The following is a 230,686-nucleotide window of genomic DNA, read 5'->3' as shown; positions in this document are numbered from 1 at the left end:
CAAACCGGTATCCAGTTTCAGCCATTTAATACGCTGTTTCAACTCAGTGCGCTGACTCAAGCAGTTCCATCCTGGTTGGATGATGTTGACAAGATATTGATGATTCCCGACTACTTTCATTACCGTTTAACCGGACAGTTCCACTGGGATTATACCAATGCTACGACGACCGGTATGTTGGGTTGTCGCGATGGCAACTGGCAGGCGGCATTAGTACAGGCTGCGGGAGCATCGGCCTCATGGTTTGGTCAACCTGTTAAACCGGGCACAAAAATAGGTGACTGGCAGGCGAATGGGTCGCAACGCATTGCTGTTATGGCTTCTCCAACCCATGATACGGCAGCGGCTATTGCGGCGGCACCGCTGATGAGTGATTCGACTGCCTATATCAGTTCCGGTACTTGGTCGTTAATCGGCATTGAGTCAGAACAACCACTGACCAATCCGGTGGCTAAGGGAGCCAATTTAACTAATGAAGGCGGAGCCAATGGCCGTTTCCGAGTGCTGAAAAATGTTATGGGGATGTGGCTGATTGAGGGCATTTTGAAGCACTTTCCAGAGCTGGATATCTGTCAGCTGTGCGAGTTGGCTGCACAAAAAACTGGATTTATCAGCCTCGTCAATCCCAACGATAGCTGTTTTATTCATCCTGACTCAATGGTAGCTGCAATTCAGAACTACTGTCAGCAAACTGGTCAGCGCGTTCCTCAGTCTCCCGGCGCATTGGTTCGCTGTGTATTGGATAGCCTAGCACTAAGTTATCGGCAGTGCCTAGGACAGCTTGAAAAGGCCAGTGGTCAGCCATTAACTGAAATTCGTATTGTGGGTGGTGGTTCGCAGAACCAGTTACTCAATCAACTCTGTGCAGACATCTGCCAGCGGCCTGTTCTAACTGGACCTGTGGAAGCTTCTGCATTGGGGAATGTCGGCTATCAGCTGATCGGCCTTGGCGCTATTACTGATGGCCAGGCGCTGCGGCAGATCATTGCGCACAGTTTCTCTGAACACTCCTTTTCTCCCCGGCCGAATGCTGAACTCGCTGCCGCTATCCAGCGGTTCAATCAATTGGATTTGTTGCCGGTAAACCATAGCCAATCTCAAATTAAGGAATATGTATGAATACTCAGATCGAAAATGCCTACGCATTAGCCAAAGAGCGCTATGGCGAACTTGGTATCGATGTCGAAAATGCACTGGCTGCCTTTCGCCAGATCCCTGTTTCGATGCACTGCTGGCAGGGCGATGATGTGGTCGGCTTTGAGCAAGGAGCTGGTTCTTTAAGCGGGGGGATTCAGACAACGGGTAATTATCCGGGTAAAGCGCGTAGTGCTACTGAATTGCGTCAGGATCTTGATTTTGCCATGGGGCTGATTCCCGGAGCTAAGCGGCTCAATCTGCATGCAATCTATCTAGAAGCGGATAAGCCCATTGCCCGTGATCAGATCCAGCCTGAGCACTTTAGAGGTTGGGTTGGCTGGGCTAAAACCAATCAGGTTGGTTTGGATTTTAATCCAACTTGCTTCTCTCATCCACAAAGTGAAGATGGTTTTACCCTCTCTCATCAGGATGACAAGATCCGTCAGTTTTGGATCGATCACTGCAAAGCGTGTCGCCATATCTCTGCCTATTTTGGTGAATCTTTGGGAACCGCTTCCGTGATGAATATCTGGGTTCCTGATGGGATGAAAGATCTTCCGGTTGACCGGCTCTCCCCCCGGCGTCGGTTGATGGAGTCACTCGATGAAATCATCGCAGAGAAGATCGATGAACGTTACCACCTCGATGCAGTAGAAAGTAAGTTATTCGGTGTTGGTTTGGAATCTTACACTGTTGGTTCTAATGAGTTTTATCTCGGTTATGCCGCCAGTCGTGACATTGTGTTGTGTTTGGATGCTGGCCATTTTCATCCGACTGAGGTGATTAGCGACAAGATTTCAGCCGCTTCATTATATGTTCGCCGCATGCTACTGCATGTTAGTCGTCCGGTGCGTTGGGACAGCGATCATGTCGTTCTGCTGGATGATGAAACCCAGGCCATTGCTCATGAGATCGTCCGTAATGGTTTGTTGGACCGAGTGCATATTGGACTGGACTTTTTCGATGCCTCGATTAATCGCGTTGCAGCCTGGGCAATTGGTACCCGTAATATGAAAAAAGCGCTGCTCAAAGCATTGCTCGAACCGACTGAGCAACTGCGTCAAATGGAAACTAGCGGTGATTACACTGGTCGACTGGCAATGATGGAAGAAGCGAAGAGCCTGCCTTGGCAAGCGGTATGGGACTACGCCTGTGCCATAGAAGGGGTGCCAGTGAGCAGCTATTGGCTCAATGATGTCCGCCAGTATGAGCTGCAAATTTTAGAACAACGGGGTTAATCATGAGCGAGCAATTAAATATGAGTGAAGCGCCGTTTATCCAGGCGATGTGTAAAGCAACCCAGGATGCATGGCTGAAAGGATGGGATGAGCGCAACGGCGGCAATATCAGCCTGTTAGTGGATGATGAAGCGCTAGCGCCTTACCTCAACCAGCTCAGTGGAAAGCGTCAGTTAGCGCTGCCTGAAGCAATGCCCGAGCTGGCTAATCGTTATGTGCTGGTGACCGGATCTGGAAAATATTTCCGTAATGTCACACTTGAGCCTGAGGTCAATTTGGGACTGCTTCGTATCTCTGACGATGGTAGCCATTATCAAATCCTATGGGGCTTAGAAGGTGATTCAGTCCCTACTTCAGAAATTTCAGCACACTTTCTTTCGCATGTTTCACGGCTTAAAGCCAGTGGTGGCAAGAATCGGGTGATTATGCATTGTCATGCAACGAATCTGATTGCATTGACCTATGTTGTCGAGCCGGATTCTGCAGTGATGACCCGAACTTTATGGGAAGGTTCGACTGAATGTCTGGTGGTTTTCCCTGAAGGAGTTGCGTTATTGCCTTGGTTAGTTCCTGGTACCGATGCGATTGGTCAGGCGACTGCCGAAATGATGCTAAATCATCAACTGGTGTTATGGCCATTCCACGGAGTGTTTGGCAGTGGTCAGACACTTGATGAAGCATTCGGGTTGATTGATACGGCTGAGAAATCTGCTGAGGTGATGGTGAAGGTGCGATCGATGGGGGGGGCGCGCCAGAGTATTAGCCGGGAGCAGTTTATCGCGTTGGCAGAGCGGTTTGGGGTCACGGCCAATCCTCAAGCGTTGTACTAAGTAAAAAGCAATAAAACAACAGGACGGGAATGATTCGTCCATAACGATAACAACATAAAGGCTGACTATTATGACATCAATTATCTCTGGGATCGGCTGGCATACTGTAGGTGCTGCTTCGGCTGCTTCCTTCTATGCGCCAATCAGTAAAGTAAAGCAATGGTCATGGGAAACCACCTGGGCGGTGGCTGGTTTGTTCTCATGGATTTTATTACCTTGGATTGTCACTTGGTTTTTGGTTCCCGACTTTGCCAGTTTTTATGGCAGTATCGCCGGCAAAGCTTATCTGGCGATGTTTATGTTTGGCGCAATGTGGGGGATTGGAAACGTTAATTATGGTTTAACGATGCGCTATCTAGGGATGTCGTTAGGGATTGGTATTGCTATTGGCGTGACTTTGGTGGTTGGTACCCTGTTGCCGGTCATCGTCAATGGTACCTTTATGCATCTGATTACCACTAAAAGCGGTCAAATCACCATGTTGGGGATTATTATCGCATTGGTTGGGATCGCAGTCGTCACCTATGCGGGTCATCAGAAAGAGAAAATTCTGGGAAAAACTGCTGAAGAGTTTAATCTGAAAAAAGGTCTGATTCTGGCGATTTTCTGTGGGATCTTTTCTGCCGGCTTTGCCTTTGGTCTGAATGCTGCCGAGCCAATTAAAGAAGCATCGCTACATATTGGGATCAATCCACTGTACGCCATGCTGCCCAGTTACGGCATTATTATGGGGGGCGGTGCACTGATTAATTTTGCTTATTGCATTATCCGTTTGGCAATTAAACCTGAGTTGTCTATTCGCAATGATATGTCATTTCCGGTCAAAAGTTTGCTGATTAATGGCATTTTGGCGGCTACCGGCGGCATCATGTGGTACCTGCAATTCTTTTTCTATGCTTGGGGCGAAGCCAGTATTCCGCAGAATCTTTCTTTTGTGAACTGGATGCTGCATATGAGTATCTATGTCCTATGTGGTGGTTTAGTTGGTCTGGCACTGGCTGAGTGGAAAGGTGTTGGTTCCCGTCCAGTACGAATTCTGTGTTTAGGGATGGTTGTTATTGTCGTTGCTGCCAATGTCGTTGGTTTGGGTATGGCGGCTAACTAAGGAGTCGATAATGATTTGTAAAGCATCTGTGATGCAGCTAAAGCCTGATAGCCATGAAGAATATCGTCGTCGACATGATGCTATCTGGCCTGATATGGTCGAACAGTTAAAAGCGCATGGAGCACACCATTACAGTATTTTTCTCAATGAAAAAACCAGTGAATTGTTTGCTTATGTAGAGATTGAAGATGAACAGCGTTGGGCTGCAATGGCTGATACTGAGGTATGTCGACGCTGGTGGGCGATGATGTGCGATATTATGCCCAGTCATGCGGATAACAGTCCGATAGCCTGTGATTTGACTCAGGTTTTTTATCTGGACTGATAAAGACAAAGGTAATAATTGTAAAGCCGGGATTCTCTCCCTGCTTTACTTTTTGGTGCTTCAGGTATCACCACCAACCAGAGTTGTAATGGTTCGTCTTGCTGTCAGTTGGGTGAGTTACTGATAAACACTCGCGGTTCGTTTCAATAAACTATTGGGAGTGCAGTGGTTCGGAAAGCTCGGACAAGACTAACTCGAGTAGCATTTTTACCCACTGATGATTGGTCTGGGCATTTTGATTGCATCGATTAAGGGCACGTATGCATTTATCAGTGAGAGATTGGCGATAAAATCCAAGCCCTCCATAAGGGCTTAATTGATGTGTATCGAATGACAGTCATGTGGTCGACTACCAGTCAATTCCTTTGCGGGCTTTCAGACCATTGTCAAAGGCATGTTTACGCGACTGAATTTCACTCACTGTATCAGCCATATCAATTAAACGGCGGTGTGCACCACGACCGGTGATTATCACGGACATGGATTCGGGGCGCTGCTCGATTGCTGTAATCACCTCATTAAGATCCAGATAGTGATAGCTAATCATGTAAGTCAGTTCATCGAGTAATACGACGTCAATACTCGGATCGGCAAGCATCTGCTTGGCTTGTTGCCAGATCGTTTGGGCACTCGCTTGATCAGCCTCTTTATTTTGCGTTTCCCAGGTAAAACCGGTTGCCATGACCGCAAATTTAACCCCATGCATGCTTAATAGATCACGTTCACCGCATTCCCAGTTTCCTTTGATAAACTGTACAACAGCAGCCTTCTGGCCATGGCCTACGGCTCGGGCAATCGTGCCAAAGCCGGAGGTAGATTTACCTTTGCCATTTCCGGTCAGAACAATGAGTAAGCCGCGTTCTTGTTGCGCTTGACGAATTCGTTCATCAACTTGCATTTTTAGCTTTTGCTGGCGTTTTTGGTGCCGCTCATTGTCTATTTGGGACATTTTGCATGCTCAGCTTGAATTTGCTGCTCTTTTATATATTCCCACATCTGTGCGAGTGGCTCTGCAAAGCTGGCGTTGAGCAATGGAAAGCGATGAAATGTTTTGGGATCCAAGGAAATTTGTTCGACGTGAAAGCCTGCACGAGTACCATAACGCTTCCATGGATTACGACAAAACAGTTGGAACCAGCGTTCAATAAACTGGCCTAGTTTCTCTAAGCTATAGATTTCACCATGACCTTGCATGAGCAAATCGATCAAAATGCTTTTAGGCCACATCTGCCGCACCAGATAGCTTTGCATGATGCTGTCACAGATAATATATGGCATCAGATCTTCTTCATCGGTTTGTTCAACTGGACGCAATTCGGCTGTTGGCTGCTGAGCATTAATCAATCCCATTGCTGGGATCGTTAACCGATGGAATCCATGATGACCTTCAACAGGGAGTCCTTGTTTTTCTAGCCAATGGTTTATTTTACGAATTCTGGTTTTTGATAAGCCTGAAACAACCGATAATACACCTGAGGTATCGCCATCCATGGTCGCATAGCCTAATGCTGATTCCGACAGGTTGGAGGTCGCAATCAGCAGTTTATTTTCTCGATTGGCCAGCATCCATACTCCTGGACTGCGACTACGTGCCTGAATATTTTGCAGTGCAATATCATCGTTGTCCCAGTTAAGGGGCTGTTTGGGATAAATCTGATTGACCAAATGGATGTAGTCATCCACAATTTTTTGAACATTCCAGTGCACATATGTTGCACCAATATTTTCCGAGACGCCTTGGGCCGCATTAAAGGTGATGTCTGAGCTATTGTCTGTGCCCTGATATAGGCATATTAATACTTTTGGCATGACATACTGTTTAAGCCAATGACCATAATCCCCCATCTCTTCGCCGTATTCTGGTATTGCCTGATGCCAAAGTTGTGGCAATGCCAGACGATAGTCTTTGGCGCCCAACTGATGCAGAGCTAAATAATGGGACAGATAGACAAGGGTGGCAGCAAGACCTGAATCAGCACCGCCTGACATGCTGACAATATAACCATGGGTGTGGGTTCTTAACATCCAGTCCCATAAACCATTGGCAATGGCATAGCAAATCTCAGCATGAATTCGATCATCATCGCTGAGCTCATCCCAAAATTCATTGAGTAAATCGTTGGCTATCGCAGGTTGGAGCGCCTGTTCCCAACGTGGCGTCTGAGTGGTCAGCGTGTAGGGGAGGTTAATTTCAAGCTCTTCTTTAAATCCCCCGATCGTTTCGCTGGAAGTGATTCGAGTGACTCGGTTTGCACTAATGTTCACAATTGCGTGGTTTAACAAGACATCTTTACAGTTAAAGCGATCACCATAAGAGACCATTCGCCCTTCGGATGCGATCATACAACCAGCATCAAAGATGCTAGTGCCATTTTCAGTGCCGTTGAGATTAGCGTATGCATAAGCAACCCCAAATGCGCGCGATCCTTCGAGGATAAACTGTTCTCGAACATCAAACTTACCTGAAGCGAAATGCGATGCACTAGGATTAAGAATAATATCAACATTGCGTTGATACAGATCGCGCCCGGGTCGGTTACTAATCCAAGAGTCTTCACAGGTTTCAAAACCAATTCGTACACCTTGGCAATCCACCACAAGGTCGCCCATTGGAACGTGATAGTGTGGATGTTCAATCACTCGGCTTCGAGGCCAAGCTTCAAACCAGCGCGGTTCATAATGAAGACCATTGCGTGCGAGGAACTGTTTACAAACAAAGCCTTGTAGTCCATCGGCGCTGATAATTGCTGAGGCGTTATAAACCTGGCCTCCTGGATACAGTAGGGGTAACCCAATTGAAACCACCATGGGTGAATGATCTTTACCGAGCTCAGCTGTAGCCTGAATGACCTTATTCAGCGCATCGGCTGTTGCTTCGTGAAATTCTTGGAACGTGAAGTTATCTTCACACCCATAGCCGGTCAACGCTAACTCCGGCATTAATAAGATGTTGGCCCCATTTTTAAAGGCTTGTTCGATTGCTTGGGTAACACGTTTAACATTGCCACTAAAATCAAATGGCAACTGGCGAAGTGAAGCGGTGGTTATTGTTAGGTAATCTGCCATATAAAGCTCCTAATCAGGCCCAGGTGACCCTATAAACTTTTTTTAGATAATCGACAAATTGTTCGTCTTCGCAAAGATTTTTCCCTGGGGCATCGGAAATCTTGGCAACTGGGCGACCATTTACATGAACGAGTTTCATCACAATATTGAGCGGTTTTACGTCAGCTAGATCACAAGATAGATAAGTTCCAATACCAAATGAGACTTTGATTCTACCTTCGAAATAGCGGTAAATAGAGACCATTTGTTGGAAATTCAGACCATCACTAAAGACTAATGTTTTTGTCATCGGGTCGATATTTAGCGCTTCATACATTTTTATCGCCTTATCCCCAAACATTTTCGGATCGCCAGAGTCATGGCGCAAACCGTCAAATAATTTGGCAAAGTACAAGTCAAAATCACGTACAAATGCATCCATGCCAATCACATCAGTTAACGCACAGCCCAATCGCCCCCGAAATTCTTTAACCCAACATTCTAGCGTATGTTTTTGCGAATTAGCCAGTTGTACGCCAATTTGCTGAGATAGCATAAAGATCTCATGAGCCATGGTGCCGATCGGAGTTAAGCCCATTTCTTTGGCGTAATACATATTCGATGTTCCCGTGAAAATACCGGGTAATAGCTTTTTGAACTGGTTAATCATATGCTGCTGGGTTGTTGCACTAAATCGCCGGCGAGTCCCAAAATCAGCAAAGGTCAGATTTTTCATTTTATGCTGATCGATTTGTGATTTGAGCCAGTCAGTTTTTGCTAACAAGGTGCTATCGACATCATCGATGGTTTTTTCTGGGTGATTATTGCGATGATAGACTTCTGAGATGGTCGACAAAACCGGCATTTCAAAGTGGTTAATGTGCATTAACGGTCCGCGAGCACGAATAGATAACTGCCCATCTTCTTCACCAATGGTTAAAAAACGGGTCTGGTATGACCACATTCTGACCCATTCAATGAAATCTTTGGTATACCAAGGAACATTGCTCAACCATTGAATTTCGGCATCAGTAAACTGTAAGCCATTTAGATTTTCGAGCTCTTGTTCGATCTCTTCACGATAAGGACGAAGATCGACATCACTGCGAACAACGAGTTTGTATTCGGCATCTTCAACATATGGATACTGGTGCATAAAGCATTGCCACATGTTCATTTTGTAAAAATCGTTGTCTAGTGCTGAAAAATTTAAATGGTCACGAAAAAGCTGTGTAGGTGACGACATAACTGTTCCTCTGTTGGCTTGAGCCAACTTAAATAAGCGGTTCTTCTATCTCTAACGGTAGATCAATATTAGCGTGATCAATTTGCAATTGAAGTTACCCCAAAGCGTTGCCCAATTCGGGAAATCATGGCTAACAATACACCATATAATGGTAAAAACAGGATGATATTAATCACTAGTTTCATTATGTAATCAACCTCAGCAATACTAACCCAATGGGTTGCCATAAACGTATTATGACTGGCATAAAAGGCGACACTAAAAAAGATAAATGTATCGGCAAGATTACCAATAATTGCGGAGCCTGCCGGTGCAGCCCACCACTGACGGAGTTTTCGCAATTGTCTGAAGACCATGATATCAAGAAGTTGTCCTGCAAGGTAAGCAGAAAAACTTGCTAAGGCGATTCGAGCAGCGATTTGGTTAAAGTGAGCAAAACTTAACAAGCCTTGCCAATGTCCACTGTCAAAACCTGTTGTAATCAAATAAGAAATGATTAACGCTGGGAACATGGCTTGCGCCACAATCGTTCGGGCCAATTTGTAACCGTAAAATCGAACGGTCAAATCACTAACAATGAAAATAAATGGAAAGCAAAATGCCGACCATGTGCTCTGCCATCGAAATAATGTTACTGGATGTTGGACCAGATAGTTACTGAGTGTGATTAAAACAATGTGAGTCAGAGTGAGGTAACAGCGTAATTGTTTTTCTTTAGGGTCAGTCATAAGTGTCCTTTTTGTACAACCTGGGGTGAGGGAACCCAGTTTGCCGCGCAGGATAACGCTTAGAGCGTGATTGTCAACATTAGTTAATGCTCACCTGCGCAGTTAAGGTTGTTTCAGCAGTGTTAGGTATTCAGTTGCTGAATATAGCTAAGCCATGCGTGGGCTTGATCAGAGACTTGCGGATGGTGCGTTAAAGGTTCAAACAGCTTTTTGGCTAAATTGAATTTTTTTATCTGACAAGCCGCAATTGCTGCATCGAGTTGCAACTGTGCTGAATCAGCATGATAACGTTTTGCTTGTTGCTGAAGCTTAATCACCTGCTGCCATTGATGCGTGACTAACAGTGTGGATAGATAGTTTTGATAATGCTCTTTGGATGGAAAGCGCGCTGCTAACTCTTTTAGTGGTGCTAACGCTTGTTTATATTGGCGTGCTTGATTAAGCAAATCTGCCCATTGCTGAAGATTATCTTTGGTTCGTTTAAGTTTCTTCTTAGCAAAACCATCTTCCATTACTTGTGCTGCCAGATATGGAATATGCTGTGATGCGGCTAATTGCATCAGTAACTGGTAATGCTCTGAGCGGCTAAATAAGTTGTTCTGCCAAGCCATGCGCATACTAGCAAGTGCTTGCTTAGGGTGCTTGGCTCTGAGCTCTAAACTGGCCAGTTGCTGCCATTGATTGATTTGGTTAGGCGATCGCATGACAACGACACGCTGCCAATCTTGCGCAATCGTCCAGTTTTTTAGGTGAATAGCTATCGCAATCCCCAGTTGGTACCAGTTGGTGGAGGCCGAAGGCTTCATTTGTAACGCAGTCTTGAGCGCATGTAGCCCTTTATTCCAACTATTAAGCTCATAATAGCCGTAACTTAACAGATAGTAATGGTTGGCTTGATGTTCTTTCGCGGGGGTTATCTTAAGCCAAGAGTTGAGCGAGTTAACCCCGAGCTGCCACTTTTTAAGATTAAGTTGTAACTGAGCAATCGTTAGTAGTAGAGACTGACTCTGTTGCTGAGCAAGCTGGTGACTATGGTAAGCATGACTAAACGCTTTCAGTGCCTGTTTATTTTCGTTTAAAGCCAAGGCACTACGCCCTAAAACTAGTTGTGCTAAAGCTTTGCTATAACGACGTTGGGAACTGTTCCCCAGGTCGGCTAAAAATTTAACCATCTGTGTTTTGGCTTGCTGAGGTTGGCCATCGCTCAGCAACGTTTGGGCTGAATTAATTTGATTGTAGTCGTATTGCGGTATTTGGCCGCACAGTGCCTGTAGGGGCCATAAAAAGAGCAATACTAGAAGATTTAAACACAATGATCGCTTCATAGTCATCTATCCCCCAGTGAAAACCGGATGGTTTGTTCAGCACGAAAGGTGATCGCTTTGCCATTGCGTTTTTTCGGTTGCAGTTTCCAACCATAAATGGCTTCTTTAACGGCATTGTCAAAAATATGTTTCGGGTTGGCTTTCACGATTTGTATGCTACCGGGTTTCACATGGCCATCACGCTGCACTATAAATTGCACGGTCACGCTGCCTTCAATGCTTCGTCGGAGTGCGCGTTGTGGATATCGGGGCGGAATACGAGCCAAAATAACTGGGTTTGAATCGACCCCCATTTTAACTTGCACACCGTTAAGAGTGCCAATCTGTGCATTGATCTTGATATTGGTTTGGATATCCGCATTTGGCGTTGGTATATCCAATGCCAGCGCCTGAGCCGTGGGGGCCGCATCCGGTTTACCAGTGGTAGGTGTCGGGACCATCGGCATCTTGGCCATTTTCGGCGGTTGTGGAGGGCTCTTGCGGCGTTGCCGAGTTTGCAGTGACTCATGGTTGATTTGTGTCAGCGTTAGATGCACCTGCTCACTGTGTTCATAGTGAGCCTGTTTATTGACACCAATGAGTTTGCCGAGCAAAAAGAAAAAGATAGCTGCAAAGATCAATCCCAGTGGTGTAATGATAAAAAATTTGCGCATGTTAATTGACTGAGCTTTTCTGTGTTGCCACTCGGTATGGAATACCTGCTTGGCGAAGGACATCAATCACTTTAATCAACTCTCCAGTCGTTGAGCGTTTATCCGCTTCAATAATCACGGCTAATCTTGGTTGCGTTGCTTTAATCTGGTTCAGTGATGATGACAATAACCGAATGTCAATGCGTTGATGGTTTAACCAAATCTGGCCTGATTCGCTGATACCCACCAGTTGTGCCGTCTGATTTTGTTTGCTTCCCGTTGACGCGACTGGGCGCTCAACTTTAACGCCCGACTCTTGTACAAATGACGTCGAGACAATAAAAAAGATCAACATAATGAAAACAATATCGAGCATCGGAGTTAGGTCGATTTGAGCTTCTTCCGTGTCATTTTGGTGAAATAAACGATTACGTCTCATAAATATTCATCTGCTCCAGTTTGCTGGCTTAGTGCGATGCGCTCGTGTGTACTCCAGCGTTGCAAATGGGTATAAAAAATCAAACCAAAAACGGCAATTGCCATGCCAGCCATAGTCGGTAGGGTAGCTTTAGCGATTCCTGATGCCATGAGCTGTGGATTAGCGCCCTGATTGAGTGCTAAGCCGTCAAAAACCTGAATCATCCCCGTTACTGTGCCCAATAAACCGAGTAATGGGCACAATGCGATTAAAATACGGATCAGCGGCAGATGTGATTGCAGCTTCAGGTCTAGTTGACAGTAGGCACTCAGCCAAGCGAGATTGTTTGAATGCTGCTCGATATCGAACAATGTTTGTTGTTTGAGTTTGGTAAATTCCAGCCATCGGAACCAGTAACGTTCTAGCAGCAGAATGAGCAAAATACAACACAGGCCAAGTAATGCCTGCAGGACCCAACCACCAGTTTGCAGGAAATGAATTAAGAGTGATGGTTCAGGCAGTTTCATGGTTTGACTCTTTGATTCGATCTGCCAGAAGCGCCAGTGTCTGTTGTTGTAAGATCTGTCGGATCCGTTGCGCTCGGGTACTCAGTAGATTGTGGGTAAATAGCAATGGAATCGCGACAATCAGCCCTAATACGGTGGTCATCAAGGCTTGCGAAATCCCGCTAGCCATCATTTTAGGATCACCGGTTCCAAATAGGGTAATGGCTTGGAAGGTGGCGATCATCCCAGTGACTGTTCCCAAGAGCCCTAATAACGGTGCAACCCCTGCAATTAGTTTGACCAGTGTCTGGCTCCGTTCGAGTTTCGGCAGCTCTTGACTAACAACTTCATCGATATAAATTTCTAGTGTTTCTAGCTGATGCTCTCCAGCTGGAATTCTGGATAAAATACGCCCTAATGGATTGTCTTCCCGAGGTTCCTGCTTCATTTTGAGCTGGCGCTTAACTTTCGTTTCGGTGCTCAATAACATGGCTAGTCTAAATAATGCCAGAATTAAGCTCACCAGACCTAACACAATAATGACATAACCGATAGCACCCCCTTGAGCGATGCGCTGCATCAATGTAGGCAGTTGTGATTGCAGTGCAAGCAGTTGGCCGTGGGTCGGGTCGATGAGCAGTTCACTGCTGTGGTGATTCACAAAACTCTTGGCCGATTGGGGTTGCCTGGTCATCACCATTACTGTGTCTGATTTAGGGTTCCACTGGAGGTATTGGCCCTTGCTATTGAGCAGCACAAATTCGCCTACGCGAGTCACTTCAGTGAGATGGCTTTGTCCTTGGTTGTTGACCACATCTCGTTTAAATTGACTAATTTCACCCGATGATTGAAGCTGTGTGAGTAGGTTATCTGCCAAATGAGTTAGATCCTGACTGGATGGGATCTGTTGTTTTGTTGCCCAAGCTAAACTTTTCGCGCGATCTCCAAGTTCGACACGGGTCATGGATTGGGCGAAACTTTGTTTGAATTTTTCCGCTTCGCCTCGAAGCACATCAAAAACTTTGCCAAGCTCGCCGCTGCGCTGGCGAAGCTGTTCTGAGAGCGATGTAAGCTGCTTTTCGTTATTACTAAATTGGGCGTTTAATTGCTGCTGGTGTTTCTTAGCTGCAGCTAAACGCTGACGACTCTGCTCTAGCAACTGTTGTTGCTGTTTCAGATGGGTGATAAATGCATGCTGGCGTATTTGATTGAGTTTTTGATCATGAGCGCTAATTGAATCCGCTGCTTTATCAATCGTTGCTGCATAGCTTGTTGAAAATAAGCTAAGAGTGATGAGTGTTAGGGCTGCGATATATTTCATCGTTTAGCCTCTCTAGGCATAGGCAGTTTTAATAATTGTGGAATATGCTGTTTATTGGCCATTGCAATAGCTATTGATAATTGCTTATTTTGACTTTCATTGAGAGGCTGCCATTGTTGGCTGGCAGGTTGCCAGAGTGCGCCTTTGTCGCCGTTTAATGTTTGATAATATAAAGCAGTGCGGCCTAAACGGAAGAAATTCACTTCAATGGTTTTATTCCCTTGTTTTAATTCACCTTGATAGCTGCCAATTGATTTCGCATAAGCAATTTCGACCTGATATGCGTCAAGAACTTGACGATACTTTTCTGCCAACGAGACATCTGCACGGTCGATTATCTTTTTTAGTCGCGCTAGGCGTTGCTGGCGTTCTTGCTTTAAAAACGGTTGATCATGGCTGACGAATGTTGCCAATTGTTGGTACATCGAAACTAACATGGGAAGGGCGCTTTGTTCTGTCTCATTGAGTGAGCCAAGCTGTGAGTGAATGCGCTGTTTTTCCTGTTCTTGAGAATCAATCATTTTTTGCAGTTGGCGATTATAGGCCTCAATTAGGTCGGCTTGACGCTGATTCTGCTGATAATGATTGAGCGCTTCGCGCGTTTTTTTATCCAAGTTATTTAATTTCACTTGGACGTTTGCATCTTGCTGGTGGGTTTGCACGACCTTATCTTGCGCTGTGCTCAAAGTGTCTGCGAGAACCGCTCGACTGAGCGCTGCAGCAATGATCATAAGTGTCACGCCGTAGAACGTTCTGAAGTGATTTGTCTTCATGGATTAGGCCTGTGGTTACTGCTGTGTAGATGTGAGATGCCTACAAAACACATTTGAATTTGATAATGATTCTCAATCTTAATGATATACGATAATAAATCAATCATAATGTAAATAATAATTGTTATCATTTCATGTCTTGTATAAAAGGTATACTGCAAAGATAATCTTTTGATGTAAAAGTTAATAGTGGTCGTGGGGAAAATAAGGACATCAAAGGGCAATTATAAACATTTGGGCGGCAAATCGTTGCCGCCACGAACGCTAAAGAGTGGTTAGTCAGCGAAGGTCGTCCATATTGGTGCGTGGTCAGATGGCTTTTCTATACCGCGTAACTCGTAATCGATATCACTTTCTAATGCACGCTGAGCCATGGGATGTGTTGCCAAAATCGCATCAATTCTAAGGCCTCGGTTATCGTCAAATCCTCGGGAACGATAATCAAACCAGCTAAAACGTTCTGTTTGCTCTGGATGTAGCGCGCGATAAGTATCCACAAGTCCAAATTGCAGCAATTTATCTAGCCATTCTCGCTCTTCTGGCAGAAAGCTACATTTACCTGTTTTAATCCATCGTTTGGCATTTTTTTCGCCGATGCCGATGTCCAGATCCACAGGGGAGATATTGATATCACCCACGATCAGAATGTTATCATCTGCTGAGTGTGACTCATCAAGATAACGTGTTAAATCGGCATAAAAACGGCGTTTGGCTGGGAATTTAGTTGCATGTTCGCGGTTCTCTCCCTGAGGAAAATAACCATTAAAAATTTTCACGCTTTGACCATTGGCATCGGCAATGGTGGTAATAATCATCCGTCGCTGAGCATCTTCTTCATCCCACGGCAGTCCTTTTTCAACGGCTAAAGCGGGCTGTTTGGTCATTGTCGCAACGCCGTGATGCGCTTTTTGACCATGAAAGTAAACATGATATCCAAGAGCTTCAACTGCTTCGATGGGGAAAGCATCATCGTGAACTTTTATTTCTTGCAGAGCAATTGCATCTGGCTGGTGTTTTTCAATTAATGCACTTAATTGATGTAGGCGGGCTCGCAGTCCATTGATATTAAAAGAAACTATTTTCATATTTAGGTTCGCTGGCAAATTGATTACATGATAGTAACAAAATATCTAAAATGGCGGAATCGTTTACCTGGGAGTGATGTTAACTTCGCACAATAATTTCAAATTCGTCTTTGAGTGTTTGCAAGCGCTTTGTATGGGTAGGACTTAAAGGAATTCCCTCAAGGGACTGTAGGCTAATTTTACACTCTTCAAACTCATGAATGCTTCTTTGATTCGAAGTCGCCAGATGTTTTAGTATTGATTGAATACGATTCAAAATAACGCCAGTATTACCTGGTGCCAGCCGCAACGCTTTGGCAAATAGCTGATAAGCCTGTTGATAGTCGCCACAATTGTGTGCCTCAATACCGCGTTGATTGAGCTCTTTAAAAGTGATGATCTTGCTGGAAAATTCCTCTGACTGATATACGTTATTAGCGATCTTATAAGCCAATGGATCGAGATCATTTTGGCGTGATTTGAGCTCCTCGATCATTGGCATTGCATATTCATATTCCCCTACATTATGTAAGGTTAAAAAAGTGTCCGTTAAAAGAACATTAGGGACTTGTGCAGGCTTTTGAATGTAATTTTGGTTACTAGAAAATAAGACTCGCTTGGCCTGGCGGATCTCTCCTTTGGTGGCAAGCACTCGAGCCTGACTTAAACCTTCAAAGGCATTAAAATCAAATTCCTTATTCTGACCTTCTTCGTGCCGAGCCTTAAATAAAACATTGCCAACTTCTTGAAGTAGACGGTTTTTCCGATAGAGATCATCCTCATGCTGTGCTTCATCGATTAGGCTTCGAATAAAATTACATAAATGTTCTGGACCGCGGTGTACTGAGTAGCGTGCTAATTTGAGGATCTGACCAAATGCTTCTTTGGCTAATCTAAAATTACCACTTTCCAGTGCTAGCTCAGCCATAATTTGCTGGCGGCTGATTGATAGGGGACACAGTTCATTGGCTCTGTGAATGGCTTTTAAAGCATTATCGACTTCACCATTATCCCAGAACGCTAAAGACAGACTGTCATAGGCACTTAACGTAAATGGATTATGGAGAATGACTTCGGTTGAAAGCTCAATGGCTCGTTGGTGATTGCCGAGTAGGTATTCAACCCTTGCCAGAACCGCTTTGGTGCGGGTTTGTTTGGTTTTCGCTAATTGGGAAAGTAATAATTCTCGGGCCTGCTGGTATTTTTTCAGATGGAGCATTGCTTCAATGCCGAGGCTTTGACAGATTCCTTTATAACGGCTGTTTTGAGTGATGAACTGCTGGCAGATATCGATTGCGCGTTGGTACTGTTGCTCGGCAAAAGCGATATAAACCGGTAATAATGCTTCACGTTTTAAGGCTGCTCGTTTGATACGTTGATTGAGTTGATTTTGGGAAAATGGTTTGGTAATGAAATCATCCGGCTCAACTTCTAATGCATTCAGGACCAATGCTTTGTGATTTTCTCCCGTAATAATAAAACACAATGTGGAAGGTAAAATCATATGCGTTGCCCGTAGCTCTTCTAGTAGCTGGGCGCCATTTTGTCCTGCACCTAAGTTGTAATCGACCAATAGCAGATCATAGGCCGTTTTTTTACAAAAACTTAAAGCCTGTTCGGCGGTATGAGCAAAATGAATCTGATTTGCGCCAAAGTTTTGGAGCATCGATTTGAGCATGATCTGAAAAGCTCGCTGATCATCAACGATTAATATTTTCCGATTGTTATAGCTAAATTCGACACTCATATAGTTACTTCAGACATGTTAACTCATTTGATATTAACACACTTTTAGAACTGGATAATAATCAACCATTACGTGAAAAGATGGGCTTGATTATACATGGTTGCATTTTCTTGACCCGCCTTGTTGATGAATGACTTAAGAGTTTGAGATTTTTTGTTCAGCTTGGTGTTGTTTGAGATGTACGCCATTTATTGGTCACATACATCATGAAATAAATTGGAATAATAATTGCTAGTAAGAGCTCATCATGGCAAGGAGTCAAAGATGCGTTACTGGCTTATAATTGTACTGATCGTCTTGCTCTCTGGATGCGATATGGTAACCACTCATCGGATTGAGTATCCATATGTACCGCCTAAAGAGAGCAAAGATAATCAACTTTACAGTGTTATTTTACGCTTAACAGATCGGCTGCTGGATCAAATGCCGAGAATGCGGGCTAACCAAACATTAGCTATTAGTAGCATTGTGAACTTAAATCAGTTGGATAAAACTGATGGATTTGGACGACAGCTAGCTGAATCGATGTATTCAGCGTTTGATTCACGAGGTGTTCCTTTGGTTGAACCCCGTTTAACGGGGCATTTAACCATGGTGCCAACGTCTGGCGAATTTGCGTTAAGCCGTAACTCGGCTGATTTGGTTAAGAAAATGAATATTACTTATATGCTGGTGGGAAGTTATCAGCCAAGCCGTTCAGGTTTACACGTGAATGTACGGATCATTCGCTTATCTGATCGTGCGGTGGTTAGCGCCGCATATGAATTTTTTCCGGCTGATATAGCCCCGCTTGTGCCTGCAGTTCGAGAAGTCAATGGAGGATTGGTTCGCGATGATATTCGCCAGCAATAATAAATGGTATCTGTATTTGTTAGTCGTGTTAATGATCCCCGGGTTCACAGGCTGTAGCGCTATCAAGGATCTTAAATTACCGACATTACATCGTCAGGACACAATTAAGAAAAACCCACCTAAGTCTTTTGCTGTGATTCGAGCGGTTGGTTATGCTCCAATCAATGAGCAGATGGGGGCCACTGAACAGGTCAAAGAGTTACAGGCGATGAGAGCTTCGAAACTGGATGCTTATCGGGAGTTGTCTGAGCGAGTTTATGGGCAGAAAGTTGCGAGTAATGTCACTGTCAAAGACATGATTTTAGGCAATCAATCGTTGGAGGCATCGGTGTACGGTGTGATTCGGGGAGCAAGGGTATTGAAATCTTATCGGGTCAAAAATACTTATGTCACCGAGATGGAACTTGATTTTCGCGAAGTATATCGCGTTGCAATGTCGATGCAGCCGACGATTGACGCTGACACCAGTTACCTAGGTTCGAGTGAACCTTAAAGCAAAGTATAAAGTTCATCTGTTGGCTGCCGATAAGCTAAGTATAGAAAAAGCATAAGGTCAAACCCGTTACGACTCAGGTTTGATGAATGGCCAGCATGATGGCAAAGATGAATAAGGAAGCCTGTAATGAAAGCGATTGTAGTCGGTGTTCTGATGTCGATAACTTTAACCGGTTGTGCTCAGTTAGGGTTTGGCCAGAGTGAGCAACCCAGTGCTGAGCCATCGACTCCTAAATCTGCATATAGCTATACAGATGAACAGCCGCCTAAAGAGGAGAAAAAAGGTTTTTGGGCGCGCTTATTTTCTCCATCTTCAGATAAACCCGCTCCTCAGCCTAAGCCATCGGTTATGGAAAAGCCGGTGAACGATAACCCACAAAATCTGACGCTTGAAGATTATGTCGCGGATATGGCTAATCAAATGATGCGTAGTGCTAAGTATGTTAATCCTCATACTCCGATCGGGGTAGCTTCATTTGTCTCACTAGAAGATCTGCGAAAAACCAGCCCATTTGGGATGCAATTGTCTGAAAGTTTTGTGTTTGAAATGCAACAGCATGGTTTGTCGCTGATTGACTATAAAGCGACAGGCTTTATCCGTATTACTCACAATGGTGATTTTGTCTATAGTCGAAACACCAGTGAATTACCTAAAGTCCAGCCTATTGAATATCTATTAATTGGGACCTATAACCGGACTTCACGTGGGTATATTGTGAATGCTCGATTAGTTGGGGCTCGCTCGAAAGTTGTTGTTGCATCAGCGCAACAGTTAATTCCTCTGAGTGTTTACGATAGTGCAATGGATATTGATCCAAACCGTAATAAACCTATGATGAAAGATGGCGTGGTCTTGATTCAGTCGTCTAACAGTAAATAAATACAACCTAGTTATTGATTTGTTAGCCGGTTTTTACCGGCTTTCTTGTCTAATGCTGTTACTTAAATCTTACGTTTTACATCTATATGGTTTCTCTTTTGCTTGACGAACAGAGTACTGAATCAAGCCGATCATTTCCAAGAGTGGATTGGCGCTATGATCTGGAACAGATGATTGGTTTGCACAGATTGCTGTAAAACTAGGGACTGTTGACCTTTGGTGGTTGAATTTTGTTCAAAATGCGTTTAAATGAACCCCAAGGGCAGTATCTGAGAGGAATTTATCCAGCGTTAAACGTTCTTTGTGGAGAATAACTACACGGCACAACGTTTGCCTTGCCTAAATCCCTCTCAGATTTCTGCAAAACGAATCACAAAAGGTCAACAGTCCCTAGTGACTAAAGGTGAAACGCCCCTAGTAGAACGAGGTGCTTATTTAGGATCTTAGTTCTAAGATGATGATGCCGGATGTAGCACTCAATGGCGTCGTATAAGTTGCCCCTAAATACAGCTAGTTGCGTCCATCTTATTTATATTTAATGTTCATAAAATCAATCATCCCAAGAAAAGATAACTGGCATCTAAAAGGGGGGGGATGGGGCAACGTTATGCAACTTGAAAATGCATGGCAACACTCGGGTGAGGGGCAACTCGCCCTGCATGATAGTGCTTTTATTGACTATGAACATTGATGGGTGTAGCGAAAAAAATTCATCAATCAGGAAATAACAAAACGGAACTAGGCTTTAAAACTTTTGCCGTGACGACTGGCTGTATGTTGGCGACCTGCTTTGTCGTAGGTCATTGAGGTTTGTTGCATAAGATGATTCATTTGATGGGCAAGCTTTTCAACTTCTTCACTGCTGGCTTTAATAATTCGGCCATTAATGGTGTTGGCCTGCTGGCAGACAGACAACATTTTGGTGAGCTGCTTACGTTTGGCTATAAGCTGTGGCTCTGATGTTAAAAGCTGACGTTTGGGATGAGCTTCAATAAGGTGATCGTTTTCATTGAGTTGTTCCAACAAAATATTCTTTTGCTGAGCAATGGCATTGATTCCATCAATATTGCGCTCAGCTAAAACCTGCTGTTCTTCTTGCAGCGCTTGCATCAGTTTCTCAAGAAGCTGTTGTTGCTGAGTTAAAAGCGATTCTAACATTGACACAATAGCCTAATGACTAACGATAAAGCGTGTTCATTTGGTCTTCCATTGACCCCATTTTTTTTGCGACTCGTGGCGCGTCGACTTGATAGCTGCCATCGGCAATGGCTTGTTTGAGCGCAGCGATTTTTTTACTGCGTTCGGCATCACCCGCCGCATCACTTTGTCTGAGGCCATTTTCAATCTGATTTAATTGACGAGCTTTATCAGTCAACACGACAGAATCCTGAGGGGCAGTCGCTTTTGTTTGACTCGAATCGCTATTATTACTCTGTACCTGACGGTTATCAGAACTGCGATTATTCTCAACAGAATTGCTGCGACTACCGCTTATGTTATTGATATTCATAGCCATATAAGGCATCCCATGATTATTCGTTTAACTTAATGCATTAAAGTTACAGATTCTATCGGCCCTGTGATAGAAAACTTTAATACGTTTTACATGCGAACTGTCACTTTCCCAACAGAGTTAATAATAGCATTAATCGTTCTTTGCGATTGGTTATTGCGTACTCTAATCGTATCACCTACCAATCCGTCCGCCAATGCTGTTCCTGAAGTACTAATATATAATCCGCGCCCTTGGGCGACAATTTTTACTGAGTCTCCTCGACATACTATGCAAATATCATACCTAGTTAGTGGTTGGTTCCGATTGACCCTGCGCTTTAATTTTGCTCCCAGTAACTCGTTGATGTGGCTATAATGTGTACCAAAGATGCGATTTTGGCTTAAATAGCTTATTTTTAAATCAGATTGTTCGATGGTGTCGCCTGCATCTGCAGTTGTTTTCATTGTAACAATTGGAATTAATGTCGTGACTTTGACAGGGATATAGAGTCGAAAATTATGGTCTTCATCACAGGTAACCCGAACCGTATTGTGTTTACTTATCTGTGGATCGGTTAAAAAGTAGTGGAAGTTTTTACAGCTTTTAAAGTTGGTTCGTGGATCAATATTCGCCGCTTCTACTTTAACTCGCTGGTCGGCTTTGATCACAACTTTGTTTTTGACATAGGCAACAGCCTGAGCTTGCAGTTTACTTGCAATGTCAGGGGTCGCCGATGTGTTATAACTGATAAATAATAACGCAATTGAGCATAAAATCTGTTTAATCATTTTAATTTTCAGTCGATATATAAATATAACGGAGAATGTTTAAGCTTTTTACTATGCTTTAGTAGACATCAACTTTTAAGCAGCGGCATAACCGTCAATTTTATGACAATTTAGCGTTCACTTTGACTTTGTGACAATCTATACGCAAAAGTTGTGCCTTTTGCTCAAGGAGAGATATTCAGCATGGCGGGAATCCTAGATTCAGTAAACCAACGTACGCAATTAGTTGGTCAGAACCGATTAGAGTTATTAATGTTTCGCCTGGTGGGAAAACAGCGATACGGAATTAACGTATTCAAGGTTAAAGAGGTGTTGCAATGTCCTCCACTAACAGCCTTACCCAAACTTAATTCGGTAGTTCGAGGGGTTGCCCACATTCGTGGTCAAACTATTTCTATTATTGATTTAAGCCGCGCGACGAAAGGACCTGCAATCACTGATTTAAGCAAAGCGTTTGTCATCATTGCTGAGTATAACCGCTCTGTTCAGGGGTTTTTAGTGGGCTCTGTTGAACGAATCATCAACATGAACTGGGAAAACATTATGCCGCCCCCAAAAGGTGTAGGCAAATTGAATTACCTGACAGCGGTGACGGAAGTTGAAAATGAGCTGGTGTCTATTCTGGATGTAGAAAAAATTCTGGATGAGATTTCTCCGTTCCCAACAGAGGTCAGTAGCAGTATTGTTGATGAGGCACCTGAGTCTATCCATGATAAAAAAATATTGGTTGCTGATGACTCTTCCGTAGCTCGAAATCAGGTTAAACGTGCAGTAACCTCTTTAGGAATTGAGGTTGACCTTTGTAAAGATGGTAAAGAAGCTCTTGATCTGTTAAAAGCTAAGGCAAAAGAAGGTCCAATCAACGATCTTTATTCACTGGTCATTTCAGATATCGAAATGCCCGAGATGGATGGTTATACACTGACGGCTGCTATCCGCTCTGATCCAGCTCTACGAGATCTGAAGGTGATATTGCATACGTCCTTAAGTGGCGTTTTCAACCAAGCAATGGTGGATAAGGTCGGAGCGAATGCGTTTATTGCAAAATTCAATCCGGACGAGTTGGCTTCTGCTGTACGTAATTCAATTGAAAATTAACAATGCAGGTATTTAACGCGTGAAAGAGCTTTCAGACGAGCTATACTCCCAATTTAGCAGCTTTTTGGAGCAGCAGTGTGGCATCGTCCTTGGAAATAACAAACAGTATTTAGTTAAAAGTCGCCTATCTCCTCTGGTGCAAAAATTTGGCTCAGGGAATTTAAGTGCACTAATTACTCAGGCGATGAGTTTGCGTGAGCGAGGCATTCGGGCTGAAGTCGTTGATGCGATGACCACCAATGAGACGTTGTGGTTTCGTGATAGCTACCCGTTTCAATTGCTCGGTGATCGATTGCTACCGGAAATGGCACAGAGTAAAAGAGGCGCAAAGATCTGGTCTGCCGCTTGCTCATCTGGGCAAGAGCCTTATTCAATCGCTATGATCGTTCAGGAATTTCTGCGTCGTCGACCTGGTGCTTTGAGTAATGTCCAGATTATAGGGACTGATATTTCCCCCTCTATGCTCGAACATTGTAAAAAAGGTGAATATGACGCGCTTGCTTTAGCGCGTGGTTTATCTCCTGAGCGAAAACGACAGTTTTTTGAAGATGTCGGGCATGGTCATTTCCGAGTGAATGAAGCGGTTCGTAAATATGTTAGCTTTCGGCCACTGAACTTACTGGATAGCTATTCGCTTTTAGGTAAATTTGACATTATTTTCTGTCGGAATGTGTTGATCTATTTTTCTGCAGATCTTAAGTCTAAGATTCTAAATCAGTTTGCTGGGGCGCTTAACCCCAATGGATATTTAATTCTGGGAGCGTCCGAATCCCTGACCGGGCTAACGGATCGTTTCGAAATGATCCGCTGTAATCCGGGGATTATCTACCGATTAAAATAGTCCTCTTTGTGAGGATAAAAAATGACCAGAAAGGCGGCAAAGCGGTAAGTTTTGCCGCTTTGGTTATTTCTGCTTGCCGCTTTTTTCATCTTTTATCTATCGTCAAAATTTTGTAATGGCATATTAGTTGCAGTTTCCTGTTGTCATCTCTGGAGGAAACTTATGAGTATTACTTTTGATAAAGCTTTTGGCATTCACCAGTACACACTGGGTGTTCGCGAGCGTCGTGCTGAATTATTAGCCAGTAATATTGCTAACGCCGATACCCCGAATTACAAGGCTCGGGACCTCGATTTTAAAAAAGCGTTAGCTGAAGCAACAAGTGGGCATGATTTTCGCTTATTAAGAACAAACGAAAGGCATATTGCCGGATCGGCGGACTTTGACCCAAGTATTGGATACCGGGTTCCTGACCAACCAGATACCGGTGATGGCAATACGGTTGATATGCAGACTGAAAAGACACTGTATATGGAAAACGGGATGCGTTACGAGGCCAGTTTGAATTTCTTAAATAGCAAAATCAACGGCCTTAAGAAAGCAATTACAGGATAATCATTATGGGTTTATTTAATGTATTTGACGTATCTGGTTCCGGTTTAAAAGCACAGTCTGTCCGTCTGAATACGACCGCAAGTAACCTAGCAAACGCCGATAGTGTTTCTTCGAATTTTCAAGATACTTATCGGGCTCGGAAGCCTGTTTTTGCAGCAGCATTAGATCAAGCTATAAATGGTGAACCATCCGATGCAGTTAAGGTAGAAGTAAAAGGGATTGTTGAAAGTGATGCGCCACTGCGTCGTGAATACAATCCGAACCATCCACTGGCAGATAAAGATGGTTATATTTATAAGCCTAATGTCAATGTGATGGAAGAGATGGCCGATATGATTAGCGCCTCTCGCTCCTACCAAACGAATGTCCAGGTTGCTGATGCCGCTAAACAGATGCTGAATTCGACGTTAAATTTAGGTAAGGGTTAGTCGGAGATTGGGTAAATGGCACAGATTAAAGGATTAGATAGCAATATCTATTGGCCGGATAAGACAAAGCAGCAACAGCCGATCAAGCAAGATGCCAAGGTTAATAAACCAGAAACTGGCCCGGTCGCTGCTCCATCGGACAATAAGAAACTTGATCAGAAAGATTTCTTTTCGCTGCTGACTCAACAGCTGGCTTATCAGGATCCGTCTAAGCCAGTGGATAATGCCCATATGATTTCACAGATGTCATCGTTTCAGACGTCTGATGGGATTGCTCAGTTGACCAAAGAATTCAAGGGGTTGAATAATTTAATGACCTCATCGAAAGCTTTGCAGGCATCCACCTTAGTTGGCCGTTCTGTGCTGGTCCCTCTTGATCATGGGATGAATGAAGGTAAAGGGTTCTCTGGTGTCGCAGTGGCTGGCAAAGGGGCAAAAAATGTCCATGTCAGTATTAAGGATGCAGCCGGCGAAGTCATTAAAACCATGAATTTGGGTGATGGCCACGGCAACATGAAATTTAACTGGGATGGCAAAGATAAAACAGGTAAAGCCGCTCCAGAAGGTAAATATAAAATTGAAGTGACTGGTAAACAAGGCGCGAAGAATGTTCAGTTAGCTGCGGCAACGTTTGGTCACGTAAGCAGTGTCAGTCTTTCCCATAAAGGGGCTGAAGGTATCAAGTTAAATCTAGCTGGTTTAGGTGGATTTAATATGAAGGACGTGCTTGAAGTTGGTGAAGGCTAGTACGTTGAAAGTAATATAGGAGATTGAGAGATGGCATTTGGTATCGCCTTAAGCGGCATTAACGCTTCACAAAAGGATTTGGATACAACATCCAACAATATTGCGAACGTTGATACAACGGGCTTTAAAGAGTCTCGTGCAGAGTTTGCGGATGTGTATGCCAATTCACTGTTTTCCAATGCTAAGACAGCAAATGGTAACGGTGCAAAAACGACTCAGGTTGCCCAGCAATTTCATCAGGGATCACTGAAATTTACCCAAAACTCGCTTGATTTGGCGATTACAGGGGAAGGTTTCTTTGTCACTTCTGAGAAAAAAGACGGGTTGACCCATTCTTATACTCGTGCTGGTGCATTTAAACTGAATCCAAATAACTATATTGTGACTTCTGAAGGAAACTTCTTGCAGGGTTACAAAGTGAATTCTGATGGTACACCTTCAGCGGTGAGTATGGCTGCAACCAAACCGATTCAGCTCAGTAGTGAAGTTGGTTCGCCAACAATGACTTCTGATATTGATATGTCGTTTAACTTGCCAAATAGTGCGGCTACTAAAGATCCGACATTATTTAATCCTGATGATAGCTCGACCTATAACTCATCCACTTCAGCGACGATCTATGACTCTCTTGGTGGATCGCATGTTGCGCAGTCTTATTTTGTAAAAGTTGCAGGGCAGCCAAATACTTGGCAGCAACGTATTTACGTCGATGGGAAAGCGCTTGGGCAACCGCAAACACTGCGTTTTGATAACACCGGTTCCTTAGTTCAACCATCACCTGCTGAGTTTACGACTCCTGCATTAAGTACCCTTGGCGGAGTTTGGGATGCAACCAATGGCTCTGTCGATCCAACCCAAACATTGAATTTTAAAATTGGTGGCTCAACTCAGTTCTCTTCACCTTTTGAGGTAAACAACTTAAAACAAAACGGCTCGACAGTCGGTAAATTGACTGGTATTGACATTGGTGCCGATGGTTTGGTGAAAGCATCATACAGCAATGGTGTAACACGCTTTGTTTCGAAAGTTGCGTTGGCGAAATTTAATAACCCACAGGGGTTAAGTCAAAAAGGCGATACATCATGGCTGCAAACCCAGGCCTCTGGTGAAGCGATTGCCGGTGAACCAGACCGTGGTACTTTTGGTAAAGTTAACTCTTCTGCGCTGGAGCAGTCCAACGTGAATTTGACCAATCAGTTAGTGAATCTGATTTCAGCGCAACGTAACTTCCAAGCTAACTCCCGTGCTCTTGAGGTAGACAGTTCGTTGCAACAAACTATTATTCAAATCCGCTAATTTCCTGTGCTTATGCCCGCTTTGGCGGGCTTTTTTCTTTTTCTTAAACCTGATTTATCCCGTCTTTTTCTTTACAAAGCTTGGCACCGTTTTTGCAATATATCTGTCAGTCATCCATTTGACGCAGGAATACAGCAGTGGATAAGTACCTCTATATATCAATGACTGGTGCATCTCAAGGGCTTAATGCGCTGGCGGTACACGGTAACAACTTAGCGAATGCCAACACAACTGGGTTTAAAAGTGATTTTGAACAGGCTCGTGCTATGCAAGCTTATGGTGATGGCTTTCCCAGTAGGGTGTTTGCTATGCGTGAAAACCCGGGACAAAATTTTACCCCTGGCGCTCTGAAAACAACCGGGCGAGATCTTGATATAGCCGTTGCCGGACAAGGGTGGATCTCGATTCAAGATGCGAATGGTAAAGAAGCTCTAACTCGTGATGGTAATTTGACGGTGTCAGCTGCTGGGGTTTTACAAACCGCTACCGGACATCCTGTTTTAGGGAACAATAATCAGCCCATTATTGTGCCTCTGCCAGTGGAAAAAATTAATATTAATAAAGATGGAACGATTGAGGTGAGGCCTCAAGGTGCACCACCGGATGGAATGGAAGAGATTAATCGAATTAAACTTGCCAACCCATCGATTAAAGAGTTGCGTAAAGGCAATGATGGCCTGTTCCGTCTGGCCAATAATCAGCCGATTACTGCAGATGCCAATGTTGAAGTCATTAAAGGGGCATTGGAATCCAGTAATGTCAATCCAATCGCGGAGATGACCCAACTGATTAATTTACAGCATAACTATGATATGCAGGTCAAGATGATGCGAACAGCTGAAGATGATGATCGCTCTGTGACTCGCTTACTTAATTTACGTGGTTAATACTGGAGGTTATTTTTTATGAACCCAGCATTATGGATTAGTAAAACCGGGCTTGATGCTCAACAGACTAATGTTTCGGTCATCTCTAACAACTTGGCTAACGCTAGCACCGTTGGGTACAAAAAAGGCCGGGGAGTATTTGAAGATTTGCTCTATCAAACGGTGAATCAGCCAGGTGGCCGTTCGTCACAAAATACTTTAACCCCGACGGGCTTGATGCTGGGTGCTGGTTCGAAAGTGGTTGCGACCCAAAAAGACTTTTCACAAGGGAACGTGAAAACCACCAATAACTCGTTTGATATGATGATTAATGGGAAAGGTTTTTTCGAAGTTCAGATGCCCGATGGAACCATGGCATATACTCGTAATGGACAGTTCTCGTTGAATCAGGATGGGACACTGGTGACGCCTGGTTCTGGTTATCCGATTCAACCTGAAATTCAGATCCCAGCAAATGCTCAGAGTATGACGGTTTCTGAAGATGGCCAGGTGAGTGTGGTCTTACCTGGGCAGCAACAACCACAGGTGGTTGGGCAGATCGCGTTGGCTGACTTTGTGAACCCCTCTGGTTTAGAGCCAAAAGGACAAAACCTTTATGTTGCGACGGCCTCCAGTGGTGATGCCCAAGAAGGGGTCGCGACGGAAAATGGGTTAGGCTCGATTCAGCAAGGGGCACTTGAAACGTCAAATGTGAATGTGACAGCTGAGCTTGTGGACCTCATTGAAGCGCAGCGTGTGTATGAGATGAACTCAAAAGTGATTTCAAGTGTCGATCAGATGCTTAATTATGCAACGCAACAGCTTTAGTCGTTGATGGGTACAGGAATTATGGCCATGAGAAACAAATGGTTTGTCACTTTATTAGCTCTGGCTAGTTGGTTGTTAACAGCTCAAGCACAGGCCACGCGAATTAAAGATGTCGCAGATGTCGCTGGGGTTCGTAACAACCAATTGATCGGTTATGGCCTGGTGGTCGGCTTACCAGGTACTGGTGAATCCGGGAATGCTTTTGCTGACCAGTCATTTGAAACGATGCTGAGAAATTTTGGGATTAAAGTTCCGCCCAATACCAGTTTGAAAATTAAAAATACCGCTGCCGTTGCTGTGCAGGCAATATTGCCGCCTTTTTCAAAGCCGGGACAAACGATTGATGTGACGGTTTCAGCGATTGGTCAGGCTAAAAGTTTACGCGGTGGTAGCCTATTACAGACCTTTTTAAAAGGTGCCAACGGGAAAGTATATGCTCTGGCGCAGGGGAGTCTGATTGTTGGTGGCTTTGGCGCTGAAGGGGCCGATGGCTCGAAAATTATTGCAAATACTCCGACGGTTGGCCGTATTCCTAATGGTGCAATTGTTGAGCAATCAATTAAGTCTCCTTTTGATCAGGGCGATTTCATCACCTTCAATTTAAAGCAACCTGATTTCACTTCGGCTAAACGCCTAGCTGATGCGATCAATAAAATGGTGGGGCCTCGCACAGCTGAACCCATTGATGCGACATCCGTTAAAGTTTATGCACCACGTGATCCATCTCAGCGGGTGAACTATCTATCTACCCTTGAGAATATTCAGTTTCAGCCAGCGCAAGAGTCGGCAAAGATTATTGTTAATTCAAGAACCGGGACAATTGTCATTGGCAAAGACGTCAAATTGTTGCCGGCGGCGATTACCTCAGGTGGGTTAACGGTTAAAATATCTGAAAATCCTCAAGTTTCTCAGCCCAATGCGCTGGCAGGCGGAAAAACTGTTACGACGCCAAATTCTAATATTCAAGTTGATAAAGGCGATGGGCGGATGTTCAAGTTCCAGTCGGGAGCCTCTTTGGATGACTTAGTTCAGGCTGTAAACCGAGTGGGTGTCGCTCCAGGTGATCTGGTTTCAATTCTGGAAGCACTGAAACAGGCCGGTGCTATTCAGGGCGATTTGATCGTCATATAAGGATTACATGTATGGACTTGAAGAACCCTATGTTGATGCAAAACGCAATGGCACAGCAGCAGAGTTATAATAACTTAAATCAGCTTGATGAGTTACGCCGGGAAGCCAAAAAGAATCCGCATAAAGCCTTAGAGGCAGTAGCTCATCAGTTTGAAGCGTTATTTATGCAAAAGCTACTTGAAGAGATGCGTAAATCTAACAGCCAGTTCTCAAGTAAAGACTCCATTAATAACAATCGCTACGTGAAGAACTATCAGCAGATGTACGACAAGCAGCTTTCTTTGGATCTATCTAAAAATGGCTCTCTAGGGTTAGCTGATCTGATTGTTCAGCAGCTCGATCCTGAGAGTGCCAATCTCACGCCAGCTAGCCAGCTTCGTTCTGGGGGGGATAGAACCTCGTCTATCTCCATGGGACACGCGCATGCTCTCGATCAAATGGCTACTAAAAAGCAAACTGGCAAGAAAGTTGCTCATAATCCTGTAATGCAGTTTCAGCCTCGACGAATTTATACGCAGAGCGCGGCAGTACCAGCAGAAACACCAAAACCAGCGGCAATAAAACGGCAGCAATTTGCCTCTGAAGATGATTTTGTGAAAACGCTGTTGCCTATAGCGCAAAAATTTGCTGCTCCGGCGGGAATTTCACCGCTGGCAGTCGTTGCTCAAGCGGCGCTGGAGACAGGGTGGGGCAAACGGGTAATGGCACATGGCGATGGCCAGAGCAGTCATAATTTATTTGGTATTAAAGCGGGTAAAAGTTGGCAAGGACCAAAATTGCGAGTGCAGACGCTCGAATATGAACAAGGACTTGCAAAACCGAAACAGGAAAATTTTAGAGCTTATTCGTCGTATGCGGACAGTGTTAAAGATTATATAGCACTGATGAAAAAGCCTCGTTATCAGCAGGCTCTGGAACATGGGGAAAATCCCGCCCAGTTCGCTGAACAGCTACAACGTTCGGGTTATGCCACAGACCCTCAATATGCGGCCAAGATACAAAAGGTACTTGATAGCGAGGTGTTATCACAGTATCAGAATTGATAATGGAGAAGACCAGTTATGCCGGATTTATTAAATATTGGTGGTTCAGGGGTTTTAGCCCACCAAAGATTATTGGTGACAACTGGTAATAACATCTCCAATGTTAATACCCCTGGATATTCGATGCAGCGCACTGAGTATCAGCCAGAAATTACCGGCGGTGTCGGGCGCGGTCATACCAATCGAGTTATTAACCAGTTCGCCCAGCAGTCTGTATGGCGTACGACCTCTGATTATGATGAAAAAAAATCATATCTTGATCGCATCTCGGAAATAGACAAAGTAGTTAGTGATGATTCACTATCACTTAACCCTAATTTAGATAAAACCTTCGCTAATATCCATGCGATGAATGATACACCGCTTTCGACATCAACACGGGCACTGACGCTAAATGGCTTTAACGGATTACTCCGTCGTTTCCGTCTACTTGATAATCAGTTCGCGAATCAGCAGCGCCATTTTAATGGCGAATTGAAAGAAAAAGTAGATACAGCAAATAAGTTGATCAGTAGCTTGCAGGATATGAATGTGCAGATTATGAGCCATCATAATTCGCCAGAGCAAGGGACGATGGCCACGCTTAAAGATAAGCGTGACAAAGCGATTCATGAGCTGTCAAAAATTATCAAGATTCATACAATTGATCAGACTAATGGCGCCAAATTAGTATTTATGAAAAATGGTCATGCCTTAGTGACTGAAAAAAATCATGCCACTCTTGATCTCCGACCCGGCAATCCTGATCCCACTCAGCAAGAGGTATACCTGGATTGGAACACTACCGAAGCGAAGATGAATCCGGGGCAACTTGGCGGGGCTATCGATGGTTTATTGGTGTATCGCGATAGTGTGATGAATCCTAGCCGCAATCGATTGGGACAGATTGCCCTAACGCTAACTGATGCATTTAACCGACAAAATCACTTAGGCATGGATATGGAAGGCCACCTAGGGGGGGATATTTTTTCTTTACCTAAATTTCAGGGGTTAGCGTTTAAGAAAAATCAGGGGGACGGTAAAGTTACGGCTGAGGTCATTCCAGGCAAGAGTAACCAGTTGACCCGTTATAATTATCTGGTGAAATTTGATGGCGGTAGCAGTTTTACCGTGCAGCGACTGGACGGTAATAAGGTCGTTGGAGAGGCTGTGAAAGGGACAACTTCGAATGATTTTGAAATTGATGGCTTGCGTTTGAATGTCTCATCAGGTGGTTATGCTAGCGGGGATAAATTTTTACTGCGCCCTGCTCATGAGGCGGCCCGCAAAGTCCAATTGACAATGACTCAGCCGGAGAAACTCGCTGTGGCAGCTCCGGTTCGTGTCGATGAAGATATTCATAACATTAGTGATGCCAAAATTACCTTATCTAGTGTCACTAATACAGGGGCGGGTTCCGGATTTGAGGCGCCTGGAAAATTGAATATCCATTCTCCTCAGCGTATTGAGGTCAATAAAGACAATGGCTATGACATTTACGATGAAGATGGTCATAAACTGGCGACCGTTCCAGTCACGGATGATGGACGGAATATTTTAGCGCAGGCGAAATTAAACCCTGGTTATGATGTCTCCATTAGTGGTCAGGCCAAGCCTGGCGATGTATTTACGATTCGCTATAACACAGAGGGTTATTCAGATAACTTTAATGGTCTGAAACTGGCAGATTTGCAGCAAAAAGCCACTGTGCGTAAAGGGCTTGCAAATGATCAGGAGAGTGATCAGATGACGTTCAATGATGCTTATACCTCTATGGTAACTTTTATTGGCGGGCATACCTCTGAAGCGCGTTTAGATACAGCCGCTGCGAAGTCATTAAAAACCCAAAGTGAGAATTGGGCAAAATCAATTTCTGGGGTAAACATGGATGAAGAAGCTTCAAACATGGTGCGTTTTCAGCAGGCCTATGCCGCATCGGCGCAGGTTATTGGTGTGGCGCAAAAGACATTTGATTCCATTCTTAATGCTCTGAGGTAGTCATCATGCGTGTTGCAACAATGAACCTTTATAATACTTCGATGAATGGGATTTTACAGTCTCAGCAGCAAGTTGAAAAAGCCAATAATCAGTTAGTGACGCACAAGAAATTGTTACAAGCGGGGGATGGACCTGCAGATATGTCGGAAAAAATGGCAATTGATACCGACATTAATCAGAATGCTCAATATAAAAATAATGGGGTTTCTTTGGAAAACACCTTAAGTTTTCAGGAGAATATCCTTAACAGTATGCATGATTCAGCATTGCGTGCTCGGGTGTTGGGGGTTCAGTCAGGTGATGGCCTTAACGGAATGAATGAACGTCGTTCAATGGCAAAAGAACTTGAGCAAATCCGTGCGCAGATGGCCGACTTGGTGAATACTCGGGATGCGAATGGGGATTATGTTTTTGCTGGCTTCCAGTCACAGATCCAACCCTATGTTTTTGACGGCCAACGTTATCATTATGTGGGTGATAACGGTAACACTCGACTCAAAATTGGCGCATCAGTTTATGTGCAAAGCAATACGACTGGTAAAGATGCGTTTGAGAATGTTTCCCTACGTCGGCGGGTTAAAAGTAACTCCAGTGGCATTGATGCTTATGTAAATGAGCAGAAAACCTATGATACTTTCTATAAAAATAATTACTCTGATGTAACGCCGCAAGCCAATACTTTTACAGTGTCCACAGCGGCTGGTAGCGGTGGCAATCCGAATAGCTACACCATCACTAATAGTGATGGTAAAGAGTTGGCATCGGGAACGTATGAAGTGGGTAAGCCATTTTTATTTAAAGGGCTAAAAATTAAGCTGACTTCGACTCCTGGGACAACAGAGTCATTTACACTGCAAAAACCAGAAAAAGACAATATATTGAATATTCTGGGACGCTTTATCGATGTTTTAAGAGATCCTAACGTCAAAGGGCAACCTTATGATCAGGCTCAGGAAGATTTTTTAGTTGGTATTGATCATGCGACTGAGAAATTAAACCTGACAATGGGTTCAATTGGTGCTCGCGAGAATGGTTTGGATTCTTTAGGAAACGCCCAGTCAGCAATTAATATCATCAACAAAAAATCTAGAGCCTCACTGGGAGAAGTCGATTTTTCTAAAGCTGTGACGTCACTATCTAAGGCTGAATTGGCGCTCAATACCTCTTATGCGGCCTACAGCAAAATTAGTAAAATGACACTGTTTAATTATATTTAGCATGTATGATTTAGAAAAAAGGGCTATTTAGCCCTTTTTTCATTTAAAGGATTTATTTTCCAATTCTGTTTCTCTATTTTTTTATTTCTCCCCCACCCATAACCGCCACTATTTTTAAATTTATCTAAATAATGTGCAAATTTCCTTAATGTTTCTACTTGCTGGCCGATAGCTAATATGTCCCCGAGATATAAAGGGTTTGCTGGATTGTTCGGCTTCTTAAACAGGCAAAAAAGTCCTAAAGGAATCGACATCTCAGCCGTTAAATAAGGTAAGTCGGCAGGATATAAGTCGACAACATAAAAAGCCGATAAAAGCGGATCAGATTGTAGATAGGAGATATAATTATGGCACTTTATGTCAATACGAACATATCGTCGTTAAACGCACAGCGTCAGTTAAGTAAAGCCAGTAGTGCGTTGAATACATCATTTCAGCGTTTAGCTTCTGGCTCTCGTATTAACTCTGCAAAAGATGATGCAGCAGGTTTGCAGATTTCAAATCGAATGACTGCTCAAATCCAGGGGTTAAATCGGGCATCATTAAACGCTCAGGACGGGATTTCAATCTCTCAGACTGCTGAGGGAGCAATGGACGAGTTAACCAGTTCGTTGCAGCGTATCCGTTCGCTAGCGATTCAAGCGCAAGATGGTGTGAATAACTCAGATGACCGTAATGCATTGCAATCAGAAGTTTCTCAGTTAAAGACTGAAATGAGTCGGGTTGCACAAACTACCCAGTTCGGTGGTGTTAATATCCTAAATGGGACTTTTTCTGCTAAGTTCTTAGTTGGGGCAAACGCTGGTGCACAACAGAATATCAGCGTGAACATTGAAAACCCAGGGGGTTGGGGAACGAGTGGTTTGAATTTAGGTAGTCTAAGTGTGAATAGTGTTCCACAAGCTTCGGCTGCGGTTGCAACAGTTGATAACGCGATTAAAAAGGTGGACTCTCAGCGTGCTAAACTTGGTGCGGTTCAGAACCGATTCCAGTCAACCATTCGAAATTTAACTAATATTTCGTCGAATGTGACAGAAGCTCGTTCTCGAATCAAAGATACCGACTATGCGAAAGAGACCGCTAATTTAACTAAAAACCGGATTATTCAGAAAACTGCCACAACCATTTTGGCTCAGGCAAATCAACGCCCTCAGGCTGCACTGTCTCTGTTGGGCTAATAAAAAAGGACGGTGGGGTTCAGTCCACCGTCCCAGGAGGTTCGCGCATATAACACTCTTAGGAGGCTCAATTCCTAGAATTATATTTAGCGCTTATAATTTCGCTCTCAATCTCCTATCACATGAGCGATTTAGCCAGGTTTTCCAAACCTGGCTTTTTTTGCAGCGGTTCAGACTGCATCGAATATAAAGCATCAATTATGCCAAGTTTTTGTTTCCATTTTGACACTGCCTGTGTCGATGCTGGCTGAGAGTGCTTTAATCTATTTTATTGCCACTTTTGTTACGCTTGCGCTGGACGGCAAATTAATTCCTCTTTCTGATAAAAAAGATCTAAAGTTTGCCGTAGCATTGCCGTTACTTTTAGCGAAGAGAAAAGTTTCTTCAGTAATAGGAAGGTTGTCTGGCATGAAGAGGTTCACTTCTGTCGGGGTTCAACAACCTTGCTGATTTTAGGCCACTCTATCCGGTTCAGATAGAGAGGTTAATCTTAGGAGGCTCAAATTATGGCATTAGTAGTTAATACTAACGTGTCATCTCTAGACGCACAGCGTTACTTGTCTCGTTCTAGCTCTCAGCTGGATACAGCATACCAACGCTTAAGCTCAGGGAAGCGAATCAACTCGGCAAAAGATGATGCTGCAGGTCTGCAGATCTCTAACCGAATGACATCTCAAATCCAAGGTCTGAACCGTTCAGTTAAGAATGGTCAAGATGGTATCTCTGTTGCACAAACAGCAGAAGGCGCCATGGATGAGTTAACCACCATGATGCAGCGTATGCGTACTCTTGCCGTACAATCGCAAGATGGTGTGAACAACTCGGATGACCGCAACGCATTGCAGGCTGAAGTATCTTCACTGAAAACTGAAATGAGTCGTGTATCTCAGACGACCCAGTTCGGTGGTGTAAATCTGCTTGATGGGACTTTCTCAGCGAAATTCCTAGTTGGTGCCAATGCGGGGGCAAACCAAAACATTAGTGTGAACATTAGTCGTGCTAGTGGTTGGGGAGCCGCAGGTCTTGGGTTGTCTGGCTTGTCTGTTCAGTCGGTTGGTCAGTCTAGTGCTGCTATCGGGAGTCTGGATACAGCAATTAAGGCAGTGGATAGCCAACGAGCCAAATTGGGTGCAATTCAGAACCGATTTGACTCGACTATCCGCAACTTGACAAACGTGTCTGAAAACGTGACATCTGCTCGTTCTCGAATTCGGGATACTGACTTTGCAAAAGAAACCGCAAAATTGACTGAATCAAAAATTTTGCAGCAAACCAGTACTTCGATTTTGGCACAGGCAAATCAGCGTCCACAAGCTGCGTTAGCTCTGATCTAATCTGCTGATTAGAAAAGGCAGTTTTTGACGGGAGGCTGAAAGATGTCAAATGATATTAGTTCAGTCGTGACGGGTGATCGGTCATCAGTGGCTTATCAACACTCTTCAGAGCCTGTGCAAGGGGGGCGCCAAAGTAGATCGGCGCGGAACTTGCAGGGCTCTCCAGACCCGAATCCTGCGACCATGTCATCAGAGGATATAGTTAATGTAGTTGATGAAGTTAACCAGATCCTCAAGGTGCAATCAACGGCAGTAAGGTTTAAAGTGGATAAACAGGATGGGGAATTGGTAACATCCATTTACAATACCGATACCCATGAAGTCATCCGAGAGATCCCTTCTCAGGAGCTTCGTGAAATATCCACTAGGCTAAAAGAGTATCAGGATGCCACTGATCAGGCTGGGTTACTTGTTGATAAGATAGTTTAGTGTAAGAGGGCGGCGGATTATTATGGCAGGAGTAGGTGCAGGACTGACAGCAGCAGGTGTAGGCAGTGGACTCGATCTTGAGTCGCTCATGAATGCTTCTATTAATGCTGAACGCCAACCTCAAGAACAGCGTATCAGAAAGCGCAAGGACACGCTGAACGTTACGCTTTCCGCAGTGGGAAGCGTAAAATCAGCATTGAGTAATTTTCGCAAGGCAGTTGATAAAGCGACAAATCCTCAAGAATTTTTGCCTCGTCAGGCATTAGTGGACGGGCAAAAAGTCTCTGGTGCTACCGCAAATTCGGCCAATTCAAAATCATCAGATAAAGATAAAAAATCTTCACAGGCTGCCAGTTCATTGGATGATTTGGCGCAGCCTTATAAAGTTTCTCTGTCGCGAAGAGCTGTGAATGGGACCTATCAGGTTGATGTGTTACAGCTAGCGCAAGGTTCGCGATTAACTTCTACGAATGTTTATAAATCTGGGACTGAACAAATCTATAAAGCCAGTACCAGTCCCGATAAAACTCCGGCTCCACCTGCTCAGTTGGTCTTTAAAGTTGGACAGGGCAGTAAAGAAAAATCGTTTCATATTGATGTGAAACCCGGAATGACCATTGAGCAGCTTCGTAAGGCGATCAACGAAAACACGAAAAATTTTGGCGTAACAGCCAACTTGATCAACTCAGAAAATGGCACTCATTTTGTTTTAGATAGCTCCGTTTCAGGATTAGATAACGATGATAATCCTGATAATGGTAATCCTAATGATTTAGTGGTGACGACGACTAGCGCGAAGTTAGCTAATTTTGTTTCCAATTTTCAGACAACCAAAACTGCCTCCGGTGCCAAAGTACGGATTAATGGTTTAGATGCAACCAGCGATACGAACCAGTTTAAAAATGTTATCTCTGGCGTAAGTCTGACGGTGCATGAGAAAACCAGTAAATCGAGTCAGCTAACCATTGAACCCGATATCGATGCGGCGGTTAAGAATGTCCATAATTTTGTCGATACTTATAATAAAGTTCTGACTCAGATTGATAAATATAGTAAACCCCAGCAGGTGCATAAAGGTTCTGATAACTCACATCACAAACCACTGAGTGGGGATGCAATGCTTCGTACTATGCGTTATGCGATGGGTAAGATTGTGAGTAGTGGTGTGAGAGACCCGGAGCAACCCGGTCGAGTTCATACCCTCTATGGTATGGGGGTAAAAATGGATCGGGAAGGGAAATTATCAGTAGACGATACCAAATTAAAAGAGCAGTTAAATGGTGACTTAAATCAGGTTGGCCGATTTTTTGCATCAGATGATGGTATTGCGACTCGTTTTGCCAAGTTTGTCAAAAGTTATGAGGAAACTGGCGGAATTTTAGATCATCGGCAGCAGTCTGTTCAGTCCCGGTTGAAAGGGGTTAGTGAAGATCAAACGGCGTTGGATGATCGCATGGCGCAATATGAAAAAACGTTGCGTGATAAATACACTGCATTTGATAAATCAATGGCTGGGCTCAAAGAGCAAATGAATTATGTTCAGAGTCACCTATAAAGTAAAAGTTGAGAGATGTCGTTATGTATAAAAAAGGGATTCATCAATATCGTCAGGTGGGAATTCGTGATCAGATTGCGACAGCTGATCCACATAAAATAACTCAACTTCTGATGCAATCTGCGTTGGAGAATTTAGCGATAGCCAAAGGATGTATCGAACGTAAAGATTTGGCAAATAAAGCGAAACCCATCGCTAAAGCGACTGCAATTATATCGTCGCTTCGCAGTACGCTCGATCATGAAGCTGGTGGTGAGATTTCCCGGAATCTGGATGATCTGTATAGCTTTATGTTAGAACATTTATCTGAAGCATCCGTGACTAATGATCCACAGCAGATAGCTGATGTCATCGAAATCTTGCTGCCAATTAAATCAGCGTGGGATAACATTCCTGAATCGGCAAAACAAGAAGCGTATAATCAGCGTAACGCTGTCTAGTATCGTTATGGATGATGAACACTTAGCCCAGTTGGAAATACGTTCTGAGCAATTATTGTCGCAGTTAGTGGCCATACTCAAATTGCCCGATAGTGATATTGGGCAAGTTCATTTTTTACTGAGTGAACATCAAAATATACTTGAGCAATTGACACTTAATGCGGGGCCTAACTCGCCAATCCTTCAGCGTCGTTTAGCATCTATGCAGCAGCTCACGGAGCAAATCTCTGATAGTAAAGACGAAATTAAGCAACAATTGTCAGTGCTCAGTCAGGCTAAACGCCTTGCCAAAACTTATAATCCGCAACGTTAAAACGATACAACTATTATGCTCAATGTGATTGATTGTCAGCTTTGTTTAGATGAACAGACTCAGCAAACAAACGAAGCACAACTGGCACCGCGATTACTCAGTCGCCAAAAGCGAAATCTTGAAGCTTGGGCGCAGTTTGATAAAACACTCGCTGAACGTCTCAATACTCATCAGCTCGTGGCTTTTTCCCCGTTTGTTAATCGGCAAAAACAGCTTAGTGTTTTAGATATTCATCGTGGTCGTTCTCTATATCCTCTTGATCCGAAGCTTGAAAGTGCCAAGCAAGTGGCAGATTTTTGCCGTGCGGCATTGAAAGTGAATAAGCAGGAAAATTATGCCCCTATTGTTGCTAGTCAAGAAAATGGCGTTGGCCTTTTAGATATATTTCCAGGTATTGAGCAGCGTTATCAGTCACTACACCAGAGCGACACTGAACAGTTAGTCATTCTTGGATGTGGGTTGGGATATCATCTGCTTGAGTTAGCTAGCAGTGCGCCATGGCAGTCTATTTTATTGGTAGAGCCGGTGGTTGATCTTTTAAAAGTGTCTTTGTTAAGTGCACCATGGGAGGAGTTTTTTGATTATTGCGTTGCACACAATATTTCAGTCACGATTCAATCCGGCTTGGAAGGCAATGAAAATTTACAGCCAATCGAGAGTTGGCTAGAACGTTCCGCAGGACAAAGTTTTCATCTGTTTCGGCATTATCAGTATCCGCTTTTTGCGAAGATAGAGTTAGATTTAGCGCTTGGTCATCTTTGTTGGCACAACTTGACTACACTGGCTAGTTTGCAACTTGAGCAGGAGCGAGTCTGTGAATTTGGCTTTTCAATCAATCACTATTTTGCTCACGCTAGTGAAATTAAGAACAATCTTCTGACACAAAATTTAAGCGCATTTGAGCAGTATTTACCAGAGATCAGTGCTTCATTTCGCGGTTATCAAGCCAAACGTTGGTGGTTGTTCCAGAATCAGAGCCAGCAATGGAATTTGCTAGATATTGAGTTAGGGGTAACACTTTATCTTGAAGATGCTAAAAGTGAAAGTTTGGCCTATTTAGAACACTATGCGCGTCGGCCAAAATTGGATGTCTTGGATGCACGTAAAGGAACACGCAAAAATAGCCCTTATATTCATTATGAATTCTCAGATCAGCTCAAAGAGCTCGTTCAGTCGCTACCTACGGAGCAGTTTCATAAACTTCCGCAAAAATTGCCATCTTTTATCATGTACGGTTTGGGAATCGGCCATGCTTTTGAAAAGTTAGCGTTAGAGCATGAAGTCGATAACCTGATTGTTTATGAACCCAATAGTGATTACTTTTATGCCAGTTTATTGCTGATTGATTGGCAACCGATATTGACTCGCCTAGATAAACTCGGGGCAAACTTATACCTTAATGTCGGGGATAATGGTGAGAATATGGTTGACGATATCTTAAATCGTCTTAATTACAGTGGCATTCATATTCTCTCGTATACCTTTTTTTATGTCAGTTATTTCCAGAGCCAGTTTGACCAGCATATTCGTCATACTCGAGAACATTTTAAGGTGCTGCTCAATATTAGCGAATATTATGATCATGCCTTTTACAACTGGACACATACTCGCCAATCACTGTTAAACAATGAGCCCTATTTGTTAAAGCAACGTTCTAAGACTCTGAATCAGCAATTAGAGGAGTTTCCGGTCTTTATCGTCGGGAATGGTCCATCATTGGATAACTGCATCGACACGCTTAGAGAATATCAGGACCGGGCGATTATTATCTCGTGTGGAACTAGTCTGAAAGCTTTATATAAATATGGAATTCGACCTGATTTTCATGCTGAGGTAGAACAGACTCGCTCAACCTATCACTGGATTCGGCAAGTGCGGGATAATCAATGGCTGGCTCAGATTGACTTGTTAACTGTCAATGGCGTTCATCCTGATGTTTCATCATTGTTTCGTCAGACGCTTTTGTGTTTTAAACGAGGGGAAGCAGCAACATTAGCGCATTTGCTTGCCAATCCTGATGCAGATAAATATCAAGATATTTTATATTCGTATCCAACTGTTTCCAATTGTGCGATTGCCTATGCGCTAGCGCTTGGATTTAAACAGTTGTATCTGTTCGGAGTCGATTTGGGCTTTAAAGATCCACGTTACCATCACAGCCAACAGTCGGCGTATTTTAAAGAGCAAGATGGCTCAGAAATTTATGATTATGCCCAGCATGGTGTTGGCCTGCGCGTAGCTGGTAATTTTGATGAGTTTGTTTTTACCAAATATGAATTTCGCTATTCAGCAGAAATTATTGAAAAGACACTCGCTCTTTATTCGAATGTCGATTGCTATAACACCAGTGATGGTGCGTATATCAATGGCACCATCGCATTACATCCCGAACAAGTATTAATTTTAAACTCTTCGATCGATAAATTAGCTTTTCGTCAGCTTTTGCTCGATGAGGCTTATGATACGCAATCAACTCACTTAGCTAAAGTGTTAGATGACTGGTTTAATGATAATGGTTTTGTTGCTTATATTGAGCAGATGCAAAAAATCCTAGAGCAAGATTGCCATAGTTGGCAGGATATTTTGGAGCAACAGATGCAACAGATGGGGGTTTTAGGTCAGGCTGCCGCGAATAGCCATTCACTGTTTTTTGTACTGATGCGAGGCTCGGTTAATTTTTGCCTGACTTATCTGACGCGGCTGGCTTTTTCATGCGAGGATGAAACTATTTGCCTTGAACGTTATGAGCAGGGTAAAGCTATCTGGCAAAACTACCTAACTGCTATTAGTGAACATTTTCAAAACAGCTTAGGCGAGTTTGACCAGACTCCAGGATTAGATTTTTGAGTGACTGATCATACAAGGCAAAACCTTTACTGTTTATGGTGTTAAGTTTTACCTGCCAAGTTAGGCTTACTGTTATTGATCGGTCGATGTTGGGTATTGTTCGGCAATTTTGTCAAAATAATGAACCAGAGAATATTGCTCTTGCCCCATCAGATACAGGTAGACAATGCCTGGGAACGCATAACTGTATGGATCATTAATAATAAATGTTTGTGGCGGTTCATCCCCCTGTTTTTCCTGATGAAACCAATGACCACCATAATTTTCAATAAAAATCTCGCCAATGTACGCCCCAAAAATGTAGGAAAGCGTGAATAGGTGTTTATCGCTGAGCGTTTCATTGCGCAGTTGATCCAGTATTTGTTGGACTGTCTCAATACTTTTGATACTGCCATCGAGATCGATTTGTTGTTCTTTAGCAAAGGCGACGGCATCAAGGGCCGAGGCTTGCATCAATTCTTTAATATTTGCGGAGTCCATGGCTTCCTCAATTTGCTAGTTGCAGGTATGGGCGAAGTGTTTGCTCAATTACCTTAATAATACGTTTTTGCTCGTCAATACTCAAAGTTGGATAGACTGGTAGCGAAAGCGCTTGCTGATAATGAGCCTCTGCTCCGGGATATTCATTAAACTCAGTTGAATTGAGTTTTCGATAATAAGGTTGCCGGTAAATTGGAATATAGTGTAGTTGACAGAAGATGTGATCTTCTGCCAGAGCCTGATAGATCTTCTGACGGATGTTTTTGTCAGCGCATTGGATCAAAGCGAGATGATAGGCCGAACAGCTGTTAGCGGTTATCTGCTGCATGTGCAACAGTCCATGATTAGCAAAGGCTTGTTCATAGCGTTCGATAATGGCTCGGCGCTCTTGCAAAAAACTATCAATTCGGTGTAGTTGTGCAATACCTAAAGCGGCTTGCAGATCACTTAACCGATAATTGTATCCCAGTGTGTGCTGTTCATAATACCAAGGCGCGGGATCTGGATGAGACCAGTCGTCTATATCTTTGCTGATCCCATGGCTGGCAAATTGGCGCAATTGCTTCGCTAATTTGGGATCTTTACAAGTCACCATACCACCTTCGGCGGTTGTAATAGTTTTTACTGGGTGAAAACTGAATACACAGCAATCGCTGTAACGGCAATTCCCAACGGGTTCATTGTGATAAGTGCTACCTAAAGCGTGACAAGCATCCTCGATGATTGCAATGGAGTGGGCTTGGCATAATTGTGCAATGGCACGCATGTCACAACTGTTTCCCCCCATATGGACCACAATCAATGCCTTTGGCAAATGCTCCGTATGAGCGAGCATTTTTTCCAGTGCCTTGATGCTTATGTTGCCAGTCATTGGATCAATATCTACAAATCGCACGTTTGCGAGGCAGTAGCGGGCGCAGTTAGCACTAGCTACAAAGCTCACCGCCGATACCCAGACTTCATCTCCTTGGGTGATTCCTAGTCCCATACAAGCCAAATGCAGTCCGGCGGTGCCATTGCTACAAGCAACTGCATATGGTGCCTCGACATAGTTTGCTAAATCGCGCTCAAAGCGTCCGACATAAGGTCCCTGTGTGAGTAAATTGCTATGGAGCACTTCACATACGGCATCAATATCGCGTTGATCAATGGTTTGTTTGCCATAATAAATTGCTTTTGCCATGTTAATAATCACGGATTTGGTTAACAGATAAAAAGTCTGGGTTATCTAGCGAGTTATAAGAAAACCCAATGTCAACCTGCTTGCCTCGTTGCTGGCAGGCATTCACCTGAAAATTGTTTTGGCGGCTATTAAACGATATAGATGGGGCAATTAAAAAATGGTCCTCAAATTCGTAGGTATGATATGAGTCATCTGCTGGGACCATCACTTCATGTAGTTTTTCTCCAGGGCGAATACCAATCACATGGGTGTGTAGCTCGGGAGCGAGTGCTTTGGCCAAGTCAATAATGCGTACGGATGGAATTTTGGGGACAAAAATCTCACCGCCGTGCATGCGCTGGAAATTGTCAATGACAAATTGCACACCTTGCTCAAGCGTAATCCAAAAGCGTGTCATATCTTCATGAGTAATTGGCAATGAGGTTTCCCCATTGGCAATTAATTTTTTAAAAAATGGCACCACTGAACCACGCGAGCCAACGACATTACCATAACGAACAACACTAAAGCTGGTTTGGATCGCACCGACCATATTGTTAGCTGCTACAAATAACTTATCACTGGCAAGTTTAGTCGCCCCATAGAGATTAATCGGGTTAGCTGCTTTATCGGTTGATAGTGCGATGACTTTGTGTACCTGATTGGCGAGTGCGGCGTGAATAACGTTTTCTGCTCCACTGATATTAGTTTTAATACATTCCATTGGATTGTATTCGGCAGCCGGAACCTGCTTAAGTGCGGCTGCATGGACAACGTAGTCAATGCCACGCATAGCCGTAGTAATACGTTCGCGGTCACGGACATCACCAATAAAGTAACGCATACAGCTTTGCGGAAAGATTTGCTGCATCTCAAATTGTTTGAGCTCATCGCGTGAGTAGATTACGATTCGTTTGGGGTGATAATCACTGAGCAGTTTTTTTACAAATTTCTGGCCAAAAGAACCGGTTCCGCCGGTAATTAATATCTGCTTGTCATTAAACATGCTAGCTGTCCTAAACTCTATGTAGTGGCTCGGTTAACCAGGCGCTATCTTAGCACTATTTATGGGTTATGCATGGCATAGCTCAATGGAGTCATCCGAGTGCTATTTTTTTAAGCAGATTTTGTGCCTATTTGCAAATAACGTGATGGTAAACACCTGAAATACTATTTATAGCTTAAAATTACGTAAAATATTTAACAGTATGAATCAAATATAGTTTTTTTGAGATCAATATATGTGTCATTATTTTGTCGGTACACACAGCAAATACTTGCTATATTTTGACGCGTGATTAGAATTTGTGAGTCTGGCAGGGACTAACAATAATGAATTAGTTTGTACTCGAGGCAAGAATGGATTTAGGGAAGACAATTTTAGTCTGTGATTCTAATCAGCATCGTTCAAATGCGCTACTCACAGTACTACAGTTTATTGGTGAACAAAGTCGCTGTTGCCAGCAAGATGAACTATCGACAATGCTTGCACAGTCTACTAATCCTATTCTAATTGCTGACGGTAAACTTTCCCAACTGAGTTCACTGGTCAACGAAAATCCACTTGTGCCAATGATGGTTATAGGCCCGGATGAAATTGAATGTTTGCATGGACGCAGTAACTATTTGGGGGTTATCCGTGAGCCTTTTGGCTATGATCAACTCACACGGCTACTTCACCGGGCGCAAACATTCCTAGCCCAGCTTCCTCGTCCCAGTAAATCTGCAGTGAAACTTTCTCGCGATCTAGTTGGTAAAGGGATTGCGATGCAAGAGATTCGCCATCTAATTGACCAGGTTGCTCATACCAGTGCCAATGTTTTGATTTTAGGCGAGTCTGGAACAGGTAAAGAGGTTGTTGCTCGAGCTGTGCATGAACAGTCCTCATGCAGTGATGGCCCATTTGTTCCGATTAACTGTGGCGCAATTCCTGCGGAGTTGTTAGAGAGCGAGTTATTTGGTCATGAAAAAGGGGCTTTTACCGGAGCTTTTGCTTCACGAAAAGGGCGCTTTGAACTCGCTGAAGGTGGAACGCTATTTTTAGATGAAATAGGCGATATGCCGATGCCTATGCAGGTTAAATTGTTACGGGTTTTGCAAGAGCGGGTTTTTGAACGGGTCGGTAGCAGTAAGATTATCAAAGCAGATGTGCGGATTATTGCCGCGACTCACCGTAACTTAGAGGCGATGATCAGCGATGGTAATTTCCGCGAAGATTTGTTTTATCGGCTCAATGTTTTCCCAATTGAAGTTCCTTCTTTGCGTGAGCGTAGTGATGATATTCCCATTTTATTGCAGGAGTTGGTGACGCGTCATTCTCAGCAGCATCAGGCTATGATCCGCTTTACCCAGCGAAGTGTTGAATCACTGATGTTACATGGCTGGCCGGGGAATATTCGAGAACTATCAAATTTGGTAGAGCGGCTGGTGATTCTTCATCCTAACCAGATAGTCGATGTTGGTGATCTGCCGCCGAAGTATCGCCATATCGATGGGGATGATTTTGAACCTAATGTTGCTGATTTGCTGACAGAGCGCGATGCGTTGATGGCGATGTTTTCAGAGACAAATGATGATTCATCGTCTGCTCTGGCCTCTATTGCCGGGATGGAGAATGAACCGTCTAGGTTGGATGCTAGCAGTTTAGCCTGTCGATTGCCGGATGAGGGGATTAATCTCAAGGATGTGCTCAGTGAAATTGAGGTTGACTTGATTCGGCAAGCACTGGAGCAACAGGATGGTGTGGTGGCTAGAGCCGCTGAACAGTTAAAAATGCGTCGTACTACACTTGTTGAAAAGATGAAAAAATACCAATTAACTAAAGATTAAATATATTAAATTTCAATTAATTAGGTTATAAAACCTTTGCCTTATTAATTTGGCACACTATTTGAATGTCCTGATGTAAAGTACAGATTTTTGACACAGGACACGCGTTGTGAAATCACCACTTCGTCAGTCGTTTTCTGAACATCAGCTGGCACAGGTCTTTGATGTTTTGCCTTCAGGATTGCTGTTGCTCGATCAACGAGGCTATATTGCGAAAGCGAATCCAGCTGCACAAACTTTATTTGGCGTTAAGCTCGAAGGCGAGCGCTGGTCAAAAATAGCGTTAGAGTTGTTTGTGCCGCAAGCGGACGATGGCCATGAACTTTCTTTACCGGACGGGCGGCGTGTCCAGTTGACTTTGGCTACGTTGCTAGACTCGGATAGTCAGCTCATTATGCTAACTGATGTAACTGCCACACGCCAGTTACAAGCGTCGATGGCTCGTTTAGAAAAGCTTTCTGCTCTTGGTCGTATGGTCGCATCGCTGGCTCATCAAATCCGAACCCCCCTTTCGGCGGCAATGCTTTATGGTTCCAATTTGTCCAATGAAAATCTACCCGAGAATGCGCGTAGCCGTTTTCAAGCGAAGATGATGGCTCGATTGGCGGATTTAGAAAATCAGGTCAATGATATGTTGTTGTTTGCTCGCAATGGCGAACAGCCCATTGCTGAGCAACTCTCAGTGGTACATCTACTTATGCAAATGAAAAGCGCGATCGAAGTTAAATTAGTTCAGCGCCAATTACATTTAGATATTGGTTATTGCGAGCCAGACGTCATCATTCTGGCAAACAGTAACAGTTTGGTTTCTGCGTTGACGAACCTAATCGATAATGCAGCTCATGTGAGTAAACCTGGTGATGCAATTGGCTTGTATGCCCGAACCGATGGTGAGCGGGTCCAGATTTCAGTAGTGGATAGTGGCCCAGGAATTACTGAAGAGATTAAAGAGCAATTATTCGAACCTTTTGTCACTACCAAACAAAATGGCACTGGGCTGGGGTTGGCAGTGGTTAAATCGGTCATTAAGGCACATAACGGTGAAATTGCAGTTGATTCGCGTCCCGGTCAAGGTTGTTGTTTTACTGCGACATTACCGGTGCATCAAATCTGTCAACAATCTCAAGTTGTAGGAGGCTTAAGCGAATGAGTCAGTCACGAATTTTAGTCGTTGAAGATGATTCAGGGTTACGCGAGGCCCTGATTGATACACTTCTCATTGCCGGTTATCAGTGTGAAGAAGCTCAAAGTGGTGAGCAAGCGTTGATATTGCTGGGTGAACAGGATATTGACTTGGTTGTCAGTGATGTGCAGATGGATGGTATTAGTGGTTTGGATCTCTTGCAAAGCATTAAGGCGAAATATCCTAATTTACCCGTTCTGTTGATGACTGCATATGCACGTATTGATTCAGCGGTTCAAGCGATACGTCAAGGGGCGATCGATTATATAGCCAAACCATTTTCGCCAGAGGTTTTACTCAATCAAGTTGGACGTTATGCTCCTGCTCAAAAAGTTGAGACCTGTCAGCCGATATATGGTGATCCAAGCACCGAACAACTGTTGTTGCTCGCCGATAAGGTCGCTAAAACAGATGCATCTGTGATGATTTGTGGTCCAAGTGGTGCTGGTAAAGAGGTCTTAGCCCGTTATATTCACGATAATTCGCAACGTAGTGAGCAGCCCTTTGTCGCGATTAATTGTGCGGCAATCCCTGAAAATATGCTTGAAGCAACCCTATTTGGTTATGAAAAAGGGGCTTTTACTGGGGCTGTCCAGGGGTGTCCCGGGAAATTTGAACAAGCTCAGAATGGCACTATTCTACTGGATGAAATCAGTGAGATGGATTTAGCGCTGCAGGCGAAATTGCTGCGAGTTTTGCAAGAACGAGAAGTCGAACGGTTAGGCAGTCGCAAAATGATCTCATTAAACGTTCGAGTTCTGGCCACCAGTAACCGCAATTTAAAAGACTACGTTGCAAAAGGGGATTTTCGGGAAGATTTGTATTATCGGCTCAATGTATTTCCTCTGACCTGGAAACCTCTAGCCCAGCGTATCGGGGATATTCTACCGCTGGCTCGGCATTTATTGCTTAAGCATGCTCAACATGCCGGCAGAGCGGATCTTGATTTTACATTAGCCGCTCAGCAGAAATTATTAAGTTACAGCTGGCCGGGGAATGTTCGAGAATTAGATAATGTGATTCAGCGAGCCATTATTTTGGCTACCGATCAAGTTGATGAATCTCATTTGTTGATAGAAGGAGATTTACCCAGTGTCTCATCAGTGGCTAATATGGCGAAAATTCCCACCACGCAGCCATCGGTCACTCAAGAGCAAGAAGCTCCAGCGCTGGGAAATGAGCTTAAACAACAAGAAAACCAGATTATTATTGAAATGCTTAAGAGTTGTCGCGGTAAGCGAAAAGAAGTCGCCGAACGTTTGGGAATTAGTCCTCGAACCTTACGCTATAAATTAGCACGAATGCGCGAGGAAGGAATTAAGTTGCCCGCTTAAATGAGTTAAAACGGTTGTTATATGCATAATTAATAAGTTCATTGTCCAAGAAGTATTTTAAGCCAGCTAAGCTGGCTTTTTTTTAGCAATAAAAAGTTGCCTTGAACTATTAAATAAGTAGCAAAACATAACTTTTTTAAAGTATATTGATTGAATCAATTGAGATCGAAGCGACCTTGTTTAAATAACTTATTTATTTTGACATGGTTATTTAGTTCTATCATTCACGCAGGGTTATACCATGGAGAATACAATCGCGCAGGGAGGTGCAACAGCAAATTCGCGCCTGATTTTAGCACTGAAGGCCCTTGGGCCCGGTATTTTAATGGCAACTGCAGCGATTGGTGGGAGTCATTTGGTGGCGTCCACTCAAGCAGGGGCAAGGTTCGGTTGGCAATTAGCTATATTGATTATTGCTGCGAATGTTTTTAAATATCCATTTTTCCGTGCAGGAGTTGCTTATACGATGGCAACTGATGAGAGCCTTTTAAAAGGTTATTTGCGTATGGGAAAAGGTTATTTATATTTAAGTTGGATTATTAATTTTTTCTCTTCCATGGTCAGTTCCGCTGCATTAATTATGTTTGCAGCGAGTCTGTTAGGTTATTTTTTACCAATAAAACTATCAATGGCTGTCTTAAGTGGTATTGTTTTAGTGATATCGTTAGCCATTATCGTGGCTGGACAGTTTTCGCTGCTTAATAAGGTTTCTAAATTTATTATGTTGGCGTTAACTATAGCGACTGTGGGGGCGTTAATTATTGCGATAGCCAATGGCCCTGTTGCTCCTGCTGCGTATCATTCCCCATCGCCTTGGCAGCTGGCAACCATCGGTTTTTTGGTGATCACGATGGGGTGGATGCCAATGCCTATCGAAATGTCATGTATTAGTTCATTATGGTTGGTTAAACAGCGCCGCAGCCAAGTTGTAACCCGTAATAGTGCGTTGTTCGATTTTAATCTTGGATATATTTTAACGGCTATTCTGGCCTTGGTATTTTTAGCGCTTGGTGCATTGGTCTTGCGTGGTAGTGGAACTGATTTTGCCACCAGCGGGGTTGGATTTACCCATCAATTGGTCAGTATCTATGCTCAGACGATCGGCTCATGGTCTCGGTATTTGATTGCTATGATCGCCTTTTTCTGTATTTTTGGTTCGGTGATTACCGTCATGGATGGTTATGCTCGTATGTTAAATGAATCGATTCGTCTCGTTGTCGATAAAGATACGGATGACAATGATTCTAGCCAACGTTATGAGCGTTATGGAAGTTACTGGGTGATCTTCATTGGTCTTAGTGGCTATGCGATTATTTTGTTGTTCCATTCTGCCTTGCTTGTGATGCTGGGATTCGCTATGACGATGGCATTTACGACAACGCCAGTATTCGCTTGGTTAAACCATCGTTTGTTAAGCAGTGATAAAGTACCGCAACAATTACGACCCACTTGGGTTGGGCAATTGGTCAATTATGCTGGATTAATTTATCTGTTTGCTTTTTTACTATTATTTATTTGGTGGAAATGGCTTATGTAAACTGAATGGAAGCCGATAGTGATCAAGGGCGCTAGATAAGGCGCTCTTTTTGTTATGATTTAAATTGTTAGCGCAGGACTAGAGTATGAATTCACTAAACCGAGAAATGATTATTGATGGCAAAGTGATTGGGAGACAACAGCCAGTGTATATCATTGCTGAAATGTCGACTAACCATGGTGGTTCTTTAACTCGGGCTAAAGAAATTATTCATGCTGCAGCTGAATGTGGGGCTGATGCTATTAAGCTGCAAACTTATACTGCAGATACCCTGACGCTCAATAGTTCATTGCCACATTTTCAGCTTACCGATGGATTATGGGCAGGCCAGTCGCTTTATGAGCTCTATGAAAAGGTTGCCATGCCGTGGGAGTGGCATCAACCGCTGCTAGAGGAAGCTCAAAAGGCTAATATTACGTTGTTTTCCTCGCCATTTGACCGATCTGCTGTCGAATTCTTAGAGCAGCTGGATGTTCCTGCCTATAAAATTGCCTCGGCAGAGATTATCGAAGTGGAATTAATTGAAGCCGTTGCGGCAACTGGTAAGCCCGTGATTATCTCTACAGGTGGTGCCGCTATTGGCGATATTCAACGGGCCATTAATATTATGAAAGCACATGATAATCCTAATTTATGCCTGTTAAAATGTACGAGTGCTTATCCAGCCCCATATGATTCTATGAACTTAACCACGATTGCTCATTTAGCTCAGTGGAGTGGTTGTCCGGTGGGGCTATCGGATCACTCTCTGGGTATTAGTGTCCCTGTCACGGCTGTTGCTCTTGGGGCTTGTGTCATTGAAAAACACTTCATGCTAGACAAATCGCATGATACAGCTGATCAGGCGTTCTCTCTCGACCCAAGTGAGTTTGCACAGATGGTGCAATCAGTGCGTCAGGCTGCTATGGCGATTGGTCAGGTTGATTATCCGTCGACTACCCGGATGCAACGGGCTATTTATGCCAAATGTGATATGCCTGCTGGTACTATTTTATCACGAGAAAATATACGAACTGCTCGCCCCGGAGGCACGATTGCGCCGCGCCATTTTAATGACCTGTTGGGGCGTGTTCTACGTCAGAATATAAAAGCAGGTGAATGTTTGCGTTGGGAGATGATTTAGGGCAATAAAGGCTCTAAACATTATCAATGCTAATGCTTAAAGCCTGATATCGAGCGCGGTGTAATTAACGCAGCTCATCCAGTGGTAACTGCATACTGGGTATAAATGTTTGAATAAAATAATCCAAAGGCGGTCGGGAACGTTCAGTTAAAGTTTGCTCAAGTTTTTTACGAGCACTGGCAAATTCCTGATTGCCTCCCGCTAACTCTTCTAAACATTTGATATAGGCGCACAACACATCGGCATCTTTAACAATGTCTTCGTATTTTTGGTTTTTCGCTGGCGTGAGTAGTAGCGATGTAAACTCATCTTTGAGCTCATCAGGTAGCATTTCCAAGAGTCGTTGCTCTGCTTTGGATTCCAGCTCTTTATAAGCATCGCGTAGGGCGACACTGGCATATTTTACGGGAGTTGGTAGATCGCCAGTAAATACTTCACTGCTATCGTGGTAGAGAGCCATTAAAGAGGCTTGGCCTGGATCTAATGCTCCGGCAAATAGTTTATTTTCAATGACCACTAAAATATGAGTGACTAGAGCAACCATTAAACTATGCTCAGCGACATTCTCACGAAATTGATTGCGCATTAATGGCCATCGTTCGATGAGCCTCATTCTGGCCATTTGAGCCAGAAAGTGGCTTGTTACAGGTTTATGATTACTCATCATTTAATACTATGCTTGGCGATAACTTGATAAAAAGTGTTCCAATCGGTCGATTGCATCTTTGAGATCTCTTTGCCGAGGCAGGAATACAACTCGGAAGTGATCGGGTTGATGCCAATTAAATCCCGTTCCTTGAACGATGAGTATCTTCTCTTTCATGAGTAAATCCAAGGCAAACTGCTGGTCATCATGAATATTGAATTTTTTAGCATCGAGTTTGGGGAACAGGTACATCGCGCCCTGGGGTTTTACGCAGCTCACGCCGTCGATGGCGTTAAGCATCTCCCAAGCGAGGTTGCGTTGTTCATATAATCTTCCACCTGGGGCAACTAGATCGTTAATCGTCTGATAGCCCCCTAATGCCGTTTGTATTGCGTGTTGCATGGGGACATTGGCACATAAACGCATTGACGCGAGAATATCGAGTCCCGCTATAAAATCTTTAGCTTTATTTTTAGCGCCACTGACCATCATCCAGCCAGAGCGAAAACCACAAATGCGGTATGCTTTAGATAGTCCATTGAAAGTCAGCGTCAACAGATCATCACTTAAGGTTGATAGTGGAATATGTTGCGCTTGGTCATAGATAATTTTTGAGTAGATTTCATCGGCAAAAATAACCAGATTGTGTTCTCTGGCAACCTGAACAATCTGTTCAAGGAGTTCACGGCTATAAACAGCGCCAGTTGGATTGTTCGGATTAATGACGACAATTCCTTTGGTGCGGGAAGTGATTTTTGATTTGATGTCGTCGATATCTGGGAACCAATCTGATTGTTCATCACAAAGATAATGTACTGCTCTGCCGCCAGCTAAGGTGACAGCTGCTGTCCACAGCGGATAATCTGGTGAAGGTACTAACATTTCATCACCGTTATTGAGCAACGCCTGAACTGACATGACGATCATTTCGCTTACGCCGTTGCCCAGATAGATATCATCGACCGTTACACTGCGCAATCCCATCGCTTGATAATGTTGCATGACGGCTTTACGCGCCGAATAGAGCCCTTTTGAGTCGCTGTAACCTTGTGCCGTTGGTAAGTTCCGAATGACGTCGACTAATATTTCTTCAGGGGCTTCAAATCCGAATGGCGCCGGGTTGCCGATATTTAATTTAAGGATCCGTTGCCCTTCGTCTTCTAATCGTTTGGCTTGTTCCAGTACTGGACCGCGAATATCGTAACAGACGGAATCGAGTTTGGTTGATTTTTCAATTAGCTGCATGAGTGAATCAAATGTTAATATAGTTATAAATGTAAGTCATATTAATGCGCGATTTGGTGATGCTTGCAAGTATCTCACTAAGTTTTAGTATTAAATTCTATAGTTACAGAATCTTTAAATAAAAAATAAAGAATTACAGAATATAATCATGTTCCGGTGGAGTTAATTTATTTGATGTTAGAACTTAAGCACTTAAAAACGCTGCTGGCGTTGCGTGAATCACAAACATTAGTAGATGCTGCGGCCTGCTTATGTCTAACTCAATCGGCTTTGTCGCATCAGTTGAAATTATTAGAAAAACAAATTGGTGCCCAGCTATTTATCCGCAAAAGTAAACCGCTTCGCTTTACCATTGCGGGTCTACGGTTATTGGAACTAGCCGATTTAGTTCTGCCACAATTTGAACAAGCTGAGCGGGATTTAACACGTTTGGTTGCAGGACAATCTGGGCGATTGCATCTGGCGATTGAGTGTCATAGTTGTTTTAACTGGTTGATGCCTGCCATTGATATCTACCGGGGACTATGGCCCGATGTAGCGCTTGATTTTTCCTCTGGATTTAGCTTTGAGCCGCTACCTGAACTAGCGCATGGGGATCTCGATTTAGTATTAACCACCGATCCATTAGCAATTCCAGGGATTCATTACCAAGCATTGTTTGCTTATCAGCCGATGTTGGCTGTATCAGTGGATCATCCGCTGGCCAATAAAGAGGTGATAGAGCCAGAGGATTTTATGGATCAAACTTTAATTAGCTATCCGGTTAAAAGTTCTCGGCTTGATCTGTTTAACTTGTTTCTAGAGCCTGCAGGGGTGATGCCAAAGGCGATTCGTCAAGTGGATATGACGATGATGATGATGCAACTGGTAGCGAGTGATTTAGGCGTGGCTGTATTACCGAATTGGGCTTTAAATGAATATGTTGATAAAGGGTTTGTAGTTGCCAGAGCGTTAGGCGATGGTCAGCTCTGGCAGCAGTTATATGTTGCCATGCGGGACAAAGATCGACAAGCCAGCCATTTACGTGCTTTTTTGCAAATTGCCCGGCAGAGTTGCTTTGAGCATTTAAGTGGCATTCGGCCACCAGATGAAGATGCTGATATTCTTTCAAGCCCAGTTTTATTGAATCGGATCGATAGCGTAAATAGCTGAGTCAAAAAGATTCTTAATCAAGCCAATAAACTCATCTAAAAATTCTGATTGCTCCTTTGTTGGAGCACTGTTCCAAACGCTTGAGAGTACTTCTTGCAAGTCGTTGACGACTGAATCACTTTCGCGAATAACTTTAAAGCGGGCTTCTGTGCTTAATTGCGGGTGTTGCTGACAAACCGCCATGACACTCTCAGCAACTTTATCCGTAGTATATTCACCGATAGTATCGTTCATACAGGCTTGTCCGGGATGTTCAAATACCGATAAATGCTCGGTCAGATACTGAATCAGCTGGATATAGCCTTCACCATTGGTAACCATATTAATCTCACTTTACTACTATTATTCGCTTAATCACTTAATGTACATTAAGTATAAGCAAACTTCATTCTTATGGGTAATTTACTCTGTGAGTTAAACGCACTCTAGAGCTTTTCTTGTGTTACTTGCTTTATGGCTAGGGACTGTTGACCTTTCGTGATTAGTTTTGCAGAAATCTGAGAGGGATTTAGGCAAGGCAAACGTTGTGCCGTGTCGTTATTCTCCACAAAGAACGTTTAACGCTGGATAAATTCCTCTCAGATACTGCCCTTGGGATTCATTTAAACGCATCCTGAACTTTGTTGCCCCCCGCTTGCTTAACTCATTAAGCGATGCAGGGTGCGCCGCGTTCAAAATGCGTTTAATTTGAACAAAATTCAACCACCAAAGGTCAACAGTCCCTAGAGACAGATGCAGAAAAAATAATTTAATTGCACAAAAATATGCGTTCAGTGAGCTAACGTCTAAACTCTAATATGCACAGTAAAGCCGTTGTTTGGTGCTTTTAATAATAGAGATCTCTAATAGAAGGTCAAAGGAATGGGACACAGAAATCAAACGATTATCGATGAAGAAGTGACTTTTGGTGAAGATGAAGAGCTTGTTTCAACGACTGACTTACGTGGTGTAGTGACCTATGCCAATGAATCTTTTTGTCGGGTTGCAGGGTATACCGTGGAGGAAATGGTAGGGAAGAACCACAATATCGTGCGACATCCTGATATGCCAAAAGCTGCATTTAAGGATTTGTGGGATAAGTTAAAAGCTGGCAAACATTGGCGCGGGGCCGTTAAAAACCGCTGTAAAGATGGCCGTTATTATTGGGTTGATGCCTTTGTGACCCCCATTTACGAAAATGAACAGCTGATCGGTTATCAGTCGGTTAGAACTCGTCTGAAAGCTGAATATCGTTCTCGAGCTGAACATATTTATAGCCAGTTAAATCACAATAAGGCGATTGAAAAATGGTATGAAAATCCTATTTGGAGGCATTTATTATTTGTGGTGGGCTCGATAGCTTTGCTATTGGCAACCTCTGAACACCACCTCTATGCGCTAGGTGAAGTAGTACTACCATTTATTATCTATTATCCAGAACTGATTAAATCTTCGCGCTATTTTAAGGCGTTACGCCAACATTATGATAGTCCATCGCGTTGGGTTTATTGTGGTAAAGCTCAAAAATCAATTAGTGATTTTCACACCCTGATTTATAAAGGACGATTGAGAACGGCTATTGGGCGTGTGCTAGACAGCACGAGACCGTTGCATCGAGCTAGTCAAAGTCTGTTACAAACGGTGCGTAAGGCCCGAGATGCTGTTTCTGGACAAAATAAAGATCTGCACCAAGTATCAACGGCAATGGATGAGATGGCGCAGACGATTCATGATATTGCGGGGAATACCCTGAATACGACTGAACGGGTGGATCAGGCTCGACAATTTTGTGAACAGGCTAGTTCGCGAATGAATAAAGCGAATGGTTTGATCTCATCTTTGGCGCAGGAGGTTTCTAATTCAGCAGAGGCTGCTGTTGAGTTAACTCGTGAAACCGAGAGTATTGGCAGTATTATGCAGGAAATTCAAGGGATTGCTGAGCAGACTAATTTGTTGGCTTTAAATGCAGCAATTGAAGCGGCTCGAGCTGGAGAACAAGGGCGAGGATTTGCTGTCGTTGCTGATGAAGTTCGAGCACTTTCTCAGCGCACTCACAAAGCAACCGAGCAGATTGAGTCATCGATTCAGCAGATGCAGACGATGGTTAAATCGTGGACGCAGACGATGCAAGATAGTAATAAGTCGGCAGCCGAATGTGTCAGCCATACTCAGGAAACAGAGGAAGCGGTCGGGACGGTTCTGGAAATGGTCAGTGAAATAGCTAATTTAGCGGCGCAAATTTCAACAGCAGCCGAGCAGCAAAATGCAGTTGCTCAGGAAGTGAATCGTAATATTTCCAATATCAATCAAGCGGCAGAAGTGAATATGCAACAGATTGAAAATGTTGAAAATATTAGCTCTGACATAGATACTCGGGCCGATAGATTGTCATCGCTGGCTAAAACATTTGGTCGTTAAATTATCCAATAACCAGCCAGACTGCTTATTCAGGCAGTTTGGCTGTGGATTCTATTTCATTAAGACTGATAGAGGCTTGGCCATCTTCGTCTAAATAAGCGCAACACAACAGCACTTCATCCTCTTCGCAATAAGCCAAAGGTGGGGTAGGGTATTTGACTGCTCCTGCGTTGAGTCGTTGACGACAAGCACCGCAAAAGCCATTGCGGCACTGATATTCAACTGCAATTTTAGCCTGTTCAGCCGCTTCCAGAAGGCTCTGGCCGCGGCGAACGGGGATCTGACGCTGGCCAATTTTTAAAATGGCCATTACAGTTCAAAATCTCCCAAGTCATTATTGTCTAACGATGAATCAATTTGACCGACTAAGTAGGAGCTGATTTCAGCCTCTTGAGGAGCAACTTGCACGTTGTCTGATACAAGCCAAGTATTAATCCATGGAATTGGGTTGGACTTGGTTTCATATACATTGGGTAATCCCAACGCTTGCATCCGGATATTACTGATATATTCAACATACTGACAGAGAATATCTTTATTAAGACCAATCATTGAGCCATCTTTGAATAGATATTCAGCCCACTCTTTTTCTTGTTCAGCTGCTTTTTTAAATAGATCAAATGATTCTTGTTGGCACTCTTGTGCGACCTCTGCCATTTCTGGATCATCCTTGCCATCGCGCATGAGATTGAGCATGTGCTGAGTGCCAGTTAAATGCAGTGCCTCATCACGGGCAATCAAACGAATGATTTTTGCATTGCCTTCCATGAGTTCCCGTTCGGCAAAGGCAAAAGAGCAGGCAAAGCTGACATAAAAGCGTATCGCCTCAAGTGCATTGACCGCCATTAGGCACAGATATAGCTTTTTCTTGAGCTCCCGTAAGCTAATGGTTATCTTTTTCCCCTGAATCTGATGGGTCCCTTCACCATATAAATTATAGCGTTGTGAGCTTTCAATTAAGTCGTTGTAATAACAGGCAATATCTTCAGCACGATGCAAAATATGCTCGTTCACCATAATCTCATCGAATACTTCACCGGGGTCTTTGACCACATTACGGATAATGTGAGTGTAAGAGCGCGAGTGAATAGTCTCGCTAAACGACCATGTCTCGATCCAGGTTTCAAGCTCTGGAATTGATACCAGTGGTAAAAGCGCGACATTTGGTGAACGGCCCTGAATACTATCCAATAGTGTCTGATATTTCAGATTACTTAAAAAGATATGCTGCTCATGAGCCGGCAGTTTCTGAAAATCAATCCTATCCTGTGATACGTCAACTTCTTCTGGTCGCCAGAAAAAACTTAATTGTTTTTCAATTAGGCGCTCAAAAATAGGATGGCGCTGTTGGTCATAGCGAGCCACATTAACGGGCTCGCCAAAAAACATATTTTGTTTCGTCGCATCTAGCTGATGCTGAGGAAAAATAGAATAGCTCATTGTGATTATCCTGGATTAAATTTTACATGCTCCACCGGCACAATCGTCTGCACCCATATCTTGTTGTTCATCAGCTGCCCCATCACGGGTGTTATGATAATAAAGGGTCTTAACGCCGAGTTTATAAGCTGTTAACAGATCTTTGAGTAATACCTTCATTGGGACGCGACCCCCATCAAAACGGGCTGGATCGTAGTTGGTGTTTGCAGAAATCGATTGATCAATGAATTTTTGCATAATACCAACCAGTTGCAGATAACCATCGTTTGATGGCATATCCCATAGCAGCTCGTAGTTATCTTTGAGCGCAATCATATCTGGGACGACCTGTTTTAAGATCCCGTTTTTGCTGGCTTTGACACTGACATAACCTCGGGGTGGTTCAATACCATTGGTCGCATTTGAGATCTGACTTGATGTTTCTGAAGGCATCAAAGCTGATAGTGTTGAGTTACGCAAGCCATATGTTTTTATGTCTTCGCGTAGTGTTTCCCAGTCGTAATGCAGTGGTTCCTGACAGATTCCATCTAAATCTTTTTTGTAGGTATCAATCGGTAAGATACCTTCAGCATACTTCGTTTCATTAAATGCTGGACAAGCCCCGTGCTCTTTAGCAAGGTTTAAAGAGGCTTTGAGCATCCAGTACTGAATGGCTTCAAACGTTTTATGAGTGAGCTTATTCGCACTACCATCTGAATAACGAACCCCATTTTTTGCTAGATAATAAGCGTAGTTAATGACGCCAATACCTAATGTCCGGCGATTCATGGTACTTTTTCTGGCTGCAGGAAGTGGATAATCCTGATAGTCCAATAAACTGTCCAGTGCGCGAACGGCTAAGTCGGCTAAGTCTTCAAGCTCATCAAGGTTTTCTAGTGCGCCTAAGTTAAATGCAGAGAGTGTACATAATGCGATCTCGCCGTTTTCATCGTAAACATGTTCCAACGGTTTGGTCGGCAATGCAATTTCCATACATAGGTTTGATTGACGTACGGGCGCCACTTTCGGATCAAACGGGCTATGCGTGTTACAGTGATCCACGTTTTGAATATAGATGCGTCCAGTTGAGGCGCGTTCTTGCATCAACAGTGAGAATAACTCTGATGCTTTAATTGATTTTTGACGGATATTGGGATCCTGTTCATATTTTTGATATAAACGGTCAAATTCGTCCTGATCGTCAAAGAAAGATTCATAAAGTCCAGGGACATCGCTTGGCGAAAATAACGTAATATTTTGGCCTTTAATGAGACGTTGATACATGGTTTTGTTCAGTTGCACACCATAGTCCATATGGCGAACACGGTTCTCTTCAACACCACGGTTGTTCTTCAAAACGAGCAGCGACTCAACTTCGAGGTGCCAGAACGGATAGAACATGGTCGCAGCCCCACCACGTACACCACCTTGTGAACAGCACTTAACCGCGGTTTGAAAATATTTATAAAATGGAATACATCCCGTATGGAACGCTTCTCCACCACGAATCGTGCTGCCTAGTGCTCTAATTCGACCTGCATTAATACCAATCCCAGCCCGTTGAGATACATAAGTGACAATGCTTGATGCAGTTGCATTAATCGATGCCAGACTATCGTCAGATTCAATTAAGACACAAGAGCTGAACTGACGAGTTGGCGTGCGTACGCCAGACATAATTGGGGTGGGTAATGAAATTTTAAACGTAGAGATGGCATCATAAAAACGCTTGATATAATCCATCCGTTGCGCTTTGTCATAATGGCTGAACAAGCACGCTGCAACTAAGATATAAAGAAACTGAGCACTTTCGAAGATTTCACCGCTCACACGGTTTTGCACCAGATATTTGCCTTCAAGCTGTTTAACCGCAGCATAAGAAAAGTTCATATCACGCCAGTGATCTAACATATCGTCCATCTGGGCGAACTCTTCTGGTGTGTAGTCTTCTAGCAGATGGCGATCATAGTGGCCCAATTGACACTGTTTGACGACCTGGTCATATAATTTGGGTGGCTCAAACTGACCATACGCTTTTTTACGCAGATGGAAAATCGCCAAGCGAGCCGCTAGATATTGATAATCCGGTGCATCAGTACTAATTAAATCTGCAGCAGCTTTAATAATGGTTTCATGGATATCGTTGGTACGGATACCATCATAAAATTGAATGTGAGAACGCAATTCGACTTGTGAAACAGAAACATTTTCAAGCCCTTCCGCTGCCCAAGTTATGACGCGGTGAATTTTATCAAGATCAATTGGTTCTTTTTTACCACTGCGTTTGGTCACCAGAAGATTAGTATTCATAGTTATAAGCCACCTTAATCGGGATCGGGGTATATCGTATGTTAGATGAAGAAAACACTATATGTAGTGCTTAGCTATAGAATGACTACAAGATAGTGAGGTTTTATCCAATATGCAAGTCATGAAAAAGGGGATAGGTTGTGGATAACTAAGTGATGTAAGTGACTACTTACAAAAGTTGCCAGAGTGTAATTAAAGTTATCAATTTGCAACCCCTTGGAGAAAAATATTGAATTATTTCTGGTGGTTCATTTCGCCACCAGAAATTGATTTAATTATTGGCAATTGTGAATCAAATGTCGGGCTTGCTTAAGTGCACCATATAATTGACACTAACGTCGCGACTGAGTTTATAAATATCTACAAAAGGGATGACTCGAACCCCCGTCAGATGTTTAGTTTCAAAGCCTACTACATCACACCAACCGAGGAGTTCAGAGGGCTTGATAAACTTATTGTATTGATGGGTTCCCTGGGGGACTAACTTCAGTAATTTCTCGGCGGCCACTAGCATTAGCAAGTACGATTTGGGATTACGGTTGACGGTCGATAAAAACAGCTGTCCACCGGGTTTAAGCATGGTATAAAGTGCTTGTAATACCGATGCCGGTTCTGGGACATGTTCTAGCATCTCCATGCAGGTAATGACATCAAAACTAGCTGGATGCTCCAGCGCAAAGTTTTCGGCACTGACTTGGTGGTAGTCAATTTCAACCTGCGACTCCAATGCATGTAATCGGGCGACTTCAATTTGTGCCTGTCCCATATCTAGTGCTGTGACTTGAGCACCTCGTTTGGCCATACTTTCACTGAGAATCCCACCGCCACAGCCAACATCTAAGATCTGTTTATCAAACAACCCCGCGCTATGAGTTTCGATAAACTCCAGTCGCAGCGGATTTATCTGATGAAGCGTCTTAAAATCACCGTCTTCATCCCACCATTGGGATGCTAAAGAGGCAAATTTGTCAATTTCGGTTTGATCCACATTGTCGTAAGTCATGGTTTCTCTTTGACAGGCAAAATTTGACTCTAGTATAAAGTCCATGCTCGATGTTGACGAATCATTTCTGTCATTATGGGAATGGATGATATTGCTGAAATTAAAAGCTGAGTAATTTTTGTCCACTTTGGATATGTAATGGAATATGTTGCACTAAAAGCTTTGTTTTGTTTTCCGGCTTATTCGAGTTTGTGGTAAAATTTGCGCTTCACTGCACTATTTGCAGCTAAGCGTTAAAAAATAGGGATTCTTTCTTCTATGAGCGATCTTGCCAAAGAGATTACACCCGTAAAAATCGAAGATGAGCTAAAAACATCTTATCTTGATTATGCGATGAGTGTAATTGTCGGCCGGGCATTACCAGATGTTCGTGACGGCTTGAAACCCGTGCATCGACGCGTATTGTTCGCGATGAATGTGTTGGGTAATGACTGGAATAAACCATATAAAAAATCGGCTCGTGTAGTGGGGGATGTGATTGGTAAATACCACCCTCATGGTGATACTGCTGTTTACGACACTATTGTTCGTATGGCTCAGCCTTTCTCATTGCGTTATACCTTAGTCGATGGACAAGGGAACTTCGGTTCTGTAGACGGTGATTCGGCCGCAGCAATGCGTTATACCGAAATTCGGATGGCGAAAATTGCTCATTCTTTGTTAGCCGATCTCGATAAAGAAACCGTCGATTTCATCCCCAACTACGATGATACCGAACATGTCCCTGAAGTTTTACCTACCCGTATTCCCAACCTGCTAGTTAACGGTGCTTCGGGGATTGCGGTTGGGATGGCGACGAATATTCCGCCACATAACTTGACCGAAGTGATCAACGGTTGTTTGGCGATGATCGAAAATCCAGATATCGATGTCGATGGCCTGATGGAATATATTCCAGGTCCGGATTTTCCAACTGCTGGCATTATCAATGGCCGTGCAGGCATTATTCAGGCCTACCGTACGGGTCGAGGGAAAGTATCTATCCGTGCCAAAGCGGATATCGAAACCGATTCTCATGGACGTGACACCATTATCGTCAATGAGATCCCTTATCAGGTCAATAAAGCTAGGCTGATCGAAAAGATTGCTGAGCTGGTCAAAGATAAGAAAGTCGAAGGTATTTCAGCACTGCGCGATGAATCCGATAAGGAAGGCATGCGCATTGTGATTGAACTTAAACGAGATGCTGTCGGTGAGGTTGTGTTAAATAACCTATATGCACTGACACAAATGCAGGTGTCTTTTGGTATGAACATGGTCGCGTTGGATCATGGTCAGCCACGGTTGCTTAACCTGCATGATATGATCGACTGCTTTCTTCGCCATCGTCGTGAAGTCGTAACTCGTCGCACCGTATACGAATTGCGTAAAGCTCGCGAACGGGCTCATGTTTTGGAAGGGTTGGCAATTGCGCTGGCCAACATTGATGAAATTATTACCTTGATTCGTCAATGCCCGACAGCTGCTGAAGCGAAAGCTGCATTGGTTGCCCGTGGTTGGGAATTGGGGATTGTTTCTGCCATGTTGGAGCGTGCAGGTGATGACGAAGCGGCTCGCCCGGAAAATCTAGCGCCAGAATATGGTGTTCGAGATGGACTATATCATTTAAGCGAAGTTCAGGCTCAAGCTATTTTAGACTTGCGTTTGCATCGGTTAACGGGCTTAGAACACGAAAAAATTCTTGAAGAATATAAAGGCCTTTTAGATCAAATTGCAGAACTTATTCTGATTTTAAGTTCGCCTGTTCGTCTGATGGAAGTGATTCGTGATGAATTTATTGAAATCCGCGAGCAGTTTGGTGATGAGCGTGCCACCCAGATCAATGCCAACAGTTCTGACTTAAGTATTGAGGATCTGATTACTGAAGAAGATGTAGTCGTTACACTCTCCAATGGTGGTTATGTAAAATATCAGCCACTGACTGATTACGAGGCACAACGCCGTGGTGGTAAAGGCAAATCAGCGACGAAGATGAAAGATGAAGATTTCATCGATCAACTGTTGATTGCGAATACCCATGACACCGTACTTTGTTTCTCAAGTATTGGTAAAGTATATTGGTTGAAAGTCTATCAGTTGCCTCAGGCCAGCCGTCAAGCACGCGGTAAACCTATCGTTAATCTGTTACCGCTTGAGGACAATGAACGGGTGACCGCCATTTTACCAGTGCGTGAATATGAAGAAGATAAGTTCATTTTCTTTGCCACAGCAGAAGGAACTGTGAAGAAAACGGCACTGTCAGCGTTTAAGCGACCGCTTTCCAGCGGAATTAAAGCGATTAACTTACACGAAGGGGATGCTTTGATTGGCGTGGCCCTGACTGATGGTAGCAACGAAATTATGTTGTTCTCAGATGCGGGTAAAGTCGTCCGCTTTAGTGAAGACCATGTTCGTTGTATGGGCCGCACGGCAGCCGGTGTGCGCGGAATTAATTTAGAGGAAGGGCAACGCGTCGTTTCGTTGATTATTCCGCAAGAAGACGTTGATATTCTCACAGCAACGGCTAATGGTTATGGTAAACGGACTTGCCAGAGTGAATATCCAACTAAAGGTCGTGCGACCAAAGGTGTTGTTTCCATTAAAGTGAATGAGCGTAATGGCGCGGTAGTTGGTGCTGTTCAAGTTCGCGTTGAGCCAGGATGTGTCGACCCTGAGACGGGGCAGGAACTCCCTGTTAAAGGCGATCAGGTCATGTTGATTACCAACGGTGGCATATTGGTTCGCATTCGTGCGGGTGATGTCTCTAAAGTTGGACGTAACACTCAAGGGGTTCGATTGATTCGAACTGCTGATGATGAACAGGTTGTTGCACTGCAACGTATTGACGAAGTCGATGAAGATGAGCAAGATAGCTTAGATGAGGCGACTGATAGTCAACCATTGCAGGAGCAACCCGATCAACCTGACGATGGTGAATAAATAATAACGATTATCGAGCGGCAACTTGCCGCTCGATTTGTTTATCCCTTTTGCATATGGTCAGCATCATTAGCAATTGTAGGCAGAAGGGAAGACTGCTGGACTTAGAGCAAAAGCTAGCAGAGACATCATTTAACCATAGAAAATAATAGTGATGATGGATTGAATGCCTTAGATTTAACTTGAAGCGGTTAATGAAGGAACGAAGCATGACAAAGATATACAACTTTTGTTCAGGTCCGGCGATGATGCCGACTGAAGTAATGACAAAAGCGCAACAAGAATTTACCAATTGGCGTGAACTCGGTGTGTCAGTGATGGAAATTAGCCATCGTAGTGCTGATTATGTGGCTATGGCTGAGGAGGCTGAACAGGATCTACGCGATCTTTTGATGATTCCAGATCATTATAAAGTTCTGTTTTGCCATGGTGGAGGACGAGGACAATTTTCTGCCGTGCCGATGAATATTCTGGGTGACCAAAAGTTAGCCAGTTATGTTACCACTGGTCACTGGTCCCGCTGTGCGCTCGATGAAGGGAAAAAATATGCATCGGCGGATGTGTTTGACGCATTATTAAAAGATGACGAAGGTAATGTCTCTGTTCGCCCAGTGAGTCAATGGCGTTATAGTCATGATTCAGCTTATCTGCATTACTGTCCGAACGAAACGATTGAAGGGGTTGCGATTCATCAAATTCCAGATGTTGATGTCCCTTTAGTGGGGGATTTCTCCTCAACACTGCTTTCTACACCTTTAGATGTGAGCAAATTCGGTATTATTTATGCGGGGGCCCAGAAAAATATCGGGCCTTCAGGTTTGACCGTTGTGATCGTTCGTGATGATTTGCTCGGTAAATCAATGCAGCATACTCCAAGTATATTTGATTATTCGATTGTGGCTAAACATGGATCTATGTTTAATACGCCACCAACGTATGCTTGGTATTTGTCTGGATTAGTTTTTAAATGGCTTAAAGAACAGGGCGGTTTGGATGCAATGGCCAAACGCAATAGCGCCAAAGCGGCTTTATTGTATAACTATATTGATCAGAGTGATTTTTATCGCAACCAGGTGGATAGTGACTATCGTTCCAAAATGAATGTGCCATTCTTCTTGGCCGATGATGAACTTAATGCAACATTCCTAGCGGAGGCTGGCAAATCTGGGCTGATGACTTTGAAAGGTCACCGCATTGTTGGCGGCATGCGTGCTAGCATTTATAATGCAATGCCTCTAGAAGGGGTTCAGGCACTGGTTGATTTCATGCAAGACTTTGAAAAACGCCACGGATAAGCAATAACGGATAAGCAATAAAAGCACCCGTTAAGGGTGCTTTATTAGATATAAAATAAAACCATGATTGAGGAATGAATGACCAAGCAATTGACCCTTCAGCCGATTGCCAGTGTAGCTGGTAAGGTTCACCTTCCAGGTTCAAAGAGTATCTCTAACCGAGCCCTTCTGTTAGCTGCAATGGCAAAAGGGACAACGACATTAACGAATCTCCTTGATAGTGATGATATTCGCCATATGCTCAAAGCATTTGAGCAGTTGGGGGTGACGGTCCGTTTAAGTGAAGATAAAACGCGTTGTGAAGTTGATGGGGTAGCGGGTGTGTTACAACCCGTGCAGGAGCACAGTGAACTATTCCTAGGAAATGCTGGGACGGCGATGCGGCCATTATGTGCAGCCTTAACGTTGTGCCAAGGTACCTTTGAACTCACGGGTGAACCGCGTATGCAAGAACGTCCCATTGGGCCATTAGTTGATGCGTTGCGGCAAAGTGGGGCGAATATCGAATATTTAAAAAATACTGGTTATCCTCCTCTTAAAATTATTGGTACGGGTCTTAATGGCGGTAAAGTTGAGATCGATGGTTCAATTTCCAGTCAATTCCTGACTGCTTTTCTGATGGCCGCACCATTAGCGGCCCAGACGACTGAAATCACGATTGTTGGTGAGTTAGTTTCCAAACCCTATATTGATATTACGCTAAAAATGATGGAACGCTTTGGTGTCAGTGTCGAAAATGATGCTTATCAGCGTTTCGTCATTCCAGCGGGGCAAAGTTATGTCAGTCCTGGGCATTTTTTAGTGGAAGGCGACGCTTCATCTGCATCATACTTCCTCGCCGCCGGAGCCATGGCCGGGGATGTGACTGTCGAAGGGGTGGGACGTTTGTCAATGCAAGGCGATACCGCCTTTGCTGATGTTTTAGAAAAGATGGGAGCTGAAATTGAATGGGGCGATGATTATATTCGTGCTCGGCATGTTCAGCCGTTGCAAGGCGTTGATTTAGATCTCAATGAGATTCCCGATGCGGCAATGACATTGGCAACTGCAGCTTTGGTGGCAAAAGGAACGACGTTAATTCGCAATGTTTATAACTGGCGAGTCAAAGAGACCGATCGATTGGCTGCGATGGCTTGCGAGCTAAATAAGTTAGGGGTAGACGTCGAAGAAGGCAATGATTACCTTAGAATTGTACCTGCTCAGCAGCTAAATTATGCAACGATAGATACCTATAACGATCATCGTATTGCCATGTGTTTTTCTCTGGTCGCATTAGCGGGTGTTGCAGTGACCATTAATGACCCAGGGTGTACCTCTAAAACATTTCCTGATTATTTTGAAAAACTGGCTCAAATAGCAAATTCAACAAATGACTGAATTGTATTGATTCGCTCAAAAAATGCTGGAAAGGTTGATGCTAGGAATCAACCTTTTTTATTAATTATTCATTAAGTTGGCGTTAGTTTGATGTCTTTCAATTTTCTGCCTATAAGGCAATTGCTTTTTCTGGTAGGATATCGCCTTAATGTACCTCCTTGGCTCTGAATTTCTTGAAGCTTTTTCGAACAGTCTATTTTGTGGTTGGCTGTTTATGCGGGAGTTATATCCCTCAGGCAACCGCGCAGGTGGTGCGAATTGGATTCCCCTCTGATTCGCCTGTTGATTATGTTCGCCATCAGTATGTTAATGGGAATTTAGTCAATTACATCAAAAAGTTACTTCCTTCTCATAAAATTCGTTGGATATCTTTTAATCGGTCAGACGATGGCGTTCGAGCACTTAAGCAACAACACATTGATTTGTGGTTAACTGCCAGTGGCGATAATCCACAATGGATATTTAGCGATGACTTATTTCAAGAGCATTGGGGATTAATTAGTCTCTCGGGGCAGCCTCATCCACAATCGCTCAAGAAACTTTCGGGGTTAAAATTAGCAGTTGAGGATCGCTTCTTCGAGCAGCTTTCAGAGCAGAATGTTCTTGGTCAAACTCTGATCTTTTCTTCCTGGAATGGCGGCGTTAATCTTCTCGAAAAACATCTAGTTGATGGTGTTTTAATGCCGCACCATGTATTTAAAAAGCTGTTAACTTATAACGCCAATATCCAATATGATCAGTTACCTTTATGGCAAGATTATCGCTTGACTGCTTTGAAATATACTCCCGGAGCTCAATGGATTAACCAGATTAATCGCCATATAAGCTCAGATAATTTTAACCTTACTACTCATCAATCGTCAGCGTCTAGTCCATGGCCGTTGGTGGGTGCTTTGTTGGCCTGTATTTTATTGTTATTGGGTCTATGTTTGAGCCTTTTTCGTTACTATCGACTTCGACGGCAATTATCGCCATTCCCTTTAACGGGGAAGGATTCGCTTAAAGGTGGGCATCAGTTAAGTTGCGATATTACCCGATGGTTACAAACTGAACGTTCATTTGGCATTTTCATGTTCGAGTTTTCAAGGCAAATTGAACTGTATGAAAGTTATGGTTTAGAAACAGGGCAGCGATTATTACATGCATATGCTTACAGTTGTCGTGAACAGCTGAAAAAGCGCTATCCGCATAGTGAACTTTATTGCTGGCAGGATCGTTATTTTGTGTTACTAAGTGGTAAAACGCCTCATAGTTACCAGCAAATGGCGCAGCAAATTGCGCAGACTTGTCGTGGCTGGGTCAATGTTGATAATTTGAAACTACGTCTTCGTAGCCATGTAGGGTGGACTGTTAACCACAAGTCACGACGCACTTCGGTTAATGCTGAAGTACTGATAGGTGAGGCTTATCTTGCGTTACGTCAGGCGATCGTCCGTCAGCAGCGCAATTGTGCCTATCTTGATCAGCAGCGATTATTCTCTCGGGCCCGGTTAGCCCTTGAAGCTAAACTGCGTCAGGCCATTGACTCCAACGAATTGACATTATATGTCCAACCTCAATTTAGTTTGACTATCCCGAGTAGATTGGTGGGGGCTGAGGTATTAGTTCGCTGGATCACTCGCGATGGGCAGTTTATTTCACCCGCGCATTTTATCCCGATTGCCGAACAAACAGGGCTTATTGTTCGCTTAGATCACTGGGTCTGTGAACATTCAGTCGCGATGCTTGCTAAATATCAGTCACTGTTACCGGAAGATTTTCGGCTATCGGTGAATTTCTCTGCGGTTTCTATTTCTCGCGGATTATGTGAGAAATTGATCCTTGATTCAATAAAACGTTGGCGAGTTCCTCCACGCAATTTGTGTATTGAGATCACTGAATCAGCGATCATGAACTCCCTAGTGGCGACTCGACAGAGTATTGCTAGACTTCGCCAACAAGGATTTGATATCGCGATTGACGATTTTGGCACTGGCTATAGTTCGATGGCCTATCTTAAAAATCTAGCAGTGACTCATCTAAAAATTGATCAGATTTTCACTGCAGGCCTTGAGAATGGTATGAGTGATCAGCAAATAGTCAAGGCGATTGCCATGGTGGGTAAAAGTTTTGGCCATCATATCTTAATCGAAGGAGTAGAACAGGCTAAGCAAGCCACGTTAGCGACTCAACTAGGCTGCCAATTTGTCCAAGGGTTCCATTTTGCCAAACCTATGGCGTGGATAGATTTTGTGCGTCAATATCTTGGTGAAGGTCATTTAATTCCCGCCTTGAAAAGTTCATAACTTTTTGAATAATAAGTAATTATTTTTAACATATAATGTTGGCCCAACAATTGCTTTATCCATGCTAAATACGGAGTTGTCAGGAAATTGGCAGTAAGGATAAGACAATGAAATTGGATGCAGCACCACTTCTACAACAAATGCAATCGATGGGCCAACAGGCTGGTTTGTCCCCAGAACAAGCGATTCGAGCGGATCGTAGCGATTCATCTGCCGTCACCGGACTGACTCATGGCAATTCGGCTAGTAAAGACTTCGGTCAGCTTTTGAGCGATGCGATTAACCATGTCAATTCATTGCAGAGTAATACTAGTGATTTGCGAACCCGATTTGATATGGGTGATAAAAATGTCAGCCTGTCGGATGTCATGATCGCAGCACAAAAATCCTCAATTGCTTTTGATGCAACCGTAGAGGTTCGCAATAAAGTGGTTGATGCTTATAAACAGATCATGGCAATGCCGATCTAGTGTGATTTGAGGAGACGCTTGTGGCAGGCGAAGCAAATGAAACCCCAATCAATGATAATAATGCATTGTTGGCCGGTCCGGATAGTGCAGCGGCAGATTTAGAAGAGAATGAACAGCAAAGCGGTTCTTGGTTAGGATTTTTACAAAATGGCGTCATTTTACGCCAAATTATTATGATCTTAGCTCTGGCTATTTGTCTGGCTCTCGGGGTCTTTTTGCTGATGTGGGCAAAACAGCCAGAAATGCGTCCAATCGGGACTTATACAGCTCCAGAATTGGTGAAAACATTAGATTTTTTTGACCAGAACGACATTAAATATAATGTTGAGGGTAAAACTGTTTTTGTTCGTGCCGACCAATATTCAGCGATTCGTTTGAAGATGCTGCGGGGGGGAATTTCCAGTACGCCAGCACAGTCTGACGGTGATGATATCTTACTTAAAGATATGGGCTTTGGTGTGAGTCAGCGCCTTGAACAAGAACGACTCAAACTTAGTCGTGAACGCCAGCTAGAAAGCGCAATTGCACAGATCCAAGCTGTTTCTAAAGCCAAAGTTTTGTTGGCTATTCCCCGTTATAATGTATTTGCCCGAAATAGTCAGAAGCCTTCGGCAACTGTTGTCGTGACGTTGAAAAATGTCAATTTGGGACTGAAACAAAATGAAATTGATTCCATCGTCGATATGGTTGCTTCGGCGGTTCAGAATTTAACCCCTCAGCGTGTGACCGTGACCGACCAAAATGGTCAGTTACTCAACTCTGGGAGTGAAAGTGCTGCCGATTTACAAAATCGTCGTCACTTACAGATTGAACAAAATCGCGAGCAACAATACAAAGATAAAATTGACTCAATCTTAACGCCCGTCTTAGGGGCAGGTAATTATACCGCTCAGGTCGATGTTTCAATGGACTTCACCTCGGTGGTACAGACACAAAAAAGCTATAATCCTGATTTACCTGCTATCCGCAGTGAAATGACAGTACAGGATAATAGTACGGGCCGTAATCCACTTGGGATCCCGGGGGCTCTATCAAATCAGCCGCCAGCAAAGTCAAATATTCCTGAAACCCAGAAGCAAGCACAGGCGAACCAGAGCACTGTCAGTGGTCGTAGCCATAAAGAAGAGACTCGTAACTATGAGTTAGATACGACCATCAGTCATACTCGTCAGCAAGTGGGGGTGGTGCGTCGCTTAAGTGTTTCAGTGGCCGTTGATTATGTCGCAAAACCAGGGGCCGATGGAAAAGTTACACGAGTCCCACGCAGTGCCGAAGAGATGGCAAATATCCGGCGACTTCTCGAAGGTGGGATTGGATTTGATATGTCTCGTGGCGATACACTAGAAGTGGTCAGTGTCCCATTTACCCGTCCACAAGTTGATACTGTTAAAGATCTGCCTGTCTGGGAGCAAGACTGGTTCTGGCGAGCGATGCGTATCGCTGGGGCTGTTTTGGTATTGGTCGTATTAATTCTGGCAGTCGTGCGGCCGACGTTGAACCGATTACTCAATAATAGTGTCGAAGAAGAAACTGGTGATAATGATTTAGAAACAGCAATGTCGGCTTATGATACCAGCGATGATGCTGAGCTATTGTCAGCCGATATCACAGGAGCTGATTTCGGTATTCAAAATGGTCAGCTAAAATTACCAGATATGCATCGTGATGAAGATGTTCTTAAAGCGGTGCGCGCATTGGTTTCCAATGAGCCAGATTTAGCAGCGATGGTCATTAAAGATTGGGTGATTAACGATGGCAAATGACGAAAAGAAGTATGATCTATCAAATACCAGCGGAACAGATATGGCTGCGATTTTGATGCTTAGCCTGAATGAAGACGATGCTGCAGCAATTTTTCGTAACTTAGAGCCCAAACAAGTCCAGCGGTTAGGGATGGCAATGGCTTCTATGGAAGATTTCAGCCATGATCGGGTTGTCGCTGTACATGAGCGTTTCATCGAAGATATTCAAAAATACACGAATATCGGGATTGGGAGTCAGGATTTTGTCCGTAATGCCTTAACTGCTGCATTAGGTGAAGATAAAGCGGCGAACTTGGTGGATCAGATCATTATGGGCAGTGGCTCTAAAGGGCTCGACTCGCTCAAATGGATGGATGCTCGCCAAGTTGCTAGCATTATTCAAAACGAACATCCTCAAATTCAGACCATTGTGTTGTCTTATCTTGAACCCGAGCAATCTGCTGAAATTATGTCGCAATTCCCTGACAAGGTTCGCCTTGATTTGATGATGCGTATTGCCAATTTAGAAGAGGTTCAGCCAGCCGCATTGACTGAATTAAATGAGATTATGGAAAAACAATTTGCCGGCCAAGCGGGTGCTCAAGCGGCGAAAATGGGTGGTCTGAAAGCCGCTGCGAATATTATGAACTATCTCGATACGAATGTTGAAGGGATGCTTATGGACTCCATTCGTGAAAGTGATGAAGAGATGGCTCAGCAAATTCAGGATCTCATGTTTGTCTTTGAAAATCTCATTGATGTTGATGATCGAGGGATTCAAACCCTGTTGCGAGATGTGCAGCAAGAAGTGTTGCTGAAAGCGATTAAAGGCACTGACGATCAGCTTAAAGAGAAAATACTGCGTAATATGTCCAAACGTGCCGCTGAAATGCTCCAAGATGATTTAGAAGCGATGGGGCCCGTTCGTGTCAGTGAAGTCGAGTCAGCTCAAAAAGAGATCTTATCGACTGCTCGCCGTTTATCCGATGCCGGTGAAATTATGCTAGGTGGTGCTGGTGGTGGTGAGGAGTTCTTGTAATCGATGGTCGATCATATTAAAGACGAAGATATAGCGAAATTTCGCCATGTTCAGGCACAAGATTATGAACTTCCTAATTTTGGTAATGCGCCTCATCATGAAAATACGGATGCGTTTGATCGTCCTTACCATTGGTATGCCGAAGAATCTGAACAGGCGAGTCCTGACAGTGATGAAGAGACGATTAAACCACTGACGTTAGAAGATCTCGAACAGATCCGGCAGACAGCCTATGAAGAAGGTCATTCCGAGGGGCGCACTGCAGGTTATGAACAAGGCTTTGCTCAAGGCCATGAAGAAGGCATACAAGCCGGGCATAGCGAAGGGGTGCAACAAGGTTTAAAAGAGGGGCTGGCCCAAGGACAGTCACAAATTGATACCTTGTCAGGATATTGGCAAAAGTTGATTGAAGAGTTAGTTATCCCCGTTCAGCAAGTGACTGCCCAGGTGCAGTTACAATTAGTCGATGTGATTTGTGAAGTTTCTCGCGCGATTATTCAAACTGAATTGACGACCAATAAACAGGTCATTATTCACACGGTAAAAGAAGCCATCCAAGCCATGCCGGTTAATGAGCAAACCTTGTTAATCCATTTACATCCCGATGACTTGCTGGTCATTGAAGGGGTTTACCCTAAAGAAACGCAGCAGAAAAAGCATTGGCAGTTACTTGCCGATGGCAGTTTAAATCGTGGTGATTGCATGATTGAAGCTGAGAATTCAACCATTGACTATTCAATGAGTGAGGTGGTGAATCAGGCGCTTAAACGTTTTTTGAGCGATAATATTAAAGCGGCTCGAACCGTTGAGCCTCCTGAAGTTCCTGAGGTTGAACCTCTTGCACCGGTTCCCGAAACTGGTGAATCGGATGATGAGTCTGGCGAATTAGCCACTGATTCGGTATCTGAAGCTGAGGATATTACAAATGATTCCTCTTCTCAGTCAACCGAGTCTGGGAGCGACTTATCGGATGATGCTAAGGTCGATGAGCGCTTGGGTGGAGAAGGTGATGAATCTTTCCCACACACTTAGCCAGTTAAAGGTTACGGAGCTCCGACAAGGACCAACCGTGGCCGGGAAGTTAACGCGTGTGGTGGGGCTGACTCTTGAAGCCATCGGCTGCAGGGCTCCGATCGGCTCGCTCTGCCATGTCCAAACCATCTCAGGTAATCTTGAAGCTGAAGTGGTTGGTTTTGCAAATGACAAGTTATATTTGATGCCTAGTGAGCAATTAACCGGAGTTTTACCCGGAGCTAAGGTGACGCCACTGAATCAACAACATGATATTCATGTTGGCACAGAATTGTTAGGCCGAGTGATTGATGGTCTAGGGCAACCTTTGGATGGATTGGGCGATATTATGACTCAGCAGCGCGCGACGCTTAGTGCTGAGCGAATTAATCCCATGTTGCGAGAAGTTATCTCAAAACCGCTTGATGTTGGCGTTCGAGCGATAAATAGTGTATTGACCGTTGGACAAGGGCAACGGATGGGATTGTTTGCCGGTTCTGGTGTCGGTAAAAGTGTGCTCATGGGAATGATGACCCGCGGGACAACTGCTGATGTCGTGGTGGTTGGACTGATTGGGGAACGTGGTCGCGAAGTTAAAGAGTTTATTGAAGAGATCCTTGGCGAGCAGGGGCGCGCTAGGTCGGTCGTTGTGGCGGCTCCAGCTGATGCTTCACCGCTGATGCGGATGAAGGGGTGTGATACCACACTCACCATTGCGGAATATTTTCGTGATCAAGGGCTCAATGTGTTGCTGCTAATGGATTCATTGACTCGTTATGCTCAAGCTCAGCGTGAAATCGCTTTAGCGATCGGTGAGCCGCCTGCCACGAAAGGTTATCCTCCTTCTGTGTTTGCTAAATTGCCGCGATTGGTTGAACGTGCTGGCAATGGTCTAAATGGGCAGGGCTCTATCACCGCTTTTTTTACGGTTTTAACCGAAGGGGATGATATGCAAGATCCGATTGCCGATGCGGCCAGAGCTATTTTAGATGGCCATATTGTCTTATCGCGAGAATTAGCTGATAGCGGCCACTATCCGGCCATTGATATTGAAAAATCGATTAGTCGTGTTATGCCTGCGGTCACAACCGATGAACATCAGCAACTGGCCAGAGCCCTTAAAATGCTTTATTCCCAGTATCAGCAAAACCGTGATTTAATTAATTTAGGCGCTTATCAGCGAGGATCGGATCCACGGATTGATTTAGCGATTAATCTGAAACCTCAAATGGATCAATTTTTGCAGCAGAGTATGAAAGAAAGCATTCACTTTGACGAAAGTCTGACACAGCTGCAGCGCTTAATGCAGATGGCACAGATGAGTCATCACGAATAAAGCGGTGAGAGAGTTCTATGGCAATTAATGCATTAATGATTTTATGCGAGCAATTAAAAAAACAAGAACAACAAGCTGTTGCTGAATTTTCTCAGGCTCGTCAACAACTGGCTTCTTTTGAACATCAACTTCGTCAATTGGAAGATTACCGCCATAATTATATGCTCCAAGCGATGGAGCGAGGCTCTGATGGAATGTTAGCCGCTGGGTTTCATCAATATCAATCATTCATTCAGACCATCGAAAAAGCTGAAACAGAACAGCAACAGAGTGTTGTCCAATTGCGCACGAATGTGGAACGTAAGCGTCAAATCTGGCTCGATCTAGCGAATCGACATAAAGCGCTTGAGCAGTTAATTGAGCGTCAACGTCAACAAAAGGCTCAAAAACAAGCGCGCGCCGAACAAAAATTGCTGGATGAATACGCATCAATGCAGTTCGTTCGGCAAAGTCTATTTCCTGATTAACGTTCGATTGTAGATATCGTATCGCCCCCGATAATTGTTTATCGACTATCTCTTGTTTAATTTACAACTTGGTTTAATTTTTGCTTAATCATGGGTAACGATCGCTGAGTTGCCGCATAGCCACAGTGGCGGTCTGGATATCACTGGCAAGGGAAATGAAATCGATGGCTACGGTAAATATTGCAAATATTAGCCAACTGGCTCCTTCAAGGTCTGACAATGCTCAGGTTGGTATGTTGTCATCGCCACCTTCAGCACCTGTATTTAATGAAGCTTTTTCTCGAGCGCATCAGCAATTACGTCATACGGCAGCGAAAAGCGGCAATTCTATGCCGTCGCATGCCTCTGTAGGGAAACATTCAGAGCCATCTACCAACGCTAGCAACGTCTCCCCAAAAGCCCGGCAAACGCATCGAATGGGTTCCGATGCGCATCTAAAAGAGGCACCGCAAGCTGAGCAACAACCAAGTAAAAATGTTGGTTCGAAGCAAAATTCTCAGAAACAGAAATCGGTAGCTACTGATGATCCTCGTCAGGTTGCCAGCGAGCAAGATCCTCAAGATTCAGCCAAAGTGTTAAAAAAAGAAAAAGATTTGCATTCGACCCGAGATGGTCAAACCAAATCGGGTCAACAGCCGGTCCGTGAGCAAAATGCTCATGTGAAAGGTGCCGAAAAAAAATTGGCAACGGAAGATACCCCCGTGGCGACTAAAGATGACTCATTAGTGGTGGTAAGTGAAGATGAATCCAAAGCAATGCAGTTACTCTCGCGGCTAGAGAAATCACAGAATGCCGATATGCAGCTTGAACAGGTCGTATCCGTGAGTGATAAACTAAAATTGGCTATGCAAGTACTTGAACAGGCGAAAAAATTAAACGCTAGTCAACAGGTTTCAGCCGAAGATGGTAAACCGCCTAGCGCATTAGAATTGGCACTGATGATGCTCCAAAAAGTTCAGAGTAGTGATGCTCAGACACATTTGGATATGTCAAAATCATCTGATGTGACCTCTTTGCAATTACACCAAACATTAAAGATGCTTAATCGAGCTATTGTGCAATCGGAAAGTGGCAAAAGTCATGATACCGAGCATCTCAATCAAATAGACCCTAAATTGCGTGAGGTGCTACAACAGCTCTCAGAAAAGCTGATTCAATTAAGTTCAACGGATACTTCACCGCACGCTGAACAATCGAATGGCCATTTGAAAGGCGTAAAATCTGCCAAAACTGAGCAGCAGCATAGCGATGATGATGCCAGCTTGCTGAGTCAGATACAGATTCAATTGGCTAGCTTGCTTAATTTACCCGCTCCTGAAAAAAACCAGTCAAGCGATAGTGGTTCTTCTTTGCAAAACGAGCAGAGTAGTTTAGCTAAATCCAGTCCAGCCGCTAAAATGGTTAAAAATGTTGCTTTGTTAGCATTAGCAGAGCTTAAATTGCAACACATGCAGGGAGCTAAGCAACAGAGTCCAAATCCAAGCGACAATCAAAGTAGCCAAAAATTAGCGGATAAAATTGCGGTTTTGACTGAGCAATTATCTCATCTAGTCACAGGTAATAAAGTCGTAAAAGAGACGCAGTCCGAAGCTATAAAAGTGAATATGAATCATTCACCGAGCCAAGCGACTGCGGCTCATGTTCAACATCGAGCGACTGCATCGAGCAGCATACAGAATTTAGTTCATTCGTCTCATGCTGAACAGTCAGAGTCGATGCTTAGCAGTGATGATGTGGCTAAAAAAACTGTTAATGCGCCGGCGGAGAATCATAGCGCAGCAGTAAAAGTATCTCCGTCACAAGCCCAAACACCAGCTGCCCAGTCAATCCAGCAAGCTTTAGCCCAAAATTCGGCTCCAGGAACTGACACTAAAACGAATGTTACGAATATAGCGAATCACGGACAGGCTATAAAAGGTGATGAACAGGCCGTAATGACTGCAGCGGCTCAATCGAGTGATCTCCATGCCCAGAAAAAAGATGGGCATCAACCGGCTCATAGCACTCAATTTGGGAATTCAGATTTGGCTGTAAAAAGTGAAATATCTTTATCAGCAGGCCATCAACAGTCAGGTTTAGGCGCACAAGGACAGCATCAAGGAGGCGCACAATTGGGCACAAATGCCAATAGCCCTCTGACAACAGCCGCTAAAAGTGATGGCTCGTTTGCAAGTCAAATGGCTATGAATCAACCGGGAAAACTCCCGAGTGAACTGAATGAGCGTATCAACTATATGGTATCGAACCGATTACATTCGGCGGATATTCGCCTCGATCCTGCTCATCTGGGGGCCATGCAAATTCGGTTGCATTTGAATCATGATCAGGCACAAGTGCAGATCCACGTCCACAATCCGCAAGCCCGTGAGATGTTGGAGCAATCGATGCCGAAGTTACGTGATATGCTCGCTCAGCAAGGCATTCAGTTGGGACAGAGCCAGATTAACCAAGGCAATTCTGGAAACTCCCAGCAAGGATTTGCCCAAACAGGTGGGCAATCGCAAGGCAGCTTTGCTGGTCAGCAACCGTTGGCCCATCTCGGTCATGAGGTTGCAGCTGAAGAAAGCTTACCTCATCTTTTACATTCACAACTTTCTACAGATGATGGCATTGACTACTATGCTTAAAAAATGGGCATAGAGCGTTAATTTAGAGTTGCTAAATGACGAATGAGTGATCACTATGCCATAATTGCATGCAACCAAGGTAATTGATTAACGAGACGAAAATGGCGGATGAAGGCGAATTAAAAGTTGAAGAGTCCGGTGGTGGTAAGAAAAAACTTATCATTATTATCGCAATTGTTGTAGTTGTACTGATCGCAGGTGGCGTAGCGGCTTATTTCCTGTTAGGTGGTAATGATGAACCGGCGAAGCCTAGTGAGGCTCAGTCGAGCACTCAAGCTGCCCCTGAGCAACCCAAAGCACCAGCATTTTATGTGGGAATGCCACGTCCTTTTGTGTTTAATGTGAATGGAGCGGACAGAGACCGCTTGGTACAGATTAAAGTACAATTAATGGTACGGGGGGAAGATAATGAAAAATTGGCACAAAAAAATATCCCTTTGATTGAAGGAACATTGTTGAATGTTTTCTCTGCTGCGACCGTTCAGCAGCTTTCAACACCGGGTGGAAAAGATAAATTACGTAATGAAGCATTGGATGCGACTCGCAAAGCGATGCAAGGATTAACCAATAAACCCGTGATCGAAAAAGTGTTATTTACTGGGTTTGTAATGCAATGAGCAAAGAGACGTTGTGACTGATTTATTAAGCCAGGATGAAATCGATGCGCTGTTACATGGCGTTGATGATATTGAAGAGGAAGAAGCGCCGCCGGCGGAAAGTGGCGATGTAACTGAGTTTGACTTTTCATCTCAGGATCGAATCGTGCGTGGGCGCATGCCAACGCTGGAGCTGGTTAACGAACGTTTTGCTAGGCATTTGCGAATCAGTTTGTTTAATATGATGCGTCGCACTGCTGAAGTTTCAATAAATGGCGTGCAGATGCTCAAATTTGGCGAATATGTTCACACGTTGTTTGTTCCAACCAGTTTGAATATGGTGCGTTTTCGGCCCTTAAAAGGGACGGCTCTGATCACCATGGAAGCACGATTGGTCTTCATTTTGGTAGAAAATTTCTTTGGCGGAGATGGGCGTTATCACGCTAAAATTGAAGGGCGGGAATTTACCCCAACCGAGCGTCGAATTATCCAGATGCTACTTAAGATTGTCTTTGAAGATTATCGCGAAGCATGGGCTCCGGTGATGGATGTTGAATTTGAATATCTGGACTCAGAAGTTAACCCTGCGATGGCAAACATTGTCAGTCCAAGTGAAGTGATCGTGGTTAGCTCTTTTCATATTGAACTTGATGGCGGCGGCGGTGACTTTCATATTTCGATGCCTTATTCAATGGTGGAACCAATTCGCGAATTACTCGATGCAGGGGTTCAAAGTGATAATGAAGACACCGATCAGCGCTGGAGTAGTGCTCTAAAAGAAGAGATTATGGATGTGCCTGTGAGCATATCTGCACGCTTGTTACAGGCTGAACTTTCTTTACGGGCGCTTTTGAATATGCGTACTGGCGATGTTATTCCTGTAGAAATGCCTGAAAGTGCATTGGTGTTTGTTGAAGATTTGCCTAGCTTTCATGCCAAAGTGGGGCGTCGAGGTGAAAACCTAGCATTAAAAATCAGTGATAAATTAAAGCGTCCTGAATCGGTTAAAAGTGATATCGAACTGGTGGTGGCGCGTAGTCGTCGTAAATCAGACGAAGAAATGGGTTATGATTAAAGGTCAAAAATATGAGTGACGAACCACAAGATCAAAATGATTTAGCTGATGAGTGGGCCGCCGCAATGGCTGAGTCGATGGGAGCTGAAAAGGTAGAACTAGAAGAGTTTGCCCAAGATCCCAAAGTTGGCTCATCGCTTTCAGAAGAAGAGCAGCAAAAGCTAGATGCAATTTTAGATATTCCTGTGACTATTTCGATGGAAGTGGGGCGCAGTAATATTAATATTCGTAATTTATTGCAACTGAACCAAGGATCTGTCGTTGAACTTGATCGTGTGGCAGGAGAGCCATTGGACGTGATGGTCAATGGTACATTAGTTGCTCACGGAGAAGTGGTAGTTGTCAATGATAAATTTGGGATTCGCCTGACTGATGTGATCAGTCAGACTGAGCGAATTAAAAAACTCAAATGAGGTCGTTATTCGTCATATTATTGACTCTTTGGCCATTGGTTAGCCAAGCGAAAGAGTCATTGAATGCCGAAGGCCAGCCGTTGAGTTCAGCCGATTGGCTCTCATGGATATTATCGATGGTGGTTGTTCTGATTGCCATTGGTATATGCGCGTGGCTTGCCAAGAAAACGCGTTTTAATGCCTTTGGCAATGGCCAGATGAAAGTTATTGCTAATCTTACCTTGGGAACTCGCGAACGAGTTATTGTTGTACAGGTTGGGCAGACGCAATATTTATTGGGCGTAACTAATCAACATATTGAACTTATCGATAAATTGGCAGAACCCTTGCATGGTGATTCCCAAACACCAAGTTTTGCCAAGCAACTCAATCGGATTCTCAAAGGAAATGGCCGTTAATAAAAAATGGTGCTTGCTGCTACTGCTGTTGTTTATCGCAATTCCGGCAAGTGCTAAAGACAGTTTTCTACCTGCTTTAACTGTAACAACCAATCCTGATGGTAGTCAGGAATACTCGGTGACATTGCAGATTTTGGCCATGATGACGGCATTGAGTTTTTTGCCGGCTATCGTGATCATGATGACCTCGTTTACCCGAATCATTGTGGTGCTGGCCATTTTGCGTCAGGCTTTAGGCTTACAACAAACGCCATCGAATCAGGTGTTAGTTGGTATAGCGCTATTTTTAAGTTTTTTTATTATGTCTCCAGTACTTAATAAAATAAATGACAATGCGTTGCAGCCATATCTGAATGATAAATTAACTTCGGTGCAGGCCTTTCATGAAGCTGAAAAACCCATGCGAACGTTTATGTTGGGGCAGACTCGGCTCACGGATCTACAAACCTTTGTTGAAATCGCAAATATTAAGGTGAAAGATCCTAAAGATGTGCCTATACAGGTATTGATCCCTGCATTTATCACCTCCGAGCTAAAGACAGCTTTTCAGATTGGCTTTATGTTGTTTATTCCATTTTTAGTGATTGATTTGGTGGTCGCCTCGATTTTGATGGCGATGGGGATGATGATGCTTTCACCGATGATTGTATCATTGCCATTTAAACTTATGCTCTTTGTGTTGGTTGATGGCTGGACTCTGGTGATGGGTACGTTAGCTAAAAGCTTTGGATTATAGGAGCACACCATGCAACCTGAAGTGTTTGTAGATATTTTTCGCCACGCGCTAAGTCAGGTCGTTATATTGGTATCGGCTGCTATTATGCCAAGTCTTATTGTAGGGTTAATCGTGTCAATTTTTCAGGCCGCAACATCGATTAACGAACAGACGCTGAGTTTTTTGCCACGTCTGATTGTCACTTTATTGGTTTTAATGTTGTTTGGCCATTGGTTTACTCGGATGTTGATGGATTTATTTATTAATATGGTGAACATGATCCCTCAAGTCGTTAATTAGCGATGCAAAACTGGTATTGAGGCAGGCAAATGCAATTTCCGGCTGATGTAATTTTAAACTGGCTGAGCTTATATCTCTGGTCATTTATGCGGATCAGTGGTTTGCTTATGGTCATGGTGCCATTTGGCAGTCGAGCTGTGCCCGCGCGTGTTAGATTATTACTGGCTGTCACCATTTCTTATACGGTTGTGCCAATGTTGCCGCCTGTGCACGGTATTGAGCTTTTTTCGTTGCGCTCATTTTTGATCATCGCCCAGCAGTTACTCATTGGGTTTGCGATTGGCTTTATTACCCAGTTAGTGATGCAAACTTTTGTTTTGGCTGGCCAAGTGATAGCGATGCAAACCAGCCTTGGATTTGCTTCTATGGTTGATCCGACTAATGGCCAGAATAGTCCTGTGGTCGGACAATTTTACTTGTTGCTGGCGACTTTAGTATTTCTCTCTCTCAATGGTCATTTAGAGCTCATTCGCCTTATTACGATGAGTTTTAAAACACTTCCGATCGGTGAAATAGGCTTCTCGAGCCTTGATTATAAAATGATCGCAATCTGGTTTTCACAGTTGTTTTATGCTGCTCTTGCAATGACCATCGCAGCTATTGTCGCTATGCTTCTGATTAACCTAGCGTTTGGAGTGATGACTCGAGCAGCACCTCAGCTAAATATTTTCTCAATTGGGTTTGCGGTGAGTATGTTGTTTGGTCTGTTTATCTTGTGGTTAACGATCGGTAACTTTTTAGCTCATTTTGAGCACCAATGGCGAGCGGGTCGAACCCTGGCGTGTTCTTTGCTTAAGATTAGCTGTTAGGTCGCTAAGGAGCAGTCATGGCTGAATCAGATCAGGAACGCACAGAACAACCCACCGAGAAACGCTTAAGTGAAGCGCGTGAAAAAGGGCAAATCGCCCGCTCTAAGGAGCTGGCAACGGCGCTGGTGTTGATTGGCTCTGCAGTTGCATTGATGTTGGTCGGAGGAGAGCTGGCAACGGCAATTGCTCTTGTGATGAAAACCTCTTTTTCACTGGATCGCGCGGAAGTTTTTGATCCGCATTTGATGCTCCATGGCATTGGCAGTATGTTGTTAATCTTGGTCAAGCCGATGGCGTGGATTATGGTCATTATTCTGATTGCTGGATTAATCGGCAATACGCTGTTAGGAGGCGTCGCCTTTAGCTGGCAAGCTGCAGCGCCTAAATTTAATCGATTGTCACCTTTATCTGGCTTTAAACGCATGTTTGGGATTCAGGCTGTGGTCGAGTTGGCTAAAGGGATTGCTAAAGTATTGGTTATTGCGTTGGCTGTATGGTGGATCTTTAAAGCTAAATTCGGCACCATGATGAACCTTTCAATGCAGACGCTTCCCGGATCCATCGATAATGCACTGCATTTGTTGCAGTGGTTATTCTTTTTGATGACTTTAAGTCTGTTACTGATTGCTGCGATTGATGTCCCGTTTCAGCGCTGGAATCACGTTAAACAGCTAAAAATGACTAAGCAAGAAATCAAGGACGAGCATAAAAACACCGAAGGTAATCCAGAAATTAAAGGGCGGATTCGTCGTTTGCAGATGGAGATGACAAATCGGCGGATGATGGCTGATGTACCTCAGGCAGATGTCGTCATTACTAACCCAACGCATTACTCAGTGGCACTTAAATATGACTCTGAACAGGCTGGCGCTCCTATTGTAGTGGCGAAAGGTGCTGATGTGATTGCATTTAAAATTCGTGAAATTGCCCAACATTACGAGATCCCAGTGTTAGAATCACCGGCGGTGACCCGTTCGCTTTATCATACGACTAAAGTTGGGGCTCAAATCCCCGATGGATTATTTGTGGCTGTGGCGCAAATTCTGGCTTATGTCTTTCAGCTTGAACAATTTAACAAAGGTCAAGCGAGTCGCCCTCGTAAACCATCGACTAACCTTCCCATCCCTGATGAATTGCAGTATTAATTCTAATTTATCATCATGATTTAAATAATAAAATTGTTTAACTAAATCATTTTACGGTATATTTAGTAAGGATTAGTACTGATTAGGCGCGATTTTTGCTTTTAGTTCCTTATCGAGTATTAGAACTGTCGGAAAATCGCCGCTTTATGGAATTACTTAACTCTCTTCAAAATTTTCGATTACGCGATATAACCAAGTTACAAGGCAAAGCTTTGCATGGTGTCGGAACGCCTTTATTAGTTCTAGCAGCATTGGCGATGGTGGTTTTGCCGATGCCTCCGATGATCTTGGATATGCTTTTTTCCTTCAACATCGCGTTATCGATGGTCATTCTATTAGTGGCTGTCTATACCAAGCGACCGTTAGATTTCGCTGCATTTCCAACAGTGTTGTTAGTGGCGACATTACTTCGTTTGGCTCTTAATGTGGCGTCGACTCGAGTAGTTTTACTCCATGGGCACAATGGACCCGGAGCTGCGGGGAAGGTAATTGAAGCATTTGGTTCGGTGGTGATTGGCGGTAATTATGCTGTGGGGTTGGTGGTCTTTTTAATCTTGATGATTATTAACTTCGTTGTGGTGACCAAAGGTGCTGGACGTATTTCAGAAGTAAGTGCTCGCTTTACATTGGATGCGATGCCCGGTAAACAAATGGCGATTGATGCGGACTTAAATGCTGGACTGATCGATCAAGAACAAGCTAAACAGCGTCGTCAGGACGTGACTTCTGAGGCTGATTTTTATGGTTCGATGGATGGGGCCAGTAAATTTGTCAAAGGCGATGCGATAGCGGGGATTCTGATTTTAACCATCAACATCGTCGGTGGGTTTATTATTGGGGTCGCTCAGCATGGATTAAGTTTCTCACAGGCTGCGCAAGTATACACATTGCTAACTATTGGTGATGGTCTGGTTGCCCAAATCCCATCGCTATTATTATCGATTGCAGCGGCCATTATTGTCACTCGGCAAAATACTGAACAGGATATGGGCGAAGCGGTTCAGTTGCAGATGCTGCAAAATCCACGGGTACTGATTATCGCGGCTATTATTTTGTCAATTATGGGAATAGTTCCTGGCATGCCACATATCGCTTTTTTAAGCTTTGCCCTATTATGTGCTGGTGGCGCATACTTGCGCTTGAAAGTGATGAAAAAACAGCAGGATGAAGCAGATAAAGCATCGGTTGAGGCCAGTCATTTGCCGTCAGCAGAGCCTAAAGAATTGGGTTGGGATGACGTGCAACCCGTTGATGTCATTGGTCTTGAAGTCGGGTATCGATTAATTCCTTTGGTTGATAAATCTCAGGGTGGAGAGTTGTTGTCACGTATTAAAGGGGTTCGTAAAAAACTTTCGCAAGAATTGGGCTTTTTGGTGCCAGCGGTGCATATTCGCGATAATCTCGATTTAGGTCCGAATCAATATCAGATCTCACTGATGGGAATCACCTTTGGTGAAGCGGATGTTTACCATGACCGCGAGATGGCCATTAACCCCGGACAGGTTTTCGGCGATGTAGAAGGCTTACCCACACATGACCCGGCATTTGGTTTAGAAGCTAAATGGATTAGTAGTGAAATTCGTGAACATGCCCAAACCCTTGGTTTTACTGTGGTAGACTCTGCAACCGTTGTAGCAACTCATTTGAGTCAGTTACTCACTAACCATGCTGCGCAATTGCTGGGCCATGAAGAAGTACAGAATCTATTAGATATGTTATCTAAATCATATCCTAAACTTGTTGAAGGACTTGTTCCAGATACATTGCCTTTATCGGTGGTAGTGAAAGTGCTGCAGAACTTACTTAATGAGGGGGTGCCCATTCGTGATATTCGAACGATTGTGCAAACACTGGTTGAATATGGGCCGAAGAGTCAGGACCATGAAGTTTTGACCGCAGCTTGCCGAATCGCCTTAAAACGAATGATTGTGCAAGAGTTAATTGGCTCAGAACAAGAACTGCCAGTTATTACTTTATCCCCAGATTTGGAACAAATATTGCATCAGTCTATGCAGGCGGCAGGGAATGAAGGGGCTGGGATTGAACCCGGCTTAGCTGAAAAATTACAGACATCATTGACCCAAGCTGCTCAGAATCAAGAATTAGTCGGTCAGCCAGCCATATTGCTGACGTCTGGCATATTAAGAGCTAGCCTGTCGCGATTTGTTAAAAATGCGATTCCAGGTCTTCGGGTGCTCTCTTATCAAGAAGTACCGGAAGAGAAACAGATTCGAATTGTCAGCTCTATTGGGCAATAGGCAGGAGAAGTAATCAGTGAAAATGAAACGGTTTTTTGCCAAAGACATGCGAAGTGCGCTGCTAGAAGTCAAGGAAACTTTAGGTAGCGACGCAGTCATCATGTCTAATAAAAAAGTGACGGGCGGCATTGAGATTGTTGCTGCCGTTGACTATGGGGTCGGTGAAGAAACGTTACCAGCTGAGAGAGAACTAGCGCAAGACAGTGTCAATATTTCGTCTGGGGCCGTAAAACAATCATCGCAAACGGCTGCTTATAAAAAGCAAAAGAATGATGTATTACAAGATTTTGACGAATCTGCTAGCTTAAAAGATAACTTAGCTAATTTTTTACGTCGTCAGCAGAAACATTTAAAAGAAGTCAAACCGAAGGAGTCTGAACCTCCGGAGCGTCCAATAACCAACCATCGACCAAAGACTCTAGCTGAACAGCAGCACTGGGAACACAGCCGTGGGCGTGCTGGTAATGAGTTTAAAAAATCAGCGAATCGTCGTAGTAATCCTCGTCCGCAGGGAGATGATCAAGCCAAAGCGATTGAAGAACTCAAAGCAGAAATGACATCCATGCGCAAATTGCTGGAGCATCAGGTATCTGGATTGATGTTTCAGGAAGTTGAGCGTGAAGAACCGATTCGGGCGATGATGATCAAAGAGCTGCAATCGTTAGGTTTTGCCGATGAGCTGGCGGATCAATTAGCCAGCTTAGTTCCAGAAAATTGCGTGCCTAGCGAAGCATGGCAGCAGATCCATGAACTGTTAGCCGCACAGGTTGAAACCAGTGATGACGATGTTCTTATCGAAGGTGGTGCTGTTGCGCTACTAGGACCTACGGGGGTTGGTAAGACCACCACCATTGCTAAATTGGCAGCCCGTTTTGCCAAACGTTATGGTAGTGAACAGGTGGCGATGATTACGACTGACACCTACCGTATTGGTGCGCATGAACAGCTAGCAACCTATGGTAAAATTATGGGGTGTCCAGTGCGGGTTGCACAAAATGAAGAAGAGTTATCAGAACTACTCTATCAGTTTCGTGAAAAACGGTTGGTTTTAATTGATACCGCAGGAATGAGCCAGCGAGATTTAAGACTCAATGAGCAGTTAGATGCGCTGGTCAAAAATAGTCGAGTGAATATTCATAATTATTTGGTGATGCCGGCGAACGCCCAGCGCCGAGTTATTGAAGAGACCGTTCAGCATTTCAGTCGTATTCCGTTAGCTGGAACTATTTTAACTAAACTTGATGAAAGTTTGTGTTTGGCTGAGGTGCTCAATGTTACGCTGACTCATGCGCTTCCAATTAGTTATATTACTAATGGTCAACGAGTGCCCGAAGATATCGCGGTGGCTGATGCCCATGAATTAGTTGCTCAAGCTCTTGAACCAGAATCAAATAGTAACGCGTATTATTGGCCAAGTGATTCTCGACAGATGTAGGCCCAACAAGCATGTACAATAATTATTTAACTCAGTTTAATCAGGCTAGTGGCTTAAAAATGATGCAAAAGAACAAAAAAGTGAAAGTCATTGCAGTAACTGGTGGCAAAGGTGGCGTTGGCAAAACTAACGTTACACTGAATATGGCCGTGGCCATGGCTGCGCAAGGTAAACGTGTGATGGTTCTGGATGCGGATTTAGGACTAGCGAATGTTGATGTCATGCTAGGGTTGCGGGTAACCCGTAATTTATCGCATGTATTGCGTGGAGAGTGTCAGCTGGAAGATATCCTCGTTGAAGGACCCAATGGCATCCTAATCGCACCTGCGACCTCTGGGACTCAATCGATGGTGGAGTTGTCTCAGACTGAACATGCAGGACTTATTCGAGCATTTAGCGAGCTAAAAACGCCGATAGATGTGTTGCTAGTGGATACTGCAGCTGGGATTTCGGAGATGGTGCTGAGTTTTTCTCGCGCTGCTCAGGATATTCTAGTTGTGGTTTGTGATGAGCCGACATCTATTACCGATGCTTATGCATTGATTAAGATTCTGTCTAATGAACATGGTTGTTATAAATTTAAAATTGTGGCGAATATGGTTCATAACCTGCGTGAAGGACAAGAGTTATATACCAAATTGACGCGAGTCACTGACCGTTTTCTTGATGCTACGCTAGAATTAGTAGCATGTATTCCATATGACAATAATGTTCGTCAGGCTGTTCGTAAGCAAAAAGTGATTGTAGATGGTTTTCCTAAGTCACCTGCTTCGTTAGCTTTTCGGTCTCTGGCGAGTAAGGCTGCTTCTTGGCCAATACCAGACCAGGCTCGAGGACATCTCGAATTCTTTATTGAAAGTCTGCTGAATACACCGGGCAGTTAGAGGGGGAGCCGTGAACAAAGCTTATGCATACAGCAGTATGGTCGCGGATGATACGGAGACTATTGTCGCTAAACATAGTTCGTTGGTTAAACGAATCGCGCATCACTTGATGGCTCGTTTGCCAGCCAGTGTGATTGTTGAGGATCTCATTCAGGCAGGGATGATTGGACTAATTGAGGCTGCTCGTAATTTTGACGGAAGCAAAGGTGCCAGTTTTGAAACCTATGCAGGGATCCGGATTCGGGGCGCTATGTTGGATGAAATTCGCCGTGGTGATTGGGTACCTCGCTCAGTTCACAAAAACAGCCGAATGATCAACGAAGCGATCGCCGCTGTTGAGCGTGAAAAAGGGCGTGATGCTAAAGATACTGAAGTTGCTGCTTATTTAGAAGTGTCGATTGGTGAATATCATGCCATGCTAAGTGATGTCAGCAGTGGTAAAATTTTAGGTATTGATGATTTAGGTGTCAGTGAAGATGTATTAAGTAATGAAGCTTCCAGAGCGCATAATCGCCCCTTTGAAGGGTTTGCCAATGAACGTTTTCAGCAGGCTTTAAGCGATTGCATTCATCATTTGCCAGAACGAGAAGCTCTCGTATTATCGCTTTATTATGACGAAGAACTAAATCTTAAAGAGATTGGTGAAGTGCTGAGTGTGTCTGAATCTCGGGTGAGCCAAATTCATAGTCAAGCATTGGCTCGATTAAAAGTTCGCATGCAAGATTGGACACAGTAGCTAGTTATAGACTAATAATTATGGGGTTGACTCTACTAAGATTAATTTGGGTAGGGCATAATTAGCCTCTAAGTATCAGTTCGTTAGCATTATCGTTAATGCATAATATATCCTGGTAGGAGGGATACTTTGGATAAAAATATGAAAATTCTGATTGTTGATGATTTTTCAACAATGAGAAGGATTATTAAGAATTTGCTTCGTGATCTGGGCTTTAACAATACCCATGAAGCCGATGACGGAAGTACCGCACTGCCAATGCTTAAAGGTGGAGATTTCGAGTTTGTTGTCACGGACTGGAACATGCCTGGGATGCAGGGGATTGATTTATTAAGAAATATCCGGGCAGATGATAGCTTGAAACATTTACCAGTTTTGATGGTCACCGCAGAAGCGAAGCGTGAGCAGATTATTGAGGCTGCTCAAGCAGGGGTAAATGGTTATATTGTTAAGCCATTTACAGCTGCGACTTTAAAAGAGAAACTCGATAAAATTTTCGAGCGGCTTCAGTAATATAGGATAGGTTATTGTGACGAATGAAGCACCACTGATTTCGCTGGATCAAGCAAAACAGTTGGTCGCTTTCCTGGAGCAGGGAGATGCGACCCAGGCCAATCTTATTGTAACTCAAGCTTGTGCAACTAATTCCGACGAGTTGTTTAAACGAGTGGGTGAGTTGACGCGTGAACTACACAATTCGCTGAACGATTTCAACGTCAATATGCGTATTAGTGAAATAGCTAGCCATGAGATGCCTGATGCTCGTGAGCGGCTTTCATATGTCATTGATATGACTAATAATGCTGCGAATAAGACGATGGATGCTGTGGAAGCGAGTTTGCCATTGGCTGACCGTTTAAATGATCAAATTGCAAATGTTATGCCTTCATGGCGCAATTTAATGGAACGTAATCTAAGCTTAGGAGAGTTTAAAACGCTTTGTCATCAATTGGATGAGTTCCTTTATAATTCAGCAATTGATGCCGATAAGCTCAGACAGATGTTAACGGATATTTTGATGGCACAGGACTTTCAGGATTTAACCGGCCAGATGATTACCAAAGTGATTGTCTTGGTTCAGGAAGTTGAAGGCCGATTAGTTGAGATGTTAACTCTGTTTGGAGGAGCTGCTTCCAAAGAGCCGACTTCAGTGCAGAAAACAGGTATTGAGGCTGAAGGGCCGATACATAACAAGGAAGCTAGAGAAGATGTTGTTCAATCACAGGATGATGTAGACGACTTATTATCCAGCTTAGGATTTTAACGGAGTGGTTCATGAGCTTTGATGTCGATGAAGAGATTTTGCAAGACTTTCTGATTGAAGCGTCAGAAATTCTTGAGCAATTATCTGAACAGTTGGTTGAATTGGAAAATTCACCCGATGACCGCGATCTCTTAAATGCGATTTTCCGCGGTTTCCATACTGTAAAAGGCGGTGCCGGATTTTTATCATTACATGAATTGGTCGATGCCTGCCATGGGGCAGAGAATGTTTTCGATAATTTACGTAATGGCGGACGGGCCGTAACGTCAGAATTAATGGATGTCATTTTAGAGGCATTGGATGCTATTAACGATATGTTTGCCTCTGTGCAAGCTCGAGAGCAACCCGCTCCAGCTTCACCAGAAATTCTTGAAAAGCTGCATCAGTTAAGCCAACCAGCAGGCGCTGAACCTGAACCTGAACCTGAACCTGAAGAATCGGCCTCCGAACCTGAAGTTGTCCAAGAGCCAGAATCTGCTCAGGAATCTTCAAGCGTGGATGACATTACTGATGACGAATTTGAACAATTACTCGATGAATTACATGGGGCTTCCGCCCATAAAGCTACTGATAAAAGCATACCTAAATCAGACGAAACGCCTAAAGTAACCGTTTCTTCAAACAGCGATAGTGATGAAATAACTGATGAAGAGTTTGAACGCTTGTTGGATGAGCTGCATGGCTCTGGTGGCCAAAGTATAAGTAAATCAGCTGATACAAAAGCGCCAGCGGCATCGACTGGCAATGGCGATGAAATTAATGATGATGAGTTTGAAAAATTACTCGATGAATTACATGGTTCAGGTAAAGCACCAGGTGATTCTGTACAAGTAAGCCAAACTAAATCGGTCCCGAGTGCGGCAAAACCGTCTAAGCCTCAAACTCCGCCGCCATCAGCAAAAAAAGCGGCTGCACCAGCTAAACAGCCAGCGTCGACATCAGGGCATGCGAGTGCGAAACCTGCAGAAGTGAAAGCAGAACAGGCTAAAGAACATCCACAAAAAGCGGCTGCTCATCCGCAAGGTGAAACGACCGTTCGTGTCGATACACGCACTCTTGATGATATTATGAACATGGTTGGCGAATTGGTTTTGGTTCGTAACCGACTGGTAAGCCTCGGCCTTAATAGCAACGATGAAGAGGTTTCTAAAGCAACCTCTAATCTTGATGTGGTGACGGCCGACTTGCAGGGTGCGGTGATGAAAACCCGGATGCAGCCAATTAAGAAAGTATTTGGTCGTTTCCCCCGAGTGGTCCGAGACTTAGCCCGCAGCTTGAAAAAAGATATTAATCTGGTGATGGTCGGTGAAGAAACCGACTTAGATAAAAACTTAGTTGAAGCACTGGCCGATCCATTAGTTCACTTGGTGCGTAATTCGGTCGACCATGGGATTGAAATGCCAGATGTCCGAGAAGCAGCAGGTAAACCTCGTACTGGGGTGATCACGCTTTCAGCTTCTCAAGAAGGTGACCACATTCTTTTGCAAATCGCTGATGATGGTGCCGGGATGGATCCGGAAAAACTTAAATCAATTGCGATTGAGCGGGGAGTGATGGATGCTGATGCTGCTGCTCGAATGAGCGATAATGAAGCGTATAACCTTATTTTTGCGCCTGGTTTTTCGACTAAAAAAGAAATTTCTGATATCTCCGGCCGTGGGGTCGGAATGGATGTAGTTAAAACTGGGATTACGAAATTAAATGGGCAGATTGACATCGATTCACATCAAGGTGTCGGGACGACTCTGCGAATTAAAGTGCCGTTAACACTGGCTATTTTGCCTACTCTGATGGTTTCAGTTGGTGAGCAGATCTTTGCCCTGCCATTGACCAGCGTGAATGAAATATTCCATCTAGATTTAACCAAAACAAATGTAGTTGATGGTCAGGAAACGGTAATTGTACGTGATAAGCCGATTCCATTGTTTTATTTGCAAAGCTGGTTGATTCGAAACCATCCCAAAGGCTCTAAACCTAAAGATGGGCATGTAGTTGTGGTTCAAGTCAATACACTCCAGGTTGGTTTTGTTGTGGATAGCTTGATTGGTCAGGAGGAAGTCGTGATTAAAGCCCTTGATCAATTACTGCATGGTACACCAGGAATGGCCGGGGCGACGATTACAAGTGATGGTCGAATTGCATTAATTTTAGATATTCCAAGTTTGCTTAAGCGTTATGCTCGGCGAATGTAAGATAAATGGATAAGTGAGATTGAATGACTGTTAAGGTTTTGGTAGTTGATGATTCGAGTTTTTTCCGTCGGCGTGTCAGTGAGATATTAAATGCTGAACCAACGTTAGAAGTAATTGGTGCAGCCAAAGATGGCCGAGAAGCAATCAATATGGTCATCAAACTGAAGCCTGATGTTGTGACGATGGACGTTGAAATGCCAGTATTGGATGGTATTTCAGCGGTTCGGGAAATCATGCAAAAATGTCCAACGCCCATCTTGATGTTTTCGTCTTTGACCCACGAAGGGGCTAAAGCGACATTAGATGCTTTAGACGCTGGGGCGTTGGATTTTATTCCGAAAAAATTTGAAGATATTGCCAAAAATCGGGATGAGGCGATTAAACTGCTTCAACAACGAGTGAAGGCGATTGCTAGACGCCGTTTTTTAATGCGTCGGAGTTCAGTTTCAAGCAATACTTCGACGCAAACGCCAGCGACTTCGGCTCGTTCTTCGAAGTTTACTTCTGCTACCCGCCCATCTACTCGATCTATTACTCGAAATGAAGCATCAGTGGCTCCAGCAGCGCCAGCTACGGTGGTGAAGCGTTCAGGTAAAAGTTATCGTATCGTTGTTATTGGCACCTCTACTGGCGGACCTGTCGCCCTGCAAAAAGTTTTAACAGAATTACCTGCTAACTTCCCGCATCCTATTTTGCTGATTCAGCATATGCCATCAACGTTTACAGCAGCATTTGCTGCACGCTTAGATTCGCTGTGTAAAATAAGCGTTAAAGAAGCGGCCGATGGCGATCAACTCCACCCAGGTTGTGCTTATTTAGCCCCAGGTGGAAAACAGATGATTGTGGAAAATCATAGTAATAATCGAATTCGGATCATGGATGTGGATGATCCCAAAATCAACTACAAACCCTGTGTTGATATCACGTTTGCATCAGTAGCGAAGGCGTTTAGTGATAAAGCGTTGGCGATTGTTCTGACGGGCATGGGGGCGGACGGTCGAGATGGTGCTCGGATGTTGCGTGAGTATGGCTCTACAGTTTGGGCTCAGGACGAACAGACCTGCGTTGTCTATGGGATGCCCCAAGCCATTGCTAAAGCTGGGTTAGCCCAGTTGCAGTTGCCGATCGATCGCTTTGCGCAAGCGATAGTCACGGAAGCTGGTCATGGATAAGCTGGCCATTTGCGGGCTGCTGCTAGCATTTGGTTCATTATTTTTCGGTCAGTGGTTAGGTGGCGGTAGTCTTGCGTTATTATTCAATGGGCATGCGTTTATCATCGTCCTCGGAGGGACGATCGGTGCAGTTATGTTGCAGTTCCCCTGGGCAGTTTTTAAAGGTGCTTTTAAACATCTTTCCTGGGTTTTGTTTCCGCCTGACTTTGACCTCCAACAGCTCGCTCATCAATTACATCACTGGAGTAATTTAGTTCGTAAAGAAGGCTTTCTAAGCCTTGAGGTTGAACTTGAGCAATTGGATGATGAGTTATGCTCTCAAGGACTCACATTGTTAATTGATGGGATTGAGGTCAATGTCCTTCAGGATGTTTTAGAGCAGTTAATGGATATGGAGCAGGAAAAATTAGAACGTTATGCCCGTATCTATGAGTCGATGGGGGGATATAGTCCGACGATGGGAATTCTCGGTGCTGTGCTTGGCCTTATCCAAGCCATGTCTTTTTTGGCTTCTCCAGAGCAACTAGGTAATGGCATTGCAGTTGCATTCGTTGCCACTATTTATGGTGTTGGTTTCGCTAACCTCGTTTTTTTACCTGTCTCTAACCGTCTGCGTCAAATATTCTATCGGTATAGTATTTATCAGGAAATGCTGATTGTCGGTTTGACATCCATTGCTGTTGGTGAAACTAGTTTAGCTTTAGAACGTCGTCTTGCTGTCTTTGTTAAAGGAGCGTAATTATGCGCCGCAGACGGTTGCATCATCAGCTTGAAAAACGTGAAGATACGCATCGCTGGCTGATCTCATATGCTGATTATATGACGTTAATGTTCGCCTTTTTTGTTGTGCTTTATGCTATGGCTGTGGTGAATAAAGGCCAATACCCAGTTTTTTTAGAAAAACTGAATCAGGCTGTGAAACATTTAAGCGCACAATCACAGCATCCTGTGACTCAAGATATTTTGCAATTTCCGGAACGTAAATTAATCGATCAGAATAATTCTCAGGCTATTGCTGGTCAGGGATCTGTTCAGTCTGCACAATCACATAATGAACCTAGTGTTTTAAACAATGAGAGTGAAGTTGAGCAGGTCACTCAAACGCATCAGGGTAAGGCTCTGGATGATATATACAGGCAATTACAGGCTGTGATTCAAGCCAATGGCCAAAAAAAATCGATTAAGTTAGATCGCCAGAAGAACTGGCTGACCATTAGCCTTGATAACCAACTTTTATTTGCCAGTGGTAGTGCAACTTTACTTGACCCAGCCCAACAGGTCTTGACGACAATAAGTCAAGTATTAACTAAGAATCAAAATTATATTCGTGTTCGAGGTTATACCGATGATCAGAAGCTTGATAGTGAGCTGTATCGTTCAAATTGGGAATTATCAGTGATTCGGGCAACAAATGTACTACATCGCTTAGTTCAATTAGGGGTCGCGCCACAGCGCTTAGCCGTAGAGGGCTTTGGCCAGTATTCTCCCCTTGTTGCCAATACCACAGCTGAGAATAGACGTGAAAATCGTCGAGTCGTGATCGCTATATCTCGTTTTGCATGGCAGCCGCCTGAAAAACAGAAAAGTACGTTGCAACAATCGACTAAGCTTAAAAATAAGCCTCAAGAAAGTCATGCTCAAGGCGATAGTAAAACTATATTAACGGTACCGCTGCCAGGAGGCGGGGTGCGCTATACGACAAGGCAGGATAAACAGTGATAGTCTGGACCGTAGCAAACCAAAAAGGTGGTGTTGGAAAAACCACCACGGTAGTGACTTTGGCAGGCCTGCTGGCTCAGCAGGGAAAAAAGGTATTGCTGGTTGATACTGATCCGCATGCTTCGCTGACGAGTTATTTAGGGTATGACTCGGATGCTCAGGAAAATAGTTTATATGAACTTTTTCGTTCTCGTGAAGGGCGTACCTATGAACAAGTCAATAAAACTATTTTACATACTGAGTTTGAAAATCTAGACCTCATTTGCGCGAGTATGGCCTTGGCGACTCTTGATAAGTCGCTAGGACAAAGTGAAGGGATGGGGTTGATTTTGAGTCGAATTTTGAATCAGGTCGAAAGTCAGTACGATTTTGCGCTGATTGATTGTCCGCCTGTCCTCGGTGTGATGATGGTGAACGCTCTGGCAGCCTGTCAACGTGTTTTGGTTCCGGTACAGACTGAGTTTCTAGCCTTAAAAGGGTTAGAACGAATGATTCGCACATTCCAGTTGATGCAGCGTTCTTGTCCCAATAAAATTCGTTACACCATCATCCCGACTATGTACGATAAACGAACGAAAGCATCATTAGTTGCTTTAAAAGAATTACAAGATAGTTATCAGGATCATGTTTGGAATTCGGTGATTCCGATCGATACGAAGTTTCGCGATGCTAGTGTCAGGCGCATGCCTCCTTCATTTCATATGAAAAAATGTCGTGGTGTGTTTGCATATGAAACCTTACTTCGCTATTTAGTTCGATTAGCGAAGGAGGCGGTATGAGTTTGAAAAATGACGAAGCATTGGCTGACTATTTTATGTCACTTTTTGCCGATACACCTGAAGAAAATGTGAAATCTGTGTCGGGGGGATTATCGACTCAAGCAGAAGAACAGACCTCTCAGCCGCTTTCATTGTCGTTGCAGGCCAGTGCTAAGGCTCGTGCGCCGGTGTCGTTGTCACAAGCTGTGGATGCACAAAAAGACTTATATCATCCGCGGGCAAAGCCTTTGGCTCAGCTTTTAGAACAAGCGAACGAGAGTCAGAATAAACCATTTGCTGAACCAAGTGTTGAACTGCCTGAAATTTTACCTGTTTTGCCTGAGGAATTAACCCCAACTGTTGAATCTGTTCAGCCTGAAGTGACTGAGCCAGAAATCGTTGAACAGAACCTGACTCAGGTCGAAGTCGAAACGCAAAGCGAGCCAGCCGAACCGCAATGGCACAATATAGATGTCGAGGCGGCATTTCAGGCATTATTTTTTGATGTGGCTGGAATTACTTATGCTGTACCATTGGCTGAATTAGGTGGTATTCATCGAATCACTGAGATCACTTCGTTGTTTGGTAAACCAAAATGGTTTGCTGGTATTATGGCTCAGCGAGAAGAAAAATTTAATGCAGTAGATATGGCTCGTTGGGTGATGCCTAATGAGCAGTGGGACTTAGATTATCAGTATCTTGTTATGCTTACCAATAGCGACTGGGGTTTGTGTTGTGAGCATTTAAAAGGGACTGAATGGTTAAATCAGGATGATGTTAAATGGCGCCAGTCACCAGGGAAACGGCCGTGGTTGGCAGGGATGATCAAAAAAAGAATGTGCGCCCTTATTCATGTCAGTGAATTAGTTAATTTGCTAGATAAGGGTGTGGATGTAGATGGGCGATAATCAATTTATTTGACTTGAAACTGGGAATATAAGCAAATTCGTTTTATAACTTAGTTAGAGTAATTGTTATGTACCTATGGGCACAGATAAAAGGAACGATGCGATGAGTGAACAAAGAAACGTTGCCGAAAACATTGCGGGCGATGAAGTATTGCAGTGGGTGACATTTCAATTGGAAAATGAAACCTATGGTATCAATGTCATGCAGGTTCAGGAGGTTCTTCGTTACAATGAAATAGCTCCGGTTCCTGGTGCCCCTGATTACGTTTTGGGCATTATTAACTTACGTGGTAATGTTGTGACAGTGATCGATACCCGTTCTCGTTTTGGTTTGCCACCTGCAGAGGTCACGGATAACACGCGGATTGTTATTATTGAAGCAGAGAAACAAGTTATTGGGATTTTGGTTGATAGTGTTGCTGAGGTGGTTTACCTGCGCAGCAGTGAAATTGACACAGCCCCGAATGTTGGTACTGAAGAAAGTGCCAAATTCATTCAGGGGGTTAGTAATCGTGATGGCCAATTGTTAATTCTGGTGGATCTGAATAAACTACTCTCTGATGAAGAGTGGGATGAGATAAGTTCTTTATAACTGGATGAATTGGATTAATTATATAGCCCCTGTAGTGGCGGTCGTTTGTGCTTTGGTTCTGATAAATTTAATTCGAATTTATCAGCGCAAAGTGGCCGTCCAGCAGCAAAAGTTATCGAGCTTCGAGCTTTTAACCAAGCGCGTCGTAAAAAGTAATGAGAGCTTAAATAAGCAGTTGGTTGAAATCCATGCTGCTAATTATGCTATGGCTCATCGTATAGCAGATCTTGAATCGATGGTTGAGCAGACCATGAACCGGCAGAATGAAATTGTTACACAAGATCCCGACAGTAAGCTCTATTCTCGTGCGGTAAAAATGGTTGAATTAGGCGCTGATATTGAGGAAGTAATGCGAGAATGTGAGTTGCCTCGTGCTGAAGCTCAATTATTGTATACTCTTCATGGCAAGCCTTTAACTAAATAGTTCGGGTATTTTTTTATATGCTTGGATAGCAATCCTAGAAAAGTTAGGCTTTATCATCAATGTGCTCATGGATATTGTTCCAGTGGTCGGGGAATTTTCCCTGTAGAACATAAGAAAAACTAATAAGCTCAGCGATGATGATGTAGAGCGATTGGGGAATTTGCTCATCTAGACTCAACTGATCCAGCATGGCTAGTAATTGCTTATCTTCATAGACCATAATTCCAACATTTTTTGCTGCTGCAATGATTTCTTCGGCTAACTGGTTATAACCTTTTGCAACCACTTTTGGGGCGTTTCTGCCATCGTATCCGAGTGCAACCGCTGCCTGTTCTTTTTCACTCATACTGTAATATCCAATAATCGGGATTGCTTGGGGACCAAGGTCTGTGGAACTAAACCGAGTTGGGCCCCTAGCGTCAGTTTATTCATGCCAAGCTCGCTGAGCCGTTCTTTTAAGGCTGATTGATAGCGATTTACTTTTTCTAGCCAGACCTGATCCGGACAATAGAATTCAATCGTTGTGTTTTGCTCATGATCTAACAGTATATCAGCCAGAATTCGGGTGTCTGATGCTACAGGTAATAGCATTTTTAGATGCCATTGGGGAGGAGTGTTGTGAGTTGCTGGACGCTGTTCTATTTTCGCTTCGACCTGATGCAAGTTACTATTGATTGGTAGCGGAACATTCAAAAAGATTGGCGGGGGGTTATTCTCTTGTTGCGATACACTTGCCAGTTGCGCATTCATCGCCTGTCCGGCTAGCTGTTTTAAAGACTCGCCAACCACCTTGCCCAGTTGGGCATCTTGGGTGAGCTCATTGATGAGCTGTTGGGGAATATTTTGCTGTTGCTTTAATAGCTGTGCGGCATTGGCCGAAAGCTGAGGGCTAATGAGTGCGCTTAATAACAAATTGAATGGACTTAGTAGGGGGCTTGATTGATTAGCTGATGCGTTCAGAGGACGAAATTGTAAAAGTTGTTCCAGTAGAGACTTACTCTGATTGGCGTGCAGCGGTTTTTCCCATTGCTTAAGCCAAGTAATCAGTTGACTTAATACAGCACTCGTAGCAGGGGATTGTGTATGCGGCAATTTTACTGCTTGAGATGACTCTAATAAGGTGTTTAAGAGGCTGAGCATTGAATTTGCCGGGGGGATTGCACTGGCTGAATGGACTGGACCAACAGTTGCTGTTTGTGCCACCTTTGGCGTTTGAGGGGCGACGGGCGGCGTGGGCACAGGTGGTGGAGTAACTTTCATAAAGCCCCTATATTTAACAGTTAGACTCGCAAAAGCTCATCATTGCTATGTTTAGTCTAGCAAGCTTTATTGATTGGCTACAATAGCGTTATTAGGGTGTGCTATGGCACTTATGGTTTTGTGTGGATTCATTGGTGTGTCCTGATGAACTTCTTAATTTTTGCGCAGATGGCTGTGATTTTCTCGGATTCTCAACGAGAGTGTGTATTTTGCCTTAAATAACATTGATGTTTCGTCGCGACAGACTCGTCGGCGATATCGAAATTCATGTATAATTATTTATAAGTTTAATTGGGTGTATGAAATAATCGCTGTGAAATGAGAATATATCTCATGTATGATACAGTTGTACAAGCGTATCTATGAACAGATGCCTAAATAATCGTTATAAAAATGACAAGGGTTGTGAGAGTGGCGAGAAATTTACTAATTCGGATGGTTTCCATTTTTGGGGTGATGGCGATGCTGGCAGGATGCTCTAGCACATCATCTCACCCAAGTAAGGATAGTCCATCAACTTCCCAGAAAAAAGAACAAGCGTCATTGCAGGTAAGCAATAGCTATCAGAATGATGATCCCTTGGAACCTTTTAACCGAGTTATGTGGGATTTTGACTATAATTACTTAGATAAACCTATTTATAGGCCTGTTGTTCATGCTTATGTCAATCATGTTCCCAGTGCTGGTCGCAGAAGTTTAAATAATTTTATGCAAAATTTGGAAGAACCAGCCAGTATGGTTAACAATTTATTACAGTTTAAATTTAAAGCTGCATTGGATAATTTCACCCGATTTGTCTTTAACAGTACCTTCGGCTTTTTGGGAGTCGTTGATGTGATGGGACGCGCGGGAGTGGATCGTAATTTGGTTGATTTTAGTGATGTGCTAGGACATTACGGAGTGGGTGATGGGCCATTTTTGATGCTTCCTGTTTTCGGGCCATCCACACCTCGTCAATTAACTGGTGATATTGTTGATCAGTTTTACTTCCCGTTCACCCAGTTCAACCTAGTCGAGAAAACAATTCGCTGGACAGTAAATGGGCTCAATCGTCGGGCATCGGTCATTGATCAAGAAGGTTTGGTTGATAATGCGTTAGACCCATATAGTTTTGTCAGAAATGCTTATATGCAGTATCGCCGTTATCGTTATTATGGTGGTAAGCCGCCGGAGCAAAAAGAACAGTCATTTGATGTCAGTAAGTATATGGATATGGATGAGAAAGGGAGTAATTAGATGTTAACAAAAGCTCATGTAGTCTAGCGTCACTTTTGATTAATAAATAAAAATAATTAATCTTAATGAGTAACAAGCAATTAAAATTAAGTGGTATCAGGATCTTAATCATTGATATAGATTTGGTTTTCGCCAAAAGGATGGAAACTTATTTCTGCTATCTTGGTGCATCTGTGACATTAATCAGTGATGGTTATCAGGTTGTGAGTGCCTGTGAATGTATGAGCCCAGATGTTGTGTTTACTGATTTTGATGCCAATGATGCAAGTAAAAAATTGCTCGCCTATCTAAGTGAAGGCCCATGGGCGTGTATTGCCATGTCTTTAAAAGGTGACATCAATTTGATTCGCAGCGCCCTGCAATTGGGGGCTGTCGATTTCTTGATAAAGGCTGGCTGTGAGTTTACTCAGATTGCTGACATAATTTTAAGTAGTATTCGTAAGCTTCCTCAGCTTAAAGAATACTACCAGCGAGCTGAACTCCAAGAACACTTCTCTTTTTTGAAAGAAAATGATCTGGCTGCCAGTCAGCTCTTTATGCGGATGTTGCCTGAGTCAGGCATTCAATTAGGCGATTACCTGTATATTTACCAGTTAAAGGGAAGTTCTCTTTTACCATTAGTTGCTAATCTCGACGAAACACATTGTGCGATTGTCGTGATCGATTTTGGTCTGTTAACCAGTGAAATGTCGATTGCAGCAGTCATTTTACACTCCTTATTACAAGATGCTTGGCGGGTTTATCAGCAATATGGGGACTCATTGGCGATTCAACCAGCTAAGTTGATGGATCAAATTAATACTGTTTTGCTCAATAGCCAGTTAAGCGAGCCGATTGGCATTTTTTACTGCGTGGTCAATAATCAGCAGATCCAGGCTGTCAATGCTGGCATCATTGATTTACCAGCACCTTTTCATCAGGCCGATATGGGCGTGGGAGTATTTCATGGTGCAACCTATCGGGTAAAGCGTCAGCAAGCCCATCCCCAAGGGCTTTGTTTATCGTTGGCTAATCAGCTTGGTGATCGTCTCAGTTTTAAACTTTGCCCTTTTAATGAATCGGATTTATGATCTTTTTTTATTTGGTTAAAATTGATGTTCTGAGCTCGACAGGTTTATGTTTGACATCAGCATAGAGCCTGATTATAAATGAGTGATAACAACATCAAAAAGGTTATTATGAGTGAATCATCTTCTTGGCATTTGTTGTATTGTAAAGCTAGAAACGAACATAGAGCCGCAACCCATTTAGCCAATCAGAATATTGTGAGTTTTTTCCCGGTGTTCTCCAGTGAGCGAATCATCCGTGGAAAGCGAACCATCGTTACTGAGCCTGTTTTCCCAAATTACCTGTTTATTGACTTGTGCCATGAACAGATTAGTTACACGACAATTCGTTCGACGCGAGGGGTTTCTGATTTTGTTCGCAAAGGCCAGACTCCTGTGACAGTTCCTAAAGAACTTGTTTATTATTTGATGGCTCGCTCTGATACTCCCGAGCTAAATCAACAAGTAGAAGCTAAATGTAGTTGTTTGCCGAAGGGAGGGGATAAAGTCGCTATCAAAGATGGCCCATATAAAGGGCTCGATGCGATTTATCAAAAACCCGATGGAGTAGAGCGCTCAATTTTACTGATTAAGTTGATTCAGCGGCAGGTCGAAATTACGGTAGATAATCGGGCTCTCCAATTCTTCTAGTTTTGCTACGATTTCAAACCAGTTTCCTTATTTAAGGAAACTGGTTTTTTGCATTTATCAGTTGCTACTTTTAATACCCTCATTAAAAGTTGATGAAATTTCTCTCAATAAAATATAATTAATTGTTCTAAGCAGAGCGCATAACTAAGCCGCATTGGAATAATGATTCTTGTATACTTTTTCCTATCGAATGTGAAATTCCTAAGTGGACTATTTAGTGATGAATCGCTTAAGCAGTAAAAGTGTTAATAATTATTATTTTTATTGTTACTTCTATTCTTTTATGCGTGCTTGCTTCATCTGTTCAACACATCCGATTTGATCCATAAGAACCCGCTAATTTTGTATTAAATGTATTTATCGCCTGACGATGGTGTGAGGAAGTAATCATGACTAAACAGTCGGTTTCCGCCGATCAGCTGACACACTTGAAAGCGCTAGAAGCTGAAAGTATCCAGATCATTCGTGAAGTTGCTGCTGAATTCGATAATCCGGTGATGCTCTATTCAATTGGTAAAGATTCGTCTGTGATGTTGCATTTAGCTCGTAAAGCTTTTTATCCAGGCAAAATTCCATTTCCTTTTTTACATGTTGATACCAACTGGAAATTTAAAGAGATGATCGCTTTTCGTGATCGCATCGCTAAAAAGCTTGAACTTAATCTGTTGGTTTATAAGAACCCTGACGGGTTAGCTATGGGGATGAACCCATTTACCTACGGTAGCGCAACTCATACAGATGTCATGAAGACGCAGGCATTAAAACAGGCTCTCAATAAATATAAATTTGATGCTGCTTTTGGTGGCGCTCGTCGTGATGAAGAAAAATCAAGGGCAAAAGAGCGCGTTTACTCATTTCGCGATAAAAACCATCGATGGGATCCAAAAAATCAGCGGCCTGAACTGTGGCATACCTATAACGCCAAGGTTAATCCGGGTGAAAGTATTCGAGTTTTTCCGTTATCTAACTGGACTGAGCTTGATATTTGGCAATATATCTATTTAGAAAATATTGAGATTGTTCCGTTGTATAAAGCTGCTGTCCGACCTGTTGTTGAGCGTGATGGGGCATTGATTATGGTTGATGATGAACGGATGCCAGCCGAGCCCAGTGAAATCGAGCACCGAATGGTTCGCTTTCGGACACTCGGGTGTTATCCGCTGACGGGGGCGGTTGAGTCTCACGCAACGACACTACCAGAAATAATTCAGGAAATGTTATTAGCTAAAACCTCTGAACGACAGGGGCGAGTGATTGATAAAGATAGCTCTGGCTCGATGGAGAAGAAAAAAATGGAAGGTTATTTCTAAGAGCTGTTGTGCCATTGGCTGGTGTTCTGAATTTTACAAAAGAGGTTTTTATGACGACTCAATCTACTTTAGTTGCTGATGATATTAAAAGTTATTTACGACAACATGAACAAAAACAACTGCTACGGTTCCTAACTTGTGGCAGTGTGGATGATGGTAAGAGTACGTTAATTGGTCGATTGCTGCATGATTCTAAAATGATATTTGAAGATCAACTTGCTGCTATTAAACAAGATTCTAAGCGCTTTAATACAACGGATAATGAATTTGATTTAGCCCTTTTAGTGGATGGGTTGCAGTCTGAGCGTGAACAGGGGATCACAATTGATGTTGCCTATCGTTATTTTTCTACCGATAAGCGTAAATTTATTATTGCTGATACTCCTGGACATGAGCAGTACACGCGAAATATGGCAACTGGTGCCTCAAACTGTGATTTAGCGGTAGTGATGATTGATGCTCGCTACGGTGTCCAAGTGCAAACGAAACGACATAGTTTTATCGTCTCTGAACTTGGGATTAAGCAGGTGATCGTGGCGATCAATAAAATGGACTTGGTTGAATATTCGCATCAGTGCTACGAGCAAATTGCGCGAGAATATCGCCAGTTTGCAGACAAATTAAAAATCGATACGATTCATTTTGTCCCCATTTCTGCATTGTGTGGTGATAATGTCGTGAATAAAAGCGACAACACTGATTGGTATCAAGGGCAGACATTAATGCAGCTTTTGGAAAGTGCCCCCATTGATCATGACTATAAACCGTCGTTATTCCGGATGCCCGTTCAATATGTCAATCGTCCTAATTTGGATTTTCGTGGCTTTGCGGGGACGATTACCAGTGGTTGTATTGCAGTTGGTGATGAAGTCACCGTTTATCCGAGTGGTCAAAAAGCTAATGTAAATCGCATTGTCACCTTTGATGGCGATTTAGAGCGCGCATATGCCCCTATGGCGGTAACGCTAACTTTAGATAAAGAAATTGATGTTAGTCGAGGTGATCTGCTCGCCAGAGGCGAACTTGAACCGAATGTTGGTAAAAATGTAAATGCTCACTTAGTTTGGATGAGTGAAGATGCTTTGGTACCTGGTAAAACATATGATTTTAAACTGGCAACTAAAATAACCAGTGGTCAAATCAGCCAGATTGAGGCGCGCATTGACGTGAATACATTAGAACGACATTCGGCTGAGCGACTATTGCTCAATGAACTTGGGGTGGCGAATATTGAATTTGCTCAGCAACTCGCATTTGATCGATATGATGATACTCGTGAAACCGGTTCATTTATCATTATAGATCGTCTCAGTAATGTGACCGTTGGTGCGGGGATGATTCAAAAGCAAGGTCAAGATAACCATCCATCAAATTCATACAGTGAGTTTGAACTTGCGCTAAATGCACTTATCCGTAAGCACTTCCCGCATTGGCAAGCTAAAGATCTTTCGGTTTTAGGATAATGTATTTTTCCGGATCTGCAATTGCTGTTCTGACCATCTTTGGGGCAACGCTGATTGGTTTGATCCGCTTTCAGCGCCAACCTGCTGCCGTATTTGCGGTTGTGATGTTGGTGTTGTATGCCACCAATTTGGTCAGTACTAACCAGTTAGTATCGTCCATGAGTAACCCGGGATTATTGACACTGACATTATTGGTTTTGTGTTCCTTAGCTCTTGAAAAAACACGCTTGTTACGAGTCTTAGCGACATTTATCTTGCGTCCTTCACTGGCAACTAGTGGATTTCGTCTGTATTTATTAGTGGCGGCAAGTTCAGCATGTTTAAATAATACGGCCATTGTTGCCTCCCTTTTAGCCCCCGTGCGTAATAATCCATACCACCCCCCCAGCAAGCTATTATTACCGCTCTCTTATGCTGCAATTTTGGGGGGCACATTAACCTTAGTTGGAACGTCTACTAATTTAATTGTCAGCAGTATGTACCGCAGTGTGGGAGGCAGTGGTCTGCATTTTTTTGATTTCACACTTATTGGGTGTTTGTTGGTATTGGTCTGTGGTGGCGTATTATTCTTGACTATCCGTTGGTTGCCAGAGCATCCGACTGAGCCAGGACACTATAAACATTATTTGATTGACACCCAAGTGGGTGAAAATTCTCCATTGATAGGCAAGAGTCTTGAAGCTAATGGCCTGCGCCATCTGGAATCATTGTTTGTTGCTGAACTGGTGCGTGATAAGCACTTGATGAGTCCAGTTCATCCAGGGCAATTGGTTCAGGCCGGGGACCGACTTATCTTTAGTGGTGATGTTGCTCAGGTGAGTCAGTTGCGTCAATTTCCTGGGCTGGATACTTTCGCTGATAGTAATGGTTTACTCGGTTCAAATTTAACCGAAGTAGTGATTCGTCCAGAGAGCATACTGATTGGTAAGACTTTAAAATCGGTTAATTTTCGCTCGCGTTTTGATGCTGCGGTTGTGGCTATTCGCCGTGACGGTGAGTCAGTTTCTGGTAAATTGGGTGAAGTTGTACTGCACAGTGGTGATTTTTTGGTGCTGGCTGTTGGTCCGGACTTTTCAAGTCGTGACAATTTAGCAAAAAATTTCATCCATCTCAGTGGGGTTGCTATCTCTAAGCATTTAACCGGCTGGCGAGAATGGCTGGCGATCGGTGGTTTTATTTTAGCTATTTTGCTTTCTGCCGTAGGGGCAATTCCATTGTTAAAAGGCATGGTGATTTTATTGGGAGTTTTGGTGTTCTCCAATTGCCTTAGCGTGAATGAACTAGTGCGCCGTTTTCCACGGCAATTATGGTTAATTGTCGCATCAGCGTTATTGCTCTCCCAAGCATTAACCAACAGCGGGTTAACAGGCCAGTTGACTCAAGCGTTAATTCCTATTGCGCATATGGGCTATGGTTGGTTGATGATTGCAATGCTATATATTGTGACCTGGTTGCTGACCGAGCTTGTTACGAATAATGCCGCTGCTGCATTAGTATTTCCTCTGGCTTGGGGAATGGCTCAAGCCGCTGGTATTAACCCAATTGGCCCACTGATGGTCGTTGCTTATGCCGCTAGTGCCAGTTTTATTAGCCCTTATGGCTATCAGACCAACTTAATGGTTTACAATGCTGGTCATTATCGGTTAAGTGACTTTTTAAAAGTGGGTGGCCCTCTAGCTCTAGTTTATGGTGTAATCGTGGTAACATTTGTGCCCATTGTATTTCATTAGTAACTTTTTGATAGAAGATTCCTTCGGTTAACCATCTTTTGCATCAGGCAGATAGGATAAATCATGAAGCAAGTGAGTCAGGATGTGACATGGCATCAGACTTCGGTCAGTCTTGAACAGCGTCAGCAATTAAATGGACATCGCAGTGTTTTGTTGTGGTATACAGGATTAAGTGGTTCAGGTAAGTCAACGATTGCCAATGCCGTTGATGTCAAACTTTATCAGCTTGGTGTACATAGTTATGTACTCGATGGTGATAATGTTCGCCATGGTCTGAATGGTGATCTAGGCTTTAGCAATCATGACCGAGTTGAAAATATTCGTCGCATTAGTGAAGTTGCTAAGTTGATGGTTGATGCTGGGTTAGTGGTTAGTACCGCATTTATTAGTCCTTTTATTCACGACCGAGTTCAAGCGCGTAAGTTGCTCGGCGAGCGTTTTATCGAAGTATTTGTGGATACGCCTTTAAGTGTTTGTGAAGCACGAGATCCAAAAGGGTTGTATCAAAAAGCTCGGGGCGGCGAGATTAAGCATTTCACTGGGATTGACTCCGCTTATGAAATACCAAACAGCCCAGAAGTTCATCTTAAAACCGACCAGTATTCAATAGAGCAATGTGCTCAACAAGTCGTTGCTGCATTAGTTGAAAAACAAGTAATTAGCCAGAGTGCTTTATGAGTAACATTGATGTTTTTAATGGGGATGCCGATGGCATCGTCGCGCTCCTCCAATTGCGATGGCGTTATCCACAGCAAAGTACCTTAGTAACAGGGGTAAAGCGGGATATTCAGTTATTACAGAGAGTTGATGTGGCAGCGGGAGATAATGTCTGTGTTTTAGATATCTCGGCAGAGCGAAATGGCCGTGATCTAAAACGAATTCTGGAGGCTGGCGCCCACGTTTTTTACGTTGATCACCACCGTCGTGGTGACATACCCCTGAGCCCCAATCTAGTGACCCGCATTGACCCGGACCCATATCAATGTACTAGCACGTTGGTGGATCAATATTTAAATGGTGCTTATCGCAGTTGGGCTGTTGCCGCTGCATTTGGCGATAATTTAACAGAAACTGCGATAAAACTTGCCCGCTCATTATCTTTAACCACAGAGCAAACCAATTTTCTTAAAGAGCTGGGCATTTTGTTAAATTATAATGGCTATGGGCGCGAGGTGAATGACCTGCATTATCATCCTGCCGAACTATATAAGCAGCTGCAGGCCTATCCTGATCCATTTGCGTTGATGCTGTTGAAAGATTCTGTGTTTACTAACTTACAGGATGCCTATCAACGCGATATGGCGAAAGCTAAAAACTCGCCAATTGTCTATCAGAGTGATAATGCTGTTGTGATTTTATTGGCCGATGCGCCTTGGAGTCGTCGAGTCAGTGGTGTGTATGGGAATGAATTGGCCAATCAGAATCCAGAGCGAGCTCATGGTGTGGTTACTGATAATGGTGATGATACCTACACTGTGAGTGTGCGAGCACCGATTAATCGGCGTAGTGGGGCTGACGAAATCTGTTCACAGTTCCCCAACGGCGGTGGGCGAGCCGCCGCAGCTGGTATTAATCAACTTCCTTGTGACCAGCTCGAATCTTTCTGGCAGATCCTTAGCAACTATTACCAGCAGCATTAGCTGCAACGATGAGCCGTTGTGCGTCAATTTATGCTGTTGAGCTGGTGAGAGTTGAATTGTTGCGTAAGTTTGGTGCAGTTCTATGGCTAATTGCCTGCATGCAAGCAGGCAATCGCGAGACAATAAGACTATTTCAGCGTCAGTTGGGTTTTGTCATGCTCCAATAATTTGGGGCCAATTCCTTTGACTTTGGTTATCTCGGCAATATCTTTAAATGGTCCGTGCGCTTTTCTATAGGCGATGATGGCATTGGCTTTTGAAGGCCCAATACCTGAAAGCTCGGTTAGCTGTTCAGCATTAGCTTTATTAATATTGATCGTCATATTGGTTGCCATTACCGGTAAACTAACAGCAAAAAGTAGTGAACTGATTAAAAATTTAGATTTTGAATTCATATCGGAATCTATTCCCTGTCTCTTTCGGCTTACATTAATGATAATTTTATCATTAAATAAATTTAGACTCAACTGACCTGATTCCCCAATAGAATCACTGGATATTAATCCAGTGTCCGTTTAAGCTATTCACAACTATAAGCAACGGAAAATGAGATCGTGATAGGACGACTTCGAGGAATTTTAGAACACAAACAACCCCCGTATGTATTGGTTGATGTGGCGGGGATCGGTTATGAGCTGCAACTGCCTATGAGTTGTTTTTATCAGTTACCGGAGATTGGCCAGACGGTCACTTTAATTACCCATTTTGTTGTTCGTGAAGATGCTCAATTGCTTTATGGTTTCCATGATGAAGCCTCAAGGCGTTTGTTTCGAGAGCTCATTAAGGTCAATGGCATTGGCCCGAAAGTCGCCTTGGCTATTTTGTCAGGCCTAAATACTCAGCAATTTATTCAGGCCATTAATCATGATGATATTAGTGCGCTGACCAAACTTCCCGGTGTGGGCAAAAAAACAGCAGAACGATTGCTGGTTGAAATGAAAGATAGGCTCAAAAACTGGAGTGTTGAACCGACTGATGGTTTGCTAGCACCGAGCGCCTTTGCTGAACAAACTCTTATGCAAGAGCCCGTGAGTGCCAAAGAAGAAGCCATTGAAGCGCTGATGGCATTAGGTTATAAACCTGCGATGGCTGAAAAAACGATTAACAGGCTTTCAAGTGATGGATTGACGAGTGAACAGCTCATTCGTTTGGCACTAAAGAGTATGGTTTCTTAATTTAGGTAATCTTTGTCATGATTGAATCAGATCGATTAATTAGCGCAGTGGCTCAAACAGAAGATGAATTTGTCGATCGGGCCATGCGTCCTAAGACGCTCGCTGATTACACCGGTCAAGCGGATGTCTGTGAGCAATTGGGGATTTTTATTGAGGCTGCTCGCAGGCGGAGCGATGCTCTGGATCATTTGCTGATCTTTGGTCCTCCGGGGTTAGGTAAAACCACTTTGGCAAATATTGTGGCGAATGAAATGGGGGTCAATATTAAAACGACTTCCGGGCCAGTTTTAGAAAAAGCAGGTGATTTAGCAGCCTTGCTCACGAATCTGGAACCAGGAGATGTATTGTTCATTGACGAAATTCACCGTTTAAGTGCTGTGGTTGAAGAAGTTTTGTATCCAGCGATGGAAGACTATCAACTGGATATTATGATTGGAGAGGGCCCGGCGGCCCGTTCTATTAAACTCGATCTCCCACCATTTACCTTGATTGGTGCGACAACGCGAGCTGGTATGCTAACCTCGCCACTTCGAGATCGGTTTGGGATTGTGCAGCGCCTAGAGTTTTATAATACGCAAGATTTAACTCAGATTGTCACGCGCAGCGCCCACTATTTGAATATGTCGATGAGTGCCGATGGTGCTCAGGAAATTGCAAGACGTTCTCGAGGAACCCCTCGAATTGCAAACCGGCTGTTGCGCAGAGTGCGAGATTTCGCGGATGTGCGCCATGATGGATTTGTTGATTGTGAGATTGCTTCGCAGGCATTAGCAATGCTGAACGTTGATGAAGCTGGTTTTGATTATATGGATACCAAATTGCTTAATACGATGATTGAGCGCTTTGATGGTGGGCCCGTTGGTTTAGATAACTTAGCCGCAGCGATTGGTGAAGATAAAGAAACGATTGAAGATGTGCTGGAACCTTTTTTGATTCAGCAGGGCTTTTTACAGCGGACCCCTCGCGGCCGAATAGCGACAGAGCGGGCATTTTTGCACTTTGGTAAGGTGAAACCACAACCGTAATTCGTGTTTTTTATTAAAGCTATCAATCAGATGCCGATTTTAGATCAATCGGGTAATCATGGTTAGTATCAAATTTTTGACATGTTAAATCGTTAAAATGGTATGGGTTTTAAGATTATTATCTAACCATCTAGGTAAATAAGTATTTTCCCTATCCTTACAAACAAAGTTGATTCAGTTATAGTAGAGCGATTGCGTGAGTTGATAAGGATTTATGTGTAGTCGGATGGCACAGTTAACACTAAGAGTTTATTATGAGGACACTGATGCAGGAGGCATCGTATATCACGCCAACCATTTGAAATATATGGAGCGTGGCAGAACAGAAATGCTAAGAGATTTAGGCTATGAGCAAGATGTTTTGATGGCCGAAGGGCTAGCTTTTGTCGCTTCTGAAGTTAATATTAAATACCATCATCCGGCCCGTTTTAACGAGTTGTTGACGGTAACAACCGAGATAGAAAAATTACGTCGAGTCGGGATTTTATTTCATCAATCGATTCACAATCAAGCGCTAAAGTTAATTGCCAGTGCTGATGTGATGATTGCGTCGATTGATCCTAACTTGATGAAACCTAAAGTAATTCCAGCCAAAATGAAAGAGGTCTTCCAGCGTGCACTCTGAAATTTCAATCATCGGTTTATTTATGCAAGCGAGTATTTTAGTTAAGCTTGTTATGCTGATTTTGCTGTCCATGTCGGTGATTTCATGGGCGATGATGCTTAATCGCCGTAAACAATTTAACTATGCTCAAAAATCCTCCGGACGATTTGAAAAACAGTTCTGGTCTGGTGTTGATCTCAATAAGCTTTATCAAGAATGCAATGCTCGATCAGATCGTTTGATGGGGATGGAACAGATTTTTCACAGTGGCTTTAAAGAGTATGCACGGCTTCATAAAAGTGGTCAGCGAGAACCCGATACGATTTTAGATAGTACTTATCGGTCTATGCGAGTTAGTTTTTCTCGAGAATTAGAAGAGTTGGAAAACCAGTTACCCATGCTGGCAACCATTGGGTCGATTAGTCCCTACATCGGCTTGTTTGGAACGGTATGGGGAATTATGAGTGCATTTATTGCCTTAGGAAATGTTCAGCAAGCAACGTTATCGATGGTTGCCCCAGGGATTGCCGAGGCATTGATCGCAACTGCTATGGGGCTATTTGCAGCGATTCCGGCAGTTATTGGTTATAACCGTTTTACAACGCGTCTGGCTCGGATCGAGAACCATTATGCAAATTTCATGGAAGAGTTTTACGGTATTTTGTATCGTCAGGTGAATAACCAAACTCGGAGTGAATCGTGAGAACACCAATGCCAGGTCACTACCGTCCGCGTCGTAAAATTGTCGCGGAAATTAATGTTGTGCCATATATCGATGTTATGCTTGTGCTGTTAATCATTTTTATGGTGACGGCGCCACTGATTACTCAGGGGGTGAAAGTCGATCTCCCTCAGGCTGATTCGCAGCCACTGCCAAAAGATTCTCAGCCGCCACTTGTTGCGACCGTGGATGCACATGGTAATTATTTCTTAGATGATGGTTCTAGTAATGCTAATGCCCATAAACAGTTGTCTGCACAGCAGATGGTTGTTAAAGTGCGGGCACTATTGCAACTCAACAAAAATAGACCTGTCGTCGTGCGCGGGGATAAGAACGCACGTTATGAGCAGGTGATAGCCTTATTGCAGCTATTGAGCCAACAGGCCGGGGTTCCATCGGTCGGATTGATGACTCAACCGGATGACCATTAGTAATAGGATTAGCAAGTTTGAAATCATCTTATCGTCTCAGTATTGTCATCTCAATCATTTTGCATGTGCTGTTGATTGCAGCACTTTCATTGTCTTTTTCATTTCACGAGCCACAACAGCAGAGCGCGAGTCAATCTAAGCCTATTATACAGGCAACTGCCGTATCCCAGCAGCAAGTTGAGCAACAAGTCGAGCGTCTAAAGCAAGAACGTTTGAAAAAGCAACAAGCTGAGCAAAAACGTCTAGCTGAGATTAAGAAGCGACAAGAACAGGCCCGTAAACAAGAGTTAGAGCAGCAAAAACGCCTCAAGCAGTTGCAGCTCAAGCGTCAACGCGAAGAACAGCAGCGTAAAAAGGCTGAATTAGAGCGTAAATTGGCCCAGCAGAAAGCTGCTGCAGCAGAGAAAGCGCGTAAAGAAGCCGAAGCTAAGGAAAAAGCGGCTAAACAAGCAGCGGCGAAAGCTGAGGCGAAGCGTAAAGCACAAGAGGCGGCCGAACGTAAAGCAGAAGCAGAGCGTAAAGCTAAAGAAGCTGCGGCTCATAAGGCTCGTGAAAAAGCAGCTGCATTAAAACGTAAGCAGCAGGCTGAGCAGCAACTGCTGAACGATATGAAAGCCGAACAGCAGGCGCGGCGTAATCGTCAGATCCAGTCTGAGATCCAAAAATATCAGGCCATGATCACCGCGGCAATTCAGCAAAATGTGATTATTGACAGCTCACTTAAAGGTGAAACCTGTAATTTGACCGTGACCTTGGCGCGTAATGGTTTTATTGTAAATGTCAGTAATGTAAAAGGTGACCCAAGAGCATGTAACGCTGCAACATCAGCTGTTTATAAGACTCAGCAGGTTCCGGTCTCACCTGATGCAGATGTGTTCGCTAAAATGAAAGTTTTGAATATTACACTTAAACCCGGTGGTTAAATGATGAAATTTAGAGCGTTACTCACGTTAGGGCTATTATTACTTTCTTCACGCAGCTATGCAGCCTTGGATATTTTGATTACTCAGGGAGTTGATTCTGCTCGACCAGTTGCGGTTGTCCCATTTAAATGGACAGGGGCGGGAGCATTACCCACTAATGTGAGCAAAGTTATTGCTGATGATCTCCGTCGTAGTGGCAAATTTAATCCAATTGCTGTGGCTAAAATGCCACAATTACCGCATCAGGCTGATAAAGTCGACTATCAGCAGTGGGCTTCAATGGGAATTGAAGGCGTTCTGGTCGGTCAAATTAGTGAACCATCGCCTGGTAAATACCAGATTCAATATCAATTGGTGGATGCCGTCCAAGGACAGATGGGTGGTACTTCAAAATTGCAAAATGACCAACTCGTTCAGAATAATCAGCATATTTTGCTGGATCGAAGTGGAACTGTTGGGGCCAAACAATTACGCCAGTATGCTCATTTGATCTCTGATCACGTGTATAAGGCACTCACGGGAGAGCGCGGAGCATTTTTAACTCGTATTGCTTATGTCGTCTATAATCCTAAAGCGAAGTATCCGTATCAACTGCGGGTGGCTGATTATGATGGTTACAATGAGCAGGTTCTATTGCGCTCACACCAACCGATTCTCTCTCCTGCTTGGTCACCAGATGGCAAACAATTAGCTTATGTCAGTCTGGAAAATCGTCGGGCGAATATCTACATTCAAGATCTTCAGGGGGTGAATGGCCAGCCGCCGAAGCGTTATAAATTACCTCATTATCCAGGTCTTAATAGTGCCCCTGCATGGTCGCCAGATGGTAAAAATATGGCGTTAGTGCTTTCTAAAGATGGTAATGCCGAAATTTATATCGAGAATTTAGCATCGCACAAGCTGACACGAGTGACGAATAGCCCGCGAATCGATACAGAGCCTAATTGGTCGCATGATGGTAAATCTATCTTTTTCACCTCAGAACGGGGGGGAAATCCACAGATCTATCGCTATAACCTCAGTGATCACTCAATTTCTCGTGTCACTTGGGAAGGCGATATGAATTTAAGTCCTGAAGTTGCACCTAATGATAAATTTATCGTGATGGTTGATCGTACCAATGGTCAGTATCGCATTGCTCGTCAAAATCTGAAAACCGGTTATATGCAAATTTTGACTAATACCTCTTTGGACAAGTCTCCAAGTATTGCTCCGAATGGCAGTATGATTATTTATAGTACTGTTGTGAAAAATCGTCAGGTGCTCGCGTTGGTTTCAACCGATGGCCGTTTTAAAGCAACTTTGCCCGCTCGAGATGGAGATGTTCGTTCGCCAGCATGGTCGCCTTTTTTAACAAATAATTAATACTTTATTGATAAAAGGAAATAATAAATGCAACTACAAACTTACTGTAAGGGCCTTCTGATTGCGCTGACTTTAGGGGCGTTAACCGCATGTAGTACTCACACTGGCACATCAGGTGCTAATGGAAGTCAAACAGCGGGTTCAGCAAGTTCAAATGGTAGCCAGCAAAATGGTCAAGATGGAGTACAAATTGGTTCTGCTAGCCAGGTTCTCACTCCCCAAGAGCGCCAGCAGAAACAGTTGAATGAGCTTAAGCAGAATCAGACGATTTATTTTGACTTCGATAAATCCACGATCAAAAGTCAATTTATTAAATTGTTGGAAGATCATGCAGCATTTTTGCGCAATCACCCATCGGTACACGTTTTGATTGAAGGTAATACTGATGAACGCGGTACGCCTGCATACAATATTGCTTTGGGGGAACGTCGTGCTGAAGCTGTAGCTCAATACTTGGAAAGTCTGGGGGTTTCATCTGATCAGATCTCAACGATCAGTTATGGTGAAGAAAAACCTGTTGATAATTCACACACAGCAGCCGGTATGGCAAAAAACCGTCGAGCTGTTTTAGTATATTGAGATAATTATGAAGCAGATTAAACTGTCAGCGGCTGCATTAGCAGTCGCCTTCTTTGCAAATATGAGTTATGCCGAGGCTCCGGTAACGGATTTGAGTACTCAGCCGACAGCGACAACGATGACTACTGTCAATGCTCCGGATTCATCCACTGCTTCCTCGACATCAGGGGGAAATAATAGTTCATCACAGATTCAGGCTCCTAGTTTAAAAGGAATGAATTTTGATGATACAGCCGGTTTGACCCTAAAACAGCGAATTACTCGCTTAGAGCGGATGTTTAATGCCCGAAGCTCGTCTCAGTTACAAATTCGACAGCAGCTCAATCAGCTTTCAGATCGATTAGCCCAACTTAATGGACAGATAGAGGAACAGCAGCATCAGATCAAGCAAATTGTGAAGCGTCAACGCGACCTATATCAGGAGCTTGAACGGCGGTTATCTAATACCCAACAATCTGCCCAGACAAATGCTGCGAATCAAGATAGCGCAAAGGATGAACCAGTTGTTGGTGGTGATGGCGAAGCCGATTATGAGAATGCTGTGAAGCTCGTAATGCAGGATCGTAAATTTGATCAGGCGATTAGTGCTTTCCAAACATTTTTAACTAAACATCCTAAATCAAGCTATCTGCCAAATGCTCATTATTGGTTGGGACAGTTGCAATTTACACAGGGACAGTCAGATAAAGCGCAAGCTCAATTTGAAACAGTCGTTAAACAATATCCTGATTCAAATAAAGTTCCTGAATCATTACTTAAATTAGGACAATTGGCATTACAAAGTAAGCATATAAGCCAAGCTAAAGATTATTTTAATAAAGTTATTCAGAACTATCCTCAGTCTAGTGCGGCAGATTTAGCTAAAAACCAGCTTAAATCACTTAAATAATATGCAGCGATCACTAATGGCTTTAGTGAATTGGTGATCGGTGGCATGTTTTTTCGTCACTAAACGCTTTTAAAGGTGAACACTTGCTTATTTGCTAAGCAAACGAGCGAAAAGATCAAGATTTCTATTGCACATCACCGCGAAATCCGTATTATAGGCCGCCGTTAAGACATGAACGGGTCGTTAGCTCAGTTGGTAGAGCAGTTGACTTTTAATCAATTGGTCGCAGGTTCGAATCCTGCACGACCCACCATGACTTAATATTCGGTTGATCCCATTCTATGGGTCGTTAGCTCAGTTGGTAGAGCAGTTGACTTTTAATCAATTGGTCGCAGGTTCGAATCCTGCACGACCCACCATCACCGATATCTTTTAGGGCTGTTAGCTCAGTTGGTAGAGCAGTTGACTTTTAATCAATTGGTCGCAGGTTCGAATCCTGCACAGCCCACCATCTATCGATTATCGATGGGTCGTTAGCTCAGTTGGTAGAGCAGTTGACTTTTAATCAATTGGTCGCAGGTTCGAATCCTGCACGACCCACCATCAATTCAATATAAAATTTTCTTTCGTATTATACTTGAACATAATCATTGGCAATTGTCACGATTCCTTATTCGTACAATTTGTCGTGTTTATATCAACAGACATTTTTTAATTTCAATACAGGGCATCCTCTCTTCAACTTAATTTAAGTCCCTAGGGGCGGTTAAGCCTATTTCAGGGCTATCTAGCAATAATCTCGATTTAATCGGTGTTAAAGTAGAAGTCTTTGATAAACGAGTGGGCAATTGGTGAACTGCACGAATGTTTATCAACAGTTATGGTGCTGGCGTACATAGAGTGGTTGGCCGATATGGCGGAGTTTGTCTGCGTGGCGATGCAACTCTGGCTGCGCATAAAGAAAGCGAGATTGTGCCACTCATAGTAACAAGTTCGCATCCCTAGCATCACTGGCAGCTATCAGGCTGGTTGTTGTTCCTGCTGCCACCTTTCTTTAAAGACTTTGTGATGCCATCGTTGTTAAATATGCAATTTGCGCAAGCATATTTGCTGCAATAGGCAGTAATTCGTCAGGGTAATCATAATCAACATGGTGCAATGGGCTTAATTGCTCACCTGAGCCGATCCCCAATAGTGCTCCTGGCCAATAAGCGATTAATGAGCCAAAATCTTCACCCCATTTAAACGGATGTTCTGGCACAATAGAATGCAAATTTAGAGCATGTGCACTGTGTTTAATGATCTCGACCGCTGCCGGATGGTTATCACATCCGCGGAACGATTCCAGCCACTGATAGCGATAATTAAGATGCGCTGCTGAACAGATCTCAGAAAGTTTTTCTTCGATTTGCTGGGCAATTATTTCCATTTGCTGATTCTGCCAGCAACGGATGGTGAAATCAGCACGACCTTCACCGGGCATGGTTCCGTATGCTGGCGTTCCCATTTGAATACAAATAGGCGTTACTAATGTAAAGTCTTGCCGAGTTAAATCAGTACAGTTAAGAGATTGGGAAAATTGTACGAGTTGTGCAATTGCAGCGGCCGGGCAAATGCCTGATTCGGGTTCTGCAGCATGAGCAGTACGCCCGATAAATTGTACACTGAGACTTTGTACAGCTGCTGTCATGGCTTTCTCTTTGCAAATAATCTGGCCAAGAGGGGCCCCGGGAATATTATGATAGGCGAATGCAAAATCAAACTTCAGCCCGAGCGCGCGCATATCTTTAAGTGCTTGAGGTCCTCCTTCTCCGGTTTCTTCAGCACTTTGAAATAGCAGATAGATTTTTCCGTTCAAGATTGGTGATTGCTCTAATAAATGAGCACATCCAAGCAATGATGTTGCGTGCCCGTCGTGACCACACAAATGGCTTACTCCGGGAGTTTGTGAGCAATAATAATGTTGATTACTCTCCTGAATGGGGAGTGCATCCATATCAGCACGAAGTAGCACGATTGCTCCAGGCTGGTGGCTATCGATGCAGCTAAGAATAGAGCCAGAGGGCAATAGTTGTGTTGTAAATGCACTAAGTTTCGCCAGTTCTTGGCACAAATAATCTCGTGTTTGATGCTCAGCACCAGAAAGTTCTGCTATTTTGTGCAGCTGGTGACGGATCGGAGTTAAATCCACAGAAATTTTGGGTGGCGTCAGAGAATTCATAAAGCCCGTTTATATTTGTTTTATTTAATTTTTATCATCGAATAATCGACACTAAGATGCAACTGATAGATACAATAGCAGCTGGCCTGCAAGCTCAGAAACCGATATTGTATGCTCATTAGTGTAACGATAGTTTGTCAGCAGGCGATGGCATGACCGTAAAACAATTTCAGTTATCAGATATGCTCATCAGTGAGCATCAAGTGAGTGTTCCTTTAGACTGGCGAGATCCGCAGCATAGCCCATGTATTAATGTGTTCTATCGGGAAGTGGTGAGTGTTGAACGTGCCGCGCAGAAGTTGCCGTTGTTACTGTTTTTACAAGGCGGGCCAGGGGGGAAATCGCCGCGCCCACAGTCCGGGCACCCGTGTTGGTTACCTCAAGCACTAGAAACATATCGAGTTATTTTGCTCGATCAACGCGGTACAGGGCAAAGTAGTCGCATTGATGCGTCCTTGATAGCGCACAAAACAGCTGAACAAGGTCGGGATTACTTGTTAAATTTTCGAGCGGACAGCATTATTAAAGATTGCGAATATATTCGTAAAACCTGTTACCACAGCCAGCAATTTTATACGCTAGGGCAAAGCTATGGTGGCTTTCTCACGTTAAGTTATCTCTCTTATGCGCCTCAGGCGTTAGCCGGATGTTTTGTGACAGGAGGATTAGCTGGAATTGATGCCACTGCCGAGCAGGTTTATCAGTTAACGTATCCATTAGTTGCGGAAAAAACCGAGCTTTTTTATCAGCAATATCCTGATACCCGTGTGCGTTTAGCCCAGATTGGTGAGTGCTTGGCTAATGAAGCCGTTTATCTGCCTGATGGTGAGCGCCTCACTGCCGAGCGTTTCCAGTCTTTAGGCATTTTGTTGGGGACTGGCAGTGGCATGCAAACGCTCTATTATCTAGTTGACGAAGCATTTGCCGGACATGCTAAGCAGGCGTTATCTGATACTTTTTTAGCGCAGGTTATGATGCTTGCCAACTATTGGGATAATCCGCTGTATGCCGTTATGCAAGAGAGTATTTATGGACAAGGACAACAGGCTACCAACTGGGCTGCACAACGTGTAAGAGACCAATTAGGTGGCTTTAAAGGCAATCCTGAATCATTGCCATTGACTGGCGAGATGATTTATCCATGGATGTTTGAACAGATTGGATACCTCAAACCCTTTGCTCCGGCTGCGAATGCTCTGGCAGCGTATAATGACTATTCATATTTGTATGATCTGGAGTGCCTTGGGCGCAATGAAGTCCTGGTGGTTGCGGCCGTGTACGCAAATGATATGTATGTCCCTCGGACTTTAAGTGAAAGAACCGCCCAGTTAACCGCGAATCTTCATACTTGGGTGACGGATAAGTTTGAACATGATGGCGTGCGTCAATCGACAGAAGTATTTGAGCATTTAACCACAATGATGCATGAACTAAGTCACTAACATCTAAATGAGAATATTTCCATCCGTTCGTTGGTGTTTCAAAGGGTTTATCTAATTACCAACGACTAGACATGAAAGGTAATAATTATATGACTGCTACCGATTATCTAAATGATTTAAACCATCGCTATTTGTCAATTCATCGTCGCAAAGAAGACCTGTTTTGGCAGACCTATATGGGCACCAGTGATGATCATGAAGGGGCTGCTCAGGCATTAGCTGAGTGGACCAACTTTTTAAGTGATGACAGCTATCTAGAGCAAATCAAAGCGCAACTTTCAAATGCCCAACAGTTAACCGACGATAATGAACGTGCAGCGACCATTGAGGGTCTTTTAGGATGGCAGGCAATGTTTAGCGCGCATGCCATAGAATCCGTGCAGGCTAAAACGCTCAAAGATGATCTGATTGCTTTTGAAGCGAAGCTCTTTGAGAAAAAACAAAACCATGTGATGGTCTACATCGATGAGAATGGTCAACAAATTGAAGCTTCTTTACCGTTGTTACGAACGATAATGAACACCAATCGCCATGAAAAAGTACGTCAGAGCGCTCATCAGGCGTTGCTTGATGTTGAACAATGGTTGTTAGAAAACGGATTTTTAGAGTTAGTTAAACGGCGCAATGCTTTTGCTAAAGCTGTTGGGTTTGATAACTTTTTTGATTATTCAGTGACTAAAACTGAACATATGAGCTCAACTGAGTTGTTTAGTATTTTGGATGACTTTGAGGTGCGAACACGTGAGGCCCATCTACGAAGCCTTAGTGAGTTATCTCAAAGCAAAGGGGAACAAGCACTTAAAGCACATAACTTTGTGTATTCATTTGCAGGTGAGGTGATGCGTGATCTCGACCCTTATGTGCCATTTTCCCAATCGCTGCGCCGTTGGGTTGAGTCGTTTGGTCGATTGGGTATCGATTATAATCAAGCTGAATTAACGTTAGATTTACTGGATCGTAAAGGGAAATATCAGAACGGTTTTTGTCACGGACCGATCCCATCATTTTATGATCAAGGTAAATGGATTAGTGCAAAAGTAAACTTTACCAGCAATGCTAAACCAGACCAGATAGGCAGTGGCTATAGCGGTATGAATACACTCTTTCATGAAGGAGGGCATGCTGCGCATTTTGCGAATGTCAAAATGAATGCACCTTGTTTTTCACAGGAATTTGCTCCAACTTCAATGGCTTATGCTGAGACTCAATCTATTTTTTGTGATAGCTTGCTCAGTGATGCTGATTGGCTAAAAATGTATGCCAAGGATGCCAGCGGTAAAGCGATTCCTGATTCAGTGATTCAAGCAATGATTAATGCAAATCAGCCATTTAAAGCTTACGAAGAACGTAGCATTTTAGTGGTTCCTTACTTTGAACGCGCGCTGTATCAGCTGGATGAGAAAGAACTGACTCCAGAGCGTGTCACCCAGTTAGCGCGCGATTGTGAACAGCAAATCTTAGGTATTGCCTGCAGTCCTCGACCACTGATGGCGATTCCCCATTTGCTCAGTGATGAGTCGGCATGTTCTTATCAAGGCTATTTATTGGCGCATATGGCAGTTTACCAGACTCGCGACTTCTTTATGCGTCAGTTTGGCTATTTAACCGACAATGCTCAAATCGGCCCAATGTTAGCGAAACATTACTGGAATAAAGGAAATAGTCAGTCGCTTGATGACTGTATTCGAAGTTTGTGTGGCGAGGGCTTTAATGCTAAATATTTGGCCGATGCCTGTAATTTAACGACCGAACAGGCTTGGCAAGTTCAGCAACAAAAAATTGCCTCATTGAACACTCGAGAGCGCTCTGAAGTGCAACCATTGAATGCATCGATTCGTATTGTAGATGGTGATACTCAAATCGCCTCAAACGAACAAAGTGATGAGCAACTATGCCAGCAGTTTGAATCCTATATTGAACAAACTTACGGTGGCTAATCAACGCAATCGCTAGGGACTGTTGACCTTTGGTGATTAGTTTTGCAGAAATCTGAGAGGGATTTAGGCAAGGCAAACGTTGTGCCGTGTAGTTATTCTCCACAAAGAACGTTTAACGCTGGATAAATTCCTCTCAGATACTGCCCTTGAGGTTCATTTAAACGTATCCTGAACTTTGTTGCCCCCTGCTTGCTTCACTCATTAAGCGACGCAGAGTGCGCCGCGTTCAAAATGCGTTTAATTTGAACAAAATTCAACCACCACAGGTCAACAGTCCCTAGCAATAGGGCTGTATTGTTCAGCCCTTTTTATGATCTGTTTGCGCCAGTTTTTACTCTCTCACTTGAGAGTTTGTTGCGCATTTGCAGTTGATGTTTTATTGCGAACTATGACATTAACCTATCCTGATGTATCGCTGCTGCGGTGATTGGCGATACAGCTAATAAAGCGTAATATAACTCAATAAGTTATTGGTGGAATTTTTGTTATGAATAGCGAGTTCGAGTTGTCGACTTCTCGACGTCTTGGGCAAATATTTTCAGTTGTTGTATATACATTTGTTTGTTATTTATCCATCGCACTGCCTTTAGCAGTATTGCCTTCATTTGTTTATCACACGCTTGGATTTAGCCCCTTTATGGCTGGGTTTATTATCAGTGCGCAATCGATAGCGACATTGATTACTCGACCACAAGCAGGGCGCTATGCTGATTTAATCGGAGCCAAGAAAGTCGTTGTGATTGGCTTGATGTGTTGTGCATTCAGTGGACTGTTTTATATCTTTGGTTTTTGGCTAAAAGCAACACCCTTGCTGGCATTAGGGAGTATTTTTCTGGGGCGCTTGTTACTGGGGTGGGGGGAAAGTTTTACCAGTACCGGTTCCATGTTGTGGGGCTCGACGCTAGTGGGGTCAAAACATATTGCTCAGGTCATCTCTTGGAATGGCGTCGCAACCTATGGTGCAATCGCAATCGGGGCGCCTGTTGGCGTTTGGATTGACAATGACTGGCAGTTACAGGGGCTTGGCATTTTCGTGATTGTTGTGGGGCTGGTCGCTTTTGCATTGGCATTAAAACGTTCTCCGGTCACCGTTATTGCCGGTAAGCGCATTCCTTTTCAACAGGTGTTTGGCCGAATCTGGCCATTTGGGATGGGATTAGCGCTGTCTTCAGTTGGCTTTTCTGTGGTGACTGCATTTATTACCTTGTATTTTGCAGCACATCATTGGCTAGGTGCTGCATATACGCTGACACTCTTTAGTATTGGATTTATGGGAATGCGGTTATTGTTTGGTCAGACTATTAACCGTTATGGTGGATTGCGTGTATCTTTGTCATCATTGGTGATAGAAACAGTTGGTTTGTTGCTCATTGGATTAGCTCCCAATGTCTGGGCCGCAGTAATCGGTGCTTTTTTAACTGGCACTGGTTTTTCTTTGGTCTTTCCTGGTTTAGGCGTGGAAGCAGTCAAGCGGGTTGATGTCGATAATCAAGGAGCTGCGCTTGGAGCTTATTCAGCGTTTTTCGATCTCTCTCTAGCTGTTGCTGCACCATTAGCTGGTATTGCTATTAGTTATACAGGTCTTGGTTCGATCTATCTATATGCAGCAGGGTTGGTTTTTGTTGCAGCAATTATGACGCGACAGATGGTGGTTCGACGTGAGAAAACGCTGTTAGCTCATGAGTAATCATATAGTTTAATGATGCGGGGATAGTCAGCATCAATGTTAGTTGATGAAGAATGAGAAAAAAGAACTATAACGAGTGAGAATACCTGTCAGAATGGCAACTCTGACAGGACTGCATGTTTTAAGAGTTATTCTTACTTAAATTGGTATAGTTTTGGAGCCGTTGTGTTTGGGCTTGTGCAACGTCAATGTTCCACCCGATTTGCGCTAAAAGATACTTGCTGCTGGCAATGAATATAAAGCCATAGCCAAGCAGTTCGGTTCCTTCTTCTGCAATATTTTTAGCAATTCGTACATAGCCATCACTGAGAACTAATTTCCAGAAATCACCCATGCCAAATAAGCGACTAAAGATTAACAATGTAACCAGGCCACAAACCATAATGATATAGGCCTTAGATTGACAAAATTCTGCAAATCCATTGAGTACACTCCCTTTGTAATGATGAGCTAAAGCTATCGCCATCAGGGATACAGCTACAGCTGGATAGACCCAGAAGCCATGCCAAACATAGTCGAATAGAGCATCTAGTTCGCGAATCAATAGTGCCGCATAGAAGCCCGCAACTAACTCATAAAAACCTCGCTGCAATGGCTTAGAAACAGCCAGATAGACAAAAATAGCAACAATGAGTCCAAGAAATGTTTCCTGACTTATTTCTGTCAGCGATATCTCCTTCACCTGGTCGTGAAAAACCGCAATATCAACGTACATGATGCCAAACATTCCAGCAATAAATGCAGAAAATAATAGGAATCGAAAAATCGCATTAAAGACAATCTGGGCGTCATTCTGCATATGAAAACCTCACCATAATAAATAGTTAATGCTAAGAGGATGATGAAATATAGTTGTATCATACTTTTAAATGACGCAAGCATCAAATGCATTTTGATGTTAACTATATGATTTTAAATACATTTATATATATCTTGTATTTATATTCAAATTAGATGTAAGAAAAATGTTACTAAAAGTATAAAAACATTGAATTTTAGTAATGATAAGTATTATCATTTTTATTTGTTAGTAGTAATTATTCAATATAGCAGCTAGGAGAGATAAATGTCTTATTCATTACCTGAACTACCTTATGCTTATGACGCACTTGAACCGCACATTGATGCCCGTACGATGGAGATCCACCACACTCGTCACCATCAGACTTACGTGAATAAGTTAAATGCTGCGATTGAAGGTAGCGAACTCGCTAAGCTCCCTGTCGAAGCGTTGTTGGGGCGCATCGATGAGTTGCCTGAAGATAAACGACAAGCTGTGATTAACAATGGTGGCGGACACGCTAATCACTCTTTGTTTTGGACGGTGATGTCGCCGAATGGTGGAGGTGAACCGACTGACGTTGTCGCTCAAGCGATTACTAAAGACTTAGGTGGCTTTGCGGCCTTTCGCGAGGCATTTACTCAATCTGCTGTTGCTCGTTTTGGGAGTGGGTGGGCTTGGTTATCCGTATCCCAGAACAACACGTTAGTTGTTGAAAACTCTCTCAATCAAGATAGCCCTTTGATGCACTCGCATACACCTATTTTAGGCCTTGATGTTTGGGAGCACGCCTATTATCTGAAATATCAAAATAAACGCCCAGAGTACATCCAGGCATTTTTTAATGTGATTAACTGGCCGGAGGTCGAGAAACGCTATTTGGCAGCAATTGCATAATATTGGAAAAGAGTGTGAATTTAACATGCAATTGCAGTATTAACTAAGGCAGCTTGACTTCGTTTGTTCAATACAATGTTTGGTTTTCTTAATCCAATTGTGTAGTGTTTTCGAAGATAAGGCCAATTACTGTATTCATAGTCATCTCTTCTTTTAAGCTGTTGACTCGATATGACCCGTACATTTGTGTACGGGTCATTTATATAAACCCTAGGGACTGTTGACCTTTTGTGATTAGTTTTGCAGAAATCTGAGAGGGATTTAGGCAAGGCAAACGTTGTGCCGTGTAGTTATTCTCCACAAAGAACGTTTAACGCTGGATAAATTCCTCTCAGATACTGCCCTTGGGGTTCATTTAAACGCATCCTGAACTTTGTTGCCCCCAGCTTGCTTAACTCATTAAGCGACGCAGGGTGCGCCGCGTTCAAAATGCGTTTAATTTGAACAAAACTCAACCACCAAAGGTCAACAATCCCTAGGTATCTCTAACCTATCATTTGTTTTGAAACTTAGTTTGTGCACCCGAGCCAACTAATTTCACTGCCCTCCGCCCGATTCTGGATGATAACTAGGAGACTCATGAGAACTCCTAGGATAAGACCCATAGCTGAAAGTCGTCCGCGCAGCATTGCGGCGATGCGATATCAGCTGGTCAGCACTCGTTTAAGAGCCACTTGGTTGTGTGGATTTATATGAGGAGAACAATGGACACGTAATGCGTTTGCTCGATCGTTTCAAATCAAGTGAGTTTAAAAGTGATGAATCATCAAGGGTTAGAAAATCTGCAGCTAGTTCGTATGATGGATACGCTTTTTATATCAACTTAAATCAACCTATATAGCGCGAGTGGTTTAGATAGCTTCATTTTGTGCTGAAAAATATTTGGCAGCAGGTGTAAAAAAGAGTTGCCATAAAATAAATAGTTTAATGAACAGTGGGATAAAGAAATAAAAGCCATAATGAAAAACATGCGTTCCTAAACGATATAAAGTGAATCCATAAGTCGCAATGACTAGCATCAGCAGTATAAAGCGTGAAAGCTGACGGCCATTTTGAATGCCAATCCCTGTGAAAATATATACAAGCGGTGTTAATACCGCGTTAATGAGAAAATAAGACAGTAGGAACTGAGCATCCCAAAAATCTCTGTATTGTATAAGTTCAAGAGCAAATTGGATTAGGTAATAAATCCCGGCAGTGACAAGGAGGGTTGAAATGAATGAAATAGTTGCAGGTCGTTTCATATGAATTTAAAAATTTATATACGCCGATGAGCATTATGAAGTGGCTAAAAAGCTAGCATAATCTAGCAATAAGTAATTAGTGTATCAATAATAGGGTAGGATGAAAATGGCTTATTGGGGCTTAAGTCGCTCTACTCATCGAATCAAGCTGAATAGAGCGAGGTATTAGGTTTAAACGCCTAGTTTTTTATGATAATACTGACGAAGTTTATTAAGTCCTGCGGCCACTTCTTTGGCTTTATTGAAATCGCCTTCTTTGGCATATTCTTGGGCGAGTTCAACCTGTTTCAATAAGCGATTTATGCCTTCACGAAACACCTGTCGTTGCGGATTATCCACTGGCTTATCCTTTAGAAAATCAGGAACCCCATCCCTTGCTTTAATGACAGCTGCATGAAGTTTAGCCAAATCAGCGGTGATCGATTTAAGCGTTTCGTCTTGCATGACAGCACGATAACTTTTAGCCATTTGATGCATTGAGACCGCGACATCTTGGGCGGCAAAAGAAGGGGTGGCAACAAAGGCAAAACAGACGATTAATAACGCCATTATTTTTTTTGTCATAGATTATATCCTTGAGTTGAGAACTTGCTCGGATATTACTTTAGAACGTTGCTGTTGATAATGTAAATAATTTTTTAAAAGTTATCATATGAATGTGAAGTAAAAGGACTCATTGAGAGTCCTTTTGTGGTTTTTTATTCGACAGGTTCGACTACATTTTGGTTATTAGTAGGCTGAGTCTGTTCAGGCAAAATCAAATTTAAAAGGATGGCGACCATCCCCCCTGTTGCAATTCCAGATGAAAGAATATTTTTCACAAAATCAGGCATAAATTTAAGGAGTTCTGGCTGTTGGGCCACACCTAATCCTAGGGAGAAGGAGATTGCCATAATTAAAACGGCTCGGCGGTCAATTTCTACCCGAGAAATAATTCGAATTCCTGCTCCGGCAATCGTTCCGAACATAATTAATGTTGCTCCGCCTAAGACTGCATCGGGAATCAGTTGCACGAAGTTAGCAACGCCTGGCAATAAGCCTAAAAGCACCAACATAGCAGCAATAAAGTAGCCCACATAACGGCTTGCAACCCCAGTTAGCATGATAATCCCATTGTTCTGGCTAAAGGTTGAATTTGGGAAACTGTTAAATAGGGCGGCAATCGCTGAATTTAAGCCATCTGCCAGAACACCACCTTTAATGCGGCGAATATAAATAGGCCCTTTAACCGGTTCGCCGGAGACTTCAGAGGTTGCGGTAATATCGCCGATTGCTTCCAGTGCTGTCACTAAAAAAATAAGGATAAGCGGGACAAATAAACTAGTATCAAATCCAATTCCAAACTGCATGGGAATGGGGAACGCAACGAAGCTGGTTTTAGCCAAATGTTGGGTATTGACAAGGCCTAAGCAATAAGCAACTAAATAACCAACGGCCATGGCAATGACAATCGAAGCCACTCGCAAATACGGGTTTTTAGAGCGATTAAATAAAACGATTAACGCAATGACAATGCCTGCCAACATCAAGTTTTGCAAGCTGCCGAAACTGCCATCTTGCATTGCTGCATTACCGCCACCAATAGATATCAGGCCAACTTGAATGAGTGTCAGGCCAATAAGTGTGACAACAATACCAGAAACGAGAGGGGTGATAATCCGCTGCGCGTATTCTAATACTCGAGACAGTAGGATCTCGGCCAATGATGCCAATAAAATAGTGCCAAAAATGGCTGCCATGGTGGTACTAATATCCGCGCCCCCTTTTTCAAGGGCTAATCCAGCAGCAATAATTGGGCCGACAAAGTTAAAACTTGTGCCCTGGATAGACAGTAATCCGGAGCCAATGGGACCAATGGTGCGAATTTGAATAAATGAGCAAATCCCGGAGGCAAACAGCGACATGCTAATAATGGTATTGGTCTGTTCTGGTGGAACATGCAGCGCATGACAGATGATTAACGAAGGCGTAATCACGGCAACAAACATCGCCAATAGATGTTGGATTGCGGCAAAAATAGCCTGAGTAAACGGTGGGCGATCATTTAGATGATAAACCAAATCCGTTGATGGCGCCGGTTTCTGGGTGCTCATAGTTATTCCTAGTTTTCCTTGCTGTTGTTTGTATTCCGCTGAATGGGGAAAGCAAACTGAATCTGCTAAATTCTGTGATTGCTGTTAGTCAGAACAGATTCAAGGTTGGGTTATGCTGAAGTGGTTCAGCTGCTTTAAGGGGCGTGATTATAAAATGTTTCGAGCGATTACAAAAGTAAATTTAGGGTTATTTCAAAAGAGGGATGCATCACATTGCTCCCTCTTTTGAAACTGGATTTATGAACGGCGTTTGGGGGCTTTTTTTGCCGTTTTTTTGCTTTTATCTTTAGACTTTGGCTTTTTGGGCTTTTTCTTTAGCTTAGTTGGGACTTTGTGTTGTGGACGCAGGCCATCAATCACGCGCCGACTGATTGAATTTTTAGTATAACGCTCGATTTTCCCCAAAGTGGGAAGGTCGTGTGCTTCAACCAAACTCACTGCCCAGCCTTTTTTACCGCCGCGGGCGGTTCGGCCTATGCGATGGACGTACACATCGGCAGTGCGGGGCATATCATAGTTAATGACGTGGCTGATATCGGCAATATCAATACCTCGAGAAGCAACATCGGTGGCTAGTAGCACTTTCACCTGACCCATTTTAAACCGATCTAGTGCTGCGGTGCGCCGTCCTTGCGACATTTCGCCGCGCAAATAGGCCGCGTTAATGCCTTGGCTTTGTAAATATGCAACCAGTTCGTCAAGACGGTCTCGGGTTTTAACAAAAACAATCGCTCGACTGACATCATCTTGCGTTAAATAATGGCATAGAATGGCCCGTTTATGAGACACATCATCACAATGATGATAGATCTCCATAATTTTACCACGCTCTCTGCGCGGTGGATCGACATCAATAAATTGGGCATCGCGCATCACTTTTTGGGCGAAATCTTCTAAAAGGTTGCCCTCTAGTGTGGCAGAAAAGAGCGCTGTGCGTTGGCGGGCTGTTAACTCGCTGGCAATAAGTTGCATCTCTTTGATAAAGCCCATATCGAGCATGCGGTCAGCTTCATCAAGAATTAACCATTCAATCGCTTGAGTGTCAAAGACCTGTGCGTTGATATATTCAATTAAGCGCCCTGGTGTAGCAACGACAATATCGCAGCCATTTTTAAATTGTTCGGCATGTTCGCTAAAATGCACGCCACCGGTAATATCGATCACTTGATGGCGGGTATGTTGGGCTAACTGTCGGGCTTGTTCAGCGACTTGCACTGCAAGCTCCCGTGTGGGAGTTAGAATTAATACGCGAGCTGGTCCTTTGCCGCGTCGAGTAAAGTCAAGCAAGTGCTGAAAAATTGGAAGTAAATAAGCGAGTGTTTTCCCGGTCCCCGTCGGGGCACAGGCTAATACATCATGGCCATCTAGCAACGTCGGAATCACTTCCTGCTGGATCAAGGTTGGACGTGTTAGCTGCTGGTTTTCTAGGGCTTTAATGAGAGCTTCATCAAGCTCTAATTGGTCAAATGTCATAAGTTCTCTTAAATCAGAAGTGGTATGGCTTATGGGTAAACTTGCAATCGCTTTGGCTGTTTCTAAAGTTTGTTGCTCATTATAAGCGTTATGACAGCAATTATTGAAATTTCTTATGATTTGATTTGGGTGATGCCAAGTTGCAGTCGTAATACCGGCTATAGATATGTGTAGTGGCAAGTCATTTTGGCCACGGTTTGCTAGCTATATCAACCATCGTACTGGTTCCATGGATAAGGGTGAACCTCTTCTAGAAGCGGATCTTTAACTCATTGCTTGCTCACCTTATTTGGATTCACTTTTTGGTTTTTAGCCATTTTTTGATCGACTATGGAAACTATGTGCACGCTAATCTAACTCATTAAATGAATTGACAATATAAGCAACTAAACCGACAACGTTATTCGCAGAACCTGTTTCGTTGTTATGCCAAGAAATAGCTTTTAAACATTTAGGGAGCAGAATTATACTCAGGGTTAGGTTATGAACACTTTTTAACTGGCAACGCCAGTTTAAATTTGACCCATTTATCGGCGTTATCACCGTTGCGGCAGGAGGGTCCGATAGCTGAGAATAGACTGAAGGCCACTATGATATATAAGGAGCATATGTGCAGAGAAATTATTTTATCACATCTAAACGCCTTGGTTTTAGTGAATGGAAGAGAGCCGATTTTGATTTAGCGTTAGGGTTATGGGGCGATTACAACGTTACGAAGTTCTTTGATAGCACGGGTCAATTTACAGAGTTACGGGTTAGAGAACGACTAAGCCAGGAATTAGTAACGAAAAGGAAATTTGGTTACCAGTATTGGCCTATTTTTAAGCTTACTAGCGGTGAGCATATTGGGTGTGCAGGTTTGAGACCTTATGATTTAGATAACAAAATATTAGAGATCGGTTTTCATATACTCCCATTGCAATGGAGAAAGGGATATGCAAGAGAGGCCGCGCAAACCATCATGAGTTATGCGTTTAATAATCTGAACATAGATGCATTGTTTGCTGGTCATCACCCGCAAAATATTGGGTCTCGGAATCTTTTAAAATCACTGGGTTTTCATTACACACACGATGAGTTTTATAAGCCCACTGGTCTAAAGCATCCGTCATATCTGTTTTATTTAAGTGACTATTTAGCCATTCATCATAAATAGTGAAAACTCGATTGGTCATGCAAAGTGTGGTGTGCTTCAACGGGATGAGTGATTAAATCATTTTCGAATTTAAATATGACTATAAGTCGTTATCTTTTAACAAGGAAAATTATGTTTACATTGACTGTTGATAAGGAAGTAAGGCTGGCTTTAGTCGAGCCCAAATTAGCCCCTCTATATTTTGCAATTGTAATGAGAGAGCGGGAATACTTGAGTAAGTGGTTAACTTGACCTCAAGATGCAGAAAATAGCGACTTTTTTCTTAGTTTCATTAAACAGTCATTACACAATTATGCGGATGGCAAGTCATTAGCGTGTGCTATGTTTTATGGCGAGGAATTAGTCGGTAATATTAGTTTTAACACAATTAATCATAACCTTAAAAAAGTTGAAATTGGCTACTGGCTCAGTGAGCAATATCAAGGCAAAGGAATCGTCAGCAAGTCTGTGTCCAAACTGATTGAAATTGCATTTACTGAACTTGATATGCAAAAAGTAGAAATTTCAGCAGCAGTCGACAATCAGCCAAGCCGTAAAGTTTGTGAGCGTTTAGGTTTTAGTCTTGAAGGGATCATTACATGTTCAGAAAACCTAAATGGGCAGGTGGTCGATCATGCGATTTATGGATTAAGCCGAAAAGTGTGGGCCGAAAAATAACAAAGCCAAACTGATCCCATAAAAGCATAACGCCTGACACTTGCAATCCGCAGCCAAGGTAAAGGGGCGTTAATGTTGAAACTGGTTCTTGCTAAAGCGCAAGCGTTAGGCATTGAACGGGTTTTGATCACTGCCGATGAAGATAATTACCCCTCAAAAAGAGTCATTGAAGCAAACGATGGTCCGTTTGAGGAATTTATCCAGCGTTAAACGTTCTTTGTGGAGAATAAACGGCACAACGTTTGCCTTGCCTAAATCCCTCTCAGATTTCTGCAAAACTAATCACCAAAGGTCAACAGTCCCTAGTTATTGGGTGAGCTGCCAGTCGCGCTATAATAATGCATTTAATGAATTGAAATTTTTGTGATTTGATTTAGGAGATGGCGAATTGGAGTGGCAAAATCAGCCGGGATTCACCTTAAAGCAGTTCCATGTGGCTCATCATTTATGCGCAATGAAAGTTGGTACCGATGGTATGTTGCTCGGAGCTTGGGCACAGATTAATAAAGAGCAGCATATTTTAGATGTCGGTTGTGGCAGTGGTTTAATCAGTTTGATGCTCGCGCAGCGTAGTGCTCCAGAAATTAAAATCACGGCCCTTGATATTGACCCTGACGCTTGCGAACAGACGCGTTTAAATGTGATGCACAGTCCTTGGCCGAATCGTATTGGTGTCGTTGAGGCTGATTTTTTAAATTTTGTGGCGCCACCATTTACCCATATTGTTTGTAACCCACCTTATTTTGCACATGGCCAGTCTTTTAACGATCATCGGCGGGCAATTGCGCGACAAACGGGGGCGCTACTTCACTCACAATTGTTAGACAAAGCGGCAATTTTGCTAAAAGAGCGAGGGCGGGTGTCGCTTGTATTACCATTTGCTCAGGCTCAAGCGTTGATTGATTACGCAGTACATCGCGACTGGTTTGTGCATCGCCTTTGTGAAGTTAAGAGCAAACCTACCCAGGCCGAGCCTGTCCGGTTACTGGTCGAATTAGCGCGCTTTTTTAAAGAGACAGAGCATCAGCAACTAGTGATTGAAGATGCTCCGGGACGATATTCATCTGGCTATCGTCAACTTTGTCAGGATTTTTATTTGAATATGTGACAATTTTTGCATCGCTCTTGACGTAACGGGCCAATTAAAGGTCTACTAATTAGAACGATCTATAACTGCTTGAATCCATGCTTAACCTATCTTCTGAGGATCATGTGCCTCAAGGCCAACAGATTGCTGCTCTGGACTTGGGGTCAAATAGCTTCCATTTAATCGTAGCCCGTTGGTTACATGGGCAAATTCACATCATTGACCGGATTAAAGAGCCGGTTCGGCTCGGCTGGGGACTGAACGACAATGGTACGCTCAGTCAGGAGGCAATTGACCGAGCGATGATCTGCTTTAGTCGCTTTGGGGAGCGTTTGCGCACTTTATCGGCCGGGAATGTGCGAATTGCCGGAACCAAAACGTTGCGAAGCATTCGGCGGGCTGATGAGTTTTTAGCGCAGGCGCAGAAATTACTGGGGCATCCGGTTGAGATTATTTCTGGTGAAGAAGAAGCGCGTATTATTTATCTTGGGGTCGCGTGTGATTTAGCTCCTGGAGAAGGTTCTCGGCTGGTGGTCGATATTGGTGGCGGTAGTACCGAGGTCATTATTGGTCAGGGCATGGAAGCGCGTTTAAAAGAAAGTTTAAGTATGGGGTGTGTTGCCATTACTAAACGCTTTTTTGCTAAAGGCAAAGTGACTGCAGGCCGTATTAAAAAAGCACGTACTGCCTGTATGCAGGAATTAGTACCTGTGTTAGATACCCTCACTGAAGCAGGTTGGGATGAAGAGATTGGTGCATCAGGCACGATTCGCGCAGCATCTGAGATATGCGTTGCTAAAGGCTTTAGTAAGGATGGCACGATCAAGCTAAAGTATTTAGAAAAGTTGCTGGATGAATATCATGAGGCTGGGGTTGTCGACCATCCTCTGGAAGGGCTTTCAGAAAATCGCCGGCCGGTTTTTCTGGGAGGATTAATCATTCTGATTACCTTGTTTGAAGGGCTCGAACTGCGCGCAATGACTGCTGCACAATGGGCACTTCGTGAAGGATTACTGTTTGATTTAAAAGGGCGTTTAGAGCATAGCGATCTACGAGAAAGTAGCATTAATAACTTGTCTAACCGTTTTCATGTGAATCAAGAATATGCCTCTCGAGTAGATCGAACAGCCCAGCAATTGCTAGAACAGAGCGAGGATTGGGTGGACAATTGTCAATCAGCGGCTCAGCTGTTGCACTGGAGTTCTCTGTTGTTTTTAGTGGGGCTCGATATTGCGCATAGTGACTATCACAAACACGGTGCTTATATCGTTCAACATGTAGACTTAGCCGGTTTTTCCCGCTCGGAACAGTTAGAATTGGCGCAGCTAGTTCAAGGGCATCGTAAGAGCATCCGTAAAAATTTTCCAGTTGAGCGAGAGACGCTTTTGAGAGTTTTGTTGCTGTTTCGTATTAGTGTGATTTTGCAGCGTGGTCGACGTCATCAGCCGATTCCGATGTTTCAGATGCGCAATGACGACAAGACAATTATGCTGGGGTTTGATTCGCAATGGCTGGATCAAAACCCACAGACACTTGCCGATTTAACAAATGAGCAGCGTTTTCAGCATCAGGTTGGCTATAAGTTAGAAATCACGCCGCTTGTGGCAGATTATGCAGCCATTACTGGCTAAGTTCGTTTAATTCATCGAGCAGTTGGTCGGTCCATTGTTCGATGCGTGCATCACTGAGATCAAATTGGGTTTCATCATCAAGGGCCAGCCCAACAAATTGAGTTTTATCGTCATTGAGTGCTTTGGATGCGATAAAGTTATAGCCATCGGTTGGCCAGTACCCAATAAATGTAACCCCGATTTTGGCTAACTGATCATGTAGTAATCCCATTGCATCAAGGAACCACTCGCTATAACCTTCTTGATCACCCAAACCAAATAGAGCAACAATTTTGCCTTGTAATTTTAATGAACCAATTTGATCCCAAAGTAAATCCCAGTCTTCTTGAATTTCGCCATAATCCCAGGTGGAAATTCCTAGAATTAAAATATCGTATTGTTCCATCATTGTGAGCGGGGTATCTTTAACGTTGTGAACTTGCACAATTTCTTCGCCCCCTAATGCTTGCTGAATTTTTTCGGCAGCCATTTCGGTATAACAAGTAGTGGATCCATAAAATAGGCCAATCGCCATAATGTGTTCTCTACCATAAAATTTGCGTCAGTTTAACAAAACTAATTAAGAGGCCAAAGCGCGCGTGACTCAAATTGTCTCATCGATTGAACAGTTTTTAGATACTCTGTGGCTAGAACAGGGGTTAGCTGAGAATACACTGATTTCGTATCGCAATGATTTAACCAAACTTGCCGATTTTATGGCCAATAAAGGGATCTCGGTTGAACAAGTTAATCATGCAAATTTGCAAGAATTTATTCAGTGGTGCCAAAAACATGGCCAGAAGACCAGCAGTGCTGCTCGACAACTTTCTGCTATTCGTCGTTACTATCGTTATCTATATGCTCAGCAAATACGAGAAGACGATCCTAGTGCTTTGTTGCATTCCCCCAAACCTGAGAAACCTTTGCCATCGACGCTGTCAGAAGAAGAAGTGGATAATTTATTAGCTCAGCCAGAGCTCAATGAACCGATTGAATTACGCGATAGAGCGATGCTTGAGTTGTTATATGCCACTGGACTACGCGTGACAGAGCTGGTTTCGTTAAGTATGGATGAATTGAGTTTGCGTCAGGGACTTGTACGTATTCAAGGCAAAGGTGGTAAAGAGCGCTTGGTTCCGATGGGAGAAGAGGCCGAATATTGGCTCGATCGATATTTTAAACAAGGGCGTGCTTTATTACTCAAGCAAGAATCTGATGTGGTATTTCCCAGTAAACGGGGCGTGCAGATGACCCGACAGACATTTTGGCATCGCGTAAAAGCGTACGCCTTGCGAGCGGGAATTACTAAGCATTTATCACCGCATACCTTACGGCATGCTTTTGCGACGCATTTGCTTAACCATGGAGCGGATCTGCGTGTTGTGCAACTGTTACTGGGCCATAGTGATCTTTCCACGACACAAATTTATACTCATGTGGCCAATGAACGACTAAGACAGGTTTATGATGAGAGTCATCCACGCGCTTAACACAAGCCACTTCAGAAAAATTAACTAAACAGTTGTTTAAAAAGTGATTAATTAAATGAAATTGCTAAAAATATAGCGCATTGTGACTAGCGCTCTGAGTTTTTCTTGATATAATGCTTGCACTTGCTTAAGAGCCTTAAGTTAGTCTGCCTTTGCGGGCATCGTATAGTGGTTATTACCTCAGCTTCCCAAGCTGGTGACGCGAGTTCGATTCTCGCTGCCCGCTCCAATTTTAATGTAAATTTTATTTACCTTCTTATATTTTATCTCTCCACTCTATTTTTAGTGCTGGTCGTGATTTTTCGAAAGACCATCTGGATATGATGCAATGGATGACTCACTAAAATACACATTTATAAGTGAGTTATCGGTTAGTTATTGCTGGGAAAACATATAATCAAAAGGTATTTTTAATAACTAATTATGATATAGGTCTAGAAACATTACTTTCGAATTTGCTAATATATCCTCAAGAAGTAAATTGCTTCTAAAAAATAAGTTATTTTTGTAAATACCAGTCACGTTTCTATGAAAGTACCTTGCTATAAGCCACAAGGCGGCCATTCTATGCGCTGTATTTTTCACTCGTTTTCATGAGATATGTTTTTTGAAAGGTTAATTAAGGAATAGAGATGAATACTAAATCAAACAATTCATTGCCTGATGCTATACCGGCAGCATTATGGCCACTTCTGGGACTCGCTTCTTTTGCCATTCGGCTTGTTTTGGGTTGGACATACTGGGGAGGCGCAAGTCGTCGCCTAATCTATGATCAACTCAAACTTGATCCAAGCTCGCATGCTTATTTAGCGAATAAATTAGTGCATGCAGCACCGGGTGCTGCATTTGATATCACTCCTATTATGCATTGGCTATTACATCAGCCAACACTGCTACATATCGCAATTATTTCTTTCACCTTATTAGAGTTAATTGTTGGTGTCGGCTTAATGCTTGGATTTGCAACCCGTATTCTCTCGATTGGGGGAATGGGATTGGCCATTGTGTTGATGATTATCTTTGGATGGATGGGAACCACTTGCTTAGATGAATGGACCATGGCCGCAACGGGCTTTGCGATGGCAGCTGTCACCTTTATTACTGGTGGTGGTTGGTATTCTCTGGATCGCGTCTTTTTTGGTAATAACGCGAATCAGTCTGCTAAGTTAGCTTGGCTAACAAGTGGCCCATTGCCTTTATCAGGTCGACAATATGTTCGTTTTTCAACGATTATGGCTGTTATATCTATTGTCTTTACAGTTGGATTCTATGGGTATAATTTTGGGGCGCTTGTTACACCATTAGGCAAACGTGTTAATAATGTGCATCCATCTATCGCTCTATCTCAAGGGACACTTCAGGGGCAAACTGTGAAAGTCAATACGTACATGATCACAGGGCCAGATACCCAAGGTGTTTATATCACTCATGTTGCGATTGATAATGGTAGCGCGCAAGTTGCAAGTTACTCATCGGCAGATTTAAAACAAGCCAGCCAGTTGAAATTAACCAATGAATTTGCACCTTATTCAACATGTAAAGCAGTGGATTATGCGGTACGTTGTCAATTAGGCTCAAAAGCAACTTGGCAGTTCCAACTTCCTAAACAGACGGTGATTGACACAACGAAACCAGTTAAATTGGTCATGACTGATGTGGAAGGGAAGCAATATCAGATTAATTTAAAAGATTAAGATCAATACAATGATGAAATCCGATATGAAGGGAACTTGATATCGGATTTTTATATTTGGGAAGTATGGTGCTATTTATCCAAATAGGTTGGGTGTTTTTTTTGTAATGAACGCGCTTTTTTGCTCAGATTGAGTGACATTTCTTTAGTGTATGAACGCCCCGTAATCCTGCCCATAATAATGACTGATGCAATATGAATACAAACGCAACATAAAGTGAAGTTAACTGCACCAACATGCACAAATTTCACCCAGTCCAAATTCCAAAAATAGTCACTTTCCATCATATAACCCGATAGGCCTATGGTTAAAAGTCCACTCCACATACACCAGATCATAATTGCACCAGCTGGATTGTGCCCTTGATGATGATCTTCTCGAGTTGTTGTGACTTCGATGATGTGAGCAAAAGCACTGGGAATATTAGGTAAAAAAGATGACAACCGAGCCGGAGGCTTGGCAATAAGCCCCCATAGTAGTCGTATCAGAACAAGGCTGGTGAGCGTGTAGCCAACCCATTGATGAACTCTGCTACCGGCTTCTGTGACAAAATAATTGATCAAAAATAATATAGCTACGCTCCAATGCGTCAGCTTTACAATGATATCCCAGTGGGTTGCTTTATTCATAAATATCTCATCGTTTATGTTCTGGTAAACATTCTAACCTACAGCCTGTATAGCGCTGGAATGTAGGCAGAGAGATGACTTTACGCTTACAAGCTTAAGGATTGATTAACGAACAATTGATCATAACGGTTGTGCCGTTTCTAAGCTCAGTGGTAATTCTGTTTCAGATTGACTCTCGGTTGAATGGTGAGTGAGCAGGGCTACTGAGGAATTTAAAGCCGGACGCTCAGACATGACCTTTTGCAAAATGGCGGCGGCATTAAAATCAGTGATGTTGCGGATATAGATACTTTTTTCATTGAGCAGACCGTAAACAACGGGGTTTGTATGTGTATATAAGCCAATACACCGGCTATCAACGGCATCAGCTAGGTGCAATGGACCGGTGTCGCAACTAATGAAGGCATCATTATATTTTAAAAAGCCAGCAAGCTCTCGTAAGCCTTTTGCTCGGTATATCGAGCTATCATTGAATAATGGTTCACTCATATCTGGCGCCATCACTTCAATCCATTGAATTGGCAAAGTAGATGCTTGTGTAAATTGATCTAGAATTTTCCGCCAAGTGTCATCGGTCAGTTGTTTTTGCCCTCTAGCACCTCTGAAAAAGGCGATACAAAGTTGCTTTGTGTCGACATTGTATGCGCGACGACTGGATAGCCCCTTGGCCTTTTCAGAATCACTGAGAGTCATTTGATAGTTGCCAATGGGGGCTGCAAACTCATAAAGTTGTGGAATCAGATTGAGACATTGAAGTGCAGCATGACCGAAGGTATTTTGGGATGGCACGGTATGAGTATAAGCCTCACGATAGCGCGCGTTCTCATAGGCTATTTTATTTTTGGCATTGAGTAGGGCGCAGATAATGGAATCTTGTGATGAACCACAAGGCACTAATGCTAAGTCATAGCTGTCTTTTCGTAATGCCCAGAGTGACTGAAAGCATAATCGTAAATTTTTCAATCGAAATTGACTGAATCGAAACTGATGAATTCCCAGATGAGCAAATATCTGCCGCTGCCAAGGTTCTTTAAGAATTAAAGTAATCTGGGCGTTGGGAAACGTTGTTTTGATCTGATTAACAAAGGGGAGCAAAAATACTGTATTGCCGATACGACGATTACTCCTAATAATTGCGATACTTTTGATCTGTTCTTTATCAAGTAGCTGAGTTTGCGTATTCCGTTTTTTGATTAATTGTAATAATAGGCCTATTAATGGCTGCATTATTTTTTTGCGGGAATGATCAACTTTTCGGGAGAAATTTTTTATTTGCGTCTTATCAAAAATTTTCAGCCATCGGGAACTTGTCATTATAACCTCTTGAATCGAAAGAGTATCAGAGTAATTAAATACGCAGTCTAATCGTCATTTTTTAAGATTCTCTTAAGAAGGTTCAATTGTTTTGAGAAATAATGCCATTAAAAATAAAATGTTTTTTGTCAATATAAACAGAGCAAATCGACAACTTAATAGCAAATAAAGATATAATTTTAAGGTGAATGACATGACTGACTAAAATAGCGAATCAAATAATCGAGCTGATTGGACATATAGCTACATGTATAAAAAAACTATTTCTATTTATCTTGTTGGCGCTAAGCACTTGGATATTAAATATAAGTACTGTTGGGATGTTGTCATCGCTTGGTGAAACAGCTGGATTTATTATTCAGTAAAGTAGGGAATATTATAGTGCATTTATTTAGACCCGTATTTTGGCAGGCGGTGGGAAGCTAGTACTTTTCTTACTTGTTAAAAGTCGGGCATCAATGCCTTTTGTAGTTGTCTTAATAGACGATATTTTCAGAAGAAAAGTCTCTTTTCAGAAATTCGCTAATTAGATATGCAGATCTTGAAGGTTGGATTGCAAAAATTCGTATGGTGCAGGGTGTACTCATTTAATCGCAAACAATTACATATGACATAAGCGCCCTCGTCATCGTGAAGAGGGCGTTCATAGTCACCATCGTGAAGTGATAGTTTGATTAACAGTGATTTATAGTTTGTAGTTTAAACCAATGGTAAAGTTCAGAGGAGCGCCGTAGCCATAGCCATCTGCATAGACAGTATTGTAATAAGTTTTGTCGAACAGGTTATGAACATTTAACTGGATCTGTGCTTTTGGCGTCAGATCGTAGCGAGCCATCAGGTTGAAGATAGCGTAATTAGATTGCTCGGTACGATAGCCATTTCGGTCATCAGAATAGATTTTGCCTTGCCAGTTTACGCCACCACCAACGGTGAGTTTCGGCAGTTTTGAGACGAAATTGTAGGTTGTAAAGACTTTCAACTGCTTTTTAGGGTAGTTTGTATTGATGTCAGTATTTGAGGAGTCTTTAGCTCGGTATTGCGAATACCCGGCACTGATGTTCCAACCCCGCTTAATTCGTCCGGTTGCTTCCAGTTCGAATCCTTTGCTGGTCATTGTTTTTTCTTCGTAAATAGGGTGTCCACTAGCCATGTATGTTCCGCTACCTATTGCATAGTGATCTTGATTGGTTCTAAATAACGCGATAGAAGTATGTAGATTGTCATTTAAGTAGGTGCTCTTTAGCCCGATTTCATAGGTTTTACCTTCAAGCGGTGCAATAAGCTGATCCTTGCTATTATATTTATCCTGGGGACTAAAAATTTCGGCATAGCTGACATAAGCGCGATGGTGCGGTGTGATGTCATACAATAGACCTGTATATGGGGTAATTTTGCCAGTCGTATTGTAATAAGAAGTGTTAAAGCCCTCTCGTTTCCAGTTAGAGACACGAGCGCCTGCTATCCATTTTAAATCGTCGCTAATATTAAATCGGGTTGCAGCGAAAAATCCTAACTCTTTGGTATCATAATTGGCGTTCAAGGTTGGTGCTGGAAATGTTGTCGCTAAATTGCCGGAAAAGGATGACAGGTTTCCAGAAAATGGTGTCCCATAATTGTTCCCGTTGGCATAGTACTGTTTAAGATTCTGTTTACTATAGAGTGCCCCCGTGACGAATTCATGGTTGCGATCAAACAATGTATAATTGCCATTTAACTGTATATCTAATGTGTTGGCGTTATTTTTACCATGGCTTTTAAGTGTATAAACTAATGGATTGTCAATATAGCCTCCAAAAGTGAGTAATTGACTGTGTTGTTTGTATTGTGAATGGTTATAGTCAATTTTGAGTTTCCAACCGTTACTAAAATAGTGTTCTAAATTTGCAAAGTAGTAGTTTGCGTTAGTGTCATAGTAGCTCCAGTTGGCTGCGGTAGACTTAGAGCGGCCCCATTTGGTCAACGTCCCATCGGATGAATAAGAAGGTAGAAATCCCCAAGTGGCTCCAGGCGCATTATTATCCTGCATCCCGGCCCCGACTCGTAGCAATGTATTTTCTGTCAGATCCGCGTCAATGACAGCGTATAAAACGGAGGTTTCTTTGCTGTAACGGTCAATAAAAGAATTGTTTTTATTATATTTTGCGACAATTCGACCGCGGACTGAGCCATCTTTGTTAAGGCCGCTGGAAAGGTCGGTTGAAAACTCTCGTTTATCCCAACTGCCCGTTTGCATGTTGACATAGCCAGTAAATTTTTTGCTGTTGGCATGTTTGCGCACAAAATTAATTGAAGCTGCTGGATTGCCTGATCCGGTCGTTAAACCTGTTGCACCACGTACGATTTCAACGCTCTGATAGGTGGATAAGTCAATCAATGTTTGTCCCAACGCGCCACCTAGTCCCCCCAATGGTTGAATTGAGCCGTCAATTTGATAGTTACTAACTTGGAAACCACGGGAGATAAACGTATTGCGCTCTGTATCAGCAGGGATATTAGACAGGCCAATGGTATTTTCTACGATATCTTTAATATTGGTTAGATCTTGGTCTTTAATCCGTTGTTGAGTAATAACCGTCGTCGCTTGAGGAATTTCTCGGTCAGTTAGATTGAGTCCGGTCGCACTAGTGACATCTTTACTCGCGGTGTAACTTCCTACAATAGTGATTGGTGCGAGTTTGTCTTTTGTAGGGCTTGATTGGTGATTTGACTGCTTTGAATTATTTGAATGGCTTTTTTGGCTATTTGAGTTGCCTTTTGAACTATCTGAATTGGCAGCGATAGCGTATGCGGAGGCTATAGACAGTGCGAGGACAGACAGTTTGAGAACGTGCTTTACTTGTACTTTCATGATCTTTCCGTTGATAATGATAATTATTTTCAGTTTGATAATAATTATCATTAAAATATTATTTATTCAAATTATTTTGTCGAACTATCTGGCTATTTTGCTGAACGAAGGATGTTGCGATACACCAGAGTATTGGCTGGTAAAAAGTATGGGTTTTCTCTTTAAAGGAAGGCTCATGAGCAAAGCTAATGAATTGCTGACATGTAAATGCTGCTAATCAATTGGGTATATAGCCATATTTATTTTGCGGGTGACATCTGCAAAGCGGGGAATGTATTTCGATAACAGCATTCAGGATTTTGTAAAAATAACGGTGTATCCGCTCGATACATTTGAGGAAAGAGTTATCAAGCTGCGCATGAAGACGATTATGTTTGTTGTGTGTCTGTGGCTGTCAATAGACGAAGAGTTAATCGCACTGAATGAATTGAAGCCACTGATGAGAAGCTATCTTTTCACTACATATACGCCGATAATGTATGTTTATGGTTGATGAGTTCTTGATTTAACCATTGGCAATACCAATAGAGACCGAAAATTCATTCTTATCATTTTGTGAAAAAGATAATTGATAGTTATTTTTCTCACATAGTTTTTTCACAATTGAAAGTCCTAATCCATAATGGTCAATGTTGGTTCGTGATGAATCAATTTGATATAGCGGTTTGGTTAAGCTTTTTATTTGTTCTGCTGAAACCGGAGTATCAGTTTGATTAGAGATTATGAATTGTTTGCCCTTGGTATCCGCATGCCAGACTATTGTGATTGGACTATTTTTTGAGCTGTAAAATAGTGAATTATCAATTAAATTTTGAATAATCACACTCAAGCTAAATTCATCCGCTTGGATATGTATAAATGATTGCTCTTTGATGATCAGTCTTTGATTCAAAAGCGGGTACTTAAATCTAAGGCCGTCTTTGATTTTGTCCATTAAATTAATCAGATCGAGTTCTTTTATCGTAGTTTTAAACGAGGATGAGGAAGCCTTTTGTAATAAGAGTAAATTTTCAACAATCGCTTTCATTCGTTGGGCTATATTTAACATATCTTGTGCATAGGTTTGGCTGATCCGTTGATCTTTGGGATACGTAATATGCACTTCGCTAAGCGTAATCATTTCTGCTAGTGGGGTTTTGAGTTCATGCGCAATATCGGCTGTAATTCGCTTTTCATTGTCAACGAGTTGATTATTTTTATGAATGAATTCGTTAAGTTCGTGGCGAATAGGGGCGATTTCTTTGACTGATTTTTGAGGAATCGGAAAATAAATTTCTCTGTCGACTGTTTCTTTGAGATTGCGGTAATTTATGAGCTCTTCATTGATTTTTTCGAGAGGTTTTAATCCCTTGATAATTAATTTTTTAGTGATATAACGCATAGTCCCCATCGCTAAAATAAAACTGCTAACCAGCAGAATATCAACTAACCATAATAGATTATCGAGTGCTTTCGCCGAGCGGTAAATTGTCAAATAAAAGGGTTCAGTTTTGTGACTTGCATTCAACGGAATAAAATATGATAGTGAGGCTCTACCGAGTGCACCATTCGGCATGACGACCTGAACAACTTTATCTTTGCCAATCGCTAGCTTAGGATGAATAAGGTTGTCCTGGGGGTAACGTTGTAGTGTTTTTGAGCGCATTAATGTTTTATTTTTTTGCCAGAGTTGAAAAAAACGCGGATGGCTAGTACTTTTAAACCCGGGCATGAAATGTTTATCAAAGGTGATAATAGTTTGTTGGCCGTTCGTTTTGATCTGTGATTTAAGGTAATTTGCTTGATCGATCATTCCCTGATCAAATTGGTTTTGCACCCAAATATCCACGCCGCGGTCAACACAGATAAAGACAATCAGTAAGATAACGCCAAATATAAGAGAAATTGAGTTAATTAAATTTCTTTCGATAGAGGAAGATGAACGATCAAACTCTTTTATTTTTTTTATTATGTTTATTCTCATTCAATTAACCTTGGGCAATGTAGCCAAAACCTCTTTTTGTTTTAACGGGAAGTGTTAAATTTAAGGCTCTAACTTTTCGTCGAATCGAACTCATATGAACTTCAATTGAGTTTTTGGATAAAAAGTCAAAGTTGCCAACAACAGCGGTACTTATTTTTTCTAATGACACAACCCTATTAGGTTGATTGAATAAGCACTCTAAGATTTTATACTCATTCGGTGTTAGAGTAATCATCTGATCTTTATAATAAAAGTTTCTGTCTGTTAGGTTAAGCGTAAAATCGCCAATACATAAATTATCATTGGCTTTTTCTACTTGCCCTCGACGCATAATGGTTAAAATGCGTGCATGGAGCTCTTCAAATGAAAACGGCTTAGTCAGATAATCGTCAGCTCCCTTCAAAAGTCCGCTAACGCGATCTTTTGCCTCATTTTTGGCTGATAAAATTAGCACCCGAGTCATAACCTTTTGTTTGCGCAGTTTTTCTAAAATGCTCATTCCATCCATTTTAGGTAGCATCAGGTCAAGAATAATAATGTCATAATGGTTATGTCGGGCCATATTATAGCCGGTTTCGCCATTATCAGTATCATCGATAGTAAAACCAAGATTACCTAAGCCGACAACTAAACTTCGACGGAGTAGTTCAGAATCTTCTATTAAGAGTATTTTCATATTGTTTCATATCTATATAAAATATAAAGAAAATATTATGGCTAAATATTGTGCTGTTCACATTTTTAGAGATCTGTATTATTAGTCCGCTGAATGAGTGAAAAGTTTCATTTCGTTATGAAATTGAGTCTATCTAATTGATTGAAGGAAATGGAATAAGCGAATGAGAATTATTATCTATATAATAATTTTACTAAGTAGTTGGGTGAGATGAAAGTAGCTATAGACGCTTGTATGGCGCATCCATATGCTACTTTTGTCGATGTTTCAATCGAATTTATATTCGTTGTGTTGGTTTTTCTTGACTGAACCCGTCAAGGAGAGCGCTGGGAACATGCGGGTTCGGACATAACCACAATAAGCCAGCAATATAATCGCCAAGGCTAAAAGCCCAACTCCAGGGAGAGTAAGTGGCAGACCATTTGTATGTAATACCATTAACGGAAAGATAATATAAAAAATACCGCAAATAAGGACATTCGTATAAGCTGCAAAACGGTTGCGATAGATTCCGAAGGCACAGACCAACGGACAGAAAATGCCGACGCTTACGGTGAAAAATCCAACTAGTACACCGCGTTGATATTCGATATGCGTGACAAAATAATGTGCTAAATAGGCCAGCGGAATCGTTAATACGATCAGTAATGTGACTAATGCTATTTTTAATGTTCGATTGTTCTTGAGCTGTTCAGGCGTTGGGGTTCCTGCGATTAAAAAAGCAACTCGATTTTCTCTCATTCCTTGGTCGCGTAACTGCTCAAATACTTCAGTTTTTCTCTCTCCATTGGCAATTCGTGTTTTAATTTGAGTAATAATTTCGTGAGTATCCATGGTCCTTCGCGTGTCCTAATTAAGCATATAGCTTATACGTTGGCAGTTAAACAATAACCGTGATGTGAGTGAATCGGTATAAAGGCCATTGACTGAATCAAGATGAATGAATTCAACTTACAATAAATATTGCATGGATGACAAATAAAATGACACTAGGGACTGTTGATTTTTCACAACGGTCCCGTGTGTGTTTACTCGACCAAAGTACGCTAATGAATAATGAAGCGGCAGATAGTAGATCTGCATCCACCACTCGGTTAGGTTGAGTGAAGCTTTTGGATGTCAATCAGTCTACCCATGATGAACTCATGGGTCATAACCTTACTTATTGATACTGGTCTGCCCCGATTTCAATCACATCCATTCCCTTGGCTAGTCGCCATCGGTTAGTGTCGCGCAGTGAATAGATGCAACCGCAATACTGTTGTTGATAAAAATGCTCTTGCTTGGCAAGCTCGACCATCCGTTGCGAACCACCTTGCTTGCGCCAGTTAAATGACCAATATTGAAGGTTGAGGTAGTGACTTGCGGCTTCTTGCCCACAGGCGTGAATCTGTTCTAGATTTTTCCACCGGGAGATCCCCAAACTGGAGCTAAACAGTTCAAAATGATGTTGATGGGCAAAACGCGCTGTTTGTTCCAAGCGAATGTCAAAACAAATTTTGCAGCGTTGGCCGCGCTCAGGTTCATCTGCAAATGCTTTGGTGCGGTTTAACCAAGCTTTGGTATCGTAATCCCCATCGATAAATGTTACCCCGTATTTTTTCGCAAATTGTATGTTTTGCTCTTTACGTAGCAAGTATTCTTTTTGTGGCTGAATATTGGGGTTATAAAAATAAATGGTCACATCAATATTTGAATTGACCAATCTTTCAATAATGCTTGCTGAGCATGGTGCACAGCATGAATGTAGTAAGAGTCGTTGGGTATGATTGGGTAATGTGAGTGTAAAGTCAGTATCAGGCATAATGGTCGTGGGTATTGTTTACAATAAAAAATATACTCTGACAATGACTGGGCCTTGGTGCTATGACTTAAACCAATAAAGAAGATAAAAAAGAGGAGTCCAAGGACTCCTCTTTTTGGTGGCTAATGGCGACAATAGTTGAAGATATCTTGCTGAGGACGATAGATAGACGTTTTGACATCCATAATCCCCAACAGGGAGTCGAATAAGTTGTCTTGACTAAAGTAGTCGGTCTTTTTCGAGTAGGATTTCATACATTTTAGGTTTATCCCACTTTCCTTTTGAATACCGGGTGATAGCCAAACCATCAGCGGTACTCGGCGTTGATAAATCGGCGCAAAGCTATAAGGTGCACCGTGCAAGAAAATGCCATCTTCACCCAGTGATTCACCATGATCAGACATATAAATCAATGCGGTATTAAACTGACTGGATTTGCTTTTGAGTTTATTGACTAAAGTTTTCAATACAAAGTCGGTATAGCGCAACGTATTATCGTAGGTGTTTTTAATCTGCTGCACTGAGCAGTTTTCAATATCTGCGCGGTTACAAGTTGGCTTGTAATAGCTCATCTTCGGTGGATAGCGGCGATAATACGTTGGCCCATGGCTGCCGATTAAATGCAATACGATAACCCGGTTGCCTTTCATTTGGTTGATCTGCTGATCAAGGTTATTCAGCAGTGCCATGTCATAACAGGTCGAACCATCACATAGGGGCGATTTTTGTTTTGGATCGAGGGTGATCTTCCTAACATGCTGTGCAACTCGTTTGTCGCCACCATCATTTTCTTTCCATAACACATCTATTCCGGCACGTTTAAATATATCTAACACATTATCTTGGCGAGGTGCTTTCGCTAGATTGAGGTTTTTTCGGTCCATGCGAGAGAACATGCATGGTACTGAAATAGCAGTTGCTGTGCCGCAACTGGCGGCATCTTTAAAGCGGATCATATTAGTTAGATCGTTGGTGTAGGGCGTAGTGTCACGCTGATAACCATTAACTTGATAATTTTGTGCTCGAGCGGTTTCACCTAATACCATAATTAATAGTGTTGGCTTGCTCTGGGCTTGTTTGAGCGCTTCTGGGGTTTGATGGGCATCGAGGCCAATTTGGGTGTATGGAATAGGCTTTGTAAAATAGGTCCGATGTAAGTATTGAATCGTGCTATGGATAAAGCTTGCCGGAACCATCCGATCGCCTAAGTATTTGTTATTTCGTATAACCGAGGCATAATCTTGATAAAACATTGCGGCGATGAGCACAATGCCGGCAGCAGAAGCGATAACATAAAGAATCTTTTTGAGAATAAACTTAATGGCTGATTCTTTTTTAATCTGGATGCATGAAAAAATAACGGATGGCAAAATCCCGATCATTACAAACCACAACAGCGCAAACCAACTAAAATAAGATGTTGCTTCGCTAGAGTCCGTTTCGAAGATATTTTGGACCATGTTGCGATCAAAGAAAATGCCATAGTTATATTCGGCAAAGAATAATACACATGACAACAGGATTAAAATGACCGATATTGGTTTAGTGATAAATGGCCAGGTCACAGCATTAAAAATAATGTTGTATGAAAAGATGAAAAAAAATGGAATTGATATAACAAACCCTACACTAAAATTATCTAACTTCTCCAAGATGTGGTAAACATCCGTGTAGATAGCGATATTGGGGATCAGTGTGATAAATACTGATAATAGAAGTGTATAATTTGCGTTAGAGAGCTTGAAGTTAGAAAAGTAATTTTTCATGCGACTAAAATTATTACCCAAGTAAAGATGGCTAAAAAGATGGCTAGTAAAACGGCCAGTGAACCTAAGTCCTTGGCCATTTTGCTGTATTCATTCCAATCGGTACCGATACGATCCACGACCGCTTCAATCGCAGAATTTAGAACTTCTGTGATTAAAATTCCGCCTAGACTCATCACTAGTAGAACTTGCTCTGTAGCCGAAATCGAAAGGAAAAAAGTTAAGATACTAAGAGGGATGCAACAGCAAATTTCTTGGCGAAAAGCGGCTTCCCTCCAAGCAAATTTAAGCCCTTGAAGTGAATAACCTGTGGCATAAACGATTCGTTTTATTCCTTTATGTGTGTAGGTATGGCCCATTTCAAAAATACCGATATGCTGCGTGTATATGTACGATTCCTTGTCATAAGATCCAGTATAGTGAGTCAATCTTAAGAATGGCTTAAGAAATAAGAGGCTCAATCGGATTTTTTATCAGTCTGCACGTTTTTTTGATGTTCTCGGTGGCCATAGACGAGTCAGATTTAGCGGTTCGATGGTGTTATGGAGTAAAGTGACCACTTAAATCGATTTTTCTTTTATCTTTCATCGGCATGAATTTTTTTGCTACAACGAGTCAATCATCATGATGATTCTGTTTTTTAATAGCTGGCTAAATGGCTGTTCATTGTTACGGATACTGAATTTGCCTGAGGTGTAGTGGTATAAAAACTTGTTAAATAAATGTATAATACACTTCATATCAAACGAATGAATAACGACCATAACAGCCCACTTTAAGGTTGCTGTGAGTATTTTTTTGCACAAAAGGTATGAAGTAGCTATGGATCAACAAGTTGTCATCAAAACAGCTGAAGAAATAGAGTTAATGCGAGAATCTTGTCAGTTACTGGCGAGTGTTTTCACCATGTTGGATGATTTTGTTCGTCCTGGTGTGTCGACGATGGCGATTAATGATCGCGTAGAAGACTATATCGTCAATGAGCTCAAATCTCGTCCAGCTAGTAAAGGTCAATACGATTATCCTTATGTTTTAAATGCCTCCGTGAACGAAGTGATTTGTCATGGGATGCCCAGTGAATATCGACTTAAAGGTCGTGATATCGTGAATTTAGATATTACTCTGGAAAAAAATGGTTTAATTGCCGATTCCAGTAAAATGTATGTGATGCCGGATGCATCACCGCTGGCAAAACGGTTGGTTAGTAAAACCTACGAAGCAATGTGGAAAGGAATTGAGCAGGTCAAGCCAGGCGCAACTTTAGGGGATATTGGCCATGCCATTCAACAGCATGCTGAAAATGCTGGGTATAGTGTGGTGCGTGAATATTGCGGCCATGGTGTGGGCCGAGAAATGCATGAATCACCGCAGGTATTACATTACGGTACTAAAGGTACTGGACTCAAGTTGCAGCCTGGGATGATTTTTACTATCGAGCCAATGATTAACCAAGGCGGCCCCAAACTAAAAACCAAAAAAGATGGTTGGACGGTTGTCACTCGCGATAAAAAATTATCTGCCCAGTGGGAGCATACTATTTTAGTGACTGAAGATGGTTATGAAGCCTTAACGCTTCGTCCTGAAGAACAAGCCTAAATCGATCCTCTTATTTCTTCTGCTATAAAAGCCAGCAATTTTGCTGCTTTTATAGTTGCATTGTAGTTGCGCTGAAGTTTTTCCAATATCTAGAAATAGCTGTATGGCAATAGCATTTGCGCCTGTTATTAATATCTTTGCTGACTCTGCGTACCTGTTCACAGCTTCACATATTGATGAATAACTTTGTTTATTTATTGCTCAATAGTGAGTTTTAATTTATTGCAATTTTGGCACAATGATTAAGCTAAACAGCTTAGTTGAACTAAGAATATAAACACTTTTCTACCATAGGGTTACAGAGTAAAAGCATCTAATGCTGGCAATCAATGAGCGCTTTTATGCAGATATTATTAGCCAGTGACCAGTTTGGGACCTATTACTCAACTTTGCTTATGGGTCATACATTTCTTAACACTGATAAGTAGAAGCTTAATCTAAGTAATTCTCAAATTATCTTAAGGAGATACAATGGCTATTTCTGGAAAAGTTGCGTTAGTGACAGGTTCGGGACAAGGGATCGGGCGGGGTATTGCTTTACGCTTGGCAAAAGATGGAGCAGATATTGCTTTAGTTGATCTTAATGAAGAGAAAATTAAGCAGGTCGCTGAAGAGGTCAAAGGATTGGGCCGTAAAGCAACAATATTTAAAGCAGATATTAGTGATCGTGAACAGGTCATTGCCGCGGTTGATCATGCTGAAAAAGAGCTAGGCGGATTTGACATCATGGTCAATAATGCCGGAATTTGCCAAGTAAATGCGTTGAGCGATGTGACTGCTCAGGAAGTAGAAAAAATCTTTAAAATTAATGTTCAGGGCACTTTGTGGGGAATTCAAGCCGCCGCGGCTAAATTTATTGCTCGAGGCCACAAAGGTAAAATTATTAATGCCTCATCCATTGCCGGACACAATGGTTTTGCCATGTTAGGTGTTTATTCTGCTACTAAATTTGCGGTGCGCGGTTTAACTCAGGCTGCAGCAGCTGAATATGCGAGCAAGGGCATTACGGTGAACGCTTATTGCCCCGGTGTTGTGGGTACCGATATGTGGGAAGAAATCGATCAACGTTTTGCAGATTTAACCGGAGCTGCCAAAGGTGAAACCTACGATAAATACGTACAAGGTATTGCTTTGGGGCGTGCTGAAACACCTGAGGATGTCGCTGCTTTTGTCAGTTATTTAGCTAGCCCTGATGCTGATTATATGACCGGGCAAGCGCCATTGATTGATGGTGGCATGGTTTATCGTTAATCACATACATTATATGTTGCTGAAAGAGGGCCATTTATGGCCCTTCGTTATTGGAAGAAATAAACTTTACGTCACTTCAATGTTTAATCTGATGTCCTCTTATGTATAATTTTTCATCATCCCTTGGGTTTGGTTTGTGTTGTGCCTATTCAAAATTCACTGTCGATTCGCTCATATAATCTAGTCAAAAAAGGGCATAGCCATCCTTACCATCAGTTGGTTTTGCCCGTGATGGGTAGCATTAATATCGAGGTCGCTGGTTTTTCAGGTAAGGTTTTGCCTGGTGAATGTGTGGTGGTAAAAGCAGAACAAACGCACTATTTTACTTCTGAACCTAAGGCAAGGTTTGTGGTCGCTGATCTTAACTGCCTCCCGGAAAATATTGCGCAGGCAAAGATGAACGTTTTTAGTGTCTCCCAGCCATTGTTGCACTATCTGCATTTTATTGATGAACAGTTGAAATACCAGATTAATCAGACAATCGAAACGTTAATGGTTGAGACCTTTTGTTGTCTATTGTCTGAGCAGCCTGTCACAAAACGTTTAGATCGCCGTATCCAGAATGTTTTGGAATATATCCAGACACACTTAGCTGAGCCTCTTAATAATGAACTTCTTTCTTGTGTTGCTTGTTTAAGTCAGACCCAGTTTAAAAAATTATTTAAAGAACAAACGGGTTTGACGGTAACTCAATATCTCACTCAGGTTCGGATGAACAAGGCTCAGGCATTGTTGCTGCACACCGATTATCCGATTCAGATGGTGGCAGAAGTGGTTGGTTATCAAGATCATGCGGCATTTAGTCGTCGGTTCTTCAAATATTCAGGTTTAACACCTTCGCAATTTGCTCGCTAGGTGTGTCTGTTAAACCTATAAAAGTGTCCGATTGGCATAATATGATTCATTCTTCAAGATACACTAACCAGTAGCGTTAGATGGCTTGAGATATTGTAATGCGAAAGGATAGAGCAGACTTTAATGGTGTTTTTGCGGTGGTGTGGGCCAGTGTTTTATGGGGCACAACAGGGACTGCTGCAAGTTATATATCAGATGTTAGTCCCTTGGCTATTGGTGCTTTTGCCATGGGTGGTGGCGGACTATTATTGGCATGTTATGCTTGGCGCTATTTGCTCGAAGATGCGTGTTTATTTCTAGTCAATTGGCCTTTACTTCTTATTGGTAGCGTCGCTGTTGGGGTATATCCGCTGGCTTTTTACACTTCGATGAAATTTTCTGGAGTCGCCATTGGAACGCTTGTATCACTTGCCAGTGCTCCCTTTTTTAGCGTGTTACTTGAGCGCGTCATCAGTCATAAAGCAATTTTGACGCAGTGGATCGTGTCATTTGCTATCGGTGTCTTGGGAACCATATTTTTAACTCTAGGTAAGCAAAGCAGTCTTGCTCAGAATGCCCATATGCAACTAGCAGGTGTTGGCTTAGGACTGTTGGCTGGATTATCTTACGCACTCTATTCATGGTCTGCTCGGCATATGATCGAAAAAGGGATTCATTCTCGCTCGGCGATGGCTGGGATGTTTGGATTTGCTGCCCTAGTTTTGTTGCCATCGCTGTACTTTACTGGTCAGAATCTCTTTATGGATTTCAAGCATATTGCGATTATTTCTTATATGGCAGTCGTCCCTATGTTTGTTGGATATTTATGTTTTGGTTATGCTTTGCAACAAATCGAAGCCAGTAAAGCGACTTTGATTACATTACTTGAACCGGCAGTTGCAACGCTATTGGCGATCACCATTGTCGGTGAACATTTTTCATTCATTGGCAGTTTTGGTATTGGGTTGATTATTTTGTGTTTAATCTTACAAGTATTTCAATTCGAGATGTTGTATCGATTGATTGGTAAACGTGTGCTGCGGGATCATAAACTATAAAGAGCGGTGTAAGGTAGTGAATCGATTTTTCCACCTACTTTGGCTTATCGTTCATATTCAACATACCACCATTAAAATCGATGGACTCTAGGTCTATCGGCTGGGAATACGTAGTTGAGCAGATGTTCTTTCATCTATTGAGGGGCAAATAGATTTAAGCATTTAACCCAACGGGACTGATTACTCATGTTAGTTAAGGCTGATTTTTAAGATGACGTTATCCCACTCACGATTTTGTTCATCGCTACCGCGATGCATGGCTATATTAAGGTTTCGAATAGCAACTAACTGTTGCGGATAATTAGCTGCACATCGACTTTATCAATGCGTTTTTTGATGGATATTGCAGCGGCTCTCTCATTTAGGCGCCGCAGCGCTAATACTGCAATTTGGTTTGTATCTTGGCGCAAAGTGGTGAGCTGATAACTGGCAAAATGGGTACTAGGGATATCATCAAAACCAACCAGATAAAAATCTTGAGCCAGTTTAAGATTAAATTCAAATCGAGCACAATCTGCAAAACCGCACGCAAGTAGATCGTTGGCACACCACAGACCATCAAAGTTCAATCCGTTTTGTAGGGCGGTTCGAGCGGCTTGTACCCCCCCTTCGTAACTACTCACGGGGGCCATTAAGGGGGTTGTTGGTTCAATAGATTGCCAGGCAGCTTGTCTGATTTGTGCTGAATAGGTGCCATTTTGGATCCCTAAAAATTGCAGATTATGACACCCCATTTTTTTTAAATAATTAATGGCAAGCTTTGCACCTTGAATATTGTCAGAACTTATCTCATCGACCTGTGGCAGTGGGGTAGAGCGGTTAATAACTACGACAGGAATAGCAAGTTTGACGCATTCGCTGACCAGTTCTGCAGAAGGGTGCCCTGAGGTGACAATTACCCCAGAGACGCGGAACTGCGTAAGTTTGGTCAGTGTTGTCGCTAGATCCTGAGGCGTTTGTATATCACATAGGAGGGCTTGGTAGTTCTGTGATTGGATGGAGCGTACCAGATCTTCGAGCAACTGGCTGCGGTAAGGATCGGTTTGTCCAGCTGTAATCACGCCAATTAATAGACTCCGCTGGCGGTTGAGACTTTGGGCTAACATATTGACTTGATAGCCTAATTCCTGGGCGGCATGTAAGACTTTTTGCCGAGTTTTCTCAGCGACGCAGCCGTTATTCGAAAGCGTTCTGGACACGACTGCCCGAGAAACACCGGCTCGAATTGCTACGTCTTGTGCAGTCACGCTACGCTTAACCATAAATGATCCCATCTGTAGCTAATAATGTTTCTTGGGCAAGCGCCATATGGGGCATCGATCGCAGTGCATCACTTAGTTCTGATTGATGCTCATCTGGACAGTGATACAGTCGCCATGGTGTATCGGCAGTCGTCAAAGCAATAGCTTGGAGCTCACTCAGATGGCTATGGCCATTGGCTATTGGAGCCTTTAGAGCAGCATTGCCGCATTCATGTACGATTAAATCCGCCTGCTGTATTAGCTTGATGGTTTGCGCTGTTGGCTTGCCATCACCACTATAAAACAATTGTAAGTCATCGACTTTTAACAGCAGCGATCGGTTGGCAACTGGGTGGTGACTCAGTGCTGAAGCATAGTGTTGTGAACCAACTATGCCTTGATCATGAATGTCTTGCCAGATGATCTGAAAATTAAGTGGTTCTTCTATGCTAGCCATTTCTAATAAGGAGCTTAGATAGGGCTGCTGCTCATGCTGGGCCATAATCGTCAATGGTTGACAGCGGTGATGGCTATGCAGGTAGTTCACGAGAGTGGCCAAGCCAAGGCAATGGTCAGGGTGAATATGCGTAAAATAAATGATGTCTAACTGATCGAGATCTATCTGTTTGAACCATAATGCGCGTGGCACAGTCGGTCCGCAGTCAATAAGCCAGTTATATTTTGATGACTCAATCCAAAGCGCCGAAGTTGTCCAGTGACGGCTGTAAGCACTGCCAATGCCAAGCATTTCAACTTTCATTATGATTCCTGTTCAAGTGATCGCTTCATCAAGCTAGCGAAGTTTTTTGAATCTTTTATGAACACGTGTCCAATCTTAAAAAATTTCATAAAGTTGTCAAAAAAAGCCGAAATAATACCCAACATGTCAATGGGATTGTGACGATGAACACGTGTTCATTGCCTAAATATTTTGGGACTTTTACATGTCAAAAACACTTCGTATTGAGCAGCTCAGTGTCAGTTATGCAGGCAAGCCGGTTTTATGCGAGCTGTCCATGGCGATTCAACGTGGTGAGATGGTTGCATTACTGGGACCCTCAGGGTGTGGCAAAACGACATTGCTCAATGCGTTATGTGGATTCATTCAAACCGACCGAGGTCAAATTTGGCTCGATAATGAAGATGTCACGCAGGCAAATGCTCAGAGTCGACAGATGGTGCAGGTCTTTCAAAGTTATGCGTTGTGGCCTCACATGAGTGTCTTTGGCAATATTGCCTATGGCCTTAAGGTTCGCGGATGGTCTGCTAAAGCGATTGAGCAGCGGGTGGCTCAGATGCTTGAACTGGTCAATTTACCTTGGGTGTTGGCTAAAAGTTCAGTGACGACGCTTTCCGGAGGACAGTGCCAACGCGTCGCCTTAGCCCGAGCCTTGGCAGTAAAACCCTCCGTATTATTACTGGATGAGCCGCTTTCAAATTTAGATGCTAAAGTCCGTTTAAGCGTTCGTCATGAGATAAAGCAACTGCAGCAGCAACTTGGTTTTACCTCTGTATTGGTGACCCATGATCGTGAAGAAGCATTGGTCATGGCGGATCGCATTGCGGTGATGAATCAAGGCAAAATTGAACAGTTTTGTGAACCCGAGACCATCTACCACCATCCTAAAAGTGCTTTCGTTGCCGATTTTATGGGGCTGGATAACCATTTTCGTGTTCGTGGTGAACAGTTGAATCAATTACTAAAAGAGGATTCAAAGCGCAGCGCACAGCAATACTACAGCATTTATTTCAGACCCGAGTCGGCTCAGATTCTCTTTTCAGCAGATAGTTTTCCATCGGATGGCATTGGTATTGATGCTCGGGTAAGTCAAAGCGTCTTTCAAGGACAGAGCTACCGTCATGGTCTTGAAACGGTTTATGGGGCGTGTTGGTGCGACTATGAACAGCCATTAGCGCACGGACAGTCAGTTAAATTATTTATCCCATTGAGGGCGCTACATATCTTTGTCGCGCCTTCAGTTCATTAATGATACAAGGATGATTTTATGCAAGTCCTAACAATCAAACGAACGATGGCCATTGCTATGCTCACAAGCTCTTTTGGTGTGAGTGCACAAACGACGCTGCATGTTGCCAGCGCCGGCAGTCAGAATATGGTTGATTATGTCAGAACGTATCTGGCACCTAAATTTGAGGCTACCCACCCTGGGGTCACGATCAGTGTCGTTGGAACCGGGCCCGGAGATGCGGGTTCACAGAAGATCTATGAGAAGTTAGCGGCTCAACAGCAAAGCCATCGTGCGCATTGGGACATTGATGTGGCTGTTGTGCATCAAAAAATGGGCGGTGAGATGGTCGAAAAAGGGCTTCTGAGTCGCTATCGCAGCGATATCGCGAACGGCAAATTAGTATCGACTCAGAGTGCTAGAAATGCACTTGGGGTTAATGTCGATGGCTATGTAATGCCGATGTTTCAAAGCCAGACAGCTATTGCATATAACTCGGATATGGTTCCAAACCCGCCGAAAAGTTACGCTCAGTTAGTCAAATGGGTGCATCAGCACCCGAAAGCATTTGGTTATAACGGTATTAAACACGGTATGTCTGGAGTGAGCTTTGTAACCGGTTGGATTTATAAGTATGGCTCAAGTGCAAAAAAATTGTCGACTAAGCCATATAACCCACAATTAAAAAATAGCTGGAAAGAAGCCTTCCATAAGCTCAAAGAGTTTAATCAATATGTCACATTCACGCCTGGTAATGCTGGTACGCTGGATATGCTCAATCGCGGTGAGATATTTATGGGGCCTGTTTGGGTTGATATGTTTTATAGCTGGAAAGATGCGGGTAAATTGCCGCCTTCGTTGAAACTCGATCTCATTGCTCCGGGAATGCCGGGACAGCCGATGTATTATGTGATCCCAGCCAAAGCTAGCCATAAAAAATTAGCCGAGGAATTTATTAATCTGGCAACCAGCCCACAAGTTCAAGCCAATGGCATTGTGAAACGCTTCAATTGGTATCCGGGGATTGATGCGAAATATGTTAAACCAGAACTCAACCGTGCGGTTTGGAATAAACTCTTTAAAGAGATCACGCCTGAAGATCTGGCCAACTATGCTAAGAGCTTTCCACTAGCTGCCTATATGGATGACATTAAAGAAGGCTATGAAAGCCAAGTCAATAACTAACTTTGATTGATTTGTAAGGAAAGGGAGTCTGACTCCCTTTAATAGCATGAGACAAAATCGTTTATACAGCATTTTGATGATTTCCCCAGCGTGTGGGTTGATCGGCCTGTTTTTTATTTATCCGCTGATCAGCTCGTTAAAAATAGCGTTAAGCGATGCGGCAGGAAATTGGTCAATAAATCCGCTTATTAAAGCATGGCGTTTGTATGATAGAGACTTGGCTTATACGATTATCGTGGTTGCTGTAGCATTAGGATTGATTGCTATTTTAACAGTGGTTATCTCAGGTCTTATCACGCTCTCTCCATTTAAACGTCTTAACCAGTGTCTCGCTTTTTTGTACCGATGGCCGCTCTTTATCCCATTTATTGTGGTCGGTCAGATGATGCGGACCTTTCTAGCCAAAAATGGACTGATGAATAATGCGTTAGTGCAGTTGCATCTGTTGACGCCATTTGAAACGGTCTCCTTTTTAGATTGGCGAGGTATTATTTTTACCTTTGTCTGGAAGCAATTGGCTTTTAGTACATTGTTAGTGGCCGGAGCGATGGCCGCGATTGACTCCCAGCAGGTGAAAGCCGCTCAAAACATAGGTGCGACTCGAATGAAAGTTTTCACAAGCATTTTACTGCCACAAGTCTTGCCGAATTTAGGGGTTGCTTTAGTGCTGAGCTGCGTAACGATGATGTCTGTTTTGTCGGTGCCATTGATGCTTGGAACCGGAACTCCCAGCATGTTAACGACTGATATGTCTTTCCGCATTAATTCATATGGGGATTATGCAACAGCTAATGCGCTAGGTGTGTTTAGTTATTTGGTGACATCGGCAGTGGCCTGGTTTTATCTGCAGCATAATTTAAAACAACAGAGGACATATGGTTGAGATGAGCGTTGCGCAAGGTGCACAGCATCTTACATTGAAGCACATTGTTAAGTGGCTGCGGCTGCGCTGGTGGACTCAAGCGCTCTTTGTCACGATGTTAGCCTTGGTGATGTTTGGTCCGGTGACAAATTTATTGATTTGGACAGTGACCGAGCGGTGGTATTTTCCACATGCTCTACCTGTGAGTTGGGGATTTAAATATTGGCACTATGTCTTTAATCCAGTCAATGGAGCTTTTGCCGCGCTATTGACCAGTATTGGTATTGCCTGTGCTGCGGTTGTTGTGACCACATTGGTTGCCATTCCTGTTGGTTATGCTCTGGCTAGGCGACATTTACCATGTCGCATGTTCATCATGTTATTGTTTCTATTACCACAAGCTTTTCCAGAGCTTCCAATATACATTAATATCGCCCGTATATTTTATCAACTGGGCTTAAATGGCACATATCTTGGGGTTATCTTAGTTCATACCGTGCATGGTTTGGTTTTTTCAGTGTGGATTATTGTGGCGGCTTTTAGTCAATGTGATCCATTAACTGAGCGAGCGGCCTCAAATTTGGGGGCTTCGAATATGAAAGTCTTTTTCACGATTACCATGCCTCAGGCAATGGGCGGTATTATAGCTAGCTCCATTTTCGTCTTTTTAGAATCGCTAGATGAGTTTACTGGAAGCTTTTTTGTGGGCGCTCCGGATGTGACTACATTGCCGTTGCTGTTATATAACGCCAGTATGGAAGGAAATTATCAGGTCGCATCGATTAGTGCTCTGATCTTACTCGTGCCATCGGTGCTCTTTATGCTGGTGGTCGAACGATTTATGCGTCCTGAAATGGTCGCTAAAATTGGTCAGTAAATTAGAAATTTTCCCCTAACTTACTGTTAGGGGACGATATTATTACCATTTATCGGCGGGTGGATCATAATCGCTCATTGCACTGACCAGTGCATGCGGTGAATCTGAAATTTGTAACATATCGCAATAGGCTTGACGCAAGAATCCCTGCTTAACCATCCGGTCCACCATTAATAATAGTGGATCATAAAAGCCATTGATATTATAAAAACCACAAGGTTTATGATGATAGCCAAACTGCGCCCAAGTCCATACTGCAGATATTTCTTCCAGTGTGCCGCTACCACCTGGCATAGCAATAAATCCATCGCTTAACTGAGCCATTTGAACTTTACGTTCGTGCATATCGGCAACAATGGTTAATTCGGTTAAGCCATCATGGGCGACTCCTTTGTCCCTTAATCTCTCAGGGATAACGCCATAAACTTTACCACCTTGGTCCAATACAGCATCGGCGATCGTTCCCATTAACCCAACTTTGCCGCCACCATAAATCAGGTTGATCTGGTGCTCAGCTAAGTAGTGGCCCAATTTAATGGCTGCTTCATTGAAGACAGGGGATGAACCTAAATTGGATCCACAAAATACAGCAACGCTTTTCAATCTTTGCTCCTTAACTGGGATGCGTGGCTTCTTTATTATGCATATCAAGAGCAAAAATGAAATGTTTTAAAATAGTTGCGGCAATGATGCACTACCATTGCCGCTCATGTTATATATCTTTGCCAGAGTTGTGGTGAGTTGCGTTTCAGATTGGAACGGATAAATGTTGCGATAAAGTGTAAGTTTCTTTCACCCCAAGTTGTATAGGGTTTTGGGTGCGAACCGCTTCAACGCACAGGTATTCTTGAGCCCCGCCAGCATGGATATCCGCAATCCCTTCTGCTTTGGTATCTCCTGGATTCCAGATCACAACCGTATCTTCACCTTGATGAGCCAGTTTAAGCTGATGGCCGTTACCATGTGTGAGAGTGATGTGGTGGTTTGGTTGAGTGTAGAGTCGATCTGTTTCTTCACTCAGAGCAAATTCGGTTTGTGTTTTTTTAGCAAAGTCATCAGTTTTGTCGAGGAAACTATCGCCCATGCCCGATACTTTGGCGCTGTCTCGGTGGGTGGCAAAGTAACTATGTAACGCGGCACCCAGTTCGATTGGGTGGTTATCTAAGTTTGTTGTACTTAGATCAATCTGGAGTTCTTCACCTACGGTGAATTTGCATTCCAGTGAGAATTTAAACTCAGCTTTATCTAACATGTCGTCACTGAGTGCCAATGTTATCTCAGTGTTTTCTTCAGTCGTGTTAATGCTCGCTAATTTCCAGATTTGGGTCCGCGCATAACCATGATTCGGTTGGCGGGTATTGCCAAACCAGGGCCAACAGATAGGAACTCCACCACGAATTGGTGCGCTACCATCTAGAGCACTTGCTTTACTTAACCAAAATTGTTCGCTCTGATTAGAAGGATGATAGCTGATGATGTGAGCACCATAGGCACTAATTAAGGCTTTACCGAGTGGATGATCGATCCAGTAAAAAAGCATGCCATCATTATTGGTTGCGCTAAAGACGGCATTGTCGAGTTGTTTGTCAATTGATAAGCCAAGTTCCTTGAGTCGTTCTGTCATTAAAAACCTCCATCCATAATAAAAAGGGTAGCCGAGGCTACCCTAATGTCATTCTGGCAATGTTAGTTAGCGCTTATTTGGAGATATGAGCGATAAGATCCAGAACTTTGTTTGAATAACCGATTTCGTTGTCGTACCAAGATACAACTTTAACAAATTTGTCAGTCAGTGCTAGACCTGCTTTTGCATCGAATACTGAAGTGCAAACTTCACCTAAGAAGTCAGTTGAAACAACAGACTCTTCGGTATAACCCAGAACACCTTTCAGTTCGTTTTCTGAAGCTTTTTTCATAGCTGCACAGATTTCTTCGTAGCTAGCTGCTTTTTCTAAGTTAACAGTCAGGTCAACTACAGAAACATCAGGAGTTGGAACACGGAATGCCATACCAGTCAGTTTGCCGTTCAATTCTGGTAATACTTTACCTACAGCTTTAGCAGCACCAGTTGAAGAAGGGATGATGTTTTGAGCAGCACCACGACCACCGCGCCAGTCTTTATGAGAAGGACCGTCAACAGTTTTCTGAGTTGCAGTAGTAGCATGAACAGTTGTCATCAAACCGCTTACAATACCGAAATTGTCGTTTAGTACTTTAGCGATTGGAGCCAGACAGTTAGTAGTACAAGAAGCGTTAGAAACGATGTCTTGACCTTCATATTTGTCTTCGTTTACACCCATAACGAACATTGGAGTTGCGTCTTTAGATGGGCCAGTCATAACAACTTTTTTAGCGCCAGCTTCAATGTGTTTACGAGCTGTTTCGTCTTTCAGGAACAGACCAGTACCTTCTGCGATAACTTCAGCACCAATTTCGTCCCATTTCAAGTTTGCTGGATCACGTTCAGCAGTAACACGAATGGTTTTACCGTTAACAATGAGGTTTCCACCTTCAACTTTAACGTCACCTTTGAAGCGGCCGTGAGTGGAGTCGAATTTCAACATGTAAGCCATGTAATCGACATCCAGCAGATCGTTGATCCCAACGATCTCGATGTCATTGCGTTCTTGAGCAGCACGAAAAACGAAGCGACCGATGCGGCCAAAGCCGTTAATACCTACTTTAATAGTCATAGTTTCTACCCAGTATTTTTATCTGAAGTGTTATCAAAAAAATCTGTCTGTAAACTTACAACATTGGAGTGTAAGGTCAAGGGCAGACTTTCAAATTTTTGCGCAAAATCAAACTGAATGATGAAAAAAAATTACATTTGATAACATTTAGTCTTCAACCAGTCCGATTTACCTAAAAATTTTACCATATTTTATGATGGGAGGCAGACTCGGTGCAATGGATTGTTAATATTAATCTTGTTGACTGATTTTTATTAATTTTTTGGGTAAATATTCAACAAATGTTTTACACTGTTGTATACAGAGATGATTAATAGGGGGAATTTGCCCAATGGCTGCGTTATGAATACTCATGATCGTCAACAATTACTCACTTTGCACGGGATTGCCCACGAATATATCGACGCTTGGGGACAAAAGGCAACGATCAGTGACGAAAATCTCGATGCGTTACTAAAGACGATGGGGTATGCCATTGATGATGATGTCCGTGTGCATGCTCAAATTCAACAAGACTTAACAGCGCATTGGAGCTGTTATCTAAGTCATGTCTATACGTCGCGTCTTGGTGAACCTATTTATATTGAACTGCGGATTGCCCAAACACAGCGCGAAGAGTGGTTTCATTGGTATATAGATACCGAACAAGGTGAGCGCTTTAGTGGCTCTTTTCATGCGATTGATTATCCCGTTGAACAATGCCAAGAGTTAGATGACCAACAGTATTTGGCTTTAACAGTTCCGCTTAATATTGAACTGCCCTGTGGCTACCACAAATTGGCTCTGTCATTGATCGATGAATCAGAACCTATCGCTCGTTCACAATATATTGTCGCTCCCAATCAAGCCTATAAACCACCGGCAATAGCGAAAGGATTACGTGCTTGGGGGGTCACTGTACAGCTCTACAGCTTACGTAGTGAGCGAAACTGGGGCGTGGGGGATTTTACCGATCTCCATTATTTGGTGACACAGATCGCCCGTGGTGGTGGTAGTTTCGTGGGATTAAATCCTCTCCATGCGTTGTATCCTGCTTGGCCTGAACTGGCAAGCCCTTATAGCCCGTCATCACGGCGTTGGATCAATATTATTTATATTGATGTCGAAGCGATTACAGAATTTCCCTCCAGTGCTGCAGCACCATTGGTTTCAAGTGCTGATTTTGTTGAAAAAATACGAAAGTTGCGTGCTAGTGATTATGTGCAATATACGCAAGTGAGTGAACTTAAACTTGAGTGTTTGCGTTTGGTATTCCAGCAGTTTTGCCAGCTTGAGCGTTACCATTCACGTCGACTCGCTTATGCTGAGTTTTGTCAACAAGAAGGGGAATCGCTTAAAGCTCAGGCAGCATTTGATGCCCTGCAAAATTCCTTTAAAAAAGATCCTAATATTGGGCCGCATTGGGATAGCTGGCCTCAATCGTTTCAAAACTACGGAAGTTCTCAGACGCAGCAATGGATCCGTGAGCATCATGATGAGGTGGATTTTTTCTCTTGGTTGCAATGGGTCGCTACCGAGCAATTAGCACAAGCAAGTACCCAGGCGCAACACGAACATATGGCTCTTGGGCTTTATTTTGATGTGGCTGTAGGGGTGAGTTCCGGTTCGCAAGAAGCTTGGCACAATCGGCGGCAATATAATTTGCTTAGCCATATTGGTGCGCCTCCCGATGTTTTGGGGCCGCTGGGTCAGGACTGGGGGCTTCCACCGCCAGAGCCTAGGCGGCTTAAAGAGCATTATTATCAACCTATTATTGAAGTGTTTCGGCGTAATATGCGATTTTGTGGCGCATTACGTATTGATCATGTGATGGGATTGATGCGGTTATGGTGGGTTCCTGCGGGGCGCGGTGCTAAAAATGGTGCGTATGTGAATTACCCTTTGAAGGATCTACTGACTATTTTAGTTTTAGAGAGCCATCGTAATCAGTGTTTGGTGGTTGGCGAAGATTTGGGGACCGTCCCGCAACAAATTTATACGCAATTACAAGAAAATGGAATTCATTCGTATCGGGTGTTTTTCTTTTCTCAAGCGAGTGATGGCGGATTTATTTCACCTCATCATTATCCAGAGCAGGCGCTAGCAGCATTGACAACGCATGATATGGCGACGTTGACTGGGTTCTGGCATTGTGATGATCTGAAGCTTGGTGCCAAACTTGGTTTGTATCCAGATGAACAACGGCTGAAACAGCTTTTTGATGAGCGTCTGTTTTGCAAGCAGCAAATATTGAATAGTCTTCATGGACATCATAGTATCCCTGATGACATGGGTACAGATGCGGCTTGGATTCCGATGGACCGAACGTTGAATCATTGTATGCAGCTGCACATGGCTCGCGGGAATAGTGCCTTGTTGTCGTTACAACTAGAGGATTGGCTAGAGATGACTCAGCCGGTGAATGTCCCGGGAACCAGCGATGAATATCCTAATTGGCGCCGTAAACTGTCGATGACATTAGAAAGTCTTTTTGCTCAGCCACACATTATTAAGCTAATGCAGCAGTTGACTGAAGCTCGCCAACAAGCGACTCCACGCTAAATTCATAGTATTTATTCAGGGATAGTTGAACGTGACAAAAACAATTGCAACTTTACAAACGCATCCTCTGGTCGCCCAACTTGAAGCCGTACAAGTTGATCATCCTTTTTCTGAGCTTGGGTATGTCGAAACAGCGCAAGGGCCAGTGATTCGAGCTTGGTATCCTCATGCTGTGTCGGTTTGGGTATTAAGTCTTGAAGGTCAACATAGTCAACAAATGCAATGCGTTGACTATCGTGGTTTATTCGAGCTGTCATCCGCCCAAGATTTTGTTGATGGGTATCAGTTACGGGTCGAATATAGTCAAGATACTTGGCAAGGTATTGACCCCTACGCTTTTAAGCAGAATGTTTATCAAGGGCTTGAGCAGTTAGATAAATCCCCCAAAAGCTGGTATCAGGTATTAGGCGCTCAACTGATGAGCTTTTCGTTGGCAGATCATCCCATTAGTGGGGTGCGATTTGTTGTTTATGCTCCGAATGCTTCCAGTGTCAGTGTCATTGGCGATTTTAACTTTTGGGATGGTCGGCGTCATCCTATGGAACGCTGTTTAGATGGTCACTGGATTTTGTTTGTGCCTGATCTTAAAGCTGGAATCCGTTATAAGTATGAACTGAAAGATCGCTTTGGGGCTCAATTGGCTCATAAAGCCGATCCGGTTGGATTTTATGCCGAACAGTATCCTTCTTTTGCCTCAGTGGTCTGGGACCATAATCACTATCAGTGGCATGACCAAAATTGGCAAGATCGTGAGGTGGATTCACTTCATCAGCCCATGAGTATTTATGAAGTACATATCGGCTCTTGGAAACGCAAACATAATAGCTTTGGCTGGGCTTCATTGAGTTATCGAGAGTTAGCGGATGAACTCATTAGCTATGTAAAAAAAATGGGATATACCCATATCGAGCTGATGCCAATTGCTGAATATCCATTTGATGGGTCATGGGGCTATCAACCGGTCGGATTATTTGCCCCGACTAGCCGGTATGGAACACCGGATGATTTTAAATATTTTATTGATTGTGCGCATCAGGCCGGGATTGCGGTCATTATTGACTGGGTTGTTGCCCATTTCCCTGCCGATTCCCATGGTCTGGCTCGATTTGATGGTACTCCTTTGTATGAGTATGAAGATCCCCGTCGGGGTTGGCATAAAGACTGGAATAGCTATATATACGATTTTGGTCGCGAGACAGTTCGTCGATTTTTAATCTCCAGTGCGTTGATTTGGTTTGATTATTACCATGTGGACGGCATTCGAGTCGATGCGGTGGCTTCGATGTTGTATTGGGATTATTCTCGCGAAGAAGGCGAGTGGATCCCGAATATCAATGGTGGTAATGAAAACTACGAGGCTATCAGTTTATTGAAGTGGCTCAATGAAGAGGTCTATCGCGAGTTTCCTAAAGCTATTACCGTTGCTGAAGAATCCACTGCATTTGCGGGTGTGTCTCGGCCAACTTATACCGGGGGGCTCGGATTTGGCTTTAAGTGGAATATGGGTTGGATGCATGATTCCCTTGAATATATGGCTCAAGATCCGTTGTTTCGTAAATATCACCATGACGAGATCACGTTCTCCATGGTATATAACTATGATGAGAACTTTGTTCTTCCGTTATCGCACGATGAGGTTGTTCATGGCAAAGGCTCTTTGCTTGGCAAAATGCCTGGAGATGAATGGCAACAAGTGGCCAATCTTCGTGCCTATACAGCATTTATGTATGCTCATCCGGGGAAAAAGCTTAATTTTATGGGCAATGAAATTGCTCAGGTAAGTGAATGGAATCATGATGGCAGCATCGATTGGGACATTCTGCAGTATGAACGTCATCATGGCCAGTATCTGCTGACCCAGCGCTTGAACCATCTTTATCGAGAGCAACCGGCTCTTTATGAAGCTGATTATGAACACCAAGGCTTTCATTGGATTGATTATGGGGATTGGGAGCGCAGTATCATTGCCTTTGAACGTCTAAGTTTGGATGGTTCAGATCGACTATTATGTGTTTGTAATTTTACCCCCAGCACCTATGAGAATTATCGTATAGGCGTTCCTGAGGCAGGAACGTATCAGGTGATTTTGAACACTGATGATCAACAATACTGGGGTAGTGGATATTTGTCGTTATCCTGTTTTGAGTCACAGAATAAACCATGGCATAACAGAGCACATTCAATTTCTCTCTCATTACCACCATTGGCTTGTCTTTATCTAAAAGTCGTTGAGGTGTAATTTTATGACACAGTTGTCGCAGCTAACGTTGAATCAGGAACCGATTTATCAAGTAGGTGCTTTTGTACTGTTTTATGGACATCGTTTTCCATTAGGAGCAACGCTGGATGCGCAAGGGTGTAACTTTTCGGTTTTTGCTGGGTCTGCAAAAAATGTCGAATTGTGTTTATTTGATGAATCTGAAGACGAATTAGCTCGCTTCGTTTTGCCCTGTCAATATGGTGCGTATCACTATGGTTATATTCAGGGGATCAAAGCTGGCCAATTATATGGCTATCGTGTTTATGGGGAATTTCATCCTGAGCTTGGACAGGTGGTTTTGCCCAAAAAATTGCTGATTGATCCCTATGCCAAAGCACTCAATCGACCTCAAGTGTGGAATGCTCAGCTATATGAGAATGAAGATGGCTCGATGATTGCTAAATCGGTCGTTGTTGATGATCAATTTGACTGGCAAGGGGTGACAAAACCTACTATTCCTGTGCGCCAGAGTATTCTTTATGAACTGCATCTTAAAGGGTTTACCAAATGCCATCCTTCGGTACCCAAGGCATTACAGGGAACTTATCTGGGGTTATGTGAACCGAATGTCATAAGGTATTTAAAATCGCTTGGCATTACCACTATCCAAATTCAGCCAATTGCCGCCTTTATGGACGAATCACATCTGCGTGATAAGGGGTTAACGAACTATTGGGGATATAATCCGATCGCCTTCTTTGCTCCTGAGCCGCGTTATAGTGTCGATAATGCTGTTGAAGAGTTCAAAACGATGGTCAGGGAATTGCATCGCAATGGTTTGGAAGTCATTCTAGACGTGGTTTTTAACCATACCGCTGAGGGAGGAAAAGGCGGACCTATTATCAGTTTTCGTGGGTTGGCCAATTATTGTTACTACTTGTTCGAGCAAAATGGCTTGCAGCCAGATTATGAACTGTATGCGAACTATAGTGGTTGTGGTAATAGTTTTGATGTCAGCCAGCCGATTGTTTTACGTGTCGTCACCGATTGTCTGCGCTATTGGGCCGATGTGATGCAGGTTGATGGTTTTCGATTTGACTTAGCGGTTAGTGTGGGGCGCGAAAGAACGAGTTTTAGTCCGTTGAATGCTTTTTTTAAAGCACTTGAACAAGATCCTATTTTAAGTCAGGTTAAGCTGATTGCAGAGCCATGGGATATTGGCCCGGATGGCTATCAGGTTGGAAATTTCCCCTATAACTGGCATGAGTGTAATGACCATTATCGCGATAATATTCGCGCGTTCTGGCGCGGTGATGAGGGTCAACTTGGTGAGTTTGCTACGCGATTAATGGGCTCAAGAGATCTTTTTGCCGCTGAATTTCGTAGTATTCATTCCAGTGTCAATTTCATTTGCTACCACGATGGCTTTACTTTGCAAGATTTGGTGAGTTTTGAACAGCGTCATAATGAAGCGAATAAAGAACATAACCGAGATGGACACGGACATAATTTGTCCGCTAATTATGGTTTTGAAGGACTTACCCAGAACCCAGACATCAATGCATTGAGGAATCGCCAGAAACGTAACTTTATTGCGACATTATTTATCTCGCAAGGCTTTCCGCATTTCTTGGCGGGCGATGAATTTGGTCGAACTCAAAAAGGAAATAACAACGCCTACTGCCAAGATAATGAGATCAGTTGGGTCGATTGGAATTGTTGTGAGAGTGATCGTGATTTGGTGCGTTTTACCCAGACGATGATTCACTTTCGTCAGCGGTTCGAGTTACTGAACCATTTACGTTTGGGCGATGACAGTTTCCCTGGTAATAAAACGGGTATGGGAGCTCATGGGGTGCGTTGGTATCGACCTGATGGACAACTGATGACGCCCAGAGATTGGAACAATGGCTTAGCTAAAGCCATTATGGTGGAATACTATGGCCGCTATGGTTGTTCTGAACATTTATTAGTTTTGTTTAACGCCAGCGATAAACCGCTACGTTTTTATCTACCTGATCCTGGTGGGCAAAAAGGCTGGTATCGATGGGTCGATACTCAATATGAGCAAGTAAGCGATAGTGAAAAAATGCTCAGTGGTAAAAACACCATTTTAATTGAACATTCGATGCAGTTATTTGAAAATCAATCTATTGGTTGCGTCCGACCCCGTTAATTGCATCCTTGAGTATGAATCGGCACAATATTGACTATATGCTGATATACCCATCAGTGATGTTGCTAAATAAAGTGGGAGGTTGTATGAGTGACGAAAAAACACAGCAGCAGTGGCAAGCAGAACTTGACCCTGAAACTTTTCGAGTTTGCCGTCAAGGGGGAACCGAAGCACCATTTAGTGGTTCGTTATTACATAATCGCCAAAGTGGTTATTATCACTGTGCTTGTTGTCACCAACCTCTTTTTTACTCTGATGCTAAATTTGACTCAGCGTGCGGTTGGCCAAGCTTTGATAAACCAATTAGCGAACAAAGTGTTCAATACATTGAAGATTTTAGCCATGGTATGCACCGGATTGAGGTTCGTTGCAACCATTGTAGTGCTCATTTAGGACATGTGTTTGAAGACGGGCCAACGGAGACAGGGCAGCGTTACTGCATTAATTCTGTATCGATGTCATTTGAATCCGATCAGACAAAAGACTAATTTTATGGGGTGCTGGTTGGTGCTTGATATTGACGTTTTTTGATATCCTTAACTAGTTTTTTCGCTTGATCTTTAAAATCATCAATCTGTTCTTCGCTAAAGTGTCGGTAGCGTTTGAGCTGTTCAAAATTAGTGTTAACATCCCCCAGTTTTTTGAGCACGAGCGCCCAGATATACGCCTGTTCGTATTGTTTTAGACGCATATATTCAGTGATGATAGCCTCGAGCAGATAGTGAGGGATGGGCCACTTTTTCGTATAGCCCGCCAATGACTGCTGTAATAGTAGTAGGCTCTTTTTGGGGTTTGATTGGTTATATAGTGAAGCTAGCGCATATTTTAAAATTGGGTCATTCATCTGTGGCTGAGTTTCACGGTTTAAAAACATCTCTTTGGCATCATGATCCCCCAACTGACTCCAGCGATAATACAGTGAAAACAGATCACGTTTTTTTAGGATTTCCTGCTGACGCTGATGAATTTCATGAGTAATGTTAAGTAAAGCCTCTGTGCGGATCGTTTTTCGTATTTTATTCTTTAAAGGTCTAATTCGTGCTGCAATCGTCATGCATTTTTGATAATTTTGCATTGAGTTTAATAGTAAATAGTTATGCTTATCAGAGGGAGCATGTTTGGCATACCAGCGGGATCGAATTAAGTCATCTCGTTTTAGCGTGCACCAGCCTTCATCTGGGACATCTTGGCAAATTTGTGGATCCCGGCTACAGTATTCAGACGCAGGCGTATTGGCTGTTAATTCTGTTTTACAACTGCTCAGTCCTAGAATAAAAATAGAGTAAAATAAACAGCGATAATATTTAGCCACAGAAAATCCTTGTGAATGCTCACACACTTACATCATAAATGATAGGTGGCTAATTTATAAAACACAAAGATCCTTTACCAGCAGAAAATTGCTTTTAACAGAATAAGTTAATGATCTTAAGTGGATGAAGCATCGGTGCTAATTTATTTTAGACGTAATTTATATTCAAATCAGGTATAGTAGCTCCTTTGTGAGCATTGGTAGGTGATAATGAAATCTCATATTGATAACATTGATCAACTATTGGCAATGATGACTCCTGAGCTTTATCAGCAGTTGTGTTGTGCTGTCGAAACTGGGCGTTGGCCAGATGGACGATTGGTCTCGGACAACCAGCGAGAATATGCACTGCAAGCCACATTGTTGTATCAGTCTTGCCATAATAAACAGGCGCAGCATATGACTGTTAACACATCTGGTGAAATTGAACAAAAGTCCAAGACTGAGCTCAAAGCGCAATATCGCGAAGACTCATTAACCATTGCTCGGTTAAAACCAGAATCATAGTTAGTTACTGATTCTGATCGGTTTGTGTGCAAATTTTAATTGTGAATACCCATGTTTTTAGATCAATATTATCAACATCATCCAGATGGCGTTGTCATTAGTCCAGTGCAGGCTAGTCAGTTTGCCAAAGAGATTTGTCAAGATTTTAATCCAATCCACGATCCGGATGCGAAACGTTTTTGTGTCCCTGGTGATTTACTGTTTTCAATGGTGTTGCAGCATTATGGTCTGAGCCAAAAAATGCAATTTCGTTTTACCGGAATGGTCAATGAACAAACTCGTTTGCAGCTTCCTAAGGCAACACAAGAACAGTTAACGATTACAGACCAACATGGTAAAAGTCTGTTAGAAGTGTCGTTTGCTGGTAAAAAAACGTATAACGAAGCGATGATCGAAGCACTGATTCGCCACTACGGTGCGTTCTCAGGGCAAAATTTTCCAACTTTGCTTATGCCTTTGTTGCTTGAACATCAGGTAATGTTTAATCCAGCTCGTCCATTAGTGATGTACGACAGTATGAGTTTTGAGTTGCAAACACTGGATGCCGATAACCTGAGAATTGAGCTTCGTGAAACAACACTTGATGTGCAAGGTAAACGGGCTGATGAGCATCTGCATTTTGCTTTTGCTGATGGCGACGAAGTCATTGGTAAAGGGATCAAAAAAGCCATTTTAGGTGGCCTGCGCCCATATGAAAAAGCAGCAATTGAGGCCTTTGCTGATCACTATGAGCAGCGTCGTAGTGCCCAATCAGCCTGAGGTTGATAGTGCAGAGCAGCGGGGTTATTGTGATTCCCGCTGCTAAATACAATTAATGTGATGTCCGTTCTCCACGAATATCTTGTTGCATGAGCTGGCGAATTTTATCTACGCTTAATGGCTGGCTGAGCAAATAATGTAATTTGGTCAGACAAGCTTCTGTTGTCATATCCCCTCCGCTAATTACCCCGGCACGAGCGAGTGCATTACCGGTTGCATAGCCTCCCATATTGACCGTTCCGCTTAAGCATTGGGTTAAATTAATAACAATAACATCGCGTTCACAAGCATCTTTTAGCAGTGCTAAAAACTGCTCATTTTGAGGGGCATTGCCCACACCGTAACTTAAAATAATTAGCGCCTTCACGGGTTGGCGCAAGATATTTTTCAGTACATCGTTTGATATACCCGGGTATAGTGTCACCACACCTACCGGTTGTGGAGTGATGGGCGTAACATTGAGCGTGTTTTTGGAACAAGCGTTGATTTGACCTTTAATCAGTTCGATTTGAATTCCGGCTTTAAGTAAAGGAGGAAAGTTTGGCGAGCTAAATGCGTCAAATCCATCTGCATGCGCTTTGGTCGAACGGTTGCCGCGAAACAGGGTATTATTGAAAAACAGGCAAACTTCAGCAATCGGGTAATATGCAGCTAAGTATAGTGCATTGAGCAGATTGGTATGGCCATCTGATCTGAGTTCACACAGCGGAATTTGGGAACCGGTAATAATAACTGGCTTCGAGAGATCCTCAAGCATAAACGACAAAGCGGATGCAGTATAAGCCATGGTATCAGTACCATGCAGTACTACAAAACCATCGTATTGGTCATAATTGGCTTGGATATCATTGGCAATCGCCTGCCAGTGTTCAGGTGTCATCTCTGATGAATCGATTAAGGGTGCATATTCATGCACGGTGAAGCTTGGCATTTCCTGACGGTGGAATTCTGGAGATTTTGCGAGCTGTTCACTCATGTAACCAGCTATAGGAACATATCCATAAGGACTGCGTTGCATGCCAATAGTGCCACCCGTATAGGCAATATAAATTGATTTGTTCGCCATAAATATGCTCATTAAATGTTGATGGCGGGCATTATATCGGTGCTTGCAAAACAAGCAAAGTGATTGTCGAAATAAAGCCCGGCATTGCACCGGGCTAAATATTGTTTATAACGGATTGCGACAGAGACTGCAGTAGCTAAACAGATGTTTTGGATCCTGTTTTAACAGAACCAATGGCGTCTGAGTTTTTATCGAAGCCAGAGATGGTAACCACGGTAAGGTCGATGATAACCATTGGCCTGCTTGCGAGTCTAATATCTGGGCCACGATATGTTCTGGTGTACTGCCAGAAGTATCGATATGCACGAGTGCATAGTGGGTGAGGTGCACTTTTTTAGCAGCATATTTGATTGCGCTATTTAGTCCACCGATAGAATCGACTAAACCAATCGATTTAGCCTCGCGACCCGTCCAGATCCGTCCTTGAGCGATTTTATTTACAGCATTGAAGCTTTTAAAATGACGGCCTTTTTCAACTAATGAAACAAACTGGTGATAGCCATTTTCAACATTGAGCTGAAGGATTTTAGCGACATCATCAGGCAGTGGTGCAAGTGGCGTAACGGTTGCATAGTCGGTCGTTGCGACCCCATCAGTGTGAATGCCCAATTTACCTAAGCCATCCTCAGCGGTTGCAAACATGCCAAAGATCCCGATAGAACCCGTGATCGTCGAACTTTGCGCGAAGATATGGTCGCTGGTCGAAGAAATCCAATACCCACCGGATGCTGCTGTTGAGCCCATCGAAACAATGACAGGTTTCCCTGCTTTTTGCACTGATGCTAGTTTTGAACGGATGAGTTCAGCAGCAAAGGCACTTCCTCCAGGGCTATCAACACGTAATACTAATGCTTTAATATTAGCGTCATGCTGCACTTTATCCAGCGCTTCAATCATATCATCGGAGGCAATCACACCATTAGTGCCGCTACCGCTAACAATGGGGCCTGATGCATTTAATACCGCGATTTGTGGCTGTGATGAGTTCAAGCTTTGGTACAATGGCGGTTTCAGGGGTTGATAGTGATTTAAGGTGATGTAGTTATAATCGCCGTGGTTATCTCCCCCAAACAGATGAATCAGATATTGCTTGGTTTCATCACGAGTAAATAAATGATCTACCAATTTATTGTTCAGTGCGTATTGTGCGGCATTGCCATCGACAGCTTTGAGTTTTGCTAGCAATTCGGCACCACTTGGCGCAACATCTTCGGTAGTAATTTGACGATTTTTAGCAACTTGCTCTGTGTAATCATGCCAAATTTTGCCAACCCAACGGGTTAGATCTTCCCGAGCAGGCTTGGACATGTTGTTCCGAATATATGGCTCGACAAAAGATTTATAGATCCCAACTCGGAAGACATGCATATGAATCCCCAGTTTATCTAGCGCATCTTTGTAGAAGAGTTCATTCGCGCTGAGCCCCTTGATCATCACTGCTCCGGCTGGATTCAGAATGATTTGGGTTGCAAAACTGGCTAAGAAATATTGTCCCTGATCATAGTTGTCAGCAATTGCAATGACGGGCTTGCCGGATGTTTTAAAGTCGTTTAGAGCTTGGCCAACCGTTTGTAGTTTACTCAATCCGGAATGTTGCAGATCATTTAAGTTAAGCACAATACCATTAATATTAGGATCGCTTTTAGCCTGTTCGATAGTATGAGCTAACTGATGAATTCCAATCTCTTGAGGTAACTGCGCCCCTAAGTATTTCTGAACTAAACGGGTGATATCGCTGATTTTTCGCGGCTGTTCGACTAACTTACCATCTAGGTTAATAGTCAGAGCATTACGGCCAGTTAATTCTGGAGTCGGTTTTTGGTGTCCTTGATGATTGAAGGCTACAATGACCGCAATGATGATAGCGAAAAAAAAGATATTCACAATAAATTGGCGAACAAAATTAATCGTTCGCCACGCATATTTTAGAAGCTTGCCAATGAGTCTAAACAAAATTTTCATAGAGACCGCTACGCTATAAGTTAATAAAAGTATAAGTTTAACATACCTGTGACAGAGAGAATGCTCAATTGTCTGTTCGTGCTTTCACTGTTTTTTTATGTTTATCGGCGAATACGCACTCTATTAATAGTTGATGCTCAATAAGATGGCAGACCTGCATTCGTTGCTCATCTAGTAAGGCATAGCTTTCAGGCCAGTCATCGCGAGCAATCGCAACGGAGCCGGGATTGAGCCGATATATTCCATCATCGCCACAATTGGCGACGGGGATGTGGGTGTGACCACTTACAAATAGATCGCCTGATTTTAACAGGGGCAGGTTATTTGGACGATAAATATGGCCATGAGTTAAAAAAATGCGGCGCTGAGCGGTTAGCAATTGTTGATAATCGCTAAGCATCGGAAATTTGCAGAGCATTTGGTCGACTTCACTGTCACAGTTACCGCGAACGACTAGCAGTTCATCACAATACTCGTTGAGCAGTTCTGCAACGGCTTGTGGATCATAATGCTTCGGGATTTTATTGCGAGGTCCGTGATTGAGTAGATCCCCCAGGCAAATGAGATAATCGCAATGGTGATGGTGATAAGCACTGATCAGGCGTTCGGTTGCCTGGCGATCACCATGAATATCTGAACCGATGAGTAACTTCATGTTCCATTTCCTTGTGACTGAATAGGTAATAGGATTTTAACGACGTGGCTTTTCATTGGGTTGTTTGAGCCAGGCTTTGAGGACTCGGATGGTTTGAGTTGGATAACGTTCAACTAACTCAACGATTGATTTTTGCGCTGGTAGTATAGGCTTAGATGAGGGCAGTGATTTGGAGTTAGCCATATTGTCAGCCTGCGGGTTTGATTGTTCGGATAAAAGTGTGTTTTTTTTTAATCTGACAGTCAAGCAAAATAGAAGAATGAATCATATATTAAGGAACAAAAAATGGATAGTTTAGAGCTGTTATTAAATCGCCATTCCTGTGCAAAACTTTCAGATCCCGCGCCGGCTGGTAAAGTGTTAGAAAATATCTACCTAGCAGGCCTTAAAGCGCCAGATCATGGTGATTTACGTCCATGGCGATTTATCGAAATCCAAGGTGAAGGTCTGGATAAACTGACTGAAATATTTGTTGAAGCAACACAAGCCACTGGTGGTAATGTGGATAAAGCCAAACAGATGGCATATCGAGCGCCAATGATTATTGTTGCGATCGCAAGTTGCACCGAACATCCCAAAGTCCCTGAAACTGAACAGTTATTATCAGCTGGTTGTGCGGTTCATGCGATGCAGATGGCTGCACTTGCGCAAGGATTTAACGGCATTTGGCGCAGTGGAGGAGTAAGTTACGATCCATTGGTCAAAGAAAAACTAGGTTTGAGTGACAAAGAACAGATTGTCGGATTTTTATATCTAGGGACCCCGGCCGCTAAACCAATTCAGAAAAAAGCATATACAATTAGCGATTTCGTCACAAGTTTGGTTTAGCAGTTGTTTGGCTTCGCGCTGCGAAGTGATTAGCATGATGATGTGTTCTCAAACTTCATGATTTTGCTGTTGCTACACTATCTCTCGGATGTGTTGTGATGACCGGCGAGAGATGATTCGTTTGCTCTTCTCACCAAGGTCGTGTTTGACTCATACCTATGTGAGTGGCCGGTCGTGCATCCAGATCCCCACGCTATTTGTGCTCGTTCCGTTGTCATATGCACCGACAAGTGATGGTGTCGCGCATACGAAGTGATGTTTGATATTGCTGCTCTAGAAGTATCTAGTAGGAAAATAGCCGATGTGTGTATTGAGACGGATTCTAGGTGATGAGACAGGGAGCGGTATAGAAATTAACTTAGTATTAGTTAATTGTTTAGCAGGATAAGTCCTGCTAAACAATGATCTTCTTGCTGTTAGTAATCAGCCAAGCGTGGTGCGCGAGGGAATGGAATGACGTCACGAATGTTTTGCATGCCAGTGACGTAAGTTACTAACCGGTCAAATCCCAGCCCAAAGCCTGAATGAGGCACAGTGCCATAACGACGTAGATCGCGGTACCAGCTGTAATCTTCCTGATTAAGGTTCATTTCGCTAAGGCGAGCATCGAGCACATCTAAGCGCTCTTCACGCTGGCTTCCCCCAATAATTTCGCCAATGCCTGGTGCTAAAACATCCATTGCGGCAACCGTGTTACCATCTTCATTCATACGCATGTAGAATGCTTTAATATCTTTTGGATAGTTTTTAACCACTACTGGTGATTTAAAGTGTTCTTCTGCCAGATACCGTTCATGTTCAGAAGACATGTCAATCCCCCATTGCACTGGGTATTCAAATTTGCGACCTGATTGAATTAAGATATCGATAGCATCTGTGTAGTCAACCTGTGCAAAATCTTGACTAATAAAGCTCTCTAAGCGAGTAATGGCATCTTTTTGAATACGTTGAGCAAAGAACTCCATATCATCACGACGTTCATCTAAAACAGCTTTAAATACATATTTCAGCATTTTTTCAGCTAGTTCTGCAGCATCGTCCAGATTGGCAAAAGCGATCTCGGGTTCAACCATCCAAAATTCGGCTAAATGGCGGCTGGTATTTGAATTTTCCGCACGGAATGTTGGACCAAAGGTATAAACCTTGCTCAATGCGCAAGCATAAGTCTCGACATTTAGCTGGCCAGAAACAGTTAGAAATGCTTCTTTGCCGAAGAAATCATCACTAAAGTCTACTGCGCCATTTTCAGTCCGTGGCAAGTTAGCAAAATCCAGCGTACTAACACGGAACATTTCGCCGGCGCCTTCACAGTCACTAGCGGTAATAATAGGTGTGCTGATCCAGTAGAAGCCTTGTTCGTGGAAAAAACGATGTAGTGCTTGGGATAAGCAGTTACGAACACGAGTAATTGCTCCGATCACATTGGTGCGCGGACGTAAATGCGCATATTCACGGAGGTACTCAATACTATGGCGTTTGGCTGCCATTGGATAGCTATCTGGATTCTCAACCCAGCCAATCACTGTTACTTCATCAGCTTGAATCTCAAAAGATTGCCCTTTGCCCTGTGATTCAACCAAATTACCAGTGATCGCAACGGAGCAGCCTGCAGTCAAACGCAGGATTTCATTGTCATAATTATTAAGCTTATTAGGCACAACTGCTTGGATGGGATTAAAGCATGAGCCATCGTGAACAGCTAAAAATGAAATTCCCGCTTTAGAATCGCGCCGAGTGCGAATCCAGCCCTTGACAGTTACCTGCTCGCCAACCTGATGTTTGCCTGCGAGGAGGTCGGCCACTGAAGTGTGCGTCATAGCAGCAAAATACTCCGTTATAAATGGTCAAATAATTCGAATCTGCTATGTTACTCGTCAGGATACAAGACTCAAGAAAAAATTGGTCTATATAGATGATTGCTTTGTCCAGATCGATCATTGATATCTAGACTCAGTAGATATTGGAAGGATAGGTGAATTCTTTGAATTCTAAAAAGGAGCTCCAATGAAAAGAACTTTTGTTAATCGCCGTAAAGGCCCCGATCGCTTTCAACGGTTATTAGGAGCATTATCGGTCCTGTGTTGGGTACTATTTTTAGTCGCATTGATTGTGTTTCACTATGCACGTCCACAAGTTAATTATGGTTATCTTGATTATAAGGGGATTGCAACTCGACAGCATTGGGATGCAGCCTATCTACCATGGTTTATCCGTTCGCTTTGGCTATGTTTTGGGATCACCATTGTTGAGGTGTTGTTACGAATAAAACGCAATCGCCGGAAAAATGATTACCATTATTATAATATATTTATCTTAATGTTGATGGTTATCGGCGCATTGGGTAGTTATTACGTGGGATTGTTTACTTAGTACATTATTTAAGCAAGACGATAGGTGGTTTTGTTTAATTCAAAGCAATGGTTTTGGTGACCTATCAAAACCATTGATTGAGAAATCATCCTTCAGAACAAATTTTATAACGTGCATCAGTTTTGCTCCCCTGTTTAGGCCCTTAATTTTGAATTGTATATTGCCAGCGTGTGTTGGCCGGTAGAGCTAACGGTTTATCAAGCATAAGAAATGTAAATATTATCTCCAGCTAGAGAGGTTCAATACTGGGAGTTGAGGTAATTATTAAAATAATGATGGATAGTTAAACGATTTACTTAAATAGATTAATGAACGTAATAAACCAATTTTTAAATAAAAAGATGAGCAGTATTACGATCATAAGATAGGCAATGCGCCTAAACCAATGACCTATTTCATTTATTTTAGTGACATCATTTTGCCGTTTTTGTTCATTGCGAAACGCTGGTGGATAGGGAGAATCAGGAGGAATAGACAGAATTGAATAGAGTTTAGTGGTTAGATCTGCGCTTGCTTTTTGTTCTTTTTCGATGTTCCGGATGCATCGAGTTGAAACTTTACAGAGGTGTGCTAATTGTCGCTTTGTATATCCACGGTAAATACGCCAAGCTCGGAAATCCATATTGGGTCTATCTCTTGTTAAAAATTCAGCAATACATGTAGGTTTGCCTATACTTTTTCTATGTATTTTAGCGTATCTGCTAGATGCTGCGTATATAATAACATGTTAGTCTCATTTAGTTAGGGGGATGGGTCCTCTGGTTGAAATATATTTATGAATCTTTAGAATACCGGGATTTTATAAATTGTGTTTCTTTCTTTAAGGCTTGTAAGGCTTGAGAACTTTAAAGTTGGGTCATTGGTAAAGTTTTTTGCTGAGTTTATTAAACATAAGCCTTTAGCGAAGCAAAACTTTCATAGGAATAGGAGAAAGTGTGTGAGCGAAAAGAAAAATGAAGAAATGGATGTCATTTTACCAGATGGTGAGGTGAATCCGATTGATACCGATTATCAGGTCGGTCAAGATAACGTAGCCCTGCAGATAGGGCCTTTTGGATTTGATATCCATAACCGTGTTTTCATGATTGCTGGATTGGCAATTGTTGCGTTTGTCGTGTTAACCCTGGCTTTTCAAAACCAAGTCGCTCCGATGTTTAGCGATTTGCGAAACTGGTTAACTTCAAGCTTAGATTGGTTCTTTTTGTTATCTGGCAATATTTTTGTGCTGGTTTGTCTTGCTATTGTTGTTTCTCCATTGGGTCGGGTTCGCATTGGCGGAACTGAAGCGAAACCTGACTTCAGTTATTTAAGCTGGTTTGCCATGCTATTTGCCGCAGGTATGGGGATTGGCTTGATGTTCTACGGTGTCTCTGAGCCGTTAAGTCATTTCTCGGCTGCATTAGGTGGGGTCAAGTTTGATGCCAGTGGCATGCGGACTGACTGGGCTCCCTTGGGAGGAGCGGCTGGAAATACTGCCTTAGCAGAACAGTTGGGGATGGCCGCAACGATCTTTCACTGGGCATTACACCCATGGGCAATTTATGCCGTGATAGCGTTAGGGTTGGCGATTTTTGCCTTTAATAAAGGGCTCCCATTGACGATGCGTTCAATTTTTTACCCACTATTGGGTGAACGTGTCTGGGGGTGGCCAGGTCATATCGTTGATATTTTGGCGATTGTGGCGACTTTGTTCGGACTGGCAACCTCGTTAGGCCTTGGTTCCTCTCAGGCTGCCGCAGGTTTACATTTTTTGTTTGGGATCCCATTAGGCGATACCACTCAGATTATTTTGATCTTTTTAATCACTGCAGCAGCTACGACTTCGGTATTGGCAGGCCTAGATGCCGGAGTGCGTCGCTTGTCTGAAATTAACATGATATTGGCATTATTGCTGCTGTTGTTTGTGATCTTTGTTGGACCCACAATGATGATTGTCACAGGCTTTTTTGACAACATTGTTGGTTATGTTCAGCATTTTCCTGCTTTAGCGAATCCATTTGGGCGTACAGATAGTAACTTTGAACAGGGCTGGACTGCATTTTATTGGGCATGGTGGATTTCATGGTCGCCATTTGTTGGGATGTTTATTGCACGTGTTTCACGTGGGCGAACTGTACGTGAATTTATCACCTGTGTTTTGCTGATCCCTTCACTGGCCTGTGTGGCTTGGATGACAGCTTTTGGGGATGCAGCGATTTACCAGTATGTTAACGAGGGTTATAAAGCCGTTGCCAATGCTGACCTACCGCTGAAATTATTTGTGATGCTGAAGCATATGCCATTATCTTCAATCACTTCATTTATTGGTATTATTCTAGTGATTGTGTTTTTTGTTACATCATCTGACTCAGGCTCGTTAGTGATTGATACGATTTCAGCTGGCGGTAAAGTTGAAGCTCCCAAACCACAACGCGTATTTTGGTGTACATTTGAGGGCTTAGTTGCAATCTCCCTGGTTTTAGGTGGGGGGTTAGTTGCCTTGCAGGCCATGGCCGTTTCGACTGGTTTCCCATTTACGATTGTCCTTTTGGCCTCTTGTGTGGCTCTTGTTAAAGGGTTGATGGATGAACCGAGGCCGAAAAAAGTTAAGAAAAAATAATGTTTGAATTTAATCGGGGCTAACAAGCCCCGATTTGCTATTAGCATTCTGGAGCATTTGATGGAAATAGAGCAGCTTGAGGTCTTGGCCTTTATTCGCCAATTTGAGCCATTTGATAAGCTTAGTGAAGAGCAACTCGAACTTGTTGCTTCGCAGGTATCCATTAGCTATTACCGAGCAGATTGTGACATCTTCCTCTATGGCGACCCAATCTCAGATCTCTATATGGTTCGTTCTGGTTCAGTTGAAATATTTCGGCGTAATGGGGAGCTTTATAATCGCTTAGGCGAAGGAGAGCTATTTGGCCAAATGGGGCTTTTGATGAACAAGAAGGTTCGTCTACCCGCTCGAGCGATTGAAGATACGCTAGTGTATCTGATTCCCGATCATCTTTTTTATGACTTGTGTGAGCAATCTGAGCAGTTTGCTGATTTTGTTGAACTTGAAGATCGTCGCCGACTGCGTCAAGTGGTATCCAATCAGAATGATGGTAATGATCTAATGAGTTCGCGCGTCAATATGCTGTTAAATCGGCCGTTAGTGACGATTGATGTGCATGCTACTATTCGCGAAGCAGCGCAGAAGATGACGGAAGCGGTCTGTAGCTCGGTGCTAGTTGAGCATGTTGATGGTGCGGATAAAATTTATGATTATCAGCCGCAAGCTGAGCACAATATCGTTGGTATCGTGACTGACAGTGATCTCCGCATACGCGTTTTGGCTAAAGGGATCGACCTTGATTCACCAATTGGTTTTGTGATGTCTAAAGAGTTGGTGACTATCGAGTCTCAGCAGTTTGTTTTTGAAGCGTTGATGACCATGCTTCGTTATAACCTGCAACATTTGCCAGTGTTATCAAAACGTAAGCCGCTTGGGATCATCGATATGATGGATATCATTCGCTACGAGTCGCAAAGTAGCCTTTTCATCGTCAGTGGTATCTTTGCTAAAAATAGCGTTGATGAATTAGCTATTTTAAGTGATGACGTGAAAGATTGTTTTGTCCGAATGGTGAACGAAGATGCCAACTCGCGAATGATAGGTAGCGCAATGGCGGTGATTGGCCGCAGCTTTAAACAGCGTCTGTTAGAACTAGCTGAAATGGAGCTTGGGCCTCCGCCGATCCCATATTGTTTTTTAGCACTAGGGTCAATGGCTCGAGATGAGCAGCTTATTGTAACGGATCAAGATAATGCTCTGGTGCTTGATAATCGTTATGACGAACAAGTGCATGGCGAATATTTTGCCAAATTGGCTGAGTTTGTCTGTCAGGGACTGGCTCGCTGTGGTTATTCGTTGTGTAAAGGCAATATTATGGCGAGCAATCCGCAGTGGCGTATGAGTTTAAAGAACTGGCAACAATGTTTTAGTGAATGGATTGCCCATCCAACGCCTCGTTCATTGCTCGATAGTAATATCTTTTTTGATTTAGATGGGGTGTGGGGGAAAACTGAGTGGGCCGATCAACTGCGCCTCCAAATCCAGCGGCAAGCTCGCCGCAGCCCGAGCTTTTTAGCTTGTATGGCGCGTAATGCTCTAAATCGCACGCCACCATTAGGGTTTTTTAAAGATTTTGTGATGGAAAAAAATGGCCAGCATAATAATTCAATTAATTTGAAACGCCGTGGAAGCGCCCCATTAGTCGATCTTATTCGAGTGCATGCTTTGTCACTGGGGATTACCGAACAAAACTCATTTGACCGCTTAAATGCTATTGATGAAGCTAATATTTTGCCGAAAGGTCGTGCTTCTGATTTACGTGATGCCTTGGAATTTATTTCAATGGTTCGAATTCGTCATCAGGCGAGTGATATCGAATTAGCTCAAGAACCTGATAACAATATTGAGCCTGAAGCACTATCAGCGTTTGAACAACGCCATTTAAAAGATGCATTTCAGATTGTCAGTAATGCTCAAAAATATCTGAAATTTAGATATCAAACTACGAAAGTTCACAGTTAAGTGTTTTGGTGATTTAACATGTTCTATCTTCCGACATCACAAATGCTTGTTGAACCAGAACCGGTAAACTGGCCTGATTATTATCTTCAGCAAGCGCGTCGTTCTCACCATCCTGCCATAAAACGTTACTATCAGCAGGGGATCGTGAGTGCCGAAACGCCGCTAGAATCGGTACCTTTTGTTGCTCTTGATTTTGAAACTACTGGCTTAAATCCAGCACGAGATTCGATTTTAAGTATTGGTATAGTCCCCTTTACATTATCCCGTATTACTTTACCTGCTGCACGTCATTGGATAGTGAATCCTCACCAACAGTTACCTGAAGAAACGGTGGTGGTTCATGGGATCACTCAATCGCGAGTGGCAAATAAACCTGATATTTTAAGTGTACTGCCGATGTTGTTAGAACTTATGGCTGGTCGGGTTGTGGTTGCACATCATTTAGCGATTGAACGTAATTTCTTAAATCAAGCAATTAAACATCGGGTTCATGAAGAATTGTTGTTTCCCATGATTGATACAATGGCAATTGAAAACAAAATCTGTCGTCAAGGGTGGCGGGACTTCTGGCTACGTTTGACTGGGCGGCCAAGATTATCTATTCGCCTTGCGAATAGCCGTGCTCGATATGGTTTACCTCCATATCGAGCACATCATGCTCAAAGTGATGCGTTATCCAGTGCTGAACTTTTACAAGCCCAGGTGCAGTACCACTTCGATCCACAGCTTGCGGTTAGCGAACTCTGGTTGTAAGCGGTTGCGCGACTATTTGATGCTCAGTAATATGCAAGAATCACATATGTACAACAAGCCATTCTTCATCATCAAAAAGGACCGCTATGAATATTTTAGTGACAGGAGCATCATCAGGATTTGGTAAAAGCATTTGCCAACGGTTAGTTGCCGAGGGGCATTATGTTGTGGGGTTTGCTCGCAGAGCAGAGAAGCTTGAGGTGCTAAAAGAACAACTTGGTGAATTATTTACTCCGATAGTGTGTGATGTCGCCGATTTTGCAAGTATTGATAAAGCCTTTAGTGAGGTGCCAGAAGGCAGTATCGATGTTCTGGTGAATAATGCTGGGCTAGCGCTGGGGCTTGAAGGAATGCAAAACTTGGCGGTTTCAGACTGGACGACCATGATTAACACAAACATCAATGGTCTCGTTTATTTTACCCAGAAAGTTCTGCCTACGATGATTGCACAAAATAGTGGGTTGATTATTAATATGGGCTCGATTGCTGGCACATACCCATATCCGGGCGGAAATATCTATGGCGCGACCAAAGCCTTTGTTAAACAATTTAGTCTAAATCTTAGAACGGACCTATTGGGTACTCAAGTTCGGGTGACCAATATAGAGCCAGGTTTGTGTGGGGATACTGAGTTCTCGAATGTTCGTTTTAAAGGTAATGATGATAAAGCGGCTAAAGTATATGAAAATGTTAAATATATTATGCCGGAAGACATCGCTAGTACGGTTTCCTTTTTAGTCAGTCAGCCTACGCACGTCAATTACAATCGTATTGAAATGATGCCCGTATCTCAGGCAAGTGCACCGTTAGCGGTTCATCGACAAAAGTAGTAACTGACTCATTTGCTACGAAATAAGGTACCTTAGGGTACCTTTTTATTGCTAGTTTCACCATAACTCCAACTGAATCAGGTTTGTTTTCTGATAGCTTGGTCTGCTATTTCTAATCTGGGTGATTGTAGTGTGATGAAATTTGTCAGAGAGGCCATTGGCGTTTTAGTCTGGAAGTGTATGGCGGTATCTGCTTATCCTTCATTTTATTAGGGTAGTTTGGGGTCACTTCTCTACGGAGAGTGGTTTTTAAGAAAATCCGCTGTATGAACAGTTTGATAAGGCTTTCTATATTTCTTTGATCTTATTTTGTGGATGGCTTGTATTGTTGCTGGATAGCTCTTGAATACAATGGCTTGTTCAATCATGGGCGCGATTGGGATAGTAGCTTATTTGTGGTGGTTGTCATTATTGTATTGCAAAAAAGTGAGCGATAATTTTGGTTAGGCAGAGTGTTGTTAAGTTCTAGTCGTGTCAGCGAGATTATGTTTTTAAGGTCAATACTAGATTGATCCCCCTAAAAATCCGTATAATAAGATATCAATCCACTCAATAAGATATATAGTTGCACATGGAATCTAATCAACCAATCCGTAATCCCTGGACATCGATCTGGACTCGCCCGGGAGATACCATTGAGCAGATTGTAAAAACTAATCCGAAAAACTCAGTCATAGTTTTGGCCGCAGTGAGTGGCTTTTCTGAATTTTTATACCAATTAAGCGAGTTAAATGCAGGTGGCCATTTTAATGGTGCACAAATAGCAATTTTTGCACTGATTGCCGGATCTATTCTTGGCGTTGTGATGCTGTATATTCTTGCGGGATTATTACGCTGGAGTGGTTCATGGTTAGGAGGAAATGCCAGCCCTGAACATTTACGTGCTGCAGTAAGTTGGGCCAATGTGCCGACTATTTGGGCTTTGATTCTATGGATCCCTCGTATTGCATTGCTCGGGCATGATGCGTTTTTACCTGCTGCTATGGTGGTTAAACGGGCTCCTGATCTGGTTGGAACTCTCTGGTGGATGCAAGTGGTTCAATTGGTCATTGGCATATGGGCGCTGATTATTTTTAGTCGATGTGTTGGTCGAGTGCAGCATTTTTCTGCAATGAAAGGTTTTTTGAATATTCTATTGTCGTTAATTATTTTAATGCTCTGTGTAACCGCTATGTTTTCAGTCGTATCGATGTTTTTACCCGCATCATTCATGCAGGGTCTGGCGGTTAAATAATCTTTTTAAACTGAGGCAGCGCATCGTCCAACATCGTTGTGCTGCTTAGTTTCCCTCTTCTAAATCCTCTTCAGAATGTCCATATTGCCGTTATTTTTACTGTAACCATCGCACTAAATTTATAACCTCGTGATTAGGCTCAGGCAGTTTAGTTGCATAGAGGGATGTTTCTCGGTTGAGTTAATTCCTTTATCTGTCTCAATATTGTCAACGAGTGTCGATTAGTATGTCGGTTACGGCACTTTTTTAAAATATGGCATGACAGAATCGGGTATGATATCGTCAAAAGATTAAAGCCTATATAAATCCCGATAAAAACCCAACTGATATTCCGATACATAGAATGTTGACTCTATTTCCAATACCGCTAATATCCTTCGAGAAAGCTAAGCGATTTGCGCCTAGCAAACTATACTTTTGTCTTAACTGATTGTTTACGGTAGGCATTCAAAATGAAACGTGTTCTGTTGTTTATTCTGACGAACTTAGCTGTTGTGCTAGTTCTTGGAATTATTTTAAATATTGTTTTTGCGATGACAGGAATACACTCTAGAAGTTATGCTGGTTTATTAGTTTTTGCGAGTGTGTTCGGTTTTGGCGGGGCATTCATCTCTTTGCTTCTGTCGAAGTGGATGGCAAAACGTTCGGTGGGGGCTCAGGTGATTAGCCAGCCACGTAACAGTGAAGAACACTGGCTTTTGAGTACCGTCCAAGCTCAGGCAAATGCCGCTGGGATAGGGATGCCAGAAGTGGCAATTTATCACTCGAGCGAGGTGAATGCATTTGCCACCGGGGCCAGTAGAAATAACTCGTTAGTTGCTGTGAGCAGTGGCCTTCTTAATTCAATGACACGTGATGAAGCCGAGGCGGTATTGGCTCATGAAGTTAGCCATATCGCGAATGGTGATATGGTCACATTGACTCTGATTCAGGGGGTTGTGAACACGTTTGTGATCTTCTTAGCCCGGGTTGTTGCAGGGATTATTGCCAATGTTGGCAATAATAGCGATGAAGATCGTCCCGCAATGGGGGGCTTGGCTTATATGGCGACCGTATTTGTGCTCGAGCTGGTCTTTGGCATGCTTGCTTCGGTCGTTGTGATGTGGTTCTCTCGGCAACGAGAATATCGGGCTGATGCGGGTAGTGCGCAGTTAGTCGGTCGACAAAAAATGATTGCTGCGTTGCAACGTTTAGGTCAAGGACACGAAAGTGAATTGGAAGGTTCGATTGCAGCTTTTGGGATTAATGGTCGAAGTTCCTTTAGTGAATTGTTTATGTCTCATCCTCCGATTGCTAAACGTATCGAAGCTCTTCGCAACTTATAATACTTCTGAACCATCGAATTTGTTCGATGGTTCTTCATGAAAATTGCTAGAATTTAGCGATAACTTCCTGAAAAATTAGAGCACTATAGATTTTTTGTATAATTTATTCTAATTTCTCTTCCATTTTCCTTTGTATCTTGTCACAATTTTCGATCAAGTGATGTAGTTAAGGTGTTTGCTTTTAGGAGTGCACCTCAAGCTAAGGAAAGTTGTTCAGTGGCCTGCCATGATTATAAATTGCCGCAGTTTAAATCGTTTAATCAGCTAGTAATTAGATTTATAGAGATAAGTTTGCATCCGTTCGATTCAATCAGGTGGTTAGATGCGCCGATTGTCACTTAGCATTCTTATCCCGATAATTTTTTTTGTGATTGCCTCGCTTGCCCAAGGGCTGCTGTTTTGGCGATCGATTAATTTTCATCAACAAAGCTTAATCACTGAAACTCAGCAACGAGTTGAACATTTCTCCAAGCGGATTAATGGCTTTTTGCATTTGGAACAGTCACAGCAGCAAAACAATGAAGATTTTTTAAACCTGTTAACGTATCTTCAGCCGTTTCATTCGATCATGCTGGTTGGCTCAAATCTGCATATCTTGCTGGATAGTAACCATCAGCATCAGGGTGAGTCTATCAATCATGTAAGCGAATATTTTAATTCTAAAATATTCAAGAAAGTTATCTATACGAGCCGTGCTCAATGGTATGTTTTTGACAATGGTTTAATGGGGGCTTTTTATGAGCCGGTGATAACGCATCAGTCTTCAGGTAGTTCTAAACGGGTTTTGTTGGTTGAGTATGATTTGGGCCATCAGTGGTCGCAAGTTTTTCGACGATTACTTAATCAAGCATTATGGCAGTGGGGGCTTATTTTGTTGGGAGCCCTAGTCATGAATATGTTAATTCGCCGTTGGTTAGTGAAGCCGTTAAAGCAAATTTCAATCAATCATCTGCATCATCTCCCGCAGATACAAACCGAGCAATTTGGACGAGGAGAAGTGGCTCAGGTTGGCTATTTTTTAAATGATTTGCGCTCAACGTTGAGCACTTGCATGTCGCAAACACAAGCTGCTGAGTTACGTTGGCAGTTTGCACTCGATAGCGATATGAACGGCATATGGGAATGGGATTTAGTCACTGATGAGGTTCATTTTAATCAGCAATGGGCCCTCATGTTGGAAATTGCACCGCAACAGTTAGCGAAAGATATTGGGGGTTGGCAAAACTATATTCATGCTGATGATAAAGACGAAACGCTCAATCAATTTCGACTTTATATGCAAGGTGTGCGTGATACGTTTGTGCATGTTCATCGTCTAGTCAGTGCTCGAGGCGAAATTATTTGGGTTTCACCGCGAGTGATGGTCATTGAAAAAGATGATAGTAGACCACTCCGGATGGTGGGATTATTTAAAGATATTTCGGAATTACACCGGGCTCAAGAGAAGTTGGTATATCAGAGTAATTATGATTCAACCACGAAATTGGCGAATCGTAGCCGACTGTTAGAAGAGCTCGAACAAGCGATTGACTCACACGTTGAATATCAAGAATTTGGTGGTTTGTTTTACATAGACATTGATAATTTTAAAAATATTAATGATCTATTTGGTCATCACATCGGCGATTTTATCCTCAAAAAAGTTGCCAGAAGGTTAGAAACTCGCCGCAGCCATGTGCATACTGTCGCGCGGATTAGTGGCGATGAATTTGCGATACTATTGACTCATTTAGGACAAGTGAAACAAAACGCGGTGCGTAAATTACTCTCCATTGCCCACCAGTTAAGTAGCCATGTCCGTGAAACCATCGAAATTCAGAATAGTGAAATTAATTTGAATATCACCACTGGCATTGCTCTGTTCCCACATCAGAAAAACAAAGCTTATGAAGTCTTCCGTCAGGCTGATATTGCACTCTATCATGGTAAAGAAGTCGGACGTTCAAAAGTTCATTTCTTTATCGAAGAGATGGCGAGTAAGGCGCATCAGCGTCATGAAATTCAGATGTTGATGCCTAAAGCGATGAACAATGATGACATGGTTATTTATTTTCAGCCGCGCTTTAATGACAATTATCAGATGACTGGTGCTGAGACGTTATTGCGTTGGTTTGATGAGCGCTATGGGTGGATCTCTCCGGGGGTCTTTATTCCGATGGCAGAAGAGTCAGGTTTTGTTGTGGAACTCGGTGAGTGGGTGATGCGAGGCGCATGCCGTAAATTAAAACAGTGGCAAGACAAAGGGATCCCTGTTCAGTTTAAGACCCTTTCTGTCAATGTTAGCCCGAAACAATTTCATCGGAGTGGTTTTGTCCAGGAAGTCATTGATATTATTAATCAGGAAGGATGTGATCCGTCGTTACTGGAGCTGGAAATTACCGAGGGCGTTTTAGTGACCAATGTTGATGAAACGATTACCAAACTGTCGGAGCTACGTGAGTTTGGCGTGCGTTTCTCTATTGACGATTTTGGTACTGGATACTCATCACTTGCCTATTTGAATCGACTGCCGATTCATTGCCTTAAGATTGATAAATCATTTGTCGATGAAGTTGTTGTTAATGGGACTCGAGCTGGCAGTAGCGCCATTATCGCGACGATTATTGCTATGAGTGAAAACTTAGGCATTGAGGTGGTTGCGGAAGGTGTTGAAACAGATTTTCAGATGCAATTTCTTAAGTATCGGGGATGTCGCACTTATCAAGGATTTTTGTTCAGTGAGGCGCTTGAGCCAGATATTTTTGAACAGTTATTGTTTAATGGTAAAAAACCGATTTAACTGAGCGTTTTTATGCGCTCAGTTTGTAGTTTGGCTATTTAATCTAATAGATGGCGCTTAAACCACTGGCAAACAGTATCAGTAATAGCAGGTTGATACCAAACATCATCATCTGCGTGACCTGCTTTTTCTACGATAATATAATCAACTAGAGCCTCACGCTCCTGCAATTGCTCATAAAGTTGCTGACTTTGAATAGGGCTCACTAGCGGATCGTCACTCCCATGCATCAATAATAGTGGTGGTTTGGCGCCATCGATATGTCCCATTGGACTGGCATATAATGCTCGATCTGGGTCGCTTTGAATCGATGCACCCGCAAACGTATTAAATGCTGCTCCATGAACTAACAGTGCCTCTGTCACAGCGGGCGATTGGTGCACCTGTTGCAATTTATCGTTGAATCCTTCACCTATATTTAACAGATTTGAGATCCCATAAATGCTGACGCCAGCTTGGACTGCTGAAGACTGGTTGAGGAAGTCACCTTGGTCAAATTCTTCTGATTCTGCGAGAGTCATCATTTGTGCCATATAGCCGCCCGCTGAATCCCCTAAAACACCGATTCGATCCGGATTGATTGTGAATTCTTTGGCATGCTGACGTAAATAACGAATTGCCGCTTTACCATCGATTATCGGAGCGGGAAATTGGTGAGGCACAACACGATACTCTACTGCTGCAACGACAAAACCCGTCTTGGCCAGTGCAACGCGCATTTCGATAAATTGATCCCGTTTACTACTGGTAAATCCACCACCGGGATAATAGATAATTGCTGGTTTAGGTTGGGGTGTTCGCGGAACAATCAAAGTCATGCAAAGTTGTAGCATGGCGTTGTGTTCTAGAACCTGTGAGAACACAACCTGATTAATAACATCTAAAGGTAATTCTTGAACAGGGACTTGTAAAACTTGAGCGCCTTTAGAGTAGCCGAAAAGTTGAGAATTCTGTTTGGTCATAATGACCTCTTAAGATGAATTATGAGCACGGTAATATCAGTCTGCTGAATTTCATCGTCGATTGCAAAAGTAGTTGGCGTGGAAGTTGGTCATTGCTTAAATCAACGGAGGATTCATTAAGATTATCATTGAGCTTCGTGAAACTCTTCTCTAAGATTTATTCATTAATTTTATCAACGAGACATTTTATCTATGGAAACCACCTCTAACTGGTTTCATATGCAATTTGCCCATCTAACTCATGAATTAGGGCAAGGGTGGGCTATCGAAGTAAGTTGTATTATTGCTTTGACGTTATTGGTCACTCTTTTATGGCGAGTGCTTGGGAAACGAATTGTCAAAATAACGGAGCGTTCACAGACTCACTGGGACAATATTTTATGGGAATCGCTCAATGGACCGGTGAGTTGGTTTATTTTATTGCTGGGGCTGAGTCTGGTTGCTGATAGTGTTGCGGATCGGATCGATTCTAATTTAGCGATATACCTGCCGGTTGTTCGCAAGGTGTGTTTAGAAGGTCTGTTTGCCTTGGCTGCTTGGCGGGTGACCAATAGTGGTGAAGAAGAGTTTATCGCTAAGGGGCGAGATGCAACCACGGTTCAAGCTGTTGCTAAACTACTGAAAGCTTCAATCATCATTATTGTGTTGCTTACCGTCTTCCAAAGCCTTGGTGTGAGCATCTCTGGATTGCTTGCTTTTGGGGGTGTTGGTGGGTTGGTCATTGGGATGGCAGCTAAAGATCTGTTGGCCAATTTTTTTGGTGCGTTTGTCGTATACTTAGATAAGCCTTTCCGGGTTGGCGATTGGATCCGTAGCCCCGATCGTCCGATAGAAGGAACGGTTGAGCGTATCGGGTTTCGGGTGACTAAAATTCGCACATTTGATCTACGGCCACTATATGTGCCCAATTCAGTTTTCACCCAAATTTCAGTTGAAAACCCCTCACGCATGTTAAATCGGCGCATTTATGAGACGGTCGGTGTTCGTTATCAGGATGCGACGCAGGTGCGTACGATTGTTGAACAAGTGAAGCAGATGCTGGAGAATCACGAATCGATAGATGCCAATAAGACTTTAATGGTGAACTTTAATGGCTTTGGGGCATCCAGCCTGGATTTTTTTATTTACACATTTACTAAAACAGTGGATTGGAAAAAGTATCATCAGATTAAGCAAGATGTCTTGCTTAAAACGTTAGATATTATTCATCAAAATGGCGCTGATTGTGCATTCCCAACTCAGACGTTGCATATTGAATCGCTACCGCAGGATGAACCGCAAGATTAGATTAGTGAGTAAAAGAGTGTGAAATAAAAAAGCATCTGGTCCTGCCCAGATGCTTAACGCCTCAACGTGAGGCAAAAACTACATGGATTGATGTAGCTAAAGTTACGGACATCTTACCAAAATACATGACCAATCAACGGGGCGGCGCAGACGGTAATTACGCCGGCCAGCATCATGATCACGCTTGATGTAACGCCTTCTGTATGGCCTAGCTGATAAGCCTTAGCCGTTCCTGCCCCATGGGCACAAGCTCCTAAACTTGCCCCTTTACCAAGTCGTGAACGAATGGCAGTGAGCGTCAGAGTGAATTCTCCAATTGCCATACCTAGTACACCTGTAATGACAACAAAGACGGCGTTTAGGTCTGTCTGGCCTCCAATAATTTTGGTGGCCTGAATGGCAAATGGGGTGGTGATCGAGCGCATGGCTAAACTGCGTTGTAGCTCAATGGTCAGATGAAATAACCTAGCTAACATCACTGATGTAGTCACGGCCACCAAGACTGCAACACAGACCCCAACAGTGAGCGATAGCCAGTGTCTAGCAATGAGTTGGCGCTGATCATAAATTGGAATCGCAAAAGCGACGGTAGCAGGTCCTAACATCCACAGCAGCCAGTGTGAATCCTGAATGTAATCTTTATATGGAATTTTCAGCGCCAGAACTACGATTAAAATGAGCACGGGGGCTAACAATAAAGGCATGAATAAGACAATGTTTTTTTTATGATATAGCCACTTGCTAATGAGATATAAAACGATCGTCAGCACGAAACAACCCAAGGCTATTGCAGAGTTGTTCATGAACGATTACTCCGGTTCGACAAGATGAGTTTATGATCACGACGACGAGCCAGGCGAACCTCGATTCGGTGCATTTTATCGACGGTCCATGCAGTCGAAATTATGACACAAAGGGTACTTAGAAAAATAACCGCCATGATTTGTAGGCCAAATTGGCGAATTAATTGGGGATATTTAATGACTGAAATAGCAGCTGGGACGAAAAACAACAGCATTTCAGCTAATAACCAACTAGCTCCCAAGCGAAGCCAGTTTGGGCGAATGATTCGGGTGAAAACCAAAATGAGCAATAGACATAATCCAACCAGATTAGATGGAACGGGAACATGCAGACGCTGGACAAAAACGTTAGCCGCCATCCAAATAAGGGAAAGAATAGTAACCTGTATACAGGTGAGTAGAACAACCCTGAGACGCAGCATTTGAATGAATAACTCTTGTTAATATTTGTGAAGTGACGCACAGTATAAGGAGTTCCAAACTAGTCCAAAAATGAATTTTTTTTATTTAAACTATTCCTTATTGGAATGATAAGGTAACTCCGGTAAATAGCTTATTATGGATATCAAGGCATTACGTTATTTTGTTGAATTAGTTAAACAAAAAAGCTTCACGAAAGCGTCACAAAAGCTCTTTGTAACGCAACCTACGATTAGCAAAATGATTAAAAATTTAGAGGTTGAACTAGACCTTCCGTTGCTTCACAGGGACGGACGGCGTTTCTGGTTAACCGATGCGGGTGAAGTGGTGTTTCAAAAGGCTCAGGGTATTTTATCCCAGATGGATGAATTGGTTACTGAGCTAGATGATTTAAACGAGTTGCGTAAAGGTCGGTTAAAAGTCGGTATTCCGCCGATGATTGGTCACATGTATGCCGGTATTATTCGTCAATATCGTCAGTTATACCCGGATGTAGAACTTGTTATTTTGGAGTATGGGGGGCGCAAAGTCGAGCAAGCTGTGCTTGATGGAGAGCTTGATGTCGCGATTACGATGCTTTCAGAATACATAGGTAATGAGCTTGCAACATTGGAATTTAATAGCTATCCCGTATATGCCGTACTGTCTGACATGCCCAATTGGCGGAGGAAAAGTACCGTTCGCTGGTCAGAGCTTGCAGAGGAGTCCTTTTTTGTTTATACCGATGAATTTACCTTAAGTGGGTCAATTCGTCAGGCGTGTCAGAAAGCTGGATTTACCCCTCAAATTGCGGCACGTAGTAGCCAGTGGGATTTTTTAGTGGCATTGGTCAAAACGGGGGGCGTTGCTTTTGTTCCAGAGCCATTGTGCCGTCGAATGGATCACAACGGACTATTAATTCGCCCTATCGAACCGACGATTAACTGGGATCTGGGGGTAATATGGCATGCTCAGAGATACCTATCGAAAGCCGCTCAAGCCTGGATTGATTTATGTTACTACTATAAAAAAACATTCATTGCGAAATCATGAATGGGGCTTTGGGGAGCTCGCTTATCTTTCTTTACCGTGACTTTTTAAGCTTAAGGTGCTTAGGGTATCCCGTTTTGTGTGATCAACCATTGCGATAATCAACCTGTTCTAGCTAAGATAATTTATGACTGATATTTCTAATATGTAACTCACGATGGTGAAACCTGTCATTTGTGCCGATATTGGCGGCTCGTTTATCAAGTTTGCGGTTTCAGCAAAGCCTGGACAGATCAAGCTGTTGGATAAAATTGCTACTCCTAACGAGAGTTGGCAAGCATTGAGTCAAGCCCTCGTGACACTGATTGAGCAGTGGCAATCCAACTATGATCGTGATTCAGCGTTAGCTATCTCGACAACTGGGATCGTTGATCATGTTGCCGATACGGTTTTTGCAGGTAATATTCGTGCTTATCATACCCATCAATTGCGACGAGAACTCTCACAGTTATTGAAACGACCAGTCTATATTGCCAATGATGCAGATTGTTTTACCCTTGCTGAGGCGCATTTGGGAAAAGGGAGCAATTTGCCGATTGTTCTTGGGGCAATTGTAGGCACAGGGATTGGTGGTGGTTTGGTTATTAATGGCAAAATTATTGAAGGTCGCGGCGGCGTTATGGCTGAATGGGGGCATGGGCCGATTACTCGCACTGAAGTTTCTATCCATGGTCGCTTAATTCATCTGCCACGAATTCGCTGTGGCTGTGGTCAGACCGGTTGCCTTGATACACTGGCTGGGGCGAGAGGAATCGAACGGTTGCATTTGCAACTTCATCAACAGTCGTTAACCAGTCAACAAATTATGACTTTAGATAAACAATCGGATGTCCAAGCTGAACTAACGATCCAAGTCTGGTTGGCTATCGTGAGTGAACCGCTCGCGTTGATGATGAATATTCTCAGTCCCTCAATTGTGGTCGTTGGTGGTGGTTTAGCGAGTGAGCCTGAACTGATTGCACGTTTAGATGAGCAAGTGAAAGCGCTGATTTTGAATCCCATTAATGCACCGTTGATCGTCCCCGGAATATTTCATCAAGATGGCGGTTTAATTGGCGCCTCTTTGCTAGGGACTGTTGACCTTTTGTGATTAGGTTTGCAGAAATCTGAGAGGGATTTAGGCAAGGCAAACGTTGTGCCGTGTAGTTATTCTCCACAAAGAACGTTTAACGCCGGATAAATTCCTCTCAGATACTGCCCTTGGGGTTCATTTAAACGCATCCTGAACTTTGTTGCCCCCTGCTTGCTTCACTCATTAAGCGTCGCAGGGGGCGCCGCGTTCAAAATGCGTTTAATTTGAACAAAATTCAACCACCAAAGATCAACAGTCCCTAGTAGAGCGTACTTAATCATGTTGGAGATTTGCTGTTTTAGTTATGATGACATTCAAGCGGCTGAACGTTCTGGGGCCCAGCGTATTGAACTGTGTTGTGCTCGTGGGGAAGGGGGATTAACCCCTTCGTTTGGTTTAATGAAATTAGCCACATGCTCGAATCTGCCAGTGATGGTCATGATTCGTCCTCATGGGGGCGATTTTTGTTATAGCCAAAATGACATTGCTCAGATGTGTGAAGATATAGCCCAAGTTAAAGCATTTCATTTAAGGGGCGTAGTGCTTGGTGCACTAACCATCGATGGGCAAATTGATATTGCCGCTATGGGACAATTGTTAGAAGCAGCCAAAGGGCTTGAAGTGTGCTTTCATCGCGCATTTGATATGACCAAAGATCCCATCGCTTGTTATCAGCTATTAGCCCAACTTGGTGTTTCACGGGTTCTAACCTCAGGTCAGCAAAACACCGCCGTTGCCGGGCTTGATCTCATTATAAAGTTACTGGCGATTGATGGGCCGACCGTGATGGTTGGAGGAGGCGTACGAGCGGCTACTTTGCCAAAATTGCTTGAGGCTGGCGTGAGCGAGTTTCACTCATCAGCAAGTGTCTCTAAGCCCTCGAACATGCGCTTTATCAATCGTCAGGTTTTTATGGGAGCCGCTGGCCAAGATGAATATCAGCGCTATGAGATTGCTGAGGATGAGATTGTTAAAATGCGGTTGCTTATAGATAGGGCCTGAACAAAAGCTCCTGAGTATTTGCTTTGTTTATAGCGTTGAGCTTGGCAGGAATACACTAGCATACAAGCAGATCTCATCGACTACATGATTTGGATACTCACTAAGATTCAATGGATCTAAACTTTTAAATTCAGGTTTTAGCCTGAGCAGAAGTGGTTTGTTTCATCTGTTTGGGCTTTTCAGATGAGTTTTGACTAAAGCTTCAGACTCAAATCAAGCTAAATCAGTACGTAGTTATCTCATATTTTCGTGGAGTAAAAGGAATAAAAATGATTCAGTACCGTCCTATGCAAATTAATGATTATGATTCGGTAATGGCATTGTGGTTACAGACCGAGGAGATGTTGTTAAGAGAAGCAGATAGTCAAACCAATATTGCTCATTACTTGGCACGCAATCACAATTTAAGTTTTGTCGCAGAGAATGAAAATCATGAAATTATAGGGGCGATTCTGGTCGGAACGGATGGGCGTCGTGGCTACATTCAACATTTGTCCGTTGCGCTTGAATGTCGTTCGCAAGGGATTGGGCGGGATCTCATTGCAAAGGCTGTCAAAGCACTTAAAGAGATTGGTATCGCGAAAACGCATCTCTTTGTGAATATAGCAAATGAGAACGCTAAAAAGTTTTATCAGCGTCTTGGTTGGCAGGTGCGTGAGGAAGTTCGCATGTATTCATTTAACAGTTCTGAGGATACCCAGATATAAGCCACCGGAGAATCGTAGCGCGTTTGCATGGCTCTTTTGTTCAGTAAGGCTGTTGTTATTATTTAATCCTCGAAAAGGATAAAAAATAGTCAGCTAAAAACTGATACCGACGAAAAAAACTGATAGAATCACCCGCTCGAAAAGTGAGGGTGACTTTCACTTTATTTTGTTGTTTATCCAGTCTGGGAAGTTCTTGTGCTATCAACCGCAAATATCACCATGCAATTTGGCGCTAAGCCATTATTTGAAGACATTTCGATCAAGTTTGGTCATGGCAATCGTTATGGCCTGATTGGCGCCAATGGTTGCGGCAAATCGACGTTTATGAAAATTTTAAGCGGCGAGTTAGAGTCGTCATCGGGCACGGTGGTTTATGACCCAAATGAACGTATTGCTAAATTGGGCCAGGATCAATTTGCTTTTGAGCAATTTAGTGTGATCGATACCGTGATTATGGGACATAAAGAGCTATGGGCCGTGAAAGAGGAACGGGATCGCATTTATTCATTGCCTGAGATGTCTGACGAAGACGGTATGCGAGTCGGTGATCTTGAAACTGAGTTTGCCGAAATGGATGGTTATTCCGCCGAAGCACGGGCTGGTGAGCTGCTGCTCGGTTTGGGGATTGCTGAAGCGCAGCATTTTGGTCTGATGAGCGAAATTGCGCCGGGATTAAAACTGCGAGTACTGTTAGCGCAAGTGTTGTTTGCTGAACCTGATGTAATGTTGCTCGATGAACCAACCAACAACTTGGATATGCACACCATTGCATGGTTAGAACAAGTTCTCATCGCGCGAAATTGTACGATGATCATTATTTCCCATGACCGCCATTTCTTGAACACCGTATGCACGCACATGGCTGATTTGGATTATGGTGAATTGCGGATGTTCCATGGCAATTATGATGAGTATATGATTGCCGCTGAGCAGGCGCGCGACCGTCTGCAAGCCGATAATGCGAAGAAAAAAGCCCAGATTGCAGAACTGAAAACGTTCGTTAGCCGATTTTCAGCTAATGCATCCAAAGCCAAGCAGGCAACTTCACGGCAAAAATTGATCGATAAGATCCAGCTCGAAGAAGTGAAACCATCCAGTCGTCAATCTCCTTTTATTCGTTTTGAACAAAGTAAAGAGCTGTTTCGTAACGCGTTAGAAGTGATCGATTTAAAACAGGGGTATGGCGATAATATTCTGTTTAATGATGTCAATCTGAGGGTTGAAGTCGGTGAGCGCGTAGCCATTATTGGTCAAAATGGGATTGGTAAATCAACACTTATCAATACCTTAGCAGGCGTCATGGCGCCAATGGCTGGTGAAATTAAATGGTCTGAGAATAGTAATATTGGTTTTTATGCTCAGGATCATGCTCATGAGTTTAGTGAAGATATGAATCTGCTCGACTGGATGTCGCAGTGGAAAAAAGAAGGGGATGACGAGCAAACCGTACGTGGTATTTTAGGGCGGATGTTGTTTTCACAAAATGAAATCACTAAATCTGTGAAAGTCATTTCTGGGGGGGAGCAGGGGCGAATGTTGTTTGGTAAGCTGATTATGCAACAGCCTAACATTTTGCTGATGGACGAACCGACCAACCATATGGATATGGAATCGATTGAGTCGTTGAACTTGGCGTTAGAAAACTATCCAGGGACGTTGATGTTCATCTCGCATGATCGTCAGTTTGTTTCATCAATCGCAACCCGCATTATTGAAATTACCGCCGATGGCGTGAATGACTTCCATGGAACTTATGATGAGTACTTAGCCAAACAAGGACTGCAAGGCTAAGTCGATCTGGCGTGGATAAAAGGCGCGGTATGCGCCTTTTTTATTGGGAATAAATATTAATTCAAATGGTGAGTATGCTCTTGCTTACTGATGAAACGTGTCGTATCGATTCGGTTTCACACGATCTAATCTATGAATCTTTATGATCAGTAGGTTCATCTGTCGCGGGGCTTAGATGGTGGTATCCAAACTTTCCGTTAGAGAGTTTTTTTAGCTTTTTAGCTAGCGAATGACTTATTTCTATTTTTTCTTCTCGGCCTGATATATGTAAGCGAACCCGTGATCCGATCAATGCTCTGCTTTTAGATAATGTTAAATCTTTATATTTGGTAATGATTGAGAACGAAGGCCAGTAACAGCGCATTCCGAGCGCACTATCAGTGATAATAAATTCCATACAACCACTGTATCGTTGACCGTCCAATATGGCACTCTTAAAACGGAGTTTCTGACCTTGCTGCTTGAGCTTGGCATAGTGAGCAGGGTTAGTTTTCGCTTTGAGTCTTTTCCCTTGAAAATAGAAAGAGATAGATACACATATGGCGACGCCTAGGCCAATCAGTGTAGAAATATGGCTGCTCAAGATACCTCCATATCTGGGAAACCTATGTGAAGTGGAAATCGCTCTCGCTGGTTTGGTGAGCTTTAAATGAACCTATTGATCTGATGGGTGATTGACCCCATCTGCTGTGGTGATAGGACCTAAATCAAATGGATTGACATCCTCTAGGCAACCGACATTGTAGCCGTATTCAGAGGGATTGGAACGACGTTGATGGTGAGTATAAATACCGCAGTTGGAGCAAAAATAATGCTTGGCTGTCATCGTGTTAAATTGGTAGAGCTTGAGCATTTCGGCTCCTTTGATAATTTCGATGCCATCCAATTGGACAGACGCAACAATTGCACCTCTTCTTCGGCACATGGAGCAGTCACAACGTCTCGGATTCACAATACCATTAGGTAAATGGAGCAATAGTTCAACAGCGCCACAATGACATGTAAGTTTGTGCTTCTCTTTGATTTTTGTTTTGCCGAGTATTTTAATCATTACAAACGTTCCTTATGGTTCTATACCATTCAAGAGCAGGAAGTTTGTAAAACTGATGTTGAACCACGGCTTGGAGCGGATAACTCAAATGTTTGTTATCTCTTATGCCAGACAATTTCTACAAAATTCCAATTTATCACAACAGGCTAAATCACTATCTCGTTTTATCCACGGTTAATATTTTATGATGTCTATCATCACCACTATTTGTCAATGTAGCTCTTCTTAACTTGTGTTTGCTGTCGAGAATTCATACTTTATGGGGCGTCTTTTCATTACACGGTTCAACTCAAGGGAAAAAGTTAGAACTCATTTAATCAATCAGGAAGGACGATTATTCCTAATTGCTCTAATAATTGCTCTTGTTGCCATGAACATATTTTGACACCGGTAAGATCTACTTTTCGGGGATCTAAACCATACAATTGTGAATGAGTTAAGTCACAATCTTGAATTTGAAACTGCTCCCAACAATCCTTGGAAAACACACCCCGACTTAAATCTGACCCTTTAAATGATGCGCCTTTTAGGTTGGCTCCTACCCATCTATTTTCAAATAAATCACATTTTTCAATCAGTTGTCTCTCAAAGTTGGTGTAAGACAAATCACAACCGGTGATATAGGCAGAACAAAAGTACATTTTGTTTGAAACTCGATTTACAAAGTTCATTTGGGCTAAGTTAGCGCCTTTTAAATCACTGTCTCTAATTTCTATACCAAAGCCGTTTGCTCTTCCAAAATAAGACATTGCAAGCCTACAATTGTCAAAGGAGGCATCTCGAAGATCGCAGTACGAAAAGTCACATCCTTCGATTTCACCTTTTTCCCGGAAGGTGCAGTTTACAAATTGACTATCCCGAAGGTTGGTTTGCTTAAAATTACAACGAATGAATGTGCAGTGGTTAAAAATATGGCCGCTTAGATCGGTGTGAGAAAAATCTGTTTGCGTATACAACTGATCGGTATTATTCATTGCAGAATCCTCGGATGGTTTAACGAGGAGGTTATCATTTACTGAGAAGTTCTCAATAAAAATAAATTCAATAAAAACAAAAATTTAAGTTCATCGAGAATCGTCTAAATAAGGCCTCAAAGTCGGCCCCTAAGAGATATTTTTGCGAATCATCTCCGTGGCTAGCTAGAAAAAACTTTATCTGTTTCTGGATGCTTTGAGGTGCCAAATACATAGTGCCATATTCACCAGAAATATTGAGCGAAAAAACGATACGTATGGCCTTTGTTATGTAAGTGGCAAGGGGCATAAAAACGTCCTTAAAAGATCCAACGAAAATAGCCTTTCAAACCGATTAATTATTTCCATTTCCCCAGCACAAAATGCTCCAAGATGCTGTGTACTGAATAATTTATCGTTTGAGTGTTTTATTTCGATTTGTGCTATGGAAGTGGGATTTAAGCTAGATTTAATAGGATTCTTCTCTTTCGTCGTAGTCATTTTAATCGACGATCATAACCATTGAAGTTGCTTTAAAAGGAAATATAGCCCTATCGCTACAAAAAAAGCCGTATAACTTAGTATGAGAAATTTCGCAGTAAACATAGCAGTGCTGTCTGAGCGTTCATGCGTAATATAAATTTTGTAAGCAATCAGATTTGCCAACGAACCAAATAAACTACCAAAACCTCCGACACTCACGCCCCATAATAAAGCTTCCCAATTCGATGTGAATTTGGCAAATAATAGTGCAGCAGGAACATTACTCATCACCTGGCTTGCCAAAGCTGACAATAGAAAAATATGTTCAGAATGGCTTATATCGGAAGCTAGCATTGTTTTTAAATTATCAGCAATGCCAAAGAAGAAAAAGAAAGTTAATAGCAGAGCATAATCAATACTCAAGGCTTTTCGATCAAAGGTTAGGGCAAATGTCACAACTAATATTCCGACCCAAACCGGGAGTACATGAAGAATCGTTAATAGCACGGTGATGAGCAGCGTCACATAAATATATGCCTTTTTATGAGTCTGTTGTGGTGCCGTTTCTGTTAACTCCGTTTGGGTTTTAATAAGGAGTGATGCCAAAAACAAAATGACCATAAAAATCAAACAAAATGGGGCGATTTTTGCGATGAAAGTAGTGGGTTGAATATTATAGAACCAGTAAATAAATAAGTTCTGCGGGTTACCGAATGGGGTGAGGGCTGAGCCGGCATTGGCTGCTAATGCTTCAAGAATAACGAGAATAGCTTTGCGATTGATATTAAGAGAGATTGTCAGTGGTACCATGACAATCAGTGCTATGTCATTGGTGACCAACATGGACAGGAAAAAGGTGGTTGCTACGAGTTTTAGAGGGATGACTTTTCCTGTTTCTATATTTCGGGCAATTTTTAATATGAGCCCACTTTGCTGTAGTCCTTTAACCGTAATGAATAGAACAAACAGGATGAAAAGCACCTGTAATTCTTCAATGGAGTAGTGCGGAATATGCTTGGTATAAAGAGAGGTCAGTATTACGCCAACACCAGATGTAACGACCAACCACTCTTTTATAATAAAACTAATTAACCCGTTGGCAAACTCTTCTGCTTGGTTTTTGCCCATAGATTTAAATCTCCTTTAACGCTTTGTGCAAAGGCGCGAAGCATGAGTATTCCGGGTATTTACTCTTGCAATGTATTATATCTTTCTACGTGCAGAGCGTATCAATATTTCGCTCTTTATGGCGATGATGGCAGAAATCATCATGTGGTGGAATAGGCTTATTGCGACCCAATTGAATTAATACTTCGTTCCTCATGTCAATACGATAAAGCATCATTGGGTTCTTTTGAGTTTGAGATTCGAAAGGACGTAATGCAACTGTATCGAATCGGTCAGGAGGGATAACCAAGGGAGTCTTGACGGGGTTAGCGCAATCAATGATGATTGGACATTAGCCGCAAGCATAAAAAGACGTCTAGGAGAGTTGCATTCATGTCCAAGAATGATAATCAGCAAGGTCAAGCTATCACTTATACTGCCGCCCATTGGGGATTGTACGAAATCTCACATGGCATGACGGAAAACATGACGATAGGACCTTACCGCCATGACCCGAACCCTTCTGATATTGGTCGTTATTTGAATCATCCTCAAGTCGAAGCGTTACGCGTGCAAAAACCAGCCATACGGAAAGGCTGGTTAGACCAACAGCAAGGGAAACCGGGCGCGCCCCGCGGCGGCGATGAGTACATCGAAGTGTCGTGGGATACCGCATTAGACTATGCCGCTGACGCGCTACGCAAAGTCAAAGAGCAATATGGCAATCAGGCGATTTTTGGCGGGTCTTATGGTTGGTCAAGTGCGGGACGTTTTCATCATTCACAAAGCCAAGTGCATCGTTTTTTAAATAGCTTTGGTGGCTATGTGCGCAGTAAAAACTCATACAGCCTCGGTGCTGCGAGCGCATTATTGCATTGGCTGGTGATGCCAATGAAAGATCTCATGGAGTCCCATACCGATTGGAAGACCATGGAAAAGCATTGCGAGCTGTTTTTGTCATTTGGTGGTTCAAAATATCAAAATGCGCAGGTATCGACTGGCGGTACCGCTGAACATCGAGCGCGTGGTGGCTTAAATGCGATGCATAAGGCAGGTGTACGTTTCATTAACGTCAGTCCCGTATCCGATGATATTGAAACCGGTGGCAATGTTGAATGGCTGCCCATCAAACCCAACACCGATACCGCGCTAATGCTTGCGCTAGCCTACACCTTATGGAAACACGATTTACATGATCGCGATTTTATCGAGCGTTATTGTGTCGGCTACTCAGAGTTTGAGCGTTATTTGACAGGCGAGATGGATCATCAACCGAAAGACGCTCAATGGGCGGCGTCTATCACGGGTCTTCCTGCTGAGCGCATCGAACAATTGGCATTCGAATTGTCGTCGCATCGCTCCATTATCAATATGGCATGGTCCTTACAACGCGCCGATCATGGTGAGCAACCGTGTTTTGCACTGATTACGTTGGCCGCGATGCTCGGACAAATTGGCTTGCCCGGCGGCGGGTTTGCGTTTTGTTACGGCGCCGAAAATTTGTTGGGCAGTCCGCATAAGCATGTGTTTGGCCCCACCTTATCGCAAGGTAAGAATGCGGTTGAACACTTTATTCCAGTCGCACGTATTGCCGATATGTTACTTCATCCAGGAGAGCACTTTACCTATGAAGGGAAGACCTACGAATATCAAGATATCCGCTTAATCTATTGGGCGGGTGGCAACCCCTTCCACCACCATCAAGACCTCAAGCGCTTATCGCAAGCGTGGCAGCGCCCTGAAACCATCATCACCAATGAACAATATTGGACCCCAGCTGCCAAGATGGCGGATATTGTCTTCCCGGCAACCACCACGATAGAGCGTAATGATATTTTCTACGCCAAGCGTGAACCGATTATTGCCGCGATGAAACAAGCAAAATTACCAGAAGGGGAAGCATGGGATGATTACGCTATTTTTGCCGCGTTATCAGAGCGCCTTGGCATTGCCGAGCAGTTTACTGAAGGTAAAACGGCGGATGAGTGGCTAGAGCATTTGTACGTGAATTGGCGTGAAGAACTAAAAGAAAAGGAAAATTTTGAATTGCCTGATTTCGCGACGTTTTGGCAAGACAATACAGCGGACATGCCGCAGTCCGACGACCCGGTCATTCTGCTCGAAGCCTTTCGCCGCGATCCTGAAGCTAACCCATTGAAAACGCCATCGGGCAAAATCGAGATTTTCTCTCAGTCGATTGCCGATTTTGGTTTGGAGGATTGTCCTGGGTACGCGTGCTGGATTGAACCACATGAATGGCTAGGCAGCCCGAAAGCCGAGCAATTTCCGTTGCATTTAATTTCCGATCAGCCAAAGAACAAATTGCACAGCCAGCTCGACCATAGTCCACACAGTCGAAAAGACCGCATTCATGGTCGTGAGCCGGTGTATATGAATCCACAGGATGCCAAACGTCGAGGTCTTAAGGATGGTGATGTGGTGAGAGTGTTTAATGAGCGTGGCAGTTGCCTAGCCAGTGCAGTGCTGAGTGAAACGGTGCGTGAAGGCGTTGCGAGATTGGCGACGGGAGCGTGGTATGACCCCCAACATTGGCAAAATGCAGAGGGTGGGTTATTGGAAAAACATGGTAATCCGAATGCGTTAACGGCCGATGTGCCAGCATCTAGTTTCTCACAAGGGTGCTCAGCCCAAACGTGTCTGGTTGAGATAGAAGCGTGGACTGGTGATGCTTTGTCTGTCACGGCATTTGAACTGCCACAATTTCAAACATCTTAACCAGTGAAGTTTACATCGTTAGATATTCCTTGCCGGAACACTATTTTCATCCAAACCGATATAGTAACTGGCTCTGATATATGTCATTGCATTGTAGAAATGACTAAGGGTAAAAATTTTATTCACGATATATTTTTGACCTCGTTAAAAATATATCGCTAACTTGAAGGTCCGATACATCGCAAGGATGAATACTCTCTTAGGTATTGGCCATATCTTATGGAGGAGGGGATTGGAAGGAATCAAGGCAATCAGCCAGCCGATGTTGAGCTGGCTGATTTTAGATTATTCAGCTGAATTAAACGTTAAATAAGAAATGGATGACATCGCCATCTGCAACTTTGTAAGTTTTTCCTTCCTGACGCCATTTACCCGCTTCTTTGGCACCAGCTTCGCCGTTATAATTAATAAAGTCATCGTAGGCGATCACTTCAGCACGAATAAAACCGCGTTCAAAATCGGTGTGAATCACACCTGCAGCTTGTGGCGCTGTGGCACCAATGCGAACGGTCCAAGCGCGAACTTCTTTCACCCCAGCTGTAAAATAGGTTTGCAGATTTAATAGCGTGTATCCGGCACGGATCACCCGGTTCAGGCCAGGTTCTTCAAGCCCCATTTCAGCCATAAATTCGGCTTTTTCATCGGCTTCTAGTTCTGCAATTTCACCTTCGATTTCAGCACAAACTGGTACGACAACCGCATTTTCTTTAGCTGCAATTTCTTGAACCACATCTAGATAAGGATTATTTTCAAACCCGTCATCATTGACGTTCGCAATATACATGGTTGGTTTTAAGGTGAGGAAATTCATGTAGCTGATTGCTTTGAGTTCATCCTCATCTAAACCTAAGCTGCGGATCATCTCACCTTCGCCTAAGTGCGATTCAATCTTTTGTAGAATAGGCAGTTCGATTTTGGCGTCTTTATCGCCACCTTTGGCTTTTTTGCCCACTCGAATAATTGCTTTTTCGCAACTTTCTAAATCAGCTAAAGCCAGTTCGGTATTAATGGTTTCGATATCGGTAGCAGGGTCAACCTTGCCTGAAACATGTACGATGTTGTCGTTTTCAAAACAGCGAACAACATGCCCAATTGCATCAGTTTCACGGATGTTGGCCAAGAATTTGTTGCCTAGTCCTTCGCCTTTTGAGGCGCCGGCAACCAAGCCCGCAATATCTACAAATTCCATCGTTGTTGGAACAATCCGCTGTGGATTAACAATCTCAGCGAGTTTGTCCATACGAGGATCGGGAACAGGAACAATCCCAGTGTTGGGTTCAATGGTACAAAACGGAAAATTTGCCGCTTCAATTCCTGCTTGTGTTAATGCATTGAATAGGGTCGATTTACCAACATTTGGTAAACCCACGATCCCACATTTGAATCCCATGACACGATTCCCTTATTAATTGGCTTTAAAACTATGCAGACGATTTTGTGCTTTGATTAAACCATCTTTAAATAATACATCAAGACAACGGGTTGATTCATCTATTGCTTCGTCAATCAGCTGTTGCTCAGTTTGTGGCGGTTTACCTAATACATATCCGGTCACTTTTGATTTATCTCCAGGGTGACCGATGCCAATCCGCAGGCGATAAAAATTTTTATTATTACCAAGCTTGGCAATGGTATCTTTAAGGCCATTATGGCCGCCATGTCCACCGCCTTGTTTTAATTTGGCAACCCCTGGTGGTATATCCATCTCATCGTGGGCAACCAGAATTTCTTCAGGTGCGATACGATAAAAATTCGCTAAAGCTGCAATGGCTTTACCGCTTAAATTCATAAATGTGGTGGGGACTAATAACCGGACATCTTCGCCATTGAGACTGATGCGGCCTGTATAACCAAAAAATTTGGGAGCAGGTTGGAGAGCGGCTTGGTAACGGTTGGCAATTTCATCGATCAACCAGACGCCCGCGTTATGCCTTGTCTGGGTGTATTCGGGGCCTGGATTTCCCAGGCCCACGATTAAGCGAATAGTATTCGCCATAATTACTCAGCTTCTGGAGCATCAGCGCTGTTATCAGCATCAGCAGCTGGAGCTTCATCTTCATCAGCAACCAGACTACCACGTTCCGTAGCGGCAGATGCCAGAACGACATCGTGGTCAGAACCTTTGCTTAATGCAGTGGCTGTAACGCCTTCAGGCATCGTAATTTCTGATAGGTGAATAGAATCACCATTAGCCAGTTCCGCAACGTCAACTTCAATGTGTTCAGGCAAGTCTTTAGGCAGACAGCTGATTTCGATTTCTGTAGCGTGGTGGTGAATAATAGCTCCTTCACTAACTGCGACACTTTTATCATGGTTGATAAAGTGAACAGGAACAGTTGTTGTAACCACTTCAGTTGCGCTAATACGTAAAAAGTCTACGTGTTGAACTTTTGGTTTGAACGCATGACGTTGCATGTCTTTAACCAGAACGTCCACATTTTCATTGCCAATTTTCAGGGTCAGAACCTGAGAGTAGAAGCTTTCAACTTCTTGAGCTTGCAGTAGCTTATCATGAGCCAGAGTAATAGAAATTGCGTCTTTACCGGCACCATAAACAATTGCTGGTACTTTATCTTCACGGCGCAGGCGGCGGCTCGCACCTTTCCCCAAATCACTGCGAAGTTCTGCATTCAGTACGATTTTAGACATTAATTTTTCTCCAAAAATAAATCATGACAGCTGTTCGCGACCAAACAACTGCCCGTACCCCTAAAAACAGGGCGCGCTATTCTAACATTAGCGATAAAAGTTTGCCAATAAAAAGCGCCTCGTTATAGAGGCGCCTTAAGGGGAGGTCTTAGCATGCTTGATTAGAACATTGCTGAGATTGATTCCTCGTTGCTAACCCGGCGAATCGCTTCAGCCAAAAGAGGGGCCAAGGATAATTGACGCACTTTGGTTAGTTTCTGCATTTCTGGGCGTAGCGGAACAGAGTCAGTGATCACGACTTCATCAATCACTGAATTTTTGATGTTTTCAGGAGCATTCCCCGAGAAGACCGCATGAGTTGCATAAGCAAAGACGCGTTTTGCCCCTTTATCTTTGAGCGCTTTAGCACCTTGGCATAATGTCCCACCGGTATCGATCATGTCGTCAACTAAAATACAGTCACGGCCATTAACATCCCCAATAATGTTCATGACTTGGGCAACGTTAGCGCGTGGACGGCGCTTATCAATAATGGCAAGATCAGTATCGTTGAGTAACTTAGCAACTGCACGGGCGCGAACAACACCGCCAATATCAGGAGAAACGACAATCGGTTGTTCAAGTTCTTTGTGCTGGATGTCGCTCATTAATACTGGGCTACCAAAAACGTTATCGACAGGAACGTCGAAAAAGCCCTGAATTTGCTCAGCATGCAGGTCAACAGTCAGTACCCGGTCTACTCCGACACTAGAGAGAAAATCTGCTACAACTTTGGCAGTAATCGGCACACGCGCACTGCGTGGTCGGCGATCCTGACGGGCATAGCCAAAGTAAGGCATAACTGCCGTAATGCGTCCAGCCGATGCTCGGCGCATTGCATCAACCATTACGATCAACTCCATTAAGTTGTCGTTGGTTGGTGCACAGGTAGATTGAATGATGAAAATATCCCCGCCGCGAACGTTTTCTTTAATTTCGACGCTAATTTCGCCGTCACTAAAGCGACCAACAGAAATGTTGCCTGGTCGAGTATATAAACGATCAGCGATACTATGGGCGAGTTCAGGTATGGCGTTACCTGCAAAAATCTTCATATCGGGCACGGTAAAAATACCTCGGTTTGTGTGTTGCCGTTGATTGGTTGATAGGCTAATCCTGCAAATGAATGATAGGTCACAACCCCAATCCCTCAAGCTTTTTGTATAAAGATGACTGGTTCATCCCTTGACAAACGCGAGAGTGAAATTGAGCAGGGCAACGATCTGCGACCGCCTTAGCTGCTGATAACGTTGTAAATGGGGCAAAGATACAGCATCCCGTTCCTGTCATTCTTGCTGGCGCATATTCTACCAACCACTTAAGAGCCTGTGCAACCTCGGGATAATGATCCGTGACAATCCCTTGACAATCATTAGCCGTTTTTTCATAGCAATATTGCTCTGGGGGGAACTTAGGCGTGCTTCTGGGTAAATCGGGATGATTAAAAATCTTGGCGGTCGAGACCATGGCGTTAGGGGTGAGCAGAAGATAATATTGCTCTGCGGGAAATGCAGGGGTTAATTGTTCACCAATCCCCTGAGCAAAAGCGGCGTATCCATGAATGAAAATCGGAACATCTGCGCCTAACTTCCGCCCCAATTGTCCTAGTTGTTGATTATTTAATCCGCATTGCCATAAGCGGTTTAATACGACTAACGTTGTTGCGGCATCAGATGAACCGCCTCCGATACCTCCGCCCATTGGCAAGTTTTTTTTCAGGGTGATTTTTACCCCTCGAGCTTTATCCGTATAAGGTTTGAGTAGGTTGGCCGCACGAATAATTAAATTATCACTATTGTTGACCCCGGGTAGCGGTGGCTCGAGTATTATTTCGCTCTGGTGGGTGGGTGTAAAACTGAGTTCATCGGCAATATCAAGAAACTGAAAAAGAGTCTGAAGTTCGTGATAACCATCTGGGCGTCGACCGTTGATGTGTAAAAACAGATTTAGTTTTGCTGGCGCAGGGAAAAATATAGGGTTAGTCATGGGGATCAGAAGTTACTTTCCAGTTGTCGATAATCAGTTTTAAACGCGTATTTGCCGATGTGGCATTTAATTTTTGCGGCAGTACATAGTTACCGACTTGCATATAACCTTGATAGCTTAAAATCCAGCCATCATTACTAGTTACTTTGCCGAGCCGGTTTTGAGCATTCAATTGATAGTCTGCGCTATTGGGTAAGCCAATTAACCATGCCGGTAGTCGATTAATTGGTAGTTGCCAGCCTGTGAGCTGATAGATGAGTTGGCTTGAATCCGGCCCTCGGTATGTTTTTCCATCAGCCACAATGGTCGCACCTTGTGGGGTAATCATGGCGGTTAATAATTGTTGGCCAAAAGGACCCGTGAGAATCAGTTGATCCGAGGTTTTTCGATGTTGCCAAAAGAGGTCGGCACGACGGCGAATTTTAGGTGTAATAAAAGCGATCTGGCCATTCATTTGCCATGACTGAATATGCTTAAGTTGTTGATTCACCTGTTGCCATGACCCCTGAGCGGGCGGCGTTGGGTGCATTGCACAACCACTTAACAAGGCCAAAAATGCGATGACAAAAATGGATCTAAACAAGAGAACCTCAATAATTTTGTATTTATTATTTATTCCTAGGAACCAATCGAGTAACTACCTTTCTTTTAATTGGGGATTCCCGTACAATTAGCGGTTTATATCATATCGTGTGTGAAAGCTAGAAACCATAGTTAATGAGCTTGTTGGCGTTAGGAATGAATCATGAGTCAGCTTCCGTGGAATTTCGCGAGAAAGCTGCTATTGGTGCCGAGCAGATAAGTCATGCCCTGAGCGAGTTACACGACAATTGCCATAGTCAATCTGTGATCGTCTCGACATGTAACCGAACTGAGTTATATGTCCATTGTAATGAAGATGATCCTGAGCCAATTATCCACTGGTTGGCGAACTTCCAACATCTGGATGAAGAGCAATTGCGTGAGTCTCTCTATGTTTATCGAGGTTCCGAAGTCGTCCGTCATCTGATTCGGGTAGCGGCCGGTTTAGATTCGATGATCTTAGGAGAACCGCAAATATTCGGTCAGGTCAAACAGGCTTATGCTGAGGCCCGTGAAGTCGGTGTTATTGGTCCGATCTTAGAGCGTTGTTTTCAACGAGGTTTTGCTGCGGCTAAAGAAGTTAGAACGCAGACAGGTATTGGTGAAAGCGCTGTTTCAGTGGCTTATGCTGCGGTGAGTTTGGCTAAACAGATTTTTGCTGACATTAGTCAGGCCAAAGTCATGTTAATTGGTGCCGGAGAGACCATTGAGTTGGTAGCGAAGCATCTGCTTGAGCAGGGGGTTACTGAAATCACAGTGGCCAACCGCACCGTGACTCGAGCTCAAGAATTAGCCAAACAGTTTAATGGGCACGCGATAGCTCTAAATGAGTTGCCAGACTATCTACCGCAAGCCGATATTGTGATCGGCTCGACGGCAAGTCCTTTGCCAATTATCGGCAAGGGGATGATGGAGCAGGTGATGAAAACTCGCCGCCATCAACCGGTGTTTATGGTTGATATCGCCGTGCCGCGTGATATTGAATCTCAAGTGGGTGATCTGCGAGATATCTACTTATACACAGTTGATGATCTTAAAGGTATTATTGAGCAAAACCTAGCTCATCGGCGTGAAGAGGCAGACCAAGCTGAGGCATTAATTAGCCGCCAGGTCGATGAGTTTATGGCATGGTTTCGTTCGCTGGAAACCGTCGATAGTATCCGTCATTTTCGCGTACATTGTTTTGAAATGCGTGATGAGCAAGTCGATAAAGCATTGGAATCTCTCTCCAATGGACATCCTCCCGAAGAAGTGATTCAAGAGCTTGCATTTAAACTAACCAACAAATTAATTCATGCCCCGACCCAGGCACTTAATAAAGCTGGTCGAGAAGGGCGTTTTGATCATCTGGAAGTCATTCGTCAGGCACTAGGATGTCCGGCGAAGAGTCGCTTTTAGCGGTATTGACAGCCATAGATTGACCAATTCACAGAGAACAACATGAAAGCATCGATTTTATCGAAATTAGAGACCCTTAAAGAGCGTTATGAAGAGGTTCAGGCATTATTGGCTGAATCTGAAATCATTAGTGATCAAGATCGTTTTCGAGCCCTGACCAAAGAATATTCGCAGCTAGAAGGGGTTGTGAATTGCTTTGAACAGTACCAACAAGCCGAAGCTGATTTGCAGGCTGCTCAGGAAATGCAAGAAGATGACGATCCGATGATGCGGGAGATGGCCGGTGAAGAAATTAATACGGTCAAACAGATGCTGGAACAATTAGAAGATCAGCTACAGATCTTGTTATTACCTAAAGATCCCAATGATGAACGCAATATCTTTTTGGAAATTCGAGCTGGAGCAGGGGGCGACGAAGCAGCTATCTTTGCCGGCGATCTGTTTCGTATGTACAGCCGCTATGCTGAGCATCGTGGGTGGAAGATTGAAATTGTATCGAGCAATGAAGGCGAACATGGTGGCTACAAAGAGCTGATTGCGAAAATCAGTGGTGACCATGTTTATGGTGTGATGAAGTTTGAATCTGGCGGACATCGAGTACAGCGAGTGCCAGAAACTGAATCTCAGGGACGTATTCATACCTCAGCGGTAACCGTAGTGATTATGCCGGAAGTGCCTGAAGCTGAGGCGGTCGAAATCAACCCTGCCGATCTCCGCGTCGATACTTTTCGTGCCTCTGGTGCTGGTGGTCAGCACATTAACAAAACTGATTCGGCGGTGCGTATAACCCATATTCCATCGGGGTTGGTGGTTGAATGTCAAGATGAACGTTCGCAGCATAAAAACCGGGCCAAAGCGATGGCAGTATTGGCGTCACGTTTGCAAGCAGCTGAAGATGAAAAACGCAATGCTGAAGAAACGACCATGCGCCGTAACCTAGTAGCGAGTGGTGATCGCAGCGAACGCATTCGCACCTATAACTATCCGCAAGGCCGGGTGAGTGACCATCGTATTAACCTGACTTTGTATAAATTAAATGATGTCATAGCTGGCGACTTAGACTCATTATTGCAACCTATTATGCAAGAGTATCAAGCCGATCAGTTGGCTGCTTTGGCTGAGAATGACTAACGTATCGATTGCTTCAGCTCTTGAAAAAGGGCAATGCCAACTCAGTACGAGTGACTCTGCTAAATTGGATGCGAGGGTATTACTTGCATTCGTGTTAGAGCAATCGACAACTTATCTAATGACTTGGCCTGAACGGGAACTTAGTGAGTCTCAGTGGCATGCTTATAATGCTTTGATTGAGCGTCGAGCCAGCGGTGAGCCCGTTGCGTATTTGATTGGGGAGCGAGAGTTTTGGTCGCTCCCTTTTAAAGTGAACGAATACACGTTGATCCCGCGCCCTGATACGGAAGTTCTGGTTGAACAAGCATTAATACATCTAAAATCAGGCGATAGTGTACTTGATTTAGGGACTGGAACCGGTGCTATTGCTGTTGCAATTGCGCATGAGTGCCCAAGTGTTAATGTAACCGGCGTTGATCTTGTTGAGCAAGCGGTTGCATTGGCAAAGGGTAATGGTGAGCGTAATAACGTGAACGTTCGTTGGCTTCAGTCGCGTTGGTTTGATGCTGTGGGAAAGAATCAATACTCATTGATTGTCAGTAATCCACCCTATATTGACCCGGATGATCCGCATTTATCCTCAGGTGATGTCCGTTTTGAACCACGTTCTGCACTGGTTGCTGCTCACCACGGATTTGCCGATATTGAACAAATTGTTTCTGGCGCAACACTGCATCTTCAAGAGAAAGGTTGGTTACTGATAGAGCATGGTTATGATCAAAGCCCTGGTGTGCAGCAGATTTTTGCAAATGCTGGTTTCAACCACATCGAAACGGTCCATGATTATGCTGGACAACCACGGGTAACCAAAGGTCAGTGGGTTTAAGGAGAAAGAATGTTCGCGTTAAGCAATATTGTGCAAGTTCTGTTTCTGGTCCTGTTGATGCTCATGTGGTGGATTAGAATTTTGCGGCCTGCGTATGAAGCGCCCTTTTCCAATTGGCAAAAGCTTGAAGCGGGCGCTTTGCTTGGCATTATTGTGTTTAGCACTTGGGGAGCATTGTTAAAACAGCAATCCCCTTGGTTTGAAATCTGGTATGCTGAACAGATTGCTTCAGTGATGATAGGCGCATTTTTAATGCGGATCTGTCTGCGTTATTACCGCAAATTGCTGATGCGAATCGTGATTGGTTTGGGAATATGCGGTTGGTTGGCGATGGCCGCCAAGGCGGGTATTCACCATCAACCTATTTGGTTTTAGTTAGGAGTGTATCACGTTGTTAATTGAAGCCCTTGCATTAAATGAAGAGTTATCGGGTCGCGAGTCTCAGAGTAGTCGTCATCAATTATTTAGCTGGTGGCGTGAGTGGACTGAGAACCATGCGTTGGCGGTAGGTGATGATGCTCGTTTACAGCAGCTGATTGAGCTAGTGTATGGTGAGCTGGGATTTTCTGGCAACTGGAAAGACTTTTTTAATAGCCAAAATATCTTTCTTGATAAGGTGATTGAACATCGCTTTGGGACCTCGGCATCACTGGCATTGCTGGTGAGCTATTTTGCTGATAAGTTTGAGCTCAATTATGAGTTTATCAATTTACCTGGATGTTTTGTTCTGCGTTTTGTCTTTGAGCGTGATGTTTATTTTGACCCATTTAGTGCAGAAATTCTTTCATTGCATGAAGTGGAGCTGAAATTGCGCGGTTATAAAGGTGATTTAGCGCGTTTGAGCGCTGAGCATTTGCGCCCACTTAAACATAACGAGGTAATGATTCGCTGGTTATCGGCACTTAAGAGTTCATTGATTCGTGAAGATAAGTTTGAGCCAGCATTACGCGTGTCTGAGGCGTTATTGCGCTTTAACCCGGATGATCCTCACGAAATGCGAGACCGGGGATTTTTATTCCAGCAGCTTGATTGTGCCAGTGTGGCAATTCATGATTATGAATACTTTATTGAAAAATGTCCTAAAGATCCGGTAGCGGACCTTTTGAAAATTCAGATCCGCAGTTTAGAACAAGATTCGGCGACGATTCACTAATAAAATTCGTAATAGTGGTGATTGGCCGTTAGTTTATAAGAAGAGAGAAAGATGACAGCACCTAAAGTAAGCGTTGCCAATATTGAGATTGCTAATGAAAAACCGTTTACCTTATTGGCCGGTATGAATGTATTAGAGTCACGAGATATGGCTCTTAAAATTGCTGAACATTATGTCAACGTTACCGAAAAATTAGGGATTCCTTTTGTTTTTAAAGCATCTTTTGACAAAGCGAATCGTTCATCGATTCATTCATATCGGGGACCTGGCTTAGATGAAGGCCTGAAAATATTTGAAGAAATCAAAGCAACTTTCTCTATTCCACTGATTAGCGATGTCCATGAGCCGGCACAAGCCAAACCTGTTGCCGAAGTAGTTGATATTATTCAGCTCCCAGCGTTTTTGGCTCGTCAGACCGATCTGGTGCAAGCAATGGCCGAAACCGGTGCGGCTATCAATATTAAAAAACCACAATTTTTAAGCCCTTCACAAATGAAAAATGTAGTCGATAAATTTGTAGAATGCGGTAATGAAAGATTAATCCTTTGTGATCGTGGCACTAATTTTGGTTATGACAATTTAGTGGTGGATATGCTTGGTTTTGGAGTGATGAAACAAAGTTGCGATAACCGCCCTGTGATTTTTGATGTGACCCATTCGCTGCAATGTCGCAGTGCATTGGGTGAAGCATCGGGGGGGCGTCGTGAACAAGTTCTGCAGTTAGCGCGAGCAGGGATGGCAACTGGGTTGGCTGGGTTATTTTTAGAAGCACATCCTGATCCTGATCACGCTCTTTGTGATGGCCCGAGTGCATTGCCATTATCTAAATTGGAACCATTTTTAGTTCAGATTAAAGCACTAGATGATTTGATTAAATCATTTGCGCCAGTTGATACTGTTCATCCTTAAACGGCCAGAGCTAGCTTATTGAGCTGCTCAAACAGACTATAAAAGGATTTATATGATTAAAACATTGTGGGCGTTAACTGTTGTAGCCTCTATGTTAACTGGCTGTGCAACGAATAAGCCTGTTGACTACTCTCCGAAGCAGTTGGTGTTGGCAACTCCGCAGCAAACGGATTATGAGTCACAAGCAAACTTTATTCGTTTAGGACAGCTGATCCAGTCCGGGCGTTTTCAGGACGATAAGCTAGCGCAACTTTATTACCAGCGAGGCATGGTATTAAGTAAAATGGGCTTAGGGGCTATGGCCCGTCTCGATTTCAGCCGAGCTATCCATATTCAACCAGATTTTCCTCAGCCTTATAACTTCTTAGGATTATATTATCTGCAAGATGACGAACTCGAGAATGCCTATGAAGCTTTTGATTCATCCATTGAGCTTGATCCTCGGTTTAGCTATGCGTATTTTGCTCGTTCGGTAGCTCTTTACTATGGGCAAAAATATAAGTTGGCGCAGAAAGATATTCGTCGTTATGAAGTGCAAACACCGAATGATCCGTATCGGGTGTTATGGCGTTATTTAATTGATAGTAAAATCGATGAACTTTCAGCCGCTACAAGCTTAAATAATGCTTATAAAGGGCATCAGAATAGTCATCAATGGGGCTGGCAGCTAATCGCATTATTTACCAATAGAATTACGCCTACGCAACTGCTTGAAGAGGCTAAGTTAACTAAAAATCCTGCGCAAAGAGCACAGCAACTGTGTGAAGCGTATTTTTATCTGGGCAAATATTCTCAGCAATATGGTGATGCGTTTTTGGCTCAGCAGGAATTTAAACTTTCGTTATCTAGCAATATTTACGAGTACATTGAACATTCGTTGGCGTTACTAGAAATAAAACGTTATGACGAAGCCCACACGCAGATGACTTGGGAGCTATAAGCTCCCGGTGAATTATTATGAGACGTATTCTAGCCCTGGCACTTGGTGCCAGTAGCCATTCACCTCATGATGTAGCGGTTGTTTTTTCCCTAAAGCCGCTTGCTTAAACTGTTCAATTACCTGTTCGGTATGATGGTATTCAGGGCTAATACGCAAGATATCGACTAACCCTTGCATTCCTGATTGATCATTACAGAGGTTATAACATTGCCCCGACTGAGTTTGGATGCCATTGAGGACAAAAACAGGTTGCCCTTCTTGGCTCAGCACTTGTCGACCACTGGGGTAATCTTTGCAACATAGTTGGCAATCATCTTTACTACGGTTCAGTGACCGAGCCGTAAAGCAGCGTGCTGAATAAGCAAGTGGCAGATGTCCATAGGCAAAGACTTCAACTTCAAATTGTGCTCGCATTTGCTCTGGTAGCTCAGCTAATAACTCACTTAGCCACTGACGCGAAAGTTCAACGGGCATCACCCAGCGTTTCATACCTTGTGACAGCATGATAGCCAGTGCATCTTTGTTATAGATATTAATGGCACTACCACAAACAAACGGCAACCCGTGCTGATGTAATAGTTCCACGGCCCCCAAGTCATTGGCTTCGACCATAAATTCGCCATTATCACAGTACTTTTCAAGCTCTTTAATCTCAGAAGGTGCCTGAAGTAGTGCCTGAGTCGAAAGTATGACCTGCTTGCCGGCTTGGGCTAATTCTTTTGCCAAATCCAGCCAATCATTGACCTTCATCTCACGGCGTTTATTACAGACCGTTTCACCTATATAGACGATATTGATGTCACTGTGTTTCACCGTATTATAAAAATCGGCTAACTCCTCTTTGGGCCAAAAATATAAAACCGGTCCAATTGCGTATTGCATATTTTTCCCTTATTGCCAGGCTCGGTGATAAGCACCTAAAGTGGTTTGTCGACCCTCACTTAATTGTCCCAAAACGTCACTTCCGTGAGGTTGATAGTGCTCTGGGTCAGCTAAATAGCGATCAATAGCTTGACGCCACACTCGAGTGACTTGCTCGACATAAGCGGGGCTTCGCTGGCGTCCTTCAATTTTGACGGATGCGACATTTGCAGCAAATAATTTGGGCAAAACATCTAGAGTATTCAGGCTCGTGGGTTCTTCAAGAACATGAAAGCACTTACCATCGACATTAAAGCGACCTTTACATAATGTTGGGTAGCCGGCGGATTCATCGCGCTGATAACGGTCAATTAGTATGTTATTAAGGCGCGACTCAAGCCCGTTATCCGTTTCCTGCCAGCGAACAAAACTCGCGGGTGAACATGCGCCAACCGTATTTGGAGATTCTCCAGTGAGATAAGAAGATAAATAACAGCGTCCTTCAGCCATAATACATAAGCTGCCAAAGGCAAAGACTTCAAACTCGACTTCTGGACATAATTGCGCTAACTGGCGAACCTGATGGATGGATAATACTCGGGGCAATACGACACGTTTAATATTAAACAAATTTCGATAAAAGTGAATGGCTGCCGTATTCGTCGCAGATGCTTGAACCGACAGATGTATTGCGATATCAGGGTATGTTTTTGCAGTATATTCCAAAAGGCCAATATCAGCCATAATCAGAGCATCGGCACCGAGGTTAACCGCCTTATCAACGGCGTTTCTCCATAGCTGCTGTTGTCCGGGATGAATGAAGGTATTAATGGCGACATTTAGCTTTCGCCCATGATCCTTAATGTATTGAACAGCTTGCTCGAGGCGCTTTCCAGTAAAATTTAGACCCGCAAAATGTCGGGCATTTGTTGCATCTTTAAAGCCGATATAAACGGCATCAGCCCCTTCGTTTACGGCTGCTTTTACGGCGGGCAAACTGCCTGCAGGGCAAAGTAATTCCATAATATATGTGTTTATCAAACCAATCGTTAAAGTTTACTGAAGGATAATGTGACCAGTTTTGACCTCGCACAGTTTTTTAGAGAGTGTTTATAGCTAGACTTTGGAGTAATGCATACTAATGGAGAAATTTGTGCCTCTTTTTCAAAGTTTCAAGCAGCAGCTTGTCCAGAAAGGACCAACACTTGCCCGTTTGCCCGTGAAGTGGGTGCCGTTTCCTGTTCAACGTTCAGTAATGGAACTGGCGCTTAATCAGCTACTGAAAGAGTCTGCAAGTGAAGGAGAATTGGATTTTTTGACCGATCGTTGGGTCGCTCTCAAAGTTCGCGATATTAAAGGATGCTGGATGTTAACTTTTGCTGATGGCAAGTTAAAAGTATTTCCTCGAGCACAAGGTGCCGATGTTAGCTTTAGCGGTAATTTAAACGACTTTTTAGTGATGGTAGGGCGTCGGGAAGATCCTGATACATTGTTTTTTCAGCGTCGATTAAGCATTGAAGGGGATACTCAGCTTGGGCTTGAGGTTAAAAATTTGCTCGATAACATCGATTATGATGAATTGCCTCAGCCCGTACATCACCTATTAACAGTGCTTTCGGGCTGGGTTGTAGAACAGAATATCGAGTTAGCGCATTCAGTTTAAACATCCTCATCTGGGGGCGTTGTATCCGCTTTAAGTTCACCGCGTTGATAGAGCAAATTAGTTTTTAGAGTCTGTCCCTGCTGAATGATAAGTCCAGATTGAATCCCATGCTCTATCCAAGCCAACATAGGGTCAGGTAAAAGTTTATCAAGAAGTTGGCTGTCGGCGTTTGCATGTAACTCCATGGTGATGTTTTGTAACAGTAGCATGGTATCTAGTGAAGAATCACTAAAACTGGTTGGCGCAATACTTAGCGATGAATGAAGGTTTAATTGCTGTTTGCCATCGTTTATTTGTAATGGGTGAATTTGAATATGTAAACCATTGGCGATTAATGGGGTTAGCTGCTGCTGCCAGTTATGCCATTGGCCAGATGGTGCCGAACTTAGAAGATGAATGGCTTCACGAGAAGCCTGCATGCTGATATGGGCCTTCATATAATCTAAGTTTGTGGCGAGCGCTTTACCTCGATAGTGTAATTGATGCAGCGTAAAATCTGTTTGATAATCGCTCAAAGGTTGTTGGGGCGTGATATCCGTCTGCCAGTTTAGCGTGTTTAAACGCCATTGGTAGTACGTGTTTTGTAAGTTAAATTGGTCGATATGTAATTTGAATTGCCATTTAGCATGAGCCCTATGACTAGACTTTAAATGGGAGTAGCGTGTTTTTGAAATCAGTTCGAAGCCTTTGACCAGAATAGAGGATGTTGCGGTATTTTCGTGAAAAGAACTGAGTTTGGCTGTATTGATCAGCTGAGTGTTCGATAAGATGGTGGTTAATTGTAAATGGCGAAAGAGCTGAGTTTCGCCAATATAATGATGCTCACCACTGATGGAGAGTTTAGAAGGGTGCCAAGACCAGTGACTGGTGAACGTTGGCTTACCATTGAATAAAACTGTCGCCGTTGGACCTAATCCGAAGTAGTGACTATTCACGGTGATTGTGGTTGGCTTATTTTGCGTTGCAACCGTGAATGTTTCCTGCCCTGATAAGTATCCCCAATCATATTGATGCGTTTTTATCTTTAATCCTGAATTTTGCATCAAGGTGTTTGTGATTTTATAAGCGGCCCAACCATTGAGCAATGGAATGCCTGCGATAAGCAAAATGAAGATTGCTAATAGCAGTATAATACGTCGCGACATAGACCTTGTTTCCCTACAGTGGTCGTTTACTTTTTCTCTAGCAGAGTATCAGCATGCAGCTGAACAAACTTATCCAGAAGTTGTTCTTGCGTTTCCTGATGCTCAGGATCAACGATAATACAATCGATAGGGCAAACCTTCATACATGTTGGTTCAGGATAATGTCCTTGGCATTCAGTACAACGGTTAGGATCAATTTTTGTTTTATCCCCATCGTATGAGATTGCCTGATTAGGACATTCTGGTTCACACATGTCGCAGTCAATGCAGTTGTCTTTAATAAGTAGTGCCATATCAAGTGTTTATCTCAAATAACCTATAAAATTCAATAAATTATCAAATTTCTTTTGATTACTTTTGTTATTCCTTAGTCAATCAAATTCATGCTTGGTTAAATCATTGCATACTACACCCTAAGTATTGGGCACAGTGGTAAAAATTAGAGGCTGTTGGCTGTTGTTGAACCTGTTTGCCTAACTCTTTTAGGCAACACAGACTACGTCTGTATGCAAAATGCGTTTAATTTGAACAAAACTCAACCTCAAAAGAGCAATAACCCTTAACTTAGATCATACAGGTCAAAGACGATGAGAGAAATATGAAGCGACTTCTTTTTTACAGATTGCTTGAATGATTCTGAGACGACTCCATACCAATTCTGATTTGGTCAAAACGTGCTTGAAGCATAGCAAAACGGCTGTACACGAGAATCTTTGGTAGAACCAGCCCGTATTTTTTGACGATATGAGGCAACTGATCAATTACAAGATCAACGACGGTATCGCCAAAGTGATGGCTAGCACTTTGGCGGATGCGGCGAGTATGCAGAAACAAACAACCGTGACGAAAAATTGGGATTGATTCTATTAGAGAACCGCTAGATGTATTTTTATTAATGTGTTTGTTATTATCAAGTGACCTAAGCAAATAGGTTTTTAATATGTCTGTTAATCATCCTCGCATAGAAGATGTTCAAGAGTTAAAGATGCACAGTGATGCATTAGTGTCGCAAATGATGACCTATGGGGCTCAATGTATTGATGAGCCACTATTAAGAGAGAAGATACTCTATGGTACTCAGATTTGGTGTTCTCAAATAATTGAACGATATCAGCGTTCACCTCAGGCCAATAAGGCCGCAATTATTGCGCATTTTCAGCATAAAACGACACAGCTCTCGATAGCTGGCGGGCAATTATCTGCTATAAAAAATACGGCGGATCATGCGGTTCATAGTCAGCAGAGTGAGCGCAAGGATAGCTTGCAAAAGACACCATCCATTCAATGGGTAAAAGATGACCCAATGAATACCTCTCAAAAGACTCACATTCCCGATATTAATAATGAGATAGATCAACCCGACTTAAAACCTTGGGAAAAAGATACAAGTTCATTGGAGCAAAAATTAAATAATTTTAATAACAAAGTAAATAGTCCCGTTGGTTTTATTGTCAGTGCTGCTCAAATAAAAGCTGCAAATAAATTGGCAACAGAACAATTAATGTTTACTGACGAGTTAATGTTTTATAGAACGGTTGTTAGATTCAGTACCAAATGGGGAAAAATTACTGGTGGTGTAGGGATTTTTATCGTTTTAGGTTCAACACTTTTTGATGAATATAGTATGTGGAAAGATGGTGCTTCAACACAGGAGATAGAAATCCGAGCCCTCGGAGGTATATTGGATTTTATGGCTGCAGTTATTGGACTTGCAAGTGGATGGGGATTTGCAGGTACGTTGATTTATTATGGTGTTGAGATGGGAATGGCGCATGAGGGGATAAATCAAAACCCATTGATCTATCTGTATGAACATGAACTTAAAGGTGTCCTAGAGTATGTGGAAGATCTTCTTTAATCTTTATTATTTTCTTAAACGAGGAAATATTACCGTCCAAGGTGCTGAAACGTGTGCGATTATAGCAGCTGCCTTTTATGCAGCCATAGTTACTGTGTTTATTTTTTTTGCATTAGTTACTTTTAATTTGAGTTATCTTGGTGATTTGATGATTAATCACAAATATTTTACGCTCGGGATATATGCTGTTATGGGACTAATTTCTATATTATATGGACAAAAAAGATGCCGATATTTTTATCACCAAAAAATGGGTAAATTTTAGTTCTTCTCTTTATCATTCATTCCCCCCAAGGCCACTTCCTATTGGCCTTTTTATGTGTGAGCTCCCTATGTTTAAACTAACCGCCAAGAATACCGAGCTGCTGCTTGCACGTTTAAAATCGTGGCACCTGAAAGATGGTAACAGTACTAAGGGCGATTCGCTCTCACTTACTATTAACTCATCGAATATAGACGGCATTCCACTGAAAGGCGAGCAGTACACCGTGTACCTTGATGATATCAAGCGCGATGTCTTTCAAATCACCCAACGCATGGCCGCTATGCAGCCACGAGCGGTGCAAATCGAGCTGACTGTTGCGCCTTTTATGGCTGATTCCAGCGAGTTTTTAAAGCGCCAATCGGCCAGCAGGGACAACACCACATTGGCGCAAATCGTCTCTGATGTAGTCACTCCGTTTGGCTACGATATTTTTGTGCATCCTTGATTACAAAAAATTCAAATCGAGCACTGTGATTACGCCGATGAGAGTGCACAGGCATTTCTTAATCGGTTGGCGAAGCAGTTCGATGGGGGGAATGGAATAGCGCTATCAATTTTTAATTGAAGACTTGTGATAACCTCATATCCGTACCATAATACGTACAAGTACAAAAATCCGTACTTATAATGAGGTGTATGATGGATGTAATGAGCTATTCACAATTTCGAGCGCAGTTAGCTAAAACGCTTGATGATGTGAACGATGACCACAAGCCGGTGATGATCACTCGACAAAATGGTAAGCCTGCGATTGTCATGAGCGTTGAAGATTTCAAAGCGTATGAAGAGACTGCCTATCTTATGGCGAGCCCTAAGAACGCACAGCGGCTGAACGCGGCCATTTCAGAACTAGAAGGTGGTCATGGCAGTGAAAAGGGGCTGATTGAAGAATGATGTTAGTGTGGGCATCCAGTGCCTGGGAAGATTATTTATATTGGCAGCAAACCGATAAAAAGATATTAAAACGTATCAATCAGCTCATTAAAGAAATTAGTCGAGAACCATTTGAAGGCATTGGTGATCCTGAGCCATTAAAACATCAATGGACAGGCTATTGGTCTCGACGGATTAATAGAGAACATCGGCTTGTTTATAAAGCTAAAGAAAACGAAGTTTTGATTGCTCAATGTCGGTATCACTACTAAGAAGCATTCAATCAAAGCCCGTTTTAACACTCAGCGTTTTTGAGTCGTTTTTACATCTACACAAACGTGTTGCGAACGGGGCCTTTCTTGCGCCTAAATGCTTCATATGCGTCTACACCACGGGATAAAAAATTTTTAGTCCCATAATTCACCACCAACAGCAGAGGGAAAATGGTGGTAGAGGTAAGGGAGCGTGACGTGTCACAGATCATTCCGAGCATTGAGCTCTTTTAAATAATTCATAAAGATAATTCGAGTATTAATCAGTAATACTTCTGGGATTGAATTCATACTTTTGACTAGTCCTCCTTTTGAAGGATAGTCAAATCTAGGGTTAAAAGGAGATTTTAGAAAGCCATTTCTTCCTAAAAAAAGTCCTGCGTGTAGAACTTTGGATCTGAGTTTGTACCCCTCTCTTATGGTGGACATTATTAGCTCAGAACCGTGTTTTAATGAGAAGTCTTTAACTCTTTTCGAAATCTTGTATTGTGGTTGCCCACAGTTTTTACAATTTTTAATAGGTTCAGATTCAATATCTGAAATTATTTCAAGGCAGCTTATTATTGTGGCTATAGATATCTCTAAACCAATATTTACTCTATTACCATCTAATCTATGAAAATAGAGTAGTTCTGAGTCTTTATTGGTTAATACTATTTTTAATGAATCTTTAAATAATGAAGATGCTTCTATTATATTTTCATAAAATTTATCATGATAGCTATACTTAGATAAAAAATTATCGATTACTTCAAGGTTTTCTAAACAAAAGTCCAGATCTTCTTTGTCTAAATGATATTTACCCTCTACATTCAACTCTTCTTTTCTAAATAATGGGGTGGCCAGAGCCATGGATACTAAGTTAATTATTTCGTAAGATCGCATATCGGCTTCTTGTTGCCAGTCAATAGTATCAAAACTAGTAACAGAAAAAGTAAATTCATTATATGATTCATTTGGCTTTATTGAAAAATTTTCCCCAGAGTAAGAAGGTAGGATATAGTGACTAAATATAGGACCTTTGGCAGCTAATTTAGTCATGATTTTTTTTGTTTTTCTTGAATTTGAAATGCATTTTTTTATTTTTTTTATATTTTCGTCAGTGGCGTCTACCTCATCAATAGAGATATAAATATTATTTATTATGCCTTTCCTTTTATAGTCAAAAGAAATTTCTATTGGAGATATTAGACCTAAGTCCAACCAACCTAGCATATAATTGGTTTGATATTTTAAGCCTGAGTAGCACCATCCATAATTAGAAAATGATGCTCTAAATTGACTCCAGAGACATCGTAAAAATAAATCTGAATCCTTATTATTGGTTATATTTGTTTGTTCTGTTATCTTCATATCTGACTCATATGATATTGAATATTTAAAATATTATAGTCTTTTTTCATTTAGTTTCTATATTTAGCATGTTTTATAGTATTTCGATATTAGATGATATTAATTATTTCGGCCCACAGTTTGGAATTTTAATATAATAAGTTGACTCCAGATCAATCAGCTATCTTTTCGATGTGAGGCGTCAGAACCTCTTTACAAGCGAATGCTCCAACCCCGTTAGTGTTGGCTTTTTTATGCCTGATTTTTGTGGTCGGCTGTGTGATCACGCCCGATTTATGTCGGGAGGGCGACGAATAAAACGCCTTTTTAGGGAATAAATCCGCTGTTTGCTAAACCTTTCAGTACCATCTCAGAGAATGAAGCTTAAAAATATAGTATACCCTGTAGCTCGGGGAATTTTTAAATAACACTTTGGTAGAACCACACTTTCGGCAAATAAACGGACATACGCAACTTAATGCGACTGATTTAAGAGCTTGGATTTATTATCTAACATAACGAAAATGAAAAAATTAGTTTTGACCGTTTAGTGGATAATTTATTAAAATAAGTTATTTTCTAAACATTAAATATATCCATTGTGGATAAAGATACATTATTATCAATAATAATAAAATAATTATAAATATAAGTGTTAGAGTTATTGAAGATGTATTGAGAAAGAATGGTATCATATTCATTGATAAACTCAATATATCTTTAAATTCCAAGGTTGATAAGTTTTTTTTTACTTTTTTTAAAAATTCATTTATTTTTCTACATGACATTTGTACTCCGGTCTTTCAAATTTAATGGCTAAGATAACTAAAAGCACACATATTTATTAGGAATAGGTTGGTCAATTAATCAAAGCCGGTTTTTTAGAGCTAGAAATCTGAACTGATAGCAAATTAAATTCACTATTGTTGATGGTTTTCCATAATATAAGTGATATTATATATCACCGTATATTAAATATTGATTATCTTTATTTATTCATATTTATTTCTCCTGTACTAGTTATATACATCAAATAGAAACTAAGCACCTATTCGGTGGTATGGTTTCGTTCTGGTGAGAATGATTCTGTCTGGTTATGATCTTTATTTTGAGGGAAAAACCCACATTTATATTATTACATAGAACAGCATATTTGTCAATAAAAATTTGACTTATTTTGTTTGATATGGTAGATAACGATCCTTTTGTTTTAACGCATTGTTTATTTATATAAGATTATTTATTCATCTTTGGGAATGCTAACTAAGTATTATATTTATACAAATATTCTTTATTCTTCTCCCGAACTTTCATGAGCTTCAAGACTCACTGGCAAAATCCCAGTGTCGGGATTGGTCCCCCGTTTATTTTCCTTGGCATGCAATGCCAGCTTTTTGCTGGTTTTTTTATTCAAGTTCAGCACGTCATTATGGTGGGCGGGATGAGGCAGCCTTCATTGGCTGGTTGTTTCCAAGGTAACGGTAGGACCAACCTCGTTCAGTTCACCGCCAGTGATTGGTCCCGTTGGTGGTGATTAAAGCCCGATACTACCTTGGGGGTTATCATGACTAATGAAATTAGTGTAGAAAACCTATCAATTGTCTCCTATAAATTCATTCCTGTTTTAACTTCAGAACAGCTTGCGCAGTTGTATGCGATTGAATCGAAAAATATTTCAGATAATTAACTGAATAATCAGAATCGTTTTATCGCTGGTAAGTATTACTTTAAATTAACTCATTCTGAATTAAGAAGTTTTAAGAACAGACCCGATTCTATCGGGTTAGTTAAAAAACATGCTCGTAGAGTGATCCTATGGACTGAACGCGGTGCGGCTAGGCATGCAAAAATGCTTGAAACCGAACAGGCATGGGATGTGTTCGAAAAGTTAGAAGATTATTACTTTAGTCGGCAAGCTAAATCAGATGTCAGTGTTCAAACACGCCAATGCACAGCCGAACAATTAACCCCACTGCGCCAAACCGTCGAACGGCTCATTACCACTGGCGTGGCCAATATCTATCCAGATATCTGGAAACTCGTTCATCAACGCTTCGATGTCCAACATATCAACCAGCTATTGCCAGAACAAGTGAGTGAAGCCATCGATTATCTCGATGCCATAGAAGGGGATTTTATCGGCAAACAAGCCGAGCTGGCCGCGCCCAAACTCAACCTGAACTTCCCGATGAGTTGGTGGCAGCAATACCAGAAAATATTCCAGGCGAGGGGGCTCGATCATGTAGACCTCGACAAACCGTGGAACTTTCCTGCTAAATTTCTCTACGGCGATGCCTCCGATTCACCCTCTGCAATCTCAGAATTACTCTTCGAACTCGAAAAAGCCGGCTTCAACGTCCAAGCTGCCCGTTTCGAATTGCAGGCGCATCGCCATCACCTAGAAATGAAAGAGCAGAAGTTAGAAAACTTAGCCAAACTCACCCGAGATTGCGCCCGCCAAGCCCAGCACTACCTAGGCCGCCACTAACCACTTCCGCTTTTCCCCTCCTAAAGGAGGGGATAGGACACAAGTTTTTCTAGTCGAGAAATTATCGGGGAAATTGCTCTTTAAGTTCCCGTGCGATAGCTTTTACTTGTGATTCTTGTTTTCCTTTAGGCATAGGAATACCGTTTAAAGATTTATTCCAGAAATGAATTGTATTAGAAACATCGTCATATTCACTCTGCCTGATAGCATCATGTTGCGCTTGGACGAACTCCCTTGCGGCATCCATAGCCGCTTTCCTACTATCCTCGTTAACCACAATTCTGATAGCTGCGTCAAGAATTATCTCGTTATATAGCGCCTCTTCGTGTTCTTCTTCAGCTTGTTTAACCATTAGGTCTGAACCAATTCCCATACTTTTCTCCAACCTGACATAAAAAACATTAGTGTACTCCTATGTTTGCTCTAGCCTGGACGGTAAGCAAGCGAAAATATTTTATTTTGTAATTTGGAAACTTCTAATGGGCGATCCTTGCGTTACCTAGTAAGCCAATAAAATATGTTTAGAAAAATTAATAACTGGAGCCTTGGTTCTTGTTTTATCCTCCGAAAGTAGGGTAAAATCGGAAGTGGCGATAAAATCTCTAATTTAAGGTTTCTTGTTATGAATAATTTCAGTACTCGGGTCCAGAATTTAGATGTAACTAATGTGGATAGACTCCTTGAGTTATTCGGTATTCCGGCCGAATCATTTAAAGATGCGTTACTCGCAGGTAAGCAAAAGCATGATGAGGCCACAGAGTTTCATCCAGTTACTACTGCTGGAGCTAGAGCATGGCAAGAAATTGTCGGGGTGTTCAGACAGTTAGCCGTAGAGCATGGACAAGGCTGGGAGAAAGATCAATTGAAAGGAAACCCGGTACTAATCAATTCGGAAAGAGGGATGACTATAGTTATCATGGGGGGCGATAATAATACGGGGTTGGAACGTGAAGATGGTATTCAGCCAAGCACAAAAAATTCTAAAGGCCATCAGTCCCAGCGGCTATTGCATGGTACAAATCTTAGTCTGTTCCAATCTATAGATGAAGAACCCAGTTCGCCAGTTCCTGTTGATTCCCACCAGACATGGGTGTTTCTATTTTATCTTGATAAAGAAAAACAAGAGATCCGTGCTGAATTATCGCTCCCAAGCATCGACGTTACTGAGTTTTTTCGAGAAGGGAAAGTCAAGGTTTCTGACTGGCAAGAACGAAGAATACTGCCAGCGATCCCATTTGATGGCGGATTTGATGACATTTCCACCCCTGAATTCACGGATGATTCGGAATTTTTTAACGCAGAGAAAATATAGACATGTTTGAACAGTTCAATCCTGCTAGATTGCGGTTAGCAAGATTAAGAAGACAATATACACTCAAGCTGCTAGCTGAAAAAGTTGGTCTGAGTACCAAAATGGTTTCTGAGTATGAGAAAGAGCCTTGTCGCTATAACCCACCCGAGGAAACATTATCAGCCTTTGCTGTTGCCTTAAATTATCCTAAAGAGTTTTTTATGGATACGGATAATTTGGAACCAGTGGACAGAGATACAGTCTCTTTCAGAGCGTTAAAACGCATGAAAGCATCTCAGATGCATGCCGCGGTTGCTGCTGGTGAAATAGGCGTACTAATTAATAATTTTTTTGACAATAAGTTTTCTTTGCCTAAAACAAATGTTCCTGATTACCGAGGCATTGAACCATCATCAGCGGCTAGTGCTATTCGTTCGGAATGGGACTTAGGGCATAGAAGTATCAGCAACATGATCCATTTGTTGGAAAAAAATGGAGTTAGAGTTTTTTCGTTGTCAGAAAATACTCAAGACGTAGATGCTTTTTCATTTTGGAAAGATAATGTCCCATATGTTTTTTTGAATACTCAAAAATCAGGGGAACGTAGTCGATTCGATGCTGCCCATGAACTTGGTCATTTATTGCTACATGCACATGGTGTTCCTCAAGGTAAAGATATCGAGGCTGAAGCAGATTCTTTCGCAGCTAATTTGTTAATGCCTAAAGAAACTGTTTTACCTTATAAAAACAAGCTCATTAATCTCAGTTCTGTCTTGAAGTTAAAGCACAACTGGAAAGTGTCAGCGATGGCTCTCATTGTTCAAATGAAGAATGTAGGTGTGCTATCTGAATGGCAGTATAAAACGCTAATAATTGACGCTGGGAAGATGGGGCTTAGAACAAGAGAAATCGATGGTATCGATCGAGAACGCTCGTTAGTAATTGAGAAAATTCTGCTTTCGTTACGAGAAGATGGAATATCGATGTCGAAATTAGCTCAACTTTTACACATCCCCTTAGATGAGTTGAGTGGTTTGCTGTTTAGTATTGGGCTGGTTAACTCCGGTAACACAGATATGAATCAAGCAAAAACAGCGAATACCCGTCCGTATTTGCGATTAGTGAAGTAAGGTTAGTAAAGAGGATTTTATCCTCTTTACTGAATTGTGGCGAATTACTTCAGTGACCTTTATTTCGATATTATTTGCAATGATAGTGAGTATATTAATATTTTTCGGTATTATTTATTTTAATTTAGTAGATGATTTTCTCGCTCATCCACTTTTCCTATATGTTCCCCATTTATTATATTTTTATCTTGGTTTTTCTTCTACGGAGTGAAGCAGTTTAAGCGATTTGTTGACGAGCAGAAATCAGAAAATGACCAAAAGCCGTATCGATAGTATGCAATTATGCATCGAACGGATCTTTTCTTGCGTTTAAATGCTACATCTGCGTCCACAAATGGTTGGTATTAGAGAAGGGAAAA

The 230,686-nt window shown here is 42.9% G+C and carries 214 protein-coding genes, 5 tRNA genes and 2 pseudogenes (1 of these 221 running past the window's edge); 146 read left to right on the top strand and 75 right to left on the bottom strand.

All coding sequences use genetic code 11. The features are described 5' to 3' along the window. From rhaB to rhaM, 5 genes are all read left to right on the top strand, one after another. A protein-coding gene (gene rhaB, locus EV690_RS11250) for a rhamnulokinase (protein ID WP_165872738.1) crosses the window boundary here: on the top strand, positions 1-1,119 show its 3' portion. Its footprint begins 369 nt before the window's first position; only the last 1,119 of its 1,488 coding nucleotides appear in the window; the start codon falls outside the window, past its left edge; it ends in the stop codon at positions 1,117-1,119. After that, positions 1,116-2,375 (top strand): L-rhamnose isomerase, encoded by a 1,260-nt coding sequence (locus EV690_RS11245; RefSeq protein ID WP_131913093.1) that lies wholly within the window; start codon positions 1,116-1,118, stop codon positions 2,373-2,375. The genes rhaB and EV690_RS11245 overlap by 4 nt, the downstream gene beginning before the upstream one ends. A gap of 2 nt (positions 2,376-2,377) precedes the next feature. Further along, on the top strand, positions 2,378-3,205 hold the full coding sequence (gene rhaD, locus EV690_RS11240) for a rhamnulose-1-phosphate aldolase (protein ID WP_131913092.1): 828 nt from the start codon (positions 2,378-2,380) through the stop codon (positions 3,203-3,205). A gap of 70 nt (positions 3,206-3,275) precedes the next feature. Next, positions 3,276-4,310 carry an L-rhamnose/proton symporter RhaT gene (gene rhaT, locus EV690_RS11235; protein ID WP_207907521.1) on the top strand — a complete coding sequence of 345 codons (1,035 nt, stop codon included), beginning with the start codon at positions 3,276-3,278 and terminating at the stop codon, positions 4,308-4,310. A 10-nt stretch (positions 4,311-4,320) separates the two neighbouring features. Continuing rightward, complete coding sequence (gene rhaM, locus EV690_RS11230; RefSeq protein ID WP_131913090.1) at positions 4,321-4,635, top strand: L-rhamnose mutarotase; 315 nt, start codon at positions 4,321-4,323, stop codon at positions 4,633-4,635. A gap of 349 nt (positions 4,636-4,984) precedes the next feature. On the opposite strand, the gene cobO is transcribed toward rhaM, so the two are convergent. The 12 genes from cobO to EV690_RS11170 form a co-directional block, all read right to left on the bottom strand. Next, positions 4,985-5,584 carry a cob(I)yrinic acid a,c-diamide adenosyltransferase gene (gene cobO, locus EV690_RS11225; RefSeq protein WP_131913089.1) on the bottom strand — a complete coding sequence of 200 codons (600 nt, stop codon included), beginning with the start codon at positions 5,582-5,584 and terminating at the stop codon, positions 4,985-4,987. Further along, complete coding sequence (locus EV690_RS11220; RefSeq protein WP_131913088.1) at positions 5,572-7,701, bottom strand: nitrilase-related carbon-nitrogen hydrolase; 2,130 nt, start codon at positions 7,699-7,701, stop codon at positions 5,572-5,574. Before EV690_RS11220 ends, cobO begins: the two co-directional genes overlap by 13 nt. A 13-nt stretch (positions 7,702-7,714) precedes the next feature. Then, entirely contained in the window at positions 7,715-8,926 is a 1,212-nt protein-coding gene (gene pncB / locus EV690_RS11215) for a nicotinate phosphoribosyltransferase (RefSeq protein ID WP_131913087.1), read from the bottom strand. 77 nt (positions 8,927-9,003) lie between these two features. Further along, positions 9,004-9,654, bottom strand: coding sequence for a 7-cyano-7-deazaguanine/7-aminomethyl-7-deazaguanine transporter (locus EV690_RS11210; protein ID WP_131913086.1), 651 nt, complete (start codon positions 9,652-9,654; stop codon positions 9,004-9,006). 122 nt (positions 9,655-9,776) lie between these two features. Then, entirely contained in the window at positions 9,777-10,979 is a 1,203-nt protein-coding gene (locus EV690_RS11205) for a tetratricopeptide repeat protein (RefSeq protein WP_131913085.1), read from the bottom strand. A gap of 2 nt (positions 10,980-10,981) precedes the next feature. Further along, positions 10,982-11,632 (bottom strand): energy transducer TonB, encoded by a 651-nt coding sequence (locus tag EV690_RS11200; RefSeq protein ID WP_165872737.1) that lies wholly within the window; start codon positions 11,630-11,632, stop codon positions 10,982-10,984. Position 11,633: 1 nt separating this feature from the next. Continuing rightward, a complete protein-coding gene (locus EV690_RS11195) occupies positions 11,634-12,050 on the bottom strand; it encodes an ExbD/TolR family protein (protein ID WP_131913083.1) in 417 nt (138 codons plus the stop codon). Next, on the bottom strand, positions 12,047-12,556 hold the full coding sequence (locus EV690_RS11190; protein WP_131913082.1) for a MotA/TolQ/ExbB proton channel family protein: 510 nt from the start codon (positions 12,554-12,556) through the stop codon (positions 12,047-12,049). Before EV690_RS11190 ends, EV690_RS11195 begins: the two co-directional genes overlap by 4 nt. Beyond that, positions 12,543-13,856 (bottom strand): MotA/TolQ/ExbB proton channel family protein, encoded by a 1,314-nt coding sequence (locus EV690_RS11185; protein WP_131913081.1) that lies wholly within the window; start codon positions 13,854-13,856, stop codon positions 12,543-12,545. Before EV690_RS11185 ends, EV690_RS11190 begins: the two co-directional genes overlap by 14 nt. Continuing rightward, positions 13,853-14,587: a DUF3450 domain-containing protein gene (locus tag EV690_RS11180; RefSeq protein WP_165872736.1), complete on the bottom strand. Its 735-nt coding sequence runs from the start codon at positions 14,585-14,587 to the stop codon at positions 13,853-13,855. Before EV690_RS11180 ends, EV690_RS11185 begins: the two co-directional genes overlap by 4 nt. A 317-nt stretch (positions 14,588-14,904) precedes the next feature. Then, positions 14,905-15,714, bottom strand: a complete 810-nt coding sequence (gene xthA, locus EV690_RS11175; RefSeq protein ID WP_131913079.1) for an exodeoxyribonuclease III — start codon at positions 15,712-15,714, stop codon at positions 14,905-14,907. Between the two features lie 79 nt (positions 15,715-15,793). Continuing rightward, positions 15,794-17,440: a response regulator gene (locus EV690_RS11170; protein WP_131913078.1), complete on the bottom strand. Its 1,647-nt coding sequence runs from the start codon at positions 17,438-17,440 to the stop codon at positions 15,794-15,796. Positions 17,441-17,704: 264 nt separating this feature from the next. Here EV690_RS11170 and EV690_RS11165 point away from each other — a divergent pair, with 264 nt between their 5' ends. From EV690_RS11165 to EV690_RS11155, 3 genes are all read left to right on the top strand, one after another. Further along, the gene (locus EV690_RS11165) at positions 17,705-18,292 is read left to right on the top strand and encodes a FlgO family outer membrane protein (RefSeq protein WP_131913077.1); all 588 of its coding nucleotides are present in this window, start codon (positions 17,705-17,707) and stop codon (positions 18,290-18,292) included. Next, complete coding sequence (locus tag EV690_RS11160) at positions 18,273-18,785, top strand: LPP20 family lipoprotein (protein WP_224055003.1); 513 nt, start codon at positions 18,273-18,275, stop codon at positions 18,783-18,785. Before EV690_RS11165 ends, EV690_RS11160 begins: the two co-directional genes overlap by 20 nt. A gap of 129 nt (positions 18,786-18,914) precedes the next feature. Then, the gene (locus EV690_RS11155) at positions 18,915-19,667 is read left to right on the top strand and encodes a FlgO family outer membrane protein (RefSeq protein WP_131913076.1); all 753 of its coding nucleotides are present in this window, start codon (positions 18,915-18,917) and stop codon (positions 19,665-19,667) included. A 738-nt stretch (positions 19,668-20,405) separates the two neighbouring features. Here EV690_RS11155 and flgN read toward each other — a convergent pair. The 3 genes from flgN to flgA all read right to left on the bottom strand — a co-directional run bounded on the left by flgN (position 20,406) and on the right by flgA (position 21,950). Then, positions 20,406-20,825 (bottom strand): flagellar export chaperone FlgN, encoded by a 420-nt coding sequence (flgN, locus tag EV690_RS11150; RefSeq protein ID WP_131913075.1) that lies wholly within the window; start codon positions 20,823-20,825, stop codon positions 20,406-20,408. A 19-nt stretch (positions 20,826-20,844) separates the two neighbouring features. Further along, a complete protein-coding gene (gene flgM, locus EV690_RS11145; RefSeq protein WP_165872735.1) occupies positions 20,845-21,183 on the bottom strand; it encodes a flagellar biosynthesis anti-sigma factor FlgM in 339 nt (112 codons plus the stop codon). Positions 21,184-21,269: 86 nt separating this feature from the next. After that, a complete protein-coding gene (gene flgA / locus EV690_RS11140) occupies positions 21,270-21,950 on the bottom strand; it encodes a flagellar basal body P-ring formation chaperone FlgA (protein WP_131913073.1) in 681 nt (226 codons plus the stop codon). A gap of 183 nt (positions 21,951-22,133) precedes the next feature. Here flgA and EV690_RS11135 point away from each other — a divergent pair, with 183 nt between their 5' ends. From EV690_RS11135 to flgL, 12 genes are all read left to right on the top strand, one after another. Then, entirely contained in the window at positions 22,134-23,048 is a 915-nt protein-coding gene (locus tag EV690_RS11135) for a chemotaxis protein CheV (RefSeq protein WP_131913072.1), read from the top strand. A gap of 19 nt (positions 23,049-23,067) precedes the next feature. Next, positions 23,068-23,889, top strand: coding sequence for a CheR family methyltransferase (locus EV690_RS11130; RefSeq protein ID WP_131913071.1), 822 nt, complete (start codon positions 23,068-23,070; stop codon positions 23,887-23,889). Between the two features lie 162 nt (positions 23,890-24,051). Further along, on the top strand, positions 24,052-24,444 hold the full coding sequence (gene flgB / locus EV690_RS11125; protein ID WP_131913070.1) for a flagellar basal body rod protein FlgB: 393 nt from the start codon (positions 24,052-24,054) through the stop codon (positions 24,442-24,444). Positions 24,445-24,449: 5 nt separating this feature from the next. Then, on the top strand, positions 24,450-24,872 hold the full coding sequence (flgC, locus tag EV690_RS11120) for a flagellar basal body rod protein FlgC (RefSeq protein WP_131913069.1): 423 nt from the start codon (positions 24,450-24,452) through the stop codon (positions 24,870-24,872). Between the two features lie 15 nt (positions 24,873-24,887). Continuing rightward, the gene (locus tag EV690_RS11115) at positions 24,888-25,619 is read left to right on the top strand and encodes a flagellar hook assembly protein FlgD (RefSeq protein WP_131913068.1); all 732 of its coding nucleotides are present in this window, start codon (positions 24,888-24,890) and stop codon (positions 25,617-25,619) included. A gap of 30 nt (positions 25,620-25,649) precedes the next feature. Further along, positions 25,650-26,915 carry a flagellar hook protein FlgE gene (gene flgE / locus EV690_RS11110; protein ID WP_131913067.1) on the top strand — a complete coding sequence of 422 codons (1,266 nt, stop codon included), beginning with the start codon at positions 25,650-25,652 and terminating at the stop codon, positions 26,913-26,915. Between the two features lie 137 nt (positions 26,916-27,052). Next, entirely contained in the window at positions 27,053-27,802 is a 750-nt protein-coding gene (flgF, locus tag EV690_RS11105) for a flagellar basal-body rod protein FlgF (RefSeq protein WP_131913066.1), read from the top strand. A gap of 18 nt (positions 27,803-27,820) precedes the next feature. Beyond that, entirely contained in the window at positions 27,821-28,609 is a 789-nt protein-coding gene (flgG, locus tag EV690_RS11100; RefSeq protein ID WP_131913065.1) for a flagellar basal-body rod protein FlgG, read from the top strand. A 27-nt stretch (positions 28,610-28,636) separates the two neighbouring features. Next, positions 28,637-29,740, top strand: coding sequence for a flagellar basal body P-ring protein FlgI (locus EV690_RS11095; protein ID WP_131913064.1), 1,104 nt, complete (start codon positions 28,637-28,639; stop codon positions 29,738-29,740). 11 nt (positions 29,741-29,751) lie between these two features. Further along, positions 29,752-30,783 carry a flagellar assembly peptidoglycan hydrolase FlgJ gene (gene flgJ, locus EV690_RS11090; protein WP_224055004.1) on the top strand — a complete coding sequence of 344 codons (1,032 nt, stop codon included), beginning with the start codon at positions 29,752-29,754 and terminating at the stop codon, positions 30,781-30,783. Between the two features lie 18 nt (positions 30,784-30,801). Further along, positions 30,802-32,760 (top strand): flagellar hook-associated protein FlgK, encoded by a 1,959-nt coding sequence (gene flgK / locus EV690_RS11085; protein WP_131913063.1) that lies wholly within the window; start codon positions 30,802-30,804, stop codon positions 32,758-32,760. Between the two features lie 5 nt (positions 32,761-32,765). Next, positions 32,766-33,977 (top strand): flagellar hook-associated protein FlgL, encoded by a 1,212-nt coding sequence (gene flgL, locus EV690_RS11080; protein ID WP_131913062.1) that lies wholly within the window; start codon positions 32,766-32,768, stop codon positions 33,975-33,977. 23 nt (positions 33,978-34,000) lie between these two features. On the opposite strand, the gene EV690_RS11075 is transcribed toward flgL, so the two are convergent. Continuing rightward, the gene (locus tag EV690_RS11075) at positions 34,001-34,231 is read right to left on the bottom strand and encodes a hypothetical protein (RefSeq protein ID WP_131913061.1); all 231 of its coding nucleotides are present in this window, start codon (positions 34,229-34,231) and stop codon (positions 34,001-34,003) included. Positions 34,232-34,324: 93 nt separating this feature from the next. On the opposite strand from EV690_RS11075, the gene EV690_RS11070 reads away from it, so the two are divergent. The 7 genes from EV690_RS11070 (at position 34,325) to EV690_RS11040 (ending at position 42,073) form a co-directional block, all read left to right on the top strand. Then, the gene (locus tag EV690_RS11070) at positions 34,325-35,155 is read left to right on the top strand and encodes a flagellin N-terminal helical domain-containing protein (RefSeq protein WP_131913060.1); all 831 of its coding nucleotides are present in this window, start codon (positions 34,325-34,327) and stop codon (positions 35,153-35,155) included. A 506-nt stretch (positions 35,156-35,661) separates the two neighbouring features. Next, the gene (locus EV690_RS11065; RefSeq protein WP_131913059.1) at positions 35,662-36,489 is read left to right on the top strand and encodes a flagellin N-terminal helical domain-containing protein; all 828 of its coding nucleotides are present in this window, start codon (positions 35,662-35,664) and stop codon (positions 36,487-36,489) included. A 42-nt stretch (positions 36,490-36,531) separates the two neighbouring features. Then, a complete protein-coding gene (locus EV690_RS11060) occupies positions 36,532-36,918 on the top strand; it encodes a flagellar protein FlaG (protein WP_131913058.1) in 387 nt (128 codons plus the stop codon). Positions 36,919-36,940: 22 nt separating this feature from the next. Further along, positions 36,941-38,473, top strand: a complete 1,533-nt coding sequence (gene fliD, locus EV690_RS11055; protein ID WP_131913057.1) for a flagellar filament capping protein FliD — start codon at positions 36,941-36,943, stop codon at positions 38,471-38,473. Positions 38,474-38,496: 23 nt separating this feature from the next. Then, positions 38,497-38,913, top strand: coding sequence for a flagellar export chaperone FliS (gene fliS, locus EV690_RS11050; RefSeq protein ID WP_131913056.1), 417 nt, complete (start codon positions 38,497-38,499; stop codon positions 38,911-38,913). Positions 38,914-38,920: 7 nt separating this feature from the next. Then, the gene (locus EV690_RS11045; RefSeq protein WP_131913055.1) at positions 38,921-39,226 is read left to right on the top strand and encodes a hypothetical protein; all 306 of its coding nucleotides are present in this window, start codon (positions 38,921-38,923) and stop codon (positions 39,224-39,226) included. Between the two features lie 15 nt (positions 39,227-39,241). Beyond that, positions 39,242-42,073, top strand: a complete 2,832-nt coding sequence (locus EV690_RS11040) for a motility associated factor glycosyltransferase family protein (RefSeq protein WP_131913054.1) — start codon at positions 39,242-39,244, stop codon at positions 42,071-42,073. A gap of 72 nt (positions 42,074-42,145) precedes the next feature. On the opposite strand, the gene EV690_RS11035 is transcribed toward EV690_RS11040, so the two are convergent. The 3 genes from EV690_RS11035 to pseB are packed head-to-tail and all read right to left on the bottom strand — an operon-like array spanning position 42,146 to position 44,721. Then, complete coding sequence (locus EV690_RS11035) at positions 42,146-42,553, bottom strand: hypothetical protein (protein ID WP_131913053.1); 408 nt, start codon at positions 42,551-42,553, stop codon at positions 42,146-42,148. Positions 42,554-42,560: 7 nt separating this feature from the next. Continuing rightward, positions 42,561-43,736 (bottom strand): UDP-4-amino-4,6-dideoxy-N-acetyl-beta-L-altrosamine transaminase, encoded by a 1,176-nt coding sequence (gene pseC, locus EV690_RS11030; protein ID WP_131913052.1) that lies wholly within the window; start codon positions 43,734-43,736, stop codon positions 42,561-42,563. A 1-nt stretch (position 43,737) separates the two neighbouring features. Continuing rightward, complete coding sequence (gene pseB / locus EV690_RS11025) at positions 43,738-44,721, bottom strand: UDP-N-acetylglucosamine 4,6-dehydratase (inverting) (RefSeq protein ID WP_131913051.1); 984 nt, start codon at positions 44,719-44,721, stop codon at positions 43,738-43,740. Between the two features lie 353 nt (positions 44,722-45,074). Between pseB and EV690_RS11020 the strand changes: the two genes are divergently transcribed. From EV690_RS11020 to pseI, 5 genes are all read left to right on the top strand, one after another. After that, positions 45,075-46,544: a sigma-54 dependent transcriptional regulator gene (locus tag EV690_RS11020; RefSeq protein WP_131913050.1), complete on the top strand. Its 1,470-nt coding sequence runs from the start codon at positions 45,075-45,077 to the stop codon at positions 46,542-46,544. A 109-nt stretch (positions 46,545-46,653) separates the two neighbouring features. Then, positions 46,654-47,694 carry a sensor histidine kinase gene (locus tag EV690_RS11015; protein ID WP_131913049.1) on the top strand — a complete coding sequence of 347 codons (1,041 nt, stop codon included), beginning with the start codon at positions 46,654-46,656 and terminating at the stop codon, positions 47,692-47,694. Further along, complete coding sequence (locus tag EV690_RS11010) at positions 47,691-49,061, top strand: sigma-54-dependent transcriptional regulator (protein WP_131913048.1); 1,371 nt, start codon at positions 47,691-47,693, stop codon at positions 49,059-49,061. The genes EV690_RS11015 and EV690_RS11010 overlap by 4 nt, the downstream gene beginning before the upstream one ends. 241 nt (positions 49,062-49,302) lie before the next feature. Next, entirely contained in the window at positions 49,303-50,598 is a 1,296-nt protein-coding gene (locus tag EV690_RS11005) for an NRAMP family divalent metal transporter (protein WP_131913047.1), read from the top strand. A gap of 85 nt (positions 50,599-50,683) precedes the next feature. Further along, entirely contained in the window at positions 50,684-51,721 is a 1,038-nt protein-coding gene (gene pseI / locus EV690_RS11000) for a pseudaminic acid synthase (RefSeq protein WP_131913046.1), read from the top strand. A gap of 64 nt (positions 51,722-51,785) precedes the next feature. Here the strand turns inward: pseI and yfbR are convergent, their stop codons facing one another. Both yfbR and EV690_RS10990 read right to left on the bottom strand, forming a co-directional pair. After that, positions 51,786-52,385, bottom strand: a complete 600-nt coding sequence (gene yfbR, locus EV690_RS10995) for a 5'-deoxynucleotidase (protein WP_131913130.1) — start codon at positions 52,383-52,385, stop codon at positions 51,786-51,788. Positions 52,386-52,394: 9 nt separating this feature from the next. Next, positions 52,395-53,612, bottom strand: a complete 1,218-nt coding sequence (locus tag EV690_RS10990; protein ID WP_131913045.1) for a pyridoxal phosphate-dependent aminotransferase — start codon at positions 53,610-53,612, stop codon at positions 52,395-52,397. Positions 53,613-53,786: 174 nt separating this feature from the next. Between EV690_RS10990 and EV690_RS10985 the strand changes: the two genes are divergently transcribed. After that, complete coding sequence (locus EV690_RS10985; RefSeq protein ID WP_131913044.1) at positions 53,787-54,764, top strand: LysR substrate-binding domain-containing protein; 978 nt, start codon at positions 53,787-53,789, stop codon at positions 54,762-54,764. Here EV690_RS10985 and EV690_RS10980 read toward each other — a convergent pair. After that, on the bottom strand, positions 54,732-55,085 hold the full coding sequence (locus EV690_RS10980; protein ID WP_131913043.1) for a DUF3802 family protein: 354 nt from the start codon (positions 55,083-55,085) through the stop codon (positions 54,732-54,734). The genes EV690_RS10985 and EV690_RS10980 overlap by 33 nt on opposite strands. 540 nt (positions 55,086-55,625) lie before the next feature. Here EV690_RS10980 and EV690_RS10975 point away from each other — a divergent pair. Then, on the top strand, positions 55,626-57,161 hold the full coding sequence (locus tag EV690_RS10975; RefSeq protein WP_131913042.1) for a methyl-accepting chemotaxis protein: 1,536 nt from the start codon (positions 55,626-55,628) through the stop codon (positions 57,159-57,161). 25 nt (positions 57,162-57,186) lie between these two features. Here EV690_RS10975 and yfaE read toward each other — a convergent pair whose 3' ends face one another. The 4 genes from yfaE to ubiG form a co-directional block, all read right to left on the bottom strand. Continuing rightward, entirely contained in the window at positions 57,187-57,471 is a 285-nt protein-coding gene (gene yfaE, locus EV690_RS10970) for a class I ribonucleotide reductase maintenance protein YfaE (RefSeq protein ID WP_131913041.1), read from the bottom strand. Next, positions 57,471-58,601: a class Ia ribonucleoside-diphosphate reductase subunit beta gene (gene nrdB / locus EV690_RS10965; protein WP_131913040.1), complete on the bottom strand. Its 1,131-nt coding sequence runs from the start codon at positions 58,599-58,601 to the stop codon at positions 57,471-57,473. The genes yfaE and nrdB overlap by 1 nt, the downstream gene beginning before the upstream one ends. Before the next feature lie 15 nt (positions 58,602-58,616). After that, a complete protein-coding gene (gene nrdA / locus EV690_RS10960; RefSeq protein ID WP_131913039.1) occupies positions 58,617-60,890 on the bottom strand; it encodes a class 1a ribonucleoside-diphosphate reductase subunit alpha in 2,274 nt (757 codons plus the stop codon). A 292-nt stretch (positions 60,891-61,182) separates the two neighbouring features. Then, on the bottom strand, positions 61,183-61,893 hold the full coding sequence (gene ubiG, locus EV690_RS10955) for a bifunctional 2-polyprenyl-6-hydroxyphenol methylase/3-demethylubiquinol 3-O-methyltransferase UbiG (protein WP_131913038.1): 711 nt from the start codon (positions 61,891-61,893) through the stop codon (positions 61,183-61,185). 258 nt (positions 61,894-62,151) lie between these two features. Between ubiG and gyrA the strand changes: the two genes are divergently transcribed. From gyrA to EV690_RS10790, 33 genes are all read left to right on the top strand, one after another. Beyond that, positions 62,152-64,812, top strand: coding sequence for a DNA topoisomerase (ATP-hydrolyzing) subunit A (gene gyrA / locus EV690_RS10950; RefSeq protein ID WP_131913037.1), 2,661 nt, complete (start codon positions 62,152-62,154; stop codon positions 64,810-64,812). A 209-nt stretch (positions 64,813-65,021) separates the two neighbouring features. Further along, on the top strand, positions 65,022-66,107 hold the full coding sequence (gene serC, locus EV690_RS10945; protein ID WP_131913036.1) for a 3-phosphoserine/phosphohydroxythreonine transaminase: 1,086 nt from the start codon (positions 65,022-65,024) through the stop codon (positions 66,105-66,107). A gap of 78 nt (positions 66,108-66,185) precedes the next feature. Continuing rightward, positions 66,186-67,484 carry a 3-phosphoshikimate 1-carboxyvinyltransferase gene (gene aroA, locus EV690_RS10940; RefSeq protein ID WP_131913035.1) on the top strand — a complete coding sequence of 433 codons (1,299 nt, stop codon included), beginning with the start codon at positions 66,186-66,188 and terminating at the stop codon, positions 67,482-67,484. A 173-nt stretch (positions 67,485-67,657) separates the two neighbouring features. Next, a complete protein-coding gene (locus tag EV690_RS10935; RefSeq protein ID WP_131913034.1) occupies positions 67,658-69,769 on the top strand; it encodes an EAL domain-containing protein in 2,112 nt (703 codons plus the stop codon). Between the two features lie 107 nt (positions 69,770-69,876). Further along, entirely contained in the window at positions 69,877-70,239 is a 363-nt protein-coding gene (gene fliE / locus EV690_RS10930) for a flagellar hook-basal body complex protein FliE (protein ID WP_131913033.1), read from the top strand. Between the two features lie 20 nt (positions 70,240-70,259). Continuing rightward, positions 70,260-72,002: a flagellar basal-body MS-ring/collar protein FliF gene (gene fliF / locus EV690_RS10925; RefSeq protein ID WP_131913032.1), complete on the top strand. Its 1,743-nt coding sequence runs from the start codon at positions 70,260-70,262 to the stop codon at positions 72,000-72,002. Beyond that, the gene (fliG, locus tag EV690_RS10920; RefSeq protein ID WP_131913031.1) at positions 71,992-73,020 is read left to right on the top strand and encodes a flagellar motor switch protein FliG; all 1,029 of its coding nucleotides are present in this window, start codon (positions 71,992-71,994) and stop codon (positions 73,018-73,020) included. The genes fliF and fliG overlap by 11 nt, the downstream gene beginning before the upstream one ends. A 3-nt stretch (positions 73,021-73,023) precedes the next feature. Next, positions 73,024-74,052, top strand: a complete 1,029-nt coding sequence (gene fliH / locus EV690_RS10915) for a flagellar assembly protein FliH (protein ID WP_131913030.1) — start codon at positions 73,024-73,026, stop codon at positions 74,050-74,052. After that, the gene (gene fliI / locus EV690_RS10910; RefSeq protein WP_131913029.1) at positions 74,030-75,367 is read left to right on the top strand and encodes a flagellar protein export ATPase FliI; all 1,338 of its coding nucleotides are present in this window, start codon (positions 74,030-74,032) and stop codon (positions 75,365-75,367) included. The genes fliH and fliI overlap by 23 nt, the downstream gene beginning before the upstream one ends. A 17-nt stretch (positions 75,368-75,384) precedes the next feature. Beyond that, positions 75,385-75,834, top strand: a complete 450-nt coding sequence (gene fliJ / locus EV690_RS10905; RefSeq protein ID WP_131913028.1) for a flagellar export protein FliJ — start codon at positions 75,385-75,387, stop codon at positions 75,832-75,834. A 164-nt stretch (positions 75,835-75,998) separates the two neighbouring features. Next, positions 75,999-78,461, top strand: a complete 2,463-nt coding sequence (locus tag EV690_RS10900; RefSeq protein ID WP_165872734.1) for a flagellar hook-length control protein FliK — start codon at positions 75,999-76,001, stop codon at positions 78,459-78,461. 101 nt (positions 78,462-78,562) lie between these two features. Then, the gene (gene fliL, locus EV690_RS10895; RefSeq protein ID WP_131913026.1) at positions 78,563-79,078 is read left to right on the top strand and encodes a flagellar basal body-associated protein FliL; all 516 of its coding nucleotides are present in this window, start codon (positions 78,563-78,565) and stop codon (positions 79,076-79,078) included. A gap of 13 nt (positions 79,079-79,091) precedes the next feature. Further along, entirely contained in the window at positions 79,092-80,132 is a 1,041-nt protein-coding gene (gene fliM, locus EV690_RS10890) for a flagellar motor switch protein FliM (RefSeq protein ID WP_131913025.1), read from the top strand. 11 nt (positions 80,133-80,143) lie between these two features. After that, positions 80,144-80,545, top strand: coding sequence for a flagellar motor switch protein FliN (gene fliN / locus EV690_RS10885; protein ID WP_131913024.1), 402 nt, complete (start codon positions 80,144-80,146; stop codon positions 80,543-80,545). Next, the gene (fliO, locus tag EV690_RS10880) at positions 80,542-80,943 is read left to right on the top strand and encodes a flagellar biosynthetic protein FliO (RefSeq protein WP_131913023.1); all 402 of its coding nucleotides are present in this window, start codon (positions 80,542-80,544) and stop codon (positions 80,941-80,943) included. Before fliN ends, fliO begins: the two co-directional genes overlap by 4 nt. After that, entirely contained in the window at positions 80,933-81,679 is a 747-nt protein-coding gene (fliP, locus tag EV690_RS10875; RefSeq protein ID WP_131913022.1) for a flagellar type III secretion system pore protein FliP, read from the top strand. The genes fliO and fliP overlap by 11 nt, the downstream gene beginning before the upstream one ends. Positions 81,680-81,688: 9 nt before the next feature. Continuing rightward, the gene (gene fliQ / locus EV690_RS10870) at positions 81,689-81,958 is read left to right on the top strand and encodes a flagellar biosynthesis protein FliQ (protein WP_131913021.1); all 270 of its coding nucleotides are present in this window, start codon (positions 81,689-81,691) and stop codon (positions 81,956-81,958) included. Between the two features lie 29 nt (positions 81,959-81,987). Next, a complete protein-coding gene (gene fliR / locus EV690_RS10865) occupies positions 81,988-82,767 on the top strand; it encodes a flagellar biosynthetic protein FliR (RefSeq protein ID WP_131913020.1) in 780 nt (259 codons plus the stop codon). Positions 82,768-82,784: 17 nt separating this feature from the next. Then, positions 82,785-83,912, top strand: coding sequence for a flagellar biosynthesis protein FlhB (flhB, locus tag EV690_RS10860; protein WP_131913019.1), 1,128 nt, complete (start codon positions 82,785-82,787; stop codon positions 83,910-83,912). A 146-nt stretch (positions 83,913-84,058) separates the two neighbouring features. Next, positions 84,059-86,170, top strand: a complete 2,112-nt coding sequence (gene flhA, locus EV690_RS10855) for a flagellar biosynthesis protein FlhA (protein WP_131913129.1) — start codon at positions 84,059-84,061, stop codon at positions 86,168-86,170. A 16-nt stretch (positions 86,171-86,186) separates the two neighbouring features. After that, a complete protein-coding gene (gene flhF, locus EV690_RS10850) occupies positions 86,187-87,605 on the top strand; it encodes a flagellar biosynthesis protein FlhF (RefSeq protein WP_131913018.1) in 1,419 nt (472 codons plus the stop codon). An 11-nt stretch (positions 87,606-87,616) separates the two neighbouring features. Beyond that, positions 87,617-88,489 carry a MinD/ParA family ATP-binding protein gene (locus tag EV690_RS10845; protein ID WP_131913017.1) on the top strand — a complete coding sequence of 291 codons (873 nt, stop codon included), beginning with the start codon at positions 87,617-87,619 and terminating at the stop codon, positions 88,487-88,489. 10 nt (positions 88,490-88,499) lie between these two features. Continuing rightward, positions 88,500-89,225: an RNA polymerase sigma factor FliA gene (locus tag EV690_RS10840; RefSeq protein ID WP_131913016.1), complete on the top strand. Its 726-nt coding sequence runs from the start codon at positions 88,500-88,502 to the stop codon at positions 89,223-89,225. A gap of 129 nt (positions 89,226-89,354) precedes the next feature. After that, positions 89,355-89,738 (top strand): chemotaxis response regulator CheY, encoded by a 384-nt coding sequence (gene cheY, locus EV690_RS10835; protein WP_131913015.1) that lies wholly within the window; start codon positions 89,355-89,357, stop codon positions 89,736-89,738. Between the two features lie 13 nt (positions 89,739-89,751). After that, positions 89,752-90,489: a protein phosphatase CheZ gene (locus tag EV690_RS10830; protein ID WP_396022824.1), complete on the top strand. Its 738-nt coding sequence runs from the start codon at positions 89,752-89,754 to the stop codon at positions 90,487-90,489. 11 nt (positions 90,490-90,500) lie between these two features. Beyond that, entirely contained in the window at positions 90,501-92,681 is a 2,181-nt protein-coding gene (locus tag EV690_RS10825; protein ID WP_131913013.1) for a chemotaxis protein CheA, read from the top strand. Positions 92,682-92,704: 23 nt separating this feature from the next. Continuing rightward, the gene (locus EV690_RS10820) at positions 92,705-93,853 is read left to right on the top strand and encodes a protein-glutamate methylesterase/protein-glutamine glutaminase (RefSeq protein WP_131913012.1); all 1,149 of its coding nucleotides are present in this window, start codon (positions 92,705-92,707) and stop codon (positions 93,851-93,853) included. A gap of 1 nt (position 93,854) precedes the next feature. Then, complete coding sequence (locus tag EV690_RS10815) at positions 93,855-94,592, top strand: flagellar motor protein (protein WP_165872741.1); 738 nt, start codon at positions 93,855-93,857, stop codon at positions 94,590-94,592. A 2-nt stretch (positions 94,593-94,594) separates the two neighbouring features. Continuing rightward, on the top strand, positions 94,595-95,572 hold the full coding sequence (locus EV690_RS10810; protein ID WP_131913010.1) for an OmpA family protein: 978 nt from the start codon (positions 94,595-94,597) through the stop codon (positions 95,570-95,572). Continuing rightward, entirely contained in the window at positions 95,569-96,351 is a 783-nt protein-coding gene (locus EV690_RS10805) for a ParA family protein (RefSeq protein WP_131913009.1), read from the top strand. The genes EV690_RS10810 and EV690_RS10805 overlap by 4 nt, the downstream gene beginning before the upstream one ends. Next, positions 96,348-97,238 carry a chemotaxis protein CheW gene (locus EV690_RS10800; protein ID WP_224055006.1) on the top strand — a complete coding sequence of 297 codons (891 nt, stop codon included), beginning with the start codon at positions 96,348-96,350 and terminating at the stop codon, positions 97,236-97,238. Before EV690_RS10805 ends, EV690_RS10800 begins: the two co-directional genes overlap by 4 nt. Positions 97,239-97,341: 103 nt before the next feature. Then, positions 97,342-97,830, top strand: coding sequence for a chemotaxis protein CheW (locus tag EV690_RS10795; protein WP_131913008.1), 489 nt, complete (start codon positions 97,342-97,344; stop codon positions 97,828-97,830). Positions 97,831-97,834: 4 nt separating this feature from the next. Continuing rightward, a complete protein-coding gene (locus EV690_RS10790) occupies positions 97,835-98,254 on the top strand; it encodes a DUF2802 domain-containing protein (protein WP_131913007.1) in 420 nt (139 codons plus the stop codon). A gap of 43 nt (positions 98,255-98,297) precedes the next feature. Here the strand turns inward: EV690_RS10790 and EV690_RS10785 are convergent, their stop codons facing one another. After that, positions 98,298-98,600, bottom strand: a complete 303-nt coding sequence (locus EV690_RS10785) for an EscU/YscU/HrcU family type III secretion system export apparatus switch protein (RefSeq protein WP_131913006.1) — start codon at positions 98,598-98,600, stop codon at positions 98,298-98,300. Beyond that, positions 98,597-99,514, bottom strand: coding sequence for a hypothetical protein (locus tag EV690_RS10780; protein WP_131913005.1), 918 nt, complete (start codon positions 99,512-99,514; stop codon positions 98,597-98,599). Before EV690_RS10780 ends, EV690_RS10785 begins: the two co-directional genes overlap by 4 nt. A gap of 411 nt (positions 99,515-99,925) precedes the next feature. Between EV690_RS10780 and EV690_RS10775 the strand changes: the two genes are divergently transcribed. From EV690_RS10775 to EV690_RS10740, 8 genes are all read left to right on the top strand, one after another. Further along, complete coding sequence (locus EV690_RS10775; RefSeq protein WP_165872733.1) at positions 99,926-100,750, top strand: MlaA family lipoprotein; 825 nt, start codon at positions 99,926-99,928, stop codon at positions 100,748-100,750. A 173-nt stretch (positions 100,751-100,923) separates the two neighbouring features. Further along, positions 100,924-101,820 (top strand): hypothetical protein, encoded by an 897-nt coding sequence (locus EV690_RS10770; protein ID WP_165872732.1) that lies wholly within the window; start codon positions 100,924-100,926, stop codon positions 101,818-101,820. 108 nt (positions 101,821-101,928) lie between these two features. Next, positions 101,929-102,447, top strand: coding sequence for a transcription/translation regulatory transformer protein RfaH (gene rfaH / locus EV690_RS10765; protein WP_131913002.1), 519 nt, complete (start codon positions 101,929-101,931; stop codon positions 102,445-102,447). A 389-nt stretch (positions 102,448-102,836) separates the two neighbouring features. After that, positions 102,837-103,757 (top strand): sulfate adenylyltransferase subunit CysD, encoded by a 921-nt coding sequence (gene cysD, locus EV690_RS10760; RefSeq protein ID WP_131913001.1) that lies wholly within the window; start codon positions 102,837-102,839, stop codon positions 103,755-103,757. A 50-nt stretch (positions 103,758-103,807) separates the two neighbouring features. After that, positions 103,808-105,220, top strand: coding sequence for a sulfate adenylyltransferase subunit CysN (gene cysN, locus EV690_RS10755; RefSeq protein ID WP_131913000.1), 1,413 nt, complete (start codon positions 103,808-103,810; stop codon positions 105,218-105,220). Continuing rightward, entirely contained in the window at positions 105,220-106,950 is a 1,731-nt protein-coding gene (locus EV690_RS10750) for an SLC13 family permease (protein ID WP_131912999.1), read from the top strand. Before cysN ends, EV690_RS10750 begins: the two co-directional genes overlap by 1 nt. 63 nt (positions 106,951-107,013) lie before the next feature. Beyond that, complete coding sequence (gene cysC / locus EV690_RS10745) at positions 107,014-107,628, top strand: adenylyl-sulfate kinase (protein WP_131912998.1); 615 nt, start codon at positions 107,014-107,016, stop codon at positions 107,626-107,628. Then, the gene (locus EV690_RS10740; RefSeq protein WP_131912997.1) at positions 107,625-108,590 is read left to right on the top strand and encodes a DHH family phosphoesterase; all 966 of its coding nucleotides are present in this window, start codon (positions 107,625-107,627) and stop codon (positions 108,588-108,590) included. Before cysC ends, EV690_RS10740 begins: the two co-directional genes overlap by 4 nt. Positions 108,591-108,718: 128 nt before the next feature. Here EV690_RS10740 and EV690_RS10735 read toward each other — a convergent pair whose 3' ends face one another. Continuing rightward, positions 108,719-109,057 (bottom strand): ComEA family DNA-binding protein, encoded by a 339-nt coding sequence (locus EV690_RS10735; RefSeq protein ID WP_131912996.1) that lies wholly within the window; start codon positions 109,055-109,057, stop codon positions 108,719-108,721. Positions 109,058-109,144: 87 nt separating this feature from the next. Between EV690_RS10735 and ruvA the strand changes: the two genes are divergently transcribed. From ruvA to EV690_RS10670, 13 genes are all read left to right on the top strand, one after another. Continuing rightward, positions 109,145-109,765, top strand: a complete 621-nt coding sequence (gene ruvA / locus EV690_RS10730) for a Holliday junction branch migration protein RuvA (RefSeq protein ID WP_131912995.1) — start codon at positions 109,145-109,147, stop codon at positions 109,763-109,765. 17 nt (positions 109,766-109,782) lie between these two features. Continuing rightward, complete coding sequence (ruvB, locus tag EV690_RS10725; protein WP_131912994.1) at positions 109,783-110,790, top strand: Holliday junction branch migration DNA helicase RuvB; 1,008 nt, start codon at positions 109,783-109,785, stop codon at positions 110,788-110,790. A 226-nt stretch (positions 110,791-111,016) separates the two neighbouring features. Then, positions 111,017-111,415 carry a tol-pal system-associated acyl-CoA thioesterase gene (gene ybgC, locus EV690_RS10720; RefSeq protein WP_131912993.1) on the top strand — a complete coding sequence of 133 codons (399 nt, stop codon included), beginning with the start codon at positions 111,017-111,019 and terminating at the stop codon, positions 111,413-111,415. After that, positions 111,405-112,097, top strand: a complete 693-nt coding sequence (tolQ, locus tag EV690_RS10715; RefSeq protein WP_131912992.1) for a protein TolQ — start codon at positions 111,405-111,407, stop codon at positions 112,095-112,097. Before ybgC ends, tolQ begins: the two co-directional genes overlap by 11 nt. 8 nt (positions 112,098-112,105) lie before the next feature. Continuing rightward, complete coding sequence (gene tolR / locus EV690_RS10710) at positions 112,106-112,546, top strand: protein TolR (protein ID WP_131913127.1); 441 nt, start codon at positions 112,106-112,108, stop codon at positions 112,544-112,546. A 17-nt stretch (positions 112,547-112,563) separates the two neighbouring features. After that, complete coding sequence (gene tolA, locus EV690_RS10705) at positions 112,564-113,469, top strand: cell envelope integrity protein TolA (protein ID WP_165872731.1); 906 nt, start codon at positions 112,564-112,566, stop codon at positions 113,467-113,469. Then, positions 113,470-114,834, top strand: coding sequence for a Tol-Pal system beta propeller repeat protein TolB (gene tolB / locus EV690_RS10700; RefSeq protein WP_131912990.1), 1,365 nt, complete (start codon positions 113,470-113,472; stop codon positions 114,832-114,834). A 27-nt stretch (positions 114,835-114,861) separates the two neighbouring features. Continuing rightward, positions 114,862-115,413 carry a peptidoglycan-associated lipoprotein Pal gene (pal, locus tag EV690_RS10695; protein ID WP_131912989.1) on the top strand — a complete coding sequence of 184 codons (552 nt, stop codon included), beginning with the start codon at positions 114,862-114,864 and terminating at the stop codon, positions 115,411-115,413. 7 nt (positions 115,414-115,420) lie between these two features. Next, entirely contained in the window at positions 115,421-116,302 is an 882-nt protein-coding gene (ybgF, locus tag EV690_RS10690; RefSeq protein WP_131912988.1) for a tol-pal system protein YbgF, read from the top strand. Positions 116,303-116,479: 177 nt separating this feature from the next. Beyond that, a tRNA-Lys gene (locus EV690_RS10685) sits at positions 116,480-116,555 on the top strand. A 30-nt stretch (positions 116,556-116,585) separates the two neighbouring features. Further along, a tRNA-Lys gene (locus tag EV690_RS10680) sits at positions 116,586-116,661 on the top strand. Positions 116,662-116,677: 16 nt separating this feature from the next. Next, positions 116,678-116,753 (top strand) — tRNA-Lys (locus EV690_RS10675). Positions 116,754-116,769: 16 nt separating this feature from the next. Beyond that, positions 116,770-116,845, top strand: a tRNA-Lys gene (locus EV690_RS10670). Positions 116,846-117,296: 451 nt separating this feature from the next. Here EV690_RS10670 and EV690_RS10665 read toward each other — a convergent pair. Next, complete coding sequence (locus EV690_RS10665) at positions 117,297-118,463, bottom strand: M20 metallopeptidase family protein (RefSeq protein WP_131912987.1); 1,167 nt, start codon at positions 118,461-118,463, stop codon at positions 117,297-117,299. A gap of 152 nt (positions 118,464-118,615) precedes the next feature. Here EV690_RS10665 and EV690_RS10660 point away from each other — a divergent pair, with 152 nt between their 5' ends. From EV690_RS10660 to EV690_RS10650, 3 genes are all read left to right on the top strand, one after another. Continuing rightward, on the top strand, positions 118,616-119,905 hold the full coding sequence (locus EV690_RS10660) for an alpha/beta fold hydrolase (protein ID WP_131912986.1): 1,290 nt from the start codon (positions 118,616-118,618) through the stop codon (positions 119,903-119,905). Positions 119,906-119,994: 89 nt separating this feature from the next. Then, complete coding sequence (locus tag EV690_RS10655) at positions 119,995-121,842, top strand: M3 family metallopeptidase (RefSeq protein WP_131912985.1); 1,848 nt, start codon at positions 119,995-119,997, stop codon at positions 121,840-121,842. Positions 121,843-122,329: 487 nt separating this feature from the next. Beyond that, entirely contained in the window at positions 122,330-123,529 is a 1,200-nt protein-coding gene (locus tag EV690_RS10650; RefSeq protein ID WP_131912984.1) for an MFS transporter, read from the top strand. Positions 123,530-123,650: 121 nt separating this feature from the next. Here the strand turns inward: EV690_RS10650 and EV690_RS10645 are convergent, their stop codons facing one another. Beyond that, on the bottom strand, positions 123,651-124,328 hold the full coding sequence (locus EV690_RS10645) for a hypothetical protein (RefSeq protein WP_131912983.1): 678 nt from the start codon (positions 124,326-124,328) through the stop codon (positions 123,651-123,653). Positions 124,329-124,595: 267 nt separating this feature from the next. Here EV690_RS10645 and EV690_RS10640 point away from each other — a divergent pair, with 267 nt between their 5' ends. Beyond that, positions 124,596-125,207: a superoxide dismutase gene (locus EV690_RS10640; protein ID WP_131912982.1), complete on the top strand. Its 612-nt coding sequence runs from the start codon at positions 124,596-124,598 to the stop codon at positions 125,205-125,207. 851 nt (positions 125,208-126,058) lie between these two features. On the opposite strand, the gene EV690_RS10635 is transcribed toward EV690_RS10640, so the two are convergent. The 4 genes from EV690_RS10635 to srmB all read right to left on the bottom strand — a co-directional run bounded on the left by EV690_RS10635 (position 126,059) and on the right by srmB (position 130,017). Beyond that, complete coding sequence (locus tag EV690_RS10635) at positions 126,059-126,451, bottom strand: hypothetical protein (RefSeq protein ID WP_131912981.1); 393 nt, start codon at positions 126,449-126,451, stop codon at positions 126,059-126,061. Positions 126,452-126,622: 171 nt separating this feature from the next. After that, a complete protein-coding gene (locus EV690_RS10630) occupies positions 126,623-127,015 on the bottom strand; it encodes a cytochrome b562 (protein WP_131912980.1) in 393 nt (130 codons plus the stop codon). Positions 127,016-127,149: 134 nt separating this feature from the next. Beyond that, the gene (locus tag EV690_RS10625) at positions 127,150-128,544 is read right to left on the bottom strand and encodes a uracil-xanthine permease family protein (protein ID WP_131912979.1); all 1,395 of its coding nucleotides are present in this window, start codon (positions 128,542-128,544) and stop codon (positions 127,150-127,152) included. 237 nt (positions 128,545-128,781) lie between these two features. Beyond that, complete coding sequence (gene srmB / locus EV690_RS10620) at positions 128,782-130,017, bottom strand: ATP-dependent RNA helicase SrmB (RefSeq protein WP_131912978.1); 1,236 nt, start codon at positions 130,015-130,017, stop codon at positions 128,782-128,784. A 610-nt stretch (positions 130,018-130,627) separates the two neighbouring features. On the opposite strand from srmB, the gene EV690_RS10615 reads away from it, so the two are divergent. The 5 genes and pseudogenes from EV690_RS10615 (at position 130,628) to EV690_RS10595 (ending at position 134,548) form a co-directional block, all read left to right on the top strand. Further along, positions 130,628-131,173: a GNAT family N-acetyltransferase gene (locus tag EV690_RS10615; RefSeq protein ID WP_131912977.1), complete on the top strand. Its 546-nt coding sequence runs from the start codon at positions 130,628-130,630 to the stop codon at positions 131,171-131,173. Between the two features lie 111 nt (positions 131,174-131,284). Next, positions 131,285-131,830 (top strand): annotated as a pseudogene (locus tag EV690_RS10610) (GNAT family N-acetyltransferase). A gap of 72 nt (positions 131,831-131,902) precedes the next feature. Then, entirely contained in the window at positions 131,903-132,040 is a 138-nt protein-coding gene (locus EV690_RS10605; RefSeq protein ID WP_396022817.1) for a hypothetical protein, read from the top strand. A gap of 178 nt (positions 132,041-132,218) precedes the next feature. Continuing rightward, positions 132,219-132,938 (top strand): tRNA1(Val) (adenine(37)-N6)-methyltransferase, encoded by a 720-nt coding sequence (locus EV690_RS10600; RefSeq protein ID WP_131912976.1) that lies wholly within the window; start codon positions 132,219-132,221, stop codon positions 132,936-132,938. A gap of 104 nt (positions 132,939-133,042) precedes the next feature. After that, positions 133,043-134,548, top strand: a complete 1,506-nt coding sequence (locus EV690_RS10595) for a Ppx/GppA phosphatase family protein (protein ID WP_224055007.1) — start codon at positions 133,043-133,045, stop codon at positions 134,546-134,548. Here the strand turns inward: EV690_RS10595 and fldB are convergent. Next, positions 134,538-135,062 (bottom strand): flavodoxin FldB, encoded by a 525-nt coding sequence (gene fldB / locus EV690_RS10590; RefSeq protein ID WP_131912974.1) that lies wholly within the window; start codon positions 135,060-135,062, stop codon positions 134,538-134,540. The two genes, EV690_RS10595 and fldB, sit on opposite strands and share 11 nt — an antisense overlap. Before the next feature lie 64 nt (positions 135,063-135,126). On the opposite strand from fldB, the gene xerD reads away from it, so the two are divergent. The 3 genes from xerD to EV690_RS10575 all read left to right on the top strand — a co-directional run bounded on the left by xerD (position 135,127) and on the right by EV690_RS10575 (position 137,711). Continuing rightward, entirely contained in the window at positions 135,127-136,017 is an 891-nt protein-coding gene (gene xerD / locus EV690_RS10585) for a site-specific tyrosine recombinase XerD (protein WP_224055008.1), read from the top strand. Between the two features lie 154 nt (positions 136,018-136,171). Further along, positions 136,172-136,246: transfer RNA gene (locus tag EV690_RS10580), tRNA-Gly, on the top strand. Positions 136,247-136,649: 403 nt separating this feature from the next. Next, the gene (locus EV690_RS10575; protein WP_131912973.1) at positions 136,650-137,711 is read left to right on the top strand and encodes a TQO small subunit DoxD; all 1,062 of its coding nucleotides are present in this window, start codon (positions 136,650-136,652) and stop codon (positions 137,709-137,711) included. A gap of 71 nt (positions 137,712-137,782) precedes the next feature. Here EV690_RS10575 and EV690_RS10570 read toward each other — a convergent pair whose 3' ends face one another. From EV690_RS10570 to EV690_RS10530, 9 genes are all read right to left on the bottom strand, one after another. Next, positions 137,783-138,340: a cytochrome b/b6 domain-containing protein gene (locus EV690_RS10570; protein ID WP_131912972.1), complete on the bottom strand. Its 558-nt coding sequence runs from the start codon at positions 138,338-138,340 to the stop codon at positions 137,783-137,785. A 120-nt stretch (positions 138,341-138,460) separates the two neighbouring features. After that, positions 138,461-139,654: a glycosyltransferase family 9 protein gene (locus EV690_RS10565; RefSeq protein WP_131912971.1), complete on the bottom strand. Its 1,194-nt coding sequence runs from the start codon at positions 139,652-139,654 to the stop codon at positions 138,461-138,463. Positions 139,655-140,339: 685 nt separating this feature from the next. Next, positions 140,340-142,502, bottom strand: coding sequence for a TonB-dependent siderophore receptor (locus EV690_RS10560; protein WP_165872730.1), 2,163 nt, complete (start codon positions 142,500-142,502; stop codon positions 140,340-140,342). A gap of 505 nt (positions 142,503-143,007) precedes the next feature. Continuing rightward, positions 143,008-144,465 (bottom strand): sensor histidine kinase, encoded by a 1,458-nt coding sequence (locus EV690_RS10555; RefSeq protein WP_131912969.1) that lies wholly within the window; start codon positions 144,463-144,465, stop codon positions 143,008-143,010. Positions 144,466-144,469: 4 nt separating this feature from the next. Continuing rightward, entirely contained in the window at positions 144,470-145,141 is a 672-nt protein-coding gene (locus EV690_RS10550) for a response regulator transcription factor (protein ID WP_131912968.1), read from the bottom strand. Positions 145,142-145,408: 267 nt separating this feature from the next. Then, positions 145,409-145,975, bottom strand: coding sequence for a hypothetical protein (locus EV690_RS10545; RefSeq protein WP_131912967.1), 567 nt, complete (start codon positions 145,973-145,975; stop codon positions 145,409-145,411). Positions 145,976-146,303: 328 nt separating this feature from the next. Further along, positions 146,304-146,945, bottom strand: a complete 642-nt coding sequence (locus EV690_RS10540; protein WP_131912966.1) for an epoxyqueuosine reductase QueH — start codon at positions 146,943-146,945, stop codon at positions 146,304-146,306. Positions 146,946-147,067: 122 nt separating this feature from the next. Next, complete coding sequence (locus EV690_RS10535) at positions 147,068-148,711, bottom strand: phosphoethanolamine transferase (RefSeq protein WP_131912965.1); 1,644 nt, start codon at positions 148,709-148,711, stop codon at positions 147,068-147,070. Next, positions 148,708-149,070 carry a diacylglycerol kinase gene (locus EV690_RS10530; protein ID WP_131912964.1) on the bottom strand — a complete coding sequence of 121 codons (363 nt, stop codon included), beginning with the start codon at positions 149,068-149,070 and terminating at the stop codon, positions 148,708-148,710. Before EV690_RS10530 ends, EV690_RS10535 begins: the two co-directional genes overlap by 4 nt. 463 nt (positions 149,071-149,533) lie before the next feature. Between EV690_RS10530 and map the strand changes: the two genes are divergently transcribed. From map to EV690_RS10510, 4 genes are all read left to right on the top strand, one after another. After that, the gene (gene map, locus EV690_RS10525) at positions 149,534-150,307 is read left to right on the top strand and encodes a type I methionyl aminopeptidase (RefSeq protein ID WP_131912963.1); all 774 of its coding nucleotides are present in this window, start codon (positions 149,534-149,536) and stop codon (positions 150,305-150,307) included. A 471-nt stretch (positions 150,308-150,778) separates the two neighbouring features. Continuing rightward, positions 150,779-151,558, top strand: a complete 780-nt coding sequence (locus EV690_RS10520) for an acetoin reductase (protein ID WP_131912962.1) — start codon at positions 150,779-150,781, stop codon at positions 151,556-151,558. A gap of 141 nt (positions 151,559-151,699) precedes the next feature. After that, a complete protein-coding gene (locus tag EV690_RS10515; RefSeq protein ID WP_317986188.1) occupies positions 151,700-152,413 on the top strand; it encodes an AraC family transcriptional regulator in 714 nt (237 codons plus the stop codon). 98 nt (positions 152,414-152,511) lie between these two features. Then, positions 152,512-153,450: a DMT family transporter gene (locus EV690_RS10510; protein ID WP_131912961.1), complete on the top strand. Its 939-nt coding sequence runs from the start codon at positions 152,512-152,514 to the stop codon at positions 153,448-153,450. A gap of 284 nt (positions 153,451-153,734) precedes the next feature. Here the strand turns inward: EV690_RS10510 and EV690_RS10505 are convergent, their stop codons facing one another. Both EV690_RS10505 and EV690_RS10500 read right to left on the bottom strand, forming a co-directional pair. Next, positions 153,735-154,712 (bottom strand): LacI family DNA-binding transcriptional regulator, encoded by a 978-nt coding sequence (locus EV690_RS10505; RefSeq protein ID WP_224055010.1) that lies wholly within the window; start codon positions 154,710-154,712, stop codon positions 153,735-153,737. Next, a complete protein-coding gene (locus EV690_RS10500) occupies positions 154,705-155,451 on the bottom strand; it encodes an MBL fold metallo-hydrolase (RefSeq protein ID WP_131912959.1) in 747 nt (248 codons plus the stop codon). Before EV690_RS10500 ends, EV690_RS10505 begins: the two co-directional genes overlap by 8 nt. A gap of 184 nt (positions 155,452-155,635) precedes the next feature. Here EV690_RS10500 and EV690_RS10495 point away from each other — a divergent pair, with 184 nt between their 5' ends. The 4 genes from EV690_RS10495 to EV690_RS10480 all read left to right on the top strand — a co-directional run bounded on the left by EV690_RS10495 (position 155,636) and on the right by EV690_RS10480 (position 159,582). Further along, positions 155,636-156,679: an ABC transporter ATP-binding protein gene (locus EV690_RS10495; protein WP_131912958.1), complete on the top strand. Its 1,044-nt coding sequence runs from the start codon at positions 155,636-155,638 to the stop codon at positions 156,677-156,679. A 45-nt stretch (positions 156,680-156,724) separates the two neighbouring features. Continuing rightward, positions 156,725-157,843, top strand: a complete 1,119-nt coding sequence (locus EV690_RS10490; protein WP_131913124.1) for an ABC transporter substrate-binding protein — start codon at positions 156,725-156,727, stop codon at positions 157,841-157,843. Between the two features lie 46 nt (positions 157,844-157,889). Beyond that, entirely contained in the window at positions 157,890-158,726 is an 837-nt protein-coding gene (locus EV690_RS10485) for an ABC transporter permease (protein ID WP_131912957.1), read from the top strand. 94 nt (positions 158,727-158,820) lie between these two features. Then, positions 158,821-159,582 carry an ABC transporter permease gene (locus EV690_RS10480; RefSeq protein ID WP_224055044.1) on the top strand — a complete coding sequence of 254 codons (762 nt, stop codon included), beginning with the start codon at positions 158,821-158,823 and terminating at the stop codon, positions 159,580-159,582. Positions 159,583-159,624: 42 nt separating this feature from the next. Here EV690_RS10480 and EV690_RS10475 read toward each other — a convergent pair whose 3' ends face one another. The 3 genes from EV690_RS10475 to gapA form a co-directional block, all read right to left on the bottom strand. Next, positions 159,625-160,185 (bottom strand): LOG family protein, encoded by a 561-nt coding sequence (locus tag EV690_RS10475; protein ID WP_131912956.1) that lies wholly within the window; start codon positions 160,183-160,185, stop codon positions 159,625-159,627. 145 nt (positions 160,186-160,330) lie between these two features. Then, positions 160,331-161,206, bottom strand: a complete 876-nt coding sequence (locus EV690_RS10470; RefSeq protein WP_131912955.1) for a D-hexose-6-phosphate mutarotase — start codon at positions 161,204-161,206, stop codon at positions 160,331-160,333. A 73-nt stretch (positions 161,207-161,279) separates the two neighbouring features. Continuing rightward, positions 161,280-162,275, bottom strand: coding sequence for a glyceraldehyde-3-phosphate dehydrogenase (gene gapA / locus EV690_RS10465; protein ID WP_131912954.1), 996 nt, complete (start codon positions 162,273-162,275; stop codon positions 161,280-161,282). 342 nt (positions 162,276-162,617) lie between these two features. On the opposite strand from gapA, the gene malQ reads away from it, so the two are divergent. The 4 genes from malQ to msrB all read left to right on the top strand — a co-directional run bounded on the left by malQ (position 162,618) and on the right by msrB (position 169,680). Next, positions 162,618-164,816 carry a 4-alpha-glucanotransferase gene (malQ, locus tag EV690_RS10460; protein ID WP_131912953.1) on the top strand — a complete coding sequence of 733 codons (2,199 nt, stop codon included), beginning with the start codon at positions 162,618-162,620 and terminating at the stop codon, positions 164,814-164,816. A 31-nt stretch (positions 164,817-164,847) separates the two neighbouring features. Continuing rightward, positions 164,848-167,055, top strand: a complete 2,208-nt coding sequence (gene glgB / locus EV690_RS10455; protein ID WP_224055011.1) for a 1,4-alpha-glucan branching protein GlgB — start codon at positions 164,848-164,850, stop codon at positions 167,053-167,055. Positions 167,056-167,059: 4 nt separating this feature from the next. Beyond that, on the top strand, positions 167,060-169,192 hold the full coding sequence (gene glgX / locus EV690_RS10450; protein ID WP_131912952.1) for a glycogen debranching protein GlgX: 2,133 nt from the start codon (positions 167,060-167,062) through the stop codon (positions 169,190-169,192). Positions 169,193-169,278: 86 nt separating this feature from the next. Further along, complete coding sequence (gene msrB, locus EV690_RS10445) at positions 169,279-169,680, top strand: peptide-methionine (R)-S-oxide reductase MsrB (protein ID WP_131912951.1); 402 nt, start codon at positions 169,279-169,281, stop codon at positions 169,678-169,680. Between the two features lie 2 nt (positions 169,681-169,682). Here msrB and EV690_RS10440 read toward each other — a convergent pair whose 3' ends face one another. After that, positions 169,683-170,504: a DUF2989 domain-containing protein gene (locus tag EV690_RS10440; RefSeq protein WP_165872729.1), complete on the bottom strand. Its 822-nt coding sequence runs from the start codon at positions 170,502-170,504 to the stop codon at positions 169,683-169,685. 210 nt (positions 170,505-170,714) lie between these two features. Here EV690_RS10440 and EV690_RS10435 point away from each other — a divergent pair, with 210 nt between their 5' ends. Both EV690_RS10435 and EV690_RS10430 read left to right on the top strand, forming a co-directional pair. After that, complete coding sequence (locus tag EV690_RS10435) at positions 170,715-171,011, top strand: YeaC family protein (protein WP_131912949.1); 297 nt, start codon at positions 170,715-170,717, stop codon at positions 171,009-171,011. A gap of 51 nt (positions 171,012-171,062) precedes the next feature. Continuing rightward, positions 171,063-171,770 carry a DUF3581 family protein gene (locus EV690_RS10430; RefSeq protein ID WP_131912948.1) on the top strand — a complete coding sequence of 236 codons (708 nt, stop codon included), beginning with the start codon at positions 171,063-171,065 and terminating at the stop codon, positions 171,768-171,770. A gap of 52 nt (positions 171,771-171,822) precedes the next feature. On the opposite strand, the gene ansA is transcribed toward EV690_RS10430, so the two are convergent. The 4 genes from ansA to EV690_RS18250 form a co-directional block, all read right to left on the bottom strand. Further along, on the bottom strand, positions 171,823-172,836 hold the full coding sequence (gene ansA, locus EV690_RS10425) for an asparaginase (RefSeq protein WP_131912947.1): 1,014 nt from the start codon (positions 172,834-172,836) through the stop codon (positions 171,823-171,825). 105 nt (positions 172,837-172,941) lie between these two features. After that, positions 172,942-174,798 (bottom strand): signal peptide peptidase SppA, encoded by a 1,857-nt coding sequence (gene sppA, locus EV690_RS10420; protein ID WP_131912946.1) that lies wholly within the window; start codon positions 174,796-174,798, stop codon positions 172,942-172,944. 64 nt (positions 174,799-174,862) lie between these two features. Next, on the bottom strand, positions 174,863-175,453 hold the full coding sequence (gene yfcE, locus EV690_RS10415; RefSeq protein WP_131912945.1) for a phosphodiesterase: 591 nt from the start codon (positions 175,451-175,453) through the stop codon (positions 174,863-174,865). Positions 175,454-175,489: 36 nt separating this feature from the next. Next, positions 175,490-175,636, bottom strand: coding sequence for a hypothetical protein (locus EV690_RS18250; protein ID WP_165872728.1), 147 nt, complete (start codon positions 175,634-175,636; stop codon positions 175,490-175,492). 102 nt (positions 175,637-175,738) lie between these two features. Here EV690_RS18250 and EV690_RS10410 point away from each other — a divergent pair, with 102 nt between their 5' ends. Beyond that, the gene (locus EV690_RS10410) at positions 175,739-176,281 is read left to right on the top strand and encodes an NAD(P)H nitroreductase (RefSeq protein ID WP_131912944.1); all 543 of its coding nucleotides are present in this window, start codon (positions 175,739-175,741) and stop codon (positions 176,279-176,281) included. Positions 176,282-176,697: 416 nt separating this feature from the next. Here the strand turns inward: EV690_RS10410 and asnS are convergent, their stop codons facing one another. Beyond that, positions 176,698-178,098 carry an asparagine--tRNA ligase gene (asnS, locus tag EV690_RS10405; RefSeq protein WP_131912943.1) on the bottom strand — a complete coding sequence of 467 codons (1,401 nt, stop codon included), beginning with the start codon at positions 178,096-178,098 and terminating at the stop codon, positions 176,698-176,700. A gap of 187 nt (positions 178,099-178,285) precedes the next feature. On the opposite strand from asnS, the gene EV690_RS10400 reads away from it, so the two are divergent. From EV690_RS10400 to EV690_RS10365, 8 genes are all read left to right on the top strand, one after another. Further along, positions 178,286-178,651, top strand: a complete 366-nt coding sequence (locus tag EV690_RS10400; RefSeq protein WP_131912942.1) for a hypothetical protein — start codon at positions 178,286-178,288, stop codon at positions 178,649-178,651. Between the two features lie 961 nt (positions 178,652-179,612). Continuing rightward, positions 179,613-181,250: a BCCT family transporter gene (locus EV690_RS10395; protein WP_207907525.1), complete on the top strand. Its 1,638-nt coding sequence runs from the start codon at positions 179,613-179,615 to the stop codon at positions 181,248-181,250. A 60-nt stretch (positions 181,251-181,310) separates the two neighbouring features. Then, positions 181,311-183,212, top strand: coding sequence for a DUF294 nucleotidyltransferase-like domain-containing protein (locus EV690_RS10390; RefSeq protein WP_131912940.1), 1,902 nt, complete (start codon positions 181,311-181,313; stop codon positions 183,210-183,212). An 18-nt stretch (positions 183,213-183,230) separates the two neighbouring features. Continuing rightward, positions 183,231-183,965 (top strand): 3'-5' exonuclease, encoded by a 735-nt coding sequence (locus tag EV690_RS10385; RefSeq protein ID WP_224055012.1) that lies wholly within the window; start codon positions 183,231-183,233, stop codon positions 183,963-183,965. An 86-nt stretch (positions 183,966-184,051) separates the two neighbouring features. Then, positions 184,052-184,795, top strand: coding sequence for an SDR family NAD(P)-dependent oxidoreductase (locus EV690_RS10380; protein ID WP_131912939.1), 744 nt, complete (start codon positions 184,052-184,054; stop codon positions 184,793-184,795). 571 nt (positions 184,796-185,366) lie between these two features. Continuing rightward, positions 185,367-186,029 carry a Yip1 family protein gene (locus tag EV690_RS10375; RefSeq protein WP_131912938.1) on the top strand — a complete coding sequence of 221 codons (663 nt, stop codon included), beginning with the start codon at positions 185,367-185,369 and terminating at the stop codon, positions 186,027-186,029. A gap of 452 nt (positions 186,030-186,481) precedes the next feature. Continuing rightward, positions 186,482-187,354 carry a protease HtpX gene (htpX, locus tag EV690_RS10370; protein ID WP_131912937.1) on the top strand — a complete coding sequence of 291 codons (873 nt, stop codon included), beginning with the start codon at positions 186,482-186,484 and terminating at the stop codon, positions 187,352-187,354. Between the two features lie 322 nt (positions 187,355-187,676). Then, the gene (locus tag EV690_RS10365; RefSeq protein WP_131912936.1) at positions 187,677-190,133 is read left to right on the top strand and encodes a putative bifunctional diguanylate cyclase/phosphodiesterase; all 2,457 of its coding nucleotides are present in this window, start codon (positions 187,677-187,679) and stop codon (positions 190,131-190,133) included. A gap of 38 nt (positions 190,134-190,171) precedes the next feature. Here EV690_RS10365 and EV690_RS10360 read toward each other — a convergent pair whose 3' ends face one another. Further along, positions 190,172-191,095 (bottom strand): alpha/beta hydrolase, encoded by a 924-nt coding sequence (locus EV690_RS10360; RefSeq protein ID WP_131912935.1) that lies wholly within the window; start codon positions 191,093-191,095, stop codon positions 190,172-190,174. A gap of 219 nt (positions 191,096-191,314) precedes the next feature. Here EV690_RS10360 and EV690_RS10355 point away from each other — a divergent pair, with 219 nt between their 5' ends. After that, on the top strand, positions 191,315-192,382 hold the full coding sequence (locus EV690_RS10355) for a mechanosensitive ion channel family protein (RefSeq protein WP_396022825.1): 1,068 nt from the start codon (positions 191,315-191,317) through the stop codon (positions 192,380-192,382). A 113-nt stretch (positions 192,383-192,495) separates the two neighbouring features. Here the strand turns inward: EV690_RS10355 and EV690_RS10350 are convergent, their stop codons facing one another. Then, complete coding sequence (locus EV690_RS10350; RefSeq protein WP_131912933.1) at positions 192,496-193,185, bottom strand: LrgB family protein; 690 nt, start codon at positions 193,183-193,185, stop codon at positions 192,496-192,498. Next, a complete protein-coding gene (locus EV690_RS10345) occupies positions 193,182-193,607 on the bottom strand; it encodes a CidA/LrgA family protein (RefSeq protein WP_131912932.1) in 426 nt (141 codons plus the stop codon). The genes EV690_RS10350 and EV690_RS10345 overlap by 4 nt, the downstream gene beginning before the upstream one ends. Positions 193,608-193,743: 136 nt before the next feature. Here EV690_RS10345 and EV690_RS10340 point away from each other — a divergent pair, with 136 nt between their 5' ends. From EV690_RS10340 to EV690_RS10320, 5 genes are all read left to right on the top strand, one after another. Beyond that, on the top strand, positions 193,744-194,637 hold the full coding sequence (locus EV690_RS10340; protein WP_131912931.1) for a LysR family transcriptional regulator: 894 nt from the start codon (positions 193,744-193,746) through the stop codon (positions 194,635-194,637). Between the two features lie 154 nt (positions 194,638-194,791). Next, positions 194,792-195,724, top strand: a complete 933-nt coding sequence (locus tag EV690_RS10335) for an ROK family protein (protein WP_131912930.1) — start codon at positions 194,792-194,794, stop codon at positions 195,722-195,724. A 261-nt stretch (positions 195,725-195,985) separates the two neighbouring features. Continuing rightward, positions 195,986-196,708 carry a copper homeostasis protein CutC gene (locus tag EV690_RS10330; protein WP_131912929.1) on the top strand — a complete coding sequence of 241 codons (723 nt, stop codon included), beginning with the start codon at positions 195,986-195,988 and terminating at the stop codon, positions 196,706-196,708. Positions 196,709-196,977: 269 nt separating this feature from the next. Next, positions 196,978-197,415, top strand: coding sequence for a GNAT family N-acetyltransferase (locus EV690_RS10325; RefSeq protein WP_131912928.1), 438 nt, complete (start codon positions 196,978-196,980; stop codon positions 197,413-197,415). A gap of 195 nt (positions 197,416-197,610) precedes the next feature. Continuing rightward, complete coding sequence (locus EV690_RS10320; RefSeq protein ID WP_131912927.1) at positions 197,611-199,206, top strand: ABC-F family ATPase; 1,596 nt, start codon at positions 197,611-197,613, stop codon at positions 199,204-199,206. Between the two features lie 130 nt (positions 199,207-199,336). Here EV690_RS10320 and EV690_RS10315 read toward each other — a convergent pair whose 3' ends face one another. From EV690_RS10315 to EV690_RS10300, 4 genes are all read right to left on the bottom strand, one after another. Further along, positions 199,337-199,789: a hypothetical protein gene (locus EV690_RS10315; RefSeq protein ID WP_131912926.1), complete on the bottom strand. Its 453-nt coding sequence runs from the start codon at positions 199,787-199,789 to the stop codon at positions 199,337-199,339. 72 nt (positions 199,790-199,861) lie between these two features. After that, a complete protein-coding gene (locus EV690_RS10310) occupies positions 199,862-200,257 on the bottom strand; it encodes a GFA family protein (RefSeq protein WP_131912925.1) in 396 nt (131 codons plus the stop codon). A 317-nt stretch (positions 200,258-200,574) separates the two neighbouring features. Further along, positions 200,575-201,231, bottom strand: a complete 657-nt coding sequence (locus EV690_RS10305; RefSeq protein WP_131912924.1) for a Qnr family pentapeptide repeat protein — start codon at positions 201,229-201,231, stop codon at positions 200,575-200,577. 492 nt (positions 201,232-201,723) lie between these two features. Beyond that, on the bottom strand, positions 201,724-202,821 hold the full coding sequence (locus EV690_RS10300) for an SLC13 family permease (RefSeq protein ID WP_131912923.1): 1,098 nt from the start codon (positions 202,819-202,821) through the stop codon (positions 201,724-201,726). 372 nt (positions 202,822-203,193) lie between these two features. Between EV690_RS10300 and EV690_RS10295 the strand changes: the two genes are divergently transcribed. Continuing rightward, the gene (locus tag EV690_RS10295; RefSeq protein ID WP_131912922.1) at positions 203,194-205,536 is read left to right on the top strand and encodes a molybdopterin-dependent oxidoreductase; all 2,343 of its coding nucleotides are present in this window, start codon (positions 203,194-203,196) and stop codon (positions 205,534-205,536) included. Between the two features lie 298 nt (positions 205,537-205,834). On the opposite strand, the gene ychF is transcribed toward EV690_RS10295, so the two are convergent. The 6 genes from ychF to lolB all read right to left on the bottom strand — a co-directional run bounded on the left by ychF (position 205,835) and on the right by lolB (position 210,793). Further along, entirely contained in the window at positions 205,835-206,926 is a 1,092-nt protein-coding gene (gene ychF, locus EV690_RS10290; RefSeq protein ID WP_131912921.1) for a redox-regulated ATPase YchF, read from the bottom strand. Positions 206,927-206,941: 15 nt separating this feature from the next. Next, positions 206,942-207,532 (bottom strand): aminoacyl-tRNA hydrolase, encoded by a 591-nt coding sequence (pth, locus tag EV690_RS10285; RefSeq protein WP_131912920.1) that lies wholly within the window; start codon positions 207,530-207,532, stop codon positions 206,942-206,944. 2 nt (positions 207,533-207,534) lie between these two features. After that, positions 207,535-208,185: a 50S ribosomal protein L25/general stress protein Ctc gene (locus tag EV690_RS10280; protein ID WP_131912919.1), complete on the bottom strand. Its 651-nt coding sequence runs from the start codon at positions 208,183-208,185 to the stop codon at positions 207,535-207,537. A 161-nt stretch (positions 208,186-208,346) separates the two neighbouring features. Further along, positions 208,347-209,288: a ribose-phosphate pyrophosphokinase gene (locus tag EV690_RS10275; RefSeq protein ID WP_131912918.1), complete on the bottom strand. Its 942-nt coding sequence runs from the start codon at positions 209,286-209,288 to the stop codon at positions 208,347-208,349. A 70-nt stretch (positions 209,289-209,358) separates the two neighbouring features. Continuing rightward, positions 209,359-210,210 (bottom strand): 4-(cytidine 5'-diphospho)-2-C-methyl-D-erythritol kinase, encoded by an 852-nt coding sequence (gene ispE / locus EV690_RS10270; RefSeq protein WP_131912917.1) that lies wholly within the window; start codon positions 210,208-210,210, stop codon positions 209,359-209,361. Further along, positions 210,203-210,793, bottom strand: a complete 591-nt coding sequence (lolB, locus tag EV690_RS10265) for a lipoprotein insertase outer membrane protein LolB (protein ID WP_165872727.1) — start codon at positions 210,791-210,793, stop codon at positions 210,203-210,205. The genes ispE and lolB overlap by 8 nt, the downstream gene beginning before the upstream one ends. 134 nt (positions 210,794-210,927) lie before the next feature. Here lolB and hemA point away from each other — a divergent pair, with 134 nt between their 5' ends. From hemA to nlpI, 7 genes are read left to right on the top strand one after another with little or no spacing between them, the layout of a single operon-like run. After that, a complete protein-coding gene (hemA, locus tag EV690_RS10260) occupies positions 210,928-212,190 on the top strand; it encodes a glutamyl-tRNA reductase (RefSeq protein WP_131912915.1) in 1,263 nt (420 codons plus the stop codon). A gap of 42 nt (positions 212,191-212,232) precedes the next feature. After that, positions 212,233-213,321, top strand: a complete 1,089-nt coding sequence (gene prfA / locus EV690_RS10255; RefSeq protein WP_131912914.1) for a peptide chain release factor 1 — start codon at positions 212,233-212,235, stop codon at positions 213,319-213,321. Then, positions 213,314-214,147, top strand: coding sequence for a peptide chain release factor N(5)-glutamine methyltransferase (gene prmC / locus EV690_RS10250; protein WP_131912913.1), 834 nt, complete (start codon positions 213,314-213,316; stop codon positions 214,145-214,147). Before prfA ends, prmC begins: the two co-directional genes overlap by 8 nt. A 9-nt stretch (positions 214,148-214,156) precedes the next feature. Continuing rightward, positions 214,157-214,522 (top strand): hypothetical protein, encoded by a 366-nt coding sequence (locus tag EV690_RS10245; RefSeq protein ID WP_131912912.1) that lies wholly within the window; start codon positions 214,157-214,159, stop codon positions 214,520-214,522. 16 nt (positions 214,523-214,538) lie between these two features. Then, positions 214,539-215,300, top strand: a complete 762-nt coding sequence (locus EV690_RS10240; protein WP_131912911.1) for a SirB1 family protein — start codon at positions 214,539-214,541, stop codon at positions 215,298-215,300. Positions 215,301-215,351: 51 nt separating this feature from the next. Next, positions 215,352-216,209, top strand: coding sequence for a 3-deoxy-8-phosphooctulonate synthase (gene kdsA, locus EV690_RS10235; protein ID WP_131912910.1), 858 nt, complete (start codon positions 215,352-215,354; stop codon positions 216,207-216,209). 52 nt (positions 216,210-216,261) lie between these two features. Continuing rightward, the gene (gene nlpI / locus EV690_RS10230; protein ID WP_131912909.1) at positions 216,262-217,149 is read left to right on the top strand and encodes a lipoprotein NlpI; all 888 of its coding nucleotides are present in this window, start codon (positions 216,262-216,264) and stop codon (positions 217,147-217,149) included. A 15-nt stretch (positions 217,150-217,164) separates the two neighbouring features. On the opposite strand, the gene EV690_RS10225 is transcribed toward nlpI, so the two are convergent. Together EV690_RS10225 and ubiU are read right to left on the bottom strand one after the other, a co-directional pair. Further along, positions 217,165-218,031: a U32 family peptidase gene (locus tag EV690_RS10225; protein ID WP_131912908.1), complete on the bottom strand. Its 867-nt coding sequence runs from the start codon at positions 218,029-218,031 to the stop codon at positions 217,165-217,167. A 9-nt stretch (positions 218,032-218,040) separates the two neighbouring features. Continuing rightward, positions 218,041-219,033: a ubiquinone anaerobic biosynthesis protein UbiU gene (gene ubiU, locus EV690_RS10220; protein ID WP_131912907.1), complete on the bottom strand. Its 993-nt coding sequence runs from the start codon at positions 219,031-219,033 to the stop codon at positions 218,041-218,043. A gap of 130 nt (positions 219,034-219,163) precedes the next feature. On the opposite strand from ubiU, the gene ubiT reads away from it, so the two are divergent. Continuing rightward, positions 219,164-219,673: a ubiquinone anaerobic biosynthesis accessory factor UbiT gene (ubiT, locus tag EV690_RS10215; protein WP_165872726.1), complete on the top strand. Its 510-nt coding sequence runs from the start codon at positions 219,164-219,166 to the stop codon at positions 219,671-219,673. On the opposite strand, the gene EV690_RS10210 is transcribed toward ubiT, so the two are convergent. After that, a complete protein-coding gene (locus tag EV690_RS10210) occupies positions 219,670-220,818 on the bottom strand; it encodes a DUF945 family protein (protein WP_131912905.1) in 1,149 nt (382 codons plus the stop codon). The genes ubiT and EV690_RS10210 overlap by 4 nt on opposite strands. A 26-nt stretch (positions 220,819-220,844) precedes the next feature. Continuing rightward, positions 220,845-221,111, bottom strand: a complete 267-nt coding sequence (locus EV690_RS10205) for a YfhL family 4Fe-4S dicluster ferredoxin (RefSeq protein ID WP_131912904.1) — start codon at positions 221,109-221,111, stop codon at positions 220,845-220,847. Positions 221,112-221,758: 647 nt separating this feature from the next. Between EV690_RS10205 and EV690_RS10200 the strand changes: the two genes are divergently transcribed. From EV690_RS10200 to EV690_RS10185, 4 genes are all read left to right on the top strand, one after another. Next, positions 221,759-222,676, top strand: a complete 918-nt coding sequence (locus EV690_RS10200; protein WP_131912903.1) for a hypothetical protein — start codon at positions 221,759-221,761, stop codon at positions 222,674-222,676. Positions 222,677-223,008: 332 nt separating this feature from the next. Then, entirely contained in the window at positions 223,009-223,386 is a 378-nt protein-coding gene (locus tag EV690_RS10195) for a hypothetical protein (protein ID WP_131912902.1), read from the top strand. 194 nt (positions 223,387-223,580) lie between these two features. After that, on the top strand, positions 223,581-223,835 hold the full coding sequence (locus tag EV690_RS10190) for a type II toxin-antitoxin system Phd/YefM family antitoxin (RefSeq protein ID WP_131913120.1): 255 nt from the start codon (positions 223,581-223,583) through the stop codon (positions 223,833-223,835). After that, positions 223,832-224,086 (top strand): Txe/YoeB family addiction module toxin, encoded by a 255-nt coding sequence (locus EV690_RS10185; protein WP_131912901.1) that lies wholly within the window; start codon positions 223,832-223,834, stop codon positions 224,084-224,086. The genes EV690_RS10190 and EV690_RS10185 overlap by 4 nt, the downstream gene beginning before the upstream one ends. A gap of 201 nt (positions 224,087-224,287) precedes the next feature. On the opposite strand, the gene EV690_RS10180 is transcribed toward EV690_RS10185, so the two are convergent. Beyond that, entirely contained in the window at positions 224,288-225,439 is a 1,152-nt protein-coding gene (locus EV690_RS10180; protein WP_131912900.1) for a hypothetical protein, read from the bottom strand. 1,291 nt (positions 225,440-226,730) lie between these two features. Here EV690_RS10180 and EV690_RS10175 point away from each other — a divergent pair. Continuing rightward, positions 226,731-226,952 (top strand): hypothetical protein, encoded by a 222-nt coding sequence (locus EV690_RS10175; RefSeq protein ID WP_131912899.1) that lies wholly within the window; start codon positions 226,731-226,733, stop codon positions 226,950-226,952. Between the two features lie 30 nt (positions 226,953-226,982). Continuing rightward, positions 226,983-227,342 (top strand): annotated as a pseudogene (locus EV690_RS10170) (ORF6N domain-containing protein); the annotation flags it as partial. A 625-nt stretch (positions 227,343-227,967) separates the two neighbouring features. Here the strand turns inward: EV690_RS10170 and EV690_RS10160 are convergent. Continuing rightward, positions 227,968-228,279: a hypothetical protein gene (locus EV690_RS10160; protein WP_131912898.1), complete on the bottom strand. Its 312-nt coding sequence runs from the start codon at positions 228,277-228,279 to the stop codon at positions 227,968-227,970. A gap of 249 nt (positions 228,280-228,528) precedes the next feature. Between EV690_RS10160 and EV690_RS10155 the strand changes: the two genes are divergently transcribed. Then, positions 228,529-229,218, top strand: coding sequence for a hypothetical protein (locus EV690_RS10155; protein WP_131912897.1), 690 nt, complete (start codon positions 228,529-228,531; stop codon positions 229,216-229,218). 2 nt (positions 229,219-229,220) lie between these two features. After that, positions 229,221-230,327: a helix-turn-helix domain-containing protein gene (locus EV690_RS10150; RefSeq protein WP_131912896.1), complete on the top strand. Its 1,107-nt coding sequence runs from the start codon at positions 229,221-229,223 to the stop codon at positions 230,325-230,327. Positions 230,328-230,686 lie beyond the last annotated feature (359 nt).

The organism is Celerinatantimonas diazotrophica (assembly GCF_004339545.1).
GTDB lineage: Bacteria > Pseudomonadota > Gammaproteobacteria > Enterobacterales > Celerinatantimonadaceae > Celerinatantimonas > Celerinatantimonas diazotrophica.
Note: the sequence above shows the minus strand (reverse complement) of the source record. Positions and strands in the feature narration are given on the sequence as shown.

Coding starts and splice junctions, on each gene's coding strand:
- EV690_RS10295 (WP_131912922.1), top strand. CDS start 203,194: ATGTCCAAGAATGATAATCAGCAAGGTCAAGCTATCACTTATACTGCC.
- EV690_RS10985 (WP_131913044.1), top strand. CDS start 53,787: ATGTTAGAACTTAAGCACTTAAAAACGCTGCTGGCGTTGCGTGAATCA.
- EV690_RS10180 (WP_131912900.1), bottom strand. CDS start 225,439: ATGAAGATAACAGAACAAACAAATATAACCAATAATAAGGATTCAGAT.
- glgX (WP_131912952.1), top strand. CDS start 167,060: ATGACACAGTTGTCGCAGCTAACGTTGAATCAGGAACCGATTTATCAA.
- tolB (WP_131912990.1), top strand. CDS start 113,470: ATGATGAAATTTAGAGCGTTACTCACGTTAGGGCTATTATTACTTTCT.
- fliD (WP_131913057.1), top strand. CDS start 36,941: ATGGCAGGAGTAGGTGCAGGACTGACAGCAGCAGGTGTAGGCAGTGGA.
- EV690_RS10990 (WP_131913045.1), bottom strand. CDS start 53,612: ATGCAGCTAATTGAAAAATCAACCAAACTCGATTCCGTCTGTTACGAT.
- EV690_RS10305 (WP_131912924.1), bottom strand. CDS start 201,231: ATGAATAATACCGATCAGTTGTATACGCAAACAGATTTTTCTCACACC.
- ychF (WP_131912921.1), bottom strand. CDS start 206,926: ATGGGATTCAAATGTGGGATCGTGGGTTTACCAAATGTTGGTAAATCG.
- xthA (WP_131913079.1), bottom strand. CDS start 15,714: ATGAAAATAGTTTCTTTTAATATCAATGGACTGCGAGCCCGCCTACAT.
- EV690_RS10900 (WP_165872734.1), top strand. CDS start 75,999: ATGGCTACGGTAAATATTGCAAATATTAGCCAACTGGCTCCTTCAAGG.
- EV690_RS10545 (WP_131912967.1), bottom strand. CDS start 145,975: ATGGATACTCACGAAATTATTACTCAAATTAAAACACGAATTGCCAAT.
- EV690_RS10630 (WP_131912980.1), bottom strand. CDS start 127,015: ATGACAAAAAAAATAATGGCGTTATTAATCGTCTGTTTTGCCTTTGTT.
- EV690_RS11220 (WP_131913088.1), bottom strand. CDS start 7,701: ATGGCAGATTACCTAACAATAACCACCGCTTCACTTCGCCAGTTGCCA.
- fliS (WP_131913056.1), top strand. CDS start 38,497: ATGTATAAAAAAGGGATTCATCAATATCGTCAGGTGGGAATTCGTGAT.
- msrB (WP_131912951.1), top strand. CDS start 169,279: ATGAGTGACGAAAAAACACAGCAGCAGTGGCAAGCAGAACTTGACCCT.
- EV690_RS10530 (WP_131912964.1), bottom strand. CDS start 149,070: ATGGGCCATACCTACACACATAAAGGAATAAAACGAATCGTTTATGCC.
- fliO (WP_131913023.1), top strand. CDS start 80,542: ATGAGGTCGTTATTCGTCATATTATTGACTCTTTGGCCATTGGTTAGC.
- cysN (WP_131913000.1), top strand. CDS start 103,808: ATGACGACTCAATCTACTTTAGTTGCTGATGATATTAAAAGTTATTTA.
- EV690_RS10510 (WP_131912961.1), top strand. CDS start 152,512: ATGCGAAAGGATAGAGCAGACTTTAATGGTGTTTTTGCGGTGGTGTGG.
- EV690_RS10360 (WP_131912935.1), bottom strand. CDS start 191,095: ATGACCAAACAGAATTCTCAACTTTTCGGCTACTCTAAAGGCGCTCAA.
- flgG (WP_131913065.1), top strand. CDS start 27,821: ATGAACCCAGCATTATGGATTAGTAAAACCGGGCTTGATGCTCAACAG.
- ybgC (WP_131912993.1), top strand. CDS start 111,017: ATGGCACAGTTAACACTAAGAGTTTATTATGAGGACACTGATGCAGGA.
- flhA (WP_131913129.1), top strand. CDS start 84,059: ATGGAATTACTTAACTCTCTTCAAAATTTTCGATTACGCGATATAACC.
- fliH (WP_131913030.1), top strand. CDS start 73,024: ATGGTCGATCATATTAAAGACGAAGATATAGCGAAATTTCGCCATGTT.
- EV690_RS11155 (WP_131913076.1), top strand. CDS start 18,915: ATGAAAGCGATTGTAGTCGGTGTTCTGATGTCGATAACTTTAACCGGT.
- EV690_RS11060 (WP_131913058.1), top strand. CDS start 36,532: ATGTCAAATGATATTAGTTCAGTCGTGACGGGTGATCGGTCATCAGTG.
- pseC (WP_131913052.1), bottom strand. CDS start 43,736: ATGGCAAAAGCAATTTATTATGGCAAACAAACCATTGATCAACGCGAT.
- fliP (WP_131913022.1), top strand. CDS start 80,933: ATGGCCGTTAATAAAAAATGGTGCTTGCTGCTACTGCTGTTGTTTATC.
- fliE (WP_131913033.1), top strand. CDS start 69,877: ATGAAATTGGATGCAGCACCACTTCTACAACAAATGCAATCGATGGGC.
- yfaE (WP_131913041.1), bottom strand. CDS start 57,471: ATGGCCATTTTAAAAATTGGCCAGCGTCAGATCCCCGTTCGCCGCGGC.
- pal (WP_131912989.1), top strand. CDS start 114,862: ATGCAACTACAAACTTACTGTAAGGGCCTTCTGATTGCGCTGACTTTA.
- EV690_RS10535 (WP_131912965.1), bottom strand. CDS start 148,711: ATGAAAAATTACTTTTCTAACTTCAAGCTCTCTAACGCAAATTATACA.
- flgM (WP_165872735.1), bottom strand. CDS start 21,183: ATGGCTATGAATATCAATAACATAAGCGGTAGTCGCAGCAATTCTGTT.
- EV690_RS11035 (WP_131913053.1), bottom strand. CDS start 42,553: ATGGACTCCGCAAATATTAAAGAATTGATGCAAGCCTCGGCCCTTGAT.
- cobO (WP_131913089.1), bottom strand. CDS start 5,584: ATGTCCCAAATAGACAATGAGCGGCACCAAAAACGCCAGCAAAAGCTA.
- rhaM (WP_131913090.1), top strand. CDS start 4,321: ATGATTTGTAAAGCATCTGTGATGCAGCTAAAGCCTGATAGCCATGAA.
- EV690_RS10975 (WP_131913042.1), top strand. CDS start 55,626: ATGGGACACAGAAATCAAACGATTATCGATGAAGAAGTGACTTTTGGT.
- ybgF (WP_131912988.1), top strand. CDS start 115,421: ATGAAGCAGATTAAACTGTCAGCGGCTGCATTAGCAGTCGCCTTCTTT.
- EV690_RS11205 (WP_131913085.1), bottom strand. CDS start 10,979: ATGAAGCGATCATTGTGTTTAAATCTTCTAGTATTGCTCTTTTTATGG.
- EV690_RS10505 (WP_224055010.1), bottom strand. CDS start 154,712: ATGGTTAAGCGTAGCGTGACTGCACAAGACGTAGCAATTCGAGCCGGT.
- fliJ (WP_131913028.1), top strand. CDS start 75,385: ATGGCAATTAATGCATTAATGATTTTATGCGAGCAATTAAAAAAACAA.
- EV690_RS11180 (WP_165872736.1), bottom strand. CDS start 14,587: ATGATCATTGCTGCAGCGCTCAGTCGAGCGGTTCTCGCAGACACTTTG.
- EV690_RS10395 (WP_207907525.1), top strand. CDS start 179,613: ATGGATGTCATTTTACCAGATGGTGAGGTGAATCCGATTGATACCGAT.
- EV690_RS10150 (WP_131912896.1), top strand. CDS start 229,221: ATGTTTGAACAGTTCAATCCTGCTAGATTGCGGTTAGCAAGATTAAGA.
- EV690_RS10155 (WP_131912897.1), top strand. CDS start 228,529: ATGAATAATTTCAGTACTCGGGTCCAGAATTTAGATGTAACTAATGTG.
- EV690_RS10495 (WP_131912958.1), top strand. CDS start 155,636: ATGTCAAAAACACTTCGTATTGAGCAGCTCAGTGTCAGTTATGCAGGC.
- EV690_RS10340 (WP_131912931.1), top strand. CDS start 193,744: ATGGATATCAAGGCATTACGTTATTTTGTTGAATTAGTTAAACAAAAA.
- EV690_RS11045 (WP_131913055.1), top strand. CDS start 38,921: ATGGATGATGAACACTTAGCCCAGTTGGAAATACGTTCTGAGCAATTA.
- EV690_RS10435 (WP_131912949.1), top strand. CDS start 170,715: ATGAAATCTCATATTGATAACATTGATCAACTATTGGCAATGATGACT.
- EV690_RS10355 (WP_396022825.1), top strand. CDS start 191,315: ATGCAATTTGCCCATCTAACTCATGAATTAGGGCAAGGGTGGGCTATC.
- EV690_RS11115 (WP_131913068.1), top strand. CDS start 24,888: ATGGCACAGATTAAAGGATTAGATAGCAATATCTATTGGCCGGATAAG.
- ubiU (WP_131912907.1), bottom strand. CDS start 219,033: ATGGAATTACTTTGCCCTGCAGGCAGTTTGCCCGCCGTAAAAGCAGCC.
- EV690_RS10210 (WP_131912905.1), bottom strand. CDS start 220,818: ATGTCGCGACGTATTATACTGCTATTAGCAATCTTCATTTTGCTTATC.
- nlpI (WP_131912909.1), top strand. CDS start 216,262: ATGATTAAAACATTGTGGGCGTTAACTGTTGTAGCCTCTATGTTAACT.
- EV690_RS10980 (WP_131913043.1), bottom strand. CDS start 55,085: ATGGTTACCAATGGTGAAGGCTATATCCAGCTGATTCAGTATCTGACC.
- EV690_RS10780 (WP_131913005.1), bottom strand. CDS start 99,514: ATGAAAGTTACTCCACCACCTGTGCCCACGCCGCCCGTCGCCCCTCAA.
- ubiG (WP_131913038.1), bottom strand. CDS start 61,893: ATGACTTACGACAATGTGGATCAAACCGAAATTGACAAATTTGCCTCT.
- EV690_RS11245 (WP_131913093.1), top strand. CDS start 1,116: ATGAATACTCAGATCGAAAATGCCTACGCATTAGCCAAAGAGCGCTAT.
- EV690_RS11075 (WP_131913061.1), bottom strand. CDS start 34,231: ATGTCGATTCCTTTAGGACTTTTTTGCCTGTTTAAGAAGCCGAACAAT.
- EV690_RS11200 (WP_165872737.1), bottom strand. CDS start 11,632: ATGCGCAAATTTTTTATCATTACACCACTGGGATTGATCTTTGCAGCT.
- EV690_RS10825 (WP_131913013.1), top strand. CDS start 90,501: ATGAGCTTTGATGTCGATGAAGAGATTTTGCAAGACTTTCTGATTGAA.
- EV690_RS10650 (WP_131912984.1), top strand. CDS start 122,330: ATGAATAGCGAGTTCGAGTTGTCGACTTCTCGACGTCTTGGGCAAATA.
- EV690_RS11195 (WP_131913083.1), bottom strand. CDS start 12,050: ATGAGACGTAATCGTTTATTTCACCAAAATGACACGGAAGAAGCTCAA.
- EV690_RS10225 (WP_131912908.1), bottom strand. CDS start 218,031: ATGCAATACGCAATTGGACCGGTTTTATATTTTTGGCCCAAAGAGGAG.
- EV690_RS10375 (WP_131912938.1), top strand. CDS start 185,367: ATGGAATCTAATCAACCAATCCGTAATCCCTGGACATCGATCTGGACT.
- EV690_RS11020 (WP_131913050.1), top strand. CDS start 45,075: ATGGATTTAGGGAAGACAATTTTAGTCTGTGATTCTAATCAGCATCGT.
- gyrA (WP_131913037.1), top strand. CDS start 62,152: ATGAGCGATCTTGCCAAAGAGATTACACCCGTAAAAATCGAAGATGAG.
- EV690_RS10470 (WP_131912955.1), bottom strand. CDS start 161,206: ATGACAGAACGACTCAAGGAACTTGGCTTATCAATTGACAAACAACTC.
- EV690_RS10640 (WP_131912982.1), top strand. CDS start 124,596: ATGTCTTATTCATTACCTGAACTACCTTATGCTTATGACGCACTTGAA.
- prfA (WP_131912914.1), top strand. CDS start 212,233: ATGAAAGCATCGATTTTATCGAAATTAGAGACCCTTAAAGAGCGTTAT.
- EV690_RS10550 (WP_131912968.1), bottom strand. CDS start 145,141: ATGAAAATACTCTTAATAGAAGATTCTGAACTACTCCGTCGAAGTTTA.
- ispE (WP_131912917.1), bottom strand. CDS start 210,210: ATGACTAACCCTATATTTTTCCCTGCGCCAGCAAAACTAAATCTGTTT.
- pncB (WP_131913087.1), bottom strand. CDS start 8,926: ATGTCGTCACCTACACAGCTTTTTCGTGACCATTTAAATTTTTCAGCA.
- hemA (WP_131912915.1), top strand. CDS start 210,928: ATGAGCTTGTTGGCGTTAGGAATGAATCATGAGTCAGCTTCCGTGGAA.
- EV690_RS11135 (WP_131913072.1), top strand. CDS start 22,134: ATGGCGGGAATCCTAGATTCAGTAAACCAACGTACGCAATTAGTTGGT.
- EV690_RS10570 (WP_131912972.1), bottom strand. CDS start 138,340: ATGAATAAAGCAACCCACTGGGATATCATTGTAAAGCTGACGCATTGG.
- EV690_RS11040 (WP_131913054.1), top strand. CDS start 39,242: ATGCTCAATGTGATTGATTGTCAGCTTTGTTTAGATGAACAGACTCAG.
- serC (WP_131913036.1), top strand. CDS start 65,022: ATGACAAAGATATACAACTTTTGTTCAGGTCCGGCGATGATGCCGACT.
- flgN (WP_131913075.1), bottom strand. CDS start 20,825: ATGTTAGAATCGCTTTTAACTCAGCAACAACAGCTTCTTGAGAAACTG.
- EV690_RS10345 (WP_131912932.1), bottom strand. CDS start 193,607: ATGCTGCGTCTCAGGGTTGTTCTACTCACCTGTATACAGGTTACTATT.
- map (WP_131912963.1), top strand. CDS start 149,534: ATGGATCAACAAGTTGTCATCAAAACAGCTGAAGAAATAGAGTTAATG.
- fliL (WP_131913026.1), top strand. CDS start 78,563: ATGGCGGATGAAGGCGAATTAAAAGTTGAAGAGTCCGGTGGTGGTAAG.
- EV690_RS10160 (WP_131912898.1), bottom strand. CDS start 228,279: ATGGGAATTGGTTCAGACCTAATGGTTAAACAAGCTGAAGAAGAACAC.
- EV690_RS10310 (WP_131912925.1), bottom strand. CDS start 200,257: ATGATTAAAATACTCGGCAAAACAAAAATCAAAGAGAAGCACAAACTT.
- EV690_RS10380 (WP_131912939.1), top strand. CDS start 184,052: ATGAATATTTTAGTGACAGGAGCATCATCAGGATTTGGTAAAAGCATT.
- EV690_RS10635 (WP_131912981.1), bottom strand. CDS start 126,451: ATGAAACGACCTGCAACTATTTCATTCATTTCAACCCTCCTTGTCACT.
- EV690_RS10410 (WP_131912944.1), top strand. CDS start 175,739: ATGGATAGTTTAGAGCTGTTATTAAATCGCCATTCCTGTGCAAAACTT.
- asnS (WP_131912943.1), bottom strand. CDS start 178,098: ATGACGCACACTTCAGTGGCCGACCTCCTCGCAGGCAAACATCAGGTT.
- EV690_RS10785 (WP_131913006.1), bottom strand. CDS start 98,600: ATGAGTGAAAAAGAACAGGCAGCGGTTGCACTCGGATACGATGGCAGA.
- EV690_RS10665 (WP_131912987.1), bottom strand. CDS start 118,463: ATGAATTCTCTGACGCCACCCAAAATTTCTGTGGATTTAACTCCGATC.
- EV690_RS11095 (WP_131913064.1), top strand. CDS start 28,637: ATGAGAAACAAATGGTTTGTCACTTTATTAGCTCTGGCTAGTTGGTTG.
- rhaT (WP_207907521.1), top strand. CDS start 3,276: ATGACATCAATTATCTCTGGGATCGGCTGGCATACTGTAGGTGCTGCT.
- pseB (WP_131913051.1), bottom strand. CDS start 44,721: ATGTTTAATGACAAGCAGATATTAATTACCGGCGGAACCGGTTCTTTT.
- fliG (WP_131913031.1), top strand. CDS start 71,992: ATGGCAAATGACGAAAAGAAGTATGATCTATCAAATACCAGCGGAACA.
- EV690_RS10330 (WP_131912929.1), top strand. CDS start 195,986: ATGTTGGAGATTTGCTGTTTTAGTTATGATGACATTCAAGCGGCTGAA.
- pseI (WP_131913046.1), top strand. CDS start 50,684: ATGAATTCACTAAACCGAGAAATGATTATTGATGGCAAAGTGATTGGG.
- EV690_RS10645 (WP_131912983.1), bottom strand. CDS start 124,328: ATGCAGAATGACGCCCAGATTGTCTTTAATGCGATTTTTCGATTCCTA.
- EV690_RS11010 (WP_131913048.1), top strand. CDS start 47,691: ATGAGTCAGTCACGAATTTTAGTCGTTGAAGATGATTCAGGGTTACGC.
- EV690_RS10605 (WP_396022817.1), top strand. CDS start 131,903: ATGTTGAAACTGGTTCTTGCTAAAGCGCAAGCGTTAGGCATTGAACGG.
- flgE (WP_131913067.1), top strand. CDS start 25,650: ATGGCATTTGGTATCGCCTTAAGCGGCATTAACGCTTCACAAAAGGAT.
- EV690_RS10390 (WP_131912940.1), top strand. CDS start 181,311: ATGGAAATAGAGCAGCTTGAGGTCTTGGCCTTTATTCGCCAATTTGAG.
- EV690_RS10560 (WP_165872730.1), bottom strand. CDS start 142,502: ATGAAAGTACAAGTAAAGCACGTTCTCAAACTGTCTGTCCTCGCACTG.
- nrdB (WP_131913040.1), bottom strand. CDS start 58,601: ATGAGCTATTCTATTTTTCCTCAGCATCAGCTAGATGCGACGAAACAA.
- flhB (WP_131913019.1), top strand. CDS start 82,785: ATGGCTGAATCAGATCAGGAACGCACAGAACAACCCACCGAGAAACGC.
- EV690_RS10195 (WP_131912902.1), top strand. CDS start 223,009: ATGTTTAAACTAACCGCCAAGAATACCGAGCTGCTGCTTGCACGTTTA.
- EV690_RS10540 (WP_131912966.1), bottom strand. CDS start 146,945: ATGCCTGATACTGACTTTACACTCACATTACCCAATCATACCCAACGA.
- EV690_RS10350 (WP_131912933.1), bottom strand. CDS start 193,185: ATGAACAACTCTGCAATAGCCTTGGGTTGTTTCGTGCTGACGATCGTT.
- cysD (WP_131913001.1), top strand. CDS start 102,837: ATGACTAAACAGTCGGTTTCCGCCGATCAGCTGACACACTTGAAAGCG.
- fliN (WP_131913024.1), top strand. CDS start 80,144: ATGAGTGACGAACCACAAGATCAAAATGATTTAGCTGATGAGTGGGCC.
- aroA (WP_131913035.1), top strand. CDS start 66,186: ATGACCAAGCAATTGACCCTTCAGCCGATTGCCAGTGTAGCTGGTAAG.
- flgJ (WP_224055004.1), top strand. CDS start 29,752: ATGGACTTGAAGAACCCTATGTTGATGCAAAACGCAATGGCACAGCAG.
- EV690_RS10575 (WP_131912973.1), top strand. CDS start 136,650: ATGAATACTAAATCAAACAATTCATTGCCTGATGCTATACCGGCAGCA.
- pth (WP_131912920.1), bottom strand. CDS start 207,532: ATGGCGAATACTATTCGCTTAATCGTGGGCCTGGGAAATCCAGGCCCC.
- EV690_RS10400 (WP_131912942.1), top strand. CDS start 178,286: ATGAAAAGAACTTTTGTTAATCGCCGTAAAGGCCCCGATCGCTTTCAA.
- fldB (WP_131912974.1), bottom strand. CDS start 135,062: ATGGCGATTGGCCTATTTTATGGATCCACTACTTGTTATACCGAAATG.
- flgC (WP_131913069.1), top strand. CDS start 24,450: ATGGGTTTATTTAATGTATTTGACGTATCTGGTTCCGGTTTAAAAGCA.
- EV690_RS10490 (WP_131913124.1), top strand. CDS start 156,725: ATGGCCATTGCTATGCTCACAAGCTCTTTTGGTGTGAGTGCACAAACG.
- EV690_RS10300 (WP_131912923.1), bottom strand. CDS start 202,821: ATGGGCAAAAACCAAGCAGAAGAGTTTGCCAACGGGTTAATTAGTTTT.
- EV690_RS18250 (WP_165872728.1), bottom strand. CDS start 175,636: ATGGCTAACTCCAAATCACTGCCCTCATCTAAGCCTATACTACCAGCG.
- EV690_RS10325 (WP_131912928.1), top strand. CDS start 196,978: ATGATTCAGTACCGTCCTATGCAAATTAATGATTATGATTCGGTAATG.
- EV690_RS10500 (WP_131912959.1), bottom strand. CDS start 155,451: ATGAAAGTTGAAATGCTTGGCATTGGCAGTGCTTACAGCCGTCACTGG.
- EV690_RS11005 (WP_131913047.1), top strand. CDS start 49,303: ATGGAGAATACAATCGCGCAGGGAGGTGCAACAGCAAATTCGCGCCTG.
- ruvB (WP_131912994.1), top strand. CDS start 109,783: ATGATTGAATCAGATCGATTAATTAGCGCAGTGGCTCAAACAGAAGAT.
- EV690_RS10335 (WP_131912930.1), top strand. CDS start 194,792: ATGGTGAAACCTGTCATTTGTGCCGATATTGGCGGCTCGTTTATCAAG.
- fliQ (WP_131913021.1), top strand. CDS start 81,689: ATGCAACCTGAAGTGTTTGTAGATATTTTTCGCCACGCGCTAAGTCAG.
- EV690_RS10175 (WP_131912899.1), top strand. CDS start 226,731: ATGAGCTTCAAGACTCACTGGCAAAATCCCAGTGTCGGGATTGGTCCC.
- EV690_RS10185 (WP_131912901.1), top strand. CDS start 223,832: ATGATGTTAGTGTGGGCATCCAGTGCCTGGGAAGATTATTTATATTGG.
- EV690_RS10660 (WP_131912986.1), top strand. CDS start 118,616: ATGACCGTAAAACAATTTCAGTTATCAGATATGCTCATCAGTGAGCAT.
- EV690_RS10790 (WP_131913007.1), top strand. CDS start 97,835: ATGAATTGGATTAATTATATAGCCCCTGTAGTGGCGGTCGTTTGTGCT.
- EV690_RS10655 (WP_131912985.1), top strand. CDS start 119,995: ATGACTGCTACCGATTATCTAAATGATTTAAACCATCGCTATTTGTCA.
- EV690_RS10810 (WP_131913010.1), top strand. CDS start 94,595: ATGCGCCGCAGACGGTTGCATCATCAGCTTGAAAAACGTGAAGATACG.
- yfcE (WP_131912945.1), bottom strand. CDS start 175,453: ATGAAGTTACTCATCGGTTCAGATATTCATGGTGATCGCCAGGCAACC.
- flgK (WP_131913063.1), top strand. CDS start 30,802: ATGCCGGATTTATTAAATATTGGTGGTTCAGGGGTTTTAGCCCACCAA.
- EV690_RS10200 (WP_131912903.1), top strand. CDS start 221,759: ATGTCTGTTAATCATCCTCGCATAGAAGATGTTCAAGAGTTAAAGATG.
- flgL (WP_131913062.1), top strand. CDS start 32,766: ATGCGTGTTGCAACAATGAACCTTTATAATACTTCGATGAATGGGATT.
- rfaH (WP_131913002.1), top strand. CDS start 101,929: ATGAGTGAATCATCTTCTTGGCATTTGTTGTATTGTAAAGCTAGAAAC.
- tolR (WP_131913127.1), top strand. CDS start 112,106: ATGCCAGGTCACTACCGTCCGCGTCGTAAAATTGTCGCGGAAATTAAT.
- kdsA (WP_131912910.1), top strand. CDS start 215,352: ATGACAGCACCTAAAGTAAGCGTTGCCAATATTGAGATTGCTAATGAA.
- flgA (WP_131913073.1), bottom strand. CDS start 21,950: ATGATTAAACAGATTTTATGCTCAATTGCGTTATTATTTATCAGTTAT.
- ansA (WP_131912947.1), bottom strand. CDS start 172,836: ATGGCGAACAAATCAATTTATATTGCCTATACGGGTGGCACTATTGGC.
- EV690_RS10480 (WP_224055044.1), top strand. CDS start 158,821: ATGTTAGCCTTGGTGATGTTTGGTCCGGTGACAAATTTATTGATTTGG.
- EV690_RS10800 (WP_224055006.1), top strand. CDS start 96,348: ATGAGTTTGAAAAATGACGAAGCATTGGCTGACTATTTTATGTCACTT.
- EV690_RS11190 (WP_131913082.1), bottom strand. CDS start 12,556: ATGAAACTGCCTGAACCATCACTCTTAATTCATTTCCTGCAAACTGGT.
- EV690_RS11070 (WP_131913060.1), top strand. CDS start 34,325: ATGGCACTTTATGTCAATACGAACATATCGTCGTTAAACGCACAGCGT.
- EV690_RS10385 (WP_224055012.1), top strand. CDS start 183,231: ATGTTCTATCTTCCGACATCACAAATGCTTGTTGAACCAGAACCGGTA.
- EV690_RS10205 (WP_131912904.1), bottom strand. CDS start 221,111: ATGGCACTACTTATTAAAGACAACTGCATTGACTGCGACATGTGTGAA.
- EV690_RS11185 (WP_131913081.1), bottom strand. CDS start 13,856: ATGAAATATATCGCAGCCCTAACACTCATCACTCTTAGCTTATTTTCA.
- EV690_RS11165 (WP_131913077.1), top strand. CDS start 17,705: ATGCGTTACTGGCTTATAATTGTACTGATCGTCTTGCTCTCTGGATGC.
- EV690_RS10485 (WP_131912957.1), top strand. CDS start 157,890: ATGAGACAAAATCGTTTATACAGCATTTTGATGATTTCCCCAGCGTGT.
- htpX (WP_131912937.1), top strand. CDS start 186,482: ATGAAACGTGTTCTGTTGTTTATTCTGACGAACTTAGCTGTTGTGCTA.
- EV690_RS10820 (WP_131913012.1), top strand. CDS start 92,705: ATGACTGTTAAGGTTTTGGTAGTTGATGATTCGAGTTTTTTCCGTCGG.
- EV690_RS10520 (WP_131912962.1), top strand. CDS start 150,779: ATGGCTATTTCTGGAAAAGTTGCGTTAGTGACAGGTTCGGGACAAGGG.
- EV690_RS11065 (WP_131913059.1), top strand. CDS start 35,662: ATGGCATTAGTAGTTAATACTAACGTGTCATCTCTAGACGCACAGCGT.
- EV690_RS10845 (WP_131913017.1), top strand. CDS start 87,617: ATGTACAATAATTATTTAACTCAGTTTAATCAGGCTAGTGGCTTAAAA.
- flgB (WP_131913070.1), top strand. CDS start 24,052: ATGAGTATTACTTTTGATAAAGCTTTTGGCATTCACCAGTACACACTG.
- EV690_RS10245 (WP_131912912.1), top strand. CDS start 214,157: ATGTTCGCGTTAAGCAATATTGTGCAAGTTCTGTTTCTGGTCCTGTTG.
- srmB (WP_131912978.1), bottom strand. CDS start 130,017: ATGACATTTGACCAATTAGAGCTTGATGAAGCTCTCATTAAAGCCCTA.
- EV690_RS10625 (WP_131912979.1), bottom strand. CDS start 128,544: ATGAGCACCCAGAAACCGGCGCCATCAACGGATTTGGTTTATCATCTA.
- EV690_RS10280 (WP_131912919.1), bottom strand. CDS start 208,185: ATGTCTAAAATCGTACTGAATGCAGAACTTCGCAGTGATTTGGGGAAA.
- cysC (WP_131912998.1), top strand. CDS start 107,014: ATGAAGCAAGTGAGTCAGGATGTGACATGGCATCAGACTTCGGTCAGT.
- EV690_RS10190 (WP_131913120.1), top strand. CDS start 223,581: ATGGATGTAATGAGCTATTCACAATTTCGAGCGCAGTTAGCTAAAACG.
- EV690_RS10365 (WP_131912936.1), top strand. CDS start 187,677: ATGCGCCGATTGTCACTTAGCATTCTTATCCCGATAATTTTTTTTGTG.
- EV690_RS11160 (WP_224055003.1), top strand. CDS start 18,273: ATGATATTCGCCAGCAATAATAAATGGTATCTGTATTTGTTAGTCGTG.
- EV690_RS10740 (WP_131912997.1), top strand. CDS start 107,625: ATGAGTAACATTGATGTTTTTAATGGGGATGCCGATGGCATCGTCGCG.
- rhaD (WP_131913092.1), top strand. CDS start 2,378: ATGAGCGAGCAATTAAATATGAGTGAAGCGCCGTTTATCCAGGCGATG.
- EV690_RS10795 (WP_131913008.1), top strand. CDS start 97,342: ATGAGTGAACAAAGAAACGTTGCCGAAAACATTGCGGGCGATGAAGTA.
- EV690_RS11170 (WP_131913078.1), bottom strand. CDS start 17,440: ATGAGTGTCGAATTTAGCTATAACAATCGGAAAATATTAATCGTTGAT.
- gapA (WP_131912954.1), bottom strand. CDS start 162,275: ATGACTATTAAAGTAGGTATTAACGGCTTTGGCCGCATCGGTCGCTTC.
- EV690_RS10565 (WP_131912971.1), bottom strand. CDS start 139,654: ATGACAAGTTCCCGATGGCTGAAAATTTTTGATAAGACGCAAATAAAA.
- malQ (WP_131912953.1), top strand. CDS start 162,618: ATGAATACTCATGATCGTCAACAATTACTCACTTTGCACGGGATTGCC.
- fliR (WP_131913020.1), top strand. CDS start 81,988: ATGCAATTTCCGGCTGATGTAATTTTAAACTGGCTGAGCTTATATCTC.
- sppA (WP_131912946.1), bottom strand. CDS start 174,798: ATGAAAATTTTGTTTAGACTCATTGGCAAGCTTCTAAAATATGCGTGG.
- prmC (WP_131912913.1), top strand. CDS start 213,314: ATGACTAACGTATCGATTGCTTCAGCTCTTGAAAAAGGGCAATGCCAA.
- EV690_RS10555 (WP_131912969.1), bottom strand. CDS start 144,465: ATGAGAATAAACATAATAAAAAAAATAAAAGAGTTTGATCGTTCATCT.
- fliI (WP_131913029.1), top strand. CDS start 74,030: ATGAATCTTTCCCACACACTTAGCCAGTTAAAGGTTACGGAGCTCCGA.
- yfbR (WP_131913130.1), bottom strand. CDS start 52,385: ATGAGTAATCATAAACCTGTAACAAGCCACTTTCTGGCTCAAATGGCC.
- EV690_RS10430 (WP_131912948.1), top strand. CDS start 171,063: ATGTTTTTAGATCAATATTATCAACATCATCCAGATGGCGTTGTCATT.
- EV690_RS10750 (WP_131912999.1), top strand. CDS start 105,220: ATGTATTTTTCCGGATCTGCAATTGCTGTTCTGACCATCTTTGGGGCA.
- EV690_RS11210 (WP_131913086.1), bottom strand. CDS start 9,654: ATGACTGACCCTAAAGAAAAACAATTACGCTGTTACCTCACTCTGACT.
- nrdA (WP_131913039.1), bottom strand. CDS start 60,890: ATGAATACTAATCTTCTGGTGACCAAACGCAGTGGTAAAAAAGAACCA.